Origin of the sequence: Candidatus Mycobacterium wuenschmannii, assembly GCF_030252325.1 — a bacterium.
Taxonomy (GTDB): Bacteria; Actinomycetota; Actinomycetes; order Mycobacteriales; family Mycobacteriaceae; genus Mycobacterium; species Mycobacterium wuenschmannii.
The window spans coordinates 169,455-398,113 of record NZ_CP126981.1 but is presented as its reverse complement, the minus strand read 5'-3'; the positions used below and the strand labels follow the sequence as shown (position 1 = coordinate 398,113).

Annotated in this window: 223 protein-coding genes, 2 tRNA genes and 3 pseudogenes (2 of these 228 cut by a window edge); 78 read left to right on the top strand and 150 right to left on the bottom strand. The window is 67.0% G+C overall.

What is annotated here, in order from left to right; translation table 11 throughout:
- Both mtr and PT015_RS02015 read left to right on the top strand, forming a co-directional pair.
- On the top strand, positions 1-1,147 hold the 3' portion of the coding sequence (gene mtr, locus PT015_RS02020; protein ID WP_285188464.1) for a mycothione reductase. Its footprint begins 236 nt before the window's first position; 1,147 of the gene's 1,383 nt are visible here — the last part of the coding sequence; the start codon falls outside the window, past its left edge; the stop codon is at positions 1,145-1,147.
- A 4-nt stretch (positions 1,148-1,151) separates the two neighbouring features.
- A complete protein-coding gene (locus tag PT015_RS02015; protein WP_285188463.1) occupies positions 1,152-2,264 on the top strand; it encodes an alkaline phosphatase family protein in 1,113 nt (370 codons plus the stop codon).
- Here the strand turns inward: PT015_RS02015 and PT015_RS02010 are convergent.
- A complete protein-coding gene (locus PT015_RS02010) occupies positions 2,248-4,197 on the bottom strand; it encodes a heavy metal translocating P-type ATPase (RefSeq protein ID WP_285188462.1) in 1,950 nt (649 codons plus the stop codon). The genes PT015_RS02015 and PT015_RS02010 overlap by 17 nt on opposite strands.
- A gap of 95 nt (positions 4,198-4,292) precedes the next feature.
- On the opposite strand from PT015_RS02010, the gene PT015_RS02005 reads away from it, so the two are divergent.
- Positions 4,293-4,655: an ArsR/SmtB family transcription factor gene (locus tag PT015_RS02005; RefSeq protein WP_285188461.1), complete on the top strand. Its 363-nt coding sequence runs from the start codon at positions 4,293-4,295 to the stop codon at positions 4,653-4,655.
- Positions 4,656-4,659: 4 nt separating this feature from the next.
- Here the strand turns inward: PT015_RS02005 and PT015_RS02000 are convergent, their stop codons facing one another.
- The 12 genes from PT015_RS02000 to dxr all read right to left on the bottom strand — a co-directional run bounded on the left by PT015_RS02000 (position 4,660) and on the right by dxr (position 18,569).
- Positions 4,660-5,436, bottom strand: a complete 777-nt coding sequence (locus PT015_RS02000; RefSeq protein ID WP_285190879.1) for a 3-oxoacyl-ACP reductase — start codon at positions 5,434-5,436, stop codon at positions 4,660-4,662.
- Positions 5,433-6,161 (bottom strand): gamma-glutamyl-gamma-aminobutyrate hydrolase family protein, encoded by a 729-nt coding sequence (locus PT015_RS01995; RefSeq protein ID WP_285188460.1) that lies wholly within the window; start codon positions 6,159-6,161, stop codon positions 5,433-5,435. Before PT015_RS01995 ends, PT015_RS02000 begins: the two co-directional genes overlap by 4 nt.
- A 50-nt stretch (positions 6,162-6,211) precedes the next feature.
- Positions 6,212-7,576, bottom strand: a complete 1,365-nt coding sequence (locus PT015_RS01990; RefSeq protein WP_285188459.1) for a glutamine synthetase family protein — start codon at positions 7,574-7,576, stop codon at positions 6,212-6,214.
- Positions 7,573-8,124: an alpha/beta hydrolase gene (locus PT015_RS01985; protein WP_390887984.1), complete on the bottom strand. Its 552-nt coding sequence runs from the start codon at positions 8,122-8,124 to the stop codon at positions 7,573-7,575. Before PT015_RS01985 ends, PT015_RS01990 begins: the two co-directional genes overlap by 4 nt.
- Before the next feature lie 181 nt (positions 8,125-8,305).
- On the bottom strand, positions 8,306-9,754 hold the full coding sequence (locus PT015_RS01980; protein ID WP_285190878.1) for a cobyric acid synthase: 1,449 nt from the start codon (positions 9,752-9,754) through the stop codon (positions 8,306-8,308).
- A gap of 61 nt (positions 9,755-9,815) precedes the next feature.
- On the bottom strand, positions 9,816-10,673 hold the full coding sequence (gene map, locus PT015_RS01975; RefSeq protein ID WP_285188455.1) for a type I methionyl aminopeptidase: 858 nt from the start codon (positions 10,671-10,673) through the stop codon (positions 9,816-9,818).
- A 29-nt stretch (positions 10,674-10,702) separates the two neighbouring features.
- Positions 10,703-11,287 carry a DUF1707 SHOCT-like domain-containing protein gene (locus PT015_RS01970; protein WP_285188453.1) on the bottom strand — a complete coding sequence of 195 codons (585 nt, stop codon included), beginning with the start codon at positions 11,285-11,287 and terminating at the stop codon, positions 10,703-10,705.
- An 819-nt stretch (positions 11,288-12,106) separates the two neighbouring features.
- Positions 12,107-13,918: a penicillin-binding transpeptidase domain-containing protein gene (locus PT015_RS01965; protein WP_285188452.1), complete on the bottom strand. Its 1,812-nt coding sequence runs from the start codon at positions 13,916-13,918 to the stop codon at positions 12,107-12,109.
- 141 nt (positions 13,919-14,059) lie between these two features.
- Positions 14,060-14,914: a GNAT family N-acetyltransferase gene (locus PT015_RS01960; protein ID WP_285188451.1), complete on the bottom strand. Its 855-nt coding sequence runs from the start codon at positions 14,912-14,914 to the stop codon at positions 14,060-14,062.
- Positions 14,915-14,958: 44 nt separating this feature from the next.
- Positions 14,959-16,116: a flavodoxin-dependent (E)-4-hydroxy-3-methylbut-2-enyl-diphosphate synthase gene (gene ispG, locus PT015_RS01955; RefSeq protein ID WP_285188449.1), complete on the bottom strand. Its 1,158-nt coding sequence runs from the start codon at positions 16,114-16,116 to the stop codon at positions 14,959-14,961.
- Positions 16,117-16,152: 36 nt separating this feature from the next.
- A complete protein-coding gene (locus tag PT015_RS01950; protein WP_285188448.1) occupies positions 16,153-17,358 on the bottom strand; it encodes a M50 family metallopeptidase in 1,206 nt (401 codons plus the stop codon).
- The gene (gene dxr, locus PT015_RS01945) at positions 17,355-18,569 is read right to left on the bottom strand and encodes a 1-deoxy-D-xylulose-5-phosphate reductoisomerase (RefSeq protein WP_390887914.1); all 1,215 of its coding nucleotides are present in this window, start codon (positions 18,567-18,569) and stop codon (positions 17,355-17,357) included. The genes PT015_RS01950 and dxr overlap by 4 nt, the downstream gene beginning before the upstream one ends.
- 102 nt (positions 18,570-18,671) lie before the next feature.
- On the opposite strand from dxr, the gene PT015_RS01940 reads away from it, so the two are divergent.
- On the top strand, positions 18,672-18,938 hold the full coding sequence (locus tag PT015_RS01940) for a DUF2631 domain-containing protein (protein WP_285188447.1): 267 nt from the start codon (positions 18,672-18,674) through the stop codon (positions 18,936-18,938).
- Between the two features lie 111 nt (positions 18,939-19,049).
- Here PT015_RS01940 and rlmN read toward each other — a convergent pair whose 3' ends face one another.
- The 4 genes from rlmN to pyrH are packed head-to-tail and all read right to left on the bottom strand — an operon-like array spanning position 19,050 to position 22,399.
- Positions 19,050-20,144: a 23S rRNA (adenine(2503)-C(2))-methyltransferase RlmN gene (gene rlmN, locus PT015_RS01935; RefSeq protein WP_285188445.1), complete on the bottom strand. Its 1,095-nt coding sequence runs from the start codon at positions 20,142-20,144 to the stop codon at positions 19,050-19,052.
- Positions 20,145-20,152: 8 nt separating this feature from the next.
- Entirely contained in the window at positions 20,153-21,058 is a 906-nt protein-coding gene (locus PT015_RS01930) for a phosphatidate cytidylyltransferase (protein WP_285188444.1), read from the bottom strand.
- A gap of 23 nt (positions 21,059-21,081) precedes the next feature.
- Positions 21,082-21,639, bottom strand: coding sequence for a ribosome recycling factor (frr, locus tag PT015_RS01925; protein WP_285188442.1), 558 nt, complete (start codon positions 21,637-21,639; stop codon positions 21,082-21,084).
- A gap of 13 nt (positions 21,640-21,652) precedes the next feature.
- Positions 21,653-22,399, bottom strand: coding sequence for a UMP kinase (pyrH, locus tag PT015_RS01920; RefSeq protein ID WP_285188441.1), 747 nt, complete (start codon positions 22,397-22,399; stop codon positions 21,653-21,655).
- 412 nt (positions 22,400-22,811) lie between these two features.
- Between pyrH and mbp1 the strand changes: the two genes are divergently transcribed.
- Positions 22,812-23,054: a microaggregate-binding protein 1 gene (mbp1, locus tag PT015_RS01915; protein WP_285190876.1), complete on the top strand. Its 243-nt coding sequence runs from the start codon at positions 22,812-22,814 to the stop codon at positions 23,052-23,054.
- A 53-nt stretch (positions 23,055-23,107) separates the two neighbouring features.
- Here the strand turns inward: mbp1 and PT015_RS01910 are convergent, their stop codons facing one another.
- Both PT015_RS01910 and PT015_RS01905 read right to left on the bottom strand, forming a co-directional pair.
- Positions 23,108-23,860 carry an STAS domain-containing protein gene (locus PT015_RS01910; RefSeq protein WP_285188440.1) on the bottom strand — a complete coding sequence of 251 codons (753 nt, stop codon included), beginning with the start codon at positions 23,858-23,860 and terminating at the stop codon, positions 23,108-23,110.
- A gap of 156 nt (positions 23,861-24,016) precedes the next feature.
- Complete coding sequence (locus PT015_RS01905; protein WP_285188438.1) at positions 24,017-24,430, bottom strand: ChaB family protein; 414 nt, start codon at positions 24,428-24,430, stop codon at positions 24,017-24,019.
- Between the two features lie 114 nt (positions 24,431-24,544).
- Between PT015_RS01905 and PT015_RS01900 the strand changes: the two genes are divergently transcribed.
- Complete coding sequence (locus PT015_RS01900; RefSeq protein ID WP_285188436.1) at positions 24,545-25,213, top strand: HAD family hydrolase; 669 nt, start codon at positions 24,545-24,547, stop codon at positions 25,211-25,213.
- An 11-nt stretch (positions 25,214-25,224) separates the two neighbouring features.
- Here PT015_RS01900 and PT015_RS01895 read toward each other — a convergent pair whose 3' ends face one another.
- Positions 25,225-25,905 carry a class I SAM-dependent methyltransferase gene (locus tag PT015_RS01895; RefSeq protein WP_285188434.1) on the bottom strand — a complete coding sequence of 227 codons (681 nt, stop codon included), beginning with the start codon at positions 25,903-25,905 and terminating at the stop codon, positions 25,225-25,227.
- Positions 25,906-25,949: 44 nt separating this feature from the next.
- On the opposite strand from PT015_RS01895, the gene PT015_RS01890 reads away from it, so the two are divergent.
- On the top strand, positions 25,950-26,369 hold the full coding sequence (locus PT015_RS01890; RefSeq protein WP_285188432.1) for a MarR family winged helix-turn-helix transcriptional regulator: 420 nt from the start codon (positions 25,950-25,952) through the stop codon (positions 26,367-26,369).
- Here the strand turns inward: PT015_RS01890 and PT015_RS01885 are convergent.
- From PT015_RS01885 to rpsB, 3 genes are read right to left on the bottom strand one after another with little or no spacing between them, the layout of a single operon-like run.
- Positions 26,366-27,781 (bottom strand): amidase, encoded by a 1,416-nt coding sequence (locus PT015_RS01885; protein WP_285188430.1) that lies wholly within the window; start codon positions 27,779-27,781, stop codon positions 26,366-26,368. The two genes, PT015_RS01890 and PT015_RS01885, sit on opposite strands and share 4 nt — an antisense overlap.
- A gap of 10 nt (positions 27,782-27,791) precedes the next feature.
- On the bottom strand, positions 27,792-28,607 hold the full coding sequence (gene tsf, locus PT015_RS01880; RefSeq protein WP_285188429.1) for a translation elongation factor Ts: 816 nt from the start codon (positions 28,605-28,607) through the stop codon (positions 27,792-27,794).
- A 3-nt stretch (positions 28,608-28,610) separates the two neighbouring features.
- Positions 28,611-29,450 carry a 30S ribosomal protein S2 gene (rpsB, locus tag PT015_RS01875; RefSeq protein WP_285188428.1) on the bottom strand — a complete coding sequence of 280 codons (840 nt, stop codon included), beginning with the start codon at positions 29,448-29,450 and terminating at the stop codon, positions 28,611-28,613.
- Between the two features lie 257 nt (positions 29,451-29,707).
- On the opposite strand from rpsB, the gene PT015_RS01870 reads away from it, so the two are divergent.
- On the top strand, positions 29,708-30,196 hold the full coding sequence (locus PT015_RS01870; protein WP_285188426.1) for a M23 family metallopeptidase: 489 nt from the start codon (positions 29,708-29,710) through the stop codon (positions 30,194-30,196).
- Between the two features lie 127 nt (positions 30,197-30,323).
- Here PT015_RS01870 and PT015_RS01865 read toward each other — a convergent pair whose 3' ends face one another.
- From PT015_RS01865 to PT015_RS01840, 6 genes are read right to left on the bottom strand one after another with little or no spacing between them, the layout of a single operon-like run.
- Positions 30,324-31,226 (bottom strand): tyrosine recombinase XerC, encoded by a 903-nt coding sequence (locus PT015_RS01865; protein ID WP_285188424.1) that lies wholly within the window; start codon positions 31,224-31,226, stop codon positions 30,324-30,326.
- Between the two features lie 32 nt (positions 31,227-31,258).
- Positions 31,259-32,419, bottom strand: coding sequence for a lactate 2-monooxygenase (locus PT015_RS01860; RefSeq protein WP_285188423.1), 1,161 nt, complete (start codon positions 32,417-32,419; stop codon positions 31,259-31,261).
- A gap of 39 nt (positions 32,420-32,458) precedes the next feature.
- Positions 32,459-33,307 carry a siderophore-interacting protein gene (locus PT015_RS01855; protein ID WP_285188422.1) on the bottom strand — a complete coding sequence of 283 codons (849 nt, stop codon included), beginning with the start codon at positions 33,305-33,307 and terminating at the stop codon, positions 32,459-32,461.
- Between the two features lie 51 nt (positions 33,308-33,358).
- Complete coding sequence (gene dprA / locus PT015_RS01850) at positions 33,359-34,498, bottom strand: DNA-processing protein DprA (RefSeq protein WP_285188421.1); 1,140 nt, start codon at positions 34,496-34,498, stop codon at positions 33,359-33,361.
- Entirely contained in the window at positions 34,495-36,006 is a 1,512-nt protein-coding gene (locus tag PT015_RS01845) for a YifB family Mg chelatase-like AAA ATPase (RefSeq protein WP_285188420.1), read from the bottom strand. Before PT015_RS01845 ends, dprA begins: the two co-directional genes overlap by 4 nt.
- Entirely contained in the window at positions 36,006-36,374 is a 369-nt protein-coding gene (locus PT015_RS01840; protein ID WP_285188419.1) for a YraN family protein, read from the bottom strand. The genes PT015_RS01845 and PT015_RS01840 overlap by 1 nt, the downstream gene beginning before the upstream one ends.
- Positions 36,375-36,662: 288 nt before the next feature.
- Here PT015_RS01840 and PT015_RS01835 point away from each other — a divergent pair, with 288 nt between their 5' ends.
- Genes PT015_RS01835 through PT015_RS01825 form a run of 3 tightly spaced genes read left to right on the top strand, consistent with a single transcriptional unit; the run spans position 36,663 to position 39,884 of the window.
- Positions 36,663-36,962 carry a PE family protein gene (locus tag PT015_RS01835; protein WP_285188418.1) on the top strand — a complete coding sequence of 100 codons (300 nt, stop codon included), beginning with the start codon at positions 36,663-36,665 and terminating at the stop codon, positions 36,960-36,962.
- Between the two features lie 14 nt (positions 36,963-36,976).
- Positions 36,977-38,296 (top strand): PPE family protein, encoded by a 1,320-nt coding sequence (locus PT015_RS01830; RefSeq protein WP_285188417.1) that lies wholly within the window; start codon positions 36,977-36,979, stop codon positions 38,294-38,296.
- A 19-nt stretch (positions 38,297-38,315) separates the two neighbouring features.
- Positions 38,316-39,884: a Na+/H+ antiporter gene (locus tag PT015_RS01825; protein ID WP_285188416.1), complete on the top strand. Its 1,569-nt coding sequence runs from the start codon at positions 38,316-38,318 to the stop codon at positions 39,882-39,884.
- Here the strand turns inward: PT015_RS01825 and PT015_RS01820 are convergent, their stop codons facing one another.
- Together PT015_RS01820 and PT015_RS01815 are read right to left on the bottom strand one after the other, a co-directional pair.
- On the bottom strand, positions 39,885-41,891 hold the full coding sequence (locus PT015_RS01820) for an APC family permease (RefSeq protein WP_390887983.1): 2,007 nt from the start codon (positions 41,889-41,891) through the stop codon (positions 39,885-39,887).
- Positions 41,892-42,019: 128 nt separating this feature from the next.
- Complete coding sequence (locus tag PT015_RS01815) at positions 42,020-42,562, bottom strand: hypothetical protein (protein WP_285188412.1); 543 nt, start codon at positions 42,560-42,562, stop codon at positions 42,020-42,022.
- 240 nt (positions 42,563-42,802) lie between these two features.
- Between PT015_RS01815 and PT015_RS01810 the strand changes: the two genes are divergently transcribed.
- Positions 42,803-43,552 (top strand): GAF and ANTAR domain-containing protein, encoded by a 750-nt coding sequence (locus PT015_RS01810; RefSeq protein WP_285188411.1) that lies wholly within the window; start codon positions 42,803-42,805, stop codon positions 43,550-43,552.
- Between the two features lie 12 nt (positions 43,553-43,564).
- Here PT015_RS01810 and PT015_RS01805 read toward each other — a convergent pair whose 3' ends face one another.
- The 4 genes from PT015_RS01805 to rplS form a co-directional block, all read right to left on the bottom strand.
- The gene (locus PT015_RS01805; protein WP_007171389.1) at positions 43,565-43,870 is read right to left on the bottom strand and encodes a DUF2469 domain-containing protein; all 306 of its coding nucleotides are present in this window, start codon (positions 43,868-43,870) and stop codon (positions 43,565-43,567) included.
- Entirely contained in the window at positions 43,867-44,652 is a 786-nt protein-coding gene (locus PT015_RS01800; protein WP_285188384.1) for a ribonuclease HII, read from the bottom strand. The genes PT015_RS01805 and PT015_RS01800 overlap by 4 nt, the downstream gene beginning before the upstream one ends.
- Before the next feature lie 2 nt (positions 44,653-44,654).
- On the bottom strand, positions 44,655-45,512 hold the full coding sequence (gene lepB, locus PT015_RS01795) for a signal peptidase I (protein ID WP_285188382.1): 858 nt from the start codon (positions 45,510-45,512) through the stop codon (positions 44,655-44,657).
- 71 nt (positions 45,513-45,583) lie between these two features.
- Positions 45,584-45,925, bottom strand: a complete 342-nt coding sequence (gene rplS / locus PT015_RS01790) for a 50S ribosomal protein L19 (RefSeq protein WP_285190875.1) — start codon at positions 45,923-45,925, stop codon at positions 45,584-45,586.
- A 248-nt stretch (positions 45,926-46,173) separates the two neighbouring features.
- Between rplS and PT015_RS01785 the strand changes: the two genes are divergently transcribed.
- On the top strand, positions 46,174-47,049 hold the full coding sequence (locus tag PT015_RS01785; RefSeq protein ID WP_390887982.1) for a serine hydrolase: 876 nt from the start codon (positions 46,174-46,176) through the stop codon (positions 47,047-47,049).
- Here the strand turns inward: PT015_RS01785 and trmD are convergent.
- The 5 genes from trmD to PT015_RS01760 all read right to left on the bottom strand — a co-directional run bounded on the left by trmD (position 47,046) and on the right by PT015_RS01760 (position 49,608).
- Positions 47,046-47,729, bottom strand: a complete 684-nt coding sequence (gene trmD, locus PT015_RS01780) for a tRNA (guanosine(37)-N1)-methyltransferase TrmD (RefSeq protein ID WP_285188379.1) — start codon at positions 47,727-47,729, stop codon at positions 47,046-47,048. The genes PT015_RS01785 and trmD overlap by 4 nt on opposite strands.
- A 1-nt stretch (position 47,730) precedes the next feature.
- Complete coding sequence (gene rimM / locus PT015_RS01775) at positions 47,731-48,252, bottom strand: ribosome maturation factor RimM (protein ID WP_285188378.1); 522 nt, start codon at positions 48,250-48,252, stop codon at positions 47,731-47,733.
- A gap of 12 nt (positions 48,253-48,264) precedes the next feature.
- Positions 48,265-48,507, bottom strand: coding sequence for an RNA-binding protein (locus tag PT015_RS01770; protein ID WP_025736282.1), 243 nt, complete (start codon positions 48,505-48,507; stop codon positions 48,265-48,267).
- Positions 48,508-48,509: 2 nt separating this feature from the next.
- The gene (gene rpsP / locus PT015_RS01765; protein ID WP_285188368.1) at positions 48,510-49,004 is read right to left on the bottom strand and encodes a 30S ribosomal protein S16; all 495 of its coding nucleotides are present in this window, start codon (positions 49,002-49,004) and stop codon (positions 48,510-48,512) included.
- A 184-nt stretch (positions 49,005-49,188) separates the two neighbouring features.
- On the bottom strand, positions 49,189-49,608 hold the full coding sequence (locus PT015_RS01760) for a nuclear transport factor 2 family protein (protein WP_285190874.1): 420 nt from the start codon (positions 49,606-49,608) through the stop codon (positions 49,189-49,191).
- 88 nt (positions 49,609-49,696) lie between these two features.
- On the opposite strand from PT015_RS01760, the gene PT015_RS01755 reads away from it, so the two are divergent.
- Together PT015_RS01755 and PT015_RS01750 are read left to right on the top strand one after the other, a co-directional pair.
- On the top strand, positions 49,697-50,566 hold the full coding sequence (locus PT015_RS01755; RefSeq protein WP_285188367.1) for a D-alanyl-D-alanine carboxypeptidase family protein: 870 nt from the start codon (positions 49,697-49,699) through the stop codon (positions 50,564-50,566).
- 197 nt (positions 50,567-50,763) lie between these two features.
- Positions 50,764-51,162: an STAS domain-containing protein gene (locus PT015_RS01750; RefSeq protein ID WP_313825678.1), complete on the top strand. Its 399-nt coding sequence runs from the start codon at positions 50,764-50,766 to the stop codon at positions 51,160-51,162.
- Positions 51,163-51,166: 4 nt separating this feature from the next.
- Here PT015_RS01750 and PT015_RS01745 read toward each other — a convergent pair whose 3' ends face one another.
- The 6 genes from PT015_RS01745 to ffh all read right to left on the bottom strand — a co-directional run bounded on the left by PT015_RS01745 (position 51,167) and on the right by ffh (position 58,237).
- Entirely contained in the window at positions 51,167-51,763 is a 597-nt protein-coding gene (locus PT015_RS01745; protein ID WP_285188366.1) for a TetR/AcrR family transcriptional regulator, read from the bottom strand.
- Positions 51,764-51,771: 8 nt separating this feature from the next.
- Positions 51,772-53,556, bottom strand: a complete 1,785-nt coding sequence (locus tag PT015_RS01740) for an N-acyl-D-amino-acid deacylase family protein (RefSeq protein WP_285188364.1) — start codon at positions 53,554-53,556, stop codon at positions 51,772-51,774.
- A 128-nt stretch (positions 53,557-53,684) separates the two neighbouring features.
- Positions 53,685-55,085: an MmgE/PrpD family protein gene (locus PT015_RS01735; RefSeq protein ID WP_285188363.1), complete on the bottom strand. Its 1,401-nt coding sequence runs from the start codon at positions 55,083-55,085 to the stop codon at positions 53,685-53,687.
- On the bottom strand, positions 55,082-55,564 hold the full coding sequence (locus tag PT015_RS01730) for an NUDIX hydrolase (RefSeq protein WP_285188361.1): 483 nt from the start codon (positions 55,562-55,564) through the stop codon (positions 55,082-55,084). Before PT015_RS01730 ends, PT015_RS01735 begins: the two co-directional genes overlap by 4 nt.
- Before the next feature lie 43 nt (positions 55,565-55,607).
- The gene (locus PT015_RS01725; protein WP_285188359.1) at positions 55,608-56,675 is read right to left on the bottom strand and encodes an amidohydrolase family protein; all 1,068 of its coding nucleotides are present in this window, start codon (positions 56,673-56,675) and stop codon (positions 55,608-55,610) included.
- On the bottom strand, positions 56,675-58,237 hold the full coding sequence (ffh, locus tag PT015_RS01720; RefSeq protein WP_285188357.1) for a signal recognition particle protein: 1,563 nt from the start codon (positions 58,235-58,237) through the stop codon (positions 56,675-56,677). Before ffh ends, PT015_RS01725 begins: the two co-directional genes overlap by 1 nt.
- Positions 58,238-58,269: 32 nt before the next feature.
- On the opposite strand from ffh, the gene PT015_RS01715 reads away from it, so the two are divergent.
- Entirely contained in the window at positions 58,270-59,049 is a 780-nt protein-coding gene (locus tag PT015_RS01715) for an alpha/beta hydrolase (protein ID WP_285188356.1), read from the top strand.
- Here PT015_RS01715 and PT015_RS01710 read toward each other — a convergent pair.
- The 11 genes from PT015_RS01710 to sepIVA all read right to left on the bottom strand — a co-directional run bounded on the left by PT015_RS01710 (position 59,046) and on the right by sepIVA (position 72,083).
- Positions 59,046-61,511, bottom strand: coding sequence for a [protein-PII] uridylyltransferase (locus PT015_RS01710; RefSeq protein ID WP_285188354.1), 2,466 nt, complete (start codon positions 61,509-61,511; stop codon positions 59,046-59,048). The genes PT015_RS01715 and PT015_RS01710 overlap by 4 nt on opposite strands.
- Positions 61,512-61,525: 14 nt before the next feature.
- Positions 61,526-61,864, bottom strand: coding sequence for a P-II family nitrogen regulator (locus tag PT015_RS01705; RefSeq protein WP_285188353.1), 339 nt, complete (start codon positions 61,862-61,864; stop codon positions 61,526-61,528).
- 2 nt (positions 61,865-61,866) lie between these two features.
- The gene (locus PT015_RS01700; RefSeq protein ID WP_285190872.1) at positions 61,867-63,255 is read right to left on the bottom strand and encodes an ammonium transporter; all 1,389 of its coding nucleotides are present in this window, start codon (positions 63,253-63,255) and stop codon (positions 61,867-61,869) included.
- A 203-nt stretch (positions 63,256-63,458) separates the two neighbouring features.
- On the bottom strand, positions 63,459-64,754 hold the full coding sequence (gene ftsY / locus PT015_RS01695) for a signal recognition particle-docking protein FtsY (protein WP_285188352.1): 1,296 nt from the start codon (positions 64,752-64,754) through the stop codon (positions 63,459-63,461).
- 12 nt (positions 64,755-64,766) lie between these two features.
- The gene (smc, locus tag PT015_RS01690; RefSeq protein WP_285188351.1) at positions 64,767-68,372 is read right to left on the bottom strand and encodes a chromosome segregation protein SMC; all 3,606 of its coding nucleotides are present in this window, start codon (positions 68,370-68,372) and stop codon (positions 64,767-64,769) included.
- A gap of 11 nt (positions 68,373-68,383) precedes the next feature.
- Positions 68,384-68,668, bottom strand: a complete 285-nt coding sequence (locus PT015_RS01685; protein WP_285188349.1) for an acylphosphatase — start codon at positions 68,666-68,668, stop codon at positions 68,384-68,386.
- A complete protein-coding gene (locus PT015_RS01680; RefSeq protein WP_285188346.1) occupies positions 68,655-69,068 on the bottom strand; it encodes an OsmC family protein in 414 nt (137 codons plus the stop codon). The genes PT015_RS01685 and PT015_RS01680 overlap by 14 nt, the downstream gene beginning before the upstream one ends.
- Before the next feature lie 91 nt (positions 69,069-69,159).
- Positions 69,160-70,020, bottom strand: a complete 861-nt coding sequence (gene mutM, locus PT015_RS01675; protein ID WP_285188344.1) for a bifunctional DNA-formamidopyrimidine glycosylase/DNA-(apurinic or apyrimidinic site) lyase — start codon at positions 70,018-70,020, stop codon at positions 69,160-69,162.
- Entirely contained in the window at positions 70,021-70,719 is a 699-nt protein-coding gene (gene rnc / locus PT015_RS01670; RefSeq protein WP_285188343.1) for a ribonuclease III, read from the bottom strand. It lies immediately after the preceding gene.
- On the bottom strand, positions 70,712-71,293 hold the full coding sequence (locus PT015_RS01665; protein ID WP_285188342.1) for a YceD family protein: 582 nt from the start codon (positions 71,291-71,293) through the stop codon (positions 70,712-70,714). Before PT015_RS01665 ends, rnc begins: the two co-directional genes overlap by 8 nt.
- Positions 71,294-71,345: 52 nt before the next feature.
- Positions 71,346-72,083, bottom strand: a complete 738-nt coding sequence (gene sepIVA / locus PT015_RS01660) for a cell division protein SepIVA (protein WP_285188341.1) — start codon at positions 72,081-72,083, stop codon at positions 71,346-71,348.
- A 220-nt stretch (positions 72,084-72,303) separates the two neighbouring features.
- On the opposite strand from sepIVA, the gene PT015_RS01655 reads away from it, so the two are divergent.
- Together PT015_RS01655 and PT015_RS01650 are read left to right on the top strand one after the other, a co-directional pair.
- Positions 72,304-73,476 carry a permease gene (locus PT015_RS01655; RefSeq protein ID WP_285188340.1) on the top strand — a complete coding sequence of 391 codons (1,173 nt, stop codon included), beginning with the start codon at positions 72,304-72,306 and terminating at the stop codon, positions 73,474-73,476.
- A 202-nt stretch (positions 73,477-73,678) separates the two neighbouring features.
- A complete protein-coding gene (locus tag PT015_RS01650) occupies positions 73,679-76,435 on the top strand; it encodes a helix-turn-helix transcriptional regulator (protein ID WP_285188338.1) in 2,757 nt (918 codons plus the stop codon).
- A gap of 16 nt (positions 76,436-76,451) precedes the next feature.
- On the opposite strand, the gene PT015_RS01645 is transcribed toward PT015_RS01650, so the two are convergent.
- On the bottom strand, positions 76,452-76,907 hold the full coding sequence (locus tag PT015_RS01645) for a MarR family winged helix-turn-helix transcriptional regulator (protein WP_285188337.1): 456 nt from the start codon (positions 76,905-76,907) through the stop codon (positions 76,452-76,454).
- Positions 76,908-77,100: 193 nt separating this feature from the next.
- On the opposite strand from PT015_RS01645, the gene PT015_RS01640 reads away from it, so the two are divergent.
- Positions 77,101-77,697, top strand: a complete 597-nt coding sequence (locus PT015_RS01640) for a hypothetical protein (RefSeq protein ID WP_285188335.1) — start codon at positions 77,101-77,103, stop codon at positions 77,695-77,697.
- Between the two features lie 54 nt (positions 77,698-77,751).
- On the opposite strand, the gene coaD is transcribed toward PT015_RS01640, so the two are convergent.
- The 6 genes from coaD to PT015_RS01610 all read right to left on the bottom strand — a co-directional run bounded on the left by coaD (position 77,752) and on the right by PT015_RS01610 (position 84,980).
- Positions 77,752-78,237, bottom strand: a complete 486-nt coding sequence (coaD, locus tag PT015_RS01635; protein WP_285188333.1) for a pantetheine-phosphate adenylyltransferase — start codon at positions 78,235-78,237, stop codon at positions 77,752-77,754.
- Positions 78,238-78,310: 73 nt separating this feature from the next.
- On the bottom strand, positions 78,311-78,865 hold the full coding sequence (rsmD, locus tag PT015_RS01630; protein WP_285188331.1) for a 16S rRNA (guanine(966)-N(2))-methyltransferase RsmD: 555 nt from the start codon (positions 78,863-78,865) through the stop codon (positions 78,311-78,313).
- A gap of 60 nt (positions 78,866-78,925) precedes the next feature.
- The gene (locus PT015_RS01625) at positions 78,926-82,309 is read right to left on the bottom strand and encodes a pyruvate carboxylase (protein WP_285188329.1); all 3,384 of its coding nucleotides are present in this window, start codon (positions 82,307-82,309) and stop codon (positions 78,926-78,928) included.
- A gap of 37 nt (positions 82,310-82,346) precedes the next feature.
- Positions 82,347-82,970 (bottom strand): vitamin K epoxide reductase family protein, encoded by a 624-nt coding sequence (locus PT015_RS01620; protein WP_285188328.1) that lies wholly within the window; start codon positions 82,968-82,970, stop codon positions 82,347-82,349.
- Positions 82,967-83,725 (bottom strand): DsbA family protein, encoded by a 759-nt coding sequence (locus PT015_RS01615; protein WP_285188327.1) that lies wholly within the window; start codon positions 83,723-83,725, stop codon positions 82,967-82,969. The genes PT015_RS01620 and PT015_RS01615 overlap by 4 nt, the downstream gene beginning before the upstream one ends.
- A gap of 148 nt (positions 83,726-83,873) precedes the next feature.
- Entirely contained in the window at positions 83,874-84,980 is a 1,107-nt protein-coding gene (locus tag PT015_RS01610; RefSeq protein ID WP_285188326.1) for an alpha/beta hydrolase, read from the bottom strand.
- Here PT015_RS01610 and PT015_RS01605 point away from each other — a divergent pair.
- Both PT015_RS01605 and PT015_RS01600 read left to right on the top strand, forming a co-directional pair.
- Positions 84,979-85,818 (top strand): aldo/keto reductase, encoded by an 840-nt coding sequence (locus PT015_RS01605; protein WP_285188325.1) that lies wholly within the window; start codon positions 84,979-84,981, stop codon positions 85,816-85,818. The two genes, PT015_RS01610 and PT015_RS01605, sit on opposite strands and share 2 nt — an antisense overlap.
- A gap of 7 nt (positions 85,819-85,825) precedes the next feature.
- Positions 85,826-86,671, top strand: a complete 846-nt coding sequence (locus tag PT015_RS01600) for an aldo/keto reductase (RefSeq protein WP_285188323.1) — start codon at positions 85,826-85,828, stop codon at positions 86,669-86,671.
- An 83-nt stretch (positions 86,672-86,754) separates the two neighbouring features.
- Here the strand turns inward: PT015_RS01600 and PT015_RS01595 are convergent, their stop codons facing one another.
- From PT015_RS01595 to PT015_RS01585, 3 genes are read right to left on the bottom strand one after another with little or no spacing between them, the layout of a single operon-like run.
- On the bottom strand, positions 86,755-87,471 hold the full coding sequence (locus PT015_RS01595; protein ID WP_285190871.1) for an HNH endonuclease family protein: 717 nt from the start codon (positions 87,469-87,471) through the stop codon (positions 86,755-86,757).
- A gap of 11 nt (positions 87,472-87,482) precedes the next feature.
- Complete coding sequence (gene recG, locus PT015_RS01590; protein ID WP_285188322.1) at positions 87,483-89,696, bottom strand: ATP-dependent DNA helicase RecG; 2,214 nt, start codon at positions 89,694-89,696, stop codon at positions 87,483-87,485.
- Positions 89,697-89,698: 2 nt separating this feature from the next.
- A complete protein-coding gene (locus tag PT015_RS01585) occupies positions 89,699-91,348 on the bottom strand; it encodes a DAK2 domain-containing protein (protein ID WP_390887981.1) in 1,650 nt (549 codons plus the stop codon).
- 203 nt (positions 91,349-91,551) lie between these two features.
- On the opposite strand from PT015_RS01585, the gene rpmB reads away from it, so the two are divergent.
- On the top strand, positions 91,552-91,746 hold the full coding sequence (rpmB, locus tag PT015_RS01580; RefSeq protein WP_285188320.1) for a 50S ribosomal protein L28: 195 nt from the start codon (positions 91,552-91,554) through the stop codon (positions 91,744-91,746).
- A 6-nt stretch (positions 91,747-91,752) separates the two neighbouring features.
- On the opposite strand, the gene PT015_RS01575 is transcribed toward rpmB, so the two are convergent.
- The 3 genes from PT015_RS01575 to PT015_RS01565 are packed head-to-tail and all read right to left on the bottom strand — an operon-like array spanning position 91,753 to position 93,663.
- The gene (locus PT015_RS01575; protein WP_285188319.1) at positions 91,753-92,436 is read right to left on the bottom strand and encodes a uracil-DNA glycosylase; all 684 of its coding nucleotides are present in this window, start codon (positions 92,434-92,436) and stop codon (positions 91,753-91,755) included.
- On the bottom strand, positions 92,433-92,723 hold the full coding sequence (locus tag PT015_RS01570; RefSeq protein ID WP_285188317.1) for a DUF1330 domain-containing protein: 291 nt from the start codon (positions 92,721-92,723) through the stop codon (positions 92,433-92,435). Before PT015_RS01570 ends, PT015_RS01575 begins: the two co-directional genes overlap by 4 nt.
- A gap of 19 nt (positions 92,724-92,742) precedes the next feature.
- A complete protein-coding gene (locus PT015_RS01565) occupies positions 92,743-93,663 on the bottom strand; it encodes a thiamine-phosphate kinase (RefSeq protein ID WP_285188315.1) in 921 nt (306 codons plus the stop codon).
- Positions 93,664-93,723: 60 nt separating this feature from the next.
- Between PT015_RS01565 and PT015_RS01560 the strand changes: the two genes are divergently transcribed.
- Positions 93,724-94,248, top strand: coding sequence for a DUF3515 domain-containing protein (locus PT015_RS01560; protein ID WP_285188313.1), 525 nt, complete (start codon positions 93,724-93,726; stop codon positions 94,246-94,248).
- A 7-nt stretch (positions 94,249-94,255) separates the two neighbouring features.
- On the opposite strand, the gene PT015_RS01555 is transcribed toward PT015_RS01560, so the two are convergent.
- Together PT015_RS01555 and PT015_RS01550 are read right to left on the bottom strand one after the other, a co-directional pair.
- Positions 94,256-95,389 (bottom strand): D-alanine--D-alanine ligase family protein, encoded by a 1,134-nt coding sequence (locus PT015_RS01555; RefSeq protein ID WP_285188311.1) that lies wholly within the window; start codon positions 95,387-95,389, stop codon positions 94,256-94,258.
- A 44-nt stretch (positions 95,390-95,433) separates the two neighbouring features.
- Positions 95,434-96,435, bottom strand: coding sequence for an NAD(P)H-dependent glycerol-3-phosphate dehydrogenase (locus tag PT015_RS01550; RefSeq protein WP_285188310.1), 1,002 nt, complete (start codon positions 96,433-96,435; stop codon positions 95,434-95,436).
- Positions 96,436-96,594: 159 nt separating this feature from the next.
- Between PT015_RS01550 and cofC the strand changes: the two genes are divergently transcribed.
- The 3 genes and pseudogenes from cofC (at position 96,595) to PT015_RS01535 (ending at position 100,525) form a co-directional block, all read left to right on the top strand.
- Positions 96,595-97,260, top strand: coding sequence for a 2-phospho-L-lactate guanylyltransferase (gene cofC, locus PT015_RS01545; RefSeq protein ID WP_285188309.1), 666 nt, complete (start codon positions 96,595-96,597; stop codon positions 97,258-97,260).
- 65 nt (positions 97,261-97,325) lie between these two features.
- Positions 97,326-99,525: pseudogene (locus tag PT015_RS01540) on the top strand (RNA degradosome polyphosphate kinase).
- A gap of 67 nt (positions 99,526-99,592) precedes the next feature.
- Positions 99,593-100,525, top strand: coding sequence for an 8-oxo-(d)GTP phosphatase MutT1 (locus PT015_RS01535; RefSeq protein ID WP_285188307.1), 933 nt, complete (start codon positions 99,593-99,595; stop codon positions 100,523-100,525).
- 71 nt (positions 100,526-100,596) lie between these two features.
- Here the strand turns inward: PT015_RS01535 and PT015_RS01530 are convergent, their stop codons facing one another.
- From PT015_RS01530 to leuC, 3 genes are all read right to left on the bottom strand, one after another.
- A complete protein-coding gene (locus PT015_RS01530) occupies positions 100,597-101,217 on the bottom strand; it encodes an HU family DNA-binding protein (protein ID WP_285188306.1) in 621 nt (206 codons plus the stop codon).
- A 199-nt stretch (positions 101,218-101,416) separates the two neighbouring features.
- Positions 101,417-102,013 (bottom strand): 3-isopropylmalate dehydratase small subunit, encoded by a 597-nt coding sequence (gene leuD / locus PT015_RS01525; protein WP_285188305.1) that lies wholly within the window; start codon positions 102,011-102,013, stop codon positions 101,417-101,419.
- A gap of 16 nt (positions 102,014-102,029) precedes the next feature.
- Entirely contained in the window at positions 102,030-103,463 is a 1,434-nt protein-coding gene (leuC, locus tag PT015_RS01520; RefSeq protein WP_285188303.1) for a 3-isopropylmalate dehydratase large subunit, read from the bottom strand.
- 51 nt (positions 103,464-103,514) lie between these two features.
- On the opposite strand from leuC, the gene PT015_RS01515 reads away from it, so the two are divergent.
- Complete coding sequence (locus tag PT015_RS01515) at positions 103,515-104,216, top strand: IclR family transcriptional regulator (RefSeq protein WP_285188302.1); 702 nt, start codon at positions 103,515-103,517, stop codon at positions 104,214-104,216.
- A gap of 32 nt (positions 104,217-104,248) precedes the next feature.
- A complete protein-coding gene (locus tag PT015_RS01510) occupies positions 104,249-104,749 on the top strand; it encodes a PPOX class F420-dependent oxidoreductase (RefSeq protein ID WP_285188301.1) in 501 nt (166 codons plus the stop codon).
- 22 nt (positions 104,750-104,771) lie between these two features.
- Here PT015_RS01510 and PT015_RS01505 read toward each other — a convergent pair.
- The 3 genes from PT015_RS01505 to PT015_RS01495 form a co-directional block, all read right to left on the bottom strand.
- Positions 104,772-104,844, bottom strand: a tRNA-Glu gene (locus PT015_RS01505).
- Positions 104,845-104,916: 72 nt separating this feature from the next.
- A tRNA-Gln gene (locus PT015_RS01500) sits at positions 104,917-104,988 on the bottom strand.
- Between the two features lie 168 nt (positions 104,989-105,156).
- The gene (locus PT015_RS01495) at positions 105,157-105,945 is read right to left on the bottom strand and encodes a fumarylacetoacetate hydrolase family protein (RefSeq protein ID WP_285188299.1); all 789 of its coding nucleotides are present in this window, start codon (positions 105,943-105,945) and stop codon (positions 105,157-105,159) included.
- Between the two features lie 134 nt (positions 105,946-106,079).
- Between PT015_RS01495 and PT015_RS01490 the strand changes: the two are divergent.
- Positions 106,080-107,177, top strand: a pseudogene (locus tag PT015_RS01490) (MFS transporter); the annotation flags it as partial.
- Positions 107,178-107,358: 181 nt separating this feature from the next.
- Here PT015_RS01490 and PT015_RS01485 read toward each other — a convergent pair.
- The 5 genes from PT015_RS01485 to PT015_RS01465 form a co-directional block, all read right to left on the bottom strand.
- A complete protein-coding gene (locus PT015_RS01485; protein WP_285188297.1) occupies positions 107,359-108,369 on the bottom strand; it encodes a 3-isopropylmalate dehydrogenase in 1,011 nt (336 codons plus the stop codon).
- A 49-nt stretch (positions 108,370-108,418) separates the two neighbouring features.
- A complete protein-coding gene (gene serA, locus PT015_RS01480; RefSeq protein ID WP_285188296.1) occupies positions 108,419-110,005 on the bottom strand; it encodes a phosphoglycerate dehydrogenase in 1,587 nt (528 codons plus the stop codon).
- A gap of 136 nt (positions 110,006-110,141) precedes the next feature.
- Complete coding sequence (gene ilvC / locus PT015_RS01475) at positions 110,142-111,143, bottom strand: ketol-acid reductoisomerase (RefSeq protein ID WP_285190868.1); 1,002 nt, start codon at positions 111,141-111,143, stop codon at positions 110,142-110,144.
- 52 nt (positions 111,144-111,195) lie between these two features.
- Positions 111,196-111,696 (bottom strand): acetolactate synthase small subunit, encoded by a 501-nt coding sequence (gene ilvN, locus PT015_RS01470; protein WP_285188295.1) that lies wholly within the window; start codon positions 111,694-111,696, stop codon positions 111,196-111,198.
- Positions 111,696-113,555: an acetolactate synthase large subunit gene (locus tag PT015_RS01465; protein WP_390887913.1), complete on the bottom strand. Its 1,860-nt coding sequence runs from the start codon at positions 113,553-113,555 to the stop codon at positions 111,696-111,698. The genes ilvN and PT015_RS01465 overlap by 1 nt, the downstream gene beginning before the upstream one ends.
- Before the next feature lie 263 nt (positions 113,556-113,818).
- Here PT015_RS01465 and PT015_RS01460 point away from each other — a divergent pair, with 263 nt between their 5' ends.
- On the top strand, positions 113,819-114,223 hold the full coding sequence (locus PT015_RS01460) for a PH domain-containing protein (RefSeq protein WP_285188293.1): 405 nt from the start codon (positions 113,819-113,821) through the stop codon (positions 114,221-114,223).
- Here the strand turns inward: PT015_RS01460 and PT015_RS01455 are convergent.
- Positions 114,220-115,080, bottom strand: a complete 861-nt coding sequence (locus tag PT015_RS01455; protein WP_285188292.1) for a DoxX family protein — start codon at positions 115,078-115,080, stop codon at positions 114,220-114,222. The genes PT015_RS01460 and PT015_RS01455 overlap by 4 nt on opposite strands.
- A gap of 166 nt (positions 115,081-115,246) precedes the next feature.
- Here PT015_RS01455 and PT015_RS01450 point away from each other — a divergent pair, with 166 nt between their 5' ends.
- On the top strand, positions 115,247-116,368 hold the full coding sequence (locus tag PT015_RS01450; protein WP_285188290.1) for a PQQ-dependent sugar dehydrogenase: 1,122 nt from the start codon (positions 115,247-115,249) through the stop codon (positions 116,366-116,368).
- 4 nt (positions 116,369-116,372) lie between these two features.
- Here PT015_RS01450 and PT015_RS01445 read toward each other — a convergent pair whose 3' ends face one another.
- From PT015_RS01445 to PT015_RS01410, 8 genes and pseudogenes are all read right to left on the bottom strand, one after another.
- On the bottom strand, positions 116,373-117,218 hold the full coding sequence (locus tag PT015_RS01445; protein WP_285188289.1) for an alpha/beta fold hydrolase: 846 nt from the start codon (positions 117,216-117,218) through the stop codon (positions 116,373-116,375).
- Positions 117,219-117,282: 64 nt separating this feature from the next.
- Positions 117,283-118,065, bottom strand: a complete 783-nt coding sequence (locus tag PT015_RS01440; protein ID WP_390887980.1) for an emopamil-binding protein — start codon at positions 118,063-118,065, stop codon at positions 117,283-117,285.
- Between the two features lie 49 nt (positions 118,066-118,114).
- Positions 118,115-118,960 carry a TauD/TfdA dioxygenase family protein gene (locus PT015_RS01435; protein ID WP_285188287.1) on the bottom strand — a complete coding sequence of 282 codons (846 nt, stop codon included), beginning with the start codon at positions 118,958-118,960 and terminating at the stop codon, positions 118,115-118,117.
- 49 nt (positions 118,961-119,009) lie between these two features.
- Complete coding sequence (locus PT015_RS01430) at positions 119,010-119,345, bottom strand: hypothetical protein (RefSeq protein WP_285188286.1); 336 nt, start codon at positions 119,343-119,345, stop codon at positions 119,010-119,012.
- A 2-nt stretch (positions 119,346-119,347) separates the two neighbouring features.
- Complete coding sequence (locus PT015_RS01425) at positions 119,348-120,610, bottom strand: aromatic ring-hydroxylating oxygenase subunit alpha (protein ID WP_285188285.1); 1,263 nt, start codon at positions 120,608-120,610, stop codon at positions 119,348-119,350.
- A gap of 19 nt (positions 120,611-120,629) precedes the next feature.
- Entirely contained in the window at positions 120,630-121,373 is a 744-nt protein-coding gene (locus PT015_RS01420; RefSeq protein WP_285188284.1) for an SDR family NAD(P)-dependent oxidoreductase, read from the bottom strand.
- Positions 121,370-121,612: pseudogene (locus PT015_RS01415) on the bottom strand (2Fe-2S iron-sulfur cluster-binding protein); the annotation flags it as partial. The gene PT015_RS01420 and the pseudogene PT015_RS01415, both read right to left, overlap by 4 nt.
- Positions 121,613-121,752: 140 nt before the next feature.
- Positions 121,753-122,355 carry a TetR/AcrR family transcriptional regulator gene (locus PT015_RS01410; RefSeq protein WP_285188283.1) on the bottom strand — a complete coding sequence of 201 codons (603 nt, stop codon included), beginning with the start codon at positions 122,353-122,355 and terminating at the stop codon, positions 121,753-121,755.
- 107 nt (positions 122,356-122,462) lie between these two features.
- Here PT015_RS01410 and PT015_RS01405 point away from each other — a divergent pair, with 107 nt between their 5' ends.
- Positions 122,463-123,593 carry a spirocyclase AveC family protein gene (locus PT015_RS01405; protein ID WP_285190866.1) on the top strand — a complete coding sequence of 377 codons (1,131 nt, stop codon included), beginning with the start codon at positions 122,463-122,465 and terminating at the stop codon, positions 123,591-123,593.
- Between the two features lie 7 nt (positions 123,594-123,600).
- On the opposite strand, the gene PT015_RS01400 is transcribed toward PT015_RS01405, so the two are convergent.
- Genes PT015_RS01400 through PT015_RS01385 form a run of 4 tightly spaced genes read right to left on the bottom strand, consistent with a single transcriptional unit; the run spans position 123,601 to position 126,915 of the window.
- Positions 123,601-124,053, bottom strand: coding sequence for a MarR family winged helix-turn-helix transcriptional regulator (locus tag PT015_RS01400; RefSeq protein WP_285188282.1), 453 nt, complete (start codon positions 124,051-124,053; stop codon positions 123,601-123,603).
- A 17-nt stretch (positions 124,054-124,070) separates the two neighbouring features.
- Positions 124,071-125,324 carry a metal-dependent hydrolase family protein gene (locus tag PT015_RS01395; protein WP_285188281.1) on the bottom strand — a complete coding sequence of 418 codons (1,254 nt, stop codon included), beginning with the start codon at positions 125,322-125,324 and terminating at the stop codon, positions 124,071-124,073.
- Positions 125,321-125,641, bottom strand: a complete 321-nt coding sequence (locus PT015_RS01390; RefSeq protein ID WP_285190865.1) for a hypothetical protein — start codon at positions 125,639-125,641, stop codon at positions 125,321-125,323. The genes PT015_RS01395 and PT015_RS01390 overlap by 4 nt, the downstream gene beginning before the upstream one ends.
- Entirely contained in the window at positions 125,641-126,915 is a 1,275-nt protein-coding gene (locus PT015_RS01385; protein WP_285188280.1) for an aromatic ring-hydroxylating oxygenase subunit alpha, read from the bottom strand. Before PT015_RS01385 ends, PT015_RS01390 begins: the two co-directional genes overlap by 1 nt.
- 329 nt (positions 126,916-127,244) lie before the next feature.
- On the opposite strand from PT015_RS01385, the gene PT015_RS01380 reads away from it, so the two are divergent.
- A complete protein-coding gene (locus PT015_RS01380) occupies positions 127,245-127,517 on the top strand; it encodes a hypothetical protein (protein ID WP_285188278.1) in 273 nt (90 codons plus the stop codon).
- Between the two features lie 14 nt (positions 127,518-127,531).
- Here PT015_RS01380 and PT015_RS01375 read toward each other — a convergent pair whose 3' ends face one another.
- Positions 127,532-128,932, bottom strand: coding sequence for a sensor histidine kinase (locus tag PT015_RS01375; protein ID WP_285190864.1), 1,401 nt, complete (start codon positions 128,930-128,932; stop codon positions 127,532-127,534).
- A gap of 110 nt (positions 128,933-129,042) precedes the next feature.
- A complete protein-coding gene (locus PT015_RS01370; RefSeq protein ID WP_285188277.1) occupies positions 129,043-129,771 on the bottom strand; it encodes a response regulator transcription factor in 729 nt (242 codons plus the stop codon).
- Between the two features lie 684 nt (positions 129,772-130,455).
- Here PT015_RS01370 and PT015_RS01365 point away from each other — a divergent pair.
- The 3 genes from PT015_RS01365 (at position 130,456) to PT015_RS01355 (ending at position 132,544) form a co-directional block, all read left to right on the top strand.
- Positions 130,456-130,692 carry a hypothetical protein gene (locus PT015_RS01365; RefSeq protein ID WP_285188275.1) on the top strand — a complete coding sequence of 79 codons (237 nt, stop codon included), beginning with the start codon at positions 130,456-130,458 and terminating at the stop codon, positions 130,690-130,692.
- Positions 130,693-130,778: 86 nt separating this feature from the next.
- Positions 130,779-132,041, top strand: a complete 1,263-nt coding sequence (locus tag PT015_RS01360; RefSeq protein ID WP_285188273.1) for an SLC13 family permease — start codon at positions 130,779-130,781, stop codon at positions 132,039-132,041.
- 47 nt (positions 132,042-132,088) lie between these two features.
- On the top strand, positions 132,089-132,544 hold the full coding sequence (locus tag PT015_RS01355; RefSeq protein WP_285188271.1) for a DMT family transporter: 456 nt from the start codon (positions 132,089-132,091) through the stop codon (positions 132,542-132,544).
- Between the two features lie 54 nt (positions 132,545-132,598).
- Here the strand turns inward: PT015_RS01355 and PT015_RS01350 are convergent, their stop codons facing one another.
- Positions 132,599-133,243: a GntR family transcriptional regulator gene (locus PT015_RS01350; RefSeq protein ID WP_285188269.1), complete on the bottom strand. Its 645-nt coding sequence runs from the start codon at positions 133,241-133,243 to the stop codon at positions 132,599-132,601.
- Between the two features lie 85 nt (positions 133,244-133,328).
- Here PT015_RS01350 and PT015_RS01345 point away from each other — a divergent pair, with 85 nt between their 5' ends.
- Positions 133,329-134,051, top strand: coding sequence for an enoyl-CoA hydratase/isomerase family protein (locus PT015_RS01345; RefSeq protein WP_285188268.1), 723 nt, complete (start codon positions 133,329-133,331; stop codon positions 134,049-134,051).
- Position 134,052: 1 nt separating this feature from the next.
- On the opposite strand, the gene meaB is transcribed toward PT015_RS01345, so the two are convergent.
- Genes meaB through PT015_RS01325 form a run of 4 tightly spaced genes read right to left on the bottom strand, consistent with a single transcriptional unit; the run spans position 134,053 to position 137,945 of the window.
- A complete protein-coding gene (gene meaB, locus PT015_RS01340; RefSeq protein ID WP_285188267.1) occupies positions 134,053-134,946 on the bottom strand; it encodes a methylmalonyl Co-A mutase-associated GTPase MeaB in 894 nt (297 codons plus the stop codon).
- Positions 134,927-135,970: a CaiB/BaiF CoA transferase family protein gene (locus PT015_RS01335; RefSeq protein WP_285188265.1), complete on the bottom strand. Its 1,044-nt coding sequence runs from the start codon at positions 135,968-135,970 to the stop codon at positions 134,927-134,929. The genes meaB and PT015_RS01335 overlap by 20 nt, the downstream gene beginning before the upstream one ends.
- The gene (locus tag PT015_RS01330) at positions 135,970-136,371 is read right to left on the bottom strand and encodes a cobalamin B12-binding domain-containing protein (protein WP_285188264.1); all 402 of its coding nucleotides are present in this window, start codon (positions 136,369-136,371) and stop codon (positions 135,970-135,972) included. Before PT015_RS01330 ends, PT015_RS01335 begins: the two co-directional genes overlap by 1 nt.
- Positions 136,371-137,945, bottom strand: coding sequence for a methylmalonyl-CoA mutase family protein (locus tag PT015_RS01325; RefSeq protein WP_285188262.1), 1,575 nt, complete (start codon positions 137,943-137,945; stop codon positions 136,371-136,373). Before PT015_RS01325 ends, PT015_RS01330 begins: the two co-directional genes overlap by 1 nt.
- Positions 137,946-138,229: 284 nt before the next feature.
- Between PT015_RS01325 and PT015_RS01320 the strand changes: the two genes are divergently transcribed.
- Positions 138,230-139,240 carry a glycoside hydrolase family 6 protein gene (locus PT015_RS01320; RefSeq protein WP_285190863.1) on the top strand — a complete coding sequence of 337 codons (1,011 nt, stop codon included), beginning with the start codon at positions 138,230-138,232 and terminating at the stop codon, positions 139,238-139,240.
- A gap of 75 nt (positions 139,241-139,315) precedes the next feature.
- Positions 139,316-140,158 (top strand): L,D-transpeptidase, encoded by an 843-nt coding sequence (locus PT015_RS01315; RefSeq protein ID WP_285188261.1) that lies wholly within the window; start codon positions 139,316-139,318, stop codon positions 140,156-140,158.
- 6 nt (positions 140,159-140,164) lie between these two features.
- Here the strand turns inward: PT015_RS01315 and PT015_RS01310 are convergent, their stop codons facing one another.
- Both PT015_RS01310 and PT015_RS01305 read right to left on the bottom strand, forming a co-directional pair.
- Positions 140,165-140,827, bottom strand: a complete 663-nt coding sequence (locus PT015_RS01310) for a TetR/AcrR family transcriptional regulator (protein WP_285188260.1) — start codon at positions 140,825-140,827, stop codon at positions 140,165-140,167.
- A complete protein-coding gene (locus PT015_RS01305) occupies positions 140,820-142,073 on the bottom strand; it encodes a cytochrome P450 (RefSeq protein WP_285188258.1) in 1,254 nt (417 codons plus the stop codon). The genes PT015_RS01310 and PT015_RS01305 overlap by 8 nt, the downstream gene beginning before the upstream one ends.
- Before the next feature lie 335 nt (positions 142,074-142,408).
- Between PT015_RS01305 and PT015_RS01300 the strand changes: the two genes are divergently transcribed.
- From PT015_RS01300 to PT015_RS01290, 3 genes are all read left to right on the top strand, one after another.
- Entirely contained in the window at positions 142,409-144,442 is a 2,034-nt protein-coding gene (locus tag PT015_RS01300; protein WP_285188257.1) for a toprim domain-containing protein, read from the top strand.
- Between the two features lie 9 nt (positions 144,443-144,451).
- Positions 144,452-146,581 (top strand): DNA gyrase subunit A, encoded by a 2,130-nt coding sequence (locus tag PT015_RS01295; RefSeq protein WP_285188256.1) that lies wholly within the window; start codon positions 144,452-144,454, stop codon positions 146,579-146,581.
- 93 nt (positions 146,582-146,674) lie between these two features.
- Entirely contained in the window at positions 146,675-147,751 is a 1,077-nt protein-coding gene (locus PT015_RS01290; RefSeq protein ID WP_285188255.1) for a hypothetical protein, read from the top strand.
- On the opposite strand, the gene gatB is transcribed toward PT015_RS01290, so the two are convergent.
- The 5 genes from gatB to gatC form a co-directional block, all read right to left on the bottom strand.
- A complete protein-coding gene (gene gatB / locus PT015_RS01285; protein WP_285188254.1) occupies positions 147,748-149,259 on the bottom strand; it encodes an Asp-tRNA(Asn)/Glu-tRNA(Gln) amidotransferase subunit GatB in 1,512 nt (503 codons plus the stop codon). The genes PT015_RS01290 and gatB overlap by 4 nt on opposite strands.
- Before the next feature lie 10 nt (positions 149,260-149,269).
- Positions 149,270-149,944 carry a PAS and ANTAR domain-containing protein gene (locus PT015_RS01280; RefSeq protein ID WP_285188253.1) on the bottom strand — a complete coding sequence of 225 codons (675 nt, stop codon included), beginning with the start codon at positions 149,942-149,944 and terminating at the stop codon, positions 149,270-149,272.
- Between the two features lie 428 nt (positions 149,945-150,372).
- Complete coding sequence (locus tag PT015_RS01275) at positions 150,373-151,404, bottom strand: ATP-dependent 6-phosphofructokinase (protein ID WP_285188252.1); 1,032 nt, start codon at positions 151,402-151,404, stop codon at positions 150,373-150,375.
- 40 nt (positions 151,405-151,444) lie between these two features.
- Positions 151,445-152,926: an Asp-tRNA(Asn)/Glu-tRNA(Gln) amidotransferase subunit GatA gene (gene gatA / locus PT015_RS01270; RefSeq protein WP_285188251.1), complete on the bottom strand. Its 1,482-nt coding sequence runs from the start codon at positions 152,924-152,926 to the stop codon at positions 151,445-151,447.
- Positions 152,923-153,222 (bottom strand): Asp-tRNA(Asn)/Glu-tRNA(Gln) amidotransferase subunit GatC, encoded by a 300-nt coding sequence (gene gatC, locus PT015_RS01265; protein ID WP_285188249.1) that lies wholly within the window; start codon positions 153,220-153,222, stop codon positions 152,923-152,925. Before gatC ends, gatA begins: the two co-directional genes overlap by 4 nt.
- A gap of 102 nt (positions 153,223-153,324) precedes the next feature.
- On the opposite strand from gatC, the gene PT015_RS01260 reads away from it, so the two are divergent.
- From PT015_RS01260 to PT015_RS01250, 3 genes are all read left to right on the top strand, one after another.
- On the top strand, positions 153,325-153,984 hold the full coding sequence (locus tag PT015_RS01260) for an ACT domain-containing protein (RefSeq protein ID WP_285190862.1): 660 nt from the start codon (positions 153,325-153,327) through the stop codon (positions 153,982-153,984).
- Between the two features lie 138 nt (positions 153,985-154,122).
- The gene (locus PT015_RS01255) at positions 154,123-154,503 is read left to right on the top strand and encodes a hypothetical protein (RefSeq protein ID WP_285188247.1); all 381 of its coding nucleotides are present in this window, start codon (positions 154,123-154,125) and stop codon (positions 154,501-154,503) included.
- Positions 154,504-154,656: 153 nt separating this feature from the next.
- Positions 154,657-155,688, top strand: a complete 1,032-nt coding sequence (locus tag PT015_RS01250; RefSeq protein WP_285188246.1) for a PPE family protein — start codon at positions 154,657-154,659, stop codon at positions 155,686-155,688.
- Positions 155,689-155,694: 6 nt separating this feature from the next.
- On the opposite strand, the gene ligA is transcribed toward PT015_RS01250, so the two are convergent.
- From ligA to PT015_RS01230, 4 genes are read right to left on the bottom strand one after another with little or no spacing between them, the layout of a single operon-like run.
- Positions 155,695-157,773 (bottom strand): NAD-dependent DNA ligase LigA, encoded by a 2,079-nt coding sequence (gene ligA / locus PT015_RS01245; RefSeq protein ID WP_285188244.1) that lies wholly within the window; start codon positions 157,771-157,773, stop codon positions 155,695-155,697.
- 39 nt (positions 157,774-157,812) lie between these two features.
- Positions 157,813-158,526, bottom strand: a complete 714-nt coding sequence (gene msrA, locus PT015_RS01240) for a peptide-methionine (S)-S-oxide reductase MsrA (protein WP_285188243.1) — start codon at positions 158,524-158,526, stop codon at positions 157,813-157,815.
- A gap of 49 nt (positions 158,527-158,575) precedes the next feature.
- A complete protein-coding gene (locus tag PT015_RS01235) occupies positions 158,576-159,097 on the bottom strand; it encodes a nuclear transport factor 2 family protein (protein WP_285188241.1) in 522 nt (173 codons plus the stop codon).
- 21 nt (positions 159,098-159,118) lie between these two features.
- Positions 159,119-160,132, bottom strand: a complete 1,014-nt coding sequence (locus PT015_RS01230; protein ID WP_285188239.1) for a uroporphyrinogen decarboxylase/cobalamine-independent methonine synthase family protein — start codon at positions 160,130-160,132, stop codon at positions 159,119-159,121.
- Positions 160,133-160,174: 42 nt separating this feature from the next.
- Here PT015_RS01230 and PT015_RS01225 point away from each other — a divergent pair, with 42 nt between their 5' ends.
- Positions 160,175-160,795, top strand: coding sequence for a sensor domain-containing protein (locus PT015_RS01225; RefSeq protein ID WP_285188237.1), 621 nt, complete (start codon positions 160,175-160,177; stop codon positions 160,793-160,795).
- 12 nt (positions 160,796-160,807) lie between these two features.
- Here the strand turns inward: PT015_RS01225 and mnmA are convergent, their stop codons facing one another.
- From mnmA to PT015_RS01205, 4 genes are read right to left on the bottom strand one after another with little or no spacing between them, the layout of a single operon-like run.
- Positions 160,808-161,881 (bottom strand): tRNA 2-thiouridine(34) synthase MnmA, encoded by a 1,074-nt coding sequence (gene mnmA, locus PT015_RS01220; protein WP_285188236.1) that lies wholly within the window; start codon positions 161,879-161,881, stop codon positions 160,808-160,810.
- Positions 161,878-163,059 (bottom strand): cysteine desulfurase family protein, encoded by a 1,182-nt coding sequence (locus tag PT015_RS01215; RefSeq protein WP_285188235.1) that lies wholly within the window; start codon positions 163,057-163,059, stop codon positions 161,878-161,880. Before PT015_RS01215 ends, mnmA begins: the two co-directional genes overlap by 4 nt.
- 33 nt (positions 163,060-163,092) lie before the next feature.
- Positions 163,093-164,046: a lysophospholipid acyltransferase family protein gene (locus tag PT015_RS01210; protein WP_285188234.1), complete on the bottom strand. Its 954-nt coding sequence runs from the start codon at positions 164,044-164,046 to the stop codon at positions 163,093-163,095.
- Positions 164,046-164,885, bottom strand: a complete 840-nt coding sequence (locus PT015_RS01205) for a GNAT family N-acetyltransferase (protein WP_285188232.1) — start codon at positions 164,883-164,885, stop codon at positions 164,046-164,048. Before PT015_RS01205 ends, PT015_RS01210 begins: the two co-directional genes overlap by 1 nt.
- A 126-nt stretch (positions 164,886-165,011) precedes the next feature.
- Between PT015_RS01205 and PT015_RS01200 the strand changes: the two genes are divergently transcribed.
- Positions 165,012-166,775, top strand: coding sequence for a flavin-containing monooxygenase (locus PT015_RS01200; protein ID WP_285188231.1), 1,764 nt, complete (start codon positions 165,012-165,014; stop codon positions 166,773-166,775).
- Here the strand turns inward: PT015_RS01200 and PT015_RS01195 are convergent.
- Positions 166,768-167,163 carry a PPOX class F420-dependent oxidoreductase gene (locus PT015_RS01195; RefSeq protein WP_285188229.1) on the bottom strand — a complete coding sequence of 132 codons (396 nt, stop codon included), beginning with the start codon at positions 167,161-167,163 and terminating at the stop codon, positions 166,768-166,770. The two genes, PT015_RS01200 and PT015_RS01195, sit on opposite strands and share 8 nt — an antisense overlap.
- Positions 167,164-167,211: 48 nt before the next feature.
- On the opposite strand from PT015_RS01195, the gene PT015_RS01190 reads away from it, so the two are divergent.
- Both PT015_RS01190 and PT015_RS01185 read left to right on the top strand, forming a co-directional pair.
- Positions 167,212-168,690, top strand: a complete 1,479-nt coding sequence (locus PT015_RS01190) for a cryptochrome/photolyase family protein (protein ID WP_285188227.1) — start codon at positions 167,212-167,214, stop codon at positions 168,688-168,690.
- Positions 168,690-169,070, top strand: coding sequence for an SRPBCC family protein (locus PT015_RS01185; protein ID WP_285188225.1), 381 nt, complete (start codon positions 168,690-168,692; stop codon positions 169,068-169,070). The genes PT015_RS01190 and PT015_RS01185 overlap by 1 nt, the downstream gene beginning before the upstream one ends.
- Positions 169,071-169,077: 7 nt before the next feature.
- On the opposite strand, the gene PT015_RS01180 is transcribed toward PT015_RS01185, so the two are convergent.
- Positions 169,078-169,587 (bottom strand): DUF427 domain-containing protein, encoded by a 510-nt coding sequence (locus PT015_RS01180; protein ID WP_285188223.1) that lies wholly within the window; start codon positions 169,585-169,587, stop codon positions 169,078-169,080.
- Between the two features lie 95 nt (positions 169,588-169,682).
- On the opposite strand from PT015_RS01180, the gene glgX reads away from it, so the two are divergent.
- Positions 169,683-171,818 (top strand): glycogen debranching protein GlgX, encoded by a 2,136-nt coding sequence (gene glgX, locus PT015_RS01175; protein WP_285188222.1) that lies wholly within the window; start codon positions 169,683-169,685, stop codon positions 171,816-171,818.
- Positions 171,819-171,841: 23 nt separating this feature from the next.
- Here the strand turns inward: glgX and PT015_RS01170 are convergent, their stop codons facing one another.
- The 4 genes from PT015_RS01170 to PT015_RS01155 all read right to left on the bottom strand — a co-directional run bounded on the left by PT015_RS01170 (position 171,842) and on the right by PT015_RS01155 (position 174,419).
- The gene (locus tag PT015_RS01170; protein WP_285188221.1) at positions 171,842-172,123 is read right to left on the bottom strand and encodes a hypothetical protein; all 282 of its coding nucleotides are present in this window, start codon (positions 172,121-172,123) and stop codon (positions 171,842-171,844) included.
- A 61-nt stretch (positions 172,124-172,184) separates the two neighbouring features.
- The gene (locus tag PT015_RS01165) at positions 172,185-172,526 is read right to left on the bottom strand and encodes a DUF3253 domain-containing protein (RefSeq protein ID WP_285188220.1); all 342 of its coding nucleotides are present in this window, start codon (positions 172,524-172,526) and stop codon (positions 172,185-172,187) included.
- Positions 172,527-172,616: 90 nt separating this feature from the next.
- Positions 172,617-173,573: an electron transfer flavoprotein subunit alpha/FixB family protein gene (locus PT015_RS01160; RefSeq protein WP_285188218.1), complete on the bottom strand. Its 957-nt coding sequence runs from the start codon at positions 173,571-173,573 to the stop codon at positions 172,617-172,619.
- A gap of 45 nt (positions 173,574-173,618) precedes the next feature.
- On the bottom strand, positions 173,619-174,419 hold the full coding sequence (locus PT015_RS01155; RefSeq protein WP_285188216.1) for an electron transfer flavoprotein subunit beta/FixA family protein: 801 nt from the start codon (positions 174,417-174,419) through the stop codon (positions 173,619-173,621).
- Positions 174,420-174,671: 252 nt separating this feature from the next.
- Here PT015_RS01155 and PT015_RS01150 point away from each other — a divergent pair, with 252 nt between their 5' ends.
- From PT015_RS01150 to PT015_RS01135, 4 genes are read left to right on the top strand one after another with little or no spacing between them, the layout of a single operon-like run.
- Entirely contained in the window at positions 174,672-175,469 is a 798-nt protein-coding gene (locus PT015_RS01150) for a class I SAM-dependent methyltransferase (protein ID WP_285188214.1), read from the top strand.
- Positions 175,466-177,037 carry a glycoside hydrolase family 57 protein gene (locus tag PT015_RS01145; protein ID WP_285188212.1) on the top strand — a complete coding sequence of 524 codons (1,572 nt, stop codon included), beginning with the start codon at positions 175,466-175,468 and terminating at the stop codon, positions 177,035-177,037. Before PT015_RS01150 ends, PT015_RS01145 begins: the two co-directional genes overlap by 4 nt.
- Positions 177,034-178,278: a glycosyltransferase family 4 protein gene (locus tag PT015_RS01140; protein WP_285188211.1), complete on the top strand. Its 1,245-nt coding sequence runs from the start codon at positions 177,034-177,036 to the stop codon at positions 178,276-178,278. The genes PT015_RS01145 and PT015_RS01140 overlap by 4 nt, the downstream gene beginning before the upstream one ends.
- A gap of 26 nt (positions 178,279-178,304) precedes the next feature.
- The gene (locus tag PT015_RS01135) at positions 178,305-179,657 is read left to right on the top strand and encodes a TIGR01777 family oxidoreductase (RefSeq protein ID WP_285188210.1); all 1,353 of its coding nucleotides are present in this window, start codon (positions 178,305-178,307) and stop codon (positions 179,655-179,657) included.
- On the opposite strand, the gene PT015_RS01130 is transcribed toward PT015_RS01135, so the two are convergent.
- Positions 179,654-180,277, bottom strand: a complete 624-nt coding sequence (locus PT015_RS01130; protein WP_285188209.1) for a TIGR03085 family metal-binding protein — start codon at positions 180,275-180,277, stop codon at positions 179,654-179,656. The genes PT015_RS01135 and PT015_RS01130 overlap by 4 nt on opposite strands.
- A gap of 213 nt (positions 180,278-180,490) precedes the next feature.
- On the opposite strand from PT015_RS01130, the gene PT015_RS01125 reads away from it, so the two are divergent.
- Genes PT015_RS01125 through PT015_RS01090 form a run of 8 tightly spaced genes read left to right on the top strand, consistent with a single transcriptional unit; the run spans position 180,491 to position 187,943 of the window.
- Positions 180,491-181,603 carry a polyprenyl synthetase family protein gene (locus PT015_RS01125; RefSeq protein ID WP_390887979.1) on the top strand — a complete coding sequence of 371 codons (1,113 nt, stop codon included), beginning with the start codon at positions 180,491-180,493 and terminating at the stop codon, positions 181,601-181,603.
- Entirely contained in the window at positions 181,600-183,132 is a 1,533-nt protein-coding gene (gene crtI / locus PT015_RS01120) for a phytoene desaturase family protein (RefSeq protein ID WP_390887978.1), read from the top strand. Before PT015_RS01125 ends, crtI begins: the two co-directional genes overlap by 4 nt.
- On the top strand, positions 183,129-184,091 hold the full coding sequence (locus tag PT015_RS01115) for a phytoene/squalene synthase family protein (RefSeq protein ID WP_285188205.1): 963 nt from the start codon (positions 183,129-183,131) through the stop codon (positions 184,089-184,091). Before crtI ends, PT015_RS01115 begins: the two co-directional genes overlap by 4 nt.
- Positions 184,088-184,411 carry a lycopene cyclase domain-containing protein gene (locus PT015_RS01110; RefSeq protein ID WP_285190860.1) on the top strand — a complete coding sequence of 108 codons (324 nt, stop codon included), beginning with the start codon at positions 184,088-184,090 and terminating at the stop codon, positions 184,409-184,411. The genes PT015_RS01115 and PT015_RS01110 overlap by 4 nt, the downstream gene beginning before the upstream one ends.
- Positions 184,408-184,719, top strand: coding sequence for a lycopene cyclase domain-containing protein (locus PT015_RS01105; RefSeq protein ID WP_285188204.1), 312 nt, complete (start codon positions 184,408-184,410; stop codon positions 184,717-184,719). Before PT015_RS01110 ends, PT015_RS01105 begins: the two co-directional genes overlap by 4 nt.
- Positions 184,706-185,431, top strand: coding sequence for a class I SAM-dependent DNA methyltransferase (locus PT015_RS01100; protein WP_285188202.1), 726 nt, complete (start codon positions 184,706-184,708; stop codon positions 185,429-185,431). The genes PT015_RS01105 and PT015_RS01100 overlap by 14 nt, the downstream gene beginning before the upstream one ends.
- Positions 185,428-186,951 carry an FAD-dependent oxidoreductase gene (locus PT015_RS01095; RefSeq protein ID WP_285188200.1) on the top strand — a complete coding sequence of 508 codons (1,524 nt, stop codon included), beginning with the start codon at positions 185,428-185,430 and terminating at the stop codon, positions 186,949-186,951. Before PT015_RS01100 ends, PT015_RS01095 begins: the two co-directional genes overlap by 4 nt.
- Positions 186,948-187,943 (top strand): DUF5914 domain-containing protein, encoded by a 996-nt coding sequence (locus PT015_RS01090; RefSeq protein WP_285188198.1) that lies wholly within the window; start codon positions 186,948-186,950, stop codon positions 187,941-187,943. Before PT015_RS01095 ends, PT015_RS01090 begins: the two co-directional genes overlap by 4 nt.
- Here PT015_RS01090 and PT015_RS01085 read toward each other — a convergent pair.
- Positions 187,922-189,385 carry a DUF2867 domain-containing protein gene (locus PT015_RS01085; protein ID WP_285188196.1) on the bottom strand — a complete coding sequence of 488 codons (1,464 nt, stop codon included), beginning with the start codon at positions 189,383-189,385 and terminating at the stop codon, positions 187,922-187,924. The two genes, PT015_RS01090 and PT015_RS01085, sit on opposite strands and share 22 nt — an antisense overlap.
- A gap of 241 nt (positions 189,386-189,626) precedes the next feature.
- Between PT015_RS01085 and PT015_RS01080 the strand changes: the two genes are divergently transcribed.
- The 4 genes from PT015_RS01080 to PT015_RS01065 all read left to right on the top strand — a co-directional run bounded on the left by PT015_RS01080 (position 189,627) and on the right by PT015_RS01065 (position 191,432).
- A complete protein-coding gene (locus PT015_RS01080; protein WP_285188194.1) occupies positions 189,627-189,845 on the top strand; it encodes a hypervirulence associated TUDOR domain-containing protein in 219 nt (72 codons plus the stop codon).
- Between the two features lie 12 nt (positions 189,846-189,857).
- The gene (locus tag PT015_RS01075) at positions 189,858-189,998 is read left to right on the top strand and encodes a hypothetical protein (RefSeq protein ID WP_285188193.1); all 141 of its coding nucleotides are present in this window, start codon (positions 189,858-189,860) and stop codon (positions 189,996-189,998) included.
- A gap of 39 nt (positions 189,999-190,037) precedes the next feature.
- Entirely contained in the window at positions 190,038-190,769 is a 732-nt protein-coding gene (locus PT015_RS01070) for a GAF and ANTAR domain-containing protein (protein ID WP_285188191.1), read from the top strand.
- A gap of 120 nt (positions 190,770-190,889) precedes the next feature.
- A complete protein-coding gene (locus PT015_RS01065) occupies positions 190,890-191,432 on the top strand; it encodes a MarR family winged helix-turn-helix transcriptional regulator (RefSeq protein WP_390887912.1) in 543 nt (180 codons plus the stop codon).
- Between the two features lie 24 nt (positions 191,433-191,456).
- On the opposite strand, the gene fni is transcribed toward PT015_RS01065, so the two are convergent.
- On the bottom strand, positions 191,457-192,482 hold the full coding sequence (gene fni, locus PT015_RS01060) for a type 2 isopentenyl-diphosphate Delta-isomerase (protein ID WP_285190858.1): 1,026 nt from the start codon (positions 192,480-192,482) through the stop codon (positions 191,457-191,459).
- A 41-nt stretch (positions 192,483-192,523) separates the two neighbouring features.
- Entirely contained in the window at positions 192,524-193,036 is a 513-nt protein-coding gene (locus tag PT015_RS01055; protein WP_285188189.1) for a MarR family winged helix-turn-helix transcriptional regulator, read from the bottom strand.
- Positions 193,037-193,127: 91 nt separating this feature from the next.
- Here PT015_RS01055 and PT015_RS01050 point away from each other — a divergent pair, with 91 nt between their 5' ends.
- Both PT015_RS01050 and PT015_RS01045 read left to right on the top strand, forming a co-directional pair.
- Positions 193,128-193,610 (top strand): TspO/MBR family protein, encoded by a 483-nt coding sequence (locus PT015_RS01050; RefSeq protein WP_285188188.1) that lies wholly within the window; start codon positions 193,128-193,130, stop codon positions 193,608-193,610.
- A 16-nt stretch (positions 193,611-193,626) separates the two neighbouring features.
- A complete protein-coding gene (locus tag PT015_RS01045) occupies positions 193,627-194,967 on the top strand; it encodes a cryptochrome/photolyase family protein (protein ID WP_285188187.1) in 1,341 nt (446 codons plus the stop codon).
- Here PT015_RS01045 and PT015_RS01040 read toward each other — a convergent pair.
- Positions 194,964-195,701, bottom strand: coding sequence for an acyltransferase (locus PT015_RS01040; protein WP_285188186.1), 738 nt, complete (start codon positions 195,699-195,701; stop codon positions 194,964-194,966). The genes PT015_RS01045 and PT015_RS01040 overlap by 4 nt on opposite strands.
- Positions 195,702-195,991: 290 nt before the next feature.
- Between PT015_RS01040 and PT015_RS01035 the strand changes: the two genes are divergently transcribed.
- Positions 195,992-197,269, top strand: coding sequence for an outer membrane protein assembly factor BamB family protein (locus PT015_RS01035; protein WP_390887977.1), 1,278 nt, complete (start codon positions 195,992-195,994; stop codon positions 197,267-197,269).
- A 1-nt stretch (position 197,270) separates the two neighbouring features.
- On the opposite strand, the gene PT015_RS01030 is transcribed toward PT015_RS01035, so the two are convergent.
- Positions 197,271-197,978: an esterase gene (locus PT015_RS01030; protein WP_285188184.1), complete on the bottom strand. Its 708-nt coding sequence runs from the start codon at positions 197,976-197,978 to the stop codon at positions 197,271-197,273.
- A gap of 164 nt (positions 197,979-198,142) precedes the next feature.
- A complete protein-coding gene (locus PT015_RS01025) occupies positions 198,143-199,342 on the bottom strand; it encodes a hypothetical protein (protein ID WP_285188183.1) in 1,200 nt (399 codons plus the stop codon).
- 1,343 nt (positions 199,343-200,685) lie between these two features.
- On the opposite strand from PT015_RS01025, the gene PT015_RS01020 reads away from it, so the two are divergent.
- On the top strand, positions 200,686-201,570 hold the full coding sequence (locus PT015_RS01020; protein WP_285188181.1) for a hypothetical protein: 885 nt from the start codon (positions 200,686-200,688) through the stop codon (positions 201,568-201,570).
- A gap of 322 nt (positions 201,571-201,892) precedes the next feature.
- Positions 201,893-203,350 carry a hypothetical protein gene (locus PT015_RS01015; protein WP_285188180.1) on the top strand — a complete coding sequence of 486 codons (1,458 nt, stop codon included), beginning with the start codon at positions 201,893-201,895 and terminating at the stop codon, positions 203,348-203,350.
- Positions 203,351-203,424: 74 nt separating this feature from the next.
- On the opposite strand, the gene PT015_RS01010 is transcribed toward PT015_RS01015, so the two are convergent.
- The 7 genes from PT015_RS01010 to ctaD are packed head-to-tail and all read right to left on the bottom strand — an operon-like array spanning position 203,425 to position 211,060.
- The gene (locus tag PT015_RS01010; protein ID WP_449248142.1) at positions 203,425-204,594 is read right to left on the bottom strand and encodes a THUMP-like domain-containing protein; all 1,170 of its coding nucleotides are present in this window, start codon (positions 204,592-204,594) and stop codon (positions 203,425-203,427) included.
- The gene (locus PT015_RS01005) at positions 204,591-205,559 is read right to left on the bottom strand and encodes a class I SAM-dependent methyltransferase (RefSeq protein ID WP_285188179.1); all 969 of its coding nucleotides are present in this window, start codon (positions 205,557-205,559) and stop codon (positions 204,591-204,593) included. The genes PT015_RS01010 and PT015_RS01005 overlap by 4 nt, the downstream gene beginning before the upstream one ends.
- Before the next feature lie 43 nt (positions 205,560-205,602).
- Complete coding sequence (locus tag PT015_RS01000; RefSeq protein ID WP_390887911.1) at positions 205,603-206,370, bottom strand: enoyl-CoA hydratase; 768 nt, start codon at positions 206,368-206,370, stop codon at positions 205,603-205,605.
- Entirely contained in the window at positions 206,367-207,185 is an 819-nt protein-coding gene (locus PT015_RS00995; RefSeq protein ID WP_285188177.1) for an NUDIX hydrolase, read from the bottom strand. The genes PT015_RS01000 and PT015_RS00995 overlap by 4 nt, the downstream gene beginning before the upstream one ends.
- Positions 207,185-208,024: an ABC transporter ATP-binding protein gene (locus PT015_RS00990; protein WP_285188175.1), complete on the bottom strand. Its 840-nt coding sequence runs from the start codon at positions 208,022-208,024 to the stop codon at positions 207,185-207,187. The genes PT015_RS00995 and PT015_RS00990 overlap by 1 nt, the downstream gene beginning before the upstream one ends.
- A gap of 26 nt (positions 208,025-208,050) precedes the next feature.
- Complete coding sequence (serB, locus tag PT015_RS00985) at positions 208,051-209,289, bottom strand: phosphoserine phosphatase SerB (RefSeq protein WP_285188174.1); 1,239 nt, start codon at positions 209,287-209,289, stop codon at positions 208,051-208,053.
- Between the two features lie 25 nt (positions 209,290-209,314).
- On the bottom strand, positions 209,315-211,060 hold the full coding sequence (ctaD, locus tag PT015_RS00980) for an aa3-type cytochrome oxidase subunit I (RefSeq protein WP_285188173.1): 1,746 nt from the start codon (positions 211,058-211,060) through the stop codon (positions 209,315-209,317).
- 180 nt (positions 211,061-211,240) lie between these two features.
- Here ctaD and PT015_RS00975 point away from each other — a divergent pair, with 180 nt between their 5' ends.
- Together PT015_RS00975 and PT015_RS00970 are read left to right on the top strand one after the other, a co-directional pair.
- A complete protein-coding gene (locus PT015_RS00975) occupies positions 211,241-212,335 on the top strand; it encodes an iron-siderophore ABC transporter substrate-binding protein (protein ID WP_285188172.1) in 1,095 nt (364 codons plus the stop codon).
- A 112-nt stretch (positions 212,336-212,447) separates the two neighbouring features.
- On the top strand, positions 212,448-213,488 hold the full coding sequence (locus PT015_RS00970; RefSeq protein WP_285188171.1) for an NAD(P)-dependent alcohol dehydrogenase: 1,041 nt from the start codon (positions 212,448-212,450) through the stop codon (positions 213,486-213,488).
- A 72-nt stretch (positions 213,489-213,560) separates the two neighbouring features.
- On the opposite strand, the gene PT015_RS00965 is transcribed toward PT015_RS00970, so the two are convergent.
- On the bottom strand, positions 213,561-214,388 hold the full coding sequence (locus PT015_RS00965; RefSeq protein ID WP_285188170.1) for an aspartyl/asparaginyl beta-hydroxylase domain-containing protein: 828 nt from the start codon (positions 214,386-214,388) through the stop codon (positions 213,561-213,563).
- Between the two features lie 69 nt (positions 214,389-214,457).
- Positions 214,458-215,420 (bottom strand): class 1b ribonucleoside-diphosphate reductase subunit beta, encoded by a 963-nt coding sequence (nrdF, locus tag PT015_RS00960; RefSeq protein ID WP_390887976.1) that lies wholly within the window; start codon positions 215,418-215,420, stop codon positions 214,458-214,460.
- Positions 215,421-215,619: 199 nt separating this feature from the next.
- Here nrdF and PT015_RS00955 point away from each other — a divergent pair, with 199 nt between their 5' ends.
- Positions 215,620-216,057: an SRPBCC family protein gene (locus PT015_RS00955; protein ID WP_285188167.1), complete on the top strand. Its 438-nt coding sequence runs from the start codon at positions 215,620-215,622 to the stop codon at positions 216,055-216,057.
- Positions 216,041-216,568 carry a TetR/AcrR family transcriptional regulator gene (locus PT015_RS00950; protein WP_285188166.1) on the top strand — a complete coding sequence of 176 codons (528 nt, stop codon included), beginning with the start codon at positions 216,041-216,043 and terminating at the stop codon, positions 216,566-216,568. The genes PT015_RS00955 and PT015_RS00950 overlap by 17 nt, the downstream gene beginning before the upstream one ends.
- Here the strand turns inward: PT015_RS00950 and PT015_RS00945 are convergent.
- The 8 genes from PT015_RS00945 to PT015_RS00910 form a co-directional block, all read right to left on the bottom strand.
- A complete protein-coding gene (locus PT015_RS00945; protein WP_285188165.1) occupies positions 216,558-218,096 on the bottom strand; it encodes a flavin-containing monooxygenase in 1,539 nt (512 codons plus the stop codon). The genes PT015_RS00950 and PT015_RS00945 overlap by 11 nt on opposite strands.
- A gap of 82 nt (positions 218,097-218,178) precedes the next feature.
- Entirely contained in the window at positions 218,179-218,940 is a 762-nt protein-coding gene (locus PT015_RS00940) for a TetR/AcrR family transcriptional regulator (protein ID WP_390887910.1), read from the bottom strand.
- Positions 218,941-218,983: 43 nt separating this feature from the next.
- Complete coding sequence (locus PT015_RS00935) at positions 218,984-219,661, bottom strand: hypothetical protein (RefSeq protein ID WP_285188162.1); 678 nt, start codon at positions 219,659-219,661, stop codon at positions 218,984-218,986.
- Between the two features lie 31 nt (positions 219,662-219,692).
- Positions 219,693-220,382, bottom strand: coding sequence for a hypothetical protein (locus PT015_RS00930; protein ID WP_285188161.1), 690 nt, complete (start codon positions 220,380-220,382; stop codon positions 219,693-219,695).
- Between the two features lie 129 nt (positions 220,383-220,511).
- On the bottom strand, positions 220,512-222,629 hold the full coding sequence (gene nrdE / locus PT015_RS00925) for a class 1b ribonucleoside-diphosphate reductase subunit alpha (RefSeq protein ID WP_285190856.1): 2,118 nt from the start codon (positions 222,627-222,629) through the stop codon (positions 220,512-220,514).
- 17 nt (positions 222,630-222,646) lie between these two features.
- Positions 222,647-223,099, bottom strand: a complete 453-nt coding sequence (nrdI, locus tag PT015_RS00920) for a class Ib ribonucleoside-diphosphate reductase assembly flavoprotein NrdI (RefSeq protein ID WP_390887975.1) — start codon at positions 223,097-223,099, stop codon at positions 222,647-222,649.
- 34 nt (positions 223,100-223,133) lie between these two features.
- Positions 223,134-223,373: a redoxin NrdH gene (locus tag PT015_RS00915; RefSeq protein WP_285188157.1), complete on the bottom strand. Its 240-nt coding sequence runs from the start codon at positions 223,371-223,373 to the stop codon at positions 223,134-223,136.
- A gap of 420 nt (positions 223,374-223,793) precedes the next feature.
- Positions 223,794-224,351, bottom strand: a complete 558-nt coding sequence (locus PT015_RS00910; protein WP_285190855.1) for an NAD(P)H-dependent oxidoreductase — start codon at positions 224,349-224,351, stop codon at positions 223,794-223,796.
- Between the two features lie 92 nt (positions 224,352-224,443).
- Between PT015_RS00910 and PT015_RS00905 the strand changes: the two genes are divergently transcribed.
- Together PT015_RS00905 and PT015_RS00900 are read left to right on the top strand one after the other, a co-directional pair.
- Entirely contained in the window at positions 224,444-225,046 is a 603-nt protein-coding gene (locus PT015_RS00905; protein ID WP_285188155.1) for a TetR/AcrR family transcriptional regulator, read from the top strand.
- The gene (locus PT015_RS00900; RefSeq protein ID WP_285190854.1) at positions 225,034-226,077 is read left to right on the top strand and encodes a DNA polymerase IV; all 1,044 of its coding nucleotides are present in this window, start codon (positions 225,034-225,036) and stop codon (positions 226,075-226,077) included. Before PT015_RS00905 ends, PT015_RS00900 begins: the two co-directional genes overlap by 13 nt.
- Here PT015_RS00900 and PT015_RS00895 read toward each other — a convergent pair.
- Together PT015_RS00895 and PT015_RS00890 are read right to left on the bottom strand one after the other, a co-directional pair.
- Positions 226,074-226,937 (bottom strand): SDR family oxidoreductase, encoded by an 864-nt coding sequence (locus PT015_RS00895; protein ID WP_285188154.1) that lies wholly within the window; start codon positions 226,935-226,937, stop codon positions 226,074-226,076. The genes PT015_RS00900 and PT015_RS00895 overlap by 4 nt on opposite strands.
- A 19-nt stretch (positions 226,938-226,956) precedes the next feature.
- On the bottom strand, positions 226,957-227,616 hold the full coding sequence (locus PT015_RS00890; RefSeq protein WP_285190853.1) for a TetR/AcrR family transcriptional regulator: 660 nt from the start codon (positions 227,614-227,616) through the stop codon (positions 226,957-226,959).
- Between the two features lie 137 nt (positions 227,617-227,753).
- Here PT015_RS00890 and PT015_RS00885 point away from each other — a divergent pair, with 137 nt between their 5' ends.
- Positions 227,754-228,659: the 5' portion of a cytochrome P450 gene (locus PT015_RS00885; RefSeq protein WP_285188153.1), read on the top strand. It continues 573 nt past the right edge of the window; 906 of the gene's 1,479 nt are visible here — the first part of the coding sequence; the start codon lies at positions 227,754-227,756; the stop codon falls past the right edge of the window.

The following is a 228,659-nucleotide window of genomic DNA, read 5'->3' as shown; positions in this document are numbered from 1 at the left end:
CATCGTGTCCCGGGTGTTCGGCCGCATCGACCCGATCGCCATCGGTGGTGAGGACTACCGGCGAGCGCAACCGAACGTCGACGTCTACGACACCCACACCCGCTTCTCGGGCGTCCAGGATGACGGGCGATACCTGCTGCGCACCGAGGACGGCAAGGAGTTCGCCGCCGAGAAGGTCGTGATCGCCGCGGGCGCGCGGGCCGAGGTACCGCCGGCCATCCTGGACTGCGGTGTGCATTACTACACCAGCGACGACATCATGCGAATCGCAGCATTGCCAGAGCATTTGGTGATCGTCGGCGGCGGCTTCGTCGCCTGCGAATTCGCCCACATCTTCTCCGCGCTCGGGGTGCGGATCACGATGGTGATCCGCGGCGGATCGCTGCTGCGGCACCTCGACGACACGTTGTCGCGGCGCTTCACCCGCATCGCGTCGAGCAAGTGGGAGGTGCGCAGCCACCGCAACATCCTCGGCTCGCACGAGAACCGCGCGGGTATCGTCCTCGAACTCGACGACGGCTCGGAGTTGCAGGCCGACGCCGTCCTGGTGGCGACCGGGCGTCGGTCCAACGGCGACCGACTGGACGCCGAGAAGGCCGGGATCGAACTCGACGATCGCCGCGTGGTCGTCGACAAGTACCAACGGACCACTGCGCGTAACGTTTTCGCACTCGGCGACGTGTCGTCGCCGTACGAGCTCAAACACGTCGCGAATCACGAGGCCCGGGTCGTGCAGCGCAATCTGCTGCGCGACTGGGACGATACCGCGGCGATGGTCGCAACCGATCACCGCTTCGTTCCCGCGGCGGTGTTCACCGATCCCCAGATCGCCTACATCGGCATGACCGAAAACGAAGCGGTGGCAGCGGGTTACGACGTGTCCTGCAAGATCCAGGACTACGGCGACGTCGCCTACGGCTGGGCCATCGAGGACACCGTCGGCATCGTCAAGCTCGTCTCCGATTCCAAGACCGGTCAGCTGCTGGGCGCACACATCATGGGCCACCAGGCCTCGTCGATCATCCAGCCGCTGATTCAGGCGATGACGTTCGGGCTGAGCGTCGAGGACATGGCGCGCGGCCAGTACTGGATCCACCCCGCGCTACCCGAGGTCGTCGAGAACGCGTTGCTGGGATTGGTCGACTGACGCTGTGCATGCCTCGATCTGCGACGTGCTGCCCGGTGCGGCCGCGCTGCTCGGGGTACGGGAGGCCGCGGATACGCTGCAACTGACCGACAAGGTCGGCGACGCGCGGCGGGTCGTCGTGCTGTTGGTCGACGGCATGGGCCTGCATCTGCTGCCCGAGTTGAGTTCGAGCGCACCACTTCTCGCGTCGGTACTGGCCGGCGGCGCGGGCCGGTTGGACGAACTGGTCTGTACCTTCCCATCGACGACGCCGACAAGTTTGGCGTCGCTGGGCACCGGGACCGCGCCGGGTCAGCACGGGCTGCTGGGTTTCACCGTCAACGTGCCCGGGACCGAGCGTGTGCTTGCCCATATCTATTGGCGCGACGATCCGCCGCCCGCCGAATGGCAGCCCGTCCCAACCTGGTTCGAGCGCCTCCAGCGCGCCGGCGTCGACGCCTGCGCGGTGCTGCCCACACCGTTCGTCGGCAGCGGGCTGACCGAGTCGGCCTATCGTGGAGCGCGGTTCTGCGCGGTCGACCACGGCGACGACTACGCGGACGCGGTAAACGAACAAGTCGCCACCGCAACGGGATTGCTGTACGCCTATACCTCCGCCCTGGACACCGCGGCGCATCTGTTCGGCGTCGGGTCGACGGAGTGGCACGCCGCCGGAGCCTATGTGGACGGGCTGTTGACCAGGCTGCTGGAGTCGTTGCCGTCGGACGCCGCCCTGCTCGTCACCGCCGACCACGGCGGACTGAACGTGGGTGAGCGGATCGACCTGGACACCGACCCGCGGCTGTCGGCGGGAGTTCGCGTCGTCGCCGGTGAGCCCCGGGTGCGCTACCTGCACACCGAGCCCGGCGCGGCAACCGACGTGATCGCGGCCTGGACCGAACTGCTCGACGGCAAGGCCGAGGTGCTGAGCCGCGACAACGCCGTCGCCGCGGGGCTTTTCGGCCCGGTGCTCCCCCGGCACCTGGCCCGCATCGGCGACGTCGTGGTCATCTGCAGCGGCGACACCGCGGTGCTGGCCGGCCGTCGCGAACCGCCCGAAGTCGCGCAGCTCGTCGGCCTGCACGGCGGCCCGACGCCAGCCGAGATGGCGATCCCGCTGATCAGTTTTCACGGCTGAGGGTGTCCGCCCTGCGCCATGCCGAGCGGCGCAGTAGGCGCAACCCGTTCAGTCCGACGATGACCGTCGACCCCTCGTGACCGGCGACGCCGAGCGGTAACGGCAAGGTGCCGACCAGATCCCACACGACGAGTACGCCAATGAACGTCGAAGCGATGACAAGGTTGGCCGCCACCACCCGGCGGGCCCGGCGGGACAGGTTGATCGCGGTGGGAATGGTCGTGAGGTCGTCGCGGATGACGACGGCGTCGGCGGTCTGCAGCGTGAGGTCGGATCCCGCCCCGCCCATGGCAATTCCGGTGTCCGCAGCGGCCAGGGCCGGCGCGTCATTGATGCCGTCGCCGACCACCGCGACCTTGCGTCCCGCGGCCTGAGCGTCGCGGACGATGCGCACCTTGTCGTCCGGCAGCAGTCCGGCGTGCACCTCGTAGATGCCGACCTGAGCGGCGAGTTGCTCAGCGACGAGGCGGTTGTCGCCGGTCATCAGGATCGGCGCGGCACCCGTGATGCGGGTCGACATCGCGACCGCGGCACCGGCCTCGCCCCGCAACTGATCGGTAATCGCCAGCACACCAATCGGTTTCGCGTCACACGCTACGACCACCGCGGTGTAGCCTCGGGCCTGCAGCTCACCCACCGGTGCACACTCGAACTCGTCCGGAGAACTGACGTCGATCACGCGGCCGTCCACTCGGGCGCTGACGCCACGTCCCGGGTGCGCCGTGAAGTCGCTGACCGCGGACCATCGCACATCACGTTCACCGGCGGCGCCGACGATCGCGGCGGCCAGCGGATGTTCACTGGGATGCTCGGCGGCCGCGGCCAACCGCAGCACCTCGTCCTCGCTGAAGCCGGCATCGAGGACGTGCACCTCGGCCAGTTCCGGCGAGCCGCGAGTCAGTGTCCCAGTCTTGTCGAAAGCGAGCTGGGTGGTAGCGCCCATCTCTTCCATCACCACGGCGGATTTGATCAGCACGCCGTGGCGGCCGGCGTTGGCGATCGCGGCCAGCAGCGGCGGCATGGTGGCCAGCACCACCGCGCACGGCGAGGCGACGATCATGAAGGTCATCGCCCGTAACAGGGCCGGCTGCAAGTGATCTCCGAACAGCAACGGGATGACGAAGACCGCGATGGTGACCGCGACCATGCCGATCGAGTAACGCTGTTCGACTTTCTCGATGAACAGCTGGGCGCGGGCCTTGGTCTGGCTGGCCTGTTCGACCAGCGACGCGATGCGTGCGACGACGGAATCTTCGGCCCGCCGGTCGACGCGCAGGCGTAGTACGCCGGTGCCGTTGAGCGTTCCGGCGAACACCTCGTCGTCGGAACGTTTGTTCACCGGCAGCGGCTCACCGGTGATGGTGGCCTGGTCGACCTCACTCGCGCCTGACACGACCGTGGCATCGGCAGCGATCCGCTCGCCCGGGCGCACCACAATGACATCACCGATCTCGAGTTCGACGGCCGGGACGCTGTGCTCGGTGCCGTCGTCAACCACTCGGGTTCCCGTCTCGGGCGCGAGATCGAGCAGCCCGCGCACCGAGTCTTCAGTCCGCGCCGTGGCGAGCGCCTCGAGCGCCCCGGAGGTGGCAAAAATGACGATCAGCAGCGCGCCGTCGGTGATCTGCCCGATCGCCGCGGCGCCGATTGCGGCCGCGACCATCAACAGGTCGACGTCGAGGGCCCTGACCCGCAACGCCTGCAGCCCGGCCAGGCCCGGTTCCCAGCCGCCGGTCGCGTAGCAGGCCAGGTACAGCGCCCACCACACGTCTTGCGGCGCGCCGGAAACCTGTGCGGCCAGGCCCGCCAGAAACAGCGCCAAAGACGCTGCTGCCCAGCGCATCTCCGGCAGCGCGAACAGTTTGGTGCGCCGGGCCGGTGCCGTCGGCGGGGAGAGCTCCGGGCGGTGAAGTGCCGTTGTCGGCACAGCCATCGTCTACCTCCGTGTCGCGGTGGGCGGTCGCGGCCGACGATAGCAGAAAATATGAACACATCTTCATGTATGTCTTTGAGGTATTCTGATCGGCTATGGGACACGGGGTCGAGGGCCGGGACCGCCCGGTCGCGCGGCTCGATGCCGATGCGGCATCCCACGTCGCCACGACGCTGCAAGCCCTGGCCACCCCCAGTCGGCTGCTGATCCTCACCGAGCTGCGGCAGGGCCCGCTGCCGGTGAACGAGCTGGCCGACACGATCGGGCTCGAACAGTCCGCGGTCTCACACCAGCTGCGGCTGCTCCGCAATCTCGGACTGGTGGTGGGCACGCGCACTGGCCGCAGCATCGTCTACAGCCTGTACGACAACCACGTCGCCCAGCTTCTCGACGAGGCGATCTATCACAGCGAGCACCTGCGGCTGGGGTTGGCCGAGCGGCCGAAGTCAGCCGGCTGACGCGCTACAGCGGCGTCGTGTAGGCCGCGCTGATGCCGCCGTCGACGAGGTAACTTGCCGCGGTGATGAACGAGGCGTCGTCGCTGGCCAAAAACGCGACTACGGCCGCGATCTCGTCCGCTTCGCCGAAGCGGCCCATCGGCACGTGCACCATACGTCGGGCCGCCCGCTCGGGGTCGCTGGCGAAAAGTTCTTGCAGCAGTGGGGTATTCACCGGGCCCGGGCACAGCGCGTTGACGCGGATACCCTGTCGGGCGAACTGCACGCCGAGCTCTCGCGACATAGCCAGCACCCCGCCCTTGGAGGCGGTGTAGGAGATCTGCGATGTCGCCGATCCCATCACCGCGACGAACGACGCGATGTTGACGATTGAACCGCGTCCGGCGGGCGCCATGTGCCGCAACGCCGCTCGGCAGCACAGGTACACCGACTTCAGGTTCACGTCCTGAACCCGCTGCCACGCAGGCAATTCGGTGTTCTCGATCAAGTCGTCGTCGGGCGGCGAGATGCCGGCGTTGTTGACGGCGATGTCCACCGCGCCGTGGCGCTCCACCACCGTGTCGAACAGAGTGTTGACCGAGGCCTCGTCCGAAACATCCACGGGGACATACAGTCCGCCGACCTCTCCGGCCGCCGCGGTACCGGTCCGCTCGTCGATGTCGGCGATGACCACCCTGGCACCCTCGGCGTGCAAGCGCCGCGCCGAGGCCAGTCCGATGCCGCCGCCACCTCCGGTGACCACGGCGACCTTGCCCGCCAGCCGCTGCGTCAGATCCACTATGTCTCCTTCGCGTAGTCCCGCGCCGCTTCGACGATCGCCGAGAACAGCCGCAGGTCGTCCAGACTCTCTTCCGGATGCCACTGCACCGCAAGCACAAAGCCGTCGCCCGGCAGTTCGAGCGCCTCGACCACCCCGTCGGCATCCCAGCCGCTGACCACGAGCCCCTCGCCGAGGTCGGCGATGGCCTGATGGTGATAGCACCGCGCGTCGACGGATTCGCCGAGCAGGCCGGCCAGTCGGGTGCCCGCCACGGTGCGGACCGGAAGGGTGGTGAACTCCGCGTTGCCGGCCCGATGGCCGCCATGCCCGATCACGTCGGGCAGGTGCTGATGCAGGGTGCCGCCGAGCGCCACGTTGAGCACCTGCGCCCCGCGACAGATGCCCAGCACCGGGAGCCGTCGCGCGAGTGCCGCGCGCAGCAGCGCGAACTCCCACTCGTCGCGTTGCTGCGCGGGCTGGTCAGTACTCTCGTGCCGCTGCTGGCCGTAGGTCGACGGGTCGACGTCGGTTCCTCCGGTGATCAGCAGGCCGTCCAGGCTGTCCAGGATCCGTTCGGCGACAACGGAATCCACCGGCTGCGGCGGCAACAGCACCGCGGCACCGCCGGCCGCGGTGACACCCTGGAAGTAGACGGCGGGAAGAAAGCTGGCGGGCACGTCCCAGACGCCGGTCTGGGCCCGCTGCAGATACGTAGTGAGACCGATGACTGGCGGCTCAGGCCGCATTCACCCGACTCCTCCCCGGGCCGTCCCCGGCCCGCATCGTCGACGTAGGTCTAGAACCGCTCAAACCCGCGAACCCTCTCCCAGTCGGTCACCGCTGCGTTGAACGCGGCCACCTCGACGCGCGCGTTGTTGACGTAGTGGTCGACCACGTCGTCGCCGAACGCCGCGCGGGCGACCGTCGACGCGTCGAACAGCGTCGCCGCCCCGGCCAGCGTACCTGGCAGCCGTTGCGCGCCGCCGTCTTCGTAGGCGTTGCCGGCACATGGCTCGCCTAAAGGCAATTCGCGTTCGATCCCGTGCAACCCACCCGCGACCAGCGCCGCGACGGCCAGGTACTGGTTGACGTCTCCGCCGGGAACCCGACACTCCACGCGAATGCTGTCACCGTGCCCGACGACCCGCAGCGCGCAGGTCCGGTTGTCGACACCCCACGCCACCGCGGTCGGCGCAAAGCTGTGATCGGCAAACCGCTTGTAGGAGTTGATGTTCGGCGCACAGAGCAGCGTGAGCTCGGGCAACGTGGCCAGCAGACCGGCGACGAACTGGCGGAAGGTCGCCGACATGCCGAGCGGGTCGGCGTCGTCGGCGAACACCGGTGTCCCGTCCGGCGAGCGAAGCGAGAGATGAATGTGGCAGCTATTGCCTTCGCGCTCATTGTATTTCGCCATGAAGGTCAGCGATTTGCCGTGCTGGTCGGCGATTTCCTTCGCGCCGTTCTTGTACACGGCATGGTTGTCACATGTGGTCAGCGCCTCGTCGTAGACGAACCCGAGCTCCTGCTGGCCCCGGTTGCACTCCCCCTTGACGGCCTCCCAGCGCATACCCGCGCCCTGCATGTGTCGCCGGATGTCGTGCAGCAGTGGCTCGATGCGGCTCGAGGCCATCACCGCGTAGTCCATGTTGTAGTCGCTCGCGGGCGTCAGGTCGTGGTAGCCCCGCGCCCAGGCTTCCCGGTACGTGTCGTCGAAGACGATGAACTCCAACTCGGTGGCGGCGTAGGCCTGCAGCCCGCGGGCCCGCAGCCGGTCGAGTTGGCGGCGCAGGACGCGTCGCGGCGCCGGCTCGACGGCGTCGCCATCGTGCCCCACCACGTCGGCCAGCACCAGCGCGGTGGCTGGCAGCCAGGGGATGCGGCGCAGCGTCGTCAGGTCCGGCCGCATCACCATGTCGCCGTAGCCGGTGTCCCATCCCGACATCGCGTAGCCCTCGACGGTGTTCATGTCGACGTCGACGGCGAACAGGTAGTTGCAGCACTCGGCGCCGATCTCGGCGACCTCGTCGGCGAAGACGCTCGCCGAGACCCGCTTGCCCATCAGCCGGCCCTGCATGTCGGCGAACGCGACGATCACCGTGTCGACTTCGCCGGTGTCGACGAGTCGCCGCAACTCGTCGCGTGCCAGGGGGGCAGGCGTCACCAGGTGCTGGTGCGCAGGACGATCTCGGCGGCCAACTGCGCCGTCGACTCGTGCGCATTGCGCCGGCCGAGCAATTCGACCACCCGGTAGTCGCCGTAGACGAAGCGCTGGCTGGCCTGCGCCACCGAGCGCGCCGCCGGCGTGCTGACGAGTGCGGTGGTGTTGATCTCGACCGGTGGGCATTCGTCGTCGCGCACGACGCCGGTGTGATCGGCGACCCGCGGGTGGCCCCGGTCGATGACCACCAGGCCGGTGAAGCGATCCAGCCGGGTAGCCGCCAGTTCCCAGGCGAGTTCGGCGCCGTCGCGGTCGCCGGCCAAGACTCCCCAGCTGACGTCGAGCACGTCGAGAATGCCGACGACGGACTTGGGCGTGAGGCGCGGGTCCGGTGCGACCGCGATGGTCCGCAGCGACGCGGTGTGCAGGCGCTCGCACAGCGCCTCGTAGGCCGGGAGTGCCCGCTGCGCCGCGCACAACAGCACGACGACGGAGCCCTTCTCCGGACCGGTGTCACAGACCTGGATGGGAAACCCGTCGACGGTAGTCATCATCGCCGAAGGCACCACAGCAAATTACAGTGAAAACGCCCGCGCGCGGGCCATTTTCGACCGGAACGTTAGCCAAGTGGCAATTGGAAACGTTCCGGCAACACCACACGTGCGGCAACCGTGTTGACAACGCGTGACGTCGTCGTCGAAATCCGTTGATTGCGGCTGTTATTGGCCGCGGTCACCGCAGCGCGCTGACGATCGTCGAACGCCGCGGCGGCTCGCCGTCGAGCAACGCCGTGACCGCGTCGACGTCGAGGTGTGCTTCCAGCAGGTCGGCCATCAGGTCGAGTTGGGCGTCGCGCCGTGCCGGCACGCTCGTATCGCCGGCAACCACGAAACCGTCACGCCCCGCCGCAGCGGCCACGGCCACCAACCACTCCCGGCGAAAGCAGTCGTTGTCGAACAAGCCGTGCCAGTGCGTCCCGTAGATCTGACGGTGCCGGTAGCCCTCGGGCACCCCGTCAACGTCAAACCAGGTGCCTTCCGCGCAGCGGGTGACCCGGCCGTGGTGGATCTCGTAGCCGTGCAGTGCGTCCTCCCGACGACGCAGCACCTTGTCGGGAGCGAACGCGATGTCGGCGTCCAGCAGACCCATCGCCTCGACCCGGCCGGACCGGCTTTCGACCGGGTCGTCGATCGACCGGCACAGCATCTGAAAGCCGCCGCACAGGCCGAGCACCGCACGCCCCGAGTCGGCGTGCGCCCGGATGGCCGCCACCAGCCCGCGTTCCCGCAGCCAGGCCAGGTCGGCGACGGTGGACTTGGTTCCCGGCAGCACGATGACGTCGGTGTCGGCCAGGTCGGCGGGTTCACGCACCCAGCGCACCAGCACCCCGGGTTCGCACGCGAGCGCCTCGACGTCGGTGGAGTTGGAAATCCGCGGCAGCCGCAGCACGGCCACCCGAAGCCACTGCGACCCGAGCGGCTCCTGGGGCGTTCCCAGCACCCGGTGCGCCAGCACCGGAACGGCGTCCTCGGTGTCGAGCCACAGATCGTCGGCGTAGGGCAGCACCCCGTAGGTCGGGCGTCCGGTCAGGTCGGCGAGTTGGCGCAGCCCGGGCTCGAGCAGCGACACGTCGCCCCGGAACTTGTTCACGATGAATCCGGCGATCAACGCCTGGTCTGCCGGCTCGAGCACCGCGACGGTTCCATAGAGGTGCGCGAGCAGCCCGCCGCGGTCGATGTCCCCCACGATCACGACGGGTAGGTTCGCCGCGCGTGCCAATCCCATGTTGACCAAGTCGGTTGCCCGCAGGTTGATTTCGGCCGGCGATCCGGCGCCCTCGCAGATGACCGCATCGAATTCGCTTCTCAATTGCGCTAATTCGTCCTGCACGACCGCAGCCAGCGTGTTGCGGTCCGACCAGTACTCGGTTGCGGTCGCCGTGCCGGCCACCTGACCCTTGATGACCAGCTGTGAGGTCATGTCGCTACCTGGCTTGAGCAGGATTGGGTTGAACCGAACGCTCGGCGCCAGGCCGGCGGCACGGGCCTGCATCGCCTGGGCCCGGCCGATCTCCCCGCCCTCGACCGTGACCGCGGAGTTGTTCGACATGTTCTGCGCCTTGAACGGCGCGACGCGAATTCCCTTGCGCGCCAGCGACCGGCAGAGACCGGCGACCACCATCGACTTGCCCGCGTCGGAGGTGGTGCCGGCGACCAGCAGCGCGCCGCTCACGACCGGGGCATCACGGCAGGGTGAGGATTTCCGCGCCGGAGTCGGTGACCAGCAGGGTGTGCTCGAACTGCGCGGTCCACTTGCGGTCGGTGGTGACGACGGTCCAGTCGTCGTCCCAGATCTCGTAGTCCAGCGAACCGAGGTTGATCATCGGCTCGATGGTGAACGTCATTCCCGGCTCGAGGATGGTGGTGACGGCGGGCTGGTCGTAATGCAGGACCACCAGGCCGTTGTGGAATGTCGTCCCGATGCCGTGGCCGGTGAAGTCACGAACGACGTTGTAGCCGAATCGGTTTGCGTACGACTCGATGACCCGACCCACGACCGACAGCGCGCGGCCCGGCTTGACCGCCTTGATCGCCCGCATGGTTGCCTCGTGCGTGCGCTCGACCAGCAGACGGTGCTCCTCGGACACATCGCCGGCCAAGAAGGTGGCGTTGGTGTCGCCGTGCACGCCGTCGATGTAGGCCGTCACGTCGATATTGACTATGTCGCCGTCCTCGACCACGGTCGAGTCGGGAATGCCGTGGCAGATCACCTCATTGAGCGACGTGCAGCAGGATTTCGGGTAGCCCTTGTATCCCAGCGTCGACGGATAGGCGCCGTGGTCGACCATGTAGTCGTGGGCGATGCGGTCCAGCTCATCGGTCGTCACGCCGGGGGCGACGGCCTTGCCCGCCTCGGCGAGCGCGCTGGCGGCGATCCGCCCGGCGACGCGCATCTTCTCGATCACCTCGGGGGTCTGGACCCACGGCTCGGTCCCCTCCTGCGCCGTCGACCTGCCGACGTATTCCGGGCGCTCGATCGACTTGGGCACCGGAAGGGTCGGCGACACGACGCCGGCGGACAGGGCGGAGCGAACAGGCATGGTGTCCAGGGTATCCGTATCGCGGCGGTTCAGGCGCGACCGCGGCGGCGCACCAGCGACCGGCGGGGACCTTTGACCTTGACCGAGCCGCACACCACCCGGCCGGTCAGGACGACGTGCGGGGTGCCCTCGGCCGGTGCGACCTTGCGCCGATCGCTCGCGCTGCCGCCGTACACCTCGACGTCGTCGATGGAGGCGCTGGCGCCGTCGGGCAATCGGATCTCGACGGAGCCGAATCGCATGTCCAGTTCGATGACTACCACCGGCCCGGCAAACCGGGCCTTGACCAGATCGAGCTCGACGGACCCCATCCGTCGCACCAGCGCCAGGCGGGTGGGGACGGTCCATTCGCCGTGGCGTTTCAGCGAACCGGCCCAGCCGCGCAGTTCGACCCGGTCGGCGGCGGAGGTGACGATGGCACCCGGGCCGGGAAGATCGCCGACCAGGCTGTCGAGTTCGTGACGGGTGCGGGCGTACGACACGTGCGTCGAGCGCTCCTCGAACTCACTGATGTCGATCAGCCCGAGCGCTACCGCGTTGTGCAGGCGGCGCAACGTCCCGTTGCGGTCGGCATCGGAAACCCGCAATTCGGACAGTTCGTCAGGACGTGTCATGGCCGTCCCAATCTACCGCCGCCGACCGCGTCGCACGACCGCGCTCGGCCTCCCCGCTCAGCACTCGGTGTTGATCCGATGGGTATGAAAATCGACTCGACCTGAACTGATGTTGGAGTCCATTTGCACGATGCCATTCCGATTTAACGGCAACGATTTCGCCTCTTGTGAATGCGTTCTGGCTTATTGATTGAGGCGTCAAAAGTGGCGCCACAACCGCTCTCAGACTCGCAGTTCGACAGTTTGGAATAAAAGTCCGTTTTCTTGGACTGAAAACAAGTTTGTGAAAATGGTTGTCGCTATGCTGTCAAGGCCGCTTCGATGCAGTGGGCGGTCCACCTGACTGATCCCCTAGCTGGTCTTTTACCGAGAGAATTGCCGCGTTCGAGCAGCGGATAATGGTGTAGGCGGGCATATTGCTTCAGATACTTAACTGCTCGAACATCGTCGAATCGTGCATAAGAGCAGACTTAATATAGAAGTAGCTTCCGCTGAGTTTTTTATTAGAGATTCGCGCTACGTGAGCCGCGCCGTGTTATACGCTTCGACTCGTCGATGGCTCGTACGCCACGAGGGGGCAATTGAGACTCATGTGCGAGCCAACGGCTGTGGGGCGGATCATCGAGACCCTCCTCGGATTCCCCACCGGAGTCTGAGGTGGCAACCCGAACCGGTGGGGTTGGGGGGGTTCATCCCCACCGGTTCGGGCACCACAAAGTCGAGTCAGCATTCCCCCGCTGATCCGGCGAGTAAGAAACCCTGTCGCCCGGCTGCCCCTCGCGGCCGGGCGACAGCCTTTATGTTGCGCTGGAATGAATTTCAGGCTAGGTAGTCGGCGGGCATCGACTCGAACATGAACTTGGTCATCCGCACCGCGTATTCCGAACTGCCACCGCCGACGATCAGCGACGCGAAGGCCAGGTCGCCGCGATATCCGGCGAACCAGGAGTGCGAGCCGCCGGGGAATTCGGCCTCACCGGTCTTGCCGTAGACCTCGCCACAACCGGCGATCTCCTTTCCGGTGCCGTTCGTCACGACGAGGCGCATCATCGGGCGCAGGCCTTCGATCATCTTCTCGCTGATCGGCGTGGTGTCGCCGGTGATCTGCGTGGGCCGTCCCTCAATCAGCTTGGGCACCGGCGTCTTTCCGGCCGCCACCGTCGCCGCGACCATTGCCATGCCGAACGGCGAAGCCAGCACGCGGCCCTGACCGAAACCGTCCTCGGTCCGCTCGGCCAGGTCGACCGTGGGCGGCACCGATCCGGTGACGGTGCTGAGGCCGTCGATCTGGTAGTCCAGGCCCATGCCGTACTTGTTGGCCGCCTGCGTCAGGCCGCGTGGCGGCATCTGGCTGGCCAGCTCGGCGAACGTGGTGTTGCACGAACTGGCGAACGCGCGAGACAGCGGCACCACGCCCAGGTCGAATCCGCCGTAGTTGGGGACCACCCGCTGGCCTACATCGAGATGCCCTGGGCAGCCCAAAAGCGTGTTGGGGCTTGCCATGTCGCGTTCGAGCGCCGCGCCTGCGGTGACCATCTTGAAAGTCGACCCCGGCGGATAGAGGCCGGTGGTGGCGAGCGGACCGAGCGCGTCGGCGGCGGAATTCTGTGCGACGGCGAGGATCTCGCCCGTCGATGGCTTGATCACCACGATCATCGCCTGGCGTCCCTGGTTGTCGACCGCACGCTGGGCCGCGTTCTGCACGGCGCGGTCGAGGCTGATGGACACCGAAGGGGCCGGCGCGGGCGCAACCTCGTGCAGCACAGCGAGGTCGACGTTGTTCTGGTTGAGGCTGACCACCCGCCAGCCCGCCTCACCGTCGAGCTGGTCGGCGACGGCCTTCTTCACCTGGTTGATCAGTGCCGGCGCGAAGTGGTAGTCGGTGGGCAGTAGCTCGGCCTGCGGCGTGATCACCACACCGGGCAGACTGCCCAGCGCCGGGGCGATCCTGTTGCTGTCGTCTGTGCGCAGCGTGATCAGGTCGACCGGCTTGCCGGTGCCACTGGCCTGCTCGGCGAGGCGCTGCGGGTCGTTGATTGTGTCGTCGAAGGGGTGCAGCGCGTCGACCACCGAGCGGGCGGTGCTGATCAGGAACGCGCCGGCCTTGGATGCGTCGAGCGAGTAGTGGTACAGGTAGCCGGGCGCGAGCACGTCGGTGCCGCCGACTTCGTTGACCGAGGCCTGCTTCGGCGCATCGGCCCGCAGTGCCAACGTCTGGTGCTCACCGAGGCGGGGGTGCAGATCGGTGCTGTTCCAGCGGACCTGCCAATGTCCTTCGTAACGGGCCATTTTCAGCTGGCCGTCGTAGGTCCAGTTCCGGTTCTTGGGTAGGTGCCAGGTGTAGCGGAAGCTGACGGAACCGGTGTCCTCGGAGTACTTCGAACCGAGGATCTGCGTGTCGAGGTGGCTGGCCTGTAGACCGGCCCACGCCGCATTCAGCGCCTCGCGCGCGTCCGTGGGGTCATCGCTCAGGTCGGCGGCCGCCGCGGTGTCGCCGTTGGCCAGCGCGGCGAAGAACTTCTGGGCCTCCGGAGCGGGACCCTGTTGCTTCGGCGTGCAAGCCGACATCGCGGTCGTCGTGAGGAGCGCCGCAGCTGTGGCAGCTGATACCACTGTGAATTTTGTTGCCATTGTGGCTGATGTTAAGAAACAAATGGCCGAGTCGTGCGGAGGCGCACCGAGATCGAATCGTTGCCGCGCCGAGACTTCCGTCGGTGCGACGCTGACCAGCGCGTCGTCGCAACCGGCTACGCGTCGACGAGGCGCAGGCGATCAGTCCAGCAGGACGGTGGCGAAGGTGCCGACTTCGACGAAGCCGATCCGGTCGTAGGTCGCCCGCGCGACGGTGTTGAAGTCATTCACGTACAGGCTGGCCGTGCGGCCGGTGCCGACGACGACAGCCGACAGCGTCGCGGTGCCCGCCGTGCCAAGACCCCGCCCGCGCCACTCGGGGTGCACCCAGACGCCCTGGATCTGGCTGACGGTCGGCGACTGCGAACCGACCTCGGCCTTGAACACCACCTCGCCGTTCTCGAATCGGGCCCACGCCCGGCCGGCCGCGATCAGGCTGGCGACCCGGCGTCGGTAACCCCGCCCGCCATCACCGAGGCGAGGGTCGACGCCGACCTCGCCGATGAACATGTCGATCGCCGCCACCAGGTAGGTGTCGAGTTCTTCCGGCTTGACTTGGCGCACACCGGGATCGATCGCGCAGGTCGGCATCGTCGTCAGCGACATCAGTGGCTGCCGGTCGCGCACATCGCGCGCCGGGCCCCAGGCCGGCTCGAGCCGCTGCCACATCGGCATGACCAACTCGGCGCGGCCGACCAGCGACGAACACCGTCGCGAACCGGTCACCGCCGCGTCGGCGAACGCATACAGGTCATCAAGCCGGCCTCGCAGCGGAATCAGGTTGGCGCCCGCGTAGCACAGCGACTCCTCGGGCCCGCGGCGCGTCCACAGTTCGCCGCCGATCGAGTTGGGGTCCAGGCCGTGGTCGGCGACCCGCGCGGCCACCATGCACGAGCCCACCGGATCGTCGTCGAACACGCGGCGCACCGCTGCGCCGTCACGCACAACTGACACCCGTCGCTCGCTGACCGCGCGGCGGATGGGCGGAGCCGACATACTGACTCTTTCTGCGACGACTGAGGAGCCCGATTAGGCCAGCATCAGCTTACGGTCACAACTGGCGAACCGCTCGCCGTTGATCCGTCCGCGCCCGTCTCGTTAGCCAATCGCATTGCCTCTTCGATCAATGTCTCGACGATCTGCGCTTCGGGCACGGTCTTGATCACTTCACCCTTGACGAAGATCTGTCCCTTGCCGTTGCCGGAGGCCACCCCGAGGTCGGCCTCGCGTGCCTCCCCCGGGCCGTTGACGACGCAGCCCATCACGGCGACCCGCAGTGGCACGTCGAGGCCGTCGAGGCCGGCGGACACTTCGTTGGCCAGGCTGTAGACGTCGACCTGCGCGCGGCCGCACGACGGGCAGGACACGATCTCCAGCCCGCGCGGACGCAGGTTCAGCGACTCGAGGATCTGGGTGCCGACCTTGATCTCCTCGACCGGCGGCGCCGACAGCGACACCCGGATGGTGTCGCCGATGCCTTGCGACAACAGCGCCCCGAACGCGACCGCCGACTTGATGGTGCCCTGAAACGCCGGACCGGCCTCGGTGACGCCTAGGTGCAGCGGGTAGTCGCACTGCGCAGCCAGTTGCTCGTAGGCCGCGACCATCACGACCGGGTCGTTGTGCTTGACGCTGATCTTGATATCGCCGAAGCCATGCTCTTCGAACAGCGACGCCTCCCACAGCGCCGACTCGACCAGCGCCTCGGGCGTTGCCTTGCCGTACTTCTCCATGAACCGCTTGTCCAGCGATCCGGCGTTGACGCCGATGCGGATCGGAATACCCGCTGCGCCAGCCGCTTTCGCGACCTCACCGACCCTGCCGTCGAACTCCTTGATGTTGCCGGGGTTGACCCGCACCGCCGCGCAACCTGCGTCGATCGCGGCGAAGATGTACTTCGGCTGGAAGTGGATGTCGGCGATCACCGGGATCTGACTCTTCTTGGCGATCGCGGCGAGCGCGTCGGCGTCCTCCTGGCGCGGGCACGCCACCCGGACGATGTCACAGCCGGAGGCGGTGAGTTCGGCGATCTGCTGCAACGTCGAGTTGACGTCGTGAGTCTTGGTGGTGCACATCGACTGCACCGGAATCGGGTGATCGCTTCCGACACCGACGTCCCGGACCATCAGCTGTCGCGTCTTGCGTCGCGGTGCCAGCGTGGGCGCCGGGGCTGCCGGCATACCCAGACCTGTGGTCACTGTTTGCCTTCTCTCGCTTTCACATTCGACCCAGCACTACTGAAACAGCCGGATCGGGTTGACCACGTCCGCGGTCACCGTCAGCAGCATGTAGCCGACGACCAAGACCAGCACGACGTAGGTGGCGGGCATCAATTTGAGGTAATTGACCGGCGCCGCAGCGACTTTGCCGCGGGCCTCTCGGATCACGTTGCGTAACTTCTCGAAAAGTGCGATCGCGATGTGGCCGCCGTCGAACGGCAGCAGCGGAACCAGGTTGATGACGCCCAGGATGAAGTTCAACTGCGCCAGGAACAACCAGAACGCCATCCAGACGCCGTGGTCGACGGTGTCACCGCCGATGATGCTCGCGCCGACGACGCTGATCGGGGTGTCCAGCGATCGCTCGCCACCGCCGATCGCGTGGACCAGCGCGCCAACCTTGGTCGGGATGGCGATCAGCGACTTGCCTAGCAGCACAGTCAGATTGCCGGTGAAGGTGAACGTGCCCGGGATGGCGCTGACCGGGTTGTAGTGGGTCGGTCCGGGCTGGGTGCCGACGACACCCATGACGCCGATATTCGCGGGCTTGGCGCCGTCTTTGCCGTTGCTCACCCAGCGCTGTCGCTGGGCGATGTCCACGTACTTGGTCATCGTCTGGCCGTTGCGCTCGATGACGACCGGGACGGTGCCGTGTAGCTTCTGCACGACTGCGGCCATGTCGGAGAAGTCGGTCACCGGCTTGTCGCCGACCTTGCGCACCACGTCGCCGGCGCGGATGCCGGCCGCGGCCGCCGGGCCGTCGCCAGTGCACTTTTCGAAATCGCCCTGCTTGAGTTCGCTTGCCGCGCAGGCTGTTTGCCCGATGACCGCGGTGGGATGCAGGTTGGGCAGCCCCCAAGTGACGGCGATGGCGTAGATCAGCACCAGCCCGATGACAAAGTTCATGCCGGGACCGGCGAACAGCACCGCCACTCGTTTCCAGGTCTTCTGCTTGTACATCGCGCGGTCGTGCTCGTCGGGGGCCAGCTCCTCCACCGACGTCATGCCGGCGATATCGCAGAACCCACCGGCCGGAATGGCCTTGAGTCCGTACTCGACCTCGCCACGACGGGTCGACCACAGCGTCGGGCCGAAGCCGACGAAGTAGCGGCGCACCTTCATGCCGGTGCCCAGCGCGACCCACATGTGGCCGCACTCGTGCAGCGCCACCGAGATCAGGATGGCGAGTGCAAACAGCACGATGCCAATGACGAACATCATCGTGTCGGTGAAACCTCCCGTGTGACTGCACTCTGCGCGCGCTCGCGGGCCCAGCGCTGTGCATCGAGTACGTCTTCCACGGTAGCGGGTTCTGCGGCCCACCGGTCGGCGGCGCTCAGGACGTCGGCAATTGTTTGCACGATCGCAGGAAAACCGATCCGACCGGCGAGGAACGCCTCGGCCGCCTCCTCGTTGGCGGCGTTGTAGACGGCGGTCATGCAGCCGCCCGTCTCCCCCGCCTGGCGGGCCAGCGAGACCGCGGGGAAAACCGCATCGTCCAGCGGCTCGAATTCCCACGTCGACGCGGTGCTGAAGTCACACGCGGCGGCCGCGGCCGGCACCCGGTCCGGCCAGCCCAGAGCCAGCGCGATCGGCAGTTTCATGTCCGGCGGGCTGGCCTGCGCGATCGTCGACCCGTCGGTGAACGTCACCATCGAGTGCACGATCGACTGTGGATGCACGACGACGTCGATGCGGCGGTATGGGATACCGAACAGCAGGTGTGCCTCGATGAGTTCGAGCCCCTTGTTGACCAGCGAAGCCGAGTTCAGCGTGTTCATCGGCCCCATGGACCAGGTCGGGTGCGCCCCGGCCTGCTCGGGCGTGACATCTTCCAACTGTGCGGCCGACCAGCCGCGGAACGGCCCGCCCGAGGCGGTGAGCACCAGCTTGGCGACTTCATCGGCGCTTCCGCCGCGTAGGCATTGCGCCAGCGCGGAGTGCTCGGAGTCGACCGGGATGATCTGGCCGGGCTGCGCGGCGGCCAGCACCAGCGGCCCGCCGGCGATCAGCGATTCCTTGTTGGCCAGGGCCAGGCGGGCCCCGGACGCCAGCGCGGTCAGCGTCGGCCGCAGTCCCAGCGCGCCGACCAGTGCGTTCAGCACGACGTCGGCCTCGGTGTTCTCGACGAGCCGGGTCGCGGCCTCAGGCCCGCTGTGGGTGACGCCACCGATGGTCTGCGCGGCATGCTCGTCGGCGACCGCGATGTTGGTCACTCCGGTCTGTGCGCGCTGGCGGGCCAGCAATTCCGGGTTGCCGCCACCGGCGGCGAGTCCGACCAGCTCGAAGCGGTCCGGGTTCGCGGCGATGACCTCGAGCGCCTGGGTGCCGATGGAACCGGTGCTACCCAACACCAGGGTCTTGAGTCGGCGGCCCGTGCCGAGTGTGCGGCTGGCTTCACGTTCGGCGAGGCCGTCACGGCGGTTGGACACTCCTCCATTGTGCCGCGCCACCGCCTCGCCCGACGAATCTCCGACCGGGAGCCGTATGCCAGAATGTGCAGGCAATCCCGATCCCAACCCGAGGAGTCTGCCGTGGCCGGTACCGAGGTGGAACGCACAGGCGGTCAGGTCAACGGAGTCGACGTCGCCGAGGTGCCGTCGGCTGCCTGGGGCTGGAGCAAGATCAGCCACCGCAACTGGCACGTCTACGGGCTGCTGATGATCATGCTGATGGCGGCGTTCCTGCGCGGCAACCACGTCGGCCATGTCGAGGATCTGTGGACCATCGGCTTTGTGCTGCTGGGCCTGTTCTTCCTGGTTCGCGACATTTGGGGTCGTCGGCGCGGCTGGCTCAAGTAGGCGGCTCGGCGGCCAACTGGCCGCACGCGGTACCCATTGCGCGTGCGCTCCAGCTACCCGCCCTCGGCGGCCAACTGGCCGCACGCGGTGCCCATTGCGCGTGCGCTCCAGCTACCCGCCCTCGGCGGCCAACTGGCCGCACGCGGCGGCAATCTCCCGGCCCCGAGTATCGCGCACCGTGCAGGCCACTCCCGCCGCCCGGACGCGCTTGACGAACTCCCGCTCCACCGGCTTCGGGCTGGCATCCCATTCGCTACCCGGCGTCGGATTCAAAGGAATCAGGTTCACGTGCACCAGGGGGCCCAACGCCTTGTGCAGCCGCTTGCCCAGTAGGTCGGCCCGCCACGGCTGGTCGTTGACGTCGCGGATCAGCGCATACTCCACAGACACCCGACGACCGGTCTGCTCGGCGTAATAGTGCGCGGCGTCGAGCGCCTCGCTGACCTTCCACCGGTTGTTCACCGGGACCAGGGTGTCGCGCAGCTCGTCGTCCGGGGCATGCAGCGACAGCGCCAACGTCACCCCGAGACGTTCGTCGGCCAGCTTGCGGATCGCCGGGGCCAAGCCGACGGTCGACACCGTCACCGAGCGGGCCGAGATGCCAAAGCCAATCGGCGGCGGCCCGATGATCCGCCGCACCGCGCTCAGCACGCGGGCGTAGTTGGCCAGCGGCTCCCCCATGCCCATGAACACGATGTTGGACAGCCGGTCGCCCCACTCGTCGCGCAGCGTCGCCGCCGCCGCGCGGACCTGCTCCAGTATCTCGGCGGCCGACAGGTTGCGGGTCAGCCCGCCCTGGCCCGTCGCGCAGAACGGGCATGCCATGCCACAACCCGCCTGCGAGGAGATGCATACCGTGTTGCGCTTCGGGTAGCGCATCAGCACCGATTCGAAGGTGGTGCCGTCGACCGCCCGCCACAGCGTCTTACGGGTCTCGCCCGCATCGCTGGTGACCTCGCGCGCCGATGTCAGCAGCGTCGGGAACAGCGCCTCGGCGACCTGCCCGCGGACCGCGGCCGGCAGGTCGGTCATCTGCTGAGGGTCGGCGATCAACCGGCCGTAGTACTGGTTAGCCAGCTGTTTGGCGCGAAACGCGGGAAGGCCAAGCGCCGCAACGGCTTCGGCGCTGCCGGCCTCATCGAGATCGGCCAGGTGCTTGGGCGGTAGCGCGCGCCGGGGCGCCTCGAATATCAGCTCTTGCTTCACGGAAAACCTCAGTGCAGCAACGTCAGGACGGTCCACGTGGCGACGGCCGACGGGAGCGCTCCATCCAACCGATCCATCAGGCCGCCGTGGCCCGGGAGGATTCGGCCCATGTCCTTGATGCCCAGATCGCGCTTGATCTGCGACTCCACCAGGTCACCCAGCGTCGCGGTGGCCACGATGGTCAAGCCGAGTAGTAGGCCGACCCATACCGGCCGGTGAGCCAATTGGGTCGCGGTCACCGTGACCGCGGAGATCCCGAAGAACAGCGAGCCGGCCAGGCCCTCCCATGATTTCTTCGGGCTGATCGTCGGGACCATCGGGTGCTTGCCGAACAGCACGCCGACCGCATAGCCGCCCACGTCGGAGGCGACGACGCCGATCATCAGGCAGAACACCCGACCCGAGCCGTCGGACTCAGCTGCCAGCAGCACGCTGAACGATCCGAAGAGCGGCACCCAGGCGGCAAGAAAGACGGTGGCCGCCACGTCGCGCAGATAGTTACCCGACGGCGAGTCCGCAGAGCCGTCGGACCCGGTCGTAGTGCCGAGCGCCAATCGCCAGAACATACAGATCACCGTGGTGGCGCCGAAGCCCGCCAGTAATCCGTGCGCATGCTGATACCAGGCCAGCCAGACCATGGCTTCGCCGCCGATCAAGAGCGGGATGGCCGGGATCAGGTAACCGGCCTCGCGCAGCCTGCGGATGACCTCGTGCGTCGCGATGGGCATCGCGACGGCAAGCAGGAAGACCCAGAAGTAACGGTCCCGAACGAGGATCGCGATGATGGTGAAGCCGATCGCGGCACCCACCGCGATCGCCGCCGGCAGGTTGCGGCCCGCCCGCGATTTCTTCTGCGGGGGTTGCGCCACCGAATCTTCGGCTGGGATACCTGCGCCGGTATCTGTCTCTGCCACGGCCGTCGTCTGCTGTGCGGTCGCTAGACCTCCAGCAGCTCGCTTTCCTTGTGCTTGACCAGTTCGTCGATCTGGGTCACGTACTGCTGAGTGGATTTGTCGAGGTCCTTCTCGGCGCGCGAGACCTCGTCCTCGCCGGCTTCGCCGTCCTTGCGGATGCGGCCCAGCTCCTCCATTGCCTTGCGGCGAATGTTGCGCACCGAGACCTTGGCGTCCTCGCCCTTGGACTTGGCCTGCTTGACCAGCTCGCGGCGACGCTCCTCGGTCAGCTGGGGCACCGCGACGCGGATCAGCGTTCCGTCGTTGGTCGGGTTGACGCCGAGGTCGGAGTTGCGGATCGCGGCCTCGATGTTGCCGAGCTGGCCGGCCTCGTACGGCTTGATGACCACCAGCCGTGCCTCCGGCACGTTGATGCTGGCCAGCTGGGTGATTGGGGTGGCGGAACCGTAGTAGTCGATGACGATCCGGTTGAACATGCTGGGGTTGGCCCGGCCGGTCCGGATGGTCGACAGGTCGTCGCGGCTCACCCCTACGGCCTTCTCCATCTTCTCTTCGGCGTCAAAGAGAGCCTCGTCAATCACTCCCGCTCCTCCTTCACGTTGTCACCAGCGTTCCGATTTTCTCACCCGCGACCGCTCGGGCGATATTGCCGTCGGTCAGCAGGTTGAAAACCAGGATCGGCATGCGATTGTCCATGCACAAGCTGAAGGCGGTGGCATCGGCCACCTGTAGGCCGCGATCGATGACCTCGCGGTGGGTGATCGCGGTGAACAGTTCGGCGCCCGGGTTGATCCTCGGGTCCTCCGCGAACACTCCGTCGACCGCCTTGGCCATCAGCACCACGTCGGCCCTGATCTCCAGCGCGCGCTGTGCCGCGGTGGTGTCGGTCGAGAAGTACGGCAGCCCCATGCCGGCGCCGAAGATGACGACCCGGCCCTTCTCCAGGTGGCGCACCGCGCGCAACGGTAGGTAGGGCTCGGCGACCTGACCCATGGTGATCGCCGTCTGGACCCGAGTGGCGATGCCCTCTTTTTCCAGAAAGTCCTGTAGCGCAAGGCTGTTCATGACGGTGCCGAGCATGCCCATGTAGTCCGAGCGGGTCCGCTCCATGCCGCGCTGCTGCAACTGCGCGCCGCGGAAGAAGTTACCCCCGCCGATCACCACGGCGACTTGCACGCCCGTGCGGACCACCTCGGCGATCTGACGAGCGACGAGCGCCACCACGTCGGGGTCCAGGCCCACCTGTCCGCCGCCGAACATCTCGCCACCGAGCTTGAGCAACACCCGGGTGTAGTTGGGCCGGTTCGACGACTCGGCGCCGTTGGTCCCCTGCTCCGTCATCTGACTCCTCGCGCGGGAAGACGCCGTCGGGCTGTCACGACGGCTGTTCCCAAAACAGCCGGGTCCATCCTGCCCTATCGCCTGGGCGTGCGTCCCGGGAGTCGACGGCTAGTTGCCGGCCGACCGCGTGAGGCCGCGCGTGGCAGGTCCCTCGAGTAGCGCACCGTCCGGTGCGAATCGGGATCCGTGCGCCACAGCTCTGTGGTGTCGGGCGTCACAACGACGGTTGACCTGGCATCGCGGGTCGTTCACGCTCTGCACAACCGGAGTCGAGGTTTGGCCGTCGAGTGCCCGGGGAATCTGCCACGCTGCGGCGCGAAGAGGCAGGTAACACACCTCTTTCACAGCCCAACCGGTCCAGCCACGCGGCCGGCGACCAGACGGTTGAGACATGAGCCAAGAGGAGGACTCCATGTCGGACGAGAACAACAGCGGACCCGAAGAAGCCATCAAGGGCGTGGTCGAGGGCGCAAAGGGATTGGCCAAGGAGGCCATCGGCAGCGTCGTCGGGAACGAGGACCTCGAGAAAGAGGGCGAAGCCCAGCAGGACAAGGCGCAGGCGCAGCGCGACGCCGCCCAGAAAGAAGGCGAGGCCGAGGCAGCTCGGGCCGGCGCCGAGGCGGCGGAGAAGAAGCAGCAGGCGCACCAGAACTGAGCACGACGTCAAACGGGGCCCGGTCCACTACGGACTGGGCCCTGTTTTCGTGCTCAGAAACGATTCTCGGGTCCGACGACAGCCCAGATCGTATTGCTGGACAGCGTCGTATAGGTGCCCCACGCACGCGAGTTGCCGGCAACCAGGTCAAGTCCGGATACCCTGTCGCCGTGAGCTTTTCGGCGCGCTGGATTCGCGATGCCGACATGTTGTATCGCAACCGAGACCGTGGAGCCGTCGGTTTCCAGGCGAAGGACGAAGTCGGTGTCTGTGGCGGCCAACGCAGCCTCGACCAATTCGGTGGCCACGAGCGACACCACGTGAATGAAGTCAGTTCTCGACCACGCCGTCAACCACTCCCCGGCGAGTTCGCGACACCGCCGAATACTCTTGCGCTGCGCCGGTATCGACGCGCGCGCACGTCGCCGATAGCGCCGCCTTGCGTCGACAGCCATCTCGGACAGCGCCGACTCGACTGTCGCGTAGACCGGTACGTGACGCGTTGTGCCGTTGCGCAGCAACGCATTGCGATCATGTTGATGGGCGCTGACCAAACCGACCGGGACGTCGGGCCATTCCGCTGTCTGCCAACGAACGCTGGTGAACACCGCCCAGGCCGGTTCTTCGCGCACCGACAACCCGGTCACGTCGACCACAACGAGCTGGGGTTCATCGAGGATGGCTTTGACGATGGCTTCGCGCGTCTCGAGATAAGTGGTGGCATCGAGCACGCCCTCGATCGAGAGAACGCGGGCGTCGCCCACGTCCTTGGCGTTGAATCGCAGCTCGCTGTTGCGGCCTGCCATGACCCACTCTTCATTCCGGAGATGACGCGCCGCCGGGCGGCTCGTCGGTAGTGGTTAGTGAACTCCGGAATCGTATGTGATCTTGACCGGAAAAGTGAATGCGTTTCCGACCATCGGACTGCGCTCAAACCCTCTGTGGCAGAGCCTTCGTTGGCGCTACTTGTCACGCGCCCTGCGGTTGTACTTCTTGATCGCGTCGACCAATTGCGCTTTGTCCATGGATGATCGGCCGGCGATGTCGAGCTTGCGGGCAATGTCGAGCAGGTGCTTCTTACTGGCATTCGCATCGACGCCTTCGGCCGACGGGATCGGGTTGTTCAGCCCGCCACGCTCGGCGCGGGCATCTGACGGACCGCTCTTCTTCTTGGGCAGCCAACGGTCGCCTACCTTTTCGAAGCTGCGCTTGAGTGCGGCGTACGCCACGCGATGGGCGCGTTCCTCGCTGCCATACTCCTCGGCGGCAGCATCGTGCGCCTTGGCAAAGGTGCGCTGCGCCTTGGCATTCGACTTCTCCAGGGTGCTGGGTAGCTCGTCGGACTTGGGCTTGCCGCCCTTGGTAGTTTTCGGCATCGCTCACCTTCCCGCGGCTTCAGCTCCCAGGTGGCTGTGGGATTGGCTGAGTTATCAGGTCGAGTGCGGGGTACCCATCGGCAGCCCCGAATCCACCGAAAGGCTCTGTTTGCGATGGCACCGACCACCATCTTGTTCGATGTCGACGGGACCCTCGTCGACTCCAACTTTCATCACGTCGTGGCCTGGCACCACGCATTTCTCGACGTCGACCAAGACGTCCCGTGCTGGCGCATCCTGGGCCTGATCGGACGTTCAGGCGACGACCTGATCGCCGCGTTGCTCGGTGAGGAGCTTGCCGAGAAGCACGCCGCACGGGTGAAAAGGCTGCACACCCAATACTTTCTCGACTCGGCTTCGCTGATCCGCCCGCTACCGGGCGCACGCCAACTCCTCGAGGCGATCGCCGAGCGCGATTGGCGATCGGTGCTGGCAACCTCGGCCGGCGAAGAGGAACTTGCCGTGCTGCGGGGTGCTCTCGACTCCGAGGATCTGATCAGCGCTGTGACGTCGTCCGCCGACGCCGAGCGCGCCAAGCCGCATCCCGACATCGTGGCCATCGCAATGGATCGCGTCGAGGCCAATCCGGCGGACGCACTCTTCGTGGGCGATGCGGTGTGGGATGTGAAGGCCGCCCTCACTGCGGAAGTGCCCGCCGTCGGAGTGCTCAGCGGTGGTACCTCGCGCGCCGAGTTGGAAGGCGCCGGCGCCGCCCAGGTGTACGACGGGCCGCTCGAGGTGCGGATCAACCTCGAGCGGCTCGGTCAACTCGTTGGGGTGTAACGACTTTCGCGTCAGCCCAGATGTGCTGACAGCAGCCAGGCCGGGACCGACTTGCGGCCGTCGCCCTCGTCGCGGACATCGGAGAAGGGGAACTCCGGAGTGTTGGCCTTGGCGAAGTTGCCGTGGATCCGCGCGGGCCGGATGTCGTCGATCACCCAGTACTTCGAGACCACGTCGCGTAACTCGTCTTCGGTCACAGGGTTCGCGGGACCGCCGTCGGCCGTTTTGGCAAAGACCAGCACGTAGTACGACGCGCCCGGCGCCGCGGCCCGGACGATCGACTGCTGGTAGCCCTCGCGCAATTCGACCGGCATCGAGTGAAAGAGGGTGCTGTCCACGATGGTGTCGAAGCGGTTGTCGTAGCCGGTAAAGGCGGAGATGTCGGCCACCTCGAACGTGGCGTTCGTCAGCCCCTGGCGGGCCGCGCCCGCCTTGGCCAACTCGATCGCCGTCGGCGAGGCATCCAAGCCAACTGCGGTGTGCCCCAAGGCCGCCATGTGTAGCGCGAACGCCGCCTCACCGCAGCCGGCGTCGAGCACGTTGCCCTTAATCTTGCCCTGGTCGATGAGCGCGGCGATCTCCGGTTGGGGCTCGCCGAGACTCCACGGCGGGCGGGCACCTGCCCCGAACTCGTTGGTCTCGCCGCGGTAGGCGGGGTCGAAGTCGAAATTGAATTCCTGTGTTTGGGTCATACCCCTGTATATCAATCTGATTGATATGTGTCAACATCGTTGATATGGGCTCCACCGAGAATGCGCCGCTTGGCTACTTGCTGTTTCAGGTGATGGCCGCGCTGCGGCCGGAGGTATCGGCAGCACTGAGTCCGCTGAGCCTGACGCTGCCCGAATTCGTCTGCATGCGAATGCTTTCCATGACGCCGGGATTGTCCAGCGCCGAACTCGCGCGACTGGGCAACGTCTCGCCCCAAGCGATGAACACCGTCCTACACCGGCTGGAGAATGCGCAGAAGGTGACCAGGCCGGCATCTGTGGCGTCCGGCCGGGCATTGCCGGCGTCGCTCACCGCCGACGGACGGGCGCTGCTCAAGCGCGCCGAGGCGGCGGTACGGGAGGCCGACGCGCGCGTGCTGTCCAAGCTGTCGACGGCTCAGCAGCGCGAATTCAAGCGAATGCTGGCGACGCTGGCACCCGACTAGGCATTTTCGGCCGAGTCGATGCGTGCCCACGGCCGGGCCGCCTCGAGTTCGTACGCCAGCTCCAGCAGCCGGGCCTCGTGTCCCATCGGCGCCGAGAACATCATCCCGACCGGCAGCCCGCCGGCCGAGGTTGCCAGCGGCAGCGAGATCGCGGGCTCCCCGGTCACGTTCTGTAGCGGCGTGAACGCCACCCAGTCCTGCAGCCGGTCGATGATCTGCTGGTAGTCGGCCATCGGGTCGAGGTAACCGACCTGCGGTGGCTCGTCGGCGAGCGTCGGCGTGAGCACCAGGTCGTAGGTGGCGGCCAGGCGTTCGGTGTGCCGTCGCGTGCGCGCCAACCGGACGAGTGCCAGCGGAACCTTGTGCAGGTTGCGGCGGGCGTGCCGGTCGAGGCCGCGGGACAGGTTGTCCAGCCGCGTCTCGTCGAATCCCCGGAACGCGCGCTTGTTCTGCTGGATCTGGCCGAGCGCGAGCAGGCCCCAGTACAGCACGAAATCCGACACGAAAGTATCTGGCACGGGCGGTTTTTCGAGGTGATCGACGCGGTGGCCGAGCTCTTCGAGCAGGCTCGCGGTCTTCAGCGTCAGCTCTCGGACCTCAGGGCTGGACTCCCGCAGCAGCGAATGGGTGATGACGGCGATCCGCAGCCGCTTGGCGCCGGCCTGCCGGACGTGGCCGATCGCCGGGAGTTTCCGCGCGGGCCAGATTCGCTCGGCCTCGGCGTAGAAGGCCGCGGTGTCCCGCACGGACCGGCTCACCACGCCGTTGGCGACGATGCGAATCGGCATCTGGCGCACCTCTTTGTCCAGCGGCAGCCGTCCGCGGGACGGCTTGAGGCCGACAAGTCCGTTGCAGGACGCCGGAATTCGGATCGACCCGCCGCCGTCGTTCGCATGCGCGATCGGCACCACGCCGGCAGCGACGAACGCGCCGGAACCCGACGACGACGCGCCCGCGGTGTGGTCGGTGTTCCACGGATTGCGGACCGCCCCGAGCCGGGGATGCTCGGCGGCGGCGCTGAATCCGTACTCCGACATCTGGGTCTTACCCAGCGGGGTCATCCCGGTCGCCAGGTACATCTCGGCGAATTCGCTGTCCGCGGCGGCCGGTACCGGAGGCCACGCATCGGTGCCCCGCATCGTCGGCCATCCCCCGACGTCGACGTTGTCCTTGACGAACGTCGGGACGCCGCTGAAGACGCCGCCTGTCGGTCGCGCCTCGGTCCGCGCTCGGGCACGGTCGAATGCGTTGTACGCCAAGCCGTTCAGCGAGGCGTTCACCGATTCGGTGCGGGCGATGGCCGCCTCGACGACCTCTGCCCGACTTACCCGACCGGAATTAATGGCCTCGGCCACCCCGACAGCGTCGAGGTGGCCCAAGGCGTCGTCACCGAATGCGTGCACGTGTCGCATTCGGCTGATGCTACTGCTGGCCGACCTCGAAGCGGACAAACCGGGTCACCGTGACGCCGGCCTCGTCGAGCAACGCCTTGACGGTCTTCTTGCTGTCGGACACCGACGGCTGCTCGAGCAGCACGACATCCTTGAAGAAGCCGTTGACGCGACCCTCGACGATCTTGGGCAATGCCTGCTCGGGCTTGCCCTCTTCCTTCGCGGTCTCCTCGGCGATGCGGCGCTCGCTGGCCACCACGTCCTCCGGCACGTCCTCGCGCGACAGGAACCGGGCCTTGAGCGCGGCGATCTGCAACGCCGCGGCGTGTGCCACCTCCGAGTTGTCGCCGGTGTATTCGACCAGCACACCGACGCCCGGCGGCAGATCCGCCGCACGCTTGTGCAGATACGTCTCGACGGTGCCGTCGAAGTACGCCGCCCGGCGCAGTTCCAGCTTCTCGCCGATTTTGGCGGACAGCTCGGCGATGACCTGCTCGACCGTCGTGTCGCCGATCTTGGCGGCCTTGAGCGCGTCGACGTCGTTGGCCTTGGCGGCGGCCGCGGCGCTGACGATGTCCTCGGCGACCTTCTGGAACTCCGCGTTCTTCGCCACGAAGTCGGTCTCGCTGTTCAGCTCGATCAGCGCGCCGCCCTTGGCGGCGACCAGACCCTCGGCGGTCGCACGCTCGGCACGCTTGCCGACGTCCTTGGCGCCCTTGATCCGCAACGCCTCGACAGCCTTGTCAAAGTCACCGTCGCTCTCGGAGAGTGCGTTCTTGCAGTCGAGCATTCCGGCACCGGTCAGCTCCCGAAGTCGCTTGACGTCGGCAGCGGTGAAGTTGGCCACTTCTCAGCCTTCCGTGGGTGTTGGTTCTGATGCGACCGCAGCGGCCTGCTCGGCCGGCGCGGCGGTTGCGGTGGCCGATGCGAGCAACTCCTGCTCCCACTCGGCCAGCGGCTCGGCGCCGTCGGCCTCGGGCTTGCCATCGGCGCGGCCTGCGCCGGCACGGGCCTGCAGGCCCTCGGCGACCGCGGAAGCGATCACCTTGGTCAGCAGAGCCGCCGAGCGGATCGCGTCGTCATTGCCCGGGATCGGGTAGTCGACCAGGTCAGGGTCGCAGTTGGTGTCCAGGATCGCGATGACCGGGATGCCCAGCTTGCGGGCCTCGCCGACGGCGATGTGCTCTTTGTTGGTGTCGACGACCCAGACCGCCGACGGAACCTTCGCCATGTCACGGATACCGCCGAGGCTCCGGTCGAGCTTGTTCTTCTCGCGGGTCAGCATCAAGATTTCCTTCTTGGTGCGGCCCTCGAAGCCACCGGTCTGCTCCATCGCCTCGAGTTCCTTGAGGCGCTGCAGGCGCTTGTGCACGGTCTGGAAGTTGGTCAGCATGCCACCCAACCAGCGCTGGTTGACGTAGGGCATTCCGACGCGGGTCGCCTCTTCGGCGATGGACTCCTGCGCCTGCTTCTTGGTGCCGACGAACAACACCGAACCACCGTGCGCGACAGTCTCTTTGACGAACTCGTACGCCTGGTCGATGAAGGTCAGCGTCTGCTGCAGGTCGATGATGTAGATGCCGTTGCGGTCGGTGAAGATGAACCGCTTCATCTTGGGGTTCCAGCGACGGGTCTGATGCCCGAAGTGGGTGCCGCTGTCAAGCAGCTGCTTCATGGTTACTACGGCCATGCTTGTGCCTTTGTGTGTCGGTTGATGCCCAGCAACGGGTGAAGCCGGGCCCTGGCGACTGCTGCGATGCCGGACCCGTCGGTGGGACGGGACCGCCCGGCATGCGATGCGAACTCCTAGTGGAACGGGAGACGCGATGCAGACGCGCGAAGTCAGCTCGTAATACGGGCTGCGCGGAGAAGTTTACACGGTTCTTGCAGGTGCTTTGTCCACAGCGCCGGCTGGCCGTTCGGCGGCCGGCGCGATGAACTGAGCAGGTGCGATGGGCGGTTGTCGGAGCGGTGTTGCTGATCTGCGCACCGGGGGCCCACGCCGACGACGTGCGGTTGCGGTGGCCACTACGACCTGCGCCGACGGTGACGCGGGCGTTCGACGCCCCGTCGCCGAACTGGACCCGCGGCCACCGGGGCGTGGATCTGGCGGCCGAGCCTCGTCAGCCCGTCTATGCCGCAGGTGAGGCGACCGTGGTGTACGCCGGGACGCTGGCCGGCCGGCCGCTGGTGTCGCTGGCGCATCCGGGCGGGTTGCACACCAGCTACGAGCCGGTCCGGGCGGCGGTGAAGGTCGGGCAGCACGTGGCGGCGGGGGCGGTGATCGGCGAGCTGCTGGCCGGGCACTCGGGCTGTCCCGCTTCGGCCTGTCTGCACTGGGGCGCGATGTGGGGCCCGGCGTCGCGAGCCGACTACGTCGATCCGCTGGGGTTGTTGGCCTCGACGCCGATCCGGCTCAAGCCGTTGCACCGTTAGTCACAGACGTACCAGCTGGGTCGGGGTGCACTTTGTGCCCACCTTCGAGCGACAACCGTTGTCGCTGTGAGGTGGGCACAACGGCTATTGGCCGAGCGAGGGGCGGCTGAGGATTGTGTTACTCGCCTCAGGCTCGCGGGTGAGCCTGGTCGTGCACGGCGCGCAAGCGCGCGACCGTGACGTGGGTGTAGAGCTGCGTAGTGGCGAGGCTGGAATGGCCAAGCAGTTCCTGCACGACGCGCAGGTCGGCGCCGCCCTCGAGCAGATGCGTGGCGGCGCTGTGCCGCAGCCCGTGTGGACCCATGTCGGGCGCCCCGTCGATGGCGCCGACGGTCTCGTGCACCACGGTGCGGGCCTGCCGCACGTCGAGCCGGCGACCCCGCGCACCCAGGAGCAGCGCCGGCCCAGAGTCCGCGGTGGCCAGCTCGGGTCTGCCGTCGGCCAGCCACGCCTGCAGCGCCGCGGCGGCCGGCTCACCGAACGGCACGCTGCGCTGTTTGTTGCCCTTGCCGAGCACCCGCAGCAGCCGGTGTCCGGTGTCGATGTCGTCGATGTCGAGGCCGCACAGCTCGCTGACGCGAATTCCGGTGGCGTACAACAACTCGACGATCAGGCGGTCCCGCAGGGCCATCGGGTCGCCCTGCTGGGAGCCGGAGGTGGCCGCTGCCATCGCGGCCAGCGCCTGGTCTTGACGTAGCACCGCGGGCAACGCCCGGCGGGCCTTGGGCACCTGCAGTCGGTTCGCGGGGTCAGCGGCCAACAGACCCCGTCGCATCGCCCACGCCGTGAAGGTCTTGACCGCCGACGTCCGGCGCGCCAGCGTGGTGCGCGCGGCGCCTGCTTGCGCCCCCGCGGCCAGCCAGGATCGCAGGATCGGCAGACTCAGCCCCGCCAGGCCCCGATCGGGGGCGCGCTCGTCGAGGAACGCGAACAGCGACCGCAGGTCACCGAGGTACGCGCGGCGGGTGTGCGCCGAGCGAAGGCACTGGATGTCCAGGTAGGTGTCGAACTCGTCGAGGATCGCCTCCACCACGTCACCGTCGCAGAGACGCGCCGCAGGGCTCAGATGACGCGCCGCAGAGTGTCCGGAGTGAGATCTTTCAGCGTCGGATAGCCGTCCACAGCCATCGTCAGGTCGGTCTCGGCCAGCAACGACCGCAGCACGTGCACGATCCCGTCGACCCCGTCGAGGGCCAAGCCGTAGGCGTACGGCCGCCCGACGCCGACCGCGGTCGCGCCGAGCGCCAGAGCTTTGACCACGTCAGCGCCGCTGCGGACGCCGGAGTCGAACAGCACCGGGACGCCGTTGGCCGCTTCGACGACACCGGGCAGGCAGTCCAGCGCCGGGATTCCGCCGTTGGCCTGGCGGCCGCCGTGGTTGGAGCAGTAGATGCCGTCGACGCCCCCGTCGATCGCGCGCCGAGCGTCGTCGGGGTGGCAGATCCCCTTGACGAGCAGCGGCAACTTCGTCAGCGAGCGCAGCCACGGCAGGTCGTTCCACGTCAGCGGATTGCCGAAGATGGAAATCCACTTCAACACCGCGCCCTGCGGATTCTCTTCGGGGCTCTGTGCGAGGCCGGCCCGGAACACGGGGTCGCTGGTGTAGTTGGCCAGGCATTTGCCGCGCAGTTGCGGGAAGTTCGATGTGCTGAGGTCACGGGGGCGCCAGCCGGTGACCCAGGTGTCCAGGGTGACGACGATGCCCTTGAAGCCGGCGGCCTCGGCGCGCTGCACCAGGCTGGCCGCTAGGTCCCGGTCGGTGGGTGTGTAGAGCTGGAAAAACCCAGGGGTGTCACCGAATTCGGCGGCGACGTCTTCGAGCGGGTCTTCGGTCAGCGTCGACATGACCATCGGCACGCCGGTGCGGGCGGAAGCGCGCGCGGTGGCCAGGTCGCCGTGGCCGTCCTGCGCGCACAGCGCGATCACCCCGATCGGCGCCATGAACAGCGGGCTCGGCAGCTTCAGCCCGAAGAGGTCGACGGTCAGGTCGCGCTCTTTGGCGCCGACGAACATCCGCGGCATCAGGCCCCATTGCTGGAAAACCTCCGCGTTCGCCCGCTGAGTGCGCTCATCCCCCGCGCCGCCGGCGACATACGACCAGATCGACGGCGGCAGCGCCCGTTCGGCCTTGGCCTCCAGCTCTTTGAAGACCATCGGCAGCTTGGGCACCACGCCGCTGAGGCCCTGAAAATAGATCTCGTTCTGGTAGTCGCCGAATGCCATGCGACGAGCATGCCAGCCGGCGATCGGGCTGACGGGGCCCTACTGCTCGCCGGCCTCGGCCGCGGCGAGTTCCTTCTTCCACTGCCGGAAGGTCTCCTCGGTGCGCCCGCGACGCCAGTAACCCGATATCGACGCCCATTTCGCGTCGACGCCGCGCTCCTTGCGGATATAGGGCCGCAGGTTGTGCATGACTGCCTGGGCCTCGCCGTGCACGAACGCGTGCACCTGCCCGGGCATCCAGAAGGCGGTCTTGACCGCCTCCACCAGCGGCGAGTGGTCGCCGGCCCGATCCTCGCCGACGAGGTCGGACCTGCCGCCGCGCAGGATCCAGTTGATCTGCACACCCTCGGGCGCGGTCAGCGGGATCTCGTCGTCAGGGTCGGCGACCTCGATGAAGACCTGGCCAACGGCGTCGTCGGGCAACGCTTCCAGCGCAACGCTGATCGCGGGTAGCGCCGTCTCGTCGCCCACCAGCAGGTGCCAGTCGGCGGCCGGATCGGGCGAGTAGGCACCGCTGGGGCCCATCACGTACATCGGCTGACCGGGTTGGGCGTTGGCCGCCCACGGACCGGCGGCGCCGTGCTCGCCGTGCACCGCGATGTCGACGGTGAGTTCGCGGGCTGCCGGGTCCGCGCCGCGCACGGTGATGGTGCGCACCACCGGCTTCTTCGCGGCCGGCAGGTCGTCGAAGGAGTCCAGCGTCAACGGCTGCGGCAGCGCGGCCACATCGACGTCATCGGGCACGAAGACCAGCTTGACGTAGGAATCGGTGAACTCGCTGGGCGTAAAGGTGTCGAAGCCGTTGCCGCCCAACACAACTCGAACCATGTGCGACGTGATGTGTTCGGTGCGCACCACTTCGAACGTGTGCACTGGTCGACCGGGCACCGGAATCCTCTCCCTCGGCGTTGACCCTCTCGACTATAGAGGCGTTACCGATCAGGCCGGTTGGCTACGACGTCGCACGATCCGCCAGCAGCCGTCGCGCCGCTCGACCAGGCCGGCGATCTCCAGCATCGCCAGCGGGGCCAGGACGCGAGCGGGATCGACGGCCGCGGCGATCGCGATCTCGTCGACCGTCGCGGTCCCGCGGCCGGGCAGCGCCTCGTACACCCGTCGCTCCTCCTCCCCCAGCCCGTCGAGCGGGCTCGCCGGACTGTTCGGCTCGTCGGCCAACTCGCCGATGTTGCCGACCAACTCGACGACGTCGTCGGCTCGAGTGATCAGCTCGGCACCCGTGCGCAGCAGCGCATGGCAACCACTGGAGACCGAGGACGTCACCGGCCCGGGCACCGCACCGACGACGCGTCCGAGCGCCCGGGCCCAGGCGGCGGTGTTGGCGGCGCCGCTGCGCAGCCCTGCCTCGACCACGACCGAGGCCCCGGCGAACGCGGCGACCAACCGGTTGCGCGTCAGAAACCGATGCCGCGCCGGACGGACGCCCGGCGGATATTCGGTGATCAGCAACCCGTCGGTCGCGATGCGATGCAACAGCGCGGAATGCCCTGCGGGATAGAGAATGTCGATGCCACCGGCCAGCACCGCCACGGTCAGTCCGTCGACCGACAGTGCGGCACGATGGGCCGCCCCGTCGATTCCGTACGCCCCGCCGGAGACCACCGCGACATCGCGCTCGGCCAGTCCTACCGCCAGGTCCGCGGCCACGTGTTCGCCGTAGCTGGTTGCCGCACGGGTTCCGACGATCGCGGCGGCCCGCCCCGCGGCGTCGTCGATGCGGGCCGGTCCCAGCGCCCATAGCACCAGGGGTGTTCGGCCCTGCGGTCTTGCCGCGACCGCGGGCCCGCCGAAGGCGGTCAACGCCAGTGTCGGCCACTCCTCGTCGCCGGGAGTGATCAGTCGTCCGCCGCGGCGCCTCAGCAGTTCGAGATCGATTGCGGCACGGTCGATGTCGCGCCTGGCTTCGGTGCGCCGGGCCACGGTGTCGTCGACGGTCCCCCGTCGCACCCGCTCGGCCGCGTCGACCGGCCCGACCCGCGCCACCAGCGCGGCAAGTTCGGCGCACGGTGGCTCGACGACCCGCGACAGGTAGGCCCAGGCGAGCTGGGTCTCGTCGGTCATCGTGCCGCACCCGCCTGACGGAAACTCAGCGCGGTGGCCACCTCGTCGCGCCCCGGCGTGGTGCGGCCGGCCAAGTCGCTCAACGTCCATGCGACTCGCAGCGTGCGATCGAGGCCGCGGATGCTCAGGATTCCGCGATCCAGCGCGGTCCGCAGCGGTTCCATCGCGGTGTTGCCAGGGCGGAATCGGCGACGCAGCAGTGTCCCACTGACCTCGGCGTTGGTCCGGAAGCCATGCTCGCGCCAGCGTTGGGCCGCGGTGTCGCGGGCTACCGTAACCCGTTGGCGGACTTGATCGGTCGATTCCGGTTCGGCGGAGGCGAACACGCTCATCCGCACCGGGTGCATCTCCACCCGCAGGTCGACGCGGTCCAGCAGCGGCCCCGACAACCGGCCGAGATAGCGCCGCTTGACGGCCGCCGCGCAGATGCAGTCCTGCGGGTCGGCCGGCGCGCATGGACAGGGGTTGGCCGCCAGTACGAGCTGGAAACGGGCCGGGTAGCACGCCACTCCGTCGCGGCGAGCCAGCCGAATCTCACCCTCTTCCAACGGTGTTCGTAATGCCTCCAGCGCGCTGACACCGATTTCGGCGCACTCGTCGAGGAACAGCACCCCGCGGTGGGCCCGGCTCACCGCACCCGGCCTCGCCATGCCCGACCCGCCGCCGACTAGTGCTGCGACACTCGAACTGTGATGTGGCGCGACGAACGGCGGCCGGGTGATCAGTGGCGTGGCGTCCGACAGCAAGCCGGCGACCGAATGGATCGCGGTGACCTCCAACGATTCGCCGCCCGACAGCGCCGGGAGTAGCCCCGGAAGACGTTGCGCCAGCATGGTTTTGCCTACACCGGGTGGGCCGGTGAGCATCAGGTGGTGCGAGCCGGCCGCCGCGACCTCGACCGCGAATCGCGCTTGCGCCTGACCGACCACCTCGGCCAGGTCGACCGGCGTTTCCTCCTCCGGAACCGTACCGGCAATCGGCTCGTCGAGACGCGCCACCCCGTCGAGCCAGCCCAGCAATTGGGCGAGGGTGCGCACCCCCCAGACCTCGATGCCGTCGACGAGGCTGGCCTCCGGCAGGTTGTCGGCGGGCACCACCACCACTCCCCAGCCGGCACCCTTGGCCGCCAGCACCGCGGGCAGTATGCCGCGCACCGGTCGCACCCGCCCGTCCAGCGCCAGCTCCCCCAGCACGACCGCCGATTCCAGCTGTCGCCACGGCTTTTTCCGCTGTGCCGACAGCACCGAGGCAGCGAGCGCCAAGTCGTACACCGACCCCATCTTCGGCAGCGTCGCGGGCGACAATGCGAGGGTCAGGCGCGACTGCGGCCACTGGTTGTTGCAGTTCGTGATCGCAGCCCGGACCCGGTCGCGCGACTCCTGCAGCGCGGCATCCGGTAGGCCGACCAGGTGCACGCCGGGCAGGCCGGAGGTGATGTCGGCTTCGATCTCTACGATCTGACCGTCGAGACCCAGCACGGCAACCGAGAACGCCCGTCCGAGTGCCATCAGCCCACCCCCCGCAGGTGCGTGAGCTCCGGGGTGCGTTGCCGACCGATTCGCACGCCGATCACGTCGATGCGCACGGCCGCCCACCGACGGTCCTGAGCGGCGAGCCAGATGCCGGCCAGGCGCCGCAGCCGGCGTGCCTTCTGCGCCGTCACCGCGTGGGCCAGGCCGCCGAAGCCGTCGCCGGTGCGGGTCTTGACCTCGACGAATATCACCGTGTCGGTATCCGGGTCGACGGCGATCGCGTCGAGTTCGCCGTACCGGCAGCGCCAATTGCGGGCGACGATTCGTAACCCGAGCGCGGTCAGGTGGTCGACCGCCAAGCGCTCACCGAGCGCACCGATCTCGGCGCGGGTCCACGTGGTCATGCCGCCACCCTGAAGCAGCGGCCCGACACGGGTCTCCGCCCATCGCCGCCGGATGCCGGGTTATCCCCAGTCGGCTAGTAATCCCCAATGGAAACCGCGCGCCTCGTTGATCAGCGGTTCAACCGTCGTTAGCATCCCCATCAGGCGATGAAGCGCGCCGTTAGAAGGCGGGGTGGTCACCCTGAGTCACGGTTTCGCTGTTGTGCGGCCTATTCCACGAATTCACTTGCTGGCGTGCGGTATTCGCACGCCAATAGCCCTATGTGCACCCCACCGAGAGGAACTCCGATGCTGTACGTTACGACCCAGCCCGAAGCGCTGAGCGCCGCGGCCGGCACCCTGGCGGGCGTCGGCGCCGGGATGAGCGCGCAGAACTGCGCCGCCGCAGCGCCGACCACCGGCGTGATTCCCGCCGCCGCCGACCAGGTTTCGGCCCTGACCGCCGCCCAGTTCGCCATTCACGCCGAGATGTACCAGGCCATCAGCGCGCACGCCGAGGCCATCCATCAACAGCTCGTCAGCACGCTCCAATCCAACGCGCTGTCGTACGCCGCCGCCGAAGCCGCCAACGCCGCATCGGCCAGTTAAGTCAGGACAGCACAATGGATTTCGCAGCGTTTCCACCGGAGGTCAACTCCGCGCGGATGTATGCCGGCCCCGGCGCGGGCCCGATGTTGGCGGCGGCCTCGGCGTGGGATGCGCTTGCCGCCGAACTCCAATCCACCTCCGCGGCGTACCGCGCCACCATCACCGAACTGACCGGCGGACCGTGGCTAGGCGCATCGTCGGCGGAGATGACGGCGGCGACCAACCCCTTCCTGGCCTGGATGACGACCACCGGGGCGCAGGCCGAACAGACCGCCGCCCAGGCCCGCGCGGCCGCGGCCGCCTACGAGACCGCGTTCGCGATGACCGTTCCGCCCGCCGTGATCGTGGCGAATCGCAGCCTGCTGATGACGCTGATCGCCACCAACATCTTCGGGCAGAACACCGCCGCGATCGCGGCCACCGAGGTCCAGTACGCCGAGATGTGGGCGCAGGACGCCACCGCGATGTACGGCTACGCGGGCGCGGCGGCGACGGCCGCCACCCTGACCGCGTTCAGCGAGCCGCCGCCGACGACGAACCCGACCGGCGGAGTCCAGCAGGCCGCCGCCGCGTCGCAGTCGATCGTGTCCAACGGTGCGCGGGCGCTCGCCGCGATCCCCCAGGCGATTGGGGCGGCCGCGGCGCCGGCGGCGGTCGATCCCATCCAGCTGATCCCCCTGCTTACCGTCCCGATCACGACGACCGCGGCGACAGTCGGCACGATCGGCATCGCGTCGTCGTTCACGTCGTTCGGCACTACGGTGCGCGGTCTGCTGATCAACGCCGACCGAGACTACGACAATGGCAAGGGCCCGTTCACCGGTAACGGTGTCGGCGGGACGATGTTGCCGCAGTGGATCATCAACGGCACCGGCGGTATCGGCGCGCCATCGGATGCGGTTCCGGACTCGGAAGGTCCGTCGCGACTCGGGCAGGCCAGCAAAGTCGGCCGGTTGTCGGTGCCATCGGGGTGGACCGTTGCCGCGCCCGAGATCCGGTCGGCCGCCTACTCGCTGCCCATCACCAGTGCCGCCGCCGCTCCGGAGGGCGGTCCCGGGGCCGGCAACCTCTTCGGCAACATGGGCCTGGCTGGGGCCGCGGGCGGGGCCGTCGGCAGCACCGCGTCCGCGGGGCGCGGCAACGAGCGGGTGCGCATCAATCCACGCCCCACAGCGACGCCGGCCAAGGCGCAGCCGACGGAAGCGGTCGCGGCCATCGCGACCGAACTGCAGGAGTTGGCCACCCGGGCTCAGTCACTGTTGAGCAAGCTGGCCGAGTCCGGGCTGCTGACCACCGAGGAGGTCACCGAGCAGAAGCGGCGCTTCCTGGGCTGACATCTCTAAAGTGGCTGTCGTGAATCCCGGCGGCTTCGGCGTGCTGTTGCTCTGCGGCCCACTGGCCGTCATCGCCGCGGTGTGGGTGGCCGACCGCGTGGGCGTGCCGTACCCGGTCTTGCTGGTCGCGGTCGGCGCGGTGCTCGCGTGGCTGCCGTGGGTCAAGGTGCCCCAACTGGCGCCCGAGATCGTGTTCTACGTCTTCCTTCCACCGCTGCTCTACTACGCGGCTTACTTCATCGCGCCCGACGATCTCCGGGCCAGCGCCGGCACGATCGGTCTGCTGTCGGTGGGCCTGGTGTTGATGTCGACAGCGGCGGTTGCCGGCGCGCTGACAGGTATCGCGGGTGTGCCCCTGGCGGTGGCACTGGTCGCGGGAGCGGTCGTCGCGCCGACCGATGCTGTGGCGGCGACGTCGGTGTTCGCGCGACTCGACGTGCCGGAGCGATTGGCGACGATCGTCGAAGGCGAAGGTCTGACCAACGACGGCACCGCCCTGGTGCTCTACACCGGCGCGGTCGGCACCGCGGTCGCCGGGGTCGTCCACCCCGGTCCGCTGCTAGTGACCCTGCTGGTGGCTCCGGCCGGCGGTGCCGCCCTCGGCCTCGCCGTCGGCTGGGTTGCGGTTCAGGTCCGACGGCGCATCGACCACTCGATGCTGGAGATCACCGTTTCGCTGGTCACGCCGTACCTCACCTACGTATTGGCCGAAGGGGCACACCTGTCGGGGGTGCTGGCCACCGTCACGGCAGGGGTTTACATCGGCTCCCACCTCAGCGCCATCTACACCCCCGGTGTGCGGCTTCAGGCCTTCGCATTCCTCGACGCTCTGGTGTTCCTGCTGAACGCTGTGCTGTTCACGCTGGTCGGCATGCAGTTGGTCCGGTCGCTGCACTGGATCCCCAACATCTCCGCTACCCGGGTCGTGGCGTCGATCGCCGCCGTGATCGCGGTCGTCGTCCTGTCGCGGCTGGTGTGGATGCTGTCCGGCACTGCTACCGCGCGACTGTTCCGACGAGCAACCGACGCACAGGCCTGGCGCGAACGGGTGGTCGTCGCGTGGGCCGGCATGCGGGGCGGCTTGTCACTGGCCGCCGCGTTGGCCATTCCGTTGAAATTGGACAACGGGCAGCCGTTTCCCAACCGCGATCTCGTGGTCGTCGTCGCCGCCTCGGTGATCGTGGCCAGCCTGCTCATCCAGGGCACCAGCCTGCCGTGGCTCCTGCGCCGCCTCGGACTGCGTGCAGAGGACTTCGGCTCCACCGAAAACAAGGCGCGGTTGAAGTCCGCGCACGCCGCCCTGCTCTGGCTGGACGAGAACGAGCACATCGACAGCGCCGACGAGGCAACCAAGTCCGCGCGCTCGCTCTACGAGTCCAGAGTTCGTCGCCTGCAGCACGGCCCACCGCGCGACGACCACGACGACGCCCGAGAGATGGACCGCTATCGCGAATTGCGGCTGCAACTGCTGGGCGTCGAACGTGCCGTTCTGTTGAAGCTGCGACGCGACGGGCGCATCAACGCGACCGTCCTGCGCACCATCGAGCGCGACTTCGACCTCGAAGAAGCCAGGCTCAGCGGATCCTGATCAGGTCGCGGCTCCACCGGTCACCGACGCGTTGGCCTTCGTCGATACCTTCTCCGCGCGCGCCACGGCCGTGGCCTGCGCGATGCGCGACCCCACGTCGTAGGCCACGATCTGCGCGGTCGCACCCTCGACCCGGCTGACGGCGCCGGCCATCTTGTCCGCGGTGCGGTCGTGCAGCAGGCGGCCGACCAGCGGCGCGTAGGTGCGCCGCGGCAACAGCACGGTCACCTTGGTGCTGGGGTCGTTCTCGATCTCCCCGCAGACCAGTTCCTGGGCCGCGCGGCTGAGGTGGCGGTCCGGGCACTCGTGCATCTGCAGCGGGATGTCGTCCTCGAAATGCTCCCAGCGGTCCTGCAGACGCTGGGCGTGCCGGGCATCGATGACGAAGTGCACAGCGCTCAGCTTGTCGGCGTTGAGCCCGCTGGCGTAGTGCAGCGCCTCGATCGTCGCGAAGTCGAAGTGGTCCACCAGAACGACGACGGTGTGGTGGGGATGCTTCTGCAGATCTTGCGGCTCCGTGAGCTGCATCTCCAAAACCGCGCTCTCGCTGCGGTATTCGCGGTTCAGCCGCATCAACGCGACCACCAGGATCGGGAACACCACACACACCAGCCACGCACCCTCGGTGAACTTCGCTATCGCGAAGATCAGCACGATGATCGTCGACAGGATCGCCGCCGACAGGTTGATCACTAGCTTGCTGCGCCATCCGGGCGCACGGTTGCGTAGATGGTATTTCGTCATGCCGTAGCCGCAGATCGAGAAGCCCATGAAGACACCCATGGCGTACAGCGGCACGACGGCATCTACCGAGCCGTCGGTGACCAGCACCAAGGCCGTCGAGGCCGCAGTGAGCACGAGGATCGCGTTGGAGAACACCAGCTTGTGCCCCCGCTTCATCATCGGCCGCGGCAGGAAGCTGTCCTCGGCAACGAAGCTGGTCAGCGCCGGGAAACCGTTGAAGCTGGTGTTCGCGCCGAAGAACAGGATGATCGCGCTGGCCGCCTGGAGCAGCACGAACAGAACGTTGCCGATCGTGCCGCTGCCAAAGACCGCCCTAGCGATCTCGGACAGCATCGACGGGTAGCCAGCGGCATATGGAGTCGCATGGGTGACGTGGGCCAGCCAGATGACGCCGAACAGCAGAAATCCCAGTAGGCAGGCCATCATGGTGAGCGCCTTGCGGGCGTTTGGACCCTGCGGTTGCTGGAAGACGTTGACCGCATCCGCGATCGCCTCAACCCCGGTCAAAGAGGTGCCACCGTTGGCGAATGAGCGCAGCAGGATCAAGATGGTCGCACCCATGACGATTCCGTTGCCGTGGTGGATCGATACGGCTCCAGGAATATGCTCCGGATCGTAAGTCGGCAGGTTTCCCATGATTTCGCGGACCACACCGGTCACGATCAGCGTCGTCATCATCGTGGCGAAGGCGTAAACCGGGACCGCGAAAAGCCGACCTGCTTCCTTCACGCCGCGCAGGTTGCCAAACGAAAGCAGCAGCAACGCTCCTAGCGTGATCTCGAGGTGGTAGGACCCCAAACTGGGCACCGCGGAAACCAACGCAACGGTGCCCGCTGAGCACTGAATGGCCACGGTGACCACGTAGTCGATCAGCAGAGCCGCCGACGAAAGCTGGGCGATCTTGGGCCCGAAGTTCGAGCGGGCCACTACGTAGGAGCCACCGCGCTGGGTGTAGACCATTACCACCTGGCGGTACGACGCGGTGACCAATGCCAGAATCAGCAGGATGATCCCACCGAGCGGAAGGATCAGTGTGAACGCGGCCAGACCCGCGGCCGGCAGCAACTCGATCAGGATCTGCTCGGGACCGTATGCCGTCGACGAGACAGGGTCGGGCGAGAGAACTCCTACTGCGACGGGATTAGACAGGCTCTCATGCTCAAGGTCCTCATTGATCAACGGCTTGCCGAGAAAAAACCGCTTCCAAGAATCGACGAAACTCGTCGGGACCTTGTGTTCGTCAGCCAGCTCTACCACGGTGATGCTCTTTCCCCGCCCTCTGCGTTCGCAAAACTTACGCAAAACTTACGCAGCAGAACGTTAGCGGCTCCCACCCGGTTTCACCGACCCGGAAGGGTGCCGACAGGGGTTATTCTCAGCCAATTACCAGCTCAGCGCAGCTCGGCCGGCGCCGGGGAGCGCTCAGGCCGCGACGCGCTGGCCTGCAGTTTCCCGGCAAATTCGGCCTGGGCAGCAGGGACTTCCCGTCCCGCACTCTGGAGCGTGCGAGCCACCTGTGATTTGACGTCGCAGACCAGAATCTGGGCGCTCACGCCCGGGATGCCGCTGAGCAGGCCGGCCAGGGCGTCCGCGGTCCGATCGTGCAACAGTCGACCCGCCAACGGCGAGTACATCCGGCGCGGCAGCAGGACGGTGACAGCGCTGTTCGGGTAGTCCTTCCTGACCTGCACCACGAACCGCTGGGCGGCTCGGCCGAGCCGGCGATCGTCGCAGTCGACCATCCGCAACTCGGTTCCCGCCCCGAACCGCTGCCAGCGCACCTGCAGCCGTACCGCGCGCGCCTCGTCCAGCACAAAGTGCACGGCCAGCAGCCGGTCAGCGGTCAATCCGCGGGCGTAGCGCAGGGTTTCGACCGCGACCAGGTCGATGGAGTCGACGAACACCAGCACGCGATGGGAAGTTCGACCGTTCATCGCTGGCGGGTCGAAAATGATTCCAGCACAACGCATTGCGACTCTTGGCTCCGGCGACGCCGATCGGCATTGCAGGGCGCGGTCTGCTGCTCGGCAGCCGAGACTGTCATCTGCTATTCCTAACCGATCCCGGTGCCGCCCGCGGCCATCCTTACGGCATCTTGACGAGCCGCGCACGGCGTATCGACGGAAACGTCGATACGGTCGCCAGCAGTCCGGCGGGCTTGGAATGATGTACCCGTGGCAGACGAGGCAAACATCGACCCCGGCGCGGAACCCACGGCAGCAGACCCTGCCACGGTGTTCTCCGCGCTGGCCGAGATCATTTACCAGGGCTCGGAATCGAGCCAGATCTACGCGGCGATCTGCGTCGCCGCAACGCTGGTCGTCACCGGGTGCGATCACGCGAGCCTGCTGGTGCGCCGCGACGGGCGCTACGTCACCGTCGGTGCCAGCGACGACATCGCGCAACGAATCGACGACATGGAACGCACCGCGGGCGACGGACCGTGTGTCGATGCGATCGAGGAAGAAACCCCGCAGATCGAAACCGATCTGACCACGCCGAATCAGTGGCCCAATCTGGCCGCCAAGATCGTCGCGGAGACGCCGGTGCGCGGCGCGATGGGCTTCCGGATTCTGGTGGACAAGCGCAAGACCGGCGCGCTGAACCTGTTCAGCGACAAGGCGGGCCTCTTCGACACCGAGTCCGCCGGGCAGGCGATCGTGCTGGCGTCGTTCGCCAGCGTGGCGATCAATGCCGTCGCGCAGGGCGAGGACGTCTCCACGTTGCGGCGCGGGCTGTTGTCCAACCGTGAGATCGGCAAAGCCGTCGGGATGCTGATGATGCTGCACGGCGTCGACGAATCAGAGGCGTTCAACATCCTGCGCCGGTACTCCCAGGACCTGAACATCAAGCTGGCCGACGTGGCGCGGTCCGTGATCGACAGCCGCGGCAAGCCGATTTTCGGTGAGGGCGACCGGGTTTGACGCGCCGCCGCCCTATTCGGGCAGGCGCAACTCGGGCTTTTCCACCTCTTCGATGTTGACGTCCTTGAAGGTGACGACGCGAACCTGCTTGACGAAGCGAGCCGGGCGGTACATGTCCCACACCCACGCGTCGGAGAGCCGGAGCTCGAAGTAGACCTCGCCGTCGGCGTTACGCGGCACCATCTCGACGCTGTTTGCCAGGTAGAACCGGCGTTCGGTTTCCACCACGTAGCTGAACTGCCCGACGATGTCTTTGTATTCGCGGTACAGCGAGAGTTCCATCTCGGTTTCGTACTTTTCGAGATCCTCGGCACTCATCGGCTCAGCCGTCCTTCACCGTCCCGTGGCTGGTTGACCTGTTCCATCTTTCCCCACTCGTTGTCGATCCGCTGACCCGGCTCGGTTGTTTCCGCCGGGGGACATTCCGCGATGGTCCGAATGCCCGCCCCAGCGGCCACCCGTCGCACGTTGATGAACGAATACCGGTGCTGCGGGCAGGGGCCCAAGTCGTTCAGCGCGGCAGAGTGAGCAGCGGTGCTGTAGCCCTTGTGCACCGCGAAGCCATAGCCCGGGTGATCGTTCTCCATGGCCACCATCAGCCGGTCGCGGCTGACCTTCGCCAGCACGCTGGCCGCCGCGATGCACGCCGCCGCGGCGTCGCCGCCGATCACCGGAAGCGACGGCACCGCCAGACCCGGCACCCGGAAGCCGTCGCTGAGCACGTAGCCCGGTCGCATCGGCAGGCCCGCGACCGCGCGGCGCATCCCCTCGATGTTGGCCACATGCACCCCGCGCCGGTCCACCTCGGTCGACGGGATGAACACCACGTGATACGCCAGCGCATAGCGACGGATCAACGGGAACAGCTTCTCCCGCGAGGCCTCGTTGAGCTTCTTCGAATCATCAAGCGCGGCAAGACTTTCGAGCCGGTTCGGGCCGAGCACGCAGGCGGCGACCACCAGCGGCCCGGCGCACGCGCCACGCCCGACCTCGTCGACCCCGGCCACCGGCCCGAGTCCGCAGCGATACAGCGCGGACTCCAGGGTGCGCAGGCCCGACGATTTACGGATCACCGTCCGCGGCGGCCAGGTGGTGGCCACGCCTAGTGATTCTGTTGAGGATTCACCGCACGCACGACGCCCCACCGCGAGGGCGGCCACACAATGAATCGCGCCTTGCCGATGACATTGTCGACCGGCACCGTGCCGGCCATCGGGTCGCCGGTGCACAAGAGCCCGTTGATCGCGTCACCGGGGGTACTGGTGCAGTGCGCCCGGGAGTCGGCCGAGTGGGTGCGGTTGTCTCCCATCACCCACAGCCGCCCCTGCGGTACGTGCACCGGCCCGAACTCCGGACCCAGGCACGGATAGACGGCCGGGTCGGCGTTCAGCGTCGCGGGATCCAGGTACGGCTCGGTCAACTTCTTGCCGTCGACGGTGAGCCCGGTGTTGTTGCGGCACTGCACCGTTTGACCGCCGACCGCGATGACACGCTTGACCAAGTCGTTCTCGTCGGGCGGTACGAAGCCGATGAACGAGAACGCGTTCTGCACCCAACGGATCGCGGCGTTGTGCGAGCGGATCGACTTGTAGCCCACGTTCCACGGCGGCGGACCCTTGAAGACGATCACGTCACCGGACTGCGGTGCGCTGAAGTTGAAGGTGACCTTGTCCACCATGATCCGGTCGCCGACGCAACCCGCGCAGCCGTGCAGCGTCGGCTCCATCGACTCCGAGGGGATCAGATAGGGACGGGCGACAAACGTCAGCATGACGTAGTAGAGGACCAGGGCGATAACCGCCAGCACGACGGTTTCGCGCAGTGCCGCGCGCTTCTTGTCGACGGGCTCGTCCGCCTGCGCCGAGGCCGGCTCGGGCGTGGACGGCGGGTTTGTCGCGACTTCTGGATCGGCCGTACCGGATTCGGGTTGCCCCTCGGGCGAGTCCGTCTTTTCAGTCACGGCATCAGCGTAGTCAGCGCCGCCGCACTAGTCGGCAGGGCGGGCGCAGAATCGCCGAAGAACGCTGAAAATCAGCGCTTCTCCTTGATCTTGGCCTTCTTGCCGCGCAACTCGCGCAAGTAGTAGAGCTTCGCGCGACGGACGTCACCGCGGGTGACGACGTCGATGTGGTCGATGTTCGGCGAGTGCACCGGGAAGGTGCGCTCGACACCGACCCCGTAGCTCTCCTTGCGGACGGTGAAGGTCTCGCGGACCCCGCCGCCCTGGCGGCGCAGCACCACGCCCTTGAACACCTGGATCCGCTCCTTCGCGCCCTCGATGACCTTCACGTGCACGTTGATCGTGTCACCGGGGTGGAAGGCCGGGAGGTCGTCGCGCAGCGACGTCTTGTCGAGGAAGTCCAGCGTGTTCATGTCGGAAGACTCTTCCTTGCGGGTCGCGGCTGCGTGCCGCTGCTCGCCGCTGTGGGCGGGCGGGCAGGCAACGTAGCCGATGGATTCGGACATCTGGGAGTCTCGCGGCGAGCCGGTCGGCCGACAACCGCTAAAGACAACTGGTCAATTGTGCCAGATCGGGCCCACGCAGCGAAATCACGGCGAATCGCCGCCCCTTCTGCCCGGTCGTGACGTGGGCGAATGGTTCACTGGTGCGTGAAATGAGCATCCGATCACGCCTTCCGCTACTGCTTGTCGCCACGGTGGCGATGTTGACGGTGTCCAACGCCGGCTGCGCCAAGGTATACGGCGCCCCCGACGACCCGCCACCTGCGGTGCAGGGTCAGGATCCGCCATCGGCGGCCACCCTCGACGGACTGGCGGCCCGCATCGCCCGGGCCACCGACGAGGCGTCCAACAGCGGCGCCACCATCTCCGTGGCCCTGCTCGACCGGGTGACCGGCCAGACGTATTCGAACGGCAGCGACCAGCTGGTCGCGATTGCCTCGGTGGCCAAGCTGTTCATCGCCGACGACCTGCTCGCGCAGGAGTCCGGGTCGGCGCTGAGCTCGGCCGAACGGCAGGCGCTGGACAGCATGCTGCGATCCTCCGACGACGGCGCCGCCGAGACGTTCTGGGCGGCGCGCGGCGGCGACGCGATCGTCAACGGAGTCGCGGGCCGCTACGGGCTGACCGCCACCAGCCCACCCAGTGACGGGCAGTGGTGGAACACCATCAGCTCGGCGTCGGACCTGGTCCACTACTACGACGCCCTGCTCAACAGCTCCGGCGGGCTGTCGCACGAGCGCGCGCAGATCATCGTCGACGATCTGGCCGGGTCGACCGCCACCGGCTCCGACGGCTACCCGCAGCGATTCGGCATTCCCGACGGGCTCTACGCCGAGCCGGTCGCCGTCAAGCAGGGCTGGATGTGCTGCATGGACGGGTCGCGCTGGATGCACCTGTCCACCGGCGTCATCGGCGCCGACCGCCGCTACGTGCTGGTGATCGAATCGTTGCAGCCGTCGGACGACGCCACCGCGCGGACGACCATCACGCAGGCGGTCAAGACGATGTTCCCGGGCGGGCGGATCACGACCTAGTCGCGGTCCCAGAGGTCGGGGCGGCGGTCTCGGGTGCGCTGCTCGCCGGCCTGCCGCCGCCACGCCTCGATGCGGGCGTGATCACCGGACAGCAACACCTCGGGTACGTCGAGGCCACGCCAGCTCGGGGGCCGGGTGTACGACGGCCCCTCGAGCACCCCGTCGGAATGCGAATCGTCTTGGTGTGACAGCGGATTGCCCAACACGTTCGGCAGCAGCCGCAGCACCGCCTCGATCATGATCAGCGTCGCCGATTCGCCGCCGGGCAAGACGTAGTCGCCGATCGACACCTCCTCGACCCGCATCCGGGTGGCGGCGTCGTCGGCGACCCGCTGGTCGATGCCCTCGTAACGACCACACGCGAACACCAGGTGCGACTCGCCACCCCACCGCTGTGCGGTCGACTGGGTGAACAGCCGGCCCGCGGGTGTCGGCACGACGAGAAGTGTTTCCGGCGAACAGATCTCGTCGAGAGCGTCACCCCAGACCGGCGCCTTCATCACCATTCCCGGACCGCCGCCGTAAGGCGAGTCGTCGACCGAGCGGTGCACGTCATGCGTCCACTTACGCAGGTCGTGCACGTTAACCTGAACCAGTCCCGACTCAATCGCCTTGCCGGGCAACGACTGTCGCAGAGGATCGAGATAAGACGGGAAGATCGTCACGACGTCGATCCGCATCTCAGCCCTCCAGATCCAGCAGACCGTCGGGGGGATCGATGTCGACCACACCGTCGTCCAGTGACACCGACGTGACGATGGCGCTGACGAACGGCACCAGCAACTCCGGTGCGTCGGCACGCGTGACAGCCAGCAATTCGCCTGCGGCGGTGTGCAATACCTCGGCAACAGTGCCGAGTTCCAGCCCGGCCGTCGTCCGCACCCGCAGGCCTTCGAGCTGATGGTCGTAGTACGTGTCGTCCTCGTCGATGGGCGGCAGATCCGCCGAATCGACAACGAACACCGTGCCGCGCAGCGCGTCGGCCGCATCACGGTCAGCCACACCCTCCAGCCGCAGCAACAGCCGGCTGCCGTGCGGGCGCACCGTCTCGACGGTGTACGTGTGTTCCTTGCGGTTAGATCCCTTGCCGCGCAACGTCGAACCGGGCGCGAAACGAAGCTCCGGGTCGTCGGTGCGAATATCGACAACGAGTTCGCCGGTGACGCCGTGCGCCTTGACTACGCGCCCGACTGTCAACTCCACGGGCGTTCTCCGCTACTGGTCGGTGTCCACCACGTCGACACGGATGCCGCGGCCGCCGATGCCGGCGACCAGCGTGCGCAGCGCGGTCGCGGTACGTCCGCCGCGACCAATCACCTTGCCGAGATCCTCGGGGTGGACGTGCACTTCGACGGTCCGGCCGCGGCGGCTGGTCACCAGGTCGACACGGACATCGTCGGGATTGTCGACGATCCCGCGGACCAGGTGCTCAACGGCGTCAACGACGACGGTGCTCATGGTCAGCTCTCGGTTGCCGGTTCGGCGGCGGCCTCAGCCTCGGCGGCCGGCGCGGCCTCCTCGGCGGGCTTCTCGGCTGCCTCGGCCTTCTCGGCAGCCTTCTTGGCCGGCGCCTTCTTCTGCTTCGGCTTGGCGGCCTCGGTGTCCGGAGCGCCGTCGGCGGCGGCCAGCGCCGCGTTGAACAGCTCGAGCTTGCTCGGCTTCGGCGCGGCAACCTTCAGGCGGCCCTCGGCACCCGGCAGGCCCTTGAATTTCTGCCAGTCGCCGGTGATCTTCAGCAGCTTGAGGACCGGCTCGGTGGGCTGGGCACCGACCGAGAGCCAGTACTGGGCGCGCTCGGAGTCGATCTCGATGAGGCTCGGCTCCTGCTTGGGGTCGTAGCGGCCGATGACCTCGATGGCCCGGCCTTCGCGACGGGTGCGCGAGTCGGCGACCGCGATGCGGTACTGCGGGTTGCGGATCTTGCCGAGGCGGGCGAGCTTGATTTTCACAGCCATGGTGAAGCGACTTCTCCTACGTGGTGTCACGCTGCAATTCAGCGATGCGGGCGGGAATGCCCGGATCCGGTTTTGCCTCGCGTGTGTGACCGACGAACAAGCATCGCGCGGGCGATGGGTCGCGCGCCGGACAGCCGCCCATTGTGCCAGAGCCTGGGGCGAAGTCAGAAATCCGTCGTCGCCGCTAGAGCACTTTCTGGAAGCACTTGGTCTCCACGCGACGGGTCATCCGCCAGCCGTCGGCGGTCCGGGCGAACTCGTCGTCGTACCAGAGACCGCAGAACATGATCTGGTCCTTGTCCCCACCCAAGACCATCGGGTTGAAGCAAATCGTCCGCGACGAGGCGGTGTCGCCGTCGATGCTGACCGAGAAATTGCCCAGCATGTGCGCGTACATCGGAAAGTTCGGCAACACCTCCGCCAGCCACGCCTTGACCTCGGGATAGTTCCCTTCGATGCCGCCGAGCGCGGTGTAGTCGATGTACGCATCCGCGGTGAACACGGCGTCCAGGTCGTCGAAGCGGCGGGTGTCGATCGCGGTGGAGTAATCGGTGATCAGCTGCTGGATTTCCAACCGGTCGGAGATTTCGGCGTGGCTCAACATGGGTTGATTGAACACCACCCCGGCGACGATGCGCGGCCGTCGGTGCAGGCCCGGCGGCCCTCGGTGCGGGCCGGTAGGCTGCCTGCCCATGCGGATGCTTATCGCCGCGGTCGCGGCTGCGGTTGCCATTGCCGGCGCCGGTGCCACCGCCTGGGCGGACGCCGGCGTGCAGCCGGTCGGCTCGGTACCCATCCCCGACGGCCCGGCCCAGACGTGGCTCGTGGCGGACCTCGATTCGGGTCAGGTGCTGGCCGCGCGTGACGAGAACCTTCGCCATCCGCCGGCGAGCACCATCAAGGTGCTGCTGGCCCTGGTGGTGCTCGACGAGCTGAGCCTCGATTCGAGTGTGGTAGCCGACCCCGCCGACACCCGCGTGGAGTGCAACTGCGTGGGCGTCAAGGCCGGCCGCTCCTACACCGCCCGCCAACTGCTGGACGGGCTGCTGCTGGTGTCGGGCAACGACGCGGCAAACACCCTGGCGCACATGCTGGGCGGACCCGACGCGGCCGTGGCCAAGATGGATGCCAAGGCCGCATCGCTCGGCGCGGTGAACACGCACGCGTCCACCCCGTCCGGACTGGACGGGCCGGGCGGTTCGGGCTGGTCGACGGCCCACGACCTGGCGGTCATCTTCCGCGCCGCGATGGCCAACCCGGTGTTCGCGCAGATCACCGCCGAGCCGTCGGCCATCTTTCCCGGCGATAGCGGCGATCACCCGATCGTCAATCACGACGAGCTGCTGACGCGCTACCCCGGTGCGATCGGCGGCAAGACCGGCTTCACCGACGCCGCACGCAAGACGTTCGTCGGGGCGGCGGCCCGCGGCGGGCGGCGACTGGTGGTCGCCATGATGTACGGGCTGATCCACGAGGGCGGGCCGACCTACTGGGATCAGGCCGGCAATTTGCTGGATTGGGGTTTTGCGCTCACTCCGCACTCCGGAATCGGCACGTTATAGGCCTCCGCCGACAGTGTCCGTGGTTTCGGCTAGTCTTTCGGTGCCGTGGCATTCTATTGCGCAAGAGCCCAATATGACCGCCCGCGGCGTCCCGTCGACACCAGTCGACACCGTCCATGGGTTGAGTCGACAGCCATTGCCAACGAGGTCTGCGTAGTGAGCAATCAACGCAGGTGCACGTAAGGAATGAGAGATCGATGATGGCCGAAAACCAACACGCTGCGTCTGGTTCGCCGCCACAATCCGACAAAGACGAGTTCTTCGCCCACGAATCCGAGGTTGACGGGCTGGCGGTGCTGGCCATCGGCGGCAGCGTGGACATGCTCTCCGCCCCCGGATTGACCGAGGCCGTCGATGCGGCGCTCGCCAAGAAGCCCAAGGGCCTGATCGTTGACCTGTCGAAGGTCGAGTTTCTGGGGTCGGCCGGCATCAGCGTGCTGATGAAGACCCGTGACAGCCTCGGTGACGCGACGCCGTTCGCGGTGGTCGCCGACGGGCCCGCCACGTACCGCCCGCTCACCCTGCTGGGCATCAACGAATTGATGAGCCTGCACCGCCGGCTCGACGACGCGGTCAGCAAGCTCAACGACAGTTAATCGATCAACCCGGTAGGCCGATCGCGCTCAGCAGCGACGACAGCAGCGCGATGCGGCGGTCCTCGATCTCGGGCTGGGGAAGCACTGCCCGCAGCATCGCGGCACCGTCAAAAGTGTTGGTCAGCAATGCCACCAGCACCGGGAAGGTTTCCGGCGACAAGCCGTCGGCGCCGGGCAGCGCGCGTGCGGCGTCGCAGATCTTGCTGGTGTACTGCTCGAGGACGTGCTGCAGCGTCGCGTTGAGTTTCTCGTCGGTGCGGGCCGCGACCATCAGCTCGTACATCACCGCGTTGGTGGGGCTGCTGGTGATGTCGCGCAGGATAGTCAGGCCAGCCTCCAGCGCCGGCCGGTCGGACGGGATCGCGGCGACCTGCTTGGTGAACGAATCCAGTTGGCGCCGAAGCACTTCGTACGCCGTCGCGGCCATGAAGTCGCCCATGGTGTCGAAGTGCCGGAACAGGGCGCCGACGGACACCCCGGCCCGCTTGGTGATCACCGCGGCCGACGCTCGCGCGTAGCCCACCTCGATGATCGTCGCGATGCTGGCCTCGAGCAGACGCGCGACGGTCTCCTCGCGGCGCTGCTGCTGGGTGCGCGCCATCGGCCGGCCTAGGCGCTCGACCCGGCGAGTTGCCGGTGGCGAACGCCCGCCCGCAGGTAGCGGCCGGACTTCACGGTCTTGCCGTAGCCCTCGCGGAACTGCCCGTCGCGGAACACGATTGAGCCCGCCACGCCGGTCGCGATCACCGCGGCATCGTTGCGGTTGACCATGCGGCTCAGGTCGCCGTAAAACGGCACCTTCTCCTCGTGGTATGCCTCCACCGAGTCGTCCAGGCCGGCCGGATCGATGACGACGAAGTCGGCGCGGTCGCCCTCGCGCAGGGTGCCGGCGTCCAGGCCGAACCACTCGGCCACTTCGCCGGTGAGGCGATGCACGGCGCGCTCGACCGTCATGAAGGGCTGGCCCTCCTGGTAGGCGTCCAGCGTGCGCTTGAGGAATTTCACCGGGAAGTTGTAGAAGGCCATGTTGCGCAGATGCGCGCCGGCGTCGGAGAAGCCCAGGTGGATACTCGGCTCGTTGGCCAGCTTGTTGAGTTGCTTGGGCCGGTGGTTTGCGACGATCGTGGTCCAGCGGACGTTGCGCTCACCGTTTTCCACGAGCACGTCGAGGAACGCGTCCAGTGGGTGCAGCTTGCGCTCGTCGGCGATCTGACCGAAGCTCTTGCCGACCAGCGACGCGTCCGGGCATTCGACGATGACGGCTTCGTGAAAGTCCTTGTGCCACAGCGACGGTCCGAGCTTGACCCGGTCGAACTGCCGACGGAAGCGGCGGCGGTAGTCCTCGTCGGCCAGTAACTCGTTGCGCTCCAACTGGTCTCGCAGATGCAGGGCCGCGGTGCCGGCGCCGAACTCCTCGAAGACGGGCAGGTCGATGCCGTCGGAGTACAGCTCGAATGGCACCGGCAGGTGCTGGAAGCGGACCTTGGAGCGGGTCAGGAAGTTCATCAGCCGGGTGCCGCGGCCGAAGACGTGCACCGCAAAGGGCATCGACTTGGCGTCCGCGGACACCAGCAGACTCATCCGAACGGCCTTGCGCAGCCCGAACATTGGACTGCTGGACAGGAAGAACAGCAACGCCGACTCTGCCTTGGCCACGTTCGGCGCGCTCTGCAGGATGCGGCCACGCTTGCGCAGCACCTTGATCAGCTTGCGGCGCTCCCGCCAGGTGGCGAACGTCGACGGCAGCGCGCGCGACCGGAAGCGGTCACCGTCGAGCTTGTCGATCGCCGCGTCCATGCCGGACATGCCGAGCATTCCGGCTTCCAGGGCGTCGTCGAGCAGCGCGGCCATCTTGTCGAGTTCGGCGTCGGTGGGTTCGACGTCGCGGGTGGTGGCGCGGTCCAGGCCCAGCACCGCGGTCCGCAGATCCGAATGACCAAGCAGCGAACTGACATTCGGACCGAGCGGCAGGTTGTCGATGGTCTGTACATACTCGGCGGGGGTCGACCAGGTCTTGTCCCGCAGGGCACCCAGGACGAACTTGCGCGGCACCGCCTCGACGCGGCTGAACAGATCGGCGGCGTCGTCGGTCCCGGCGTAGACCGTTGACAGCGAGCACATGCCCAGCAACACGGTGGTCACGCCGTGGCGCACCGACTCGCGCAGTCCGGGATCGAGCAGCACCTCCGCGTCGTAGTGGGTGTGCACGTCGACGAACCCGGGGACGACCCACTTGCCCATCGCGTTGATGACCTCGGGGCAGCCGGTCTCGTCGAGACGACCGGACGACACCGTGACGACGACGCCGTCGCGAATGCCCAGCGTGCGGGTCTGCGGCGCGCTGCCCGTGCCGTCGAACCACAATCCGTCACGAATGATCACGTCGTAGGTCATATGCGCCACTCCTCGTCATCGCTGCGCTCTGCATCGTCGCCGGCGCGGCCCCCCGCCGTCCTCGGCATCGTCGGGTCCTGCGAAGCTAACATAGAGAGTAAGTACTCGCAATCTTTCTTTAGCTGACCTTACAGCCGCCCTCTGGTCCGCGGTCGTTGCGCGGTGGCGCTGAGCGCATCCAGCAGCGCCGCGAGGTTGCGGACGGCGATGTCGTCCAACCGACTCACCGCGTCGACGATCTCGCCGCGCAGCGCGGCATCCGCAAACGGTTCGGCGAGCCAATGAAATTTCTCCACCACCCGTTCCCACGACATCGGCCGGGTGGGCGACCCCTCGAAGTCGGATTGCTCGCGGCGGAAGTCGCGTCCGTCGTTGAGCGTGATGCGGACGCGCGCGCCGGTGCGCTCCGGGTAGGCCTCGGTGAGGTCGGCAGCGGGCCGGACGATGACCCGGGCCAACAACTCCTGCACGTCACTGCGCTGAACCCGTTCGCCCTCAAGCTGTTCCGGGCCGACCTGCCCATCCAGCAGCGCGACCGCCACCAGATACTTGAGGTTGTAGTCGGCCTGCTCCTTGGTGGACGGGTGATCCTTATCGCCGTATCGGCCGCCGCCGGCGATGTCGAAGGCGCCCTGGAACACCTCGAGATTCACCGCCGCGACGTCGGCGGCGTCAATGGCGTGGCTGTCGCGCAGCGCCAAGGTTGCATCAATCACCACCTGGCCGTGGATGAGCGCGCAGTACTGCTTGAGGTAGGTCTGCTCGACGGCGGTCAGCGAACGGTCGTCCGGCCGGAGGTCGATCGACTGATCGAAAAGCTGCTCCACACCGTTCGGCCCTTCGAAAATGCCACGGGGACCGCTGATTCCGCGACTCGCGAGCATGGTGGCGTATACCGCGCGCATCCCCGTGATGGCCGGCGAGATGCCCTTCCACGTCGAGACGGGCTCGGTGTGCACCGCCGCCAACGACACGTTGTCCGCTGCCGCCGCGGCGATTGCGTCCGCGGTCCGTGACACGTCGAGGCCGAGCAATTTGGCCGACCCGGCGGCTGCCGACATCGCCAACTGAAAGGCGTGATTGAGCCCTCGACCCATCACGGGAACCTGTGCGCTGAAACGGCATTGGACCTCGTAGGAAACCGCGAGCGCGAGCAGGAAGTCGGCGCCGCTCGCATCGACGTGTTCGGCGACGGCGAACACCGCGCCGAAGTTGTCGGCTGGATGGCACAGACCACCGGGTGTCAGATAGGTGTCGAGCAGGTCGGGGTAGCGCACCAACACCGCATTGAAGAACGCCGCCTGATCCACCGACGCACGGCCGCCACCGATGAACGTCGTGGTCGGCCGCCCGCTGAGCTCCTCGGCGTGGGCACGGATCGCGGGGATCAGCTCGCCGTCGAGCGCACCGGCCGCGCACGCGATGCTGTCCAGCACATTGCGTTTCAGGGTCGCGCGGGCCGACGCGCGCAGGTCGGACTGGCCGGCGGCGACCACGAATTCGGCCAATCGGTCGACGGCGTACGTCATGGCGCGGTGACCTCGAAATCGGTCGGCGCGCGCAGGTTGCCGTCCCGCGCGTGCTCGATCCGCCGGTGCATGTCCTCGGACATCTCCGGTAGCCGCGTCATGTCGAACCAGCGCGCGTCGAGGGTCTCGTCGTCGGCGGGGAACGGGTCACCGTCCGTCCATTCCATCCGGAAGACGTGGTCCAGGTACTGCGCATGGTCCCCGTTGACGTGGACGACCGGGCGACTCACGTGCACCCAGGCCAATCTTCGGGCGATCGCTTGAACACCGCTCTCTTCCAACACTTCTCGCGCTGCGCAGTCGGCGGGGTTCTCCCCCGGCTCCACGATGCCGGTGACCGGGGTCCACGCGTGGTTGTCGGACCGTTGGATCAGCAGCACCTGGTGATCGCGGATGACCACCGCGGTGACGCCGGGCAGCCACAGCGGCGCGTGTCCGATGCGCTCGCGGAGTTCGACGATGAATTCGGGGATCGGCACACCCCCTGTGTAACAGACGGGGCGCGCTCGCTTCGCTACCGGCTCAGAAGCGCTGGCCGCGCAGAATCACCAGGTCGGGCCGGCTCAGCACGGCCGGCCCGTGGCGCGGATCGTCGTTGAAGCACAACAGGTCCGCTGATGCGCCGTCGTCCAGCCCCGGCTGGCCGAGGAAGCGACGGGCGTCCCAGCAGGCCGCGCCCAGCGCCTCGGTCGGGCTCATCCCGATGCCCTTGAGCGCCTCGACCTCGTCGGCGATCCGGCCGTGCACGATCATGCCGCCGGCGTCGGTGCCGGCGTAGATCGGCACTCCGGCCTCGCGCGCCGCGGACAATCGCTCGTTGCTTTTGGCATGGAGGTCACGCATGTGCGCGGCGTAGATCGGATACTTGCCGGCCGAGTCGGCGATGACCGGGAAGTTCTCGATATTGATCAGAGTCGGCACCAGCGCGGTGCCGTGCTCGATCATCTGCTCGACGGTGTCGTCGGTCAGACCGGTCCCGTGCTCGATGCAGTCGATGCCCGCGCCGAGCAAGCCAGGCAGCGCATCCTCGCCGAACACGTGCGCGGTGACCCGGGCGCCGTGTGAGTGCGCGACGTCGATCGCTTCTTTGAGAACCTCGTCGGACCACAATGGCGCGAGATCACCGACGCCGCGATCGATCCAGTCGCCGATCAGCTTGACCCACCCGTCGCCGATCTGCGCCTGCTCGGCGACCGCGGCGGGCAGCTGAGATTCGTCCTCGAGGTCGATCGGAAGTCCGGGAATGTAGCGCTTCGGACGCGCCAAATGTCTTCCGGCACGCAGGATTCGGGGTAGGTCGGGGCGGTCGTCGAAGCTGCGCGTGTCGATCGGCACACCGCAGTCACGGACCAGGAGCACGCCGACGCTGCGCTCGGTCTCGGCCTGCGCCACCGCCTCGTCGATGTCGACCGCGCCCTGCACGCCGAGCCCGATGTGGCAGTGCAGGTCCGCCAACCCCGGCAGGATCCAGCCGCCGTCGAAGATCGTGTCGGCGCCGTCGATCGGCTCGCGGCCGATCCGGCCGTCGGCGATCCACAGTTCGATGGGTTCTTCGTCGGGTAGCCCGATCCCTCGAATGTGCTGCGCCACTACTTGTTACCCGGGAATTTCAGCTTCGACAGATCGAAATCGGCCAGCCCGGGCGGCAATTCGTTGAGGCCCTGCGGCATGTTGGACAGGTCGGGAAAGCCGGCCGGCATGCCCGCACCGAGCGGATTACGGTTCTTCGGCTGTGTCGGGCCGAACTTCTTGCCCTTCTTGCCCTTGCCGCCCTTGCCTTTTGCGTTCTTGCGGGTCGCCGACTTACGGCCGAGCCCGGGGATGCCCATGCTGCTGACCATCGACGACATCATCTTGCGGGCCTCGAAGAACCGGTCGACGAGTTGGTTCACTTCGGAGACGCTCACACCGGACCCGTTGGCGATGCGCAGCCGTCGCGAGGCGTTGATGATCTTCGGGTCGGCCCGCTCCTGCGGCGTCATGCCGCGGATGATGGCCTGCAACCGGTCGAGTTGGCTGTCGTCGACGGCCGCTAGTGCGTCCTTCATCTGGCCCGCGCCGGGCAGCATGCCCAGCAGGTTGCCAATCGGACCCATCTTGCGGATCGCCAGCATCTGCTCGAGGAAGTCCTCGAGGGTGAGTTCGCCGGACCCGATCTTGGCGGCGGCGGCCTCGGCCTGCTCGGCGTCGAAGACCTGCTCGGCCTGCTCGATCAGGCTCAGGACGTCGCCCATGCCGAGGATGCGGCTGGCCATCCGGTCCGGGTGGAAGACGTCGAAGTCTTCCAGCTTCTCCCCCGCTGATGCGAAAAGGATGGGCACACCGGCGATTTCACGCACAGACAGCGCGGCACCACCGCGGGCGTCGCCGTCCAGTTTGGTCAGCACGACACCGGTGAAGCCGACACCTTCGCCGAATGCCTGCGCGGTGGCCACCGCGTCCTGACCGACCATGGCGTCCAGAACGAAGATAGTCTCGTCGGGCGTGACGGCGTCGCGAATGGCGCCGGCCTGGGCCATCATCTCCTCGTCGATACCCAGCCGCCCGGCGGTGTCGAAGATCACGACGTCGTAGTGCTTGGCGCGCCCCTCGGCGAGGCCCGCGGCGGCGACAGCGACGGGGTCACCGGGCCCGGCGGCCTGATCGGTGTCCGCCGAGGTGCCCGGGTGTGGCGCGAAGACCGCGACTCCGGCCCGCTCTCCCACTATTTGCAGCTGGTTGACCGCGCCGGGGCGTTGCAGGTCACAGGCGACCAGCAGCGGGGTGTGGCCCTGGTTGCGGAGCCACAGCGCGAGCTTGCCCGCCAGTGTGGTTTTACCGGAACCCTGCAGACCGGCCAGCATCACCACGGTCGGCGGCGTCTTGGCGAAGGCCAACTGGCGGGTCTGGCCGCCGAGGATCGCGATCAGTTCCTCGTTGACGATCTTGACGACCTGCTGGGCGGGGTTCAGCGCGCCGGAAACCTCCGCGCCCTTGGCCCGGTCCTTGATGCGGCCGACGAACGCCCGCACGACTGGCAGCGATACGTCGGCCTCCAGCAGCGCCAGGCGGATCTCGCGGGTGGTGGCGTCGATGTCGGCGTCGGTCAGCCGGCCTTTGCCGCGAAGTCCTTGCAGGGCGCCGGTGAGCCGATCGGACAGCGATTCAAACACGCGGTCCAGCCTAGCGGGGCGAAGATAAACGCATGCTCGAGGTGATCGACAAGGGACACTGCGACAGCGCCCATCCCACACCTCTGCTGTTCGTGCATGGCGGGTGGCATTCGGCGTCGTGTTGGGACAACTTCATCGACTTCTTCGCCGACGCCGGCTATCGCGCGGTGGCGATGAGCCTGCGGGGCCACGGCGGCAGTCCGGCCGGCAAGCCGTTCCACCTCTGCTCGATGGCCGACTACGTCGACGACGTCCGCACGGTCGCCGAGAGCCTGGGCGGGCGCCCGGTGCTGGTCGCTCATTCGCTGGGTGGGTTCGTCGTCCAGCGCTACCTCGAGAGCCACGACGCACCGGCGGCCGTTCTGGTCGCCTCGGTGCCGCCGCAGGGCGTGCTCGGTCTGGCGGCGCGGATCTGGACGCGACATCCGTGGGTGTCGATGCGCTCGTTACCCGTCGGCAACCTGACCGGGTTCATCGGCACCACGCCGCTGGTCCGTGAGCATCTGTTCAGCGCTCACACTCCCGAGAGCATCGTCGAATCCTGCGCTGCGCGTGTGCAATCCGAGCCGGTGCGCGCGTCGTTGGTTGATCCGATGTTCCGGCGGGCGCGGACCGGGCGGGTCGGCACCCCGATCCTGGTGCTGGGCGCCGACGACGACGGCCTGGTCACCAAAGCCGAGGTGCACGCGACCGCGCGGGCCTACCGGACCGAGGCGGAGTTCTTTCCCGACATGGGGCACAACATGATGCAGGAGCCGGCCTGGGCGGACGTCGCCGCGCGCATCGACGGGTGGCTGCGGGCGACCCGCTAGACGGCGGCCGGCTGCTCCGGCGCCGTGCTTCCCTCGAGCACCCCCAGGAGGTGGTGTTCGATCGCCGACCGGGTGCTCGACCCCGGCTCGCCGGTCGCCTTGGAGGCGGCGCTGCGCTCCGGCAGCGCGATGCAGAACACGTCGTCGACCATCGATCCGCGGGTGGTCACCTTCGCCCAGTCGATGTCGACCCCGGCGCGTTCCAGCGCCCCGGTGAGCAGTGCGAGCAGGCCCGGGCGATCGTTGGCCCGGATCTCGATGATCAGGCGGCCCGGCGTGCCCTCGAACCACATGATGCGCGGCGGCGCGAACGGGTGGTGGACCGGCACCGCGGTCGGCGCATCGCCGATCGGCCTGGGTTTGGTGTCGGTGGACCGCTTCGCCAGCGCGTCCAGCACATCGGTCTGCCCACCCAGCGCACGGATGAGCTGTTGCCGCAGCAGACCCGACGCGGGCGGACTGCCGAACGTCGGCGACACCACGAATTCGCTGATCGCGACGCCGTCCTGGACGTTGATCGAGGCCGAGTGCACCCGCAGCGAGTTCAGCGTCAGGACGCCCGCGGCTTTGGACAGCAGGCCGCGCTGGTCCGGGGCGATCACGACCGCGTGGTGCAGCCGCCGGTCGGAACCGGGCCGCAACTCGACGTGCACCTTGCGATCGGCGGCCAGCGTCATGTAGTCCGGGTCCAGCGGATCGGCTTCCGGCAGCGCTTCGCCGTTCATCGCCATCTTGCAGCGCCGCACCAGATCGCCGACCAGCGAGGCCTTCCAATCGCTCCACACGCCCGGCCCGGTGGCCAGCGAGTCGGCCTCGGTGAGCGCGTGCAGTACGTCGAGAAGCACGGGGTCGCCGTCGAGCGCGTCGCAGACCGAGGAGATCGTCTGCGGATCGTTGAGGTCCTGCCGGATCGCGACCTTGGCCAGCAGCAGGTGGTGGAACACCAGCTTGGAGAGCATCTCGATGTCCGTCGGCCACATGCCGAGCCTGGTGCCGATCTGGGTGGCCAACTGCGCGCCCAGCACGCAGTGGTCGGTGTCGCGCCCCTTGCCGATGTCATGCAGCAGCGCGGACAGGATCAACAAATCGGATCGAGTCACCCGGGTAGTGAAAATTCTTGCGCGTGAGACGGTTTCGGCGAGGTGGCGGTCGACGGTCCAGATGTGGACCACGTCGCGCGGCGGGAGGTCGCGCACCGCTCCCCACTCCGGGAAGAGCCGGCCCCACAACCCGGTGCGGTCCAGGGTCTCGATGACGGCGATGGTGTCCGGGCCGGCGCTGAGCATGACGAGCAGGTTGTCCAGCGCGTCGCGCGGCCACGGGGCCGGCAGCTCCGGCGCGGTGTCGGCCAACCGCGTCAACGTCGAGACCGCGATCGGCAACCCGGTGACCGCCGAGGCCGCCGCCACGCGCATCAGCAGCGCGGGGTCGCTCTGCGGGCGGGCGTCGCGGGCCAGCACGATCTCGCCGGCGTACTCCACCACCCCTTCGTCGAGTGGTCGGCGAGGACGCCGCCGGATCGCCGACATGCCGCGCCGCGGAAGCGCATTGGAGGCCGTCCGCAGTCCGGCGTCGACGCGGTAGCTGATGGTGCGACCGACGTCGGAGAGCACCCGCGACAGGTCGAATCGATCGCCGATGTGCAGGGCGGCGCTGATCTCGTCGGCGAATTGCGCGAGCACCTGGTCATGCCCGCGACCCGACACCCGGTGCAGTTCGGTGCGGACGTTGAGCAGGGTCAGATGGGCGCTGGTCAGCGAGCCCAGCGGATCGTCGGCTTCGCCCACGGCCAGCCGGTCGGTCAGGTGGGCGATGGCCAGCGCGTCGAGCAGTTGGATGTCGCGCACCCCCCCGCGGCCCGACTTGAGGTCCGGCTCGGCCCGGTGCGCGATCTCGCCGAAGCGGCGCCACCGGGCATGGGTCTCGTCGACGACCTCGCCGAAGATGGACTGGATACCCGACCGCCACTGACGGCGAATGCCCTCGATGAGGCGGCCGGACAGTTCCTCGTCGCCGGCGATGTGCCGGGTGTCGAGCATCGCCAGGCACGCCGAGACGTCCGCGCTGGCCACCTTCAGCGTCTGCGCGACGGTCCGAACACTGTGGTCGAGTCGAATGTTGGCGTCCCACAGTGGGTACCAGAGCGAATCGGCGACATCGCCGACGGCGTCGGTGTTCATGCCGTCGTGCAACAGCAGCAGGTCCAGGTCCGAGTACGGCACCAACTCCCGGCGACCGAGCGAACCCGTGGCGACTATGGCGAAGCCGCTGCCGGGCATGATGCCGATCTCGGAAGCCTTTGTCGTCAACCAGAATTCGTGCAGCTCGCCCCACGCCTCGCGCAGGGCAGCTGAGTCGAGTTCAGTAGGCCCGCGGGCGAGCAGCTTTTCCCGGGCGGCGGCCAAATCGTTTGCCGCCCCAGATATCTTGCCCGCCCCGGCCTCGTGTTCTGGGGTCGTCATCGACGGATTCGGTTCTAAATCGCGTCCGCTCCGCGCTCCCCGGTGCGCACCCGCACCACGGTTTCCACGGGGCTGACCCACACCTTGCCGTCGCCGATCTTGCCGGTCCGGGCCGAACGCACGATGCTGTCCAGCACCTTGTCGGCGTCGTAGTCCTCGACCAGCACCTCGACGCGGACCTTGGGCACGAAGTCGACCGAGTACTCGGCGCCGCGGTAAACCTCGGTGTGCCCCTTCTGCCGGCCGTAGCCCTGCACCTCACTGACCGTCATCCCCAGGATCCCGACCTGCTCGAGGCTAGCTTTGATGTCCTCCAGCGTGAACGGCTTGACGATCGCGGTGATCAGCTTCATTCCTATTCCGCCTCTACTTTGTCGCCCACTCGATTATGGCCAAAAGTGCTCTCCGGCAAACTTGCGTGCGGTAGGACACCCGAGCCGGAGCCGCCCGTCGTCGCGAAGTCGTAGCCGCTCTCCGCATGCTGGGACTCATCGATACCCGCCGCTTCGCCTTCGGGGCTCAGGCGAAGCCCGATCGTGTATTTGAGTATCAACGCGAGGATGAGAGTGACGATAGCGGAGTAGCCCAGGACGCTGAACGCGCCGACCGCCTGTCGCCACAGCTGATCCCAGCCGCCACCGTAAAACAGCCCCTTGACCGCTGCGGGAGCCTCGGGCGTGGCGACCAGGCCGATCAGCAGAGTGCCCGCCAGACCACCGACCAGGTGGACGCCGACCACGTCGAGCGAGTCGTCGAAGCCCAGCTTGAATTTCAGTCCGACGGCCAGGGCACACAAGACGCCGCCGACCACGCCGATCACGAGGGCACCCAGCACGTTCACCGACGAACACGACGGCGTGATGGCGACCAGACCGGCCACGATCCCGGATGCCGCACCAAGGGTGGTGGCGTGGCCGTCGCGGATGCGTTCGGTCGCCAGCCAGGCCAACATGGCCGCGGCGGTGGCGACGGTCGTGGTGACGAAGGTGGACGCGGCGACACCGTTGGAGCTGGTGGCCGAGCCGGCGTTGAACCCGTACCAGCCGAACCACAGCAGGCCGGCGCCGAGCATCACGAACGGCACGTTGTGCGGACGAAATAGCGTTCCCGGCCAGCCCTTGCGCTTGCCTAGCACGATGGCCAGCACCAGACCGGCGGTGCCGGAGTTGATGTGGACCGCCGTGCCACCGGCGAAGTCGATCGCCTTCAGCTTGTTGGCGATCCAGCCACCGTGTTCGGCGGTGACGCCGTCGAATGAGAAAACCCAGTGCGCCACCGGGAAATAGACGAGTGTCGCCCAGAGTCCAGCGAACACCAGCCAAGCGCTGAACTTCAGCCGGTCGGAGACCGCGCCCGAGATCAGGGCGACCGTGATGATCGCGAACATCAGCTGGAAGGCCACGAACACATTCATCGGCAGGGTGCCGGCCAGCGGGATGTCGGTGGCGGCCTTGCCGGCGGCCGCGGCCGCGGAGTTGCCGCCGATGAGGCCCTTGAGGCCGAAGTACTGCAGCGGATCGCCGAGGAAGTTGTCCTTGTCGTCACCGAAGGCCACCGAGTAGCCGTAGAGCACCCACAACACCGTCACCACGCCCATGGCGCCGATGCTCATCATGATCATGTTCAGCACGCTGCGGGCACGCACCATGCCGCCGTAGAAGAACGCCAGTCCCGGTGTCATCAACAGGACCAGCGCGGCACTTGCCAGCATCCAGGCGGTATCGCCGGTGTCCGGCTGGCCCATTATCGGGAAACTCACTCGCTTTCACCTCCGGTCAAGGCACGAACGGCCGTCAGACAATTGCCTGTGGCCTGCACGAGAACCTTGCAAAGAGGTTGTTACAAAACGCGGCGCTGACCTGTTTCGTTGGTGTTACATCTGCCGCGGCGTCAGTCCAGGGATCGCCAGCGCGGCGAAGCCGGGCGCAGCGGGTCGCCGCGCAGTGCTCAGCCCAACAGCGCGTCGACGAAAGCGGCGGGCTCGAAGGGAGCCAGGTCGTCCGGCCCCTCGCCGAGTCCCACCAGCTTCACCGGCACACCGAGCTCCTGCTGGACGCGAAAAACGATGCCGCCCTTGGCCGTGCCGTCCAGCTTGGTCAGCACCGCTCCGGTGATCTCGACCACGTCGGCGAACACCCGCGCCTGCGCCAGGCCGTTCTGACCCACCGTCGCGTCGAGCACCAGCAGCACCTCGTCGACGGCCGCGCGCCGGCTCACGACGCGTTTGACCTTGCCCAGTTCGTCCATCAGCCCGGTCTTGGTGTGCAACCGGCCCGCGGTGTCGATCACGACAACGTCCGCGCCCGCCTCGATGCCCTTGTCGACGGCATCGAAGGCCACCGCGGCGGGGTCGGCCCCCTCGGCCCCACGAACCACCTCGGCCCCGACCCGAGACGCCCAGGCCTGCAACTGGTCCGCGGCCGCGGCCCGGAACGTGTCGGCGGCCCCCAGCACGACGCGACGGCCATCGGCGACCAGCACGCGCGCGAGTTTGCCGACGGTGGTGGTCTTTCCGGTGCCGTTGACGCCGACGACGAGCAGCACCGACGGGTGGTCGTCGTGCGGCAGCGCGCGCACCGATCGGTCCAGGTTCGGTTGCAGTTCAGCGATCAGCACGTCGCGCAGCACCGCGCGGGCGTCCGCTTCGGTGTGCACGTCGCGGCTGGCGAGTTCGCTGCGCAACTGAGCGACCACGGAGCTGGTCACGGTCGGGCCCAGGTCGGCGATCAGCAGCGTGTCCTCGACCTGCTCCCAGGAGTCTTCGTCGAGATCGCCGCCGCCGATGAGTCCTAACAGGCTGCGGCCCAACGCGTTCTGCGAGCGGGCCAGCCGGCCGCGGAGCCGCTCCAGCCGACCTTCGGTTGGGGCGATCTCATCGACGACCGGCGCTTCAGATTCGGGTTCGGGCTCGGGCGCCGGTGCGGGCTCGACGGGCGCTGCGGCCGTATCCGGTTGCGGCAGTTGAACGTCGGAGACGGTGCGCTTGGGCGCATCACGTGGCGCCGCCGCGTCGTCGCCGACGCTCGGTAGTCCCGTGGTGTCGATGCGCTCGGGAGTCTCGGTGCGGCTGAACGTGATTCCCGACGATGCGGTGTATCCGCCGGAGCGATCGAGCGTCGGTGTCTGCTCGCCCGCCGAGAGACTGATCTGCCGTCGCCGGTACCGCACCAGTCCCCATACCAGGACTGCGATAACGATCAGTGCGGCGACGGCCGCAATCGCGATCCAGATGGCTTGCGGCAACGTATTCCTCGCTTAAGTAGTCGTGACCAGCTCGTTGACCTGCTGACCGCGCATCCGCTGAGAGATCACCGTGGTGATGCCGTCGTCGCGCATCGTCACGCCGTACAGCGAGTCAGCGACCTCCATGGTCGGCTTCTGGTGGGTGATGACGATCAACTGTGATTTGGCCCGCAGCAGCTCGAACAGGCCGATCAGCCGGCGCAGGTTGGTGTCGTCGAGCGCCGCCTCGACCTCGTCCATGATGTAGAACGGCGACGGGCGGGCGCGGAAGATAGCCACCAGCATCGCCACCGCGGTCAGCGACTTCTCGCCACCGGACAACAGGGACAGCCGCTTGACCTTCTTGCCGGGCGGACGCGCCTCGACTTCGATGCCGGTGGTGAGCATGTCGTCGGGGTTGGTGAGCAGCAGCCGACCCTCGCCGCCGGGGAACAGCGACGCGAAAACTCCCTGGAATTCTCGTTCTACGTCGACGTAGGCCTCGGTGAACACCTGCAGGATGCGAGCGTCGACCTCGGCAACGACGTCCAGCAGGTCCTTGCGCGCGGCCTTCACGTCCTCGAGTTGGGTGGACAGGAAGTTGAAGCGCTCCTCGAGCGCGGCGAACTCCTCGAGTGCCAACGGGTTGACCCGACCCAACTCGGCCAGTTCGCGCTCGGCACGCTTGGCCCGACGCTCCTGGGTGGGCCGGTCGAAGGGCAACGGAGCCGGCGCCGTCACCTGCTCGCCGCGCTCGCGGGCCTGCTCGTACTCGGCCATCTCCAGCTCCGACGGCGGCAGGGTGACCTGCGGGCCGTACTCGGCGACCAGCACATCCGGCGTCATGCCGAACTGCTCGAGAACCATCTGCTCTAGCTGCTCGATGCGAAGCGCCGCTTGGGCTTTGGCGACCTCGTCGCGGTGCAGCGACTCGGTGAGGACCCCGATCCGGGTGCCCAGCGTGTTGACCTCGTCACGGACCGCCACCATCGCGACCGAGCGCTGCTGGCGCTCGGTCGCCAGCACGTCGCGGTTCTGCGATGCGGACGCAACGACCTGGCCCAGCCGACTCGCCAGCAGCCGGCCCGCATCGGCGACCGCAGCGGCAATCTCGGCGGCACGCTGACGTGCGGCCCGGGCCTGCTGTGCGCGCACCCGCGCCTCGCGCTCCGCGACGGCTGCGCGACGCAGCGAATCCGCTTTCCCACGAACGGCATTCGCGCGTTCCTCGGCGGTACGGACCGCCAGTCGGGCTTCCACCTCGACGCCGCGCGCGGTCTCGGCGGCGGCGGCGATCTGCTGGCGGACCTCGCCGTGATTGGGCTCGCTCACGAGGTTCTGCGGCTGTTCGACATTGCCCAGCCGGGTTTCGAGTTCGCCGAGCTCACCGAGGGTTGCGGCGCGACTGGCCTCCAACTCCTCACGCTGACGCGTCAGCCGGTGCCATTCCTCGTCAGCGGCGCGGGCGTCCTGACCCAGCCGGCCGAGTTGCTCGTAGATCGCCGAGATCGCGGCGTCGGATTCGTTGAGCGCCGCCAGCGCCTGCTCGGCGGAGTCCTGACGGGCGGTCTGCTCGCTCATCGCTCCGGACAGCGCGGCGCCCAGTTCGTTGGTCTGCGTCTCGGCCGCCGCGAGTTCGCTTCGCGCCTTGGCGATTTCGGAGGTGATCTCCAACGTCGACGGCTTGCGATCCGACCCGCCGTTGATCCAGCCCGCGCCGACCAGATCGCCGTCGCGGGTGACCGCACGCAGTTGTGGCTGTGCGGCAACGAGATTCATCGCCTCGTGCAGGCTGCCGACCACTGCGACGCGCGACAACATCGCGACCATCGCGCCCCGTAACCTGCCCGGCGCTTCGACCAGGTCCAGCGCCCAGCGGGCGCCATCGGGCAGCGCGACCGGCGTCGAGGACTCCTCGGCGGGCCAGTCGCTGAGCACAATCGCGGCCCGGCCGCCGTCGGCCTGTTTCAGCGCGGAGACCGCGTCCGCGGCCGCGCTGAAGTTCTCCGCTGCCAGGGCGTCGGCCGCGGAGCCGAGCACCGCCGCCAGCGCCGCCTCGTAGCCGGACTGGACCCGGACGAGCTTGGCGATCGAGCCGAGAAAGCCTGTGCTCCCGTGGTTTTGAGTCAACCAGGCGGCGCCGTCACGACGCTCGAGGCCGACGGCCAGCGCGTCGATCCGCGCCCGCAGCGACGCGACCTGGCGTTCGGCACCGCGCTCGGCGGACTGCAGTTCGGTGACCCGCTCGTCGGCGAGCCGCAACGCTGCGACCGTGCGGTCGTGATGCTCGTCGAGCCCGACCTCGCCCTGGTCCAGCTCGCCGACCTTGCCCTGCACGGTCTCGAACTCGGCCTTCGCATGCTGGGCGCGCGCGGCGGCCTCCTCGATGCGCTCGGAGAGTTTGACGACGCTGTCGTCGATCGACTCGACCCGTGCCCGCATGGTCTCGACCTGGCCGGCCAGCCGGGCCAAGCCTTCCCGGCGGTCGGCCTCGGCCTGAACCGCAGCCAGATGGGCCTGCTCGGCCTCGGTGGCGGCACGCTCACGGTCGGCGAGCTCGGCACGGGCGGCGTCCAGCCGGGTGCGGGTGCCGTCGAGCTCGGCGAGCAGCTGCTGTTCGGCGGCGGCCACCTGCTCGGCCTCGGCCTCTAGCGCGTCGGGGTCGGGCCCACCGGTCGCCGCGGTCTCTACGTCGTCGAAGTGCTGCGCCCGTTCGCTGGCGATGCGGACGGTCGCGCCGACCCGTTCGGCCAAGGCGGACAACCGAAACCACGTCTGCTGGGCCGACTCGGCCCGGTCGGACAGCGCCGTCAACGCCGTCTCGTGGGCGGCCAGTTCCTCCGACGCGACCGCCATCCGGGCCGACGCCTCGTCGTGCTCGCGGCGCAGCGTCGCCTCGGCATGGTTGGTGTTGTTCAGCTCGGACTGCCGGGTGACGACGTCGTCGGCGGCCAGCCGCAACCGGGCGTCGCGCAAGTCGGCCTGGATACTCTGGGCACGGCGGGCCACCTCGGCTTGTCGGCCAAGGGGTTTGAGCTGGCGCCGCAGTTCGGTGGTCAGGTCGGTCAGCCGGGCCAGGTTGGCCGACATCGACTCGAGCTTGCGGACCGCCTTCTCTTTGCGCTTGCGGTGCTTGAGCACACCAGCGGCTTCCTCGATGAACGCCCGGCGGTCCTCCGGCCGGGATTCCAGGATTTCGTTGAGCTTGCCCTGCCCGACGATGACGTGCATCTCGCGGCCGATTCCGGAGTCGCTCAGCAGCTCCTGCACGTCCATCAAACGGCAACTGCTGCCGTTGATTTCATACTCGCTGGCGCCGTCGCGGAACATCCGGCGGGTGATCGACACCTCGGAGTACTCGATCGGCAGCGCATTGTCGGAGTTGTCGATGGTGACGGTGACCTCGGCACGGCCCAGCGGCGCTCGCGACGAGGTGCCGGCGAAGATGACGTCTTCCATCTTGCCGCCGCGCAGCGTCTTGGCGCCCTGCTCCCCCATCACCCAGGCCAGGGCGTCGACGACGTTGGACTTGCCCGACCCGTTCGGGCCCACCACTGCGGTGATGCCGGGCTCGAACCGCAGAGTCGTCGGCGAAGCGAAGGACTTGAAGCCCTTCAGCGTCAGACTCTTGAGGTACACGGCGAGCCAGACTACCGCTCCTCAAAGCCACTGATGGCTTCGCCGCGCGGCGACCAATCGGCCACAACATTGTCGACACGGCCCGGCGTTTTTCCACCCTGTAACAGGAGCAACAGCTGTTCACAGGCGTCACGCGAACCCTGCGCGACGACCAGCACCCGCCCGTCGGGCCGGTTGGAGGCGTAGCCGGTCAGCCCCAACTCCAGCGCCCGGGATCGGGTCCACCAACGAAAGCCGACACCCTGCACGTGGCCGTGCACCCAGGCGGTGAGCCGGACGTCCTCACCGTCCGACATCGACGACCCGGAAGTCGACCGTCGTTCCGGCCTTCAGCGTTCGTCCCACCGTGCACACCTGGTCGACGGCGCGCCGGACCACCGTGAGTACGCGGGCCTTCTCGGCGTCGTCGAGGCCCGAGAGGTCGATCTCCAACTTCTCTTCGAGCAGCGGATAGACCTCCTGCTCGCGGTCGGCGTCGCCGGACACCCGGACGGTCGCCCGGTAGTCGTCGCCGAGCCGACGGGCCAGCGGCGCGTCGCTCGACATGCCGCTGCACGCCGCGAGCGCGATCTTCATCAGCTCGCCCGGGGTGAACACGCCCTCGACGTCGTCGGAGCCGACCAGCACCTCCGCGCCCCGCGAGCTATGGCCGGTGTAGCGCCGCGTCCCGGTGCGCTCGACCCACAGATCAGTCATGGTTCATTTCTACCGGTTCGTTGAGTCTGCGCTCAGGGCGCGTGACACTCGCACTTTCGCGCCGTGGACGCAGAGTCAACTCCCAGCGGCGTCAGCTTCGCGGCCGGGGCTGGCAGCGCGGGCAGTAGAACGACGAGCGGTTCATGAACTTGTCCCGCCGGATCACCGCGCCGCAACGCTTGCACGGTTTGCCTTCGCGGCCATACACATTCAGCGAGCGGTCGAAGTAACCGGACTGCCCGTTGACGTTGACGTACAACGAGTCGAACGACGTCCCGCCCTGCGCCAGGGCATCGCGCATCACCTCGGCGGCGGCTTCGAGTAGCGCCGTGAGCTGTGGGCGGGTCAGCTTCTCGGCCAGCCGGGCTCCGTTGATCTTGGCGCGCCACAACGATTCGTCGGCGTAGATATTGCCGACGCCCGACACCACGGTCTGGTCCAGCAGCTGGCGTTTGATCTCAGAGTGCTTGCGCCGCAACGTCTTTATCACCGCGTCGACGTCGAATCGTGGATCCAGCGGGTCGCGTGCGATGTGCGCGACGGGCACCGGGACCGCGCTGCCGTCGACGGTGACGAGGTCGGCGAGTAGCCAGCCGCCGAACGTCCGCTGGTCGACGAAGCTGAGCGTGGTTCCGTCGTCGAGCAGTGCGGCGATGCGCAGATGCCCCGCGTTGGGCACGTCCCCGAGCAGCATCTGTCCGCTCATCCCGAGGTGTACGACCAGCGCCTGCTCGTCGCCGCTGGGGGCGTCGAGGGTCAGCCACAGATACTTGCCGCGCCGATCGCTTCCGGTGATGCGGGCATCGAGCAGTCGCGCCGTCAGGTCGGCGGGGCCGGCTTCGTGCCGGCGGACGGCGCGCGGGTGATGGACGCGGACGGCGGTGATCGTCTTGCCGACCACGTGTGCCTGCAGGCCGCGCCGCACCACCTCGACCTCGGGTAGTTCGGGCATCTAGCCGGCGTTTTCTCCAGGCACGGCACCGTCGAGTTGATCCAGTGCCTCGCAAGCCTTTTCGGCCGCCTTCTGCTCGGCTTCTTTCTTGGTTCGGCCGATTCCGGATCCGTACTCGGTGGCGCGCACCACCACGACGGCGGTGAACTCGCGCTTGTGGTCGGGCCCGGTGGCGGTCACCCGGTACGACACCGCGCCCAGGCCGCGGGCCGCGGCCAACTCCTGCAGGCTGGTCTTCCAGTCCAGCAGCCCACCGGCTTCCAGTAACTCGCTGAACAGTCGCAGGATGACGCGGCGGGCGGCCTCGATGCCCTGATGCAAATAGATTGCGCCGAGCAATGATTCGAGACTGTCGGCGAGAATGCTGGATTTGTCGGTGCCCCCGGACTTCAGTTCGCCGCGACCCAGCAGGAGATGGGCGCCGAGTCCCTGATCGGTCAGCGACCGCGCGACTTCGGCCAGCGCCTGGGTGTTGACCACGCCGGCCCGCATCTTGGCCAGGTCACTTTCCGGACGCTCCGGGTGCCGGTGGAACAGCTCGTCGGTCACGGTCAGACCGAGCACGGCGTCGCCGAGGAATTCGAGTCGCTCGTTGGTAGGCAGGCCGCCGTGCTCGTAGGCGTAGCTGCGATGGGTCAGCGCCAAGGTCAGCAGCTCGTCGGGCAGATCGACCTCGAGCGCGTCGAGCAGCTCACTCATCTCGAGATCCGTCGCTATCCAGGATCGTCGTGAGTTTCGCCCAGCGCGGGTCGATCTCGTCGTGGTGGTGACCCGGCTCGGCGGTGGCCATAGCGACCCCGCAGGTGGCGCACAACCCCGGGCAGTCGTCCTGGCAGAGCGGCGAGAACGGCAGGTCGAGGCCGACGGCGTCGATGATCGGTTGCTCCAGGTCAACGGTGTCGCCCATGACCCGGCCGACCTCGTCTTCCTCGGTGGTGGCTTCGGTCAGGCTGTCCGGGTAGGCGAACAGCTCGGTGATGTCGACCTCGATGGGTTCGCTGAATGACGTGAGGCAGCGCGAACATTCGCCGGTGAGCGTCGCCGACACCGTGCCGCTGACCAGCACTCCTTCGGACACCGACTCGACCCGCAGGTCGAGGTCCAGCGGCTCGTCCGCCGCGATGCCGACCATGTCCAGGCCGATTCGGGCGGGGTTCGCCACGGTCTGCTGCAGCGGGAACATGGCTCCGGGTCGGCGGCCCAACCGTGACACGTTGACGACGAGCGGCGAGTCCGAACGCGGTTGCGCCGAGTGGGCGTGCTGCCGAGCCATGCCCGCAATTCTACGGGCGCAGACCGGCGACCCCTGGCCGCTGGTCAGAGAGTCAGCGCTGCGCGTAGTCGTGGACGCCGGCCGCGGTGCGCAGCTGATGGCGGCCACGGTTGACCGAGCGCAACGTCGTGTTCAGGTGTTCCTCGAACTCGGCGAGCTTGCTGTCGACGTAGATGTCGCACTCGCCGCGCAGCCGGTCGGCCTCCACATGGGCGGCATCGATCAGGCGGGCGGACTCGGCGTTGGCCGACTGCACGACCTCGGTCTGGGACACCAGGCGCTGCTGCTCCTTGATGCCTTCCTGGACGGCCTTCTCGTAGGAGATGTTGCCGTTCTCGACCAGGCGGTCGGCCTCTGACTTCGCACGGCCGGTCGCGGCCTCGTACTCGCGCTTGGCCGACGCCGCCAGGCGCGACGCCTCTTCGCGAGCCTCGCCGACCATCCGCTCGCTGTGCTGGCGAGCCTCGGCGACCATCCGGTCGGCCTGCGACTTCGCGTCGGCCAGGATGCGGTCGGCCTCGGAACGGGAGTGGTTGAGCAGCGACTCCGACTCAGTGGTCGCCGACGTCACCGTCTGGTCCGCGTGCGCCTTGGCCTCATGCAGCAGCGAGTCGCGGGCATCGAGGACGTCCTGGGCGTCGTCCAGCTCACCCGGGATCGCGTCCTTGATGTCGTCGATCAGCTCGAGCACGTCGCCGCGGGGAACCACGCAGCCCGCGGTCATGGGGACGCCACGAGCTTCCTCGACAATGGCGCCCAATTCGTCGAGCGCCTCAAAAACTCGGTACACGGCAACACCCTCCCGGCTTCGTTGTTGTTACCAGTGTGCCTGGTGTTGCATCTGTGACTGCGTTGCCAGGCTCGGTGTGTCGGGCTTTTAGGTCTCAGAACCATCCCGATCACCTGCACACTTGACGTGATTATGTCGACTCGCGCGCGCCGGCGGCAATCCCGAGCGGCGCGACTACCGGAATAGGAATACCCCCCTGGGGTATCAGGTTGAAGGTGCCATGCCACATGCCGTTGTGCACGCTCTGACGCTGACCGCGTCCATGACGTGGGAAATCCTGTGGGCCCTGATACTGGGCTTCACGCTGTCCGCCGTCGTCCAAGCGCTGGTACGCCGGTCGACCGTCGTCTCACTGCTCGGCGACGACCGGCCCCGCACGCTGGCGCTCGCCGCCGGTTTGGGCGCCGCGTCCTCGTCGTGCTCGTACGCAGCGGTCGCCCTGGCCCGCTCGCTGTTTCGCAAGGGCGCCGACTTCACCGCCGCGATGGCATTCGAGATCGGTTCGACGAACCTCGTGGTCGAACTCGGCATCATCCTCGCGCTGCTGATGGGCTGGCAGTTCACCGCTGCCGAGTTCATCGGCGGTCCGCTGATGATCGTGGCACTGGCGGTGTTGTTCCGGCTGTTCGTCCACTCGCGACTTGTCGACGCCGCGCGTGACCAGGCCGAGCGGGGGCTGGCCGGTTCGATGGAAGGCCACGCGGCAATGGACATGTCCGTCCAGCGCGACGGCACATTCCTGCGGCGGCTGCTGTCACGGGAAGGCTTCACCTCGGTGTCGCACGTGTTCGTGATGGAGTGGGCCGCGATCGTGCGCGATCTCGTGATCGGACTGTTGATCGCCGGCGCCATCGGGGCGTGGGTACCCGAAACCTTCTGGCAGCACTTCTTTTTCGCAGACCACCCCACCCTGTCGGCGCTATGGGGCCCGATCGTCGGACCGGTGGTGGCGATCGCCTCGTTCGTCTGCTCGATCGGCAATGTGCCGTTGGCCGCGGTGCTGTGGAATGGCGGTATCAGCTTCGGCGGCGTCGTCGCATTCATCTTCGCCGACCTGCTCATCCTGCCGATCCTGAACATCTACCGGAAGTACTACGGCATGCGGATGATGCTCGTGTTGCTGGGCAGTTTCTACGCCGCGATGGTCGCCGCCGGATATCTGGTCGAATTCCTCTTCGGCGCAGCGAGTCTCATCCCGTCGCAGCGCAATGCCATGGTGATGGAGGCCGGCATCTCCTGGAACTACACCGCCTGGCTCAACATCGTTTTCGTCGCGCTCGCGGCGCTTCTGGTCGTCCGCTTCGTCGTCACCGGCGGCATCCCGATGCTGCGAGCGATGGGTGGCTCGCCCGACGTCGACCACGACCACGACCACGGCCACCATCAGCACTGACGGCACCGCGGCAAAGGCTGCGGAGTTTGCGCGCCGACGCCGGACCGCACATGACGAGCAGCGGGATCTCATGCCGTCTGCATAGGATTCCCTTATCATGAAATCCGAGGTTCATGAGATCGCCGCCCGAGTTCAGGGGCCTGCGGGGCGGCGGCCGCGAACAGAGTCGACGGGTGTCGGCCGAGAGGTGACAGGCGGGCGTATGGCGGTGCGCACGGTGGGTCGCCAGGCCGACGAACAGGCCGTTACCGAGTTTTTCGACGGCATCGCGAGGGCGCCGACCGCACTGGTCATCGAGGGCGATCCCGGGATCGGCAAGACGACACTGTGGCTCGAGGCACTGGACCGGGCGCGCGAGCGCGGATTCACGGTGTTGTCCAGTCGTGCCGCCCGAGCCGAGTCCGTACTTGCCTACGCCGCCCTGGCCGATCTTCTCGACGACGTCGACGAGTCGGTCTGGGCCGATTTACCCGCTCCGCAGCAGCAAAGCCTGGACGCCGCACTGTTGCGCGAGCGCGAGCACGCCGGCCCGAGCGACGCCCGCGCGGTCGCCGCGGCGTTCGTGGGTGTCCTCGATCGGTTGGCCGCCCGCTCCGAGGGATATGTGTTGCTCGCCATCGACGACGTGCAATGGATCGACGTCTCCAGCGCCAACGTGGTGGCCTTCGCAGCCCGTCGGCTGCCGAAGGGAGTCGGGTTGCTCTACACCACCCGCAGCGCCGAGGTGGCCGCCCGGGTCGAGCTTGCCCATCCCGACGCCGTTCGTCGGATCCGGTTGCAGCCGTTGGCCGTTGGACCGCTGCACCGGGTGCTCATGCTGCGGCTGGGAGTCTCGGTGCCGCGGCCGACGCTGCTGCGCATCCACCAGATCGCGGGCGGAAACCCGTTTTACGGACTGGAATTGGCCCGCACCCTTGACGGCGACGGGGGTTCCGGCGAGTTGCGGCTGCCCGAAAGCCTCAACGAGCTGGTCATCTCGCGCATCAACCGGGTGAGCGCCGAGGCCCGCGAAGCCTTACTTGCCGCATCCAGCGTGCCCGACCCGACGCTGCGCCTGTTGGCTCAGGTCACCGGCACCGGCTCCGACGATGTGCTGGAAGTGTTGAACGAGGCTGAAACTCACGGTCTGGTGGCGATCGACGGTAACCGGGTGTCGTTCACCCATCCATTGCTTGCGCACGGGGTGTACAGCGAGGCGCCGCCGCGGCAACGCCGGGCGATGCACCGGCGGCTCGCGGACCTCGTGGCCGAACCAGAGCTGCGCGCCCGGCACCTGGCCCTGTCGGACACCACCGGCACACCCGACACAATCAAGGCCCTCGACAGCGCTGCCGGCATCGCGCAGGCCCGCGGGGCGCCCGCGGCGGCCGCCGAATTACTGGACCTGGCGGTCAATCTCGGTGCTACCGACCCGCAACGTCGCATCCTCTGCGCGAGCCACTGTTTCGCCGCCGGCGACTCCGGCCGCGCGCGCCGGCTTCTCGAGGACGTCGCCGCCGATCCGGGCGCCGGTGCCGTTCGCGCCGAAGCGCTGTATCAGCTCGCAACGGTCCGGATTCACGAGGACGGATTCGAGGACGGCGCAAGGCTTTTGGAGGACGGCTTGCCGGATCCCGGGGCCGACGACACCCTGCGGGTCCGGATGCTGGTGATGCTCGCTTACGCGTTGTTCAACGCCGCGCAGCCGCAGCGAGCGCTCGACCGGGTGCAGCAGGCCGTCGACGAGGCCGAGCAACTCGGCATCCCGAGCCTGCTCAGCCCGGCATTGGGCATGCGCGAAACGCTGGGCTTTCTCGCCGGACGCGGCTTCGACGCGGCCGCCATCCAGCGGGCGGTCGACCTCGCGGACGACCATCTGCCGATGCCGCTGGCTTTCCTCCCGAGCATTCAAGCGGCGCTACTGCGCGGCTGGGCCGGCGAGTTCGTCCATGCCAGAGAGGTACTGCTGGCCGCCGGTCGGCGTTGTGTCGCGCTGGGCCAGGAAGGCGAGATGGTGTTTGTCGCCTTCTCGCAGGCCTTGATGGACATCTGGCGTGGCGATCTGGCGAGCGTCGCGATCGCCGGCGACGAAAGTGTCGAGCGGGCAGCACAATTGGGCGGCGACTTCCCGATGTTCATCGGCCTCACCGTCCGCGGCGCCGCAGCCGCCTACACCGGCCGGATCGACGACGCGATCAGCGATCTGGACGAGGCGATCGCGGTGGCGCAGCGGTGCGGCTCGATGCGGATGGGCGAATGGCCGGTGAGCCTGCGTGGATTCGTCGAGAACTCCCGCGGCGATCACCACGCGGCTCTGCAGGTCCTCGAACCGCTGCTTGTCGTGGCGCGGGCGTTTCCAGACGCTAGTGAGATCATCGCCGCGTCGTACCTGCCCGAGGCCATCGAGGCGATGATCGGCGTCGGCCGCCTCGACGACGCCGAGCCGCTGATCGACAACTTCGAGAACAACGGTCGTCGCCTTGATCGGGCTTGGATGCTCGCGATGGCGTTGCGTTGTCGCGCAATGCTGTTCACGGCGCGTGGCGACCTTGCCCGCGCCACCGATACGGCCGAGCTCGCGATGGCTGAGTACCAGCGGCTTTCGATGCCGTTCGAGCGGGCGCGCACCCAACTGCTGCTCGGCCAACTGCAGCGTCGTCAACGGCGACGGGAGGGCGGCGCGGCCTCGCTGCAGGACGCGTTGCAGACCTTTGACCGCCTCGGCACCACGTTGTGGGCCGAGCGCGCGAGAGCCGAACTGGCGCGCGGCACGTCGGGTCGACGGCGCAGCGAGGGGTTGACTCCGTCCGAACGTCGGGTCGCGGAACTCGCGGTATCCGGCATGACCAATCGCGACATTGCCGCCGCGCTGTTCATCAGTCCGAAGACCGTTGAAGTCAACCTCAGCCGCATCTACCGCAAGCTCAAAGTCCGTTCCCGCATGGAGCTGTACCGGATCTGGGAGTCCGGCAACCCGTAATGGGTTGGGCGCGAGACTAATCCGTCTTGGCACAGGCCGACGCATCCGCCGGTTGCGGATTGCCCGCCTGATACAGCAGGCGTTTGAGTTGCCGCCGATCGGCGGCGCTGAGGTGCGCCAGCAGTTGCTCATCGGATGTCGCGACGGCGGCCTCGGCCCTTTTGAGTAGCGCTTTACCTTTCCGGGTGAGCTGCGCGGGCAGCGCGCGACCCGAGGCTGCGGTCGCCGGGCGGGCGACCAGTTCCGCCTCTTCAAGTCCTTGCAACACCTGGTTCATCGCTTGCGCGGTGACATGGGTATGACGGGCCAGCTCCGCACTGGTGCGCCCCGGGTCGTCGTCGAGAATGCGCATGCAGACGAACTCGGGCAAGCCGATGCCGAGCGGCCGCAGGGCCTGGACCGCAAGGGGGCGCAGTCGCGCCATCAGCCCACGCACCAGGAAGCCCAGTGGCCGGTCGTCGAATTCGCTCATCTCCCCCATGCTGGCATGGAATGCGGGACCTGGGCGCCGTATTGGCGGGCGCGTCGGGCGATTCGGTCGTGGTTTTCTCTCAGCGATATCAAGTTTCTTGACACGCTTCTACTGTCTCGGTATCAAGGAAATAGATATGCAGTCGAGCGACCGGCGACCCGGTCCGGTCGCCGTCACACGAAGGAGAGCACGGATGTCTGGTGGATTTTTTGGTGGACCCGGTTGGGGTGGGCCCGGTTTCAGTGGTCCCGGTTTCGGTGGTCCCGGCTCGGTCGGACCCGGCTGGGGTGGCCATGGCTGGGGCGGACATGGCGGCCCCGGCGGTCGCGGTTTCGGAGGTCGCCACAAGCGCGTGGTCGTGGGTACCGCGGCCCTGCTGCTCGACGGGCCGGCGAATGCCGAGCAGATCGTTCAGCGAGTCTCGCAGGCGACCGACGGTGCGTTCGCCCCGCCGCAGGAGATCGTCGAACTCGCGATCGGCAAGCTGGCCGGCCGCGGTTTCGTGACGGTCACCGACGGCGTAGCCACGCTGTCAGAGTTGGGCCGAAATGTATTGCAGTGGAAGGGCATCAGCAGCGAGGGTGTTCACGCTCGCCTGGCGCAGGCCGGAAAGTTCGGCGACGTCGCCAAGATTCGGTGGGGCCTGTTCGAGCTCGCCGGTTTGGCGCGAACCATTCACTGGTCGGGCACCGACGCGCAGAAGGAGAAGCTTGCAGAGGCGCAGGCCAAGGTCCTGACGGCGATCACCGAAGCGAAACAGTCGCTGCACGGCGCGCTCGCTGAGAGCTGACGCAACGACATCATCAGCGCGGCCGCGGCTTTCGTCCGGTCGCGCTGATGTGTGTCAGCGCCCCTTCGCAGCGAGCTTTTCAGCCAGCCGGCGGTTGACCGAGTCGGGCAGCAACTCGGTCACGTCGCCGCCGAGCATCGCGACTTCCTTGGCCAGCGACGACGACACGAACGAGTACTGCGGCGTGGTCGCGACGAAGAACGTGTCGACGCCGGCGACGTGTTTGTTCATCTGCGCCATCTGCAGCTCGTACTCGAAGTCGGTGCCGGTGCGCAGCCCCTTGACGATCGCCGTCATCCCGCGGGACCGAACGAAGTCGACGACCAGCCCCTGGCCCGACTCGACTCGCAGGTTCGGCAGGTGGCTGGTCGACTCCTCGATCATCGCGATGCGCTCGTCGATGTCGAACATGCCCTTCTTGGCCGGGTTGACGAGGATGGCCACGACCACCTCGTCGAATTGAGCCGCCGCCCGCTCGAAGACGTCGACGTGGCCCAGAGTCACCGGGTCGAAGGAGCCCGGACATACGGCGCCGCTCATCCGCGCCTCTCCTCCTCATCACTACGCTCTGCATCGTCGCTGGCGGTCATGACGAAAGACGGTACACGCTCGCTCAGAGCCGTTCGGCCAGCTCCAAACGGGTGTCGCCATAGACCCGCGGCTCCCAGGGGTCCCACCCGCCGGGCCACGTCAGCGCCGGTCCGGCGGCAGCGCGCTCCACCACGACGACGGTCCCGCCGCTTACCCAGCCGTTGGTCGCCAGCGCGGTGAGGATCGCCTCGACCTCGCTGGCATCGACCTCGTAGGGCGGGTCGGCCAGCACCAGGTCGAAGGGTTCGGCGGCGTGGGCTGCCAGCATGGCGGCCACCTGAGCGCGGCGCACTGTCGCGCCGGGCAGTCCAAGCGTCGCGATATTGCGATCGAGCACCGTCGCCGCGCGGCGATCCGACTCGACGAACGCCGCCGACGCCGCGCCGCGCGACAGCGCTTCGAGTCCAAGCGCGCCCGACCCCGCATACAGGTCGAGTACTGACAGACCGGTGAAGTCCAACCTGGCAGCGAGGATGTTGAACAGCGACTCGCGGACCCGGTCGGTCGTTGGCCGGGTTCCCTGCGGCGGGACGGTGATTCGCCGCCCGCCGGCCACTCCCCCGACGATGCGCGTCATCTAGGCGCCGCTCCTCCTGCTCTTCACAGATCGCACTGCCCTGATGATCGTCGCCGGCGGTCAGCCCAGCACCACCAGCAAGTCGCCGCCCTCGACCTGAGCGGTGTCGGACACCGCCACGCGCTCGACGGTGCCGTCGGCGGGTGCGGTGATCGGCGCTTCCATCTTCATCGCCTCGATCGTGGCGATGGTCTGGCCGGCAGTCACCTTGTCGCCGACGGCAACTCCGACAGTGACCACGCCGGCGAACGGCGCGGCGACGTGGTTCGGGTTACCCTTCTCCGCCTTCTCCGCGGCGGGGACATCGCTGGCAATCCCGCGATCGCGCACCTCGACCGGCCGCAACTGGCCGTTGATGATGAACATCACCGTGCGCATGCCGCGTTCGTCGGGCTCGGAGATCGCCTCCAGTCCGATCAGCAACTCGACACCCGGCTCCAACTGGACTCGGTGCTCCTCGCCCTGGCGGAGCCCGTAGAAGAACTGGTTCGCCGACAGCCGCGAGATGTCGCCGTAGGTTTCCCGGTGGGTCTCGAATTCCTTTGTCGGGCCAGGAAACAGCAACCGGTTCAAGGTGGCCTGGCGTTTCTGCCCCTGCAGGCCCAGCGCGGTCTCGTCCTCCGGGCTGAGTTCCTGGACCGGCTTGGGCTCACCGCGACCGGCCAATGCCTTGGACCGCAGCGGTTCCGGCCAGCCGCCCGCCGGGTCGCCGAGGTCGCCGCGCAGGAAGCCGAGCACCGATTCGGGGATGTCGAATTGCTCTGGACGCGAGGCGAACTCGTCGGCCGTGAGCCCAGCGCCAACGAGTGCCAGTGCGAGGTCGCCGACCACCTTTGATGACGGCGTGACCTTGATCAGCCGGCCGAGCACCCGGTCGGCCCCGGCGTAGGCCTCTTCGACCTCCTCGAAGCGGTCGCCCAACCCCAGTGCAATCGCCTGCTGACGGAGATTGGAGAGCTGACCGCCGGGGATCTCGTGGTGGTACACCCGCCCGGTCGGGCCGGGTAGCCCGGATTCGAACGGCGCGTACACCTTTCGCAGCGCTTCCCAGTACGGCTCCAGTGCGCACACCGCGGGCAACGACAGCCCGGTGTCGTATTCGGTGTGCGCTGCCGCCGCCACGATCGAACTCAACGCGGGCTGGCTGGTGGTACCCGCCATCGGCGCCGAGGCGCCGTCGACTGCGTCGGCGCCAGATTGCCAGGCCGCGATGTAGCTGGCCAACTGACCGCCCGGGGTGTCGTGGGTGTGCACGTGCACTGGCAGGTCAAAGCGGCTGCGCAGCGCACCGACGAGTTGACGTGCGGCCTGCGGCCGCAGCAGGCCGGCCATGTCCTTGATGGCCAGCACGTGGGCCCCGGCCTCGACGATCTGGTCGGCCAGCGTCAGGTAGTAGTCCAGCGTGTAGAGCTTCTCGCCCGGATCGGACAGGTCGCCGGTGTAGCACATCGCGACTTCGGCTATGGCAGAACCAGTTTCGCGCACGGCATCGATCGCCGGCCGCATCGAGTCGAGGTTGTTCAGCGCGTCGAAAATGCGGAAGATGTCGATGCCGGTGGCGGTCGCCTCCTCGATGAACGCCGAGGTGACCAGCTCGGGGTACGGCGTGTAGCCGACGGTGTTGCGACCGCGCAGCAGCATCTGCAGGCAGATGTTGGGCATCAGTTCGCGCAGCGTGGCCAACCGCTCCCAGGGGTCTTCCTTCAGGAAGCGCAGCGCCACATCGTAAGTCGCACCGCCCCAGCATTCGACGGACAGCAGTTGCGGCATGGTCCGCGCGATGTAGGGCGCGACCAGCCCCAGTCCGCTGGTGCGCACGCGCGTCGCCAGCAGCGACTGGTGGGCATCGCGAAATGTGGTGTCGGTGAGGCGAACTCCCGACGAGTCGCGCAGCCAGCGTGCGAAGCCCTCGGGCCCGAGTTCGACCAGGAGTTGCTTGGTACCGGCCGGCGGGGCCTTCGTCAGGTCGATGTCGGGCAGCTTGTCCTGCGGGTACAACTTCGACGGCCGCGATCCGTGCGGCTGGTTGACGGTGATATCGGCCAGGTAGTTGAGGATCTTGGTGCCGCGGTCGGCCGACGATCGCGCGGTGAGCAACGCGGGACGCTCCTCGATGAACGAGGTGGTGACGTGGCCGGCCTGAAAATCCGGATCGTCCAGAACCGCCTGCAGGAAGGGGATATTCGTCGACACGCCGCGAATGCGGAACTCGGCGATCGCCCGCCGCGCCCGTTTGACGGCGGTGCTGAAGTCGCGGCCCCGGCAGGTCAGCTTGACCAGCATGGAGTCGAAGTGGGCGCTGATCTCGGCGCCGAGGTTCGTTCCGCCGTCGAGGCGGATGCCCGCGCCGCCCGGGCTGCGGTAGGTGGTGATCCGTCCGGTGTCCGGGCGGAACCCGTTGGCCGGGTCTTCGGTGGTGATCCGGCACTGCAGTGCGGCGCCGTGCGGGCGAATGTCCTCCTGACGCAGACCCAGATCCTCGAGGCTCTCGCCACCCGCGATCCGAAGCTGGCTGGAGACCAAGTCGACGTCGGTGATCTCCTCGGTGACGGTGTGTTCCACCTGGATTCGCGGGTTCATCTCGATGAAGACGTGGTGGCCCCGCTCGTCGAGCAGAAACTCCACGGTGCCCGCATTGCTGTAGCCGATGTGGCGGGCGAAGGCCACCGCGTCCGCACAGATCTTGTCCCGCAACTCTTCCGGCAGATCCGGGGCGGGTGCCAGCTCGACGACCTTCTGGTGGCGACGCTGCACACTGCAGTCCCGCTCGTAGAGGTGAATCACGTTGCCGTGGGTGTCCGCGAGGATCTGAACCTCGATGTGGCGCGGGTCGAGCACGGCCTGCTCGAGGTAGACCGTCGGATCGCCGAAGGCCGATTCGGCTTCCCGGCTGGCCGCCTCGATCGCCTCGGGCAGCGCCTCGGCCTCGGTGACCCGCCGCATGCCGCGGCCGCCACCGCCGGCAACCGCCTTAACGAACAACGGGAATTCCATCTCGGCCGACGCCGCGAGCAGTTCGTCGACCGACGACGACGGTGCCGACGACGTCAGAACCGGCAGACCCGCCTCCCGGGCGGCCGCGACGGCGCGGGATTTGTTGCCGGTGAGCGAAAGCACTTCGGCCTTCGGGCCGACGAAGGTGATGCCCTTCTTCGCGCACTCGGCGGCCAATTGCGGGTTCTCCGAGAGGAATCCGTAGCCCGGATACACCGCATCGGCGCCGGCTCGGCGGGCGGTGTCGACGATCTCGCTCACCGACAGGTACGCCCGAACCGGGTGGCCGACCTCGCCGATCTGATACGACTCGTCGGCCTTCAAGCGGTGCAACGAGTTTCGGTCTTCATACGGGTACACCGCGACGGTGCCGACGCCGAGTTCGTAGGCGGCGCGGAACGCCCGAACGGCGATCTCGCCGCGATTGGCAACCAGCACTTTGGAGATCACGTACATCCCTCTTCGGTCGTTGAGGTGGGCAGGTTGTTCAGATCAGCGTGGACCAGAAGTCCCAGAATCGGACCACAATCAGCAGAAAGACAGCGGTGAACCAGAGCGTCGCGATCGACCAGCGCCACCGGTGCAATTCACGCACGACCGATCCCCCGCCGCCGGCACCACCCGGCCCGAAGGCGATCGAGGCGACCACCACGAGCAGCGAGATCGTGGCCACCCACACCACCATGCAGTACGGGCACAAGGCCCCGATGCGGTACAGGCTCTGGAAGATCAGCCAGTGCACGAATGCGGTAGCGGCCACCGTTCCCACCATTAGCCCCACCCAATACCATCGCGGCAGAGGCACTTTGGCCACCGCGAGCACACCGGTGACGGCAACCACGGCGAACGCCGCGACGCCGATCAGCGAGTTCGGGAAGCCGAATGCCGAGGCCTGCGGTGTCGTCATCACCGAACCACACGACACGATCGGGTTGAGATTGCACGACGGCACGTACGACGGGTTGAGCAGCAACTCGATCTTCTCGATGGTCAGGGTTGCGGAGGCGATCAGCCCAGCCACCCCGGCGATCAGTATCCACCACGCACTGGCAATCGAGGGCGTCGAATGCTCAACCGGCGCATCCGGTTTCGCCGACGCCGTGGTTGTCACGACGCTGCTGGGGTCGCAGCCGAGTCAATTCCAGGAACGTCCCCGACGATCTCCTTGATCTTGGCGACGAAGGCCTCCGGCGTCGTCCACTGGTATTCCGTGCCGTTGATCTTGACCGTCGGAGTGCCATGGATGCCCTCGGCGGCGGCCAGCCCGTCGACCATCGGCAGGTACTTGCCGTCCTTGATGCACTGCGGCACCTTGCCCACAACGCCGGCCTCGCGCGCCAATTCGGTCAGTTTCGCATCGGTGGGGAACGACGTCCCGGTCTCGGAAGGCTGAAAGTCCTTGGTGTACAACGCCGTATGGAAGCGCCGGAAGGCGTCGGTGGACTCGTCGGCAATGCAGTACGCGGCGTTGCCGGCGCGCGACGAGTAGTCCTGGTTCGATGCGCGGCTGAGCAGGCCGGTCATGTAGAAATCGGCACCGATCGCGCCATCGTCGAGCAGCTTGGAGACCGTCGGGCCGAACTGGCGCTCGAAGTTGCCGCAGGCCGGGCACAGAAAGTCTTCGTAGAACGACACCAGTGCCTTGGGGTCTTTGGTGCCGTCTTTGACGACGAGCTTGCTGGTCGTCACGCGGATCGCCCGCGCGCCGTTGGCGGCGACCTTCTTGTCGTGCGAGATCACGATGTAGCCGACGAGGGCAACGGCGAACAGCACGACGATCGAGGTGAGTCCGATCCGGACGAAGAGGTCGCGTCGCCGTCCGGCGGCGTTCAGGTCGTATTTGGGAGGGTTCGATTTGGCGGCCACGTTCTTGCTCACACTCCGGTCAGTCGGCGTCGCTGACCGACCGCGGTGCGGTCGGCGATAGCGCCTAAGCCTACCGGCGTTGCTATTGCCAGGTCAGCGCGGTGACGATGCGGGCCGGTACGGCCCGAGGAGGAGGCGCGTAATCGAGTCAGACGCGGCTGAGATGAGCTCGCAGCGCCGAAATCAACTCGGCGGTGGCCAGCGCACTACCGCCGCCGAGCGGGAACAGGCTGGCGAATCCGTGCGTCATCGATCCCATCGTGCGCAGGTCGACATGAACGCCGGCCGCGCTCAGTTCCGCCGCGTAACTATCGCCTTCGTCGCGCAGCGGGTCGAACCCCGCGGTCGCGATCAGCGCGGGCGGCAGGCCCGTGAGGGAATCGGCCAGCAGCGGCGAGACGCGCGGGTCGGCCGCTTCGAGGTCCGATCGACCCAGGTACTGCTCGGTGAACCAGTCGATGTCGGCCTTGGTGAGCAGAAAGCCGTCCGCGAACAGGCTGAGCGACCGGGTCTGCGCGGTGAAATCGGTGCGCGGGTAGATCAGCCACTGCAACACCGGTTGCGGTCCGCCGGCGTCGCGGGCCAGCTGCGACACGATGGCGGCCAGGTTGCCCCCGGCGCTGTCGCCGCCGACCGCCACCTTGCCCGGGATCGCGCCGAGCTCCTCGGCGTGCGCGTTCGCCCACGTGAACGCCGCGTAGGCGTCGTCGACCGCGGCTGGGGCCGCGTGCTCGGGGGCCAACCGGTAGTCGATCGACAGCACGTGCACCTCGGCGTCGCGACAGGTCAGCCGGCACAGCGGGTCGTGGGTGTCGAGGTCGCCGATCACCCACCCGCCGCCGTGATAGAAGACGAGCAGCGGCGCCGGACCGGGAGTGGCGGGGCGGTAGTGCCGGGCCCGGATCGGGCCGGCGGGGCCTGGGATCGACAGCTCGTCGACGCCGACGTGGATCTGCGGACCCGCGAAGCCCTGCGTCATCTCACGCATCTGGGTCCGCGAGACCTCGACGTCTTCGCCCAGGACGAGGCCATTCATGCCGAACGCGCGCAGCCCGGCCAGTGCCAACTGCAGTGTGGGGTCCAGGGTGTTCCCGTCGATGGCGATTTCGCGGCCACCGGAGAGCAGCCGCTTCGCGCGCGTCGGCACCCACGGAATGACCTTCATGCCCAGGGTCGTCGCGGCACCTTGCAGGCGCTCGGCCCAGCCCTTGGCCGCGAGCTGCCGATCCGGCGCGCCTGGCAGACTTCGTGTCATGGCTAGTTCCTCGAGTCCCTCAGTCCCACTCAACGACGGTCATTCGATCCCGGCGCTCGGCTTCGGCGTGTTCAAGGTCCCGCCTGAGGACACCGAGCAGTCGGTGAGCACGGCGCTCGAGGCCGGCTACCGCCACATCGACACCGCGGCGGCATACCGCAACGAGCGTGAAACCGGCCGCGCGGTTGCCGCGTCCGGCGTGCCCAGGGACGAACTGTACGTGGTCACCAAGTTATGGAACTCCGAGCAGGGTTACGACAGCACTCTGGCCGCCTTCGACGCCAGCATGGAGCGCCTGGGCCTCGACTACCTCGACCTCTACCTGGTCCATTGGCCGGTGCCCTCGCTGAACAAGTTCGTCGACACCTTCAAGGCCTTCGCGCACCTGCGCGATCAGGGCAGGGTCCGCTCGATCGGGGTCAGCAACTTCGAGCCGGAGCACATCAACGCGGTGGTCGAAGCCACCGGGATCGTGCCCGCCGTCAACCAGATCGAGTTGCACCCGCGGCTGCCGCAAAACGAGCTGCGAGAGTTGCACGCCCGTCTCGGAATCGCGACCGAGGCGTGGGGTCCGCTCGGGCAGGGATCGCTGCTGTCCGACCCCGCGGTAACCGCGGTGGCCGAGGGTGCCGGACGGACACCAGCTCAGGTGCTGATTCGGTGGCATCTTCAACTCGGTAATATCGTCATCCCCAAGTCGGTGAACCCTGAGCGGATTGCGAGCAACTTCGACGTGTTCGACTTCGAATTGAGCGAACGCGACATGTCGTCCATCTCGTCGCTCGACGACGGCAACCGGCTCGGTCCTGATCCACGAACCTTCGACTTCACAGGGTAGGTGAACGATGTCGGGCGGCTCTGAGTCTGCAGTCCCCTCCATTGCGCTCAACGACGAGAACACGATGCCGGTCCTCGGCCTCGGTGTCGCGGAGCTGTCCGATGCGGATACCGAGCGCGCGGTCTCGACGGCGCTCGAGATCGGCTACCGGTTGATCGACACCGCCGCGGTGTACGGCAACGAGGAGGCCGTCGGCCGCGCCATCGCCGCGTCCGGCATCCCCCGCGCGGAATTGTTCGTCACCACCAAGGTCGCCAACGCCGACCAGGGCTTCAACACCGCCCAGGACGCCGTCAAGGTCAGCCTGGACAAGTTGGGGCTGGAGTATGTCGACCTGTTCCTCGTGCACTGGCCGATGGCCTCACTGGGTAAGTACGTCGACACGTTCGGCGGATTGATCCAGGCTCGAGGCGACGGCCATACGAAGTCGATCGGCGTCTGCAACTTCACCGAGGAACACCTCGAGACGGTCATCGACCTGACCTACTTCACCCCCGCGGTCAACCAGATCGAGCTGCACCCGCTGCTGAACCAGGCCGAGCTGCGGGCGGAGAACGCGAAGCACAACGTCGTCACCGAGGCCTACAGCCCGCTGGCGATCGGCGGACTGCTGGACAACGCCACCGTGACCTCGATCGCGGGCGAATACGACCGCACCCCCGCGCAGGTGCTGATTCGGTGGAGCATTCAGCTGGGCAACGTCGTGATTCCGCGGTCCGGCAACCCCGAGCGCATCGCCGGCAACTTCAACGTCTTCGACTTCGAGCTGACCGCCGCCCACATGGACGCGCTCAACGGACTCGACGACGGAACCCGCGTGCGGCCGGATCCGCTGACCTACACCGGCGTCTAGCTGTACGGTCTGCCTCCCCAGAGTCTGCGATCCACGACGGCGTATCGGCGTGTCGCGTCGCGGGATTCACACTGGATGACGATTCAGGGCGCGACGGGGCAGGTCTGCGCCGCTCCGCGTAAGACCACGGCCGACGGGGCGTCGATCGGCAAACCGTAACCCCGGGACACCGCGATGAACTGCATCGCGTACTGGCAGTGGAACGCGGCGTTCGGTGGCATCCACAGCGCGGGCTGGGAGTCGCTCTTGTCCTGGTTCGCCTGGCCTTGCACCGCAAGCAGATTCGCCGGATCATTGGCGAACCGGATCCGCTGAGCAGCCGGCCAGTCGTAGGCACCCATGTCCCAGGCCAGCGCCAACGGGACGATGTGGTCGATCTGCACCGCCTCGCCTACCTTGGGGCCGCGGTGAAAGTTGATGGTGGCGTTGGTATATGGGTCGTGCAGGGTGCCGGTCTCGACGGCGTCGGGGCAGCGCTTGGTCCACACCGAAGTCTTGTCGACCAGGTCGCGGTTGAGGATGTCGTCGCGGGTGTCGCAGCCGTTGTGCCCGCCCGGTGCGTCGTTGTCGTCGGTCCAGGCGTCGCCGAAGGCCGCCCGGCGGTAGTCGTAGTGCCGAGTTCGCCACGGCACCACGGCGATTCCGCCCAGCACGTCAACCCCGGGTTGGACGGTCGGGACATCGGCGCGGGCCGCGAATTCCCGGGCCCGGTCCCCCGCCGTCGTGACCACCACCTGATAGGCGACCAGGACCGTCAGGATCGCGAGTGCCGACAACCACAGCCACGCTCTGCGGGTCATCTGCGGTGCGGTCACGACTTGTCCAGGAAGTCGATGCGCTCACTGCCGGTGAACGGCGCGGCCAGCAGCGCCAGCCCGGCATGGGCAGCCGGGTCGTCGTAGGCCCGTTCGCAGAACTCCCGGGCCGCCTCGATGATCTCGCGATGATCGATCAGCGAGAGCAGCCGAAGCGAGATCGCGCGGCCGGACTGGCTGCGGCCCAACACATCTCCCTCGCGGCGTTCCCTGAGGTCAAGGTCGGCGAGTTCGAACCCGTCGAGCGTCCCGGCAACCGCGCTCAGCCGTCGGCCAGCCCGCGACAGTGATGGCATCCAGCTGGCCAGCAGGCAGATGCTGGCGTGTTGGCCCCGGCCGATGCGACCGCGCAACTGATGCAGCTGACTGATTCCGAAGCGGTCGGCATCCATCACCAGCATCACCGTGGCGTTGGGAACGTCAACGCCGACCTCGATCACCGTGGTGCACACCAGCACGTCGATCTCACGTGCGCGGAACGCGGTCATCACGGCGTCCTTCTCATCGCCGCTCAACCGACCGTGCATGAGCCCGAGTCGCAGACCGGCCAACTGATCGTTGCCCAGCCGGGCGTAGAGCTCTTCGACTGTGGCCGAAGGCCGTTGGCTTGTCTCGGATTGGCCGGTGCTGTCCGAGTCGTCGATACGCGGCGCCACCACGTAGGCCTGCCGGCCCTCGCGCACTTCTTCGATGATGCGGCGCCAGGCACGGTCCAGCCACGCGGGTTTTTCCTCGACGAAGATCGCGGTGGTGGTGATCGGCTGCCTACCACGCGGAAGCTCGCGCAGCGTCGAGGTTTCCAGGTCACCGAACACGGTCAGGGCCACCGTTCGGGGGATCGGCGTCGCGGTCATCACCAGCAGATGTGGGGTGATGCCGGCAGTCGCCTTGGCCCGCAACTGATCTCGCTGCTCCACACCGAAGCGATGCTGCTCGTCGACCACCACCATGCCCAGGTTGTGAAACTCGACGGTGTCCTGCAGCAGCGCGTGCGTGCCGACGACGATCCCGACCTCGCCGCCCGCGATCTCGGCGCGTACCTGCTTCTTCTGGCCTGCCGACATCGACCCGGTCAACAGCGCCAGCCTGGTCGCGCCCTCCTCGCCGCCGAGCTGGCCACCCATCGCCAACGAGCCGAGCACGTCACTGATTGACCGGAGATGCTGCGCGGCAAGCACTTCAGTGGGCGCCAGTAGCGCGCACTGATAGCCGGCGTCGACCATTTGCAGCATCGCCAGCACCGAGACGATGGTCTTGCCGGAACCCACTTCACCCTGCAGCAACCGGTTCATCGGCCGGTTTGCCGCGAGTTCCGCGGACAGGACGTCGAGCACCTCACGTTGTCCCGCCGTCAGGTCGAACGGCAAGCGGTGCAGCAGTTGATGTGTGAGACCGTCCGGCTTCGGCGGCGCCACCGGACCGGATTGGGCCAGTTCGCCGTACCGCCGGCTCACCAGCGCCCACTGCAGACCCACCGCCTCGTCGAAGGCCAGGCGCTCCTTGGCCCGTCGCCGGTCGGCGTCGTTCTCGGCCAGGTGGATCGCCCGCAGCGCCTCGTCTTCGGAGACTAAATTATATGCGGCACATAGCTTTTCAGGTAGCGGATCGGTGATCGGCTCGAGCACCTCGAGCACCTGCCGGACGCAGTTGAAGATGTCCCAGCTCTGCAGCTTCGCGCTGGCGGGGTAGATCGGGTAGAAGGTCCGCTCGAACGCCTCCTGCAGGACCTCACCGCTGACCGCCTGCGAGGCTTCGGCGATCTTGGTCAATGAACGGCTACCACGGGCGCGCCCGTCCAGCACCATGAAGTCGGGATGAGTCAATTGCATAGCACCGCGGAAGTAGCCGACCTCCCCGGACAGCATCACGCGGGTGCCCTTGGACAGCTGGTCGGTGATCCACTTCTTCGGATGGAAGAACGTCGCAGTGACCTTGCCGCGGCCCGAGCCGACGGTCACGCGAAACAGCTTGTCCCTGGGCCGGTTTCGGATCGGTAGCAGCGCCGTGTCGGTGATCTCGTCGACCAGCGTGACGTGCTGACCCTCCGGCGGTTTTTCCTCGTCGGCGCCGCGCACAGTGCTGCCCTCGACATAGCTGCGCGGGTAGTGCCGCAGCAGGTCGTCGACGGTCTGGATGCCGAAGACTTCCTCCAGCGGGCCCGCGGCCTTGGCGCCGACGACGAAATCCAGGCGGTCGCTGAGCGACACCATGGCTACTCGACCCCGATCAGCAGCGCGTCGCCGCGATGACCGGTGCGATAGATCGCCAGCTCGGTGCCCAAGTGGCGGTCGTGCACGTGCGCCTGCAGCGCCGACTCGACGGAGTCCGCGTCGATGCCACCGCCGATGAGCACGGTGATCAACTCCCCGCCGGCGCCGAGCAGCAGATCGATCAGGCCGGTGGCGGCAGAAGGCACATCGGGCGCCACGATCAACACCTCGTCGCCGGCGATGCCCAGCCCGTTGCCCGGCTCGCACGTGCCCGCCCAGGTGAGCGCCGTCTCGGTGGCGAGGCGCACCGCCCCGTGCCGGGCGCTGCCCGCGGCCCGCGCCATCGTGTAGCCGTCGTCGACCGCCTGCCGGCCCGGTTCGTGCACCGCGAGCGCGGCCAGGCCCTGGACCATCGAGCCGGTGGGCAGCGGCACCACGTCGATGCCCCAGCCGATCGCCGCCGTGCAACCGGCCACCAGCTCCTCCGCCGGCACGTAGCCGTTGGGTAACACCATCACCTGCGCGGCGCCGGTGTCGACGACGGCGCGCAGCAACTGCTGCGCGGTGAGCACGGTCGTCGGGTCTTCCGCGAGCGCGTCGGGCCGCAGCACGCAGGCGCCCTCGTCGCCGAATAATTCGGCCGCGCCGTCACCGTCGATGACGGCGAGGACGGCCCGCTCCCGCGTCCAGCTGCCCGGCGGCAGCCCGCTGGTGCCACTGGTCAGGTACGAGATCTGGATGCGACGGGGATTGCCGAACACCAGGCCCGCCTCGATGGCGGCCCCCGCGTCGTCGGTGTGGACGTGCACGGAGTAGCCGCCGACGACGCCCGACGTCGCGATGGCCACCGATTCCCCGAGCTCGTCGAGCCGTTCGCGCAGCTGGTTGGCGCCGTCGTCGTCGCAGCCGCCCAACAGGTACATCACCTCGAACTGCGGCGACGGCGGTTTGGCTTCGAGCTCGGGCGCCGGCCGTCGCGGAGCCGGCTCGTAGACCTTCCGGCTGGGCGCCTGCCCGGTGACCGTCGAGCGCAGCGCGTCGAGCAGAACCAGCAGCCCGCGGCCGCCGGCGTCCACTACGCCGGCCTCGCCCAGGACGTCGAGCTGCTCGGGTGTCTTCTCCAGCGCGACCACCGCGGCCTCGCCGGCGGCGGTGACCGCCCGCGACAGCCCGTCACCCGCGGCCTTCTCGACCGCCTCACCGGCGGCTTTGAGCACCGAGACGATCGTGCCCTCGACCTCGCGACCTCCCATCGAGGCGACGACCAATTCGGCCCCGCGGTGCAGTGCCGTGGCGAGCAGATGGGCGTCGACGTCGTGCAGGTCGGAGTCGGCGGACGCGTGCGCGGTGACGTCAGCGATGCCGCGCAGGATCTGGGACAGGATCACCCCGGAGTTGCCGCGGGCGCCGTTCAACGCGCCGGATGAGAGCGCGGCCGCGGTCGTGACGACGTCGGCGGAGCCGGCCTCGGTGTTGGCCTCGGCCAGCGCCGAGCGCATCGTGAACAGCATGTTCACCCCGGTATCGGAGTCGGCGACCGGGAACACGTTGAGGCGGTTGATCTCGTCGATGTGGGTGATCAGGTCACCGACCGCCGTATGGGCCCAGTCACGCAGCGCGGCCGCATCCAGCGTGCGACCCGGCTCAGCCAGCTCCGAACCCACCTCGAAACCACCTCCTCGCGCCGCCACTCGGTGCGCGTCAGCCTATCCACTCGCGACGACAACACAGGTCACGTGCCCACACGCAGATTCTTGACCGTTTTGGCAGTTCCGCCCGGCGGCAGCTATCCTTTCAAGGTTGTCGGGCCACCCGTCGCCTGGTTGTTGGCCCCAGAGTCTGAGGAGTTTCACGTATGGCTGCCGTCTGCGATATCTGCGGGAAGGCCCCCGGCTTCGGTAAGTCGGTGTCGCACTCTCATCGCCGGACCAGCCGCCGGTGGGACCCGAACATCCAGAGCGTGCGCATCGCCGACCGTCCCGGAGGCAACAAGCATCGCGTCAACGTCTGCACTTCGTGCATCAAAGCCGGCAAGGTCGTCCGCGGCTGAATCGCCTCAGGGCAGCTGCCAGTCGATCGGTTCCGCGCCCAGCTGGGCGAGTAGTTCATTGGCGCGGCTGAACGGCCGCGATCCGAAGAATCCGCGCGACGCCGAGAGCGGCGACGGATGCGGCGATTCGATCGACAGGCAGTCACTACCCGCCAGCATCGACGTGAGAGTCGACGCGTCGCGGCCCCACAGGATCGCGACCATCGGCTGACGGCGTTCCACCAGCGCGCGAATCGCGCACTCGGTGACCGCTTCCCAGCCCTTGCCACGATGCGATGCCGAGTTGCCCGGCTGGACGGTGAGAACTCGGTTGAGCATCAGCACGCCGCGCTGGGCCCAGGTGGTGAGATCCCCGTTGGATGGGGCCGGAAAGCCCAAGTCGCTGGAGTACTCGCGAAAGATGTTCTCCAGACTGCGCGGTAGCGGGCGCACGTCGGGAGCAACGGAGAAGCTCAGTCCAACGGCGTGCCCGGGCGTGGGATAGGGATCTTGGCCGACAATCAGCACCCGCACCTTGTCGAATGGAAAGGTGAAGGCGCGCAACACATTCTCGCCGGCGGGCAGGTATCCCCGACCCGCAGCGATTTCCTCGCGGAGGAACTGTCCCATCGTCGCGACCTGCTCCTCGACCGGCTGCAGCGCGGTGGCCCAGCCGTCGTCGATCAGTTCGCGTAGCGGCTTGGCGGTCATGCCAGCCCCCTCACCAACAGCACCACCGAGTCCGCTCCCGCCTCGCGATCCTTCGAAATCTTTTGATAGTCAGCTGATTCCGACCATGACCGAAATTCCGCCTCGTCGGGAAACGACATCAGCACCACCTTCTCCCGGTCCCAGCGACCTTCGACTACCTGGGGCTGTTCATCGGCGGCCAGCAGTGTGCCGCTGTATCGACTGAACACTTTTAGGAATCGCCCCTGATACCGGTCGTAGGCCGCCCGGTCGGTGAAGCGCAACTGGGCGATCGCGTAGACGGTCACCCGGTCACCCTACTGATACCTAGAACGACTGCCATCCCGCGTACCCGCGCCACGGTGCACCGTCGACGAGTACCGCGGCGGGGCCGTCGAGCACCCGCCCGATCACGCGCCAGCCGCCGGGCACGGGCCCGGGGAACGCGGCTACCAGGGCATGGTCTTCGCCACCGCCGAACACCCAGTCCCACGGGTCGACTCCGAGGTCCGCCGCCGCCTGCGCCAACACTTCCCGGTCGGCGCTGAGCGCCTCGGTGCTCAGGTCGATGACGACCCCGGACGCGTCGGCGACGTGCTGCAGATCGCCGACCAGGCCGTCCGAGATGTCGATCATCGCGTGCGCTCCCGCCTCGGCGGCCGCGCGGCCCTGGCCGTACGGCGGCTGTGGCACCAGGTGGCGTCGACGTAACTCATCGAAGCGTTCGATCTTCCTGTCCCACAACATGAATCCGGCAGCCGACTGGCCGAGCCAGCCGGCGATCGCCAGCTGCGAGCCGGGCCTCGCACCGGACCGCAACACCGGGGCGCGGCCCTCGAGATCGCCGAGCACGGTCACCGACACCACCCACTGCGGGCTGGCCACCAAGTCGCCGCCGACGATGACCGCGCCGACCCGGCCGGCTTCCTCCCACATTCCGTCGGCCAGCGTATTGACTTGCGCTGCAGTAGTTTCCGCCGGCGCGCCGAATCCTACGACGAAGGCGGAAACGCGCGCCCCCATCGCCTCGATGTCGGCGGCATTCTGCGCCACCGCTTTACGGCCGACGTCGTACGGCGTCGACCAGTCCAGCCGAAAGTGCCGGCCCTCCACCAGCATGTCGGTGGACACCACTACGCGACCGTCACCGGCCAACACCACCGCGCCGTCGTCGCCGGGGCCAACGACCACATCGGCCGATCCCGGTCGACCCCGGGTCAGCCGCTCGATCACTCCGAATTCGCCCATCTGAGCGAGGGTGCGATCCGACTCGTCCCTGTGCACAGCATCAACGGTAGGTTTCTAGCCATGGCCGAGTCCGACGGCCCCCCGCGGGCCGCACTGATCGCCGCATTGGCGGTGGCGGTCGGCGCCATCGGTGTCATTCTGGCGATCGCCGCGACCCGCCACCACACCGCCGGCCCGGCCGTCGTCGCGGCCGTGCCCGCGCCGCAGGCACACGATCCTGCCTGCCGCCGGCTGACTGACGCGCTGCCCCAACGCCTTGGCGACTACACCCGGGCTCAGCTGGCGCAACCGGCCCCGGACGGGGCGGCGGCTTGGCAGCCGTCGAGTTCCGGGGATGCCGTGGTGCTGCGGTGCGGCCTCGAGCGCCCAGCCGATTTCGTCATCGGGTCCCCGCTCCAGGTCGTCGACAACGTGCAATGGTTCGAGGTGCGCCAGGACCAACGATCGACCTGGTACACCGTGGATCGGGCGGTCTACGTGGCGCTGACGCTGCCACCGAATTCCGGGCCGACGCCGATCCAGCAGCTGTCCGAGTTGATCGACCGCGTCGTGCCGGCCCGGCCCGTCGACCCGGCGCGGGGCTGATCGGCGGTCAGACCAGACCGGTCCCACGCGACAACGCGGTGTCGACCATGGTCGCCAACAGGGTCTGATAGTCGACGCCGCTGGCCGCCCACATCCGCGGATACATCGAGATCGTGGTGAACCCGGGCATGGTGTTGACCTCGTTGATGATCGGCCCGTCCTCGGTGAGGAAGAAGTCGACCCGCGCCAGACCGCGGCCGTCGATGGCCGTGAACGCGCGAATTGCCAACGCTCGCACCGCATCGCTGACGTCATCGTCGACCTTGGCGGGCACGTCGAGTTCGGCGGCATCGTCGAGGTATTTGGTGGCGAAGTCGTAGAACGAATCCTCGCGACCACGGACCCCGGCCACCCGGATCTCCCCCAAAGTACTGGCTTGCACAGTGCCGTCGGGAAATTCGAGCACACCGCATTCCAGTTCGCGGCCCACGATCGCGGACTCGACGATCACCTTCGAATCATGCTTGCGGGCGTAGGCGATCGCGTCGGGCAGTTCGTGCCGGCTGGTGATCCGACTGACCCCGATCGACGAGCCACCGCGAGCGGGCTTGACGAAGGCCGGAAGACCAAGCCGGTCAAGCTGTTCGGCGTCCAGCGTCGACTCCGAAGGCCGCAGCACCGCGTAGTCACCGATCGGCAGGCCCTCGGCCGTCAGCAGCTTCTTGGTGAACTCCTTGTCCATTCCGGCCGCGCTCGCCAGCACCCCGGCACCGACGTACGGCACCCCGGCGAGTTCGAGCAGACCCTGGATCGTGCCGTCTTCGCCGTACGGACCGTGCAGCACCGGGAACACCACATCGACCGACGTCAGCACCTCGCCCCCGCCGGGCGACAGCGACACCAGTTGACCGGCGCGGCGCGGGTCGGCAGTCAACGCCAACTCGGTGCCCGACGCCGAGGTCACCCCGGGTAACCGCCGGTCGGTGATGGCCAGCGCCGCGGGGTCGCCGTCAGTGAGCACCCAGGAGCCCTCCGGGGTGATGCCGACCGCGACGACCTCGAACCGCTCCGGGTCGAGGTTGCGCAGGATGCTGCCCGCCGAGACGCAGGAAATGGCGTGCTCGCTACTGCGCCCGCCGAACACGACGGCAACCCGGACACGGTCCCGATCGGGCGCGTGGGAGGACGGGCGGGCGTTCACAACCAGAGAGGCTACCGGCTGGCGCAGCGGCGCTGGTTACGAGCTCATTCCGGCTTGGTGCTGCGCCCCAGCAACGCGATCACGGCCTGATCGACCGAGAGTCCTTTGTGGCAAACCCGGTGGACGGCGTCGGTCAGGGGCATCTCGACGTCATAACTGGAGGCCAGCGCCAGCACCGACTGACATGAGGTGACGCCCTCGACGACGTGTCCGCCGCGTGCCTGCAGAGCGGCCTCCATGGTCTCGCCGCGGCCCAGGCTCTCGCCGAAACTGCGGTTGCGCGATCTGGGTGAGGTGCAGGTCGCGACCAGATCTCCGACGCCGGCCAGCCCGGCCAGCGTGGTGCCCTTGGCCCCCACGGCGATGCCGAAGCGCATGATCTCCGCCAGACCCCGGGTGATGATCGCCGCCGCGGTGTTCTCCCCCAACCCCACCCCGGACGCCATGCCGCAGGCCAGCGCGATCACGTTCTTGCAGGCGCCGCCGATCTCGGTGCCGATGACGTCGGCATTCGTGTACGGCCGGAAGTAGGCGGTGTTCAGCATGCGCTGCAGTGCGACGGCCCGACCGGAGTCGGGGCAGGCGATCACGGTGGCCGCGGGTTGTTCGTCGGCGATCTCGTTGGCCAGGTTCGGTCCGGAGATCACCGCGACCTGCGACGAGTCGACCCCGGTCGCAGCGACGATCACCTGGCTCATCCGCATCAGCGTGCCGAGTTCGATGCCCTTCGCGGCGCTGACCAGTGTCGCGCCGGGGGCCATCAGGCCGGCCCATTGCTCGAGGTTGGTTCGCATGGTCTGAGCAGGGACCGCCAGTAGAACCGTCGTGGCTCCGCTCAACGCCTCGGCTGGATCCGCGGTAGCCCGAATGCCGTCGGGCAAGGCCACATCGGCCGTGTAGTCGGGGTTGCGACGGGTGGAGTTGATCTGCTCGGCGACATCGGATCGCCGCGCCCACAACGAGACGTCACCGCCGGCGTCGGCGAGCAGTTTGGCCAGCGCCGTGCCCCACGCGCCGGACCCCATTACCGCTGTCGTCGTGGGCATGTGTCGGCTAGGTCCCGTCTGGTCAGTGTGCTCTAACTCCCGGCGCTTCACCGTAGCCCAGCGACGATGCAGGCCGTCCCGGCCTGAGGAGGAGCTGGGCCATCAAACCAGCCCAGCGACGATGCAGGCCGTCCCGAGCCGCGCTGGCAGGATGGTCGGGTGACCCGAAGCCGAGCCGACGCCGAGGGCGATGTCGGGGTGATCGTCGCTGTCAAGCGGCTCACCGCCGCCAAGACCCGCCTCGCGCCGCTGTTCTCGGCGCAGGAGCGGGAGAACATCGTGTTGGGAATGCTGATCGACACCCTCAGCGCTGCGGCCCGGGTGGGCGCCGTCGGTCTCATCACGGTGGTCACGCCCGACGACGTCGCGGCCGCCGCGGCGATCGAACTCGGGGCCGAGGTGCTCGCCGATCCGACGCCGGTCGGCCACCCGAATCCGCTGAACAACGCGATCGCCGCCGCCGAACGCGTGGTCTCCGCCTCGATGTCGAATATCGTTGTCCTGCAAGGAGACTTGCCCGCGCTGCAGACCCGGGAACTCAGCGAGGCTATCGCTGACGCCCGGCGGTATCGGCGCAGTTTCGTCGCCGACCGGCTCGGCACCGGCACCGCCGCGCTCTGCGCCTTCGGGGCCGCACTCGAGCCACGATTGGGCCTCAATTCCGCTGCCCTGCACCGCGATTCAGGGGCGGTCGAACTGACCGGCGGCTGGCCGGGACTGCGCTGCGACATCGACACCCCCGACGACCTGGCGATCGCCCGCGCGTTGGGAGTGGGTACGGCCACCGAGAAGGCGATCGAAGGGCTCGAATCCCAAGCGGGGTAACGACGGGTGAACGGGGCTACAACGGCAAATGTCCCACCGCCGGTCGGTAGCAGCACCCGCCACCGATGGGGAATGATCGCAAGGGTGACTGACATCAAAGCCCCGGACACCGCCGCCTCCGCCGAAGCTCCGGAGCGGCCGGCCGTCGACACCGCGCCGGGTGCGCCGCCTGCCACCACCGCCACCGCGGTCGAGAACCCTCTTCCGGAAGACCGCTACATCAACCGCGAGCTGAGCTGGCTGGACTTCAACGCCCGCGTCCTCGCGCTCGCCGAAGACACGTCGCTGCCGCTGCTTGAGCGCGCGAAGTTTCTCGCGATCTTCGCCTCCAACCTTGACGAGTTCTACATGGTCCGCGTCGCCGGCCTCAAACGGCGCGACGAGATGGGCCTGTCGGTGCGTTCCGCGGACGGGCTGACTCCGCGCGAGCAACTGCGTCGCATCGGTGAACAGACCCAGAAGATCGCGACCCGGCACGCCGAGGTGTTCCTCAACTCGGTCGAGCCCGGTCTCGCCGAAGAGGGCATCCGCATCGTCACGTGGGCCGATCTCGACAGGGCCGAGCGCGACCGGCTCTCGACGTACTTCACCGAGCAGGTCTTCCCGGTGCTGACCCCGTTGGCGGTCGACCCCGCCCACCCGTTCCCGTTCGTCAGCGGCCTGAGCCTGAATCTCGCCGTCACCGTCAAGCAACCCGACGACGGCGGCCAGCACTTCGCGCGGGTCAAGGTGCCCGACAACGTCGATCGCTTCGTCGAACTCGACGACCGGCCGGGTGTCAACGAGGTGGGCGGCAAGAAGGAAGTCCGCTTCCTGCCGATGGAGGAGCTGATCGCGGCGTTCCTGACCGCGCTGTTCCCGGGCATGGAAATCGTTGAGCACCACGCCTTCCGGATCACCCGCAACGCCGACTTCGAGGTCGACGAAGACCGCGACGAGGATCTGCTGCAGGCGTTGGAGCGCGAGCTCGCGCGCCGCCGATTCGGTTCGCCGGTGCGCCTCGAGGTGGCCGACGACATGACCGAACACATGCTGGAGCTGCTGCTTCGCGAGCTCGACGTGCATCCCGGCGACGTCATCCAAGTGCCTGGGCTGCTTGACCTCTCGTCGCTCTGGCAGATCTACGGCGTCGACCGTCCGACGCTGAAGGATCCGGCGTTCGTCCCGGCGACCAGCCCCGCCTTCGTAGATCGCGAGACGCCCAAGAGCATCTTCGCGACGCTGCGCGAGGGTGACGTGCTGGTGCACCACCCCTACGACTCGTTCTCGACGAGCACGCAGCGCTTCATCGAACTGGCCGCAGCCGACCCCAACGTGCTCGCGATCAAGCAGACGCTCTACCGCACCTCTGGAGACTCGCCGATCGTGCGAGCGCTGATCGAAGCAGCCGCTGCCGGAAAGCAAGTCGTGGCGCTGGTGGAAATCAAGGCCCGATTCGACGAGCAGGCCAACATCAAGTGGGCGCGCGCGCTGGAGCAGGCGGGCGTGCACGTCGCCTACGGCCTGGTGGGATTGAAGACGCACTGCAAGACCTGCCTGGTCGTGCGGCGCGAGGGCTCGACGATCCGGCGCTACTGCCACATCGGGACCGGCAACTACAACAGCAAGACGGCGCGGTTGTACGAGGACGTCGGCCTGCTGACCGCCGACCCCGACATCGGCGCCGACCTGACCGACCTGTTCAACACATTGACGGGCTACTCGCGCAAGGTGTCCTACCGGAACCTTCTGGTTGCGCCGCACGGGATTCGTCTCGGAATCATCGATCGCGTCAACCAGGAGATCGCCGCGCACAAGGAAACCGGCAAGGGGCACATCCGGCTGAAGATGAACTCTCTGGTCGACGAGCAGGTCATCGATGCGCTCTACCGTGCGTCGCAGGCCGGTGTGCGTGTCGAGGTGGTGGTGCGCGGGATCTGCGCGCTGCGCCCGGGCGTGGCGGGCTTCTCCGAGAACATCACCGTGCGTTCCATCCTCGGCCAGTACCTCGAACACTCGCGCATTTTCAATTTCCGCGCCATCAACGAGGTCTGGATCGGCAGCGCAGACATGATGCACCGCAACCTCGATCGCCGCGTCGAGGTTCTGGTTCAGGTCAAGGATCCGCGCCTGACCACTCAACTCAACGACATTCTGGACTCGGCGCTCGACCCCGCGACGCGCTGCTGGGAATTGGGCTCCGAGGGCCAGTGGAAAGCGTCGCCGCAGGCCGGCCACTCGGTCCGCGACCACCAGGTGTCGCTGATGGACAAGCACCGCAGCTAGCCGACGGCAGACCTCGAGCTTCTGGCCATAGGCCCCGTTGGGCCCCAATTGACTTGCAGGAGTGTAGGTGTCGACACAAACCTCGTCAGGGCGCTCGACGAGCAAGATCGTCCTAGCCGCCGGCGGCGTGCTGTGGCGACCGGGGCACCGCGAATCCGCCGCCGAGGTCGCGGTGATCCACCGTCCGCGATACGACGACTGGTCGCTGCCCAAGGGCAAAGTCGACCCCGGCGAGACCGAACCGGTGACGGCCGTACGCGAGGTGCTCGAGGAGACGGGGTATCTCGTCCACCTCGGCCGGCGGATCGCCACCGTGAGCTATCCGATCGAGCAGCGCACCAAGCGGGTCCAATACTGGTCGGCCCGCAGCATCGGCGGCAGCTTCGCACCCAACAACGAGGTCGACGAGCTCATCTGGTTGCCGGTCGCTGCCGCGCTCAAGAAGGTGTCGTACCCCTACGACCGAAAGATATTGCGGCGGTGGGCAAAACAACCGGCTGACACTCAATCAGTGTTGATCGTCCGGCACGGCACCGCGGGCAGCAAGTCCCGCTTCACCGGCGACGACAAGATGCGTCCACTGGACAAAAAGGGCCGGGCACAGGCCGAGGCGCTTGTCGCGCAACTGTCGACCTTCGGCCCCACCGACGTCTTCGCCGCGGATCGGGTGCGCTGCCAACAGACAGTGGAACCGCTCGCCGAAGAGCTGGGCGTCACGATCACCAACGAGCCGGCCCTGACCGAAGAGGCGTACGCCGACAACGCGAAGCGCGCGCGGCGCCGCGTGCTGCAGATCGTCGAATCGCACCGCACGCCGGTGATTTGCACTCAGGGCAAGGTCATTCCGGACCTGATCGCCTGGTGGTGCGAACGCGACGGGGTCCGCCCGGACAAGTCGCGCAACCGCAAGGGCAGCACGTGGGTGCTGTCATTGGCGGACGGCCGGCTGATCGCCGCCGATCACATCGGCAGCGCACTGGCCGCCAACATCGAGGCCTGACACGCAAATTCGCCGCGGACGGCTCGGGTGAGCCGGTTCCGCGGCGAATCTGCGTTTGGTGCGGTTAGTCCTTAGCGACGACCGCGACGAGCCGGAGCCTTTTTGGCTGCGGTCTTCTTGGCCGGAGCCCGCTTGGTCGCTGCCTTTTTGGCCGGAGCCTTCTTGGCCGCGGTGGTCCGCTTGGTCGCTGCCTTTTTGGCCGGAGCCTTCTTGGCCGCGGTGGTCCGCTTGGTCGCTGCCTTCTTGGCCGGAGCCTTCTTCACGACCTTCTTCGCGGCCGCCTTTTTGGCCGGAGCCTTCTTCACGACCTTCTTCGCGGCCGCCTTCTTAGCGGGGGCCTTCTTCGCCGCCTTCTTCGCTCCAGTAGCCACGACACCTCTCTTCACTGCAGGTCCATCTGATGGGAGTTTTTGTGCGCCAGACACAACCGCCTTGAACTGCGCGCCGGGGCGGAATGCCGGCACCGAGGTCGGCTTGACCTTGACCGTCTCGCCGGTGCGGGGGTTACGGGCTACGCGGGCCGCACGACGGCGCTGCTCGAACACACCGAAACCGGTAATGGTGACGCTCTCACCCTTTTGAACCGCACGCACGACGGTGTCGACGAAATTCTCGACGGCCGCGGTTGCGTGACGACGGTCAGTGCCCAATTTCTCGGTGAGTGTGTCGATGAGCTCTGCCTTGTTGACCATCCATATCCTCCGAAGCTAGTGGCCCTCTCTGGACCGACTAGCAAACACGGTAAACCCTCAAGTGCCTGATTTCCAAGAGCCACGCGCAATTTCAATGGATCTCGGCGAACTTTTCAGGAATCCGCTTGCCGCCCTTGGGAGGTCGCGCAGCGGCGAAATACGCCCCTGGGGCGCCGCCATTTCGGGCTCGATCGAGCCGTCAGGCGGAGGGCAAAGTCTTTGGCTTCCAGTCCGGACGGTCCGCCTCGAAGACTTCGATCTGGTCGCGTTTGCGCAGCGTAAGGGCTATGTCGTCGAGCCCCTCCGTCAAACGCCATGCGGTGTAATCGTCAATCTTGAACGGCACCACCACCGTTCCCGCCGACACATTCCGATCTTGAAGATTCACAGTGATTTCCAGCCCGGGGCTGTTCTCGATGAGCTTCCAAAGAAGTTCCACATCATCTTGAGCAACCTCGGCCGCTAACAGACCCGACTTGCCCGCATTGCCGCGAAAAATGTCACCGAAGCGCGACGAGATCACCACCCGGAAGCCGTAGTCCATAAGCGCCCAGACCGCATGCTCGCGCGAGGAACCCGTCCCGAAATCCGGTCCGGCGACCAGTACTGAACCTCTGTCGAATGGACTGAGATTCAGAATGAATGACGGATCATTGCGCCACGCCGCGAACAATCCATCGTCGAAACCCGTTCGGGTGACTCGCTTCAAGTAGACCGCGGGAATGATCTGGTCAGTGTCGACATTGGAGCGCCGCAGCGGCACGCCGATCCCGGTGTGGGTGTGAAATGCATCCATTGGATTTCTCTCTCGATCAGTTCAAGTCATCCGGCGCGGAGAGTTTTCCGCGCACCGCAGTGGCCGCGGCAACGGCCGGCGACACCAAATGTGTACGGCTGCCTTTACCTTGGCGACCTTCGAAGTTCCGGTTCGACGTCGCCGCGCAGCGCTCCCCCGGTTCGAGCTGATCGGGGTTCATCCCCAGACACATCGAGCAGCCCGCCTGACGCCATTCGGCACCCGCGGCCGTGAAGATCTCGCCCAGCCCTTCGCTTTCGGCCTGCGCGCGGACCCGCATCGAGCCCGGCACGACCAGCATCCGAACCCCGTCGGCGACCTTCCGGCCCCGCAGGATGTCGGCGACCACACGCAGGTCCTCGATGCGGCCGTTGGTGCACGAGCCCACGAACACGGCGTCGACGGCGATCTCCCGCATCGGAAGCCCGGGCCGAAGATCCATGTACGCCAGCGCTTTCTCGGCCGCCTGTCGCTCGTTGTCGTCGCCCATCAACTCGGGATCAGGGACGTTGTCGCCCAGCGGAACGCCCTGTCCGGGGTTCGTCCCCCACGTGACGAATGGGGTCAGCGACGCGGCATCCAGGTAGACCTCGGTGTCGAATTCGGCTCCCTCGTCGGTGCGCAGCTGATCCCAATAGGCCTGCGCCGCATCCCACTGGGCACCCGTCGGAGCGTGCGGGCGGCCGCGCAGGAATTCGTAGGTGGTGGCATCCGGTGCCACCATGCCTGCGCGCGCGCCGGCTTCGATGCTCATGTTGCAGATCGTCATCCGCGCCTCCATCGACAGGGATTCGATGGCGCTGCCGCGGTATTCGATGATGTGGCCCTGCCCCCCGCCGGTACCGATCTTGGCGATGACGGCCAAGATCACGTCCTTTGCGGTGACGCCGGCCGGCAGCTCACCGTCGACGTTGACCGCCATCGTCTTGAACGGGCGCAACGGAAGCGTCTGGGTGGCCAGCACGTGCTCGACCTCGGATGTGCCGATTCCCATGGCGATTGCGCCGAAGGCGCCGTGCGTCGAGGTGTGGCTGTCACCGCACACGACTGTCATCCCCGGCTGCGTCAGGCCCAGCTGCGGACCGACGACATGGACGATGCCCTGCTCGATGTCGCCCATCGGGTACAGCCGAACGCCGAATTCCTCGCAGTTGCGGCGCAGCGTCTCCACCTGAGTGCGCGATACCGGATCGGCGATCGGCTTGTCGATGTCGATCGTCGGGACGTTGTGGTCCTCGGTGGCGATCGTCAGATCCGGGCGTCGCACCGGACGGTCCGCCAGGCGCAGGCCGTCGAACGCCTGCGGGCTGGTCACCTCATGCACCAGATGCAGGTCGATGTAGATCAGGTCCGGTTCGTTGTCGCCGCCGGACGACACCAGGTGGTCGTCCCAGACCTTCTCCGCCAGCGTGCGCGGGCGCGCGGCGTCGTGGGCTGCAGTTTTCGTCACGAGCTCATCCCAATTCGTTGATCTCACTATGCGAGACGTTAGTATCTCTCTGTGAGACAGGATAGCGGCATCGGCGTCCTCGACAAAGCCGTGGGGGTTCTGCAGACCATCGCGGAATCACCCTGCGGGCTAGCCGAATTGTGTGATCGCACCGGGCTCCCCAGGGCCACCGCGCACCGGTTGGCCGCGGGCCTGGAGGTTCACCGCTTGCTCGCGCGCGACGGCGAGGGACGGTGGCGGCTGGGGCCGGCGATCAGCGAACTGGCGGCACAGGTCCACGATCCCCTGTTGGCCGCCGGCGCAACGGTGCTGCCACGGCTGCGCGAGATCACCGGCGAGAGCGTGCAGTTGTATCGCCGCGAAGGCACGTCGCGGATTTGCGTCGCCGCCGTGGAACCCCCTGCGGGCCTTCGCGATACGGTCCTGGTCGGTGCGCGGTTGCCGATGACGGCGGGCTCGGGCGCCAAGGTGTTGCTTGCGTTCGGTGACGACGCCACCCGCGCCGCGGTGCTGCCGGGCGCCAAGTTCAGCGACCGCGTGCTGGCCGAGGTGCGGCGCCGCGGCTGGGCGCAGAGCGCCGCCGAGCGCGAGCCGGGGGTGGCCAGTGTCTCGGCGCCGGTGCGCGATGCCCACGGCACGGTGGTCGCCGCGATCTCGGTGTCGGGTCCGATCGATCGCATGGGTCGCCGGCCCGGTGCACGCTGGGCCGCCGACCTGTTGGCGGCCGCCGACGCACTGACGAGGCGGTTGTGAACCGTATTTTCGTGACCTGAGACACTGACGCCATGGGAACGAACCAGCGCGCGCAGATCGTCATGTCCTCCTCGGAGATCACCGAGTTCGTCAACAACAGCCGGACCGGAACCCTTGCGACGATCGGCCCCGACGGGCAGCCGCACCTCACCGCGATGTGGTACGGCGTCGTCGACGGCGAGATCTGGCTGGAGACCAAAGCGAAGTCGCAGAAGGCGGTCAACCTCGCGCGCGACCCGCGGGTGAGTTTCATGATCGAGGACGGCGACACCTACGACACCCTGCGCGGTGTGTCGTTCGAGGGAGTCGCGGAGATCGTCGACGACCCGGACGCGTGCTTCCGGGTGGGCGTCAGCGTGTGGGAGCGCTACACCGGGCCCTATACCGAGGAAATGAAGCCCGCGGTCGACATGATGATGAACAAGCGCGTCGGGGTTCGCATCGTCGGTCAGCGCACGCGATCGTGGGATCACCGCAAGCTCGGAATTCCGGCGATGCCGGTGGGCGGTTCAACCGCCCCAGCAGCCAGCTAGAGCAGCTGGCTTGTTGGATGAGTAGCCCCGATGGGATTCGAACCCACGCTACCGCCGTGAGAGGGCGGCGTCCTAGGCCGCTAGACGACGGGGCCGGACTGATACCGAGCAGCCAGCATAGCTGACCGCCCAACGCCCACCTAATCGCTTGCGGTGGACGAATTGTGCTGGGGTACCAGGACTCGAACCTAGAATGGCTGAACCAGAATCAGCTGTGTTGCCAATTACACCATACCCCATTGGCTGCCTATAACCGCTGGTCAGAGGCCTGCCGGTAGACCCTCAGCGGTCGTACGGGCACTGCTGCCAGCCGTAATGGGCCGACGAGCAGACTACCAAACAAACGGCCTACCTCTCACCAGCGCCCGACGCTCGCCGCCCGGGCGGTGGATCACCGCTCCCCCGGCCTACGAATCCTGCTTCTGGACAACGGGATTCGACAGCGTCCCAATGCCCGAAATACTGATGTTGACGGTGTCGCCGTCGACGATCGGGCCGACGCCCGCGGGCGTACCGGTCAGGATGAGGTCGCCCGGCAGCAGCGTCATCACCGCGGAGATCCACTCCACGATCGCGCCGACATCGTGAATCATCAGGGAGGTGCGGCTGTCCTGCTTGACCTCACCGTTGACCTCGGTGCGCAGTTCCAGGTCGGCCGGATTGATCTCGGTCTCGATCCACGGACCGACCGGGCAGAAGGTGTCGTGCCCCTTGGCCCGGGTCCACTGCCCGTCGGACTTCTGCTGGTCGCGGGCGGACACGTCGTTGGCGATCGTGTAGCCGAGGATGCTCTCGGCGGCGCGGTCGGCGGTGACGTCCTTGCATGGCCGACCGATGACGGCCGCCAGCTCACCCTCGAAGTGGACCGGTGATGCGTTGGCCGGCAACCGAATCGGCACATTCGGCCCCACGATCGCGGTATTGGGCTTGAGGAAGATCACCGGGTCGGCCGGGACAGGGCCCGTCGTGCCACCCATCTCGGCGATGTGGTCGGCGTAGTTCTTGCCGATGCAGACGACCTTGCTGGCCAGGATCGGGGCCAGCAGCCGCACGTCGGCCAGTGGCCAAGAACGGCCGGTGAAGGTGGGGGTGCCGAAGGGGTGCTCGGCGATCTCGCGGACGGTCATGTCGTCGGGCTCACCCTCGATGGAGACGAACGCGACGCCATCGGGACTGGCAATTCGGCCAAGGCGCATTTGATTCAGCCTAGTCGGCCGACGATGAGCGCCGGAACGGCGGGCTGAGGAGGCCGACCATTCACCTAGTCGGCCGACGATGCGCGCCGGAACGGCGGGCTGAGGAGGCCGACCAATCGCCGAGTCGGCCGACGATGCGCGCCGGAACGGCGGGGCGTAGCCGCTTTGACCACAGCAGTCGCAGCGCTGTGCAAGCATTGATCATGACTTCGGACGCGACCGACACGGTCGAGCTGAGCGCAGCTCGACGCTGGTTGATCGTCGTCGTCTCGCTCTTGGTGACCGCCAGCGCCTTCGTCTTCATCAACGGCGTCGCGTTCCTCATTCCCGCCCTCAAGGAAGATCTGGGCACACCGCTGGCCGAGGCCGGACTGCTGTCGTCGATGCCGAGCTTCGGCATGGTCGCGACGCTGATCCTGTGGGGTTACGTGCTGGACCGGGTGGGCGAACGGATCGTGCTGACCCTCGGCTCTGCGCTGACGGCGGGCGCCGCCTACGCGGCGGCCAACATGCATTCGATGGTCGCGTTCGCGACGTGGTTGTTCATTGGTGGCATGGCGGCCGCGAGTTGCAATTCCGCGGGCGGTCGGCTGGTCTCCGGCTGGTTTCCGCCCGAGCAGCGCGGCTTGGCGATGGGCGTCCGGCAGGCCGCGCAGCCACTCGGAATCGGGTTGGGCGCGTTGGTCATTCCCGAATTCGCGATCGACAGCAAGATCGCGACGTCGGCGCTGATTTTTCCGGCGATCTTGTGCGCTGCCGCGGCGGTGCTCAGCGTCGTCGCCATCACCGATCCGCCGCGCAAGGAATGGGACGAGGCGACACCGGAGGAATTGGCCAACCCATACCGGCGCTCGTGGGTGCTGCGGCGTATTCACGCGGTGTCGGCGCTGCTGATGGTGCCGCAGACGGTGACCGTGACGTTCATGTTGATCTGGCTGATCGCGAACTACAAATGCTCGGTTCCGTTGGCGAGCTTGCTCGTCACGGTGTCGCAGGTACTCGGAGCGGTCGGACGCGTGATCGTCGGTCGCTGGTCCGACCGGGTGGGATCGCGGCTGGTTCCGGTTCGGATCATGTCGGTGGCCGGGACCATCGTGCTGCTCGGCCTGGCATTCGCCGACAACGTGCGGGCGTGGATTGCCGTGCCGTTGATGGTGATTGCGTCGGTGGTCGCGGTACTCGACAACGGCCTGGAGTCGACGGCGATCACCGAGTACGCGGGCCCGTTCTGGAGCGGTCGCTCCTTGGGTCTGCAGAACACTTATCAGCGCGTGATGGCGGCTGGCGCGCCACCGGTGTTCGGTGGGCTGATCGCGTCCCACGGCTACCCGCCGGGATTCCTTGTCTGCGCGCTGTTTCCGCTTCTGGCGGTGCCCCTCGTGCCGGCCAGGACTTTGCCGCCTGGCCTGGAAGCTAGAGCGCGGACGCAATCCTTTCGCCGACTTCGGCGGTGGATAGCTTTTCGGTCGGGCGACTGGCCAGATGGGAAGCCACGGCCCGGTCCACTCGCGCGGCGGCAGCGTCTTCGCCGACGTGGGAAAGCAGTAGCGCCACCGACATGATCGCGGCGGTCGGGTCGGCGGTGCCCTGACCCGCGATGTCGGGTGCGCTGCCGTGCACCGGCTCGAACATCGACGGGTTGGTCCGCGTCGCGTCGATGTTTCCGCTGGCCGCCAACCCAATTCCGCCACACACGGCCGCGGCCAGGTCGGTGATGATGTCGCCGAACAGGTTGTCGGTGACGATCACGTCGAATCGGCCCGGGTCGGTGACCAGGTGGATGGTGGCGGCGTCGACATGCTGATAGGCCGTCTCGACGGTGGGGTACTTCTCGCCGACCTCGGCGACGGTGCGCGCCCACAGCGACCCGGCGAAGGTCAGCACGTTCGTCTTGTGTACCAGCGTCAGATGCTTGCGTCGCTGCCGCGCGCGCGCGAAGGCGTCCTCCACCACTCGACGGATCCCGAACGCGGTGTTGGTGCTGACCTCGGTCGCGACTTCGTGCGGGGTGCCGACGCGGATCGCACCGCCGGTACCGGTGTAGGGGCCTTCGGTGCCCTCACGCACGACCACGAAGTCGATGTCCGGCTTGCCGGCGAGCGGGCTGCTGACACCCGGGTACAGCCGGCCGGGCCGCAGGTTGACGTGATGGTCGAGCTCAAAGCGCAAGCGCAGCAACAGGCCTCGCTCCAGCACGCCGCTGGGCACCGACGGGTCGCCGATCGCACCCAGCAGGATCGCGTCGTGCCCACGCAGTTCGGCGATCGTCTCGTCCGGGAGCAGCTCGCCGGTCGCGTGAAATCGCTTGGCGCCCAAGTCGTAGTGCGTCTTCTGCACACCGGGTACAACGGTGTCGAGAACCTTGACCGCTTCGGCGATGACCTCTGGCCCGATCCCGTCGCCCGGGATGACGGCGAGCTTCATCGGCGCCGCTCCTCCTCATTACTGCGTGCTGCATCGTCGCCGGCGCGTTTCACGACAGGTCAACCACTTCCAGCTTGTTGGCCGACACGGCCGAGCGGATCTCGTCGCGGACCTCGGCGGGGATGTCGCGGTCGACGCGCAGCAGGATCGTCGCACCCGGACCCTCTGCGTCCTCGGACAACTGCGCGGCCTGGATGTTGACCCCGGCGGTGCCCAGCAGCGTGCCGATCTTGCCCAGCGCCCCGGGCTGATCGCCGTAATTGATGACGAGGTAGATGCCCTGCGCGCGCAGGTCGAAGTTGCGACCGTTGATCTGCACGATCTTCTCGACTTGCTGCGGGCCGGACAGCGCACCGGCCACGTTGACCACCGACCCGTCGGCGGCCACGGCCCGCACGTCGACGACGCTGCGGTGGTTGGGGCTCTCGGTGGCGGTGCTGATGTCGGCGGCCACCCCGCGCTCCTCGGCGATGGCGGGCGCGTTGACGAACGTCACCTGGTCCTCGATGACAGCGGAGAACAATCCGCGCAACGCCGAAAGTCGAAGAACCTCAACGTCTTCGGACGCCAGCTCGCCGCGGACCTGCACCGACAACGAGTTCGGCAGTTCCTCGGTGAGCGCACCGGCGAGTAGACCCAGCTTGCGCACCAGGTCCAGCCACGGCGACACCTCTTCGCTGACCGTTCCGCCGCCGACGTTGACCGCGTCGGGGACGAACTCCCCCGCCAGCGCCAGCTTCACGCTGGCCGCGACGTCGGTGCCGGCCCGGTCCTGAGCCTCTTCGGTGGAGGCCCCGAGGTGCGGGGTCACCACGACCTCTGACAGCTCGAACAGCGGGCTGTCGGTGCACGGCTCCTTGGAGTACACGTCGAGACCGGCAGCGCGAACGTGACCGCTGGTGATGGCGTCGGCTAGGGCGGCCTCGTCGATCAGGCCCCCTCGGGCGGCGTTGACGATGATCACGCCCGGCTTGGTTTTCGCCAGCGCCTCTTTGCCGATCAGGCCCGCCGTCTCAGGCGTTTTCGGCAGGTGCACGGAGATGAAGTCGGCGCGACCGAGCAGTTCGTCGAGTGAAAGCAACTCGATGCCGAGCTGGGCCGCGCGCGCCGCCGACACGTAGGGGTCATACGCGACGATGTGTGCTTCGAAGGCAGCCAGGCGCTGCGCGACCAGTTGCCCGATGCGACCGAGGCCGACCACACCGACCGTCTTGCCGAAGATCTCGGTGCCGGAGAACTTGGAGCGCTTCCACTCGTGCTCGCGCAGCGTGGCGTCGGCCGCGGGGATCTGGCGGGCCGCCGACAGCAGCAGGGCGAGCGCGTGCTCGGCGGCGCTGTGGATGTTGGAGGTCGGCGCGTTGACGACGAGCACACCGCGCTCGGTGGCGGTCTTGACGTCGACGTTGTCCAGGCCGACTCCGGCGCGGGCGACGATCTTCAGCTTCGGCGCGGCGTCGAGCACCTCGGCGTCGACGGTGGTCGCGGAGCGGACCAGCAGCGCGTCGGCTTCGGGCACCGCCGCGAGCAGCTTCGGCCGGTCTGGGCCGTCTACCCAGCGGACCTCGACCTGATCGCCCAGTGCGGCGACAGTTGATTCGGCAAGTTTGTCAGCGATAAGAACAACAGGCAGGCTCACGCGGGCCAGCCTAGTGGTCGCGGTTGCGGCCGATTGCGCCACGGTCGCCGATCGGGCCCGCTGCCAGCGCCGAACGTGCATTCAGTGCGAGAAAATCGCCAAAAATTCGCTCTGAGTGCACGTTCGGCGCGAATGACTAAGCCGTCTCGGTGATCGGCCGGTCGACCCAGCTCATCAGGTCGCGCAGCTTCTTGCCGGTGACCTCGATCGGGTGCTCGGCGTTCTCCTTGCGCAGGCCCTCGAGCTCCTTGTTGCCGCCCTCGACGTTGGCCACCAGTCGCTTGGTGAACGTGCCGTCTTGGATGTCGCGCAGGATGTCGCGCATCCGCTGCTTGGTGTCGGCGTCGATCACCCGCGGACCGGACAGGTAGCCACCGAACTCCGCGGTGTCGGACACCGAGTAGTTCATCCGGGCGATGCCCCCCTCGTACATCAGGTCGACGATCAGCTTGAGCTCGTGCAGCACCTCGAAGTAGGCCATCTCCGGCGGGTAGCCCGCCTCGACCATCACGTCGAAGCCGGTCTTGACCAATTCCTCTGTGCCACCGCACAACACGGCCTGCTCGCCGAACAGGTCGGTCTCGGTCTCGTCCTTGAAGGTGGTCTTGATGACGCCGGCGCGAGTGCCGCCGATGCCCTTGGCGTAGGACAGCGCAAGCGCCTCGCCCTCACCGGTCGGGTCCTGGTCGATCGCAATCAACGCGGGCACACCCTTGCCGTCGACGAACTGGCGGCGGACCAGGTGCCCCGGGCCCTTCGGCGCGACCATCGCGATGGTGACGTTGCCGGGCGGCTTGATCAGGTCGAAGTGGATGTTGAGGCCGTGCCCGAAGAACAGCGCGTCGCCGTCCTTGAGGTTGGGCTCGATGTCGTTCTTGAAGATGTCGGCCTGCGCGGTGTCGGGCGCGAGCAGCATGATCACGTCGGCCCAGTTGGCGACCTCGGCCGGGGTGTCGACGGTCAGGCCTTGCTCCTCGACCTTGGCCCGCGACTTCGAGCCTTCCTTCAAGCCGACGCGCACCTCGACGCCGGAGTCGCGCAGGCTCAGCGAGTGCGCGTGCCCCTGGCTGCCGTAGCCGATCACACCGACCTTGCGGCCCTGAATGATCGACAGGTCAGCGTCGTCGTCGTAGAACATCTCCAAAGCCACCTGAATGTCTCCTTCTTGTCTGGCTTTTCGTACTAATGGGTTACTTGGCGGTTCCGATGGCGCGTGGCCCTCGGGAGAGGGACACCACTCCGGACTGAACGATTTCGCGAATGCCGAACGGCTCCAAGACCTTCAGCAACGCCTCCAGCTTGCCGCGGTCACCGGTGGCCTCGATGGTCAGCGATTCCGGCGACACGTCGATCACCTTGCCGCGGAACAGGTTCACCGCTTCGATCACCTGGCTGCGGCTGCCGGCGTCGGCGCGGACCTTGATCAGCGCCAGCTCGCGGGACACCGAGTTGCTGTCGTCCTGCTCGATGATCTTGATGACGTTGATCAGCTTGTTGAGTTGCTTGGTGATCTGCTCGAGCGGAGTGCTCTCGGCGGAGACGACGATCGTCATCCGCGACATGTCCTTCTGCTCAGTGGCACCCACCGCCAGCGACTCGATGTTGAAGCCGCGCCGCGAGAACAGCGCCGCGACGCGCGCGAGCACACCGGGCTTGTCCTCGACCAGCACCGAGAGCGTGTGCGTGCGCATCAGGCGTGCCCCTCGACACCGTCGTCGAACAGCGGGCGGATGCCGCGGGCGGCCTGGATCTCGTCGTTCGAGGTCCCGGCGGCCACCATCGGCCACACCTGCGCGTCGGCGCCGACGATGAAGTCGATCACCACCGGGCGGTCGTTGATCGCCCTCGCCTGGTTGATCACGTCCTCCACGTCTTCGGCACGCTCGCAACGCAATCCGACGCAACCCAGCGCCTCGGCCAGCTTGACGAAGTCCGGGATCCGCCGCGAGTGGGTGGCCAGGTCGGTCTGCGAGTAGCGCTCCTCGTAGAACAGCGTCTGCCACTGGCGGACCATGCCGAGGTTGCCGTTGTTGATCAACGCGACCTTGATCGGCGCGCCTTCGATGGCGCAGGTGGCCAATTCCTGGTTGGTCATCTGGAAGCAGCCGTCGCCGTCGATCGCCCACACCTCGGCCTCGGGGCGGGCCATCTTGGCGCCCATCGCCGCCGGGACTGCGAAGCCCATGGTGCCCAAACCGCCTGAGTTGAGCCAGGTTCGGGGCTTCTCGTAGGAGACGAACTGCGCGGCCCACATCTGGTGCTGACCGACGCCCGCGACGTACACCGCGTCGGGGCCGGCGATCTCACCCAGCTTTTCGATGACGTACTCCGGGCTCAGGCTGCCGTCGCTCTGCGGCCCGTAGCTCAGCGGGTAGGTGGCCTTCACCTCGTCGAGGTAGGTCCACCAGTCGGCGATGCCGATCTTCGACGACGCGTCGTCGTGGCGCAGGGCCGCGATCAGCTCGGTGATGACGGCCTTGACGTCCCCGACGATCGGCACGTCGGCGTGCCGGTTCTTGCCGATCTCGGCCGGGTCGATGTCGGCGTGGATGACCTTGGCCTCCGGGGCGAACGAGTCGAGTTGCCCAGTGACCCGGTCGTCGAAGCGGGTGCCCAGCGCGATCAGCAGGTCGCTGCGCTGCAGACCCGCCACCGCCGAGACGGTGCCGTGCATGCCGGGCATGCCCAGGTGCTGGCGGTGGCTGTCCGGAAACGCGCCGCGGGCCATCAGCGTGGTGACCACCGGGATGCCGGTCAGCTCGGCGAGCTCCTTGAGCTGCTCGGTGGCATCACCCCGAATCACTCCGCCGCCGACATAGAGGACGGGCTTCTGCGCCGCGGCGATCAGCTTGGCGGCCTCGTGGATCTGCCGGTTGTGCGGCTTGGTGTTCGGCTTATAGCCGGGCAGGTCCATCCGCGGCGGCCAACTGAAGGTGCACGGCGCCTGCAGCACGTCCTTCGGGATGTCGACGAGCACCGCGCCCGGCCGGCCACTCGCGGCGATGTGGAACGCCTCGGCCAGCACCCGGGGAATTTCGTCGCCGTCGCGCACTAGGAAGTTGTGCTTGGTGATCGGCATGGTGATGCCGGAGATGTCGGCCTCCTGGAAGGCATCCGTCCCGATCAGCGACCGTCCGACCTGCCCGGTCACCGCGACGACGGGGATCGAGTCCATCTGCGCGTCGGCCAGCGGGGTGACCAGGTTGGTGGCGCCGGGACCGGAGGTGGCCATCATCACGCCGACCTTGCCGGTGGCGTGCGCGTAGCCACTGGCCGCGTGGCCAGCGCCCTGCTCGTGGCGGACCAGCACGTGGCGCAGCTTCTTGGAGTCGAACAGCGGGTCGTAGACCGGCAGAACCGCGCCGCCGGGGATCCCGAAGATGACCTCGACCTCTAGCTCTTCCAGCGACCGGATTACCGACTGAGCGCCGGTGAGTTGCTCAGGCGCAACATGTTTCGGCCGAGCGGTCGGCGGCTTGGGGGCAGCTTTCGCCGCGTCGGAGGCGAGACTTGCGATCTCGGGCGACGCCGGCTTGGCGGGTGCGCTCACGGTGTCCTCTTGTCGTCTTGCTCTGGAAATTTGCTCTGGAAAGGGTGGGCAACAAAAAACCCCCGTCAGCTCAGCAGCTGCACGAGGGTTGCGCGTCGGTAAGACTGATCAGTCAGACACCAACGCGCAGGTGGATTACTACGAGCTTCCCAGATGTGTTCATCGCCCCACGACGGTAGCTGCCGTACTGGTCAAACGTCAAATCCCGGCCAGGCCGGGGCGGGCAGGAGATCGAGGTCAGACGGCGATGCCATGATGCTTGCATGGCCACCGACTCACCCCAGGAAACGGCGCCCGCACCGCCCGTGGTGATCAGGATTTCACCGATGGCTCACTTCGCGGTCGGCTTCTTCGCCCTCGGTCTGCTCGTGCCGGTGATGACCTGGCCCGTCACGGCGCCGGTGCTGGTCATTCCGGTGCTGTTGTCGGCGTTGATCATTCGGCTGCGAACCAGTGCCGACGACGACGGCGTCACCGTACGAACGCTGCTCGGCAGCCACTCGGTGCGCTGGGAAGACATCGACGGACTCCGGTTCAGCCGCGGCTCCTGGGCTCGCGCTCAGCTGAAGGACGGCCGCCAGTTGCGACTACCCGCGGTCACCTTCGCGACGCTTCCGCAGCTGACCAAGGCCAGCGCCGGCCGGGTCCCCAACCCGTACGCGGACTAGCCGATCGGGTTGGCGCCGTTGAGCAGCATCCACAGCCCGACACCGGCGCCAATGCCCACCACCAGGGCGGCAAACGAGCCGATGAACGGCCGCCGCGCCCAGCCGCGGCCCGCGTCGAAGCCGTAGCGCCCCGGTCCGACCAGGATGACGGCGGCCGCCAGCACGACCAAAGTGATCTCGTACTCATGTCCGTTGGGCAGGAAATACGGGAACGACCGGGGGCCGTGCTGCGCCGACAGGCCGGCCAGCAGGCTGTTCGTCAGGTAGGCCAGCGCACCGGCCGCGGCGATTGGCGTGAACAGCCCGAGCACCAGCAGCACGCCCGCGGCGATCTCCCCACCGGCGGCGCAGTAGGTGAGAATGTCCGCGTGCTGGTAGCCGATGTCGGAGAGCTGGTTCTTGAAGCCGGTCAGCCCTTGCCCGCCCCACCAGCCGAATAGCTTCTGCAGGCCGTGCGCGAGGAAGACCGCGCCGAGGCCCACCCGGAGAATCAGCAGGCCGAGGTGCTGCGTGCCGCGGCGGTGTGCGGCGCGGACCCGTTCGTCGTCGTACTCCCGCTGCTGCGCCTCCATGCCCTCGGTCGCGAAGATCGAGTGCCGACCCGTGGTCTGCGGCTGGTAGGGCAGCGGCTCGTGCCGGCCGCCGATCACGCCGACGCCGCTGCTGGCCGAGCGGACGCTGCCCGAGTCGGCGGAGTCGTAATGCGGGATCAACGTGGTCTCGAAGTCACCCGCGTAGGTGTCCGACGGCAGATCGTCCTCGGGGTCGACCAGGCTCGCCGACGCCGGTCGCGCCGGGGTCGGCACCGCGGAGGAGTCCTGTCGTTGCCAATGCGCGTCATTCGGTTGACTGCTCACCCGTGTCAGGGTAAGGGCAAATTCCTGCGAATCGGGGATTTGAGCGGCGCTTTCGCGGCGGCGATTTGGGCTCGTCCGCGGGCGGGTCGGGGTTTGCGGGCCAATCCGGGCCCCGCCCGGCACCCGTCACGGGCGCATGCGCCGGCATATCCGTAATCTGGCAGCTATGCGGTTGTGGTGGTCGGGTCGGCGCGGTGTGCCTGTGCTCTGCTCGACGATGCTGGTTCTGGCTGGCTGCGCCCAGTTCAACGACACGGCGTCGCAGCCGTTCACCACCGAACCCGAGCGGCATGGTGCGCCGAGTTCGTCACCGCCTCCTCCCCCGCCGCTGCCCGACAAGCCGTTCCCCAAGGAATGCCCCGCGCCCGGCGTGATGCAGGGCTGCCTGGAAAGCACCAGCGGCCTGCTCATGCAGCCCGACAGCAAGTCGGCGTTGGTGGCCGAGCGCACGACCGGCGCGGTCAAGGAGGTGTCGGTCAGCGCCGAGCCCAAGGTGAAGCTGGTGATCCCCGTCGACGCGGCCGGCGACGGCGGCCTGATGGACATCGTGCTCTCGCCGACCTACACGCAGGACCGGTTGATGTACGCCTACATCAGCACGCCCACCGACAACCGAGTGATCCGGATCGCCGACGGCGACACCCCCAAGGACATCCTGACCGGAATTCCCAAGGGGCCCATGGGAAATACCGGCGCCATGTTGTTCACCAGCCCGACGACGCTGGTTGTGATGACCGGCGACGCCGGTAACCCTGGGGCGGCCAACGACCCGGCGTCGTTGGCGGGCAAGGTGATTCGCCTCGAGCAGCCCACCACGCTGAACCCGTCGCCGCCGACGACCGCGCTGAGCGGCATCGGGGTCGGTGGCGGCATGTGCACCGACCCGGTCGACGGATCGCTGTTTATCGCGGACCGCACGCCCACCGCCGACCGGTTGCAGCGAATCACCAAGGACTCCAAGGTATCCACGGTGTGGACCTGGCCGGACCGGCCCGGCGTCGCCGGCTGTTCGGCGCTGGACGGCACGGTGCTGCTGAACCTGGTGAACACCAAGCAGACGGTCGCGCTGCACCTGGCGCAGGGCACCGGCGCCGTGACCGGCCAGCCGGATGTGGTCCGTCAGGACACTCACGGCCACGCGTGGGCGCTGAAAATGTCGCCCGACGGCAACATCTGGGGTGACACGATCAACAAGACCAGCGGCGACGCCATGAAACTCGACGATGTGGTGTTCCCACTGTTCCCGCAGGGCGGCGGCTTCCCGCGGGCCAACGAAGACAAGACCTAACCAGTTAGGTTGCGGCGGAGCCGCTTTGGCTGTCCAAGAATTGCTCGACCAGCGTGCTCACCAGCGGTGGGTTCTCCAGGCCGGCCAGGTGTGCGACCCCGTCCAGGACCCGAACAGATGCACTGGGGATGCCCTTGGCCATGTCGATCGCGTCCTGGGGCGGAAAGGTAGCGTCCTCGGCGCCACCGACGACGAGCACCGGAGTGCGGATGCGGCCTAACGTCGGCCGCTGGTCCGGCCGGCGCGGCACGACACTCTTCACCGCCCAGGAAGCAGAGGCGATATTGACCGACTTCACCGTATTGGTCACGTGCGCCACCACCTCGGGGCGCTCCCGGAAGGTGGTTGGCCCCAAGAACGCTTTCAGCACAGAACGATTCAGCAACGCCCCGATGCCGCCCGTCCACTTCGCCACCTGAAGCAGGATCGCGAACTCAACCTTCTGCCGCAGGCCGGCACGGCCGGCAGTGCAGTTCATCAGCACCGATCCCCCGACCCGCCCGGGGTACGCCGCCGCGAAAGTCGCACCGATCATGCCGCCCCACGAGTTGCCGACGAAGTGGGCCTTGTCGAGACCGAGGCCGTCGAGAATGTCGGCCACGCAGCGGGCGCAGTCGTCGAAGCTGAAAAAATCGTCGAGCTCTTGGCTACCGCCCTGGCCCGGCGGATCGATGAGCACCACCTGGTGGCGGTCGATGAGATCGCCGGCCACGCCATGCCACATGTCGCCGGTCATGAGCAGGCTCGGCCAGAACAGAATCGGCGATCCAGATCCCCCGACCTGCAGCCGAATTCGGCCGAGCACGGTATCCACCGATTGTTCGCGAAGCCGATCGCCGATGCTCGTCATCGCTGACGTACGTTTCCACCTTCGACGTCACATGGCAAGGTTTGACCTGCGGCGACGCCGCGCTTCAGTCGGCGACAGATTCTGGCGCCGTCTCCAGTGCCGCGGCGACTCCGGCCTGCCGGGTCAGGTGGTCGACGAGATAGTAAATCGCATACAGCACGACGAACGGCAGGATCATGTACGGGACATTCTCGCCGATGAACTTGAACCACAGGCCGAATGCGCCCTGGCCGATGTCGCCGAACCCGGCCCGGAATTCGGCGACGTAATACGCAGTGGTGCCGGCGATCAGGACCGAGGTGCCGAAGAACGTCAGCCACAGGCAACGGATGCGCGACTCGTCCGGCTGGTCGCGGCGCAGCATCTTCATCCACACCACGTACAACACGATGCCGACCAGCACCGCCCCGAATTCGACACCGAAGACCCAGTTGTTGTCGCTGCGATAGCGGGTGTCGGCAAGTCCCCACTGCCACCACAGCCAACGCCACCCCGGGTCGGTGATGTTCTGCCACAGGTGAAATGGGTGACCGAGGAGGAACGGCAGCTCGTAGGTGAGTTGACTTCCTGCAGTCAGCGGGATGTAGACCATGACCAGCTCGGCCGCCAGTGACAGCCGGGATCGGTTCTCGCCCGGCGCTTTCCACAGCATGATGAATGGCAGGATGATGACGGGGATGCCGAAGATGAGGTTGGCGATGATGTCCACCGTCATCGTCGGCTTGATGAGCCCGACGCCGGAGCCGATCGTCATGAAGACGAACACCGCCCCCACGAAGGAGAACATCACCGCGTAGATCTTCAGCCGGTGGGGCGCGAACGGCCGGGCCAGGTCCGGATGGGTCAGGTCGGGGTGGGCAAGTTCCGGCAGGCTTGTCGACATGGGCGTCGTCCTTCTATTCGATCGGCTCGTCGCCGAGAACGGTGGTGCGCAGCATTTCGCGCTGCGAGTCGGGGTCGTACGGTGCCGCACGGTGCAGCACTCCGCGGTTGTCCCAGATGACGGTGTCTCCGATCGACCAGGTATGGCGGTAGACCTTGTCCGGCAACGTCGCTCGCGACAGCAGGTCGTCGAGCAGCGCGCGGCCGGCGTCGCGGTCCATGCCGACGATGTAGTCGGCGGATGCGCCCAACACCAACGACTTCCGACCGCTGCGATGCGTCCACACCAACGGGTGCTCGTGTACCCGACGAGATCGCCACCGTTCGACCTGCTCCGGTGTCGGATTCGGGTAGACCCGGCTCTGCGACGCCTCCAGCGAATGCACCACGCGCACTGAGGAGTAGCGCGTCTGCTCGTCCTCGGTCAGCGCGTCGTAGGCGGCGTAGGAGTTGGCGAATTCGGTCTCACCGCCCCGCTCGGCAACCTGCAGGGCGGAGAGCACCGTGGCCTTCTGCGGGCACGCGTCGTCCAGTGGCGTGCAGCCATCGATGTGCCAGTCGAAGGTCGCCTTCAGGTAGGCGGCAGATGCGTTCTTGGATTTGTCTAAGGTGATCGGGTAGATCCCCGGCACCGGATGGTGCCCGTCGGAGGAGTGGTCGATCTCGCCGAGGTGGCGGCAGAACGTGACCTGAGCCGCCGGGTCGAGTTGCAGACCGCGGAAGACCAGAACACCGTTGTCCTCCAGGGCATCCAGCACCGACTGGCCGACGGAGTCGTCGTGAGCCAGCGTGGCGGGTTCCAGGCCGATAACCTCGGCGCCGACCGAGTCGGTCAGTTTGGCGATCGTGAGCAGACTCATGGTCGCTCCTTTCGGCGGGGGTATATAGCTTGCGCGGGTGGGTATTTGGTCACGGAATCGGTTCACCGGTGCGGATCATCACCGCGTCGGCGGCGTCGACGGGGGCCGGCTGGTGCATGATCTCGACCGCCATCGCGACCATGATCAGCGAATAGATCATGTGCAGCAGGTGCAGGACGTCGTCGGGCAGGTCGTCGAGGGGGAATTTGTCGCAGTACTCGATGGCCTCTTCCAGCCGTGGGAAGAATGCGTCGTAGAACTCATGCAGTTCGGGCATCGATGCATTGACGCGGGCATCCCACCGCTCGGTCTCGGTCGCCAGGCACCACCGCTGCGCGTAGCTCTCGAGTTCAGCGAATGCGCTGGGCAGCAAAGCTTCTGGCATGCTCACACCTCCACGCCGGCGTACTCGTGGCGGTATGCCTCCACCCAGTCGACGACCACCTTGTGCAGATGGCGGACCAGGATCTCCTGATCGTTGAGCGGGAAGTCGTCAACGATTCCGTATTCCAGGGCGGCCTGCGTGCCGCCGAGCATGCCCGCGTCCTGCAAGGCGAATTCCTTCAACACCACCGACGCGACCTCGTGCTCGACGCGTTCGCGCACGGTGCGCGCCGGATGGAAGTAGGTGTAGGCCTCGAAGCGATGCGTGTTGTGCGACGTCGGCCAGTAGCGGTAGAGCAGGTACCAGCCGCCGTAGATCAGGATCTCGATGTTAGGGAAGATCTGAAAATTGCTGATCCCCCAGGGTTCGATTCCACCGGGGTTGAGGCCGGCCGGCAGTTCGCCGATATCCGGTGTGCGCCATGGCCCGACGAGGCCGCTGCGGGTGGCGCGCTCTATCGGATACATGTACTCCGGCGGCAGCAGCCAACGGCGCCGACCCGCCGTCGACACCAGTCGGTGCGGCCCGTCGAGTTGGAAATGGCCACAGGTGAATCCAGCGTTCGGGTCGCGCACCTCCGACGGCACCTGCTGCGAGTGCAGCGACGGAACGTGGTAGTACTCCTGGAAGGCGTCGGCGAAGATCTTCCAGTTGCTGTTGTTGTGTGCGACCCAGTCGTAGCGCTCGGTGAGCTTGTCGAATGGGTAGCAGTCGAGTGCGGTGATCATCGGCCCGAGAAACTCGCGCAGGTCCTGCCGCGGCTCGGGGTCGAAGTTGATGAAGACGAAGCCGTTCCACACGTCGCAAAGCACTGGGCGCAGGCCGTATTCGGCGGGGTCGAGGTCGAAGAACTCCGACTCCTGCTGGACGAACTTCAGCGCACCCTCGAGGTCGTAGCGCCAGCCGTGGTACTTGCAGGTGAATTGGCGGCACGTCCCACGTGTCTCGTCGCCGGGATAGTCGTTCCACACCAGCTTGTTTCCGCGGTGGCGGCACACGTTGTAGAACGCGCGGATCCGCTCGTCCTTGCCCTTCACCAGAATCACTGAGGCGCCGACGATTTCAATCTCTTTGGTCAGGTAGCTGCCGACGCGCGGCAGTTCTTCGATGCGGGCGACGTTGAGCCAGGCGCGTTTGAAGATCGCCTCGCGCTCCAGCTCGTAGAACTCTCGTGACGTCGAGTCCTTGAACGAGACGGGCCCGGTGCCCAGGTCGGGATAGTGCTCGGTCCAGGAGCCCTCCGCCGGCCGACCTGCCCTCGTCATCACAACCTCCTCGTCGTCGTCACATCACCGCTCCGCCGTTGACGCCGAGCACCTGGCCGGTGATGTAGCGAGCTTCCTCGGAGCACAGAAACCCCACCGCGGCAGCGATATCCGCTCCCGTCCCCAGATAGCCCAGCGGGATGTTGCTGGCCATCTGCTCGCTGGAGGGCAGGTATCCGGCCGCCTGTCCCTGGTGCTGCATGGGGGTCTCGATGCCCGACGGCGGGATGTTGTTGACCGTGATCCCCTGGGTGGCGTATTCCCGGGCCAGCGATTTCGTCAGGGTGATCACCGCGCCCTTGGACGCCGCGTAGTGGGCGGCGAACGGAGAGCCGCGCTGCGCGCTCGACGAGGAGATCATCACGATCCTGCCCCACTGGGCGTCCACCATGTCGGGCAGCGCAACCTGACAGCAATGAAATGTGCCGGTCAGGTTGACATCGATGATGCGCGACCATGATTCGGTGGTGATGTCGGCGAAGGCGGAGTATCCGAATTGGCCGGCGCTGGTCACCAGCACGGTCACCGGGCCGAGTTCGCCGCGGACCTTTTCGAATGCATGCTCGACCCCGGTGCGGTCGGTGACGTCGACGCCCACCCCGACCGCGGTGACACCATCGCTCCGCAGGTCGGCGGTGACCCGTTGCGCGGCAGCCTCATTGACGTCGAGGACGGCGACCTTCAGCCCGCGTCGCCCCAACTCGTGACAGGTCGCCTCGCCCATTCCCGAGGCGCCACCGGTGACAACCGCAACCCTGCTCATTCGTAGACGACCCGCACCGTGCGGCTGGTCGGGAGCGACTGGCAGGTGAGTACCCAGCCCTCCTCGAGTTCGTCGTCCTCGAGCGCGTCGTTGTTGAGCATCCGCACACTGCCGTGCGTCACCCGCGCCATACATGTTCCGCAGGAACCTATTTCGCACGACGACGGCGCATTGAGACCAGCCATCCGCGCGGTCTGCAGCACCGTGTCGCCGGCGGTGTAGGGCGCCGTCACGGTCTGCTTGCCAAGCTCGATGATCACCTGCTCGGTGGCCACCTCGTCGTCGGCGGAGCGCTCGACGGCGCAGTTCGTCGTGGAGATCGAGTCACTCATCCCCGTTAGAGTATCAACTACTTGTCATTAGTCTCAAGTACTGAATATCACGGCATCTTGATCGCCGAGACGTACATCTCGAGGATCGGCCGGAACAGGTCGACGTCGTCGAGGTGACTGGTGATGACGATCGAATCGCTGGTGGCGATCAGCACCTGCGCGAACGTCGCCGGAGGAATCAGGAGCGCGCCACCCATCCGCTCCACGCCCTCGACCGCGTAGTGCGCCAGGGCTTCGACCACCTCGGCCCGTTTCGCCGAGACCCGTTCTCGTACTTCGGGATTGCGCAGAAGATACAGCGCGAACTCGTGGCCGAGGGCCGCGTGGGCCGCGCCGCGTTCCAGGCTGATCTGTCGCCATCGCGCCGCGACGTCGTCGAGTTCGCGCGCCCCGACCTCGGTCGCCGCGGACAGGACCTCGGCAAAGTTGTCGAAGTAGCGCCGCCAGTGCCGGTCGCTGACAGCCAGGAAGAGGTCCTCTTTGGTGGCGAAGTGCTTGTAGATCGCCCCCTTGGTGTAGCCGGCAGCCTGGGCGATGTCGTCGAGCGACGCCGCCGCGAAACCCTTGTCGGCGAAGACCTCGTCGGCCGCATCGAGCAACAGCGACCGCGTGTGCTCCATCCGTCGCTCGCGGGTCCAGCGCTCCACCATGCCGAAATGTTGCCACAGATTCTGAGTAACTACTTGGATACTCAGATACTCGGTAGTATCTTGAACGCGACCACGGTCGACTTTGAGGAGAATCCGTCGTGAGCGAACTGATCGCCGAGCGCGAATCGACCGAGAAAACCGCACCTGGCGCCGCGTCCCGACCCGTCCTGATCTGGGCGACGATCGGCGGCGCCCTGCTCCTGCTGCAGATCTACGTGTGGGCGCGCTGGATCACCGGGCCGTTCTTCACCCGGGTACCGACCGGCGTCAGCGATCCGCCGATGTACATGAAGGTGCCGTTGATCGCGAACGCCGCGATCCTGTGGGCGGCATTGCCGGTCGCCCTCTGGTGGTTCTTCATCCGACCCTGGCGGCGCGAACGGCGGATCAGCCTCGACGGCCTGCTCGTGCTGTCGACGGGGTTGATGTTCTTCCAGGATCCGTTGCTGAACTACCTCAACACGTGGTGTACCTACAACACCTGGCTGTTCAACCGCGGTTCATGGTCGGCGATGATTCCCGGCGCCGTGTCACCCGAGGCGCCGGGCCGCCAAGTGGCCGAGCCGTTGCTGACCAACGTCCCCGGCTACGCCTACGGAGTCGTCCTCATCACCATTGTGGGCTGCGCGGTCATGCGAAAGATCCAGTCGCGCTGGCCGAATATCAGCGTCGTGCGCTTGATCTTGGTGGCGTACGCCTTCGACATCCTGCTCGACTTCCTGATGGAGGGGTGCCTGCTGCTTCCCATCGGTTTCTACTCCTACCCCGGCGCAATCCGAGCGGTGTCGATCAACGCCGGCCACTACTATCAGTGGCCCATCTACGAGGGCCTGATGTGGGGCGGGGTCCAGACCGCGTTGTGCTGCCTGCGGTACTTCACCGACGACGAGGGCCGGACGATCGTCGAACGCGGACTCGACCGCGTCGCGGGCGGCGTTGCACGACAACAATTCGTGCGCTTCCTCGCCCTCTTCGCCGGCGCCAGCGCATGTTTCTTCTTCCTCTACAACGTGCCGGCGCAATGGTTCGGCATGCACGCCGACCCCTGGCCCACCGACACCCAAAAACGCTCGTACCTCAATGGCGGCGTCTGCGGAGACGGCAGCGACCAACCATGCCCGAATCCCGTCCTCCCGGTGCCCACCAAACACTCGGGCTACATCGACAAGAACGGCCGCCTCGTGCTGCCGCCGGGCGCGACGCTACCGACGGTGGTGCCGTTCCAACCCGGTCGCTGACGAGACGTCAGCCGTCGACGTGATCGTTGAACAACTCGTGCCCGGTGCCCTTCTCCACGACACGACCGAGCAAGTCGCGCAACGTTTCCTGCTCCTTGGCGGTCAGCACACCGAACACCTCCTGGTGCGCGTCGATCGCGTCATTGACCACCGTCTCCGCGACGTCGCGCCCCTCACCGGTGAGGAAGGCCTGCAGGATGCGGGCGTGCTGCGGGTCCTTTTTGCGTTCAACCAGGCCGCGGCGTTCCAACGCCGTCAGTGCGAGCTGCACGCCCTGCGGACTGATCAACAGCCGCCGGGCCAACTCCGCACCGGATAGCCCCGGTTCGTTGGCCAACTGGCGCAGCACACCGATCTGCGCGGTGCTCACGCCGTGGACTTTCATCGCGTCGTTGATGGTGGTCAGCGAGTAGTAGAAGGCCTGCTTGAGTAACCAGAGGATGTTGTCGGTGAGTTCCATGCTTGCCTCCACGGCCACTACGCAGCGGGCGCCGTGTAGATCTGCCCATTCTTCATCACGAAGCGGACGTCGAGGGTGGCGGCGATGTCGGCGAACGGATCGCCGGGAACGGCGATGATGTCGGCGAGGTATCCGGGCGCCAGCCGGCCCAACTGATCGTCGGCCTCGATGAGTTCGGCCGCGACGATGGTGGCCGCCCGAATTGCCTGCGCCGGAGTCATTCCCCGCGCCACCAGGGCGCCGAGTTCCTTCGCATTCTGGCCGTGCGGGATGGCCGGTGCGTCGGTGCCGCACGCGATTCGCACGCCGGCCGCAATGGCCTTGGGCAACATGGCTTTTGCCCGCGGAAAGACTTCGAGCGCCTTCTTACGCAGTTCGGGCGCGATCCGGTCGACGGCCATCGCTTCGGTCAGATAGGTGGTCGACACCAGGAAGGTCCCGTGGTCGACCATCATCTGGATGGTCTCATCGCTGGCCAGGAAACCGTGTTCGATGCAATCGATTCCCGCGCGGATGCAGGCCTGGATCGCACTGTCGCCAACGGCGTGCGCCGCGACCCGGACCCCGGCCCGGTGCGCCTCGTCGGCAATCGCGGCAAACTCGGCGTCGGAGTATTGCTGCGCCCCGGGCGCGGTGCTGTGCGACATCACTCCCCCGGACGCCGACACCTTGATCAGCTTGGCGCCGTGCCGAATCTGATAGCGCACGCACGCAATGACATCGGGCACGCCGTTGGCGATACCCTCGGCGACCGAGAGTGGCATCACCCCGGGTGCAAGTCGCTGGAAGACCGTCGGGTCCAGATGCCCGCCGTACGGCGTGACCGCGTGACCGGCCGGATATATGCGCGGCCCGACGTGCCAGCCCTGCTCGATCGCGCGCTGCAGCGCGACGTCGAGCAGATAGCCGCCTGTCTTGACCATCAGCCCGAGATTGCGGACCGCTGTGAAACCGGCCTCCAGCGTGGTGCGCGCGTTGACCGCGCCGCGCAGCGTCCGGTAGGCGGGGTCGTCCTGCACGCCGTGCATCGGCGACGGCAGGCCCTCCGGCCCGCCGGGACCACCGATGAGCAGGTTGAGTTCCATGTCCATCAGACCCGGCAGCAACGTCACGTCGCCGAGGTCGACGATCGTCGCCGAATCCGGCAGCGCCGCTTCGGGATTGATCGCGGTGATGCGTTCGCCGTCGACAACGATGACCGCCGGCGAGCGAATCACCCCAGCTTCGACGTCGGCCCAACGCGCGGCCCGCAGCACGGTCTGGGTGGTCACGGAACGGGCTCGGAGACGCAGTCCAGGGTCGAGGCACCCGAGTCGGGAACGCGTGGCTGCTTCCAGCACTCGACCGGGAACGACACCATGATCATCGAATACAGCAGATGCATCAGGTTCTGCACGTCATCGGGCAGGTCGTCGAGCGCGAACTTGTCGCAGTACGCCAAGGCCTCTTCGGCGCGCGCGGTGACGGCGTCGTAGAACGCCTTCATCTCGACCATCGAACTGGCCAGGCGTTTGGCATAGCGCTCGGATTCACTCGGCAGACACCACTCGGAAAACGTTTCGAGGTCGGTGAATTCGGGGGGCAGCATCACGATGGCACCCCCGCCGTCGAGGTCCTGAGGTACTCGTCGATCCACGCCGCCGTCTCCTTGTGCAGGTGGCGCAGCAGGATCTCCTGGTCGTTGAGCACAAACGTGTCGATCACGCGCGACTGGATCATCGCCTGGGTGGCCTCGAGCGTGTTCGCGTCCTGCAATCCGTACTCCTTGAACGACACCGCGGCGAGTTCCTGGGCAACACGCTCGCGAGGGGTACGCGGCGCCGGGAAGTACAGAGTGCCCTCAAAAACGTGGCTGTTGAACGACGTTGGCCAATAGTGATAGGTCAGATACCAGCCCTGACCCCAAAACAGAATCACAAAGTTGGGGAACAGCTGGAACGAGTCCAGGCCCCACGGATCGCATTTCGCCGGGTTCAGACCCTCGGGCATCGGCCCCACGTCGGGCTTGTCCCAGGGCCCGAAAAGCCCACTCTGACAAATGTCTTCGATCGGCTTGCGCATCTCGGCAGCCATCTCCCATGCCCGCACGCCCGAGGTGCTGACCAGCCGGTGCGGTCCGTCGAGTCGATAGTGCGGTGCCTCGAATCCCGCCTCCGCGGCCGCTTTCGAATATGCGGTCGGCGACTGGTTCGCGTGCAGTACCGGCGCGTGATAGAACTCCTGGAACGCGTCCATGTAGAGCTTCCAGTTCGCCTTGACCTCGGAGCGATAGCTCCAGCGCGACGTCATCTTGTCGAATGGGTAACCCTCGAGCCCGGTGACCATGGGCCCCAGGAACTCTCGCAACGACTGCTCCGGAACCTTCGCGAAGTTGACGAAGATGAAGCCCTCCCAGACGTCGCAGTGCACCGGCACCAGGCCGTAGCGGCTCTTGTCGAGGTCGAAGAACTCCCCTTCCTGCTGGACGAAGATGAGGTTGCCGTCCAGGTCGTAGCGCCAGGCGTGATACTTACAGGTGAACTGGCGGCACACCCCGCGCGTCTCTTCCAGCGGCATGTCGTTCCACACCAGCTTGTTGCCGCGGTGCCGACAAACATTGTGAAACGCATTGATCTCACCAGAACCGTTGCGCACCAGAATTATCGAGGTGTTGACGACTTTCAGTTCCCGCGTGATGTAGCTGCCCTTGCGGGGAAGCTGTTCCACCCGGCCGACATTGAGCCACGCGCGTTTGAAGATCGCCTCGCGCTCCAGCTCGTGGATCTCCGGGCTGATGGAGTCCTCGTAGGAGACGGGCCCGGTGCCCAGCTCGGGGTAGTGCTCCGTCCAACTGCCTTCCGGAGGCTTGGGGAATCGAGCCACGGTCGCTCCTTGGTGTCCGATCGGGCACGGTACGTCGACCGTATAACCCCGCCCGGGCAATAGCAAGTAGTTGATACTCACGGGTCGCAACGCTGGCCCACACGGTGCGCTACCCACCGTCTTCGCGTATGCAAAGCGTTAAGGTTTTGTGCCGGCCCGCGCCGCTCCGCGCGGACTCATTACCCTGACGATGTGACGAGGGTGCAAGCAGACCTGATCACCAAGGCCAGCGTTGTGTGGCGTTCAGGGCAGGGTGGCGACAAGTTCCTTCGGGCTCAAACGCGCAGCGCCACAGGTGCTTTCGCGACAGAATGCGGCGGTTCCACCCAATGCTCAGCCTGATCGGCTGGACAGTGGCGATCATCGCCGCAGCGGCGGCGTTCAGCGCCCTGGTCATGACGTTGGTCGTGCGGTACCTGCCTGCGTGGATGGGCGTCGAGCTTCCGCGGCCGAAATCGGCTCTGCAACTGGAGGCCACGCGTAAGAAGAACCTCGACACGACGGGCCGGGATTCGGGCATTCAGCGCTCAGTTGGTAGCCACAGCTCACCGAAACCCAGCGATCTTCGGCGCTTTCGCCGCGCACCATGGACGGATCGATAATTCGCGCTCGGCCCCTATTCGACAGTCACCGCACTGGCCTTTACGGGCAGTGTGAGCTGAAACCGGGCGCCGCCCTGGTGCGGTATACAGCAAAGATCGCCGCCGTGGGCTCGGGCCAAGGCCCGCGCGATAGGCAATCCCAGGCCTGCGCCCCCGTGGTCGCGGGCACGGGCGTCGTCGAGGCGCACTAGCCGCTGAAAGATGCGATCGCGCTCGCCCTCCGGTACGCCGTGGCCGGAATCAGTGATCGTCACGACCGCGAAAGGGATTGTGCTGCTTGCCTCTAAGTCGATGGTGATGCGTCCACCGGGCGGCGTATGCCGCCGTGCATTGTCGAACAGGTTGGACAGGATTTGCGCCACGCGGGTCGGGTCGGCCTGCACGGTGATGGTTGATGCCCCGCTGCGGGAAATTGTCAGTTGGCTCGACAGCATGGCCGCGCGCTCGTATTCGGCATCGACGACGGCTGCCAGGTCGATGTCTTGTGTGTGTAAGGGCAGGCCGGCGTCAATGCGGCCGAGGTCGAGCATGTCGGCGACAAGTCGTCCTGCGCGTCGCGCATCAGACAGCAGCAGGGAAGCACGCCGATACTGGCCACGCGCGATCGGATCGGCATCATGTTGGCCTGCACTGTTGACGAGTTGCTCTGCGGCAACCTGGATTCCGGCTATGGGGGTGCGCAGCTCGTGGGCCGCGTCGACCAGAAAACGACGGGTCGCGGTCTCGGCCTGCTGAGCGATCTCGGCTGCGTTCTGCGCGCGGCGTTCGGAATTCTCGAGTTCGTCGAGCATGCCGTCGAACGCTGTCGCGGCTCGACCGAGTTCCGTATCGCGCCGATCAGGTCGGAGCCGCCGCCCGCGATCGCCGGTAGTGATGGCGGAGGCCAATGCGGTCAACCGCTCCAGCGGGCGCAGCGCCACCCTGCTGGCGGCCATCAGCAGGATCGTGGCGATCGCCAATGTGACTGCGCCGGCACCAATCATCACCTGCCGCAACTGATGAGTGACCTGGGTGGTTTGCGTGGTGTCGGCGACCAAGATGACGCGCCCCCCATCCGGCAGGGGATGGATCATGGCGACCGCAGTGGAATCCGGTGGCGGCGGTGGCGGGCCGTGGGGTGGTGGAGGCGGTGGTGGCGGGTCCCATCCGAATGGCCCGCGGTGCGGAGGTGGAGGCGGCGGGGGTGGCGCAAGCGGAGTCGCGGGTCCGGGGGCGGTGTCGGGGCTGATGGTTCGGTCGCCGAAAGCGGTGCCGTCGGCCGTGATCAGGCGCGCTCGAATGCCGCCGCCGTTGAGTTCTGCCGCAATCTGACTTGGCGGGGTGTGTGCGGCGACGAGCACATCGGCACGGGAGGTGACCGCCATCAGCCGGTCGTGCAGGCTGCGTCGAGCCTGCACGTTCAAGCTCACATCGATGACGACACCCAGAATCAGCAGCAGAACGGCCAGCAGCCCGACGGCAGTGATCGTTACCCGCCGCTGTAGCGACGGGGTTGCGGTGGTGATGTCGGCCGGGATGGATGTGGTCATGTCGGTGGTTGCAGCCGGTAACCGAGACCGCGGACGGTCAACAGGATGCGCGGTCCATGGGCTTCGAGTTTTCGTCTCAGGCTGCTGATGTGCACCTGGACGAGGTTGGTGTCGTAGGCGTCGTATCCCCATACGGCACTGAGGATCTGAGTCGCACTGACGATGCGGCCCCGCTGTTCGACGAGGAAGGTCAATAGCCGCAACTCCGTCGCGGTCACATCGAGCCGGTATCCGTCGCGCGCGACGACTCCTGCCGCGGCGTCGAGCGTCAGGTCGCCGAATTGCACGACCTGTGGCAGGCGCCCGCGGCGACGCAGTACCGCTCCGACCCGCGAGACCAATTCCGCCAATTCGAAGGGCTTCACGACGTAGTCGTCGGCACCCCCGTCGAGTCCGCGCAGCCGGTCAGGCAGCCCGTCGCGGGCGGTGATCATCACGATGCCCGCATCGCCCCAGGCGCGAATGACTTCGGTGAGTGCGAAACCGTCGCGACCGGGCAGCATCACATCGAGAACCACTAAGTCCGGTCGGACACCGTCGAGAACGCTCTCCAGCCGGTGCCCGTCGGAGCGCACATCGGTGTGATACCCGACCTCGGTCAACGCCTCGGCGACCATCTCGCGGATCGTCTCGGAATCTTCCACGACCAACACCCTCGGCGAACCGGCACTGAAAGGTGCAGCGGAACGTTGGCTGCGCGGTACAGCGGGGGCGTCATCGGGCATGGTCCATTCTTAGCGCGACCATGCTGAAACCAGCCTGAAGAAACAGTCGCGGGCGCAGTTTCTTCAGGTCCGCTTCAAGTTCGCTGCCTAGCTTTCCCGGTATCGACCACCGACCGCGAAAGAGACGGGGCAATGACTGAAGACGAACAACCCGATACCAGCGCCGCCAGCCAGGCCGAGAGGCCGGTGCAGGCAGACGATCAGGTCCCCGAGACGGTCTCGACGCTGCCGCGCCGCCGCTGGCAGTCACTTCGCCGCTCATCAGACCGGCATCCTCTGGCGCTGCCGATCGGCGCGGGGGTCGCGGGACTGCTGCTCGGCGCCGGACTGACAGCCTCGATGTTCAACGCCTTTGCACCTGCCGGCGAGCCCTGGAATGACCCAGTGCGCGCGATGCCGCCCGCCCACATCGATCAGGCGCCGCCGCCTCCGGGACCCTGGGGAGCACCGCCTCAGCCTCCGTCGAGATGGGGACCGGGCGCACCACCACCCCCAGGGTCCTGGGGAGCACCGCTTCCGCCGCCGCCGGGTTGGGGCCCGCCTCCCCCACCGCCGTTCGCGGGACCTCCACCGCCTCCACCCGGCTGGGGGCCGGGCGCACCACCACCCCCGGGACCTTGGGGCCCACCTCCGCCACCCGGGCCGCCGAGCTGACGCACCACTCGCCTCTCGAGGAGCTCAATCATGTTGATAGCACTCGTGATTGCCGCTGTGGGCGCCGGCTGCTACTGGGCCGGCAAGAACACCCGCTCCTACCCACCCGCCGAGACGCAGCGCCGCGAGGCGCTACGCGACCCGGTGCGGGTCTGGCCGTGGGTGGCCGCCGCGGCTGTGCTGGGCATCCTGCTGCTGGGCATGGCCGCGGGACCGATCGGCGGTTTAGGCGGGCCCGGTTTCTTCGCGGGACTGGTGGGGCCATAGACCGCAAGTATCTGCCCATCGTTGTATCTGGCGATCGTGCCTGATCGGCGCTCGGCTATCACCAGACCCGGAGAAGGTGAAGCCATGTGAATGCGTTTGTCGCAGAGTCGATTTCTGCTGCACTGCTTCTGGTGGTGTTGGTCTCGGCGATAGTTCGCCCGTTCGGATGGCCTGAAGCCGTGGTCGCGGTTCCGGCGGCAGTCATTGTGGTCGGAGTCGACGCGGTCTCGCCGACCGACGCACGCAACGAAATCGCCCAGCTGGCACCGGTCGTCGGGTTTCTGGCCGCCGTGCTGGTGTTGTCACAGCTCTGCGCCGTGGAGGGTTTGTTCGAATGGTGCGGCGTGTGGATGGCCCGTGCCTCGGGTGGTAACTCGCGGCGATTGCTTGTCGCAGTGTTTGCAGTCGCCTCGGTGGTCACGGTGGTCTTCAGCCTCGATGCGACCGTCATGCTGCTGACGCCAGTGGTATCGGCCACCGCTGCACGGCTGAAAGTCAATGCCCGCCCGCATCTTTACGCATGCGGTCACCTCTCCAACAGCGCCTCTCTGCTCTTGCCGGTCTCCAATCTCACCAACCTGCTCGCACTCCAGGCCAGTGGCCTGAGCTTCGTACACTTCGCGGGCCTGATGGGATTACCTTGGCTGGCAGCGATATTCGCGGAGTTCCTTGTCATACGGCGATTCTTTTCGGTAGATCTGACCACACCCGAAGTCGCTCCGTCATCCGACCGGGCCGCCCCGCCGGCTCTCCCCGTGGCGGCCCTGGTCGCGGTGGCGGCAACGTTGATCGGATTCGTCGTCACCGAAGCGGCAGGCCTCAGTCCCGCGTGGGCCGCCGCAGCGGGGGCACTGGCGTTGTCGGTGCGCTCACTGGTGTCCCGGAAAGCCCGCATCGCAACGATCGCGCGCGCCGTCGACATCCCGTTTCTGCTCTTCGTGCTCGCACTGGGTGTGGTGGTTCGCGCACTGATCGATAACGGGCTCGGTGAGCACTTGCGCGCCTGGCTTCCGCATCCCGGCGGGCTGGCAGAGCTACTCGCGATCGCCGTCGTTGCGGCGATCGCGGCCAACGTGGTCAACAATCTGCCCGCCGTGCTGATGCTGATTCCGTTGGTCGCTGCCGCCGGGCCCGCCGTCGTCCTGGCCGTCCTGATCGGGGTCAACATCGGGCCCAACCTCACCTACACCGGGTCGCTGGCGACCATGCTGTGGCGACGCGTCCTGCGCCAGCACGGCCACCACACCACGGTCGGCGAGTTCACCGCAATCGGCGCACTGGCAACCCCCACCGCTTTGGCCGCCGCCGTCCTCGCGCTCTGGGCCTCGGTCGAACTCATCGGGACCTGATCTGTAGTGCCCTCATTCGGAAAACGACTCAACCCAGAGGAGCTTCGATGACATCGACCAGCGCGTTATGGCTGTTTCCGCTGATCGTGGCGGGCGGTGCGCTACAGGCAATGGGTGGCGCCATGAACAACGCCCTCCGGGTATCACTGGTGAACCCATGGCTGGCCACCCTGGTGTCCTTCGGGCTGATCGTGCCGATATTCCTCGTCGTCGCGGCGGTGTTCGTCCGACCGCTGCCATCTGTCGCCGGCGTCGCCGGGATGCCCTGGTGGGCTCCGCTGGGCGGCATCGTCGGAGCCCTCGCCGTGGTCTGCGGCCTGCTCTTCATCGGCGCGATCGGTGTCGGCACCTACGCCGCGCTCACCGTCAGCGCCAACCTGATCGCCTCGTTGGTCATCGATCACTACGGATGGTTAGGAGTGCCGGCGCACCCCCTTACCCCCACCCGCGTGATCGGTGGCTTGGTTCTCATCACCGGCGTCATCCTGATCACCCGCAACTAGTTGAACGCAGCAATAACGTTGCAGGACCGCAGGATTCGCTAGCGAGCGCGCGAATCAGCGCTGATCGAGCCACGAAGCCAGCGACCGGCCGGCCTCGAGGACGTGCCGTTCGGCCACCGAGCGGGCCCGCTCCGCATCGTGCTCGGAAATCGCCTCGATCAGTTCGTCGTGCTCGTCGAGCGAATGCTTCTCGTGCTCGGGAAACAGGGTCAGGAAGTTGGTCGGGACCACGCGGGCGGCCTGGGTGAGTTGGGCGAGCAGTCGTCGCGAATGAGCCGCGCGGTGGATCTCCTGATGGAAGCGCCAGTTGGCTTCGCCGATGCTGTCGGCACCCGACCGCGCCGCGACCTCGCCGGCCAATTCGCGGAGCGCAGCGAGTTCCTCGTCGTTGATGCGCTCGGCCGCCCACGCGGCGGCCTGCCCGGTGAGGACGCCCAGAATCGTGAAGCTGTCGACCACGTCCCGTGAGCTGATGCCGATGACCGTGATGCCGCTGCGCGGCGCCACCTGGACGAGGCCTTCGAACGACAGTTCCAGTAGCGCCTCGCGCACCGGTGTGCGACTCGTGGCGAACTCGGTGGTTATGGCGTCCAGGTCAATGCGCGCGCCCGCGGGCAGGGCCCCGGTCAGGATGCGGTCGCGCAGTTCCCGCACGGCGCGCTCGCGCACGGTCCCGGAAATGTCGGAAACACCAGGCATGAAACCAACGGTAGCTGGCCTGCGGGTATCACATGTGAAATCTGATATGAATGTCTCTTCGGCAACGTCGGCGCGAAGGACACAAATGGTTGAGCTCGAACTCGACGACGGGCTGGCCGTCATCACCATCAACCGCCCGAACGCGCGCAATGCCATCGCACCGCAGACCATGGACCAACTCGAGCAGGCCATCACTGGCGCCGAGGGCGCGCAATGCCTGGTCATTCGGGGTGAGGGCGAGAAGGCGTTCGTCTCGGGCGGAGACCTCAAAGAGCTCAGCGCGTTGCGCACGGTCGAGCAGGCGGCCGCGATGGCGTCGCGGATGCGGTCAATCTGCGACCAGCTGGCCGAGTTCCCCGCCCCGGTGGTCGCCGCACTGAACGGCCACGCCCTCGGAGGTGGCGCGGAGGTCGCCGTCGCCGCCGACATCCGAGTTGCCGCCGACGACATCAAGATCGGGTTCAACCAGGTCTCGCTCGAGATCATGCCGGCCTGGGGCGGCGCCGAACGGCTCGCAACCCTCGTCGGCCGCGGCCGCGCGCTGATGCTCGCCGGCAGCGGCACCATTCTCACCGCGCCGGAGGCCGAACGGCTCGGGCTGATCGACCGGGTGCTGCCGAGGGCGACCTTCGACACTGAGTGGCGGTCACTGGCGCGGTCGCTGGCCAACAAGCCCGCCGGCGAGATCAAGCGAGTCGTCGGCGGCGTGCCGGCGCGCGATGCCATCGCCGCATTCGCCGCATTGTGGGTCTCCGACGAGCACTGGGCCGCAGCGGACCGGGTGATGAACCGCAGCCGGCCGAAGTGAGCTAGCCGGGTTTGTCGGTGGCCGACTCGATCAGTAGCCGGCCGGCGGCGGTGTAGGGATCGCAGCGACCGTCGGCGACGGCGGCGGCCAGTTCGACGAGTTCGGGATGGCGGTGCAGGCGGGTCTGCGCAAGCGACAGGATCTGCGCCCGGGCGCGCGACGCCCTGCGGGCCGGCGTGTCGGCGCGGTGATGGGCTTCGATCGCGTCGATCAACTCGGTGACGCCCTCGGAACGGGCGGCGACAAGTGTGAGGACCGGCGCCGACGTCTCGGCCCGCAGATCGCGGGCGGTCTGCTTCGCGCCGTCGCGGTCGGCCTTGTTGACGACCACGATGTCGGCGACTTCGAGCAGGCCCGCCTTCGCGGCTTGCACCGCGTCGCCCGCACCGGGATTGAGGATGACGACGGTGGGGTCGGCGACGGCCGCGATCTCGATCTCCGACTGACCGACACCGACCGTTTCGAGCACGACCAGGTCGTAGGACAGCGCTGCGAGCAGCCGGATCGCCGCCGGTACCGCCGCGGCCAGACCGCCCAGGTGACCCCGGGTGGCGATCGAGCGGATGAACACGTCGGCATCGTTGATGTGGGCGGCCATCCGGATACGGTCACCGAGGATGGCGCCACCGCTGTAGGGCGACGACGGGTCCACCGCGAGCACGGCGACACGCAGGCCGCGTTCGCGGTAGGCGGTGACCAGCACCGCGATCGTCGTCGACTTTCCCGCGCCCGGCGGTCCGGTGATTCCGACCACCCGAATGGGGGCGGTGTCAGCGCTCAGGGCCGCCAGCACCTCGTCGCGGCGGTCGCCTTCGATCAGGCTCAGCAGGCGCCCCGTCGCCCGGGCGGAGCCGTCCAACGACGCCTGAATGAGCTCAGAGACTGGCTTTGCCATGCTCACCGAGTAGGGGTGGTGCGCCGTATTCGGGTTCGTACCCGTCAACCTGAATGGGGCTGCGGATCAGCCGAAATGCGCCTGCGTCGACGACCACTTCCGGGTTGGCGGCGAGCGCCTCGGGCAACGTCCGGACGGCCGCGACGGGCACACCGAGGCGACGCAGCCGCGCTTCCCAGTTCACGGCGGTGTCGGTGGCCAGCGCGGCGTTCACCAGCGCGAGAACCTCGTCGCGTTGTGCGGACCGCTCCCGCATCGTCTCGGGCCCAACGATGCCGGCCTCCGCGGCGAACAGCTTCCAGAACTTGTCGTGAGTGATGAACAGCGCGAGATAGCCGTCCGCAGTGGAAAAGAGCTGAGCGGGAACATAATACGAGTGCGCACCCATCGGCAGCCGACGCGGCTCGGCGCCGTCGTTGAGATAGGCGGACGCGCGGTAGTTCAGCTGGGAGAGCATCACGTCGCGAAGCGAGACCTCGACCTGTCCTCCGCGGCCGGACACGATCTGGGCCAAGAGTCCCAGCGCGGCGGTGATTCCGGCGGAGTTGTCGGCGGCGGAGTATCCCGGCAGGGTCGGCGGGCCGAGCGGATCGCCCGTCAGCGCGGCGATACCCGTCGTCGCCTGGATCACGTAGTCGAACGCCGGGTCGTCGCCCGCGTCCAGACCGAAACCGGTCAGGGCCACGCAGACGATCCGGTCGTTCCATACCCGCAGCGCGTCGTAGTTGAGGCCGTAGCGTTGAATCGCCGACGGCTTCAAATTCGCCAGCAGCGCATGGGATTCGGAGACGAGTTCACCGAGTTCGCGCTGGCCGGCTTCGGACGTCAGATCCACGCAGATGCTGCGCTTGCCGCGATTGAGGCTGGCGAAATACGAATCCCCGACCTGCCGGGAGATGTCGCCACCCGGCGGCTCGATCTTGATGATCTCGGCCCCCAAGTCGGCCAGCATCATCGTGGCGTAGGGCCCGGCCAGCATGTGGCCGATCTCGAGCACCCGAATTCCGGCGAGCGGGCCGGGCATCAGTCCTCTGCCCCGGCTTCGGTCAGCGCCTTGACATCGCGAACCAGCGTCTCCAGCGACGTGCCCGTCGGAAAGACCGCTGCGGCACCGGCATCCAACAACTTCTGCACATCCGCCTGCGGGATGGTGCCGCCGACGACCACCGCGATATCGCTGGCGTCCGCGGCGCGCAGCGCGTCGACAGTTCGGGTTGTCAGGGCCAGGTGCGCACCCGACAGGATCGACAGCCCGACGAGTTTGACGTCCTCTTGCAGCGCGATCGACACGATGTCCTCGATGCGCTGCCGGATGCCGGTGTAGATGACCTCGAACCCGGCGTCACGCAGGGTGCGCGCCACGATCTTCGCGCCGCGGTCGTGCCCGTCCAGACCGGGCTTCGCCACCAGCACGCGGGCCGCCATCAGAACACCACCGGCTGCTGGAACTCGCCCCAGACCGCTTTGAGCGCTGTAACCAGTTCTCCGACAGAGCAATACGCGTTGGCGCAGTCGATGAGTCGTGGCATCAGGTTCTCGGTCCCCTCGGCCGCACGTGAGAGCGCGGCCAGTGTTTCCTTGACGGCGACCGCGTCGCGCTCGGCTTTGACTTTCGCCAGCCGCCGCAGCTGCAGATCGCGACCCTCGGCGTTCAGCTCGTAGGTGTCGATGTCGGGCGACGGTTCGTCGGTGACGAACTTGTTGACGCCGACGACGGGACGTTCGCCCGATTCGACCTCCTGGTGGATCTTGAAGGCTTCGTCGGCAATCAGCCCCTGCAGGTAACCGTCCTCGATGGAACGCACCATGCCGCCGTGCTTTTCGAGGTCATCCATGATCTCGATGATCTTGGCCTCGGTGGCGTCGGTCAGCGCCTCGACGAAGTAGGAGCCGCCCAGCGGGTCGGCCACCTTGGTCACCCCGGTCTCGTAGGCCAGGATCTGCTGGGTGCGCAGCGCCAGCGTGGCGGACTCCTCACTCGGCAGCGCGAACGGCTCGTCCCACGCGGCGGTGAACATCGACTGGACGCCGCCGAGCACCGCGGCCAGCGATTCGTAGGCGACACGGACCAGGTTGTTCTGCGCCTGCGGCGCATACAGCGACGCGCCGCCCGCGACGCAGCCGAAGCGGAACATCGATGCCTTATCCGTTGTGGCGCCGTAGCGTTCGCGCACGATGGTTGCCCAGCGGCGTCGGCCCGCCCGGTACTTCGCGATCTCCTCGAAGAAGTCGCCGTGGGTGTAGAAGAAGAACGAGATCTGCGGCGCGAACTTGTCGATGGTCATCCGGCCGCGTTCGACGACGGTGTCGCAGTAAGTGACACCGTCGGCCAGGGTGAAGGCCATCTCCTGTACGGCGTTGGCGCCCGCGTCCCGAAAGTGCGCGCCCGCAACGGAAATCGCGTTGAACTTGGGCACTTCGGCGGCGCAGAACTCTATGGTGTCCGCGATCAGCCGCAGCGAGGGCTCCGGCGGCCAGATCCACGTGCCGCGCGACGCGTATTCCTTGAGGATGTCGTTTTGGATTGTGCCCGTGAGCTTTTCCCGAGGCACGCCCTTCTTCTCCGCGGCGGCGACGTAGAACGCCAGCAGGATCGCGGCAGTGCCGTTGATGGTGAAGCTGGTGCTGATCTTGTCCAGCGGGATGCCGTCGAACAGCAACTCGGCGTCGGCGAGGGTGTCGACGGCGACGCCGACGCGGCCGACCTCTTCGCCGTATTCCGGGTCGTCGGAGTCGTAGCCGCACTGCGTCGGCAGGTCGAGCGCGACGGAGAGTCCCGTGCTGCCCTGACCCAGGAGATACTTATACCGCTCGTTGGACTCCTCGGCGGTGCCGAAGCCCGAGTACTGGCGGAACGTCCAGGTCTTGCCGCGATAGCCGGAGGCGAAGTTGCCGCGGGTGAACGGGTACTCGCCGGGTGCCGGTTCGGGACCTCGATCCCCCGGCCCGTAAACCGCGTCCAGCGGGATGCCCGACGGCGTCTGCACCACGTCACTCATCGCGGACCCTCGCGTCATCGTGCTCGATCAACATCGTCAATCGCATTCCAGGACCATCCCCAGGGTTGGACACTGCCGATACATCTTCTGGTCGATGTGTAAGTGTAGGTCACTGCTGTGCGGGTGCTCAGCAACCGCCTCGTGGTCGCGCTGAGTCATTCAACCAGCTTCGATTTGTCGATATCGCGAGCACGGACAGATTGCGAGCACAGGTCTGTCCTCGCTGCGGGTAACAAGGGGGCAAGTCGCGTGCGCTGGCCGAAGACGCTAATTTCTCAGGTGTGATGTTCTCTACCGTCGCCCGGTTAGTCGCTACCGTCCTCCCCCTCATCGCCGGCTTGTTCCTCGTCGCGAATCCCACCCAGGCCGGCCCCGCACCCGGGGTGCGCCTGGTGGACGATGCCAACCCGCTGGCGGGCATGCCTTTTTACGTCAACCCCAACTCGGCGGCCATGCGCGCTGCGCAGAAAGCCAATCCGCCTAGTCCGGAGTTGACCGCCGTCGCCAACACACCGCAGGCGTACTGGCTGGTCCCGGGCTCCTCGGCGTCGACCGTGGCGAAGTACACCGGTGACGCGGCTGCTGCCGGGGCGCTACCGGTGTTCACGATCTACGGCATCCCCCACCGCGACTGCGGCAGCTTCGCCGCCGGCGGCATGGGATCGGGTGACGCCTACCGCGGATGGATTGACGGCATTGCGGGCCAGATCGGCGCTTCGCGCGCTGCCGTGGTCGTCGAGCCCGACGCCCTCGCGATGGCCGACTGCCTGTCCGGGGATCAGCGCCAGGAGCGCTATGACCTGATCCGCTACGCCGTCGACTCACTCTCGCGCAATCCAGCGACGGGTGTGTACGTCGACGCCGGCCACATCTTCTGGCACAGCCCCGAGGACATGGCCGACCGACTCAACAAAGCCGGTGTCGGCCACGCGCGCGGATTCAGCCTCAACGTCGCCAACTTCTACACCACCGACAGCGAAATCGGTTACGGCGACGCGATTTCGGCGCATCTCAATGGTGCGCACTACGTCATCGACACCTCGCGCAACGGCGTGGGCCCGGCGCCGGCGTCCAAGCTCGACTGGTGCAACCCCAGCGGTCGGGCGCTGGGCGCGGTTCCGACGACAGCGACCGGCAACGGACATGTCGACGCGTTCCTGTGGATCAAGCGTCCCGGCGAGTCCGACGGATCGTGCGACAAAGGCGACCCGCCTGCCGGGACGTTCGTGAACCAATACGTCGTCGACCTGGCCCACAACGGTGGCCCTGTCGATCTGGCGCGCGCCGGTCACTAGGAGCGTTCGTCGTCGCACGCATCCGGCACACGGGTGCGCGGCGAACCACTCGAACGAAGTAATCGGAGGGGATGTATGTCCGGCTGGGGAAGCCTCTTCGCCGCTGTGAAGACTGCGGCGTTGGCGTCGATCCTGGCGTCGAGCGCGGCGCTGTTACCAGGAACCGGACTCGCGTGGGCGGACCCGCCGCCCGGCGATCCCGGGCCAGACCCGGCTCCGCCGCCCAACCCCACGCGGATCTTTCCTGGCAACGGCTCGACCGTGGGTGTGGGTCAACCGATCATCATCAACTTCCCGGACGGCTCCAGTTTCGCCGAAAACTCCGTCCACATCACCTCCGAACCGCCCGTGGACGGCAAGTTCTACTGGATGACTCCCACGCAGCTGCGGTGGCGTCCGCTGGCCTTCTGGCCAGCCCACACCGCGGTGACCGTCGACGCCGCTGGTGCTGTGTCCAGCTTCCAGACCGGCGACACGTTGATCGCCACGGCCGACGACCCCTCGCATCAGTTGGTCGTCACCCGCAATGGCGTTGTGGAGAAGACGATTCCGATGTCGATGGGGATGGCGGCCGGTGGGCACCAAACCCCCAACGGCACCTATTACGTCCAAGAAAAGAAGCCATCGGTGGTGATGGACTCCTCGACGTACGGGGTCCCGGTCTCTTCGACCTACGGCTACAAGACCACGGTCGAGCTGGCCGTTCGCTTCGACGACAGCGGCGACTACGTGCACAGCGCGCCGTGGTCGGTGGACGACCAGGGTAAGCGCGACGTCAGCCACGGCTGCATCAACATCAGTCCGGCGAACGCGCGATGGTTCTTCGACAACTTCAACGCCGGCGATCCCATCGTGGTCACCAACTCCGGCGGCGGTACCTACGCACGGCACGACGGCTCCAACGATTGGCAGATCTAGCTCGCATCAACGCATTTGGCGGGTGCGAGCGGATTCCAACGTCGCGTCATGTTGGTAGATCGCCAGCGAGGCCATGCGCGGATAGAGGATCGCTGGGCCCAGCCATGTGGCAACGAAGCGTCGTAGCGAAGCTCCCGTGCGTGGCGTTTCCCCAGGATCGGTCAGCAGGGACTGCACCGTGCGCAACGTCATCTCGGCAATTTCACGGAGGGCGGCGCTGTCGAAACCGTGCAACTTCCAATCGACATCGAGGCGGTCGAAAACTGACAAGCAGAAGCTGACCGCGGTGTCGGAGGTTAGGGAGACGGCGGGACCCTCGTCCGAGCGATTGAGCAAGCCTTCCAATTGTGGGTCGCCGGTAAGGTTTTCGATCCCGAACGACACACATTCGACAACGGCGGCAACCGGATCATTCAGGCCGCGAACGTGTTCCGCGGCCTGGTCGATGAAGCCGTTGACCGCGCGCATCGCGCTGGCGATGAGCAGCGCGTCGGCATTCGGGAAGTAGCGATAGACGGTTTGGCGTGTGACTCCGAGCCTGCGGGCGACGTCGGCAAGACGTAGCGCCGCCCCGTGCTCGGCAACCTCTTGGTCTACTGCGGTCAGGATGCGCGCAATGGCTTCCTCATCCGACGAGGGCGTCGAACCCGCCCAGCCTCGACTACGCATCCGCCGTCACGCGCCGATCGCTCGTAAACCCGATCGGAAGGGTCGTCGGACCGGTCATTCCCAGCAGGGATTTCCACGGTGCCGGACCGATGCGGTGGGGCGCGGGCAGGCGACGGGTGAGGACGATGAGTGCCTCTGCCAGTTCCCGCCGGGCGAGATTCGCCCCCAGGCAGTAGTGCGCGCCACCGCCGAACGTCAAGATCGCGGGAACGTCGTTGCGCGTGATGTCGAAGCGATCGGCCTCGTCGTAGATTGCCGGATCACGGTTGGCCGCAAGGGTGTTGGCAAGTACGAAGGTTCCCGCCGGGAACAGGTAGCCGGCGAATTCAACGTCTCCTACCGCGGCGCGCGGCACGATGCACGCCGCGGGCGAGTGGCGCATGGTCTCCTCGACTGCCTGCATGGCAAGTTCTGGATGGTCGCGCAACGTCTCCCATTGGTCTGGATGCTCACACATCACCTGGACCGACGCCGCCAACTGGTTGCGCGTCGTATCTGTTCCAGCCATCAGGAATCCGGACGCCAGCATGCGCAGTTCGTCGAGATCCAGCCGGTCGCCCTCGCTTTCCACGCGGATGAGCTCCGAGAGCAGATCATCGGTCAAATTGTGTCGGCGTGCGGCGACCATGCCGTCGACGTACGCGTCGAGTTCACCCCAGGCCCGCATGACCGCGGACTCGTCGAAGGTGGCATCTGGCTGAAAGTTGAGGGCCTTGAAGATGTCTTCGGTCCAGTCCGCGAACAGCTCCCAGTCCTCGCGGGGGGCGCCGAGCAGCGCGCAGATGATGGGGGTGGGGTATGGACGGGCAATATCAGTCACGACGTCGCACCGTCCGGCGTCCATCACCCGATCGATCAGCCCGTTCACCACCTCGTGGATGGTGTCCTGGAGCCGCGACGTCGCACGAGGCGTGAACGCCTTCGAAACTAGCTTGCGCAATCGGACGTGCGGTGGGCCGTTGAGGCCTAAGAGGCTGTTCGCCAACTTGTCGAACAACGGACCTGAGGTGATGCCTTGCGCCGCAAGCGTAATCCCCGGCGGTAGCCGAAACCTGTTGTCGCGCAGAAAGTCACGAGCCAAATCGTAAGCCAGGATTTCCGGTCCGAGCGGGCCGATAGCGATCGGCGAGCGCGCCTGCACCGATCGGACGTCGTCGAGGATGTCCTGGGGAGTGGCATCCAGCCCGTAGGTGAGGTTCGGAAGCCCGGCCTCGAAGACATTGGGAGCGGCACTACTTACGTTCATCGGTAAACCCGTCTCTCTGCCAGCACCCCGCGGTAAGGCTCAAGCCGACATATTGACTCGAAGCGTATGACCGCGATCGCTCGACCGTCAATAGCCGGTGTCATCGATGCAGATTAGGACCCGATACAGCTCATCGAGGTCATACGTTTTGGCGTCGTGCGTCCGCGATACCGTCGGCGGTTGGCGCGATCCGTGGGAGACGTCACCGTCGCGGCTCCGTGAAGATGTCCGCCACGGCGTTTAGGATTTCTGCGAAACCCGAGCGCTTGCGCAGTAAATCGACGGTAGAACGCCGTGAATTCACCGGCAACCGGCCTAGAGGAAGGCGACGAGCAGTGAGCTACACCGCCGCCGACATCACCGAACTCGACGATGTCCAGCACACCCGCCTGCGGCCGGCGGTGAACCTCGGGCTGGACGTGCTGAACACCGCGCTGCGCGAACTGGTGGACAACGCGATCGAGGAGGTCGCCGATCCGGACCACGGTGGATCCACCGTCACGATCACGCTGCACGCCGACGGCTCGGTCAGCGTCGCCGACGACGGCCGCGGCCTGCCCGTTGACACCGACTCGGTGAACGGGAAGAACGGCATCGTCAAGACCCTGGGCACCGCACGGGCGGGTGGCAAGTTCTCCGCACACGTCGACGCGACGAGCACCGGTGCCGGCTTGAACGGAATCGGTGCCGCCGCAGCCATTTTCATTTCCGCCCGCGCCGACGTGACGGTGCGGCGGGCCGGAAAAACCTACCTGCAGTGCTTCGGCCGCGGCTACCCAGGAGCGTTCGACGGCAAGGACTTCGACCCGGATGCCGAGTTCACCCGAGCCGACACCCAGAAGCTGCGCGGCGTAGGTAATCGCAAACCGGATGCCCACGGGACCACGGTCCGCATCTTGTTCGATGCGACCGTCGTGCCGGACTCGACCATCGACATCAACGAAGTCTTGCTGCGGGCGCACGCCGCGGCGCGGATGTCCCCCGGTGTGCATCTGATCGTCGACGACGAGGGCTGGCCCGGCGACGAGGTCCGGCCCGAGTTGCTGGAGTCGTTCAGCGGACCGTGGGGCACCGACACCCTGCTGGACCTGATGTGCGCCGCGGCCGGCACTCCCCCGCCGGGTGTGCGCGCCGTGGTGGAGGGCCGCGGTGAGTACACCACCGGCCGCGGACCGACCCCGTTCCGCTGGTCGTTGACCGCCGGCCCGGCCGAACCGGCCACCGTCGCCGCGTTCTGCAACACCGTGCGCACCCCCGGCGGCGGATCCCACCTGAACGCGGCGGTGAAGGGATTGTCCGAAGCGCTGGCCGACCGCGCATCCCGCATCCGCGACCTAGGCCTGGCCAAAGGCGAAGACGGCCCGGAGGCACAGGATTTCGCCGCAGTGACCGCCCTCGCCGTGGACACTCGAGCACCCGATGTGGCCTGGGATTCCCAAGCCAAGACGGCGGTGTCATCGCGGTCGCTGAACGTGGCGATGGCTCCGGAGGTAGCGCGCAGCGTCACCATCTGGGCCGCCAACCCCGGCAACGCCGACATGGTGTCGCTGTGGACCAAGCTGGCGCTGGAGGCGGCCAGGGCGCGGCGCAGCGCCGAGGGCGCCAAGGCCCGGTCCCGGGCGGCGTCGAAAGCCAAGGGCTTGGGTACGAACCTCTCCCTGCCGCCGAAGCTGCTGCCCAGCCGGGAGACCGGGCGCGGCTCCGGTGCCGAGCTGTTCCTGTGCGAGGGCGACTCGGCACTGGGCACTATCAAGGCCGCCCGCGACGCCACCTTCCAGGCGGCCTTCCCGCTGAAAGGCAAGCCGCCCAACACGTATGGGTTCACGCTGAGCAAGGCGCGGGTCAAGGACGAGTTCGACTCGATCGAACGCATTCTGGGCTGCGGGGTCCGCGACAACTGCGACCCGGAGTCGTGCCGCTACGACCGGATCCTGTTCGCGTCCGACGCCGACCCCGACGGCGGCAACATCAACTCGAGCCTGATCTCGATGTTCCTGGACTTCTACCGCCCGCTCGTCAAGGCCGGAATGGTCTACGTGACGCTTCCCCCGCTGTTCGTGGTCAAGGACGGCCAGGACCGGATCTACTGTCAGGACGAGTCCGAGCGCGACGCCGCCGTGGCCAAGCTGCGCGCCACCTCGAAACGCAAAGTCGAGGTCCAGCGGAACAAAGGACTCGGTGAGATGGACGCCGACGATTTCTGGAACACCGTGCTGGATCCCCAGCGCCGCACGGTGATTCGTGTGCATCTGGACGACACCGACGCGAACCTGCACCACACCCTGTTCGGCGGGCCGCCGGAGGGCCGCCGCTCGTGGATGGCCGACGTCGCAGCGCGCGTCGACACCTCTGCTCTCGACCTCGACTAGGAGAACGCCGTGACCGCCCTGATCGAGCAGAATCCGGACCTGGTCCTGGACCAGAGCGCCGATGACTACTGGAACCACTACCAGCTGACCTTCGCGCTCTACAGCGTCAGCGACCGCGCGATCCCGTCGGCGTTCGACGGACTCAAGCCGGGCCAGCGTCGGCTGCTGTACCAGATGCACGACTCCCGGCTGCTGCCCGGGAACAAGCCGCAGAAGTCCTCGAAGGTCTGCTCGGCGGTCACCGGCAACCTGCACCCGCACGGCGGCGCGTCGATGTACGGGGCGGCGGCACTCATGGCCGCCGACTTCCAGCGCGTGAAAGTCATTGACGGACAAGGTGCTTTCCCTCGCATCCAGGGCGACATCCCCGCCGCTGACCGCTACACCGAGATGCGGCTGTCGGCACCGGGTGCGGCGTTGACAGCCGAACTCGACGATCACGCCGTTCCGATGGTGCAGACCTTCGACGGGGAATGGACCGAACCGACGGTGCTGCCGGCGCGCTGGCCGGTGCTGCTGTGCAACGGCGCGGTCGGCATCGCCGAGGGGTGGGCCACCAAGGTGCCGGCGCACAACCCGCGTGAGGTGATGGCGGCCTGTCGGGCGCTGTTGAAGACCCCGAACATGACCGACGACCGGTTGGCGAAGCTGATTCCCGGCCCCGACTGGGGCTGCGGCGCCGCGGTGGTCGGCACGGCCGGACTGCGGGACTACCTCACCACCGGCCGCGGTGCATTCACGGTGCGCGGCACAATATCGGTCGACGGCAAGAACGTAGTCATCACCGAGCTGCCGCCGGGTGTCGCGAGTAACACTGTGCAGGAACGGATCCGGGCACTGGTCGAGTCGGGCGAGCTGTCCGGCGTCGCCGACATGTCGGATCTCACCGACCGCCGCAACGGGCTGCGGATCGTGGTCACCGCCAAACGCGGTCACGACGCCGAGCAGATCCGCGAACAGTTGCTTGCCCTGACGCCGCTGGAGTCGACTTTCGCCGCCAGCCTGGTCGCCCTCGATGAGGACCGGGTGCCGCGCTGGTGGTCGGTGCGGGAACTGATCTCGGCGTTCCTGCACCTGCGCGACTCAGCGGTGTTGCGCCGCAGCGAGTATCGCCTGGAGAAGGTCACCGCGCGGCGCCACCTGGTGGCCGGCCTGATGACCATTCACCTGGACATCGACGCCGCGGTAGCGGTGATTCGCGCATCCGAGACCGTCGATGAGGCCCGCCAGGGACTGCAGGAGCGGTTCGCAATTGACGCCGTGCAGGCGGATTACGTTCTGGCGCTGCAGCTTCGGCGGTTGACCAAGCTCGACGTGATCGAGCTGCAGGCCGAGGCGGAGAAACTGGACGCCGAGTTCGCCGCGCTGACCGAGTTGGTGTCCAACCCCGATGCGCGTCGAAAGGTGATCGACGACGAGCTCGTGGAGACCGCAAAGCTGTTCAGGGGTCCCGAGTTCGATCGCCGCACCGTGTTGGATTTCGAGGCCACCCCCACCGCGTCCAGTGCCGATGAAGACGGGCCGCGCGAGCGAAAGTCCAACGCCGCGTGGCGACTCGACGACCGTGGCGTGTTCTCCGACAGCCATGGCGAGCTGCTGACTGCGGGGCTGGGTTGGGCGGTGTGGAGCGACGGGCGGATCAAATTCACCACCGGCAGTGGTCTGCCCTTCAAGATCCGGGACATTCCGGTTGCCCCGGACATCACGGGGCTGGTGCGGTCCGGAGTGCTTGCACCCGGATCGCATCTGGCCTTGGTGACACGACGGGGCAAGGTGTTGCGCATCGATCCCGGGGCGGTCAATCCGCAGGGCGCGGCGGGCAACGGCGTCGCCGGCGTCAAGTTGGCGGCCGACGGCGACGAGGTGATCGCGGCGCTGCCCCTGACGTGTGAGAACGGCGAAGCCATCCTGTCGATCTCCGAAAAGGGTTGGAAGGTAACCGAAGTCGCGGACATCCCGGTCAAGGGCCGCGGCGGCGCCGGCGTCGGTTTCCATCCCTTCGTCGGCGGTGAAACCGCGCTCCTCGCGGCGGCGGTCTCACCGACCGGTTATGTGCGGGGCCGCAAGGCAGTGCGGCCCGAGAAGCGCGCCAAGGCGTCGGTGAAGGGGTCTGGCAGCGATGTCACGCCCGCGACCTAGCTGCTAGTGCGGCCAACTTCTGCGTTTATCCAAACCTCAGCGGAATCTCAGCTAATATCTAGCTGCCTTCAGGGGGGCCGACGCAGGAGAGAAATGAACATCACCGCTCGCCCCTCGACCACCGCAGGATTCACTCTCACCCTGGTCGCCGCTGGCGCGATCGTTGCGCCGGCTGTCGCACCCGTCGCCGACGTACCCATCCCGCAGAGCCGTGACGTGCAACTCGTCGACGTCTCATGGGATCAGGTGCTGCAGACCGCGCTCGCCAACTCGACGGACATCTACGACCACTTCTCCCCTGCCGCTTTCGCGGACCTGCAGCAGTTCGCCGCGAACATCCCCGCCTACTTCGAGGGCAGCCGAAACTTCGGCGACGACCTGAACTCGGCCTACGCGGCGGCGACGACGGTGTTCGCGCCGACGGACCCGGAGCCGTACATCTATACCTCGGTCGACTCGACGCCGAGCACGATCGGCCTCCAAGTCCTCGGCCTCGACGTCGCCGACTTCGACTTGCCGGGAAAGGATGGCCTGATCAACATCCTCTCCAACGGAATTCCTTACACGATCGGCATCTGCCCGCTGTGCACGGAAGAACATTTCGACATATTGCCGCTGCTGGTTGGTAGCGACGAGGCCGCCCAAATCCAGCCGTACCTCGAGTTCTCGGGATCACCCCTGAGCGGAATCCTGTGGGGCAGTTTCGGCACCACCGTGGGACCGATCATCCAGTTGAACGACGACATCACGGCAATCACCGCGGCGCTCAGCGGCGCGACGCCCGACTACACCACCGCGTTCAACGAGCTGCTCGACATGCCGGCCAATGTCACCAACGCGTTCCTCAACGGCTACGGAGAAATCGACCTGAGCACACTGCTCACGACCTTCGGCATCAGCGCCCCGTCGGGCCTGGACGTCGACGCATTCCAGCTGGACCTGGGTGGATTGCTCAGCCCCGCCGGCTCGCTCATCGACGGCATCGGCATCGCCGACCATCTGGGCGACTGCAGCATCGTGTGCGCCACACTAGACGTACCGAATTCGCTGGTCGGCCCCATCGCATCGCTGTTCATGCAGGACCAGGCGATAGCCATGGCGGTCGGCTGGGACGGTGTGGGTCAGCCGCTGGCCGCGCTGTTCAACGACCTCGCAGGGATGTTCAACTAGCTGCAGGCGGCGAGCACCAACTCGCGCACCCGCGCGGCGTCGGCCTGGCCCTTGGTGGCCTTCATCACCGCGCCGACGATCGCGCCGGCGGCCTGCACCTTGCCACCGCGAATCTTTTCGGCCACATCGGGATTCGCAGCCAGCGCCTCGTCGACCGCCGCTTGGATCAGCGAATCGTCGCGCACCACGGCCAAGCCGCGAGCCGTCATCACCTCGGCGGGTTCGCCCTCGCCGGCCAACACGCCCTCGATGACCTGGCGGGCCAGCTTGTTACTCAGCTTGCCCTCGTCCACCAGCGCCACGACCGCGGCGACTTGTGCAGGGCTGATCGGCAGTTCGTCGAGTTCGACGCCGGCCTCATTGGCCTTCTGCACCAGGAAATTGCCCCACAACGCCCGCGCCGACTCGCTGGACGCGCCCTGGTCGACGGTGGCGATCACCAAGTCCAGGGCGCCGGCATTGACCAGGTCGCGCATCACCTCGTCAGAGATGCCCCAGTCCTGCTGAATTCGCTTGCGGCGCAACCACGGCAGCTCGGGGATAGTCCCCCGCAGCCGCTCGACGAGTTCGTCACTGGGCGCAACCGGTTCCAGGTCTGGCTCGGGAAAGTAGCGGTAGTCTTCGGCCGTTTCCTTGGTACGACCGGAGCTGGTGAAGCCATCTTCGTGAAAGTGCCTGGTCTCCTGGATGACTCGGTCTCCGGAGTCCAAAACGGCGGCCTGACGGCGCATCTCGTAGCGCACGGCGATCTCGACGCTCTTGAGCGAGTTGACGTTCTTGGTCTCGCTGCGGGTCCCGTACTCGGTCGTACCGATCGGGCGCAGCGACACGTTGGAGTCGCAGCGCATCGAGCCCTGATCCATGCGGACGTCGGAAACGTCTAAGCCGCGCAACAGGTCTCGCAATGCGGTGACGTAGGCGCGGGCGATCTCGGGCGCCCGTGCACCGGTGTCCTCGATCGGTTTGGTGACGATCTCGATCAGAGGCACACCCGCCCGGTTGAAATCGGCCAGCGACGTGGTGGCGCCTGCGATCCGTCCGGTATCACTACCCAGGTGGGTCAGCTTGCCGGTGTCCTCCTCCATGTGGGCGCGCTCGATCTCGATCCGCCAGGTGCTGCCGTCGTCGAGCAGCACGTCGAGGTAGCCGTTGACGGCAATCGGCTCGTCGTACTGCGAGATCTGGTAGTTCTTCGGCTGGTCGGGATAGAAGTAGTTCTTCCGGGCAAACCGGCCCCACGGCGCGATGTCGCAGTTGAGAGCCAACCCGATCCGGATGGCCGACTCGACGGCGGCCTCGTTGAGGACGGGCAGCGAACCGGGGAGCCCGAGGCATACCGGACAGACGTGGGTGTTGGGCTCGGCGCCGAACTCGTTGGCGCAGCCGCAGAACATCTTGGTGGCGGTGGACAGCTCAACGTGCACTTCCATGCCCATGACCGGGTCGTAGCGCGCGATCACGTCGTCGTAGTCGAGCAGCTCCGCACTCGCCATGGCTGCTGAAGTCATGGGGACGATTCTAATTGGCCGCCGAGGACGCCGTTCCCTCGCCGGTCAGCAGCGCGTGATCGAACGCCGCCCGCGTGCTGATGGCCTCGTCGCGGATCTCGCGGAAGTTGTCGACGATGATTTCCGCCAGCCGTCGCAGCTTGATGTTGCTCGATTGCGAGCGCCATCTGAGCAGGTCAAATGCCGCGTTCTCGTCGAGGCCATACACCAGCATCAGCATGCCCTTGGCCTGCTCGATGATGGCCCGGTGCTCGGTGATCTCGGCGACCCGCGCGGTGATCTGCTCCTCGCGAACTCGGTCCGATGTTGGCGTGATGTCGACGTAGTAGCCGTGAGTGCCGACGACCACACCCTTGTCGTCGGTGAGCTGATCACCGACGACGACGACCTGGTGAACATCGCCGACGGTGTCGACGATGCGGTGCCGCGTGCTGAACGCTTGGCGGTTGCGCATCATCTGGTCGATGGTCTTTTTGACCTGACGACGATCATCGGGATGTTTGTGTTTGAGGACCAGCTCGGTCGTCGGCGTGACACTGCCCGGCGTGTATCCGTGCATGCGCTGCACCTGCTCCGACCACTCCCAGCGCTCGTCCTCGAAATAGAAGCGGAATGTGCCGACCCGCTGCGGTGCACCGGCGAATGCCTCGCCGACCTCCACCGCGCGACCGTCCAACTCAGCCACTACGAATCCACCCCGACACCACGTGCGATGTCAGCCCAGCCCGACCACGGCGGTGAAGCAGTCGCGCTGACCACCGGTACTACGGGTCGCTGGCCCGCGAGCCACCGTGCCGCCATGGCCCGACGCTGCATATCGACCGCGTCGCGACAGAGCTCTTGTGCCCGACGCTGTTCATTGCGGGCCCGCTCGATGGTGACAGCCACGTTAGGTCTGGTCGTCCTGCGACGCCCGTGCGTACGCGAGGCGTGCTGCTCGGACATACCCGCGATCCGCCGAGCGGTCCTACTGCGATGGGCTTTCTGTCGGCACGCAGAGGAGCAGTAGACCGCGTCGGAGCGGCCCCGGAAGCTGACACCGCACCCGCCGCAGGTCAGGGGTTTGATCACGAATCAAGATGTTACCGCTAGCCGTAACGTTACGGCTAGCTGTCAGCCAAAAAAGGCGGCCGCGTCGTCGTAGCGACTCTGCGGCACCAGCTTGAGCTGACGTACTGCATCGGCGAGCGGGACCCGGCCGATGTCCTGGCCCCGCAGCGACACCATCTGTCCGTATTCGCCGGCATGCGCGGCGTCCGCGGCGTTGACGCCGAACCGGGTCGCCAGCACGCGGTCGTAGGCGGTGGGGATGCCGCCGCGCTGCACGTGGCCGAGCACGGTCACCCGGACGTCCTTGTTGATCCGCTTCTCCACCTCGACGGCTAACTGCGCGGCGACGCCGGTGAACCGCTCGTGACCGAACTCGTCGGTGCCGCCCTGAGCCAATTTCATCGAGCCCTCGGCGGGCTTGGCACCCTCGGCGACGACGCAGATGAAATGCGAATCGCCACGCTGAAAGCGTCGCTTGACCAGTCGGCACACCTCGTCGATATCGAACGGCTGCTCGGGAATCAGCGTCATGTGCGCACCGGAGGCCAGGCCGGCATTCAACGCGATCCAGCCGGCATGCCGGCCCATCACCTCGACCAGCATCACCCGCTGATGCGATTCGGCCGTGCTGTGCAACCGGTCGATCGCGTCGGTGGCCACACCCAGCGCGGTGTCGTGGCCGAAAGTCACGTCGGTGCAGTCGATGTCGTTGTCGATGGTCTTGGGCACACCGACGACGGGCACGTTCTCCTCCGAGAGCCAGTGCGCTGCGGTCAAGGTGCCCTCCCCGCCGATCGGGATGAGGACGTCGATGCCGTTGTCGTCGAGGGTCTGCTTGACCTGGTCCAGACCGGCCCGCAGCTTGTCCGGATTGACGCGTGCGGTCCCGAGCATCGTGCCGCCCTTGGCCAGCAGGCGGTCGTTACGGTCGTCGTTGGCCAACTGGATGCGGCGGTTCTCCAATAGCCCGCGCCACCCGTCCTGAAAGCCGACCACCGACGACCCGTACCGGGAATCGCAGGTGCGCACCACCGCCCGAATGACGGCATTCAGTCCAGGACAGTCACCGCCACCGGTGAGAATTCCAATCCGCATTCGTTCATCTTGCCCCGCGGACGCCGTCGGAGCAGGGCTATCAGATGGCCGAGGGCAGTTCGCCGCGCGCGGCCTCGTAGGCGGCGCCCACCCGGTAGATCCGGTCGTCGGCCAGCGCGGGTGCCATGATCTGCAGCCCGACCGGCAGATTGTCGTCGCCGGACAACCCCGACGGCACCGACATCCCGCAGTGCCCGGCCAGGTTCAGCGGCAGCGTGCAGAGGTCGAACAGGTACATCGCCAGCGGGTCGTCGACCTTCTCCCCCAACGGGAACGCCGTCGTCGGCGTCGTCGGCGAGACCAACACATCCACCGACTGGTACGCGGTGTCGAGGTCGCGCGCGATCAGCGTGCGCACCTTCTGCGCCTGGTTGTAGTACGCGTCGTAATAGCCTGCCGACAGCGCGTAAGTGCCGATCATGATGCGGCGCTTGACTTCTGGCCCGAATCCGGCGGCCCGGGTCAGCGCCATCACCTCTTCGGCGCTGTGGCTGCCGTCGTCGCCGACGCGCAGCCCGTACCGCATCGCGTCGAAGCGGGCCAGGTTGCTCGACACCTCCGACGGCAGGATCAGGTAATAGGCGGCCAGCGAGTGGTCGAAATGCGGGCAGTCGACCTCGGACACATCGGCGCCGAGCGCGGTCAGTTGCTCGACGGCCTTGGTGAACGACGCCAGCACGCCGGGCTGGTAGCCCTCGCCGCGCAACTGCTTGACGACGCCGACACGCACGCCGCTGAGATCGCCTGCGGCGCCGAGCTTTGCGGCACCGACGACATCGGGCACGTCGGCCTGGATCGAGGTCGAGTCGCGCGGGTCGTGTCCGGCGATCACCTGATGCAGCAGCGCGGTGTCGAGCACCGTGCGCGCGCAGGGGCCACCCTGGTCGAGCGACGACGCACACGCCACCAGGCCGTAGCGCGACACCGTGCCGTAGGTCGGCTTGACCCCGACGGTCGCCGTCAGCGCCGCGGGCTGGCGGATCGAGCCGCCGGTGTCGGTGCCGATGGCCAGCGGCGCCTGGAACGCGGCCAGCGCAGCTGCGCTGCCACCGCCCGAACCGCCGGGCACCCGGTCGGTGTTCCAGGGGTTGCGGGTGGGGCCGTAGGCGGAATTCTCCGTCGACGAGCCCATCGCGAACTCGTCCATGTTGGTCTTGCCGAGGATCGGAATGCCCGCGGCGCGCAGCCGCGCGGTGACGGTGGCGTCGTAGGGCGAGCGCCAGCCCTCGAGGATCTTCGAGCCGCAGGTGGTGGGCATGTCGACGCTGGTGAAGACGTCTTTAAGGGCGAGCGGCACCCCGGCCAGCGGCGACGCCGGCTGCTCACCGGCGGCCAGCGACTTGTCCGTGGCGGCAGCGGAAGCCAGCGCCGCGTCCGCCGCGACGTGCAGGAATGCGGAGTACCGCTGGTCGGTGGCCGCAATCTGGTCGAGGAAAGCCTGGGTGACCTCGGTCGACGACAACTCCTTGGCGGCGATCTTCGCGGCCAGCGTGGCTGCGTCCTGCCGGATGATGTCGGTCACTCCGGCTCTCCGAGGATCTGCGGGACGACGAAGCGACCGTCGAGCGACTCAGGCGCTTCGGCCAGCGCCTGCTGCTGAGTCAGGCAGGGCGCGGTCTGGTCCGGGCGGGTGACGTTGACCGCCTTGAGCGGGTTGTCGGTGGCCTCGACACCGGCGACGTCGACGGCCTGGATCTGTCCGACATGGGTGATGATGGCGTCGAGCTGGCCGGCATAGCTGTCCAGCTCATCGTCGGTCAACGCCAGCCTGGCCAGCCGGGCCAGATGAGCCACCTCATCACGCGAGATCTGGGACACGACTGGCAAGCCTAACGGGCGGTGGCGAGCGAGAAGCTGGCAGCACGCTTGGCGCCTCCCGCCGACGTGCCGACCGCGCGGCGCTGTGAAACAGTGTCCGTCGTGTCGTCGTATCTGCTGCGGGTTCAGCTGGCCGACCGACCAGGAAGTCTCGGCTCGCTGGCCGTGGCCCTGGGGTCGGTCGGTGCGGACATCCTGTCGCTGGACGTCGTCGAGCGTGGGCCCGACTACGCGATCGACGATCTCGTGGTCGAACTCCCGCCGGGTGGCATGCCGGACACGCTGATCACCGCGGCCGAGGCGTTGCAGGGCGTGCGGGTCGACAGCCTGCGACCGCACACCGGCCTGCTGGATGCGCACCGCGAACTCGCGTTGATCGACCACGTGGCCGCGGCGGGCAATACCGACGCCAAGCTCAAGGTGTTGGTCAGCGAGGCGCCGCAGGTATTGCGGGTCAGCTGGTGTTCGGTCTTCCGCAACGGGGACGACGGATCCACCCGCGTCGCCGCCAGCCCCGGCGCTCCGGAGACGATCCTGAGCGACGTGCCGTGGCTGCCGATCGAGCACGCCACCGCCTTGGATGCCACGGAGGACTGGGTCCCGCAGCTGTGGCGCGACCTGGACACCACCCTGATCGCGGCACCGCTGGGATCGGCGGACACCGCGGTGATGCTGGGCCGGCCCGGCGGCCCCGCCTTCCGCCCGTCCGAAGTTGCCCGACTGGGTTACCTGGCGGGCATCGTCGGGACGCTTCTGCACTGATCGAAGGGGCCGCCCGGCCGGGATTGCGCTGGCCGGGACGTGCGCTATGAGGTTGCTATGCAACCCGCTTGGCGTGCCGGATTCGGAGTTGTGCGTTGTTAAAGTTGCGGCACTGTGACTTTCAGCAAGAAGCCTAGGATGCCCCAGCCGGGCATCGTGGCGTGTCTGATTGTCGCGATCGCCCTGCTGATAAGCGTAATAGGTTGTGGTGTAGCACGATTCGATCTCGCCACCGCCAACGAGGCAGCCGAAACGGCGCTGTCCGTGAGCGCCGATGCCGAACAAGCCGATGCCGTCGCGGATGCACTTCCGTCAGCACACAAGACGTTCGACGCCCTGGCCCAACATCACCGGACACTGCCGCACCGGATGCGCTCGCTGACGCCGTCGCGGTGGTGGCACCACACCCAAGCCTGGCCGACCGCACGCCAGCACCTCGACACCGGCTACGCGGCCGCTGCCGACATATGTCCGTCGGGCCGAATGTTGTTGACACAGTTCTGCATATCGCAGCGCTGACCCGCTGACCCCGGCCTGCGCGCATCCGTACTGACGCGCAGCCATCCCCCACTCTCCAGGCGACACCGCCCGCGGCCGACGCTGCGCAGACGACGGTTCGTCCGCTGGCCAATACCCGAAATCTTTGCCCTGCAGACTTTTTCAGGAGACTTCATGCCTACGTTGACCATCACTCCCAAACCCACACCAGTCGGGTTCGCCGTCAGGACCGCGACCGCCGCCGCGAGCCATTCGGAGAGCTTTCTGATTGCCGACTTCGGCTCGATACCACCGGAGATCAACTCCACCCGGATGTACACCGGCCCCGGCTCCGAGCCACTGCTGCGGGCCGCCGCGATGTGGGACGCGTTGAGCTCCGACCTGTACGCCGCCGCCGGGTTGCATCAATCGGTCGCCTCGCAACTGACCAGCGAATCCTGGCTCGGACCCGCGTCGGCCACGATGATGGACGCCACGACCCCGCACCTGACGTGGCTGCACGACACGGCCGCGCTGGCCGCCAGGACGGCGCAGCACGCCAGGGCGGCAGCGACCGCTTACGACGCCGCGCGGGCAATGACGGTGCCACCGTCGGTGGTCGCGGCCAACAGGGCGCAGCTGGCAACGATCGCCGCCGCCAACACCGTTGGGCTGCACGCCCATGCGATCGCCGAGATCGATGCGCAGTACCGCGAGATGTGGGCCCAGGACAGTACCGCGATGTACATGTACGCGGACACGTCGGCCAATGCGGCCAACATGATCCCGTTCCTGCCACCGCCCGGCGTCGTCGGCGACGTCGCGCGCGCGCAGTCGTCGTCGGGCATCGTGCAGGCGCTGCGCAGCTTGGCGTCGCCGGTTCGGATGGGTGCGTCGACGCCGAGTTCGCTCACCGGGGCACTGGCGATGCTCAAGCCGCTCGGCAGGTCGGGGACCGGAGCCGTCGCGCGCGTTGCGACGACCGCCAGCGTCGGCAAGGGGGCCTCGGTAGGGGTGCTGTCGGTCCCGCGAGAGTGGTACTCCACGGCGTCGGTCCGCGGCTCCGCCGCCCCCGCGGCGGGCGTCTGGAGCGCGACGCCGATCAACGCGACGCCGGCAGTGCCGATGATGCCCGCGACGCGGACGCCCACGTCCTCCCTCGCCGGTTACCTGCCGGCATCGCGGTCGCGTCTGCGCACCGTCATCAGCATGCGGTCGGGCGCCTAGGCGCGGCTATTCGGCCGGTTCGGAAGGTCCCTCCGCCAACAGCTTTCGGAACCCGTCCTCGTCGAGGACGGGCACCCCGAGCTCGACCGCCTTGTCGTACTTCGACCCGGGTGAATCGCCGGCGACCACGTAGTCGGTCTTCTTGGACACCGAGCCGGCGGCCTTGCCGCCGCGCGTGAGGATCGCCTCCTTAGCGTCGTCCCGGGAGAAGTTCGGCAGTGACCCGGTAACGACGATCGTCACGCCCTCCAGGGTGCGGGGCACGCTGGCGTCGCGCTCGTCGGCCATCCGCACGCCGGCCGCCCGCCATTTGTCGACGATCTGGCAGTGCCAGTCGACGGTGAACCATTCGGTGACGGCGTCGGCGATGGTGGGGCCGACGCCCTCGACCGCCGCGAGTTGCTCGGTCGACGCCTCGGTGATCGCGTCGAGGCTACCGAACTCGGTGGCCAAAGCCCTTGCCGCAGTGGGCCCGACGTGCCGGATCGACAACGCCACCAGCACCCGCCATAACGGCTGCTTCTTCGCCTTATCCAGGTTGGCCAGCAGGCGCTTGCCGTTGGCGGACAACGCCCCCGCCTTGGTGGTGAACAGTTCGGTGTTCAGCAGTTGGTCCTCGGTGAGGCCGAACAGATCACCCTCGTCGTCGATCACCCGCGCCTTGAGCAACGCCGTCGCCGCCTCGTAGCCGAGCCCCTCGATGTCGAATGCTCCGCGGCCGGCGACGTGGAACACCCGCTCCCGCAACTGCGCGGGGCAGGACCGCGAATTGGGACAGCGGATGTCGGCGTCGCCCTCCTTGGCCGGCGCCAGCGTGGTACCGCACTCGGGACACGTTGTGGGCATGACGAATTCGTGTTCCGAGCCGTCGCGCAGGTCGACGACGGGCCCCAGCACCTCGGGAATCACGTCGCCGGCCTTGCGCAGCACCACCGTGTCGCCGATCAGCACGCCCTTGCGCTTGACCTCCGCAGCGTTGTGCAGCGTGGCCAGCCCAACCGTCGACCCCGAGACGGTGACCGGCTCCATGAATGCGAACGGCGTCACCCGCCCGGTGCGGCCGACGTTGACCCGGATGTCGAGCAGTTTCGTCTGCACTTCCTGCGGCGGGTACTTGTAGGCGATCGCCCACCGCGGCGCGCGCGAGGTTGAACCGAGCCTGCGCTGCAGCGTGACGTCGTCGACTTTGACTACCACGCCGTCGATTTCGTGAGCGACGTCGTGGCGGTGCTCACCCCAGTAGGCGATCCGCTCCAACGCACCGGCGGCGTTCTCGACGCGGGTGGTGTGATCGGACACCGGCAGGCCCCAGGCGGCCAGCGCGAGATAGGCGTCGTGCAGGCTCTCGGGCCGGTAGCCCTCGACGTGGCCGAGCCCGTGGCAGATCATCCGCAGTTTGCGACGCGCGGTCACGGCCGGATCCTTCTGCCGCAGCGACCCCGCCGCGCTGTTGCGTGGATTGGCGAACGGCGTCTTGCCGTCCTCGACGAGCGAGGCGTTGAGCGTCTCGAAATCGGCCAGGCGGAAAAACACCTCCCCACGCACCTCGAGCACGTCGGGCACCGGGTGCTCGTCGCTGGGGGTCAGCCGCTCGGGCACGTCGTCGATGGTGCGCGCGTTGAGCGTGACGTCTTCGCCGGTGCGCCCGTCACCGCGGGTGGCGGCGCGGACCAAACGGCCCTTGCGATACACCAAAGCCAAAGCGACACCGTCGATTTTGAGTTCACAGAGGAACGGCACGTCGGCGCCGACCTCGGCGTGGATCCGGCCGGCCCAGAGGTCGAACTCCTCGGCGCTGAATACGTTGTCCAGCGAGAGCATCCGCTCGAGGTGGTCGGCGGAGGTGAAGTCGGTGGCGAACCCGGCGCCGCCGACCAGTTGGGTCGGCGAGTCCGGCGTGCGTAGCTCGGGGTGCTTTTCCTCCAGCGCGGACAGCTTGCGCAGCAGCACGTCGAAGTCGGCGTCCGAGATGATCGGCGCATCCCGCACGTAGTAGCGGAACTGGTGTTCGCGCACCTCGTCGGCCAGTTCGCGCCATTCACGACGGACCTCGGCTGGGACCGGATCGTCCTCGGGTGAACTCACCTTGGCAGGCTATCGGAGGCACCCGACAGCTCCGTGGAGCTAGTCGCGGTAGAGGTCCGGGAAATCCGCCTTGAGCGCGCCGATCTTGGGCAGGTCGTTGGCGACGATGTACGAATTGTTCGGGTGCAGGTTGAGGTAGTTCTGGTGGTAGGCCTCGGCGGGAAAGAACTGCGCTCCGGGCGTCACCGTTGTGACGATGGGGCCGGAGAATGCGCCCGCTCCGTTCAGTTGGGCGATGTAGGCGTTGGCGATCTTCGCCTGGCCGTCGTTCTGAGCGAAGACCACCGAACGGTACGACGGGCCGACGTCGGGCCCCTGATAGTTCAACTCGGTCGGATCCTGGACGACGCCGAAAAAGACCTGCAGCAACTGGCCGAAGGTGATCTGGGTCGGGTCGTAGGTGATGCGCACCGACTCGGCGTGCCCGGTGGTCTCGGAGCTGACCGTGTCGTAGTTGGCTGTCGCCGCGTCCCCGCCGGCGTAACCGGACTCGGCCGACGTGACACCTTTGACGTGCTGGTAGACGCCCTGCACGCCCCAGAAACAACCGCCTGCCAGCACGGCGGTCTCGGTCCTGGCCTGCCCGCTCTTGGGCTCGTCGATGGCCGGCGCCGGCAGTGCGCTGGCCGTCGTCCCGCTCGCTGCCGGTATCGCGGGGCTGCGGACCAGGAATACCGCCCCCGCAACACCGATCACCGCGAGCCAACTCGCCAGCACCATTCGCTGACGCCCGGTTGTGGTTTTGCTGTTCACGAAGATCCCTCCCCTTGAGATGGAATCCAGCGTACGGGAGGGATCCGGACTAGAGCAGGGCGAAGAACTCGTGGGAGGGGTCGTCCGGGCCGGGGCTGCCGTGTGGGGTGTCCCGGGTGATCGGATGGCTCTCGTCGACAGCGGACGGGTCGTGCACGTGCGCCCAGTCGGTGACGATGCATCGGGCCGTAAATTTCCATGTGCCGTGGCGCTTTTCGTACCTGTCGAGATAGCGTCCGCCGACGACGACCTCGGTTTCGCCGCTCTTCGCGGCGAAGGTGTGTGTCGCGATGCTGTAGACCTCCCCTTCCGCGACGTCGCCGTCGATCGCGAAGTTCGTGGTGGTGATGTGGTGCTGCATCGACCTGATGTGCGGCCTGGTGGCGGCCAGCGTGCGCACGAACTCCTCGACCGATCCCGTCGAGAAGGAGCCGTGACTGTCGTCGGCGTCGGGGTGGTACAGCCCGCGCAGGGTCGCCAGGTCGCCACGATCGACCGCCCGGCAGTAGCCGTGTACGAGCTTGCGCAGCGCGTATTCGTCGAGCATCTCCTGCACGTCGGGTGAGTCCATCGTGCAACGCTAACCGCCCGTTCAGATCGCTTCCGGGTCGTCGGCGAAAGCCTCGCCGATCTGCCGCGCCAGGCCGATCGCTGCGCGGGCCCATTCCGGGGTCGCGCCGGCCAGCCCGCATGCGGGCGTGACGCCGATGCGGTCCCGCAACGCCGACCGGCCGAAGCCGAGCCGGTCGGTGATCGACACCAGGGTGGTGCCGACCTCCTCGACCGCTGGGCGGCGGGCCGGAGTCAGGGACGGCACCACGCCCAGCGCGACGACCCGCCCCGACTCGACGAATTCGGCGACGGCGTCCAGATCGGCGGCGCGCAGCGTTGCGGCGTCCACCGAGACGGCCGTAATGCTGCTGTCCTGCAACACTTTCCACGGCAGTGACGAGGCGCAGCTGTGTACCGAGACGTCGGCACCGGCGGCGGCCGCGCAAGTGTCGAGCATCGAGATGGCCAGGGTCTCCTCGATTGCGGCGACCGGGCTCAGCGAGGTCACCCCGCTCAGCCGACCGGCGATCGCGGCGGGCAGTGACGGCTCGTCGAATTGCACGACCACCGGCGTGTCGAGCCGGCGGGACACCGACGCCCGGTGCGCGGCGACCCCCTCGGCCAGCGACGCGGTGAGGTCGCGGAACGCGCCCGGGTCGGTGATCGCCCGGTGGCCGTTGGGCAGTTCCAGTTCGGCGGCGAGCGTGATCGGGCCAGGGGCCTGGACCTTCACCGGTCGCCCGCTACCCCGCAGGCCCGCGACCTCCCAGGCCTCCTCCAGCGCGTCGACGTCCTCGGCCAGCAGGCTGGTGGCCCGCCGGGTCACGGCGCCCGGCCGGGCGGTCAACCGGTAGCCACGCGGCACGGTGTCGACGGCGATGTCGATCAGCAGCGCGCCGGCCCGCCCGATGATGTCGGCTCCCACTCCCCGGGCCGGCAACTCCACCAGATGGGCCATGGCCGCCCCGAGTTCACCGACGACAACCTCTGCGGCCGGTCGCGGGGAGGTGCCGGGCCACGATCCGATGCCGGTGCCGGTTGCGAAAACGCTCACCGGAGAACCGTATTCGATCGGTGCGGATACGCTCTGCTCAGGATGACGACGCGCTGGCTGACCCTGTGCGCCGCGGCTCTGCTGGCCACGGCGTGCACTCGCGTGGTGGGCGGTACGCCCGCGGCCGAATCCAGCGCCGGCGCAGGCGGTTACGACGTGCAGCGGGTGCTACTCGATCAGCCCCGCATGCAGGCGATCACCGGCGGCGACGAGCATCTGACGATCATCCCGTCGATGGACACCACGTCGCCGGTCGACGTCGAGTCGCTGGCGCAGACCGCGCCGCCGGAGTGCCGCTTCGTCTACGCCGAGACCGCGACCTTCGGGCCGGACATCGAGACGTTCCACAAGACCACTTTTCAGGATCCGCCGCGTGGAGGACTGATCTCCGAGGGGGCCGCGGCGTATCCCGATGCGGCGACCGCGCGCCATGCGTTCGGGGTGTTGGTGACGACGGTCCGAGGTTGCGCCGCCACCTCCGCGGGCTTCGGTCTCGTCGGCACCTGGAGCTCCGACGAGCGGTCGCTGCAGACCCGGCCCGGCGACTGCGGGCGCGACTATCTGCTCAAATCCGTTCTGCTGGTGGAGGTCACGTACTGCGGGTTCCCGGACTCGGTGTCGACGATCGTGATGTCGAACATCGCCGCCAACGTGCCGGGCTAGGCTTCTGCGAGGCTAGGACGCCGACGCGATCGTGGCGCTGCCGAGCACCTCGTCGCCGTCGGTGTCGCGGCGGTACAGCACCAGCGTCTGGCCCGGCGCGACGCCGCGCAGCGGGTTGCGCAGCCGCACCGCGATCTCGTCGCCGACCAGCTCGGCGTCGGCGTCGACGGCCTCGCCGTGCGCCCGCACCTGGACCGCGCAGTCGACGACGCCAATCGGCTCGACGCCGGAGGTGAAGACCGGCCGGGTGCCCGTCAGCCGCCATACCTCCAAGTCAGCGGCCGAGCCGACGTGGACGGTGCCGCCTTCGGCGTCGATCGCGGTGACGTAGCGCGGCTGGCCGTCCGGGCCGGGTCCGGCGATGCCGAGGCCCTTGCGCTGGCCGATGGTGAATCCGTGCACGCCGTCATGGGTGGCCAGCACGGCGCCGCCCTGGTCGACGACGCTGCCGCGGCGCACCCCGATGCGTGCGCCCAGGAAGGCGCGGGTGTCACCGGACGGGATGAAGCAGATGTCGTGGCTGTCGGGCTTCTCGGCGACCGACAGCCCGCGCCGGGCGGCCTCGGCGCGGATCTCCGACTTCGGGGTGTCCCCGATCGGAAACGCCGCGTGACGAAGTTGCCCGGCGGTCAGCACCGCAAGGACGTAGGACTGGTCCTTGTCGGCGTCGACGGCGCGGCGCAGCCGCCCGTCGGCAAGGCGGGCGTAATGGCCGGAGGCCACCGCGTCGAAGCCCAGCGCCAAGGCGCGAGCTGCCAACGCGGAGAACTTGATTCGCTCGTTACACCGCACACACGGGTTGGGAGTTTCGCCGCGGGCGTAGGACTCGACGAAGTCGTCGATGACGTCCTCTTTGAACTTGTCCGCGAAATCCCAGACATAGAACGGGATTCCGAGCACATCGGCGACCCGGCGGGCGTCGCCGGCGTCTTCCTTCGAGCAGCAGCCCCGCGAGCCGGTCCGCAGCGTCCCGGGGGCGTGCGACAGCGCCAGGTGCACGCCGACCACATCGTGGCCCGCATCGACCATCCGGGCCGCGGCCACCGACGAGTCGACGCCGCCGCTCATCGCCGCGAGGACCCTCATCGGGACACCCCCGCGGTGGCCAGCGCAGCCTGGCGGGCACGCGCGACGGCGCCGGGGATCACCTGCAGCGCCGCGTCGACGTCGGACTCGACGCTGGTGTGTCCCAGTGACAGCCGCAGCGACCCCCGCGCGCTGGCCGGGTCGGCGCCCATCGCGACCAGCACGTGCGACGGCTGCGCGACGCCGGCCGTACACGCCGATCCGGTGGAGCACTCGATCCCGTTGGCGTCCAACAGCATCAGCAACGCGTCACCTTCGCAGCCATCGAAGGTGAAATGTGCGTTGCCGGGCAGCCGGCGGGCACCGGTGGCGCCGTTGAGCCGGGTGTCCTCGACCGCGGCGAGCACGCCGTCGATGAGCCGATCGCGCAACTGCCGAATCCGCGCGGTGTTGGCCTCCAGCCCGTCGACGGCGATTTCGATGGCGGCGGCCATGCCGACGGCGGCGGCGACATCGGGTGTGCCGGAACGAATGTCACGTTCCTGGCCGCCCCCGTGTGACAGCGGCGCGCAGCTGACGTCGCGGCGCAGCAGCAGCGCACCCGCACCGACCGGGCCGCCGAATTTGTGCGCGGCCACGCTCAGCGCGGACAGCTGGCTGGCGCCGAAATCGACCGGCAGCTGCCCCACCGCCTGTACCGCATCGCTGTGCATCGGGATATCGAATTCGGCTGCGACAGCAGCAAGTTCGGCGATCGGCATGATCGTGCCGACCTCGTTGTTGGCCCACATGACCGTAACGAGTGCGACGTCGTCGTGCCGTTGCAGGGCGTCGCGCAGCGATGCGGCGGATACCGAGCCGTCCAGGCCGGTCGGTAGCCAGGTGATCTCGGCGCCCTCGTGCTCGGCGAGCCAGTTCACCGCGTCGAGTACCGCGTGGTGTTCGACCTCGGTGGTGATGATGCGGCGATGCCGCGGCTCGGCGTCGCGACGAGCCCAGTAGATGCCCTTGACGGCGAGGTTGTCACTCTCGGTCCCGCCGGCAGTGAAGATCACCTCAGACGGGCGGGCGCCGAGCTTGGCCGCGATCAGCTCACGGGCCTCCTCCATGCGCCGACGGGCCAGCCGGCCGGTGGCGTGCAGCGACGAGGCGTTGCCGACGGTGCTCAGGATGGCCGTCATCGCCTCGACGGCAGCGGGGTGCATCGGGGACGTGGCGGCGTGATCCAGGTAGACCATGACCTGCCCAGGATACCGAGGGCGTGAATATGGTCAGGACGCCAGCACAGAGGGCCGCTGTCCGTGGTCCGGGCGCGGTGTCGACGTCATGCGGATCGCAGCCTCGCAGCGGCGGGCCAGCTCGCGGCGGTCCTCCCCCGGCAGCTGGAGCGATTCGACGTAGATCTTGGCCACCGTGCGGCGGGCGACCATGAGTCGGCGGATCGACGCCAGCAGGGTGTCGTCGCCGATGTAGGCCGGGACGGTCGAGACGCTGCCGTCCCGGTGCTGGTAGCGCAGCCGCAGCGGCTGGACCGGACGGCCGGTGTCGATGGCGGCCTGGAACATGGCCGGGTAATACGGGCCCGACCCCCGGTGAGAGTGCCCGGCAGTGCGGGATGGACCGGCTCCTCCCCGGGCCGGCGTGCGGCCCGCATCGTCGCCGGTCAGGCCGCACCACGTCGTCCCCTCGGGGAACGCCACCACCGTGTGGCCCGCATACAGGCGGGCGGCGACGGTGGCCACCACCTCGGGAAGCTGGCGCAACCTGGCCCGCTCGATCGGGATGACCCTGACGATGCGGGCCATCATCTTGACGGCTCCGGTGGCGGCGACATCGGCGCGCGCGACGAACGACAGCGGCGAGGCGCGCCACCGGCTGGACGGCAGCGCCGCCCCGATCGTCAAGATGTCCAACCAGGACATGTGGTCGCTGACCACCAGAACGCCCGGCAGGTTGCGGATCGGGCCCCCGGACACGTCGATCTTGACGCCCAGGCACCACAGCAGTAGCCGGCAGTAGATCTGCCGCGATTTCGACCAACCCGGAATCACGCCGGCCAGCAGCGGCAGCGCGGGCGACAGCAAAAGCAGCAGTCCGACCCGCCGGGCGACGCGCAGCGCCACGATCGCCCGCCGGGTCGCGTCGTAGCCTCCAGCGCTGATGCAGCCCGTGTCGCAGGTCGCCCGTGGCAGCCAGGCGTGGTCGCGCGGCGCTGGAGTGCTCATCAGGCCACCCGGCTCGCCGCTTCGGTGGCCGCCGACATGGAGCGGAGCCGGCGCAGGTAGCGGGTGTCGGCCTGGCGTTTGTCCAGCAGCGCCGGAAAGTCGCCGACGCCGAAGTCCGGGTCGTGTGCCGGCTCGCCGCAGATTCGGGCGCCCAACCGCAGGTAGCCCCGCATCAGCGGCGGAATGGCCGGCTTGGCGGGCGGGGAGATCTCGTCGAGCGTGCGCCCGTCGATGAGCACCGGCCGGTACGGCCGCACCCGGTATTCGTCCGGCGCGGCGTGCCGCTTGGCGACGAAGTCGCGCACCCCGCGGATCTGGGTGCCCGGCGGTTCGCCCTCGACGAGCACCGGCACCGACACGCATCCGGTGACGTAGTCGTAGTCGCAGTGGTCGAGGTAGGCCAGGATGCCGGCCCACATCAGCAGGACGACGGCGCCGTTGCGGTGGTCGTTGTGCACCACCGCGCGGCCCATCTCGACCAGCGACGGCCGCAGGGTGTCCAGCAATCGGATGTCGAATTCCGTTGCGGTGTAAAGCCCTCCGGCGGCGATGGCCCCGGTCGGCGTCAGCATCCGGTAGCAGCCGACGAACAGGCCGGAGTTCTCCTCGCGCACCAGCAGGTGGTCGCAGTGCTCGTCGAAGCGGTCCGCGTCGAGGCCGTCGCCGGCCCCGGTCAACGCGAAACCCGGTTCGCTGCTGAACACGTCGTAGCGAAGCCGTTGCGCCGCTTCGATGTGCGTGGAGTCGCTGGACAGTAGGAGCGAATACCTCGGCTCCGCCGTTGAACGCGTCCCCGGGGCCGGCTTCTCGGCGGCGATCAGGACCGATTCGGTGCGCATGTGCGCCACTGTGACGTTGCCGATCAGCTAAATGGCATCAAAGCCGTAACGTGTCCGTGCACGGAAGATGACGAAGGACTGCATTTCGGCGTTGCCTACGTCACAAAATTGGTCCACTATTCAGCCGTGACCCCTGGCAGCGGCGGTGAAACCTTCGATCCGGACAAGCTGCGACTCAAATACGCCGAGGAACGCCAGCGCCGCCTGCGCAGTGACGGAATCTCGCAATATGTCGAGATCACCGGCGCATTCAGCGCGTTCGGCGACGACCCGTGGGCCGATCCGGACTTCAGCCGCGACCCGATCAACGACACGGTGGACGTCGCCGTGGTGGGCGCGGGATTCGGCGGGCTGCTGATCGGGGCGCGCTGCAAGCAACTCGGCGTCGAGAACGTGCGGTTGATCGACAAGGCCGCTGACGTCGGCGGCACCTGGTACTGGAATCGCTACCCCGGAATCGCCTGTGACGTCGAGTCCTACGTCTACATGCCGCTTCTCGAGGAACTCGGCTACATGCCCACCGAGAAATACGCCAAGGGTCCCGAGATCTGGCAGCACTGCCGCCGCATCGCCGAACACTACGACCTCTACCGCAATGCATGCCTGCAAACCGAAGTGCAGGAAATCCGTTGGGAGGCAGCCAGTTCCCGATGGGTGATAGCGACCGATCGCGGGGACGAGATCCGGGCCCGCTTCGTGGCGATGGCCAACGGTTACCTGCAGAAGCCGAAACTGCCTGGCATCGAGGGCATTACCAGCTTCGGCGGACACACCTTCCACACGAGTCGCTGGGATTACGACTACACCGGCACCGACCTGGGCGCTCTGGCCGACAAGCGGGTCGGGATCGTCGGCACCGGGGCGACCGCCATCCAATGTGTGCCCCGGCTTGCCGAAGCCACCGGGCAGCTGTTCGTGTTCCAGCGGACGCCATCGACGGTCGACGTGCGGGCCAACCGCCCGACCGAAGCGGACTGGGCCGCCGCGCTGCAGCCAGGATGGCAGCAGCGGCGGATGGAGAACTTCCAAATCCTCACCGCCGGAGGGTCTTCGGACGAAGATCTGGTCGACGACGCGTGGACGAGCCTGACCAAGAAGATGCCGATCGTCAACGAAGGTGGCCCGAACGCCGCCGAAATGGCCGACTTCGCCAAGATGGAGGAGATCCGGGCGCGAGTCGAGGCCATCGTCACCGACTCCGCCACCGCTGAGGCGCTCAAACCCTGGTACGGCTACTACTGCAAGCGGCCCTGCTTCCACGACGAGTACCTGCAGGCGTTCAACCGCGACAACGTCACGCTGGTCGACACCCACGGCCTCGGCGTCGAGCAGATCACCGCCGACGGCGTCATGGTCGGCGGCATCGAATATCCTTTGGACTGCCTGGTTTTCGCTACCGGATTCGAGGTGGGCACCAGCTACGCGCAGCGCACGGGTTTCGACATCGTCGGCCGCGACGGGCTCACCCTCACCGACAAGTGGGCCGACGGGGTGCGCACGCTGCATGGCTTACACGTCAACGGTTTTCCGAACTGCTTCATCGAGAGCATCGCCCAATCCGGGTTCACAGTGAACTTCCCGTACCTGATCGACACCCAGTCACGACACATCGCCTGGGTGATCGCGTGGGCGCTGCAGCATGACATCGCCGAATTGGAGGCGACCGCCGACGCCGAGGCGGGCTGGGTCGACACGGTCGTGGAGCGTTCCAGCGTCATCGCGGGCCGCCGGGAAGCTTGCACCCCCGGTTACTACAACCGTGAGGGCCAAGCCACCGCCCGGCTGAACCGGGACAGCTTCTTCTTCGGCAGCCCAACCGAATACGCCGACATCCTGAACGCCTGGCGAGCAACCGGCAGGCTCGACGGATTCGACGTCACCCTCAGCTAGGCAGCGCCACCCGCAATACCACGCGCGGCTTCCGTCCGCGGGCCAGGATGCGCTCGATGAACGTCACGATCACGAACTCGAACCCGTATTTGCGACGGATCAGGCCGGCCAGGCTCTGCACCGTCGCCGGGTCGGTGATCACCTCGGCGGTGCCGTCGACAGGGTGGGCACCGTCGCGGACCTTGCCGCTGCGACTGCAAGGCACCAGCTGGACGCGCGGATTGTTCTTGGCCCGCTTGACTTTCCAGCTATCGGCGGGCGTCCAGAAGAACAGGCGGTCGCCATCGCGCCCGAGCCACATCGGCGTGGCGACGGCACTGCCGTCCTTTTTGAACGTCGTTAGTGAAACGAACTTCTCGGCACCCAGTGCCGCCAAAACGTCTGACATTCCGGTCCTCGTGAATAGGATTCTGCAGGCAAGGGTATGGCAGCCGGTATGAGTTCCGACACCCGGCGCTGGTGTTTCGCCGACCAGCTCGGGCCGCACTTTCTCGACGACGCCGACCAGCCGGTGCTGCTGATCGAGTCGCAGGCCGCGTTCACCCGGCGCCGCTTTCACCGCCGCAAGGCGCACCTGGTGCTGTCGGCGCTGCGCCACCGCGCGGCCGAACTCGGCGACCAGGCCACGTTCCTGCAGACCCGGACCTACGGCGAGGCGCTCGGTCAGCTCGACGAACCGCTCAGCGTGTGCCAGCCCACGTCGTGGGCCGCCGACGCTTTCGTCCGAAAGCTGCCGGAAGTGGATGTGCTGCCCGCGCGCGGGTTCTGCACCGACCGCGAAACGTTTGGCGAGTGGGCCGAGGGCCATCGAGTCCTGAAGATGGAGAACTTCTACCGCGACGCGCGCCGGCGATTCGATCTGCTGATGGACGGCAACCAGCCTGTGCAGGGCCGGTGGAATTTCGATGCGGACAACCGCGAGCCCGCGCCGAAGAGCGAAGACCTCGGGATCAAAGAGCCGTGGCGCCCCGAGGAAGACGAGATCGACGAAGAGGTACGAGCCGACCTGGACCGCTGGGAGCGCGACGGCGACGTGTCATTCGTCGGCCGCGACGGGCCCCGTGAATTCGCCGTCACCGCAGACGAAGCGCAGGCCGCCCTCAAAGTGTTCATTCGAGATCGGTTGCCGCACTTCGGCCCTCACGAAGATGCGATCCTCAGCGGTGACCGGTTCATGGCGCACAGCCTGCTGTCGGCACCGATGAATCTCGGGTTGCTCGATCCGCTCGACTGCGCGTACGCGGCCGAGGACGCCTACCGGTCGGGAAACGCGGCGCTCGGCAGCGTCGAGGGCTACATCCGGCAGCTGATCGGCTGGCGGGACTACATCTGGCACGTCTACTGGCATTTCGGGCGCGGCTACCGCCGACGCAACGCACTCGACGCGCACGCTCGGCTGCCGAAGTGGTTCGCCGAGTTGGACGCCGACGCCGTCGAGGCGCACTGCATGAAAGATGTTCTGGCGCAGGTCCGCGATCACGGTTGGGTGCACCACATTCCGCGGCTGATGGTGCTGTCGAACTACGCGTTGCAGCGGGGCTGGACGCCCGCCGCGATGACGGACTGGTTCCACCGCTGCTTCGTCGACGGCTACGAGTGGGTGATGGTCGCGAATGTGGTGGGCATGTCGCAACACGCCGACGGCGGGCTGATGGCGACCAAGCCGTACACCTCGGGTGGCGCCTACATCAACCGGATGAGCAACTACTGCGACGACTGCCGCTACCGCCCCGACAAGCGGGTGGGCGAGGAGGCCTGCCCGTTCACCGGCGGCTACTGGTGGTTCCTGAACCGTAATGCCGAGCGTCTGGCCAAGAATCAGCGGATGAACCAGCCGCTGGCCGGAATGCGGCGGCTCAAGGATCTCGACGCCGTCGTCGAACAGCAGCAGAGTCTGGGCGGACGCGCCCCCTGATGTTCGCCGTCGACCGGTACATTGCCGCACCGCCGTCGGTGGTGTGGAACGTCCTGGTCGACCTCGACGCCTGGCCGAAGTGGGGCCCGACCGTCAGCGCCGCCTCGCTTGATCCACCGCACACGCGACTTGAGTCGAACGTAACCGGCACTGTCCGAACGTCTTTGGGTATCGCCGCCCCGTTCACCATCACAGAGTTCGAACCTGGCCGGCACTGGGCATGGCGGGTGGCCGGCATCCCTGCGACCCATCACCGGGTCGAACCGGCCGGCAACTACTCGCGTGCGAGCATGGCGGTGCCGCTGTGGGCGGCCGCATACCTGTCCGTCTGCGCGATCGCGTTGCGCCGCATCGACTACATCGCCACCACCGGTCCCTAGCTGGCTCTCACCAGCCCATCGATCCCGGAATTCCCTTGAAGGGACCGACAATCCAACTGGTGATCCAGCCGCCGTAGAAGCCACCGGACTGCGGCGTCACGTCCTCACCGTTGACGGTGCACCGGTCCATCGCCGCCGCCATCACCGCGATCGCGCCCGTCAGCGCCGTAAAACCTTGCGTGGGTTGAAGATAGGTCCAGCCCGCTTTCGGTGCGACGCGCTCGTCAGTCACCAGATCGTAATAAGTCGCCTGCCCTTTCCATTCGCACCACGATGCGCCATCGGCGCGCCGCAGCGCACCGGCGGCGAACGAGGACTCGGGCAGGTAGTAGGTCGGCGGGTGACTGGTCTCGAGCACCCGCCATGCGCGGGTGGTGGACGCGATCGTCCGGCCACCCAAGTCGATGGTGATGGAGCCGGCGAATTCCTCCAACCTGGGCGGGCGCGGGTAATCCCACACCGACTCCTGTCCGGGTCCAGGGGTCTCGGGCGTCGGCCAACCATTCACCCCGCCCATTGTGCCCCCGCGCACACCATGTGTGACTTGCCGCCCGTTGGGTAGTCTGCAGCGTCGGGTCGCAGCCTCGCGGCCCTCTGGCGGAAGTGGGCCTGGTGGCGGAAGCGGTACGCATCGAACAGTGGCCCGGCAAGGCATACCCGCTGGGGGCCACCTATGACGGGTCGGGCACCAACTTCGCGGTGTTCAGCGAGGTCGCCGAAAAGGTGGAACTGTGCCTGTTCGACGCCGACGGCAATGAGTCGCGGGTGACGCTGAACGACGTGGACGGCTTCGTCTGGCACGGCTTCCTACCGGCCATCGAGCCCGGCCAGCGCTACGGGTACCGGATTTACGGCCCCTACGACCCGGCCAATGGGCTGCGCTGCAATCCGAACAAGCTGGTACTCGACCCGTACGCCAAGGCGATCGACGGCAACTTCGAATGGCATCAATCGCTGTTCAGCTATGACTTCGGCGAACCGGACAGCCGCAACGACGACGACTCGGCGCCGAACATGCCGAAGTCGGTGGTGATCAACCCCTACTTCGACTGGGGCAACGACAGACCGCCGGACCACGAATACGCCGACACCGTCATCTACGAGGCGCACGTCAAAGGCCTGACCGAGCTACACCCCGACATCCCCGAACGGATGCGCGGGACCTACTCCGGCATCGCCCACCCGGCGATCATCGAGCACCTGAAAGCACTGGGCGTCAACGCGATAGAGCTGATGCCGGTGCATCATTTCGCCAACGACTCGACCCTGGTCGACAAAGGCCTGTCAAATTACTGGGGCTACAACACAATTGGCTTCTTCGCGCCGGACTCCAAATATGCCGCGAGCCCGACACCCGGCGGCCAGGTGCAGGAGTTCAAGACGATGGTCCGTGCCCTGCATGACGAGGGCATCGAGGTCATCCTCGACGTGGTGTACAACCACACGGCCGAGGGCAACCATCTGGGCCCCACACTGTCGATGCGCGGGATCGACAACGCCGCCTACTACCGGCTGGTCGACGACGACAAGCAGTACTACATGGACTACACCGGAACCGGCAACAGCCTCAACGTCGGCAATCCCCATTCGCTGCAGCTGATCATGGATTCGTTGCGGTACTGGGTGACCGAGATGCACGTCGACGGATTCCGTTTCGACCTGGCCGCCACGTTGGCCCGTGAGTTCTACGACGTCGACCGGCTGAGCGCGTTTTTCGAATTGGTGCAACAGGATCCGACGGTCAGTCAGGTCAAGCTGATCGCCGAGCCGTGGGACGTCGGCCCGGGCGGTTACCAGGTCGGCAACTTCCCGCCCCAGTGGACCGAGTGGAACGGCAAGTACCGCGATACCGTGCGCGACTACTGGCGCGGCGAGCCGGCGAGCCTGGGCGAGTTCGCGTCCCGGCTCACCGGCTCGGCCGACCTCTACGAGCACACCGCGCGGCGGCCGGTGGCGTCCATCAACTTCGTCACCGCGCACGACGGGTTCACGCTGCGTGATCTGGTGTCCTACAACGAAAAGCACAACGAAGCCAACGGCGAGGACAACAACGACGGCGAAAGCCATAACCGGTCCTGGAACTGCGGCGTCGAGGGTCCGACCGACGACGTCGAGATCAACGCGCTGCGCGCCCACCAGCAACGCAATTTCCTTGCGACAACCCTACTGTCGCAAGGGGTTCCGATGCTCTGTCATGGAGATGAGCTCGGCCGCACCCAGAACGGCAACAACAACGGCTTCTGTCAGGACAATGAGATCACCTGGGTGCACTGGGACGAGACGGACACCGACCTGCTGGAGTTCACCCGATCGGTGTCCGCACTACGGGCGGCGCACCCGGTGTTTCGCCGCCGCCGCTTCTTTCGCGGGGTGCCGGTGCGCCGGCGCGGCACCGAGGGCCAGCCCGACATCTCGTGGTTCCGTCCGGACGGCTCCGAAATGAGCGACGAGGACTGGGATTCCGGCTTCGGCAAGTCGGTGGCGGTCTACCTGAACGGCCTGGGCATCCCCGACCTCGATGCCCGAGGCCAGCGCGTCACCGACGACTCGTTCTTTCTTTGCTTCAACGCCCACCACGAGCCGATCGAGTTCACGTTGCCACCGGCGGAGTTCGGCACGGCGTGGACGCCGGTCGTCGACACCGCCGTCGTAGACGGCAACCTCGACGGCCGGCAACCTACACCGGCCGGTCAGACCGTGCACGTCGCGGCGCGCGCGATGGTGGTGTTGCAGGCCGACGGCGAGTAGGCCGCCGGCCCAACACCTTCCGGTCAGCCGTGCGGAGCCTCGGAGATCTTGCTGTCCGGCTTTCCCAGCGTCTGGCAGTAGGTGGACACCGACAGCCGAGTGGCGGTGATCTGCAGATTCGCGGGGTCGGCGCCGCTCTTGTCCTTCAACATCTTGCTGATCTCGTCGTTCTGCTTCTTCTCGTCCTGCGTGGTGAAGTCTTTGCACTTGGTGTCACCACCGGTGTTGATGACTTCCGAAGCCGAACAACCACTGAACAGGACCGCCGCGATCGCGATCGCGGCTGGCGCCATTGCCTTCATCATCGGGACCTTTCTCGGAGCGAATTGGCAACTCTTTGTACACCGCGACGGCGGTTTTCAAACGCTAGGTGGGTCTGATCCGAATACGAATCGGTCCCCGCGCGGGTTGATGCGGATCGATGACGTCGCCGCGCTGGGTGACATCCACGTCACCCTCGGCCGCCAACTCGAAAGCGATCCGGCGACTTTCCTCAGAGAGCTCGCGCCAGTCGTCGCCACCGACGGCGCGGGCGGCGTCCGAGGGACAGATGCTCGACTCCGGGCCGCGGTGGGCGGCGAGCGCCAGGATCGCCGCGCGCAGCCGCGTCGCGTCCGCACCGCCACCGAGCGCGTTCTTGGCGGCGCGGGCACCGGGACCGTCGCCGTCGGCGATCCGGCCCAGTTCGCGGTGCGGGTCGCTGCTCACCCCACCAGGCTAGGCCGCAGGATCGCCGACTGGGCCGACAGCGCAGAAAGCCCCCGACACGCGCAGGCGTGCGGGGGCTTTCGCGAGAGATCAGCCCTTGCGGGTCTTGACCGCGTCGGTCAGCTGCGGCGCGACCTTGAACAGGTCACCCACGATGCCGTAGTCGGCGATCTCGAAGATCGGCGCCTCTTCGTCCTTGTTGACGGCGACGATCGTCTTCGAGGTCTGCATCCCGGCGCGGTGCTGGATCGCGCCGGAGATGCCGAGCGCGATGTACAGCTGCGGCGAGACCGTCTTGCCGGTCTGACCCACCTGGAATTGGCCCGGGTAGTAGCCAGAGTCGACCGCGGCGCGCGAGGCGCCGACGGCGGCACCGAGCGAGTCGGCCAGCTCCTCGACGACGCTGAACTTGTCGGCGCTGCCGACGCCACGCCCACCGGACACCACGATGGTGGCCTCGGTGAGCTCCGGGCGGTCACCGGCGACGGCCGGCTCACGCGAGGTGATCTTGGTGGCGTTCTCGGCGGGCTCGGGAACCTCGACGTCGACCTTCTCGCCCGCGCCGTCGGACGGCTCGGCGTCGATCGCGCCGGGGCGCACGGTGATCACCGGGGTGTCGCCGTTGGCCTGCCCCTCGACGGTGAACGCGCCACCGAAGATGGACCACGTCGCCTTGTTGTCGGCCTCGACACCGACCACGTCGACCAGCAGACCGGAGCCGATGCGCGCGGCCAGCCGGCCGGCGATCTCCTTGCCGTCGGCGTTGGCGGCCAGCAGAACCGCTGCCGGAGTAGCGGATTCGGCCAGCGCGGCAAGCACGTCGACGACCGGGGTGACCAGGTAGTTCTCCGCGTTGTCGGACTCGGCGACGTAGATCTTCGCCGCGCCCGCCGACTTCAGCTCGCCGAGCAACGGCTCGGCGGTGCCGGGCTTGCCGACCACAACGGCGGCCGGGTCGCCCAAAGTGCGTGCGGCGGTGATCAATTCGGCGGTGACCTTCTTGATCGCGCCTTCAGCGTGCTCGACGAGCACCAATACTTCAGCCATGGTTTGTCTTTTCCTTTAACGGATTTCGGTATCGGTTCTGGGGTCTTAGATGATCTTCTGGCCGACCAGGTACTTGGCGATGTCGTTGCCGCCCTCGCCCTCATCGGTGATCTTCTCGCCCGCGGTCTTCGGCGGCTTCGGCGTGGACTTCAGCACCTTGGAACCGGCGTTGTCCAGACCGACCTCGTCGGCCTCGACGCCGATCTCGGACAGGGTGAGCTTGGTGACTTCCTTCTTCTTCGCGGCCATGATGCCCTTGAAGGACGGGAAGCGCGGCTCGTTGATCTTCTCGTTGACGCTCACCACGGCGGGCAGCGACGCCTCGACGGTGAACACACCGTCGTCGGTCTCGCGCTCACCGGTGATCTTGCCGCCGTCGAGCGACAGCTTGCGCAGGTGCGTCAGCTGCGGCAGACCCAGGTATTCAGCGATGACGGCCGGAACCGCACCACCGGTGCCGTCGGTGGCCTCGTTGCCGGCGATGACCAGCTCGGTGCCCTCGATGGTGCCCAGCGCGCGTGCCAGCGCCCAGCCGGTCTGCACGACGTCGGAACCGTGCAGGCCGTCGTCGAGCAGGTGAACGGCCTTGTCGGCGCCCATCGAGAGCGCCTTCCGGATCGCCTCGGTGGCGCGCTCCGGGCCCGCGGTCAACACGGTGACCGATCCCTCGGTGCCGTCGGCGGCTTCCTTCTCGCGGATCAGCAGCGCTTCTTCGACAGCGCGCTCGTTGATCTCGTCCAGCACGGCGTCGGCGGCCTCGCGGTCCAGCGTCCAGTCGCCGTCCTTGAGTTTGCGCTCTGACCAGGTGTCCGGGACCTGCTTGATCAGGACCACGATGTTCGTCATGAGAGTGGCTCGTCCTCCTCGAGTGCGTCCCGCAGCCGTGAGCGGCAGGACTTAGGTCACGTCTTGTGCGCACCGCACCCGCATGTTACTGATCGGTAACTTAGTGTGGTTTGCCTTCACACCATAGCGGGTCGTACTGCAGGTTCTGCTCCCCCTGTGCCTTCGCAGGTGGGCAGTGGCCTGCCCCACTCGCTGGGTTACCCGAAGTCAGGCATTCGCGAACCGGTCGCCACGCGTTAGCCTGCCTATGCAATGAGCGCATTCACCCCCGATGTTCCGACCGCCCCGGCCGACGCCGCACTGCCGTTGACCGGCGAGCGCACCATCCCGGGCCTGGACGTGGAGAACTACTGGTTCCGCCGCCACGAGGTGGTCTACCAGCAGTTGGCCCAACGCTGCGTGGGTCGAGATGTGCTCGAAGCCGGCTGCGGCGAGGGCTACGGCGCCGACCTGATCGCCGGCGTCGCGCGCCGGGTGACCGCCGTCGACTACGACGAGGCGACCGTCGCGCATGTGCGGGCCCGCTACCCGCGGGTGCAGGTGACGCACGGCAATCTCGCCGCGTTGCCGCTGGACGACCGATCGGTCGACGTGGTGGTCAACTTCCAGGTGATCGAGCATTTGTGGGATCAGCCACAGTTCGTCCGCGAATGCGCTCGGGTGCTGCGCCCGGGCGGGGTGTTGATGATGTCCACGCCGAACCGGATCACCTTCTCCCCCGGCCGCGACACTCCAATCAACCCCTTCCACACCCGCGAACTCAACGCCGACGAGATGACCGAGTTGCTGACCGACTCGGGTTTCGGCTCGGTGTCGATGAGCGGGGTGTTTCACGGCGCGCGGCTGCGCGAGATGGATGCGCGGCACGGCGGCTCGATCATCGACGCGCAGATCGAACGCGCGGTCGCCGACGCGCCGTGGCCGGCCGGCCTGCTGGCCGATGTCGCCGCGGTCGACGCCGCCGACTTCGACATCGTCGAGGCCGGCACCGACGAGGCACACCACATCGACGACAGCCTGGACCTGGTGGCGATCGCGGTGCGCACGTGACGGCTCGCGAGCCGGTGCCGGGGCTCTTCACCCTGGTGCTGCACACCCACCTGCCGTGGCTGGCACATCACGGCCGCTGGCCGGTCGGCGAGGAATGGCTGTATCAGTCGTGGGCAGCGTCCTATCTGCCGTTGCTGCGTGTGCTGCGCCGACTGGCCGACGAGGACCGGCACCGGCTGATCACGCTGGGCGTCACCCCGGTCGTGATGGCTCAGCTCGACGACCCGTATTGCCTCGACGGAATGCATCATTGGCTGGCCAACTGGCACCTGCGCGCCGCCGAGGCCGCCAGCCTGCGGCCCGGGGACCTCACCGGCGGGTCCCCCGCCTCCGCCCCGGAGGCATTGCGCGCCTTCGGCATTCGCGAGATGGCCGAGACCGAACAGGCCCTCGACGACTTCACCACCGAGTGGCGTCACGGCGCCAGCCCGCTACTGCGACGACTGATCGACGCGGGCACCGTCGAACTGCTCGGCGGCCCACTGGCCCACCCGTTCCAGCCGTTGCTCAATCCGCGGCTGCGCGAATTCGCGCTGCGCGAAGGGCTGGCCGATGCCCGACAGCGGTTGTCGCACACGCCGACTGGCATCTGGGCGCCCGAATGCGCGTACGCCCCAGGCATGGAACACGACTATGCGACCGCCGGCGTCGGGCACTTCATGGTCGACGGCCCGTCTCTGCACGGCGACACCGCGCTGGGCCGCCCGGTCGGCGACTCGCAGGTCATCGCGTTCGGGCGCGACCTGCAGGTGAGCTACCGCGTCTGGTCGCCGAAGTCGGGCTACCCCGGCCACGCGGCCTACCGGGACTTCCACACCTACGACCACCGCACCGGCCTCAAACCGGCGCGCGTCACCGGCCGCAACGTGCCGTCGGACAAGAAGGCCCCGTACGAGCCGGAGCGCGCCGACCATGCCATCGACAACCATGTCGCGGACTTCGTCGACGTGGTCCGGCGCCGCTTGTTGTCGGAGTCCGAACGCATCGGGCGACCCGCGCACGTGGTCGCGGCGTTCGACACCGAACTGTTCGGCCATTGGTGGTACGAGGGTCCAGCCTGGCTCGAACGCGTGCTGCGGGCCCTGCCGAAGGCGGGCGTCCGGGTCGGCACGCTGAGCGACGCAGCGGCCGAGGGGTTCGTCGGTAGCGCCGTCGAATTGCCGCCCAGCTCTTGGGGTTCCGGCAAGGACTGGCAGGTTTGGTCCGGCGACAAGGTCGCCGATCTGGTGCATCTCAACGCGGAGGTGGTCGACACCGCCTTGTCCACCGTCGACAAGGCGTTGGCGCAGACGGCGTCACTGGACGGGCCGACGCCCCGCGACCACATCGCCGACCAGATCCTGCGTGAAACCCTGCTCACGGTGTCCAGCGACTGGCCGTTCATGGTGAGCAAAGACTCCGCCGCCGACTACGCCCGTTACCGGGCGCATCTGCACGCCCACGCCACCCGGGAGATCGCCGGCGCGCTGGCGTCGGGTCGCCGCGAGGCGGCCCAGCGACTGGCCGACGGCTGGAACCGGGCCGACGGTCTGTTCGGCGCTCTCGATGCCCGGAGGCTGCCGCGATGAAGATCCTGATGGTGTCGTGGGAGTACCCACCGGTGGTGATCGGCGGACTCGGCCGCCACGTCCATCACCTGTCGACCGCGCTCGCTGCGGCCGGTCATGAGGTCGTGGTGTTGTCCCGCCGACCGACCGGCACCGACCCCAGCACCCACCCGTCGTCGGACGAAATCAACGAGGACGTCCGGGTTGTCGCCGCCGCCCAGGACCCGCACGAGTTCGCCTTCGGCACCGACATGATGGCCTGGACGCTGGCAATGGGGCACGCGATGGTCCGGGCCGGACTCTCGATCAGAGGGCGGCGCGGCGACGACCTGTGGCGACCCGACGTCGTGCACGCACACGACTGGTTGGTCGCGCACCCCGCCATCGCGCTGGCCGAATTCCACGACGTGCCAATGGTTTCCACCATCCACGCGACCGAGGCCGGCCGGCACTCGGGATGGGTGTCCGGATCGATCAGCCGGCAGGTGCATGCCGTCGAGTCGTGGCTGGTGCGCGAATCCGACTCGCTCATCGCCTGCTCGCATTCGATGAGCGACGAGATCACCGAACTGTTCGGCCCCGGCCTCGCCGAGACGACCGTGATCCGCAACGGAATCGAAGCGCAGCGTTGGCCATTCGCCCGCCGCGCGCCACGCACCGGCCCACCGGAACTGCTGTACGTCGGCCGGCTGGAATACGAGAAGGGCGTGCACGAGGCGATCGCCGCACTGCCGCGGATCCGCCGCGCCCACCCCGGCACCACGCTGACCGTCGCGGGCGAAGGCACCCAGCACGCCTGGCTCGTCGAGCAAGCCCGAAAACACAAGGTGCTCAAGGCAACTCACTTCGTCGGCCGCTTGGACCACGACGACCTGCTGGCCGCGCTGCATCGCGCCGACGCCGCGGTGCTGCCCAGCCACTACGAGCCGTTCGGCCTCGCGGCACTGGAGGCCGCCGCCGCCGGCACCCCACTGGTGACGTCGAACATCGGCGGCCTCGGCGAGGCGGTGATCGACGGCGAGACCGGGATGTCCTACCCGCCGCGCGACGTGGCCCGGCTCGCCAAGGCCGTCATCACGGTGCTCGACGACCCGGCCGCGGCCCAGCGCCGGGCGCAGGCCGCCCGCGAGCGCCTCACATCGGACTTCGATTGGCACACGGTGGCCGACGAGACCGCGCAGGTCTATCTGGCCGCCAAGCGCGCCGAGCGCCAACCCCTTCCGCGGTTACCGATCGTCGAGCACGCGCTGCCGGATCGCTAGCAACCCACGCGGGTACCGTCGGCGTCATGGGAATTGAGTACTCGAGCGTTATCGATGCACCCATCTACGACGTCTTCGAATGGCATGCCCGGCCCGGCGCGTTCACCCGCCTGACCCCGCCGTGGTCGCCGATGAAGTTGATCGCCGAGGCGGACTCGCTGGAGAGCGGACGGGCCGAACTCGGCCTGCCGGGCGGTCTGCGCTGGGTCGCCGATCACCAGCCGGACGGCTACGACCCGCCGCGCCGGTTCGTAGACCAGATCGGGTCCGACGGGCTGGCGTCACTACCTGCCAAACTGGCGGTGCGCTGGCGGCACACCCATGACTTCGAGGAGGTCGACGGCAACCAGACGCGGGTGATTGACCGCGTCGACACCCCGGTTCCCGCCGCCGCGCTGCGGTCGATGTTCCGCTACCGGCACCAGCAACTCGCCGACGACTTCGCCGCACACCGGGAGGCGGCCACGCACGGTCTTGAGCCGATCACGGTCGCGGTCACCGGGGCCTCCGGACTGGTCGGTGCGCAACTGGCCGCATTCCTGTCCACCGGTGGGCACCGGGTGATCCGACTCGTGCGGCATTCGACCACGAAACCCGATGAGCGGCAATGGAATCCGGACGATCCCAGCCCGGAACTGCTGGACGGCGTCGACGCGGTGGTCCACCTCGCGGGCGCCTCGATCGCCGGCCGTTTCACCGACGACCACCGCGCCGCGATCCGGGACAGCCGGATCGGGCCGACCCGTCGCCTGGCCGAGCTGATCGCCCAGACCACCAACGGGCCCAAGGTGCTGGTCAACGCGTCGGCGATCGGCTTCTACGGCTATGACCGGGGCGAGGAGACGCTGACCGAGACCAGCGAACGCGGCGACGGTTTTCTGGCCGACGTGGTGGCCGACTGGGAGGATGCCACGGCGCCCGCCGAGCAGGCCGGCATCCGAGTGGTCAAGGTGCGCACCGGAATAGTGCAATCCCCCGCCGGCGGGACGCTGAAGCTGTTGCGGCCGCTGTTCGCCGCCGGATTGGGCGGCCGACTAGGCAGCGGTCGACAGTGGTTCTCCTGGATCGGCATCGACGACCTCGTGGACGTCTACCACCGCGCGCTGTGGGACGCCGAGCTGTCCGGACCGGTCAACGCGGTGGCGGCCGAACCCGTCCGCAACGTCGACTACACCCACGTCCTGGCTCATGTGCTGCACCGACCCGCTCTGCTGCCGGTGCCGCCATTGGGTCCCAAGGTGCTGCTCGGCGAGCAGGGTGCGCGTGAGCTCGCGTTGGCGAATCAGCGCGTGCTGCCCGCCCGTTTACTGGAGGCCGAGTTCCGCTTTCGCCGCCCCGATCTGGACCAGACGCTGCGGCATCTGCTGGGGCGCGGCTAGAGGCCGCGGGGCGCCGAGCGCACCGCCGCGACAGCGCCGGCGTCGCCGTCGAACTCGACCCGCACGGCGTCCCGGCCCGCCACAAACAGCAGCAGCTCCTGCGGTTCGCCCGTGATCGTCACCACGTCACCGCGCCCGACGCGGGCGATCCGCTCTCCAGCGGCCGTCTGCAGCACCACCTGGGCGGGCATTTTGCTCAACATCAGCCGGCTCATCAGGCCGAGCTGGCGGCGCAACCGGCTCGTGGTGGTCGCGTCGAGCTCCCGGGGCTGCCAGCCGTCGACCGCGCGGCGGACATCCTCGTGGTGAATGAACATCTCACCCAGGTTGGCAACCGGATCGAGCAACTTGAACGGCGAGTAGATCGGCGGACCGGTCGCCACGAGTTCCACCAGCGCCTCCCAACTGTTCGATTGCGCCGTCTTGTCCTGCACCTTCGCGGTGTAGTCGGCAAGGAACGGCACGGCGATCCCCGCCGTCGCGTCCAGTCGGCGCTCACGAACCACCAGGTGAGCGGCCAGATCGGTGGTGTTCCATCCCTCGCAGAGTGTGGGCGCAAGGGGGCCCACCTGGCGAAATGTAGAAACGAGCGCGCTTCGTTCACGTTGGGCTGCGGTCATGGCACCCACCCTAGGGCGGTGGCCTCCGCTGGCGACGTGACGATATGTTCAGTAAGTTAATGGTTAATCTTGTGAAGCGAACCTGCCATCGGCAGGACGAACGTGTTTGTCTTGACCGCGTGGGAGGTATAGCGCGTGAGTCCGAACCGTAGGGGTTTGCGGCGTCCCAACCGTTCGAGAGGGGCCTAAGTGGGCGAGGTGCGTGCACTCTCGTTGGCTCCCTCGGCGGTATCCGCTGGGCGCGATCAGCAGTCCTGGTCTGACCCTGCCACGTTCCACGAGTGGCGAATTGAGCTGCGCCGCAAGGTACTCGAGCATCTCAAGGAGTTCGTCGCCGGTCGGTGCACCGCCGAACTGGCCGAGTCCGGCGTGGAAGTGGCCGGCGACATCCTGGTGAACTTCGTGGCCGACGGCAAGTGCCTGCGGTCGACGTTCATGTACCTCGGTTGGCTCGCCGGCGCCGCAGACAGCGACGAGGCACTGTTCGCATCGGCCGGATTGGAACTGCTGCACGCGTTCGCGCTGCTCCAGGACGACGTGATGGACGCCGCGGCCTCACGACGCGGACGCCCGTCCGCCCACCTCCAGTTCAGTCAATGGCATCGCAACCGCAAGCTGTCCGGCCCGCCCGAACGGTTCGGCGAATCGGCCGCGATCCTGCTGGGCGACCTCTGCCTGATCTGGGCCGAGCAGATGCTGCGGGAGAGCGGCGTAGAGCACCGCAGTCTGCAACAGGCGTGGCCGCGCTACGACGCGATGCGCACCGAGCTCGCCGTGGGCCAATTCGCCGATCTGGCAAACGATGTCCGCGACCTGCCCTCGATGGACACCGTGCTGGAGGTGGCCCGACGAAAGTCCGGCAACTACACCGTGCGCCGGCCGCTGGAGATCGGCGCCGCGATGAGCGGCTGTAGCGACCGCACGGTGACGGGCCTCGGGCGCTACGGCGAGGCCGTCGGCGAGGCCTTCCAGTTGCGCGACGACCTGCTGGGCGTGTTCGGCGAGCAGGCGGTGACGGGCAAACCCGACGGGCAGGACCTGATCGAGCGCAAAGCCACCAGCGTGGTGGTCGCCGCGCACCAATTGGCCGACCCGCTGACGCGTCGCCAGCTGACCGAGCTGATGAACGCCGGCGACCTCGACGCCGGCGCGATCGAGCGCTGGCGGAATCTGATCGTCACCACCGGTGCTGTCCAGTGGATCGAGGACACCATCACCCACCGTGTCACCGCGGCGCTCGACGAACTCGATCAGCTGCGCATCGCCGACCCGGTGCGGGCGGCGTTGACGAACATGGCCGCCGTCTGCACGGAGCGCACCGACTGATGCGCAGCGTGCAGGGTCTCAACAACCGCGTCGTCGTCGTGGGCGCCGGCCTGGCCGGGCTGACCGCGGCGCTGCATCTCGCCGGTCGCGGTCGCGAGGTGATCGTCGTCGAGCGCGAGGACTGGCCGGGCGGCCGGGCCGGCCGCAAGGACATCCACGGCTACCAGCTCGACACCGGCCCAACCGTGCTCACCATGCCCGACATCATCGACGAGGCCTTGGCCGCGGTCGGCGAAAGCCGTTCGGGCCATTTGGATCTGATGCCGGTCGATCCCGCCTATCGCGCGCAGTTCGCCGACGGCAGCAGCCTTGACGTGCACAGTGACGCGGACCTGATGGCGGACGCCGTCGCACAATTCGCGGGCGACGCCGACGCGCAGGGCTACCGCAGGCTTCGCGATTGGCTGACCCGGCTGTATCAGACCGAGTTCAACGGATTCATCGCCGAGAACTTCGATTCCCCGCTGGGACTGGTCAATCCGCAATTGGCACGCCTGACGGCCCTGGGTGGATTCCGCAAGTGGGACACCATGGTGAACCGCTACATCTCCGACCCCCGGCTGCGCCGGGTCTTCACGTTCCAGTCGCTGTACGCCGGTGTCGCACCACGGAAAGCGTTGGCGGTCTACGCGGTCATCGCCTACATGGACACCATCTCGGGGGTCTACTTCCCGCGCGGCGGCATGCGGGCGCTGCCTGACGCGCTGGCCGCCGCGGCGACCGATGCCGGCGTGCGCTTCGTCTACGGCGCGTCAGTCACCGGCCTGGAGCGCGCAGGCGGCCGGGTCAACGCCGTGCTCACCGACACCGAAGACCGCATTGCCTGCGACGCGGTGGTGCTGACCACCGAGCTGCCCACGACCTATGCACTGCTGGACCGCAAGCCGCGACGCTTCGGCCGCCTGCGGCCTGCGCCGTCGGCCGTCGTCGTGCATGTCGGCCGCCGTCAGCCCCAGTCGACGAATCCTGTTCTGGCGCACCACAACATCATCTTCGGCGACGAGTGGGATCAGACGTTCACCGACATCATCCGCGACGGCCGGCTGATGCGCGACCCGTCTCTGCTCGTCACGCGCCCGACGGCGAGCGATCCCAGCCTGGCCCCGCGCGACCACGAGTTGTTCTATGTGCTGGCCCCCGCCCCGAACCTCGAGCGCGGCTCGGTCGACTGGTCGCACATCGGGGACAGCTACACCGAACAACTCATCGATACCGTTGGCGCCCGGCTCATTCCGGGCTTCCGCGACGGCGCCGAGGTGTTGCACGTCGTCAACCCAGAGGACTGGGCGGCGCAGGGCATGATCGCCGGGACGCCGTTCTCGTTGGCGCACACCTTCGCCCAGACCGGGCCGTTCCGCCCCGCCAACACGGTCCGTGGCATCGACAACGCGGTGCTGGCCGGATCGTCGACGGTGCCCGGGGTCGGGGTGCCCACCGCGATGATCTCCGGCCGGCTGGCCGCCGACCGCGTCACCGGCATCGACCAGGGGGCGAACCGAACCGTCATCACGAAATCGGGTCACTCATGATCCGCACCGAACTGACCGCGGCCGGCATCGACGACCCGGAACTGCGGGGCGCCTACCAACGGTGCCGCACCCTGAACGCCGCGCACGGTCGCACCTTCTTCCTGGCGACGCGTCTGCTCGCCCCGGACCAGCGCCCGCCGATTCACGCGCTGTACGGCTTCGCGCGCTACGCCGACGACATTCTCGACGACTTCGATCCGTCGCTGGACACCCCGACCCGGGCGGCCCGCCTGAAGCAGTTGTCCGACCAGTACTTCTCCCCCGTGGAACACCCGAGCAATCCGGTGCTGGCGGCCGTGCGGCATACGGCAAAGCGCTATCAGATCGCCGACGACCTGTTCGACGATTTCTTGACGTCGATGCGGATGGACCTCACGATCACCGACTATCCGGACCGCGACGCGATCAACCTTTACATGAAAGGCTCCGCGGAAGCGATTGGCCTGCAAGTACTTCCGATCCTGGGCACCGTCTCGGCGCAGCCGGAGGCCGCCCCGCACGCGGCGGCGCTGGGCCGCGCGTTCCAGCTGACGAATTTCCTGCGGGACATCGACGAGGACCTGGTCCGCGGACGCGTCTACCTGCCGGCCGACGAACTGGCCGTCCACGGTGTCGATCGCGACGTCCTGATGTGGTGCCATCACAACCGGCGCACCGACCTTCGGGTGCGCAACGCGCTGGCCGAGCAGCACGAGATCGCCCGGCAGGTCTACCGATTCGCTGCCGAGGGTGTCCCGATGCTGGAGGCGCGTTCTCGGCCGTGCGTCGCGGTCGCTCTGACGCTGTACTCGGAGATCCTGGATCGCATCGAGGCCAGCGACTTCGCCGTGTTCACCCAGCGCGCGACGGTCGGCAACGGGCGGCGGCTACGCGTCGCCGGCGCCGGGCTGATCCGGTCGTGGCGGGCGCGTCTGTCGCAATCGGCGTCAGCGGGTGATCGCAGATTCGGTGCCGCCTGATGGATCGGTGGCAGTATCTGATTGTGCTCGGTGCGTGTCTCGCGATCACCCTGCCGCTGGAGGTCTTTCGCCCCGGCGTATATCGCCAGGCGTGGCGGGCCGCGCGCGCGGTGCTGCCGGTCGCTGCCGTATTCGTGGTGTGGGACGAAGTGGCGATCGCGCGCCACATTTGGACCTACAATCCGAAATACGTTATCGGCGTGAACATTCCGTTTCACATGCCGATCGAGGAAGTCCTGTTCTTCCTTGTGATACCGCTGTGCGGGTTGTTGACGTTCAACGCGGTGAGCGCGATCCTGCGACTGGTCAGGCGCAAATGACCGGCCTGGGTTACACCGTTCCGGCGATCACGTCGGTCGTGCTGGTGTGCGCTCTCGAGCTGATGGTGTGGCGGACCGGGCTGTTTCGCCGGCTGGCCTACTGGCTGTCGATGGTGATTGTGATCGGGTTCCAGATCCTCACCGACGGCTGGCTGACGAAGCTGAGCGCCCCGATCGTGATCTACGACGACCGGCAGACCAGCGGCATTCGATTTCCGCTCGACATCCCGATCGAGGATTTCCTTTTCGGCTTCGCCTTGGTAACCGCCGTCCTGCTGCTATGGGAGCGACAACGTGAACGTCAGTAACACCGGCCTGCCCCGCGCCGAGGTGCCCGCAGCGTTCGACGTCGGCGCGCACGCCTACGACCGCCTCGTCGGCTCCAGCCCCGGATATCATGCGCACCTTCGCCTTTCGGCTCAGCGGCTGGGTCTGCCCGACGAGGGACGCGGGTTGCGGCTGCTCGATGCGGGCTGCGGCACCGGGGCGTCCACGGCGGCGCTGCTCAGTGTCGCGCCACACGCCGAGATCGTGGCCATCGACGCATCCCGAGGCATGCTCGACGAGGCGCGGGCCAAGTCGTGGCCGTCGTCGGTCCGGTTCGTTCACACCCCGGTCGAGGGGCTCGCCGACAACGGCGTCGTCGGCCCGTTCGACGGGATCCTGGCGGCCTACCTGATCCGCAATCTGTCCGACCCGGACACCCAATTGGGGGCGTTGCGAGACCTGTTGGCGCCGGGCGCGCCGATCGCGGTACACGACTACTCGGTGCGCGACTCCCGCATCGCCACTGCGATCTGGCACGCGGTGGCCTGGGGCATCATCATTCCGTCGGGGTGGTTGCGGACCCGCGACGCGACGCTCTACCGGCACCTGTGGCGCAGTGTGTTGACCTTCGACGGTGCAGCACGACTGCGGCAGCGGATGCGCGACGCGGGCTTCACCACGGTGCGCAGCGAGACGATGCCGGGCTGGGAAGCAAACATCGCGCACACCTTCCTCGGGAACGCACCGTCATGACCGACCGACATCGCCGCACCTTCCCGGCACCGCGCGGGCACGGCAGCGCCGCGGCGCTGGGTTCGCAACCGCGTGCCGTGGTGGTCGGCGCCGGTATCGCGGGCCTAGCCGCGGCAACGGGTTTGGCCGAACGCGGCGTCGCCGTCGACGTCATCGAGCGCGAAAAGTATCTGGGCGGTCGCGTCGGCGCCTGGACCGAGCACGCGGACGGCACCGACCTCGCGATGAATCGCGGCTTCCACGCATTCTTCCGGCAGTACTACAACCTGCGCGCGCTCCTGGGTCGCGTCGATCCGACGCTGTCGATGCTCACCGCCGTCGACGACTACCCACTCATCGACGGCGCCGGCCGACAGGACACCTTCCGCGGCCTGCCCCGCACCCCACCGTGGAACGCGCTCGTATTCGCCTTGCGCAGCCCCACGTTCCGGCTCACCGACCTGGCCAGGATCGACGTTCGGGCATCGGCACCCCTGGCCGCGGTGTCGCTGCCGGAGATCTTCGATCGCCTCGACCACATCGACGCCGAGACGTTCCTGAAGGCCATCAACTTCCCCGAGCCCGCCCGACACCTGGCCTTCGAGGTGTTCTCCCGGAGTTTCTTCGCCAGCCCCACCGAGTTGTCCGCGGCGGAACTGGCCACGATGTTCCACATCTACTTCCTCGGCTCCAGCGAGGGCTTGATCTTCGACGTCGCCAGCGCCAACTACGACACCGCGCTCTGGTTGCCGCTGCAGCGCTACCTGGAAGGTCTGGGAGTTCGCTTCCACCAAGGTGTTTCGGTGACCAGCATCGGTGACGGCCATCGCGAGGAGTTTCGCGTCGAGACCAATGCAGGCGACCGCCTGGACTCCGATGCCGTGGTGCTGGCCACCGACATCGGTGGGCTCCAGCGAATCGTCGAGGCCTCGCCGGGTCTCTGCGACGACATGTGGCGGGCCCGGATCAAGAGGCTGCGCAACGCCCCGCCGTTCCTGGTGCAGCGGCTGTGGCTGGACCGCCCGGTCGCCGACCGTCGGGCGGCATTCCTCGGTACCGCCGGACACGAACCCGTCGACAACATCAGCGTGCTGGATCGCTACGAACAGGAAGCCGCCGACTGGGCGCGACGCACCGGCGGCTCGGTCGTCGAATTACATTCCTACGCAGTCGAATCCGCGCAACCCCAGGACGCGATGCTGTCTCAGCTGCACAGGCTGTACCCAGAGACCAACGGCGCGCGCATCGTCCACGAGCGCACACTGCAGCACCACGACTGCCCACTGTTCGCGCCGGGCGCACACGCGCACCGGCCCGGTGTCGTGACATCTCGTCCGGGTCTGCTCCTGGCCGGCGATGGGATTCGCATCGACTTGCCGGTGGCGCTGATGGAGCGTGCCGCCACCACCGGTTGGACGGCGGCCAACGAACTGCTGCAGCGCTGGGGGCTCGCCGGTCACGAGCTGTCCACCGTCCCCACCCGGGGCCGCTCGCGGCTGCTGCGTTATCTCGCCGGCCGGGAAAGGCGTACCCGCCCATGAGCTTCAGCGATAACATCCGGCAGCGCTGGCCGAAAGACTGGCCGCTGCAACCGATCCCGCCGGGCAGCTGGACGGGTCAGCGCCCGACCTACGCCGACGCCTCCCCGCGGCTCATCGATGCCGCACTGGAGCGCTCACAGCACCGACCGACGGGCAACTGGTACGCCTTCGCCGCGAGCCGCGACGTGCGCCCCGGTCGACCCTTCGGCACGAGGGTCGCGGGCGTCGAGTTGGTCGCCTGGCGCGACGCGCAGTCCCGGTTGTGCGTCGGGCCGCGCAGCTGCCCTCATCTCGGCGCCGACCTCGCGACGGCGGCGGTGCACAACGGCGAGTTGATCTGCCGGTGGCACGGCCTGTGTCTGGGCCCCGACAACGAAAGATTTGGTTGGCGGACACTGCCCAGCTGCGACGACGGCGTGCTGGCCTGGGTCCGCCTCGACGCCGTCGGGGGCGAGGAACCGCTCGACCGGCCGGTGATTCCCGCCCGACCGGACGGCGACACGCTGGACGCGGTCGCCACGATGGTCGGCACGTGTGAGCCGTCCGACGTCATCGCCAACCGCCTCGACCCGTGGCACGGCGCCTGGTATCACCCGTACTCGTTCACCCAACTCGAGGTGCTGACCACGCCGACCGAGGAGCTGGACAGCTTCCTCGTGGCGGTGACGTTCCGGATCGGACGCGTCGGCGTCCCCACGGTCGCCGAGTTCACCAGCCCCGAGGCCCGGACCATCGTGATGCGCATCGTCGACGGCGAGGGGGTGGGCAGCGTGGTCGAAACACACGCGACACCACTCGGATTGGGGCCGGACAAGCGACCGCGCACCGCGGTGATCGAGGCGACCGTCGCGCACTCCAGCCGCACCGGTTTTCAGCGAGCGCGCCGGGTGGCCCCGCTGATCACTCCGCTGATGCGCGTCGCCGCGGCCCGGCTGTGGAAGGACGATCTCGCGTACGCCGAGCGCCGCTATCAGCTGCGCGCGGGCTCGTAGGCCGCGTTCGCTCGCGCGACGATGTCGCGCGCAATCCCGGCGAACACCGCGCCGCGAACCAGCGTCGACGCCGTCCAGAATGCCTCTCCCGCAAGGCCATAGGGCTGGAACAGGACCCGCTGCCGGAGACGGCAGCGACCGCCCGCGTCGTCGCAGACCGACAATTCCAGCCACAGCCGCCCCGGCAACGGGACGTCTGCCCGCAGGCGCAGCAACCGCGGCCGCTCGACCTCTTCGACCCGCCACCAGTCCAGAGCCTCGCCCGCGTGCAGCTGGCGGTGTGACTGTGATCCCTTGTGAGCGTGATTGTTTCGCCCGGTCCAGCCGCGAACGGCCCACGCTGGGGGCGCGGCCGACCAGCCGTGCTTGTCGCTGACCGACTCGAACACCCGCCACAAGGTCTCCGCGTCGGCGTCGACACGGTGCTCGGTAGCGCGTTCGTGAAGCGACCCACCCGCCCACTGCGGGTCCGTAGGCAGCGGGTTGGACGGCATGTCGTCGTCACCGGGGTGAGTCCAGCGGGTAGTCAAAGCACGGTCGCGAGTGCGTTCCAGAGCCAATTCGACTGCGTCGTCGTAGTGCATCAAGCCGTTGTCCGGATCGGGGATCTGCGCCGCGATGTCGTGCTCCGTGCACACCACGTCGTTCTCCAGCGATTCCATCAGCGACGAGGCCAGCGATCGGGGTAGAGGCGTGATCAGGTTCACCCAGTGCGACGACAACAGAGGCGTCAAGACCGGGACCGGAATTGCCACTCGCCTTTTAAGACCAGCGATGGCCGCGTACCTGCGGATCATCTCCGTGTAGGTGAAGGTGTCCGGGCCGCCGATGTCGAAGGGGCGACTGACTTCTGGCGGAAGCTCGGCAGCTTGGGTCAGGTAGTACAAGACGTCACGCACCGCGATCGGCTGCACCCGGGTGCGCAACCATTTCGGCGTCACCATCACCGGCAAACGCTCAGTGAGGTAGCGCAGCATCTCGAAGCTCGCCGACCCGGCTCCGATGATCGCCGCGGCGCGCAACTCGGCGGTCGGAACACCGGAATCATGAAGCAAGCGGCCCACTTCCGCGCGCGACGCCAAATGATCGGACAACTCCTGATCATGAGCGATGATCCCGCCAACGTAGACGATTCGCGTCAAGCCGGCCGACGCGGCCGCGTCCGCGACGATCGACGCACCCTTGGCGTCGACGTTGACGAAGTCCGCGGCCAACATCGAATGCACGAGGTAGTAGAGGACCTGCTGACCGTCGACCGCGCGGTGGACCTTGTCGGCGTCGGTGACATCACCTTCGACGACCTCCACGCTGTCGCGCCACGGCACGTCGTCGAGTTTCGCCGGGGTACGCGCCACCACGCGCACCTCGTGTCCCGCCGACAGCAATTCGGGCACCAGACGCATTCCCAGGTAGCCCGTGGCCCCGAAGACTACGCACCGCATCGCTTGCTCCTTGCCGACTCTCGAGGGTGTTGGCGGCCGTTGCGCCGCCGGGTGGGTATACCCCGTTTGCCGACGACTATTTGAGCGATCTAATTCACAAAATGAATAGTTAAGTTTATAGTTCCAACACAGGTACGGAAAGACAATCCCGTGCACCAGTTACCGGGTGTATTGGGGTCGGCCACCCACCACGACGGAGCCGTCCGACACAGGTCCCATACGGCCACAGGGAGGTCATCTGATGTCAGACGACACGTTCCGCAAGGGCGACAAAGTCACGTGGAAAAGCCACGGCAATGACGTGAAAGGCACTGTCGAAGAGAAGCTCACCAAGGATCAGGACGCGGCCGGCCGTAAGGTCCGCGCCTCCACGGACGAGCCCCAGTATCGAGTCACCAGCGACAAGACAGGTGCCGACGCGGTGCACAAGCCGGATGCGCTGCGACGCGACAAGTCGTAGCAGGAACCAACCATGCCGTCCGACGACCACACCACCTGGAACGAATTCCGCAACATCGTCGACACGACCGCCGGCGAACTCGAGAAGTGGCGCAAGACCGACAAATCCAAGGACGTGGGACTGGCGTCACTCCCTGATGGATTGAGGACATGATCCGAACAGGAAGTAGCGCGCCTGCGAGAAAGCCGAGACGTGGCTAGCCACAAACCCGAGTCGCTGGTGTCGAACTCGCCGACCGCACAGTACGTGCTGGCGTCCAGGCTGGTCGCCGACCTGCATCAGCGTTCCTCGTTCGACGTACCCGCGCTGTTGCGCGAGTTGATCGGCGGTGCAGCGGAATCGGTGCCGGGCGCGCAGTATGCGGGGGTGTCTGTCACCCAGCGGCGGCGGCCGAGCAACCGCGCGGCCGCGACCCACCACTACGCCCAACTGCTGGACGACATCCAGAACCGTTGTGGCCAAGGGCCTGGAATGACCGCGGGCGCGCTACAGGAGACCGTCCGCGTCGACGACCTCGGCAGCGACGATCGTTGGCCGCTGTACCGGGATGAGGTCATCAATCAGACCCCGATCCGTTCGATCCTGTCGTTGGACATGTTCAAGGAGGGCAGCACGTACGCCACCCTCAACTTTTACGCAGAGTCCACCCACGCGTTCGACGACGCAGCCGCGGAACTGGGCGCTCTGTTCGCGACGCACGCGGGGTTGGTGTGGAACATGATGCAACGCGACCAGCAATTCCGCGCCGCACTGATATCGCGCGACGTCATCGGCCAGGCCAAGGGCCGCATGATGGAGCGCTTCAACATCGACGCCACCGAAGCGTTCGACATGCTCAAACTGATGTCGCAGGACTCCAACACCCCGATCGCCCAGGTGGCGCAACGCGTTGTCGCGGGCGAAGTCTGGCCGTCGCCCGAGTGACACCGGGCCCGCGGGCGGCGGCGAGTCCTGACCACATTGTGTAGGGTGCACGCGTATCGTCCCTGATCCAGCCGGTTTCCGATACCCTGGGTCGGGAGTCGCTAAAAAGGATGCAGTCAGGTGACTAAGCGGGGCACAAGCACTTCACTTCCCAGCCGGGCGGAGCTCGAGAAGCTGATGTCGGCCGATATGCGGGCGGCGACGGCACAGTCTGACCGGGTCGGCCGTTACTTCGCGCGCCAAAACGCCGTCAGTGGAAACGATTTCCACGCACTGCTGCACGTCATGGTCGCGGAGACCGCGGGTAAGCCCTTGACCATGGCCGACCTCCGGCAGCGGATGGACGTCTCGCCGGCCGCCATCACCTATCTCGTCGACCGCATGATCGATGCCGGGCACATCCGCCGCGAAACCGATCCCGCAGATCGTCGCAAGGCTCTGCTGCGCTACGAAGCCAGCGGAATGGAATTGGCCCACGGATTCTTCACCCCGCTGGGCGTCCACCTCCGCGCGGCATTGGCCGACCTGCCCGACGAGGATCTGGCCGCCGCGCACCGCGTGATCACCGCCATGATCGCTGCGATGTCGTCGTTCGAAGGCGATCTCGTCGTGCAGCAGAAGCCTGCGACCGCGCGCAACAGCCGCGCCCGCGACCTCGTCTAGCGCGACAAGCACTGGCCAGCAACGCTACTGGATCGGCGTCACGCCGATGTGGCGGAGCGCCAACACATCTGCGGCGCCGGCACAATGCAGGCAGATGCTCAGTTCCTCGATGAACTGTTGCAGCCAATCCACCACGGCCGCAGTGGATTCGATTGCTGCCGAGAGCAGCGGACGCGCCACGGCTACCACGTCGGCACCCAGGGCCAGCGCTTTGGCCGCATCCATGCCGGTTCGAATCCCGCCGGAGGCCACCAGCGGCACCGTCGGCAACACCTCCCGCACCTCGGTGATTGCTCGCGCCGTCGGTATGCCCCAGTCGGCCAGATCGGGGAACCGAACCTCGCCATAACGGACGAGTTGCTCGACCCGCGACCACGAGGTGCCACCCGCCCCGGCGACATCGATGGCGGCTACCGGCAATTCACCTGTGCCACCGGTCAATTCAGCGACAGCCGAGCTTCCGATGCCGTGCCCGACCTCCTTGAGCAGGATCGGGTACTCGAGCGAGCCGGCGACATCACGCAGCCGATCGAGTGAACCGGAGAAATCGCCGTCGCCCTGCTGCTGGACCGCTTCCTGCAACGGATTAGTGTGCACCGCAAGGGCATCCGCGCCGACTCGCTTGAGCGCGTTCGAAATATCTTGGGCAGCAACCGCGGTCAATTGTGCGAGGCCAATGTTGCCGAACAGCAGAACATCCGGGGCGACGTCGCGAACAGTAAAGCTGGACGCCGCACGCTCCCCCAGCGCGCTGTCCAGCATGATCCGCTGCGAGCCGAGCATCATCCCGACGCCCAACTGCTGCGCGGCCTCGGCGAGATGACGGTTGATCGTGCCGGATAGTTCTGCGCCACCGGTCATCGCGCCGACCAGTATCGGGGCGCGCAGGGGTGCGCTCAGGAAGTTGGTGGACAGGTCGACGTGGTCGAGGCTGGTCTGCGTCAACGCGTTGTAGGGCAGGCGGTAGCGCTCCAGTCCCGTCGTCACACCCGAATAGTCGACACGGTCGTCAAGGCATACGTCGATGTGGCGACGCTTGCGGGTCGTCATATCGGCTGAATCACTGTGCACAGCGCCCCCTTTCGCGTCGCTCATGCGTCGGGTTGCACGCTGGGCTTGAAGGACGCGAGGTCGTCCTGATAGCGCCGCATCGCCTCGATCAGCGCGGCGAAAACTCGGCCGGCCGCCATCAGGTCGGCATCGGGCAGGTCGGTCATCGCGTCATGGGAGTGCGACCCCAATGGCGCAAAGAAGGCCCGCGCGGTCGAGAGGCCGGAGTCGGAGTAACGCAGGATCACCTTCCGACGGTCGGCCGGATCGGACTCGCGGGTGATGTGACCGGAGGCCATCATCCGGTCGACCAGGTAGGTGATGGCCGCGCCGGACAGCCCCATGCGCTGCCGAAGCTCACCCGAGGTGACCGGGTCGCCGGCCGTTTCGGCGACCATCACATGCAGCAACGCCCGAAAGTCGGTGGGGCGCACGTCATGTACCGCCGCGAAAGCGCGGCCGATCTGTTCCGACTCGGCCGTCATCACGCGCAGATACGCGGAGATCTGCTGCTCTAGTGCGGCGCGCTCGCCTGCGGTCTCTTCGGGGGCCATGACGCGGACTAGTTTATCCGCACGCGGCCATTATTTCAGTTGATTAATACTTAAATGACTGAAATACTTAGCCGAGTCGAAGGGAGCTCGAGTGAACAAGCAGACACTGGCCGCGACGTCTCTCGCGGTCGAGGCCACGGCAGGAATCGGAAGCGTTGCCAGCAAGCCGCGAATCACCCGGTGGTATTCCAGGCTTCGCAAGCCCCCGTATGTACCGCCCAACGAGGTGTTTCCCATCGCCTGGACCACGTTGTACGCCGACATCGCGGTGACATCTGCGACCGCGATCGACAAGCTCCGTGCGACCGGCCGCGACGCGGAGGCCCGCACCTACATTGCGGCACTGGCCGCCAATCTGATCATGAACGCCGGCTGGAGTTGGTTGTTCTTCAAGTATCAGAAACTCGGCGCCTCGGCGATCGGGGCGGCGGTGCTGGCTGCCAGCAGCGCCGATCTGGCCCGTCGCACCGCGGCGGCGGACCCGCGCGCCGGCGCCGCGATCGCGCCCTATCCGCTGTGGTGCGCCTTCGCCACATTGATGTCTGGCCATATTTGGGTACTCAACCGCCGATGATTCAGGTGACCCGCTGATGTCCGCGCTGTTGTGGTTCCGTCGCGACCTCCGCGTACACGATCTCCCGCCGCTGTTGGAGGCCGCCTCCGACAACGACGACGTGCTCGCGTGCTTCGTCCTCGACCCCCGGCTGGAGGCGTCCTCTGGCGAGCGCCGCATGCAGTTCCTCTGCGACTCCCTGAGGGAGCTGAGCGAGCAGCTGGGCGGTCGGCTGCTCGTCACGCGCGGCCGAGCGGAGGAGCGAATTCCGGCACTGGCCAAGGAGATCGACGCGTCGTCGGTTCATATTTCCGAGGACTTCTCGCCGTACGGGCGCCGACGCGACGACAAGGTGCGCGACGCGCTGGGCGATGTGCCGTTGGTGGCGACCGGATCGCCGTATCTGATCTCGCCCGGCCGGGTGACCAAGGACGACGGCGAACCGTACAAGGTGTTCACGCCTTTCTACGGCCGGTGGCGCGATACGGGCTGGCGCGCACCGGCGCGCACGACAGCCAAGTCCGCGACATGGGTCGATCCCAAGAAGCTGGGCAAGCGCGCGAAACCCGTCGAGATACCCGACCCCGGCGCTGACCTCGATCTGCAGGCAGGCGAGGCGGCCGCGCGGAAGCGGTGGAAAAAGTTCGTCGCCAAGGGAGTCGACGGCTACGACGACAACCGGAACACGCCCGGCTACGACGGCACCAGCCGCATGTCAGCACATCTGCACTTCGGCACGATCCACCCGCGGACCTTGGCCGCCGACCTGGACCAGCGGCATGCCGGTCCGCGAGCGTATCTGCGCGAGTTGGCATTTCGAGACTTCTACGCCGCGGTCCTGCACCACTGGCCCGACAGTGCATGGTGGAACTGGAATCGCGACTTCGATGCGATCAAGATCGATGACGACAAGGACGCCGAAAAACGTTTCAACGCCTGGAAAGCCGGCGAAACGGGTTTCCCGATCGTCGACGCCGGTATGCGGCAATTGCGGGACACCGGCTTCATGCACAACCGAGTGCGGATGATCGTCGCCTCGTTCCTGGTGAAGGACTTGCATCTGCCGTGGCAGTGGGGGGCGCGTCACTTTCTCGATCAGCTCGTCGACGGCGATGTGGCGAACAATCAGCACGGCTGGCAGTGGGCTGCGGGCTGCGGCACCGACGCCGCCCCCTATTTCCGGGTGTTCAATCCGACCCGGCAGGCCGAAAAGTTCGACCAGTCAGGCGATTACGTCCGTCGTTGGGTCTCGGAACTAGCCGATGCGAAAGACGTGACCCTCACCAAGGGCGAGCGGCCGGCCGGCTATCCCGAACCGATGGTCGACCACTCCGCGGAGCGCAGCGAGGCGCTGCGCCGCTACCAGGACATGAGTTAGCGAGCGGCCTTCTTGCGTTCGATGTCGGCGAGGTTGGCGGCCAGCTCGGCACGCTCGGCCGCTGACGTCTCCCAGGCCAGCTGCCGGTTCTTGACCACCTTCGCCGGCGCGCCGACCGCGATCGAGTAGTCCGGCACTTCGCCTCGGACGACCGCATGCGACCCCAGCACGCACCCGCGTCCGACCGAAGTGCCGCGTAGCACGCTGACCTTGACGCCGACCCAGGTATCTGGCCCGATCCGCACCGGCGATTTGACGATGCCCTGGTCCTTGATCGGCAGCGTGATGTCGTCCATGCGGTGGTCGAAATCGCAGATATAGCACCAGTCGGCCATCAAGACCGAATCGCCGAACTCGATGTCGAGGTAGCAGTTGACGACGTTGTCGCGACCCAAGACGACCTTGTCGCCGAACCGCAGCGAGCCTTCGTGCGCGCGGATGGTGTTCTTGTCGCCGATGTGCACCCAGCGCCCGATCTCCAGCTGCGCGAGTTCCGGCGTGGCGTGGATCTCGACACCCTTGCCGATGAACACCATGCCCCGGGTGATGATGTGCGGGTTGGCCAGCTTGAATTTGAGCAGACGGTAGTAGCGGACCAGGTACCACGGCGTGTAGGCACGGTTGCGCAGGACCCACTTCAGCGAGGCCAGCGTGAGGAACTTGGCCTGGCGTGGGTCGCGCAGATTCGATCCCCGCCAGCGGCGGTGAATCGGGGCTCCCCACATGCTCGTCATGGCCGCAAAGCCTAGTCCGGCGACGATGCGCGCCGGGACGGCGGGCTGAGGAGCCGGACAACCAGAACACCGTCGGCGACGATGCGCGCCGGGACGGCGGGCTGAGGAGCCGGACAACCAGAAGACCGTCGGCGACGACGCGCGCCGGGACGGCGGGCTGAGGAGCCGGACAACCATAAATTGCGGCATGATGGCGCGCCGGGCAATCGGCCCTCCTCGAGGTGGCACAGGTTACCCTCGGCATCGTGTCTTGGCCGATCTCCCGCCGTGCGTTGTGGCATTGGTCATCGGTGGCTTCGGTTCTGCTGCTGGCTGCCGTCAGCGCGGGGTGCGGCAACACCGACTCCTGGGTCGACACCGTGCCCGCCGAGGGCTGGCCCGCCCAGTACGGCGACGCGGCCAACAGCAGCTACACCGCGGTCGCCGGGGCCGAGTCGCTGAGCCTGCGTTGGACCCGCTCGGTCAAAGGCTCGCTGGAGTCGTCGGTCGCACTCAGTTCGCGCAACTGGCTTGCCGCCAACGCGCAGACCCCCGGTGGTTGCTCGCTGATGGAGTGGGAGAACGACGACAACGGCCGGCAGCGCTGGTGCACCCGGCTGTATCAGGGCGGTGGCATCGCCAGCCCGCTGTTCGACGGCTTCGACAACCTCTACATCGGCCAGCCGGGCGCCTTCTTGTCATTCCCCGTCACGCAGTGGATCCGGTGGCGCCGCCCGGTGATGGGAATGCCCTCCACGCCAAGGATTCTCGGCAATGGCCACGTGTTGGTGGTGACCCACCTGGGCCAGGTTCAGGTGTTCGAAGGTCACCGCGGCACGGTCGTCGGGAATGCGGTTGACCTGGTCGACAATGTCGACCCCAGCGACTTCACCCGCGGCCTCGCCGATTGCGGTCCGGCCAAGGAAGGCTGCCCGGTCGCGGCCGCGCCGGCGTTTGCCAAGGACACCGGACTGATCGTGGTCGGGCTGTGGGAGCCCGGCGCCCCGGCCCCCATCCTGGTAGGGCTGAAGTACCACCCAGGCCAGAATCCGCTGCTGACTCGCGAATGGACCAGCAACGCCGTCGGCGCCGGCGTCGAGGCGAGTCCGGTGATGTCGAGCGACGGATCCACGATCTACGTCAACGGCCGCGACGAACGGTTGTGGGCGTTGCACGCCGCCGACGGCAAGCCGAAATGGTCGGTCCCGCTGAAGTTCCTGGCGCAGACGCCGCCGTCGGTGACGCCCGGTGGGCTGATCGTGTCCGGCGGCGGGCCCGATACCCGCCTTGTCGCATTCAAGGATGCCGGCGATCACGCGCAGGAGGTGTGGCGGCGCAACGATGTCAGCCCGCTGTCGACCTCGAGCCTGGCCGGCTCCGGCGCGGGCTACGCGGTGGTGACGGGTGGGCCGGGTGAAGGAGCGCGGGGCATGACGCTGCTGGTGTTCGACCCGGGCAGCGGCAAGACCCTGAACAGCTACCCACTACCGGAGGCGACCGGTTACCCCGTCGGCGTCTCGATAGGGCGCGATCGCCGTGTAGTCACCGCGACCAGCGACGGCCAGGTCTACAGCTTCGCCCCGAGCTGAGTCAGCCCTTGACTGCCAGCGGCGGAATGGCGTTACGCGGTACGTGCACCTGGCTGCCGCCGGCCAGCGACGGCAACAGCTCGCCCGGCGCGAAGTAGAAAATCAGCTCGTCGTCGGTGATCGCAAAGTTTTGGTAATGCGACGCGTCCAGACCCGAGCCGGGTGAAATTGCGGCGCCCAGCCCGGTCTGCTTTCCAACCTCCCGCTGAACAATGGGGAAAATTGAGTCGAGCGGCTTTGCATTCGGCGGGAAAAGTGTGTCAAAGGTGATCGCTTTTTGTCCGGCGACGTCGTAATTGAAACCCTTGTAGAAGGTCGAGGGCCGCGGACCGCCGAGGTCTTCGAAAACCTTGAGCACGACGCTGCGAGTGCCGCCGGGCGCTTGACCGGAGTGAAACTGCTCGGACGTGACTTCCATTTGGTAAGGCACGTCGCGCTGGCCGGACGTTTGTGACGACGTCTGCGCGACGTTGACGAATCCATCCCGGTTCTGACCGAGGTAGTCGGTCAACGCCTGATCCGGGTAGTCCACCGGAAAAGTCATGTTCAGCGTGTAGGTGGGCGTGACGGTGTGGACGTTGCACGTCTGGTCATCTTGAAGCGTGCCGCCCAGGTTGGTGCACGCCGAATCCGCGGCCGCCACAGCAACGCCAGACCAGCCCAGCAGGGCTCCGGCCGCTATCAGCGCGGCCGACATCATGTTGCGCATCGGTCGACTTGTCCTCGCAGACTCAGAACGGCTGAAATGCCGTCTCGCCAGCGTACCTGGCCCCCCTCGCGACGGACGGCAAACGTCCTGCTGATGGGCGCCTGCCCAGGTCAGCGGCCACCGTCCTCCCTAACGGCGGCCGCCGACCCGGCAGGCGGGTCTAGTTAGAACAGCCCCAGGACCTCCGTCCAGAAGTTGGTCAGATCCGCGGCCGTTCCGGCACCGTCGAACGCTCCGAGCAGGTCCGTCCACCAACCGACGCTGTCGGTCAATGCACCGGAGCCGCCCAACAGATCGGTCCACCAATTGGCGCCGTCGGTCAACGCACCCGAGCCACCTAACAGATCGGTCCACCAGTTAGCACCGTCCGTCAGAGCACCCGAGCCACCCAACAGATCGGTCCACCAGTTGGCACCCTCGGTCATCCCGCCGGAGTTGCCCAGCAGATCGGTCCACCAGTCGGTACCGCCGGTCAGGTTGCCCGAGTTGCCCAGTAGGTCGGTCCACCAGTTGCTACTCGCGGCCGCGGCACCCGATGTGTCCGAGCCACCCAGCAGGTCATTCCAGAAGTTGGTCCCCGAGTTGAGAGCGGCCTGCGTGTCGCCGGAGAAGAGCTGCGACCAAAATGCGTTGGCGTCTGACAACCAACCCGAGCTACCCCCGGACAGAAGCTCGGAAGACGGCGCGCTGTCCGCGGCCGCCGCGGCGCTGGGACTGGTCGGAACCCCCCAGTTGTCGTAGAACTTGTTGATGTCGATCATGTTGCTGGCGCCGGTCGCATTCGCGGCTCCGACATCGTTTCCTTCGACGTAGGCAATATTGAAACTGCCCGCGCCCAGGCTGCTGGAACCGGCCGTGGCGCTGCCGTGGTCGCCGACCACGCCGGCGATGTTCAGATTGCCTGGGTTGTCACCGAAGCCGCCGGCTATCGCGTGGCTGCCCAGGCCGTACACCGCTGCAGCGTTTCCACTCGAATCGGCGCCGCCGGCGAAGGCAGACGACTGGTCACCGAGCACCAGCGCGGTATTGCCGGTCGCGCCCTCGCCGCCCGCGGTGGCAAAGGAGTTGGACCCGTAGACGGCGGCGATGTTGCCTGCGCCGGTAGCGGTGGCTTGAGAATCGGCTCCGTAGGCGAATGCGAAGGACCCGAGACCGGAGGAGTTTGCGTCGGCGGAGCCGCTCTCGAACAAGTCCATGCCGTTGAAAGAGATGGCCATGTTCAGGTTGGGGAACAGCGAGTCGATATCCAGGTCCGGAAAAAGGGCGTCGATGCTGGCTGCGGGCGCGAGCCCGCTGAGAACGCTATCGGCCGCAGCGACCGAGTCGATTGTGTCGGCGAATGCGGTTCCTGGAACAGAGGCCACCGCCCCACCAATACCTAGACCCACGGCCAGCAATCCCAGCCGCGAGAAAGCACGCGTGCTTCCCATTCTTGCCCTTCCCCCGGCACGCCAAATAGACGTGCCATTCTTTATCGGCACCCACCGCGCCGAGTGAGGTAAGCCTATGCGCACCCGTCAGATTTGTTTGAACAAAGTCTAATAATGGTCGAAAAAGTCTTGAGCCCTTAATTCATGAGCCGGTCAGAGTTTTCAGTATTCTGGCGGGGCGTCACGAGGCCACCGCGCAGGCTTTGGATCAAGATCAGCGAGACCGGGTATGGTTTTTACGCCCGCGCTAATAAATTTGCATCAAGATCAGCCGATGAGATACCGGCCATGCGCGCGGGCGTGTCGTCCGCGCGTTCAGATGGCTCGGCTCGAATTTCGGAACCCAACGCGCGGGTCGTGCGCTGCTCGCAATGAGGGCGACACCTGAAGGCCCCCAAGAGAATTCTTCATAACAAGTTGAAGGACTACCGGTGCGTAGACCGGCGACCCGGTCGGCCGCATGCCGGACGGCGGGTGCGTTCGCACGGGTTGCCCTGCTGAGCAGCGAGTCCCGTGACTCTCGATACGGTCGCCGGTTCGCCGGAGCTGACGCCGGCCTGAGCCGTCGCAGTGAAATCCGACGGCAGGCTCGCGGCGGCGGCGACCGCTAGACCCGCCGCCAGCAGCGCCATTCGAACGACGCCATTCGATCGCATGACAAACCACCTTCCGACTGCTGAATTGTTAAACCCAGGTTACCTGATAAATGTTCAGGCATTAGCAACGTGTCTAAAAAGAATGCACGTTGACGTGCACTAGATCTGCGATCCGCGTTCGCCGCACGGATTGCTGTCGACGCAGCTGGCAAATTCTCTGTCGTCCGATCCCGTCGACCCCGAGCGTCGGGTTCGACGCGAACCCGCCCGTCCAGTGGCGGGGATGTCGCGCGGCCCGGGGGTAGTGGACGGCAGCTTCGCGCCATGTCCCGGTGATGCATTACCGCCGGCGTGCCGACCCCCGGCGCGCTGAGATCAGTCTGCGGCGCCGCTTCCCGCAGTTCATGGGGAGATCTCCCCATCTTTGGCGTGGCGGAACATGTGAATGAGTTAGGAAACTTTCTCAGGTTTGGCCTGCTTTTGGCGTGATTTCAAGACACCGACCTGGCTCCAACCCGGGGTCGACACCGGCAAAACACCAGGGAAATCCCTGTATCCATCGGCCCTCTGCCCTCATATCGTCGTGGCGGAAGACCTTAACGTTCGCTGAGAAATACCAAAGAATCACTGCGTTACCCCTCCCCCCGTCGTCCTTCGAAGGACGGCTTGAAAGGAACCACAATGAGAAATTCGAAGCGTCTACATCGCTTTGGCGTCTGCGCGATCGGCCTCGGCTTCGGGGCCGCGATGGCTTCGGTGCCCGTCGTCGCGTCGGCCGATTCGACCCCCGGTGGCGTTGTCGCCGAGGCTGCCGCTGCAATTCTTCCCGACCTGGGCAACGTTGCAGCCGCCGCGGCCGCTGTGACGCCAGCGACGCTGCCGGACAGCCTGCTCAACTATTCAGTCTCGATCAGCGGGTTCTCGCTGATCGACCTCGGCACAGCTAATGCAAGTTCCAGCTTCGGAAACGTTGCGATCGCCTATGGCGATTACGCGGATTCCAACGCAATGAGCGGATTCTTCAACTACGCCACGGCGACCGGCGATCACAGCCACGCCGTTGTTGGTGTTACCGGCTTGTACAACTACGCCTCCGCTACCGGGCTGTGGAGTTACGCGGGGGCCGGTTGGGGCAGTGGCAACACCGCCGTCGCTAACGGTGACTATGCGGTTGCTCAGGCGGGCGCAGGGGACGGAACCGCCATCTACGACAGCAATTTCAACACCGCCACCTCCGAGGGTTATCAAGCCATCGCTCGCGCAGGCTGGGACGGGAGCAGCAGCAATGTCGCCAATGCCGTGGGTAACAACATCGAGGTGAATGATCCTGGGCCATCGAGCGGCGCGGCGACCGACGGCTGGCTGTCGGACTTCCTCTCGTCCCTCAACGGTGGTTCCACAGTCGACAGTGACGATTGGTTCGCCGGCCTGCTGAGTGCCTTCGACGGCAGCTCGGCCGCAGGCGAGGGCGGTAACTGGTTCACCGAGTTGCTGTCTCTGTTCGATCCCGGATCTGCCGCGGCCGACGGCGCCGACTTCTGGACGGAACTCGCAACCCTGTTCTAAACCCCTTCATCAAGAGCCACATCTAGCCGTCCGGCATCGCGCCGGGCGGCTAGATGCGTTAGCGCAACCTCTCAGATTTGTGGGCCGATATCGGCCCTGTCGCCGACGACACCCACATAGTTCTCCGGTGCAATGCAAGGGAAATCCCTGTATCAGTCACCGAGCAAACCTCTTAGCGTCATGCCTGGCGACCTTAACGTTCGCTGAGGAAAACCAAAGAGAGTGCTCGCGAGTCGGTAGCTACGACGACCACGACTTGCAGTGCCGGACTACCGACCAACGTCCCATCGGCCCACGTCGGGGACATCTGAAAGGAAGCTCGATGAAGACTGCACACCACTTCAGCCGCTTCGGTATCGCCGCGGTGGGGCTCGGCATTGGAGCCGCGATGGCGTCCATGCCTGCCGCCACGGCCGATTCGGTCGGTACAGCCGATATTGGCGCCTATCTACCCGACTTCGGCGCGCTGGCGGCCGCATCGGCTGCGGCGGTATCGCCGCCTACGCTCCCAGCCGATTTCTCCAACTACGCGATCTCGATAAGCGGAATCCCGCTGTATCAGAGCGGCACAGCTTTTGCGGTGTCCAGCTTCGGGAATGTCGCAATTGCGCATGGTGCCGGCACCGACGCCACCGCCTATGGCGGACTGTTCAACACCGCAACCGTGGACGGTGATGGCAGCGTCGCACTCATCGGGGGCAATGGCATCGGCGTCGGAGCCTTCAACACGGCCACGGTGGTCGGGTCGCACAGTAGCGCGGAAGCGGCGTGGGGTTCCGGCGGCAGCTTCAACACGGCGACAGTTACCGGCAACATGTCCACGGCCTACGCCGGCGTCCCGAACGGCGGCTACCCCACCACCGGTAGCTTCAACATCGCTACCGCGGAGGGTTACCAAGCCCATGCCGCCGCCGGGCTGGACGGCAGCAGCGGCAACACCGCCGACGCCAGCGGCGACCTCGTCACCAGCGTCAGCCCGTCGGCGGGCGGCGCGGCAGCCGAGCCCAGTGGCGCTGCAACGGGCGTGGACCTGCTGAACGACGGCGCCGCGGCGGCGGCATCGGTTACTCCGGCGACGCTGCCGGACGATTACTCGAACTTCGCCGTATCTATCAGCGGCACGCCGCTCATCCAGCTAGGAACGGCGAGCGCCCAATCGAGCTTCGGAAACATCGCGATCGCTGTCGGCGCCTACTCCAACTCCAACGCGATGAGCGGCTTTTTCAACTATGCCTCGGCGATGGGTGAGCACAGCAACGCGGGCGTAGGAGACACCGGATTGTTCGACTACGCCTCCGCAACAGGCACCTGGAGCTCCGCGCAAGCGGCTTGGGGCAGCGGCAACACCGCCGTCGCGAATGGTGATTACGCCGTTGCTCAGGCGGGTGCCGGCGATGGAACTGCTATCTACGACAGCAACTTCAACACGGCGACCGCGGAAGGCTCGCACGCTATCGCGTTGGCGGGCTTTGACAGCTCCAGCGGCCACGTTGCGAATGCGGTCGGCGACGGTGTGCATGTCTACGACCCGACGGGTAACCCCGTGGGCTTCGCAGCAACCGAGAGCTGGCTGACTGAACTGCTGAACTCGTTCTCCGGCGGGTCGCATGCCGCGGCCGACGGCGGCAATTGGCTGGCCGACCTGTTCCCCGCGCTCGACGGCGGCTCGGCCGCCGCGGACACCGGCAACTGGCTCACCGACCTGCTGGCATCGTTCGACGGCGGGTCGGCGGCGGCGGACGGCGCCAACTTCTGGACCGAGCTGGCAACGCTGTTCTGAGCACGAGCCACCCTCCGGGTCGGCGACCGCCGCTAACCGCCCTTTAGGCGGTGGTCGCCGATCCGGCTGGGTCGTCAGCGCGACGGGCGGCAGATGAACGCGGTCCCCTGCGCAGCCGCGCCCGATCCGATCCGGGTGATGACGACCGTCAGCGACTCGTTGCCGCGCAACGTCATTCGCCGCCGCAGCGCATCGGGGTCGACGTCCACCCCACGAACCAGCACCTCCAGCGAGCCGCACTCCCGCGCTGTCAGCCCCTGACGCAGTCGTCGTTCGTCGAAGGCGATCTGATCCAGCACCTCGAAACCGCGGACGCCGTCGGGTAGCTGATCGCCGGAGAGATACGCGATGTGCGGGTCGAGTTGCCACAGCCGGTGTCGCGCCGCGAAATGCCGCACCAGACCGGCGCGCACCACCGCGCCGTCGGGGTCGACGATCCAGCGGCCCGCGGGCCGCACATCGCAGTCGTCGGGGTCGGCGTCGGTCAGCTGTTCGCCGCGATCCAGCAAGCTGGCGCGCCGGCGCACGCCCGTCTCGGCCAGCCCCGCCGACCACAGGCAGGCTTCCCGCACGGAGCCGCGATACGACGTCACCTCGACCTCGCCGTCGAACCCCAGCCGGGTGATCGCATCGAAATCGATTCCCGGCGCGCACTTCACGACCAGGTCCCGGTCCCGGTACGTCGCCAGAAGATCGTCCAGGGCCGGCTGATAGTCGCGTGGATCGAAGCGCCGCCGCCCGCCGCTGCGCCGCGCCGGATCGGCCAGCACCACAGCGTCGCGGGTCACCGGGTGCAGCGCGTCGGCGCGACACAGCATGACAGCGCCCTCGAGGTTGTGCCGGGCCATCGCCAGCCGCACCGGATCGACATCGCTGCCGACCAGCACCGCGGCCGAACCACGCAGCGCCGCCAACTCGGTGCCGATCGAACACGTCACATCGTGAATGACCCTGCCGCGCAAGCGCTTCGAGCGATGCAGCGCAACCGGTGCGGCGCTGGCTTGCTGCAGCGCCTCGTCGGTGAACAGCCAGGCATCGACGCCGGGCAGTCCAGCGAGTTTGGCTTCCGCGCGGCGGCGCAGCAGCACCGTCTCCACCAAGAGCGCAGTTCGATCGCCGAATTGCTTGCGCAGCCGCGCGATCTCGCCGACGCGGTCCTTCAACGGGTGACCGTCGACCACGGCCAGCGCGGCCGAACCCTCGTCCGACGTCAGATAGGCGACGTCGTCGAGACCGACGTTCAGGACGGCTTGGTCCCGGTGATCTCGACGTTGTAGTACCAGCCCTTCGGCACCACGTGTCGCCAGACGTTGCTGTCGGCCCAGCTCAACAGCTTCCAGCTGTTGAACGCGAAGTTGGCGTAGGCCCAGCCCAGCTTGTCGGGCTGCACCGCGTATTCGAAGGTTCGCAGCGGCCACCCGAGCATGGCGGCGGTGAATTCGACGGTGGCGGTCTCGACGTCGACAGCACCGGCGCGCGAAGCCATCTTCTCTAGTTCGGGCGGGTCGAAGGTGTGCAGGTCGACGATCGATTCCAACGCCGCCGCCCGTGAGGACTCGTCGAGCTCCGCCTGCGGGCGGCGCCAGCTGCCCAGTCCGGGCAACTTGGTGGCGTTGGTGGCGACCCGCCAGGTCAGCGTCGAGAGCGAGCGCGCGTAGCTGTTGCCGATTTTGGTCGGTTCTCCGGCGAACACGAACCGACCGCCGGGTCGCAGCACACGGAGCACCTCGCGCAAAGTCAGCTCGACATCCGGAATATGGTGCAGCACAGCATGTCCGACGACCAGGTCGAAGGAGTCGTCGTCGTAGGGGATGCGCTCGGCATCGGCAACCCGGCCGTCGATCTCCAGGCCCAGCGACTGACCGTTGCGGGTGGCAACCTTGACCATGCCCGGCGACAGGTCGGTCACCGATCCGCGTCGCGCCACCCCGGACTGGATCAGGTTCAGCAGGAAGAAGCCGCTACCGCAGCCCAGCTCGAGGGCGTTGTCGTAGGGCAGCCGGTGAATCTCGTCGTCGGGGACAACACTGTCGAAGCAATCCCGGGCGTAGTCGATGCAGCGCTGGTCATAGGAGATCGACCATTTCTCGTCGTAGTTCTCCGCTTCCCAGTCGTGATAGAGCACCTGGGCCAGCTTGCTGTCGTGGCGGGCGGCCTCGACCTGCTCAGCGGTGGCGTGCGGCTGCGGCGCCGGATCGGTACTGGTCATGGTCGCCCAGCCTAACGGCCGGACGCCCGCGCAGGCACCCTGCCTACGCTCGACCGCCCGGCGAGGTCGACTGCGCCGTCGGTTCCCGCAGTATCGCGTCGAATACCTCCAGGTAGCGGCGGCGTTCGGCGTCCCACCGCTCGGCCGGCGCCAGCGTGCTGAGGTCGTCGATGCCGGCCTTTGCGGCGGCCAGCGCGGCGTGCGGCGCGTCGACGAACCTGCTCGCCCATGCTGCGGCGGCGTCGTACACACCGTCGGGCGCCACCATCTCGTCGACGATGCCCAGTTCCTGGGCCTCCTCGGCGCCGAAGAACCGCCCGGAGTAGACCAGCTCCTTGGCTTTGCTGATCCCGACCGTGCGGGCCAGCCGAGCCATGCCGTCCCCGTCGGGAACCAGACCGGCCAGGATTTCCGTCGCACCGAAGCGGACGTTGTCACCGCTCACCCGCCAGTCCGCGGCCAGCGCCAGGCCGAGGCCGGCGCCCAGCGCGTATCCGGTGATCGCCGCGACGGTCGGCTTGGGAATGGCGGCGACGGCGTCGACGGCCGCGCGGTGCACACGCAGCCAGCTGTCGGCCTCCGACGCGGTCAGCGTGCGCAGTTGCGGCATGTCGTCGCCGGCGGAGAAGATCTCGTGTCCGCCGAAGAGGATGACCGAGGCGATGTCGTCGCGGTGGCTCACCGCTGCCGCGGCGTGCTCGATCTCGCGGTAGACCTGCCGGGTCAGTGCGTTGGTCGGCGGACGCGAGAGGACGATCGTCCCGACTCCGGGGCGGTCCGGATCGGCGTGAATGCTGACGAACTCGCTCACAGATGCCACTTCTGCCCGCCCGCCTTGCGGGCCCGGTGGTAGCGGTCGGAGTCGAAGAATTCGAAAATCCAGTTGTCGCCGTCGATTTCGACGTTGGGTTGGACGGCGACGATCTGACGCTCGACTGCCAGCACGTCGGCGACCGAGTGGCCGTTCAGCGAATCGAGCTGCGTCCAGGTCGGCGGCAACAGGAAGCTGCGCCCAGCCTCGAAGTCGGCGATCGCCGCCTGCGGCGTCGTCCACGCCGCGCGGTCGGACTCGGTGTTGTCGCCGTCGGCCCGCTGGCCCGCGGGTAGCGCGCCGACGAAGAAGTAGGTGTCGTAGCGGCGGGTTCGCTCGGCCTCGGGCGTCACCCAATTAGCCCATGGCCGAAGCAGATCCGCGCGCAGCACCAGGTTTTCCCGGCGCAGAAAATCGGCGAACGACAGGGTCCGGTCATCGAGGGCGCGACGGGCATCGGCGTACACCGAGGCGTCGTGGACGATGCCGTCGGGATCGTCGGCCGGACCGGCGAACAGCACTCCGGATTCTTCGAACGTCTCCCGGGCCGCCGCACACACGAGCGCGGTGGCCAACTCGACATCGGTGCCGAAACGTTCCGCCCACCACTCGGGCGACGGTCCGGCCCAGGCGATATCGGCGTTGCGGTCGCGATCGTCGACACCACCGCCGGGAAAGACCATGGTTCCCGGGGCGAACTCCATCTTCGAATGGCGCCGCATGAGGAACAGTTCGATACTTTCGGCGCCGTCGCGCATCAGCATCACCGTTGCGGCCGGGCGCACCGGCAGCGGAACAAACGTGTCGTCACTCATCAGCGCCTCCGATGTGCCGCGCGGGTCCGGGTGCGACGGGCGAAGTAGCGCCCGTCGATCACGTCCACGTCGATCGACTGGCCGAACGCCGCGGACAAGTTCCCCGCGGTCAGCACATCAGAGAGCAACCCGGCCGACACCACCCGCCCCTCCGACAGCAGCATGCAGTGGCTGAAGCCGGGCGGAATCTCCTCGACGTGGTGGGTGACCAGCACCAGCGCGGGTGCGTCCGGGTCGGCGGCCAAGTCGGCCAGCCGCGCCACCAACTCCTCGCGGCCACCCAGATCGAGACCGGCCGCCGGCTCGTCGAGCAGCAGCAACTCGGGGTCTGTCATCAGGGCGCGGGCGATCAGGATGCGCTTGCGCTCCCCCTCGGACAGGGTCTCGTAGCGGCGGTCGGCCAGGTGTTCGGCGCCCAGGCTCTCCAGCATGTCGACGGCGCGGTGGTAGTCGACGTCCTCGTACTTCTCGCGCCACCGCCCCAGCACCGCGTAGCCGGCCGAGACCACAAGGTCGCGGACGATCTCGTTGCCGGGAATGCGCTGCGCCAGCGCCGAGGAACTCAACCCGACCCGCGCCCGCAACTCGGCCATGTCGACTCGGCCGAGCCGCTCGCCGAGCACGTACGCCACACCGGAGCTGGGATGTTCGGCAGCCGCGGCGATGCGCAGCAACGACGTCTTGCCGGCGCCGTTGGCCCCGATGATCACCCAGCGCTCGTCGAGCTCGACCGACCAGGTCACCGGCCCCACCAGGGTGTGGCCGTCGCGAATCAGCGAGACATCCCTGAAGTCGATCAGCAGATCGGGGTCGACTGCCTCACTCCCCTTTTCGGCCACCCGACCATCGTGCCGTACCGCGGTCGCTAGAGATCGGGCGGGATGTCGACGCGGCTCACCACGCCATCGAGCGCATCGGCCGCCTCGATCTCGCCGCGTGTCACGCCGAGCAGGAACAGCACGGTGTCCAGGTAGGGGTGGCTCAGCGACGCATCGGCCACCTCACGCAGCGCAGGCTTGGCGTTGAACGCAATACCCAGGCCCGCCGCGGACAGCATGTCGATGTCGTTCGCGCCGTCGCCGACCGCTACCGTCTGCGCCATCGGGACCCCGGCCTGACTCGCAAAGTCGCGCAGCGCCTTGGCTTTTCCGGGCCGGTCGACGATCTCACCGACCACCTTCCCGGTGAGCTTTCCGTCGACGACCTCAAGCACGTTGGCCGCGACGAAGTCCAGCATCAACTCATCGGCCAGCGGTTGGATGACCTGGCGGAAGCCGCCGGAGACCACGCCGACGTGATAACCCAATCTGCGCAGCGTCCGGATTGTGGTCCGGGCGCCGGGGGTCAGCTCCACGTCCTCGGCGACCTCGTCGATCACCTCCACGGGCAGCCCGGCCAGCGTCTCGACCCGCTGGTGCAGCGACTCGGCGAAGTCCAACTCGCCGCGCATCGCGGCGTCGGTGATCGCCTTGACGGCCTCTTCGGCACCCGCGCGCGCCGCGAGCATCTCGATGACTTCCTGCTGGATCAGCGTCGAGTCGACGTCAAACACGATGAGCCGCTTGGCCCGTCGCGCGATGCTGTAATCCTCCACCGCGACGTCGACACCCACGTCGGCGGCGACGCGGGTCAGCACCTCCTGCAGCTGCCCTCCGGCGCCTGCCGGCACGGAGACACGCAACTCCAGGCCCGTCACCGGATAGTCGGAGACGCCACGAATCAGGTCGATGTTGACCCCCAACGACGCCACCTCGCGCGCGACGGCGCCGAACGCCTCGGCGGTGATGGGCCGCCCGAGCACCATGATCGTGTGCGTCGAAGGTTCGCGGATGATGCGCAGTTCGTCGCTGCGCTCGATGGTGACATCCAGGCCGACGGAGTCGATCGCCACCTCGACTTGGTTTCGAAAGACTTGTCCGTCAAGCACTTCCGAGGGAGCGGTGACCAGCACACCCAACGTCAGCCGCCCCCGGATCACCACCTGTTCGACGTTGAGCAGCTCGACCCGGTGCGCGGAGAGCACACCGAAGAGCGCCGACGTCACACCTGGCTTGTCGTGACCGGTGACGGTGATCAACGCCGACACCTTGCGGGGGCTGTTCACCCCAAATTGCCTGCGCGAGCGCGCATTACGACCGAACTTGGACGTCGTCCGCCCGGGTGACGTCTCCGTCGGAGGGTCCGTGGGAGCGACCCACGTGGGCCTCCGCGCGGATGCGCTCGATCATGTGCGGGTAGTGCAGCTCGAACGCCGGACGCTCCGAACGGATGCGGGGCAGCTCGGTGAAGTTGTGCCGCGGGGGCGGGCAGCTGGTCGCCCACTCGAGCGAGTTGCCGTAACCCCACGGGTCGTCGACGGTGACCACTTCGCCGTAACGCCAGCTCTTGAAGACGTTCCAGACGAACGGGAGCATCGAGATGCCGAGGATGAACGCGCCTACCGTCGAGACGATGTTGTAGGGCTCGAAGCCGTCGGTCGGCAGGTAGTCGGCGTAACGACGCGGCATACCGAGGTCGCCCAGCCAGTGCTGGATCAGGAATGTCGTGTGGAAGCCGATGAACGTCAGCCAGAAGTGCAGCTTGCCGAGGCGCTCGTCGAGCAGGCGGCCGGTCATCTTCGGGAACCAGAAGTAGGTGCCGGCGAAGGTCGCGAACACGATGGTGCCGAACAGCACGTAGTGGAAGTGCGCGATCACGAAGTAGCTGTCGGTGACGTGGAAGTCCAGCGGCGGGCTGGCCAGCAGCACACCGGTCAGACCACCGAGCAGGAAGGTGATCATGAAGCCGATGGAGAACAGCATCGGCGTCTCGAAGGTCAACTGCCCCTTCCACATCGTGCCGACCCAGTTGAAGAACTTGATCCCGGTCGGCACCGCGATCAGGTAGGTCATGAAGGAGAAGAACGGCAGCAGCACCGCACCGGTGGCGAACATGTGGTGCGCCCACACCGCGACCGACAGCGCCGCGATCGACAGCGTCGCGTACACCAGCGTGGTGTAACCGAAGATCGGCTTGCGGGAGAAGACCGGGAAGATCTCGGTCACGATGCCGAAGAACGGCAGCGCAACGATGTACACCTCGGGGTGCCCGAAGAACCAGAACAGGTGCTGCCACAACAGAACTCCGCCGTTGGCCGAGTCGTAGATGTGGGCGCCCAGGTGCCGGTCGGCGGCCAGGCCGAACAGCGCCGCGGTCAGCAGCGGGAAGGCCAGCAGCACCAGGATCGACGTCACCAGGATGTTCCAGGTGAAGATCGGCATCCGGAACATCGTCATGCCTGGCGCACGCATGCAGACAACCGTGGTGATCATGTTGACGCCACCGAGGATGGTGCCCAGACCGGCGACGATCAGACCCATGATCCACAGGTCACCGCCGGCGCCCGGTGAGTGGATGGCATCGGTCAGCGGCGTGTAGGCGGTCCAGCCGAAGTCGGCGGCACCGCCGGGGGTGATGAAGCCGGCCATGCCGATCATCGCGCCGAACAGGAAGAGCCAGAACGAGAAGGCGTTCAGCCGCGGGAAGGCCACGTCCGGGGCGCCGATCTGCAGCGGCAGCACCAGGTTGGCGAAACCGAACACGATCGGCGTCGCATAGAACAACAGCATGATCGTGCCGTGCATGGTGAAAAGCTGGTTGTACTGCTCGTTGGACAGGAACTGCAGTCCGGGGGCGGCCAACTCGGTGCGCATCAGCAGCGCGAGCAAGCCACCGATGAAGAAAAAGACGAAGCAGGTGACCACGTACATGATCCCGATCAGCTTGTGATCGGTGGTGGTGATCAGTTTGTAAATCAGGTTGCCTTTGGGGCCCGTTCGGGCCGGGTACGGGCGACTAGCCTCGAGTTCTCCCAAAGGGGGCGCTTCGGCAGTCAAGAGCTCCTCCAAACGTCGCGCAGGCAACCGTGATCAGTGGTGTCCGAGTCTATCCCTCCTGCGGCCGCGCTGACGGACAGGTCCTACAAACTGTCGTAATAACCCGGTGAACACTTCGCCGGGCGCCGCAGCCCGCCTGTCCGAGGCCGCCTCACCTGCCCGGATGTTAACGTCGGACCCGTGCTGCTCAGGGGTGTTCGACCCGCTCTCGCCGCCATCGCGGCGGCCACCGCCATCTGCAGCGGATGCTCCTCGCATTCGTCCGAGGGCGGCGGCGCGCCGTCGGCGTCGGTGATCACCAGCACCACCCAGATCGCGGGCGCCGGCGTGCTGGGCAACCAGCGACGCCCCGACGAGTCCTGCGCCCCCGAGCCCGCCGGTCCCGATGCCGGGCCGACGCCGCGGATCGCCCACAACGCGGCCGGCGTTCAGCCCGACACCGCCGAGGTGCCCGACGACCCTCAGCGCATCGTCGTGTTGTCCGGCGACCAACTCGACACGCTGTGTGCGCTGGGCCTGCAGTCGCGGATCGTCGGCGCCGCCCTGCCCGACGGCTCCGCGGACCAGCCCTCGTACCTGGGGACCGTCGTGCACAAGGTCCCAGGCGTGGGCACCCGCGGCAATCCCGACGTCGGCGCGATCAAAGCCGCCAAGCCCGACCTCATCCTCGGCTCGCAGGCCCTGACCCCCAAGCTCTACCGCGAGTTGGCCGCGATCGCGCCGACCGTGTTCACCGGCGCACCCGGCGCGGCGTGGCAGGACAACCTGCGCGGCGTGGGCGAGGCGACGTCGCGCGCCGGCGCAGCGGGCGACCTGGTGGAGCACTTCACCACCAGGGCCCACGACGACGGCGCGGCGCACGATGCCGCCCACTACCAGGCGGCGGTCGTCCAGTTCACCGCGAGCGCCGTGCGCGTCTACGGTGCCGACAACTTCCCGGGCAGCGTCCTGACCGCGGTCGGCGTGGATCGCCCTGCGGCGCAACGGTTTACCGACAAGCCCTACATCGAGATGGGCAGCACCGACAACGACCTGACGGGCAGCGCGAATTTCTCTGCGGCCGACGCCGACGTGATCTATGTGTCGTTCGATTCGCCGCAGGCCAAGGACCGCGCCCCGACCATCTTCGACAGCGACGCCTGGCACCGACTGTCGGCAGCCCGCGACAACCGTGTCTTCGTGGTCAACAACGAGGTCTGGCAGACCGGCCAGGGCGTGATCGCCGCCCGCGGCATCGTCGACGACCTGCGCTGGCTCAACGCTCCGATCAACTAGCCGGCGGTGTGAGGTCGGACGCACCCGGCCGAATACATAGTCTATCTATGCTAATCTGGTTGGCGTTCAATAGAAGTCGATACGAAACCAATGCGTTAAAGAGGACTAGCTGATGAGCACTGTTTCCGCCTATGCCGCTGCCGACAAGTCGGGGCACCTGAACAAGACGACTATCGAGCGCCGCGACCCCGGCCCGCACGACGTCGCCATCGACATCAAATTCGCCGGCATCTGCCACTCCGACATTCACACCGTCAAAGCCGAGTGGGGCGCACCCAAGTACCCGCTTGTTCCCGGCCACGAGATCGCCGGTGTCGTCGCCGCCGTCGGGTCCGAGGTCACCAAGCACAAGGTCGGCGACCACGTCGGCGTCGGCTGCATGGTGAACTCCTGCGGCCGCTGCAGCAGCTGTACCGCTGGGCTCGAGCAGTACTGCAAGAACGGCGCCACCATGACCTACGGCGGCAAGGACGAAGACGGCACGATCACTCAGGGTGGGTACAGCCAGGCCGTCGTAGTCAACGAGAACTTCGTCGTCCGAATCCCCGACTCGCTGCCGCTGGATGCCGCGGCGCCGCTGTTGTGCGCCGGCGTCACGCTGTTTTCGCCGTTGCGGCACTGGAAGGCCGGCAAGGACACCCGGCTGGCGATCATCGGCCTGGGCGGCCTCGGGCACATGGGCGTCAAACTCGGTGCCGCGATGGGCGCCGAGGTGACGGTGCTGTCGCAGTCGCTGAAGAAGATGGAAGACGGCCTGCGCCTGGGCGCCAAGCACTACTACGCCACCGCAGACCGCGAGACGTTCAAGACGCTGCGCAGCAGCTTCGACCTCATCCTGAACACAGTCTCGGCGAACCTCGACCTGAGCGCCTACCTGGGCCTGCTCGACGTCGACGGCACGCTCGTCGAATTGGGTATTCCGGAACACCCGATGGAGGTGCCGGCCTTCTCGCTGGCGTTGTCGCGTCGCAGCCTGTCCGGATCAAACATCGGTGGCATCGCCGAGACCCAGGAGATGCTCGACTTCTGCGCCGAGCACAACACCCTGCCCGAAATCGAGGTCATCTCAGCGGATTACGTCAACGAGGCCTACGAGCGCGTGCTGGCCAGCGACGTGCGCTACCGCTTCGTCATCGACACGTCGACTATCTGACCGGGGCGGCCAGTCTCGCGGCCGCCGGCGGTCGACGATTACGACTATTCACACATCGTTCACGCGGCCGCGCTAGCCACCGGTCGTGTACCGCATGAACTCCTGCAGGAACGCGAGTTCCTCCGGTCGGAGCTCCGTGTGCGGCACGTCCATGACGAACACCACCCGTCGGCGGTCGGACTGCTGAAAGACCTCGTGCTCGTAGGAGTCGTCGATCTTAAGGCACTTGTCTTGCTTCCAGGTGATCCGCTGATCGTGGATGCGGAATTCGATATCGCGTTCTGGCACTTCGATTCCCAGGTGATATCGCATCCGCAGGTTCAACTCCGAGGTGTGCGGTCGCACATGGGTGTCCGGGTTCATGATCGAGAAGAACGCCATACAGCCCATGCTGCCGACGCCCGGGTAGCCGGCGAGAAATTCCGCGATCCGCGGACACTTGCTCGCGTTCTCGGCCTGCAGGTTGCCGAAGCCGTCGTAGAACGGGAAGACGGTCCAGTTGTGGCCGTCCGTCAGACCGGCGATGTGATCCCGCGCGTCGACTTGGTAGTGCTCCGGGTCGATGCCGGCAAATTCCTCGCGGAACATGTCGACGTTGCGCTCGAGGAGTTCGCAGACCTCATCCGAGGGCCACACGGGGTGGCTGGTCAAGTGCGAGCAGTACAACGCGGGAATCTCGTTGTCCCAGCGGTCGCCGCTCGGAATCTGTTCGGCGCCAACGGCGTTGCCCCCCACGGCGCCCGGCGTCATGCGGGCGCGAATGCGCTGACGGTCGAGCCATAGGTTGTCGATCAGGTTCTGCACCCGGCCATCGTCCTGATGCCGCGACAGCAGGCCCAAGACGTTCGTGACGCGCATCAGTTGGGCGAACGGCGACTGCGCTATCTGCGGATCCGGCACCCAGCCATTGAACTGTCCGTCAACGCCGCTCCGGCAAAGTTCAGGTTGCCGGAACTTGAACTGTGACGACTAGAACTCCCAGTCCTCGTCCTCGGTGACGACGGCCTTGCCGATCACGTACGACGAACCCGAGCCCGAGAAGAAGTCGTGGTTCTCGTCGGCGTTCGGCGACAGCGCCGACAGGATCGCCGGGTTCACGTCGGTCTCCTCGCGCGGGAACAACGCCTCGTAGCCGAGATTCATCAACGCCTTGTTGGCGTTGTAGCGCAGGAATTTCTTGACATCCTCGGTCAGGCCGACCTCATCGTAGAGATCCTGCGTGTACTCCGTCTCGTTCTCGTAGAGCTCGTAGAGCAGGTCGTAGGTGTACTCCTTGAGCTCGGCCTGGGTGGCCGCGTCCTCGAGCGCCAGACCCTTCTGGAACTTGTAGCCGATGTAGTAGCCGTGCACGGCCTCGTCACGGATGATCAGCCGGATCAGGTCGGCGGTGTTGGTCAGCTTGGCCCGACTCGACCAGTACATCGGCAGGTAGAACCCGGAGTAGAACAGGAAGCTTTCCAGCAGCGTGGAGGCGACCTTGCGCTTGAGCGGCTCGTCGCCCTTGTAGTAGCGCATCACGATCTCGGCCTTGCGCTGCAGGTTGGGGTTCTCCTCCGACCAGCGGAACGCCTCGTCGATCTCGGTGGTCGAGCACAGCGTCGAGAAGATCGAGCTGTAGCTCTTGGCGTGCACCGACTCCATGAACGCGATGTTGGTGTACACCGCCTCCTCGTGCGGGGTCAGCGCGTCCGGGATCAGGCTGACCGCGCCTACCGTGCCCTGGATGGTGTCCAGCAGCGTCAGGCCGGTGAAGACTCGCATGGTCAGTTGCTTCTCGCTGGCCGTCAACGTGCCCCAGGACGGGATGTCATTGGACACCGGCACCTTCTCGGGCAGCCAGAAGTTGCCGACGAGGCGCTCCCAGACCTCGGCATCCTTCTCGTCTTGCAGACGGTTCCAGTTGATCGCGGAAACGCGGTCGATCAGCTTCATTCCTTCAGACACCAGAACCCCACTTCACCAGGACGAATAGGCGACGTTACTTAGGTCACAGACACTACCCCTGGGGTGCGACAAGGCGCGGCAACACAACAAGTTGTGTTTTCGCGTGTCGCGCCCGGGCGATGCCTTCGGAAGAGATACCCCGAAAACGCCGCGGCCTCACCCATCACTTTCATGTACCATTTGGTACATGATCACCGAGGACAGCATTGAGATCGGCGCCCCGGCGCCGTTGGTGTGGGAAATTTTCAGCAACGTCGAGCACTGGCCCGACTGGACCGAGTCGGTCACCTCGCTCGTCGGTCACGATGGCCCTGATCTGGCTGTCGGAAAACAGTTTTCGATCAAGCAGCCCGGTATGACGAAGCTGGTGTGGAAAGTCACCGAGATCGACTCCGGCTCGTCCTGGACCTGGGTGCAACGCTCCCCCGGTGTCAATGTGAGTGCCCGCCACTGGGTTATCCCCCAGCCCGACGGCAGCACGGTGGTGCGTCAGCGGCTCGAGCAGAGCGGCATCGTGGGCGCCCTGGTCGGTCGCATGATGGCCAAGAAGACCAAACGCTTTCTCGCACAAGAGGCCCGGGGTCTCAAAGCCCGGTCCGAGCAGGTGCATGGCTCGCGCGCCTGACACCGGCCGGCGCCGCGAGCTGCTGGACGCCCTCGTCGAGGTATTCGCCGCCGGCGGTGTCGGCGACCGTTCGCTGCGTGACGTGGCCGCTGCGGTTGGCACCAGCCACCGAATGTTGTTGCACCACTTCGGCTCTCGAGATGAAATATTGGTGGCGATCGTCGAGGAGGTGGAGCGCCGGCAGAAAGCCGTCCTGCCCGATCTGCCGACCGACCCGGCCGACCACTTCGCCGCCATGTGGGCCGACGTCAGCCGGCCGGAACTGCGTCGATTCGAGCGGCTCTTTTTCGAGTGCTACGCGCGAGCGGCTAACGGAGAGCAACCCTTTGACCGCATGGTGCCCGGCACGATCAACGACTGGCTGGCCCTCACCGACGGCCTGGCCGAGCCGGCCGCGGCACGCCTGGGACTGGCCGTGATTCGCGGTCTCCTGCTCGACCTGATCGCCACCAACGACGAGGCCGGCGTCAACGCGGCCGCGCAGGCATTCGCGCAACTGCTCAGGCGCTAGCCCGCGCTCCGCTGCGCACACCGAAGAACTTGTACTCCGCGAGTTTCAGCGACCGGGTGTCGCGCCAGTACTGCCACGTCATGCCGCTCCACAACGTCCGGTTGACGCCGTGCTCGTCCAAGTACCAACTGCTGCAGCCGCCGGTGTTCCACACCGAGCCGGCGAGCTTGTCCTGGAGTTCGCCATTGGAGCGGTCCTGCGCAGAACGGCTGGGCGCCAACGCTTGTGCACCCGCGTTGTCCACCTCGGCGATCGCCTGGGCGACGTAGTGGATCTGCGACTCGATCATGAACACCACGGACGTGTGGCCCAGCCCGGTGTTGGGCCCGAGCAGAAAGAACAGGTTCGGCATGTCGGCCACCGCGATGCCGCGGTGCGCGACCACGCCTTCCCGGTTCCAGCGGTCCACCAGGTCCTCGCCGCGCGGGCCTTTCACGTCAACGTAGGTGTAGGAGTCCGTCGTGTGGAAACCGGTCGCGTACACGATGACGTCAACGGGATGCTCGACGCCGTCGTCGGTGACGATGCCGTTCGCACTGATGTGGTCGATCCGGTCGGTGATCAGGGTCGACTTCGGGTTCGCGACGGCCTGGTAGTAGCTGCCGGAGTACAGGATTCGTTTACAGCCCGCGCGATAGGTCGGCGTGAGCCTGCGGCGCAGATCCTTGTCCTTGACGTAGCGGCGGATGTTCCATCGCCCGACCAACTCGACGGCACGCAGCAGTGCCGGCCGCTGGGTCATCGCGAATCCGAGACCCTCCAGACCCCAGTAGATTCCGGACCGCACGGCCAGTCGCAGACCCGGCACCACCGCAAACGCCTTGCGAATCGCATTGGGCAGCAGGCTGTTGGGCCGCGGCACCACCCACGGCGGGGTGCGCTGGTACAGCTGCACCTCGGCGACGCCAGCGCCCTTGCGCACCAGCTCAGGCAGGATCTGGATGGCGCTGGCCCCGGTGCCGATGATCGCGACTCGTTTACCGGTCAGGTCGACGCTGTGATCCCACTGCGCGGAATGGAATGCGGGCCCGTGGAACTCGTCGACGCCGGCGATGTCCGGCATGCTCGGGATGTGCAGGGCGCCGGCGCCTGAGATGAGAAACTGCGCGACGTACTCGTCACCCGATTCAGTGAAGACGTGCCAGCGGTATTCGCTGTCATCCCAGTGCGCGCGGGTGACCTTTTCGCCGAAGCGGATGTAGCGGCGCAGACCGTACTTGTCGGTGACGCCCCGGAGGTAGTCGAGGATCTCCGGTTGCGGCGAAAACAGCTTGCTCCAGGTCGCTTTCGGCTCGAAGGAGAACGAGTACAGGTGCGACGGCACGTCGCACGCGCAGCCGGGGTAACTGTTGTCACGCCACGTTCCGCCGATGTCGTCGGCCTTCTCGACGATGACGAAGTCCACGCCCTGGCGCTGCAGTGCGATGGCCATGCCGAGCCCGGCGAATCCCGTGCCGATGATGACCGCACGGGTGTGGATCGGTGACGCTGATGCGTCGGGCTCAGTAGACGACTCGGCGATGGTCATGGTTATGGAGGGTATCAACGCCGCGAACACGAAGTCAGGGTCGTGATTTCCCAGGAATCACGACCCTGGGTTCAGTTTCGCGTTAGCTGGCAGCGGAATCGCTGGGCATCACGTCGTGCAGCGGCCGGTCCGGGTCCAGGGTGATGCCGAGCATCTCGGCAGTGCCGCTGATCACGCCCAACGTGATCGAGGCCAGGTGCTCGACGAACTGCGGGTGCGGCATCCGACGCGGGCTGTCGACGTCGGCTCCCAGCCACCAGTCGGTGGCCGCCGCCGCGCAGCCGTATGCGGCGTACGCCGCGAGTTCGAAGGCGCCTGGATCGAGCTTCATTTCGCGCAACTCGTTGTTGAACATCTCCGCCATCGCCAGAGTGATCGCGCGGCCTTCACTGAGTGTCCGGGTCGCCGACTCGGCCTGCTCGGGAAAGCGGCCCTGAATGAAAAAGCGCATGACGTTGGGGTGCTCGTCAACCATGCTGACGTGCTCTTCGGCGGTCCGACGGATGATCTCGCGCACCGAGTCGTTGGCTAGGTCGATCGACGGAAAGACCTTCGCCCACAACATGTCCCGAAGCCGTTCCCCGATCGCCTGGAACAGGTCTGACTTGTCGGTGAAATGCCGGTAGATCTTGGGCTTCGCGGTGCCGGCCTCTTCGGCGATCTCGCGAACGCTCAGGTCCGGGCCGAGCCGGTCGATGGCCCGAAACGCCGCCTCGACGATCTCCGCACGCACCTTCTTGCGGTGCTCTTTCCAGCGCTCGCTGCGCGCGTCGACCTTCACCGCGGGCTTGGGCCCGGGGTGCGGCAGCGGAGGCCGGGGAATTCTGACCACGTCAAGCACCATACCCCGAGGCACTGTCTGACCTGGGCAGACTGATTGCGCGCCGTCAGAACAGGTTGGAGAGATCGAATAACGATGCGCCGCCGTCGATCGCCGCGCCGGTGGAAGCCGTGGCCGGGATGTCGAATATGGGGAACACGAAGCCTTGGACGATCAGTTCGTCCATCGTTCCCGCCGGCCCGATTGAGATGTAGTTTTCCACCCCGTTCCCGACGATGCCGAACCCGAACAAATCTTGCGTGGTGCCTGTCGGGTCGAGTTCGTAGTAGTTCTGCACGAGGGGCAGATACGTGACCTCCGGGGTGAACGGGCCGATGGTTGGAAGGAACAACGCCGAATGGTCAAACAGTGTCCCGTCCGCTGGGGCGGCGCCGGCACTATCGATTACCTGAGACCAATCATTCAGCACAAACAGAGCGACGGCGTCGTTCTCTTTGGCGTCGTATGAGCCAAGCAATTGTTGCGTGTACTCGTCGAGTATCGAATACGGCACCGTCTGCTGCGTGGTCGCGAGCAGGAGCGGAATACCCGAAACGTCGGAGTCTGTCGGGGTGCCGGCGCTTCCCGGGAGATCCACATACGGGATGACCCCGAATGGCCATATCGGACCTGTGTCGTCGGCGCGCGCCACAGGACCGCCGAGGAGCGCAGCACCGATTAGAGCACCCGCTGCGGCGCTGACGACCATTGCCAAACCCTTTGCGCTGCAATTATTCATCTTCACTTCAATGCTCCTTCGACGTTCCGTCAGGTGCTCAGATCGTGGTAGTGAGCTCAGACCAGAGCGTGGCGAAATCGGCGGCGGCGGCGGCCGCCGACGGGTCGGCCGGTAGGTCGATGAGGGGTATGACCGTCGTCCCGTCCGGAGACACGAGGTCGTCGAATATCCCTGCCGGCCCGTTGTAGAACTCGTTGCTGTACTCCAGGCTGGAAGGAATCTCAACGAAGGTCGGCGTGAAAACATCGACAGTGCCATCCGGCGTGGTCAAGCTGGTGTTCTCATACAACTCGAATGAGAAGCCCCAGGATGGCAAGAAGGCGTACGACGTTTCCCACTCGGTGCCCACCGGTGGAGCTATCCCGTCGCTGGCGGTGACTACTTGGGAATCCTGCTCGTAGAACTGCTCAGGATCAAAGTAGATGTCTGAGACAGAGTGAGTTTCGTAGCTTCCGCCGGCGAGGGTGTACGTGTCGTTGTACGTAATTTCATGGCCTGACGGGATGTTGACTTCTTCTTGAGGCGTTTGCGTTGCCCCCTCTGCTAGCGGTGGCGCGAGAGGAGTGCCCAGGTTGAAGGAAATGTCGTGCGGATTGATGGGCAGCAACGGCAGCGTCGCTAAGTCGTCGGCATAAGCCGCTGGGCTGCCGAGCAACGCCACACCCCACACCGCACCTGCCGCCAGAGAACCGATGACACCGATACGGCCCGCACCCAATACGCTCATATCGCGAAGCTTACAAGAAGATAAGAGCTCTATAGGAAGAAAATGTGTCCGGATTCCCGGACATCGATCACCGAGGCGAAAAGCCGGTCAGCGCAAGCGGATTGCTGACCGGCTCTCCAAAGCTTCACCTCACAGCATGCAGGAGACGCAGCCCTCGACCTCGGTACCTTCCAGCGCCATCTGCCGCAGCCGGATGTAATACAGCGTCTTGATGCCCTTACGCCACGCGTAGATCTGCGCCTTGTTCACGTCGCGGGTAGTCGCGGTGTCCTTGAAGAACAGTGTCAGCGACAGCCCCTGGTCCACATGCTGAGTGGCCGCGGCGTAGGTGTCGATGATCTTCTCGTAGCCGATTTCGTAGGCGTCCTGGTAGTACTCCAAGTTGTCGTTGGTCAGGTAGGGCGCCGGGTAGTACGCCCGCCCGATCTTGCCTTCCTTGCGGATCTCGATCTTGGACGCAACCGGGTGGATCGACGACGTCGAGTGGTTGATGTAGGAGATCGACCCAGTCGGCGGCACCGCCTGCAGGTTCTGGTTGTAGATACCGTGCTGCTGCACCGACTCCTTGAGTCGCTTCCAGTCGTCCTGGTTCGGGATCCGGATGCCGGCATCGGCGAACAGCTGAGTCACCTTGTCGGTCTTGGGTTCCCAGAGCTGCTCGGTGTACTTGTCGAAGAACTCCCCCGACGCGTACTTCGAGTTCTCGAAGCCCTTGAAGTGCGAACCGCGTTCGATCGCAATGCGATTCGAGGCACGCAGCGCGTGGTAGAGCACCGTGTAGAAGTAGATGTTGGTGAAGTCGATGCCCTCTTCTGACCCGTAGAAGACCCGCTCGCGGGCCAGGTAGCCGTGCAGGTTCATCTGGCCGAGGCCGATCGCGTGCGAGTCGTTGTTGCCCTGCTCGATCGAGGGCACCGACCAGATGTGGGTCTGGTCGCTCACCGCGGTCAGCGCGCGGATCGCCACCTCGATGCTCTGGGCGAAGTCCGGCGAGTCCATCGTCTTGGCGATGTTCAGCGAGCCCAGGTTGCACGAAATGTCTTTGCCCACACGCGAGTACGACAGGTCGTCGTTGAACAGCGACGGCGTGGAGACCTGCAGGATCTCCGAGCACAGGTTCGAGTGGGTGATCTTGCCCTCGATCGGGTTGGCCCGGTTCACCGTGTCCTCGAACATGATGTACGGGTAGCCCGACTCGAACTGCAACTCGGCCAGCGTCTGGAAGAACTCGCGCGCCTTGATCTTGGTCTTGCGAATCCGGGCGTCGTCGACCATCTCGTAGTACTTCTCGGTGATCGAGATGTCGGCGAACGGAACCCCGTAGACCTTCTCGACGTCGTACGGCGAGAACAGGTACATGTCCTCGTTGTTCTTGGCCAGCTCGAAGGTGATGTCCGGGATCACCACGCCCAGGCTCAGCGTCTTGATCCGGATCTTCTCGTCGGCGTTCTCCCGCTTGGTGTCCAGGAAGCGGTAGATGTCGGGGTGGTGCGCCTGCAGGTACACCGCGCCGGCGCCCTGGCGCGCGCCCAACTGGTTGGCGTAGGAGAACGAGTCCTCGAGCAGCTTCATGATCGGAATGACGCCCGAGGACTGGTTTTCGATGTTCTTGATCGGGGCGCCGTGCTCGCGAATGTTGCTCAGCAGCAACGCGACTCCCCCGCCGCGCTTGGACAGCTGCAGCGCGGAGTTGATGGAACGCCCGATCGACTCCATGTTGTCCTCGATGCGCAGCAGGAAGCAGCTCACCGGCTCACCGCGCTGGGCCTTCCCGGAGTTGAGGAATGTCGGTGTCGCCGGCTGGAAACGGCCGTCGATGATCTCGTCGACCAGCTTCTCGGCGAGCCCGGTGTCACCGGACGCCAGGGTCAGCGCCACCATCACGACGCGGTCTTCGAAGCGCTCGAGGTAGCGCTTACCGTCGAACGTCTTCAGGGTGTACGAGGTGTAGTACTTGAACGCGCCCAGAAACGTCGGGAACCGAAACTTCTTGTCGTAGGCGCGATCCAGCAGCGTCTTGACGAAGTTGCGGCTGTACTGGTCGAGCACCTCGCGCTCGTAGTAGTTCTCCTTGATCAGGTAGTCGAGCTTCTCGTCCTGATTATGGAAGAACACCGTGTTCTGGTTGACGTGCTGCAGGAAGTACTGGTGCGCAGCCTCGCGGTCCTTCTCGAACTGAATCTTGCCGTCTGCGTCGTACAGATTCAGCATCGCGTTCAGCGCGTGGTAGTCCGTTTCATCGGGCAACGCATGGGTGCCGGTGATTACAGGCTCTGCAGCGACGGTTGTTGGCACGTCTGTTCCTTCCAAAAGTCAGCGAGGCCGGCGCGGACCGCGTCCACGTCGTCCGGGGTACCCATGAGTTCAAAGCGATAGAGATAGGGGACGCCACACTTGCGGGCGATCACGTCCCCCGCGTAGGCGAATTCGGCACCGAAGTTGTTGTTGCCCGCGGCGATGACGCCGCGGATCAACGATCGGTTGGTTTCGTTGTTCAGAAAGGCGATGACCTGTTTGGGAACGTAGCCACCGTCGTTGATGTTGGGAGTCGCACGGCCGCCCCCGTAGGTCGGCAACACCAGCACGTACGGCTGGTCGACCTCGATGCGTTCGTGCAGCGGTATCCGCGTCGCCGGGATACCGAGCTTCTGCACGAATCGATGCGTGTTCTCCGAGACGCTGGAGAAGTACACGAGGCTGGCGGACGGCACGGCGATCCCCTCCCTGAAGTCTTGCTGCGCCGTCGGTCGGTCAGGCGCTCAGAACGGTTGCGCTCAGTGCTTTGATCCGGTCCGGGCGGAAGCCGGACCAGTGGTCGTTGCCGGCCACCACGACGGGGGCCTGCAGGTAGCCGAGGGCCATCACGTAGTCGCGGGCCTCCGAGTCCAGGGTGATGTCGACCTTCTCGTAGGCGATGCCCTGCTTGTCCAGCGCCTTGTAGGTGGCGTTGCACTGCACGCAGGCCGGCTTGGTGTAAACGGTGATGCTCATCGGCGGTACGACCCCTCTGTCAACGGTGAGATAAGGCAAGACTGGCAACTACTCGGGTACTGCTATTCAGCGAACCGCCGCGCCGGAGAATTCCCGTCTTGCCGGGCCGCTTCAGCCGGCTCGATCCGCCGGCTGATGCGCCCCGACCGACTAGGTAGATCTTGGGTCTGTCGGTGTCGGGAACACTACACCTAGTGGTCGACAATAAGTCGAGATACAACATGTTCTGAAAAACATTCATGAAATTCCCTGGTCGTAAGGCATCGCGGCAACATGCCTTCGGCGTGTCGCAGGTCACAAAACGGCGTCGCGCCGGTATACGAACAGAACTACCACTCGGCACCGACATCCACCCCCTGCCGGCCGCGCACAGCAAAGCGCCCCAGCGGTGTCGGAGACCGCTGGGGCGCGCGCAGAAAATTAGCTGACTTCGGCCGCGAGCTTGCCCACAGCGTCGCGCACGTTTGCGGACACCTCCGCGTGCTCGCGCGGGTGCTGACCGTTCAGCGTCTTGAACGGAACCGACACCGTGATGTCCTCGAGCACCCGGGCGCCAGCGATGCCGAACCCCTTGCGGGTGTCGTCGTGCGCCCACACCCCGCCGTACTGGCCAAACGATCCGCCGATCACGGCCAGCGGCTTGCCCTTGAGCGCGCCGTCACCGAACGGTCGCGACAACCAGTCGATCGCGTTCTTCAGGACGGCCGGATAGCTTCCGTTGTATTCAGGGGTCACGACGAGGGCGGCGTCGGCGTCGGCCGCCGCGGCGCGCAGCGCATTGACTGAAGCCAGCGCCGGAGCCTCGGGGTTCATCACGTCGTCGATCTCTTCGTTGTAGAACGGCACGTCATTGAGCCCCTCGAAGATCATGAAGGTGACGCCCTTGGGCGCGACTTCGGCGGCCAGCTCGGCGATCTGACGGTTGACCGACGCAGCACGCAGGCTTCCTACCAGCGCCAAAACCTTGATATCCGACATGATCTTCGGTTCCCTCCAGTGGTTGGTCTTCATCCTTGCACGGTGTAACCGGACTCTAGTCCGCTTTGTTCCAATGACGCTACAGTAATTTCGTGGACACCATCGGCCCGGTTCGCGACCTGCCGGTTTCAGCGCCGCAAGAACGTGGCGACGCCGCGCGCAACCGCGCCCTGCTTCTCGACGCGGCGCGTCGGCTGATCGCCGAGCGCGGCGCGGACGCGGTCACGATGGACGACATCGCGACGGCGGCCGGCGTCGGCAAAGGCACGGTGTTTCGGCGCTTCGGTAGCCGCGCCGGGTTGATGATGGTCCTGCTCGACGAGGACGAGCAAAGCATGCAGCAGGCGTTCATGTTCGGCCCACCGCCGTTGGGGCCCGACGCATCGCCGGTCGACCGGTTGGTGGCGTTCGGGCGCGAGCGGCTGTGCTTCGTCAACACCCACCGCGAACTGCTGTCGGCCGCGAGCCGCGATCCGCAGTCCCGCTACGGCGCCGCGGCGGCGGTGCAGCACACCCATGTGCGGATGCTGCTGGCCTCCGCGGGCACGACCGGCGACCTGGACATCCAGACCGATGCCCTGCTGGCGCTGCTGGAAGCCGACTATCTCAATTACCAGCTCATCGCGCGCGATCAGTCGCTGCAGGCGCTCGGCGATGCGTGGGAAAGCTTGGCGCGCAAGCTCTGTGGACGATGAAGCCGCGATGGATACTGCACGTCGATCTCGACCAGTTCCTCGCATCGGTCGAGTTGGGTCGTCACCCCGAGCTGGTCGGCCTGCCCGTCATCGTCGGCGGTAGCGGCGACCCGACCGAGGCGCGCAAGGTGGTCACCTGCGCTTCCTACGAGGCCCGCGAATTCGGTGTGCACGCGGGCATGCCACTGCGCGCCGCGGCGCGGCGCTGTCCGGACGCCACTTTTCTGCCGTCGGATCCTGACGCGTACGACGCCGCCTCCGAACAGGTGATGGCGCTGCTGCGCGATCTGGGCCATCCGGTCGAGGTATGGGGTTGGGACGAGGCGTATCTCGGTGCCGATGTCGACGCGCCGACCGAACTCGCCGAGCAGATCCGCGCGGTGATCTCCGAGGCGACCGGATTGTCGTGCTCGGTGGGCATCAGCGACAACAAGCAGCGGGCAAAGGTCGCGACAGGATTCGCGAAACCGGCCGGCATCTACACGCTCACCGAGTCGAACTGGATGACCGTGATGGGCGATCGGCCCGTCGACGCGTTATGGGGTATCGGCCCGAAGACGGCGAAAAAGCTTGTTGCTCTTGATATCACGACGGTATGGCAGTTGGCCCAAGCCGATGCCGAGTTGCTCACCTCAACCTTCGGGCCGCGGACCGGGCTGTGGTTGCTGTTGCTGGCCAACGGCGGCGGCGACGACACCGTCAGCTCGCAACCGTGGGTGGCGCGCTCGCGCAGCCACGTCGTCACCTTCCCGACAGACCTGACCGACCGGGCCGAGATGGACTCGGCAGTAACCGAATTGGCCGCCAGAACCCTGCGCGACGCCGTCTCCGAGAAACGCATTGCCATCCGCGTCGCGGTTACCGTGCGTAGCAACACGTTCTACACGCGCACCAAGATCCGCAAACTCGACGAGCCCACCACGGACCCAGACGTCATCGTCGCGGCCGCGCTGCGCGTCCTGGATCTCTTCGAACTCGACCGTCCCGTGCGACTGCTCGGGGTGCGACTCGAACTGCAGATGCCGACCTAGCGAGGCACCACCGGGGCCGGCTTGAGCGCCTTGGTGAACACGAGGTTCACCTGTCGCATCGCGACGCTATACGGCCACCACGCAACACGTTTGAACGCATAGAGCGCACGGATGTCGGCCGAGGTGTAGATCAGGAACCGATTCCTGGCGACGCCGGAGAGGATCTTGTCCGCGGCCTTCTCCGGCGACACCGCGTGCCCACTGAACCGGTCGACCCAGCGACTCACCTCCGGGTCATCCCGGTCGACGCCGGCGATCTCGACGGTGTTGACCAGCGGAGTGCGCACGGCGCCCGGCACCACGACCGACACCCCGATGCGGTAGCGGGCCAGGTCGAACCGCAGCACCTCGGAGAGCCCGCGCAGGCCGAACTTGCTGGCGCTGTAGGCGGCGTGCCACGGCAGGCCGATCAGACCCGCAGCCGAGGAGACGTTGACCAGATGGCCGCCGTTGCGCGCGGCAACCATTGGGGGAACGAAGTTTTCGATGACGTGGATCGGACCCATCAGGTTGATCGAGATCATCTTGTCCCACTGCTCATGCGATAGGCGGTCGACGGTCCCCCACGCCGAGACGCCGGCGATGTTCATCACGATGTCCATGCTCGGGTGGTTGGCGTGAATCGCCTCGGCAAAAGAGGCGACCTCGTCGTAATTGGAGATATCCAGCGCCCGATATTCAGGGACCTGAGCGCCCAGCGCGCGAACCTCGTTCACCGTCTCGGCGAGGCCGTCGGCGTTGCGATCGGTCAGATACAACTCGGCGCCCTGGCTCGCGAGCCGTAGGGCCGTGGCACGGCCGATGCCGCTGGCCGCGCCGGTGATCAGGCACCGCTTACCCGCGAACGTCTTCTTCGACATGGGCAGTGACGATACCGGGCTAGGCCTGTAGCGAGCCGCCCCACAACGCGTTGAGCCACAGCGCCTCGAGCACTCGCACCCCGCGTTGCACGTCGCCGTCGTCGCCCAGGTACGCGCTGTCACCGGACAGCATCTGCGCGGTGGTGACCGACAGAGTGCGAACCAGCGTCGCGATGTCGTCGCTGATCGGGTGGGCGGTCCCGGCCCGCAACTCGTCTTCGACGATGCCGATGATCTGCTGGACGACGCCCTCGACCTGTTGGTTGAGCAGATCGCGGATCTCGGCGTCGGTGTTGCGGGCCGCGTTGCACGCCGACATCACCGGATCGTTGTGGGCGTAGACCGCCGCCGCGCTGCCGACCATCCGCCTGGCGAAGGCCGCCGGGGTCTCGTCGGCTCCGCGCGGCGCGAAGTACTCGGTCAGCTCCTCGAGTTCGTGGGTGGCGTCGGCCAGGATCTGCGCCAGCACGGCGTATTTCGAGTCGAAGTAAAAGTAGAAGCCCGACCGGGCCACGCCCGCGCGATCGCTGATGGTGCTCACCGAGAGCTGGGCGAACGGCTTCTCCTCGAGCAACCCGCGGACCGCCTGAACGATGGCGTGGCGCTGTCGATCACCGCGCCGCCGTGGGACCGGCACGCCCTGGGCCTCGTCGCCCGCCCGGTCGACCCCCTGTTCGATGCGCACCCTACGACCTTGCACTACGCCACACCCAAAAGGAAACTTGACAGCCGTCAAGTTTCCTCAGAAGATGTCGGGTAGTGACATCTGCCACACACGCGATCGCTGTTGGCCGCACGCCCGGATGAAGGAAGTCAATGACGACGATCAGCAACACCGGATACCTGCTTGACCAGGCCAAGCGCCGCTTCACCCCGACGGTGAACACGATCCCCGGCATGGGGATGCTGGAAAAGCGGCTGCTGAACGTCGACTGGCCCACGCGCGAACTGGCCACGCCGCCGGCCGGCAGCGGCCTGAAGCCGGTGATGGGCGACAGCGGACTGCCCGTGCTGGGCCACATCATCGAGATGTTCCGCGGCGGCCCGAACTTCCCGCTGCACCTCTACAACACGCGCGGCCCGGTGTTCTACGCCGAATCCGCCGCGCTGCCGTCGGTCGTCGCGATCGGCCCGGACGCCACCCAGGCGATCTTCTCCAACCGCAACAAGGAGTTCTCGCAGAAGGGCTGGCACCCGGTGATCGGGCCGTTCTTCAACCGCGGCCTGATGATGCTCGACTTCGACGAGCACATGTACCACCGGCGGATCATGCAGGAGGCGTTCACCCGCAGCCGGCTGACCGGCTACGTCGACCACATCGACGCGGTGGCGTCGTCGGTGGTAGCCGGCTACCCGACCGACGACGCCCGCTTCCTTTTCCACCCGGCGATGAAGGAACTCACCCTCGACATCGCCTCGGTGGTCTTCATGGGCCACGAGCCCGGCACCGACCATGACCTGGTCACCAAGGTGAACCAGGCGTTCACCACCACCACCCGAGCCGGCGGAGCGATCATCCGGACCAGCGTTCCACCGTTCAAGTGGTGGCGTGGCAAGCAGGCCCGCAAGGTGCTCGAGGACTACTTCGTCGAGCGGGTCAAGGAGCAGCGCCACAACGTCGACGGCACCGACATGCTCTCGGTGCTGTGTCACACCGAGGACGAGGACGGCAACAGCTTCACCAACGACGACATCGTCAATCACATGATCTTCCTGATGATG

Coding starts and splice junctions, on each gene's coding strand:
- PT015_RS01190 (WP_285188227.1), top strand. CDS start 167,212: ATGAGTTCCGACACCCGGCGCTGGTGTTTCGCCGACCAGCTCGGGCCG.
- PT015_RS01890 (WP_285188432.1), top strand. CDS start 25,950: ATGGGCTCCACCGAGAATGCGCCGCTTGGCTACTTGCTGTTTCAGGTG.
- PT015_RS01830 (WP_285188417.1), top strand. CDS start 36,977: ATGGATTTCGCAGCGTTTCCACCGGAGGTCAACTCCGCGCGGATGTAT.
- PT015_RS00895 (WP_285188154.1), bottom strand. CDS start 226,937: ATGTCGAAGAAGACGTTCGCGGGTAAGCGGTGCCTGATCACCGGCGCG.
- PT015_RS01575 (WP_285188319.1), bottom strand. CDS start 92,436: ATGACCGCCAAGCCGCTACGCGAACTGATCGACGACGGCTGGGCCACC.
- mnmA (WP_285188236.1), bottom strand. CDS start 161,881: ATGAGGGTCCTCGCGGCGATGAGCGGCGGCGTCGACTCGTCGGTGGCC.
- PT015_RS01450 (WP_285188290.1), top strand. CDS start 115,247: ATGCGGTTGTGGTGGTCGGGTCGGCGCGGTGTGCCTGTGCTCTGCTCG.
- coaD (WP_285188333.1), bottom strand. CDS start 78,237: ATGAGCGGCGCCGTATGTCCGGGCTCCTTCGACCCGGTGACTCTGGGC.
- map (WP_285188455.1), bottom strand. CDS start 10,673: ATGCCTGTTCGCTCCGCCCTGTCCGCCGGCGTCGTGTCGCCGACCCTT.
- PT015_RS01960 (WP_285188451.1), bottom strand. CDS start 14,914: ATGTCGGCTCCGCCCATCCGCCGCGCGGTCAGCGAGCGACGGGTGTCA.
- trmD (WP_285188379.1), bottom strand. CDS start 47,729: ATGCGGATCGACGTCGTGACGATCTTCCCGTCTTATCTCGATCCTCTG.
- PT015_RS01755 (WP_285188367.1), top strand. CDS start 49,697: ATGCGGATGCTTATCGCCGCGGTCGCGGCTGCGGTTGCCATTGCCGGC.
- rsmD (WP_285188331.1), bottom strand. CDS start 78,865: ATGACGCGCATCGTCGGGGGAGTGGCCGGCGGGCGGCGAATCACCGTC.
- PT015_RS01885 (WP_285188430.1), bottom strand. CDS start 27,781: ATGCGACACGTGCACGCATTCGGTGACGACGCCTTGGGCCACCTCGAC.
- ilvC (WP_285190868.1), bottom strand. CDS start 111,143: ATGTTCTACGACGACGACGCTGACCTGTCGATCATTCAGGGCCGCAAG.
- PT015_RS01195 (WP_285188229.1), bottom strand. CDS start 167,163: ATGTCAGACGTTTTGGCGGCACTGGGTGCCGAGAAGTTCGTTTCACTA.
- PT015_RS01550 (WP_285188310.1), bottom strand. CDS start 96,435: ATGCCCACGACGACAGCGGTAATGGGGTCCGGCGCGTGGGGCACGGCG.
- PT015_RS01425 (WP_285188285.1), bottom strand. CDS start 120,610: ATGACGAGGGCAGGTCGGCCGGCGGAGGGCTCCTGGACCGAGCACTAT.
- PT015_RS01215 (WP_285188235.1), bottom strand. CDS start 163,059: ATGGTCTACCTGGATCACGCCGCCACGTCCCCGATGCACCCCGCTGCC.
- gatB (WP_285188254.1), bottom strand. CDS start 149,259: ATGACTTCAGCAGCCATGGCGAGTGCGGAGCTGCTCGACTACGACGAC.
- PT015_RS01840 (WP_285188419.1), bottom strand. CDS start 36,374: ATGACCACGTGGACCCGCGCCGAGATCGGTGCGCTCGGTGAGCGCTTG.
- PT015_RS00950 (WP_285188166.1), top strand. CDS start 216,041: ATGGCTCGCGCGCCTGACACCGGCCGGCGCCGCGAGCTGCTGGACGCC.
- PT015_RS00910 (WP_285190855.1), bottom strand. CDS start 224,351: ATGTCGGATATCAAGGTTTTGGCGCTGGTAGGAAGCCTGCGTGCTGCG.
- nrdF (WP_390887976.1), bottom strand. CDS start 215,420: ATGAAGCTGATCGACCGCGTTTCCGCGATCAACTGGAACCGTCTGCAA.
- PT015_RS01185 (WP_285188225.1), top strand. CDS start 168,690: ATGTTCGCCGTCGACCGGTACATTGCCGCACCGCCGTCGGTGGTGTGG.
- PT015_RS01950 (WP_285188448.1), bottom strand. CDS start 17,358: ATGATGTTCGTCATTGGCATCGTGCTGTTTGCACTCGCCATCCTGATC.
- PT015_RS01140 (WP_285188211.1), top strand. CDS start 177,034: ATGAAGATCCTGATGGTGTCGTGGGAGTACCCACCGGTGGTGATCGGC.
- PT015_RS01600 (WP_285188323.1), top strand. CDS start 85,826: ATGTCGGGCGGCTCTGAGTCTGCAGTCCCCTCCATTGCGCTCAACGAC.
- PT015_RS01995 (WP_285188460.1), bottom strand. CDS start 6,161: ATGCGGCCTGAGCCGCCAGTCATCGGTCTCACTACGTATCTGCAGCGG.
- PT015_RS01090 (WP_285188198.1), top strand. CDS start 186,948: ATGAGCTTCAGCGATAACATCCGGCAGCGCTGGCCGAAAGACTGGCCG.
- PT015_RS01655 (WP_285188340.1), top strand. CDS start 72,304: ATGCCACATGCCGTTGTGCACGCTCTGACGCTGACCGCGTCCATGACG.
- PT015_RS01460 (WP_285188293.1), top strand. CDS start 113,819: ATGGCCACCGACTCACCCCAGGAAACGGCGCCCGCACCGCCCGTGGTG.
- PT015_RS01645 (WP_285188337.1), bottom strand. CDS start 76,907: ATGAGCGAATTCGACGACCGGCCACTGGGCTTCCTGGTGCGTGGGCTG.
- PT015_RS01685 (WP_285188349.1), bottom strand. CDS start 68,668: ATGTCGGACGGTGAGGACGTCCGGCTCACCGCCTGGGTGCACGGCCAC.
- PT015_RS01845 (WP_285188420.1), bottom strand. CDS start 36,006: ATGGCACTCGGACGGGCGTTCTCGGTTGCCGTGCTGGGTCTCGACGGT.
- PT015_RS01595 (WP_285190871.1), bottom strand. CDS start 87,471: ATGACCCGCAGAGCGTGGCTGTGGTTGTCGGCACTCGCGATCCTGACG.
- PT015_RS01135 (WP_285188210.1), top strand. CDS start 178,305: ATGGGAATTGAGTACTCGAGCGTTATCGATGCACCCATCTACGACGTC.
- PT015_RS01040 (WP_285188186.1), bottom strand. CDS start 195,701: ATGACGAGCATGTGGGGAGCCCCGATTCACCGCCGCTGGCGGGGATCG.
- PT015_RS01005 (WP_285188179.1), bottom strand. CDS start 205,559: ATGACCAGTACCGATCCGGCGCCGCAGCCGCACGCCACCGCTGAGCAG.
- PT015_RS01420 (WP_285188284.1), bottom strand. CDS start 121,373: ATGAGCAGGGTTGCGGTTGTCACCGGTGGCGCCTCGGGAATGGGCGAG.
- meaB (WP_285188267.1), bottom strand. CDS start 134,946: ATGGCAAAGCCAGTCTCTGAGCTCATTCAGGCGTCGTTGGACGGCTCC.
- PT015_RS01210 (WP_285188234.1), bottom strand. CDS start 164,046: ATGAGCACTCCAGCGCCGCGCGACCACGCCTGGCTGCCACGGGCGACC.
- PT015_RS00915 (WP_285188157.1), bottom strand. CDS start 223,373: ATGAGCATCACCGTTTACACCAAGCCGGCCTGCGTGCAGTGCAACGCC.
- PT015_RS01045 (WP_285188187.1), top strand. CDS start 193,627: ATGTCCGCGCTGTTGTGGTTCCGTCGCGACCTCCGCGTACACGATCTC.
- PT015_RS01225 (WP_285188237.1), top strand. CDS start 160,175: ATGACGACGCGCTGGCTGACCCTGTGCGCCGCGGCTCTGCTGGCCACG.
- PT015_RS01485 (WP_285188297.1), bottom strand. CDS start 108,369: ATGAAGCTCGCCGTCATCCCGGGCGACGGGATCGGGCCAGAGGTCATC.
- rpsP (WP_285188368.1), bottom strand. CDS start 49,004: ATGGCTGTGAAAATCAAGCTCGCCCGCCTCGGCAAGATCCGCAACCCG.
- PT015_RS01680 (WP_285188346.1), bottom strand. CDS start 69,068: ATGACTGATCTGTGGGTCGAGCGCACCGGGACGCGGCGCTACACCGGC.
- PT015_RS01700 (WP_285190872.1), bottom strand. CDS start 63,255: ATGGGCCAGCCGGACACCGGCGATACCGCCTGGATGCTGGCAAGTGCC.
- PT015_RS01985 (WP_390887984.1), bottom strand. CDS start 8,124: ATGACTACCGTCGACGGGTTTCCCATCCAGGTCTGTGACACCGGTCCG.
- PT015_RS01495 (WP_285188299.1), bottom strand. CDS start 105,945: ATGCGCCTTGGCCGAATTGCCAGTCCCGATGGCGTCGCGTTCGTCTCC.
- PT015_RS01030 (WP_285188184.1), bottom strand. CDS start 197,978: ATGCGCAACATGATGTCGGCCGCGCTGATAGCGGCCGGAGCCCTGCTG.
- PT015_RS01510 (WP_285188301.1), top strand. CDS start 104,249: ATGGGAACGAACCAGCGCGCGCAGATCGTCATGTCCTCCTCGGAGATC.
- PT015_RS02005 (WP_285188461.1), top strand. CDS start 4,293: ATGGGACACGGGGTCGAGGGCCGGGACCGCCCGGTCGCGCGGCTCGAT.
- PT015_RS01565 (WP_285188315.1), bottom strand. CDS start 93,663: ATGGGCGAATTCGGAGTGATCGAGCGGCTGACCCGGGGTCGACCGGGA.
- rnc (WP_285188343.1), bottom strand. CDS start 70,719: ATGAGTGAGCTGCTCGACGCGCTCGAGGTCGATCTGCCCGACGAGCTG.
- PT015_RS01735 (WP_285188363.1), bottom strand. CDS start 55,085: ATGACGTACGCCGTCGACCGATTGGCCGAATTCGTGGTCGCCGCCGGC.
- PT015_RS01325 (WP_285188262.1), bottom strand. CDS start 137,945: ATGAGTGACGTGGTGCAGACGCCGTCGGGCATCCCGCTGGACGCGGTT.
- dprA (WP_285188421.1), bottom strand. CDS start 34,498: ATGACCGACGAGACCCAGCTCGCCTGGGCCTACCTGTCGCGGGTCGTC.
- PT015_RS01235 (WP_285188241.1), bottom strand. CDS start 159,097: ATGGACTCACCCGACGTGCAGGAGATGCTCGACGAATACGCGCTGCGC.
- PT015_RS01255 (WP_285188247.1), top strand. CDS start 154,123: ATGCCCCAGCCGGGCATCGTGGCGTGTCTGATTGTCGCGATCGCCCTG.
- PT015_RS01330 (WP_285188264.1), bottom strand. CDS start 136,371: ATGGCGGCCCGCGTGCTGGTGGCGAAGCCCGGTCTGGACGGGCACGAC.
- PT015_RS01980 (WP_285190878.1), bottom strand. CDS start 9,754: ATGGTGGTCGCCGGTCTCTGCCGGTCGCTGGCGCGCAAGGGAATTCGC.
- recG (WP_285188322.1), bottom strand. CDS start 89,696: ATGGTGTCGCTCAGCGACCGCCTGGATTTCGTCGTCGGCGCCAAGGCC.
- PT015_RS00940 (WP_390887910.1), bottom strand. CDS start 218,940: ATGGTGCTTGACGTGGTCAGAATTCCCCGGCCTCCGCTGCCGCACCCC.
- PT015_RS00945 (WP_285188165.1), bottom strand. CDS start 218,096: ATGACCATCGCCGAGTCGTCTACTGAGCCCGACGCATCAGCGTCACCG.
- PT015_RS01350 (WP_285188269.1), bottom strand. CDS start 133,243: ATGCCTGGTGTTTCCGACATTTCCGGGACCGTGCGCGAGCGCGCCGTG.
- PT015_RS01815 (WP_285188412.1), bottom strand. CDS start 42,562: ATGAACGGTCGAACTTCCCATCGCGTGCTGGTGTTCGTCGACTCCATC.
- PT015_RS01640 (WP_285188335.1), top strand. CDS start 77,101: ATGTCTGGTGGATTTTTTGGTGGACCCGGTTGGGGTGGGCCCGGTTTC.
- PT015_RS01085 (WP_285188196.1), bottom strand. CDS start 189,385: ATGCGGTGCGTAGTCTTCGGGGCCACGGGCTACCTGGGAATGCGTCTG.
- PT015_RS01390 (WP_285190865.1), bottom strand. CDS start 125,641: ATGCTGCCCCCCGAATTCACCGACCTCGAAACGTTTTCCGAGTGGTGT.
- PT015_RS01905 (WP_285188438.1), bottom strand. CDS start 24,430: ATGCCGAAAACTACCAAGGGCGGCAAGCCCAAGTCCGACGAGCTACCC.
- PT015_RS01075 (WP_285188193.1), top strand. CDS start 189,858: ATGCCGTCCGACGACCACACCACCTGGAACGAATTCCGCAACATCGTC.
- PT015_RS00970 (WP_285188171.1), top strand. CDS start 212,448: ATGAGCACTGTTTCCGCCTATGCCGCTGCCGACAAGTCGGGGCACCTG.
- PT015_RS01115 (WP_285188205.1), top strand. CDS start 183,129: ATGATCCGCACCGAACTGACCGCGGCCGGCATCGACGACCCGGAACTG.
- rplS (WP_285190875.1), bottom strand. CDS start 45,925: ATGAACACGCTGGACTTCCTCGACAAGACGTCGCTGCGCGACGACCTC.
- PT015_RS01105 (WP_285188204.1), top strand. CDS start 184,408: ATGACCGGCCTGGGTTACACCGTTCCGGCGATCACGTCGGTCGTGCTG.
- PT015_RS01055 (WP_285188189.1), bottom strand. CDS start 193,036: ATGGCCCCCGAAGAGACCGCAGGCGAGCGCGCCGCACTAGAGCAGCAG.
- mutM (WP_285188344.1), bottom strand. CDS start 70,020: ATGCCCGAACTACCCGAGGTCGAGGTGGTGCGGCGCGGCCTGCAGGCA.
- PT015_RS01170 (WP_285188221.1), bottom strand. CDS start 172,123: ATGATGAAGGCAATGGCGCCAGCCGCGATCGCGATCGCGGCGGTCCTG.
- PT015_RS01015 (WP_285188180.1), top strand. CDS start 201,893: ATGAAGACTGCACACCACTTCAGCCGCTTCGGTATCGCCGCGGTGGGG.
- PT015_RS01805 (WP_007171389.1), bottom strand. CDS start 43,870: ATGAGTGCCGAGGATCTCGAAAAGTACGAAACCGAGATGGAACTCTCG.
- PT015_RS01370 (WP_285188277.1), bottom strand. CDS start 129,771: ATGCCCGATGACGCCCCCGCTGTACCGCGCAGCCAACGTTCCGCTGCA.
- PT015_RS01315 (WP_285188261.1), top strand. CDS start 139,316: ATGTCCGGCTGGGGAAGCCTCTTCGCCGCTGTGAAGACTGCGGCGTTG.
- PT015_RS01345 (WP_285188268.1), top strand. CDS start 133,329: ATGGTTGAGCTCGAACTCGACGACGGGCTGGCCGTCATCACCATCAAC.
- PT015_RS01275 (WP_285188252.1), bottom strand. CDS start 151,404: ATGCGGATTGGAATTCTCACCGGTGGCGGTGACTGTCCTGGACTGAAT.
- rpsB (WP_285188428.1), bottom strand. CDS start 29,450: ATGGCCGTAGTAACCATGAAGCAGCTGCTTGACAGCGGCACCCACTTC.
- PT015_RS01250 (WP_285188246.1), top strand. CDS start 154,657: ATGCCTACGTTGACCATCACTCCCAAACCCACACCAGTCGGGTTCGCC.
- PT015_RS00930 (WP_285188161.1), bottom strand. CDS start 220,382: ATGAGCGTATTGGGTGCGGGCCGTATCGGTGTCATCGGTTCTCTGGCG.
- PT015_RS01715 (WP_285188356.1), top strand. CDS start 58,270: ATGCTCGAGGTGATCGACAAGGGACACTGCGACAGCGCCCATCCCACA.
- PT015_RS01095 (WP_285188200.1), top strand. CDS start 185,428: ATGACCGACCGACATCGCCGCACCTTCCCGGCACCGCGCGGGCACGGC.
- PT015_RS01310 (WP_285188260.1), bottom strand. CDS start 140,827: ATGCGTAGTCGAGGCTGGGCGGGTTCGACGCCCTCGTCGGATGAGGAA.
- PT015_RS01290 (WP_285188255.1), top strand. CDS start 146,675: ATGAACATCACCGCTCGCCCCTCGACCACCGCAGGATTCACTCTCACC.
- PT015_RS01365 (WP_285188275.1), top strand. CDS start 130,456: ATGTTGATAGCACTCGTGATTGCCGCTGTGGGCGCCGGCTGCTACTGG.
- PT015_RS01610 (WP_285188326.1), bottom strand. CDS start 84,980: ATGACACGAAGTCTGCCAGGCGCGCCGGATCGGCAGCTCGCGGCCAAG.
- PT015_RS01205 (WP_285188232.1), bottom strand. CDS start 164,885: ATGCGCACCGAATCGGTCCTGATCGCCGCCGAGAAGCCGGCCCCGGGG.
- PT015_RS01745 (WP_285188366.1), bottom strand. CDS start 51,763: ATGGCGCGCACCCAGCAGCAGCGCCGCGAGGAGACCGTCGCGCGTCTG.
- PT015_RS01160 (WP_285188218.1), bottom strand. CDS start 173,573: ATGGCTGAAGTATTGGTGCTCGTCGAGCACGCTGAAGGCGCGATCAAG.
- PT015_RS01530 (WP_285188306.1), bottom strand. CDS start 101,217: ATGGTCAACAAGGCAGAGCTCATCGACACACTCACCGAGAAATTGGGC.
- PT015_RS01650 (WP_285188338.1), top strand. CDS start 73,679: ATGGCGGTGCGCACGGTGGGTCGCCAGGCCGACGAACAGGCCGTTACC.
- pyrH (WP_285188441.1), bottom strand. CDS start 22,399: ATGACGGAGCAGGGGACCAACGGCGCCGAGTCGTCGAACCGGCCCAAC.
- PT015_RS01835 (WP_285188418.1), top strand. CDS start 36,663: ATGCTGTACGTTACGACCCAGCCCGAAGCGCTGAGCGCCGCGGCCGGC.
- PT015_RS01180 (WP_285188223.1), bottom strand. CDS start 169,587: ATGGGCGGGGTGAATGGTTGGCCGACGCCCGAGACCCCTGGACCCGGA.
- PT015_RS01130 (WP_285188209.1), bottom strand. CDS start 180,277: ATGACCGCAGCCCAACGTGAACGAAGCGCGCTCGTTTCTACATTTCGC.
- PT015_RS01445 (WP_285188289.1), bottom strand. CDS start 117,218: ATGACGAGCATCGGCGATCGGCTTCGCGAACAATCGGTGGATACCGTG.
- PT015_RS01770 (WP_025736282.1), bottom strand. CDS start 48,507: ATGAGCACCGTCGTCGTTGACGCCGTTGAGCACCTGGTCCGCGGGATC.
- PT015_RS01710 (WP_285188354.1), bottom strand. CDS start 61,511: ATGACGACCCCAGAACACGAGGCCGGGGCGGGCAAGATATCTGGGGCG.
- PT015_RS01750 (WP_313825678.1), top strand. CDS start 50,764: ATGATGGCCGAAAACCAACACGCTGCGTCTGGTTCGCCGCCACAATCC.
- PT015_RS01895 (WP_285188434.1), bottom strand. CDS start 25,905: ATGACCCAAACACAGGAATTCAATTTCGACTTCGACCCCGCCTACCGC.
- PT015_RS01150 (WP_285188214.1), top strand. CDS start 174,672: ATGAGCGCATTCACCCCCGATGTTCCGACCGCCCCGGCCGACGCCGCA.
- PT015_RS01435 (WP_285188287.1), bottom strand. CDS start 118,960: ATGAGTCTGCTCACGATCGCCAAACTGACCGACTCGGTCGGCGCCGAG.
- rpmB (WP_285188320.1), top strand. CDS start 91,552: ATGGCTGCCGTCTGCGATATCTGCGGGAAGGCCCCCGGCTTCGGTAAG.
- PT015_RS01970 (WP_285188453.1), bottom strand. CDS start 11,287: ATGACACGTCCTGACGAACTGTCCGAATTGCGGGTTTCCGATGCCGAC.
- ilvN (WP_285188295.1), bottom strand. CDS start 111,696: ATGCGCACGCACACGCTCTCGGTGCTGGTCGAGGACAAGCCCGGTGTG.
- PT015_RS01605 (WP_285188325.1), top strand. CDS start 84,979: ATGGCTAGTTCCTCGAGTCCCTCAGTCCCACTCAACGACGGTCATTCG.
- PT015_RS01860 (WP_285188423.1), bottom strand. CDS start 32,419: ATGGCATTCGGCGACTACCAGAACGAGATCTATTTTCAGGGCCTCAGC.
- PT015_RS01320 (WP_285190863.1), top strand. CDS start 138,230: ATGTTCTCTACCGTCGCCCGGTTAGTCGCTACCGTCCTCCCCCTCATC.
- PT015_RS01900 (WP_285188436.1), top strand. CDS start 24,545: ATGGCACCGACCACCATCTTGTTCGATGTCGACGGGACCCTCGTCGAC.
- PT015_RS01430 (WP_285188286.1), bottom strand. CDS start 119,345: ATGCCAGAAGCTTTGCTGCCCAGCGCATTCGCTGAACTCGAGAGCTAC.
- PT015_RS01305 (WP_285188258.1), bottom strand. CDS start 142,073: ATGAACGTAAGTAGTGCCGCTCCCAATGTCTTCGAGGCCGGGCTTCCG.
- PT015_RS01155 (WP_285188216.1), bottom strand. CDS start 174,419: ATGACGAACATCGTGGTCCTGATCAAGCAGGTCCCGGACACCTGGTCA.
- PT015_RS01760 (WP_285190874.1), bottom strand. CDS start 49,608: ATGTTGAGCCACGCCGAAATCTCCGACCGGTTGGAAATCCAGCAGCTG.
- PT015_RS01410 (WP_285188283.1), bottom strand. CDS start 122,355: ATGGTGGAGCGCTGGACCCGCGAGCGACGGATGGAGCACACGCGGTCG.
- PT015_RS01400 (WP_285188282.1), bottom strand. CDS start 124,053: ATGGAACTCACCGACAACATCCTCTGGTTACTCAAGCAGGCCTTCTAC.
- PT015_RS01665 (WP_285188342.1), bottom strand. CDS start 71,293: ATGGCTCGGCAGCACGCCCACTCGGCGCAACCGCGTTCGGACTCGCCG.
- PT015_RS00955 (WP_285188167.1), top strand. CDS start 215,620: ATGATCACCGAGGACAGCATTGAGATCGGCGCCCCGGCGCCGTTGGTG.
- PT015_RS01740 (WP_285188364.1), bottom strand. CDS start 53,556: ATGACCTACGACGTGATCATTCGTGACGGATTGTGGTTCGACGGCACG.
- PT015_RS01910 (WP_285188440.1), bottom strand. CDS start 23,860: ATGGCAGGCCGCAACAGCGAGCTGCGATTCAACGCCAAGGACGTGGGC.
- PT015_RS01380 (WP_285188278.1), top strand. CDS start 127,245: ATGCTCAGCCTGATCGGCTGGACAGTGGCGATCATCGCCGCAGCGGCG.
- PT015_RS00995 (WP_285188177.1), bottom strand. CDS start 207,185: ATGAGTGACGACACGTTTGTTCCGCTGCCGGTGCGCCCGGCCGCAACG.
- PT015_RS01965 (WP_285188452.1), bottom strand. CDS start 13,918: ATGGCAACAAAATTCACAGTGGTATCAGCTGCCACAGCTGCGGCGCTC.
- PT015_RS01080 (WP_285188194.1), top strand. CDS start 189,627: ATGTCAGACGACACGTTCCGCAAGGGCGACAAAGTCACGTGGAAAAGC.
- PT015_RS01355 (WP_285188271.1), top strand. CDS start 132,089: ATGACATCGACCAGCGCGTTATGGCTGTTTCCGCTGATCGTGGCGGGC.
- PT015_RS01705 (WP_285188353.1), bottom strand. CDS start 61,864: ATGAAGCTGATCACCGCGATCGTCAAGCCGTTCACGCTGGAGGACATC.
- PT015_RS02010 (WP_285188462.1), bottom strand. CDS start 4,197: ATGGCTGTGCCGACAACGGCACTTCACCGCCCGGAGCTCTCCCCGCCG.
- PT015_RS01020 (WP_285188181.1), top strand. CDS start 200,686: ATGAGAAATTCGAAGCGTCTACATCGCTTTGGCGTCTGCGCGATCGGC.
- PT015_RS01560 (WP_285188313.1), top strand. CDS start 93,724: ATGGCCGAGTCCGACGGCCCCCCGCGGGCCGCACTGATCGCCGCATTG.
- fni (WP_285190858.1), bottom strand. CDS start 192,482: ATGACGACCCGCAAGCGTCGCCACATCGACGTATGCCTTGACGACCGT.
- mbp1 (WP_285190876.1), top strand. CDS start 22,812: ATGTCGGACGAGAACAACAGCGGACCCGAAGAAGCCATCAAGGGCGTG.
- leuD (WP_285188305.1), bottom strand. CDS start 102,013: ATGGATGCATTTCACACCCACACCGGGATCGGCGTGCCGCTGCGGCGC.
- PT015_RS01335 (WP_285188265.1), bottom strand. CDS start 135,970: ATGCCCGGCCCGCTCGCCGGAATTCGGGTGCTCGAGATCGGCCACATG.